General features: G+C 68.3%; 185 protein-coding genes, 4 tRNA genes and 2 pseudogenes. 121 read left to right on the forward strand and 70 right to left on the reverse strand.

What is annotated here, in order from left to right:
• Positions 1-144: 144 nt before the first annotated feature.
• The 8 genes from BMY35_RS11695 to BMY35_RS11730 all read right to left on the reverse strand — a co-directional run bounded on the left by BMY35_RS11695 (position 145) and on the right by BMY35_RS11730 (position 7,397).
• Positions 145-1,224 (reverse strand): purine-nucleoside phosphorylase, encoded by a 1,080-nt coding sequence (locus tag BMY35_RS11695; RefSeq protein WP_371287159.1) that lies wholly within the window; start codon positions 1,222-1,224, stop codon positions 145-147.
• Positions 1,225-1,329: 105 nt separating this feature from the next.
• The gene (gltA, locus tag BMY35_RS11700) at positions 1,330-2,640 is read right to left on the reverse strand and encodes a citrate synthase (protein ID WP_093198516.1); all 1,311 of its coding nucleotides are present in this window, start codon (positions 2,638-2,640) and stop codon (positions 1,330-1,332) included.
• 24 nt (positions 2,641-2,664) lie between these two features.
• On the reverse strand, positions 2,665-2,979 hold the full coding sequence (locus BMY35_RS11705; RefSeq protein WP_093198518.1) for an FAD assembly factor SdhE: 315 nt from the start codon (positions 2,977-2,979) through the stop codon (positions 2,665-2,667).
• Between the two features lie 33 nt (positions 2,980-3,012).
• Entirely contained in the window at positions 3,013-3,714 is a 702-nt protein-coding gene (locus BMY35_RS11710) for a succinate dehydrogenase iron-sulfur subunit (RefSeq protein ID WP_093049529.1), read from the reverse strand.
• Positions 3,715-3,762: 48 nt separating this feature from the next.
• Positions 3,763-5,571, reverse strand: coding sequence for a succinate dehydrogenase flavoprotein subunit (sdhA, locus tag BMY35_RS11715; protein ID WP_093198521.1), 1,809 nt, complete (start codon positions 5,569-5,571; stop codon positions 3,763-3,765).
• Between the two features lie 6 nt (positions 5,572-5,577).
• A complete protein-coding gene (sdhD, locus tag BMY35_RS11720; RefSeq protein ID WP_093198522.1) occupies positions 5,578-5,943 on the reverse strand; it encodes a succinate dehydrogenase, hydrophobic membrane anchor protein in 366 nt (121 codons plus the stop codon).
• 13 nt (positions 5,944-5,956) lie between these two features.
• On the reverse strand, positions 5,957-6,403 hold the full coding sequence (gene sdhC, locus BMY35_RS11725) for a succinate dehydrogenase, cytochrome b556 subunit (RefSeq protein ID WP_093198525.1): 447 nt from the start codon (positions 6,401-6,403) through the stop codon (positions 5,957-5,959).
• Between the two features lie 235 nt (positions 6,404-6,638).
• Positions 6,639-7,397, reverse strand: a complete 759-nt coding sequence (locus BMY35_RS11730; RefSeq protein WP_093198527.1) for a GntR family transcriptional regulator — start codon at positions 7,395-7,397, stop codon at positions 6,639-6,641.
• Positions 7,398-7,581: 184 nt separating this feature from the next.
• Here BMY35_RS11730 and BMY35_RS11735 point away from each other — a divergent pair, with 184 nt between their 5' ends.
• From BMY35_RS11735 to BMY35_RS11755, 5 genes are all read left to right on the forward strand, one after another.
• On the forward strand, positions 7,582-8,568 hold the full coding sequence (locus BMY35_RS11735) for a malate dehydrogenase (protein WP_093198530.1): 987 nt from the start codon (positions 7,582-7,584) through the stop codon (positions 8,566-8,568).
• Positions 8,569-8,586: 18 nt separating this feature from the next.
• Positions 8,587-9,372 (forward strand): trans-aconitate 2-methyltransferase, encoded by a 786-nt coding sequence (gene tam / locus BMY35_RS11740; RefSeq protein ID WP_093198532.1) that lies wholly within the window; start codon positions 8,587-8,589, stop codon positions 9,370-9,372.
• On the forward strand, positions 9,369-10,367 hold the full coding sequence (locus BMY35_RS11745) for an HpcH/HpaI aldolase/citrate lyase family protein (RefSeq protein ID WP_093198535.1): 999 nt from the start codon (positions 9,369-9,371) through the stop codon (positions 10,365-10,367). The genes tam and BMY35_RS11745 overlap by 4 nt, the downstream gene beginning before the upstream one ends.
• A gap of 38 nt (positions 10,368-10,405) precedes the next feature.
• Positions 10,406-10,966, forward strand: coding sequence for a hypothetical protein (locus BMY35_RS11750; protein WP_093198537.1), 561 nt, complete (start codon positions 10,406-10,408; stop codon positions 10,964-10,966).
• An 89-nt stretch (positions 10,967-11,055) separates the two neighbouring features.
• Positions 11,056-13,647 carry a bifunctional aconitate hydratase 2/2-methylisocitrate dehydratase gene (locus BMY35_RS11755; RefSeq protein WP_093198539.1) on the forward strand — a complete coding sequence of 864 codons (2,592 nt, stop codon included), beginning with the start codon at positions 11,056-11,058 and terminating at the stop codon, positions 13,645-13,647.
• 84 nt (positions 13,648-13,731) lie between these two features.
• On the opposite strand, the gene BMY35_RS11760 is transcribed toward BMY35_RS11755, so the two are convergent.
• The gene (locus tag BMY35_RS11760) at positions 13,732-14,592 is read right to left on the reverse strand and encodes a hypothetical protein (protein ID WP_093198541.1); all 861 of its coding nucleotides are present in this window, start codon (positions 14,590-14,592) and stop codon (positions 13,732-13,734) included.
• A gap of 16 nt (positions 14,593-14,608) precedes the next feature.
• Positions 14,609-15,745 carry a DUF2827 domain-containing protein gene (locus tag BMY35_RS11765; protein ID WP_093198543.1) on the reverse strand — a complete coding sequence of 379 codons (1,137 nt, stop codon included), beginning with the start codon at positions 15,743-15,745 and terminating at the stop codon, positions 14,609-14,611.
• A gap of 493 nt (positions 15,746-16,238) precedes the next feature.
• Here BMY35_RS11765 and BMY35_RS39095 point away from each other — a divergent pair.
• The 6 genes and pseudogenes from BMY35_RS39095 to BMY35_RS11790 all read left to right on the forward strand — a co-directional run.
• A pseudogene (locus tag BMY35_RS39095) lies at positions 16,239-16,322 on the forward strand (ESPR domain-containing protein); the annotation flags it as partial.
• 87 nt (positions 16,323-16,409) lie between these two features.
• Entirely contained in the window at positions 16,410-24,794 is an 8,385-nt protein-coding gene (locus BMY35_RS11770) for a hemagglutinin (RefSeq protein WP_177213622.1), read from the forward strand.
• Between the two features lie 90 nt (positions 24,795-24,884).
• The gene (locus BMY35_RS11775) at positions 24,885-26,036 is read left to right on the forward strand and encodes a DUF2827 family protein (protein WP_093198549.1); all 1,152 of its coding nucleotides are present in this window, start codon (positions 24,885-24,887) and stop codon (positions 26,034-26,036) included.
• Positions 26,033-27,157 (forward strand): DUF2827 domain-containing protein, encoded by a 1,125-nt coding sequence (locus tag BMY35_RS11780; RefSeq protein ID WP_093198552.1) that lies wholly within the window; start codon positions 26,033-26,035, stop codon positions 27,155-27,157. The genes BMY35_RS11775 and BMY35_RS11780 overlap by 4 nt, the downstream gene beginning before the upstream one ends.
• A gap of 8 nt (positions 27,158-27,165) precedes the next feature.
• A complete protein-coding gene (locus tag BMY35_RS11785; protein ID WP_093198555.1) occupies positions 27,166-27,780 on the forward strand; it encodes a hypothetical protein in 615 nt (204 codons plus the stop codon).
• A gap of 115 nt (positions 27,781-27,895) precedes the next feature.
• Entirely contained in the window at positions 27,896-30,169 is a 2,274-nt protein-coding gene (locus BMY35_RS11790) for an acyl-CoA dehydrogenase (RefSeq protein WP_093198558.1), read from the forward strand.
• Here the strand turns inward: BMY35_RS11790 and BMY35_RS11795 are convergent.
• Entirely contained in the window at positions 30,060-30,920 is an 861-nt protein-coding gene (locus tag BMY35_RS11795; RefSeq protein ID WP_093198564.1) for a helix-turn-helix domain-containing protein, read from the reverse strand. The genes BMY35_RS11790 and BMY35_RS11795 overlap by 110 nt on opposite strands.
• Before the next feature lie 134 nt (positions 30,921-31,054).
• Here BMY35_RS11795 and BMY35_RS11800 point away from each other — a divergent pair, with 134 nt between their 5' ends.
• Both BMY35_RS11800 and BMY35_RS11805 read left to right on the forward strand, forming a co-directional pair.
• Positions 31,055-31,468: a hypothetical protein gene (locus tag BMY35_RS11800; protein ID WP_093198567.1), complete on the forward strand. Its 414-nt coding sequence runs from the start codon at positions 31,055-31,057 to the stop codon at positions 31,466-31,468.
• Positions 31,469-31,626: 158 nt separating this feature from the next.
• Positions 31,627-34,491, forward strand: a complete 2,865-nt coding sequence (locus BMY35_RS11805; RefSeq protein WP_093198570.1) for an aconitate hydratase — start codon at positions 31,627-31,629, stop codon at positions 34,489-34,491.
• 59 nt (positions 34,492-34,550) lie between these two features.
• Here BMY35_RS11805 and BMY35_RS11810 read toward each other — a convergent pair whose 3' ends face one another.
• A complete protein-coding gene (locus BMY35_RS11810; protein ID WP_093199601.1) occupies positions 34,551-36,005 on the reverse strand; it encodes a C13 family peptidase in 1,455 nt (484 codons plus the stop codon).
• A 78-nt stretch (positions 36,006-36,083) separates the two neighbouring features.
• Here BMY35_RS11810 and BMY35_RS11815 point away from each other — a divergent pair, with 78 nt between their 5' ends.
• From BMY35_RS11815 to BMY35_RS11855, 9 genes are all read left to right on the forward strand, one after another.
• Positions 36,084-36,545, forward strand: coding sequence for a metallophosphoesterase family protein (locus BMY35_RS11815; RefSeq protein ID WP_093198572.1), 462 nt, complete (start codon positions 36,084-36,086; stop codon positions 36,543-36,545).
• 188 nt (positions 36,546-36,733) lie between these two features.
• Positions 36,734-37,570, forward strand: coding sequence for an iron uptake transporter permease EfeU (efeU, locus tag BMY35_RS11820; RefSeq protein ID WP_093198575.1), 837 nt, complete (start codon positions 36,734-36,736; stop codon positions 37,568-37,570).
• Between the two features lie 8 nt (positions 37,571-37,578).
• Positions 37,579-38,772, forward strand: coding sequence for an iron uptake system protein EfeO (efeO, locus tag BMY35_RS11825; protein WP_093198577.1), 1,194 nt, complete (start codon positions 37,579-37,581; stop codon positions 38,770-38,772).
• A 16-nt stretch (positions 38,773-38,788) separates the two neighbouring features.
• Positions 38,789-40,078 carry an iron uptake transporter deferrochelatase/peroxidase subunit gene (efeB, locus tag BMY35_RS11830; protein WP_093198580.1) on the forward strand — a complete coding sequence of 430 codons (1,290 nt, stop codon included), beginning with the start codon at positions 38,789-38,791 and terminating at the stop codon, positions 40,076-40,078.
• Positions 40,079-40,119: 41 nt separating this feature from the next.
• Positions 40,120-40,956, forward strand: coding sequence for an iron uptake system protein EfeO (gene efeO, locus BMY35_RS11835; RefSeq protein ID WP_093198583.1), 837 nt, complete (start codon positions 40,120-40,122; stop codon positions 40,954-40,956).
• Between the two features lie 128 nt (positions 40,957-41,084).
• Positions 41,085-41,390 (forward strand): FeoA family protein, encoded by a 306-nt coding sequence (locus BMY35_RS11840; RefSeq protein ID WP_093198586.1) that lies wholly within the window; start codon positions 41,085-41,087, stop codon positions 41,388-41,390.
• On the forward strand, positions 41,383-43,278 hold the full coding sequence (locus BMY35_RS11845; protein ID WP_093198588.1) for a ferrous iron transporter B: 1,896 nt from the start codon (positions 41,383-41,385) through the stop codon (positions 43,276-43,278). Before BMY35_RS11840 ends, BMY35_RS11845 begins: the two co-directional genes overlap by 8 nt.
• 46 nt (positions 43,279-43,324) lie before the next feature.
• On the forward strand, positions 43,325-43,615 hold the full coding sequence (locus tag BMY35_RS11850; protein ID WP_093198591.1) for a DUF6587 family protein: 291 nt from the start codon (positions 43,325-43,327) through the stop codon (positions 43,613-43,615).
• Between the two features lie 5 nt (positions 43,616-43,620).
• Entirely contained in the window at positions 43,621-44,805 is a 1,185-nt protein-coding gene (locus tag BMY35_RS11855; RefSeq protein ID WP_093198593.1) for an FAD-dependent monooxygenase, read from the forward strand.
• A gap of 21 nt (positions 44,806-44,826) precedes the next feature.
• On the opposite strand, the gene BMY35_RS11860 is transcribed toward BMY35_RS11855, so the two are convergent.
• The 9 genes from BMY35_RS11860 to BMY35_RS11900 form a co-directional block, all read right to left on the reverse strand.
• Complete coding sequence (locus BMY35_RS11860) at positions 44,827-46,077, reverse strand: SMI1/KNR4 family protein (RefSeq protein ID WP_093198596.1); 1,251 nt, start codon at positions 46,075-46,077, stop codon at positions 44,827-44,829.
• A 70-nt stretch (positions 46,078-46,147) separates the two neighbouring features.
• Positions 46,148-47,533, reverse strand: a complete 1,386-nt coding sequence (locus BMY35_RS11865) for a reverse transcriptase family protein (RefSeq protein ID WP_093198598.1) — start codon at positions 47,531-47,533, stop codon at positions 46,148-46,150.
• A 239-nt stretch (positions 47,534-47,772) separates the two neighbouring features.
• The gene (gene kynA, locus BMY35_RS11870; protein WP_093198601.1) at positions 47,773-48,621 is read right to left on the reverse strand and encodes a tryptophan 2,3-dioxygenase; all 849 of its coding nucleotides are present in this window, start codon (positions 48,619-48,621) and stop codon (positions 47,773-47,775) included.
• 16 nt (positions 48,622-48,637) lie between these two features.
• Entirely contained in the window at positions 48,638-49,126 is a 489-nt protein-coding gene (locus tag BMY35_RS11875; RefSeq protein ID WP_093198603.1) for a type 1 periplasmic-binding domain-containing protein, read from the reverse strand.
• Between the two features lie 13 nt (positions 49,127-49,139).
• Positions 49,140-50,426, reverse strand: coding sequence for a kynureninase (gene kynU / locus BMY35_RS11880; RefSeq protein WP_093198606.1), 1,287 nt, complete (start codon positions 50,424-50,426; stop codon positions 49,140-49,142).
• Between the two features lie 10 nt (positions 50,427-50,436).
• Positions 50,437-51,090 carry an arylformamidase gene (kynB, locus tag BMY35_RS11885; protein WP_093198608.1) on the reverse strand — a complete coding sequence of 218 codons (654 nt, stop codon included), beginning with the start codon at positions 51,088-51,090 and terminating at the stop codon, positions 50,437-50,439.
• A gap of 80 nt (positions 51,091-51,170) precedes the next feature.
• On the reverse strand, positions 51,171-51,485 hold the full coding sequence (locus BMY35_RS11890) for a YkgJ family cysteine cluster protein (RefSeq protein ID WP_093198611.1): 315 nt from the start codon (positions 51,483-51,485) through the stop codon (positions 51,171-51,173).
• A gap of 28 nt (positions 51,486-51,513) precedes the next feature.
• Complete coding sequence (gene argF / locus BMY35_RS11895) at positions 51,514-52,476, reverse strand: ornithine carbamoyltransferase (RefSeq protein ID WP_093198613.1); 963 nt, start codon at positions 52,474-52,476, stop codon at positions 51,514-51,516.
• Positions 52,473-53,681, reverse strand: a complete 1,209-nt coding sequence (locus tag BMY35_RS11900; protein WP_093198616.1) for an aspartate aminotransferase family protein — start codon at positions 53,679-53,681, stop codon at positions 52,473-52,475. The genes argF and BMY35_RS11900 overlap by 4 nt, the downstream gene beginning before the upstream one ends.
• A gap of 161 nt (positions 53,682-53,842) precedes the next feature.
• Between BMY35_RS11900 and BMY35_RS11905 the strand changes: the two genes are divergently transcribed.
• The gene (locus tag BMY35_RS11905) at positions 53,843-54,172 is read left to right on the forward strand and encodes a DUF3579 domain-containing protein (RefSeq protein WP_093124243.1); all 330 of its coding nucleotides are present in this window, start codon (positions 53,843-53,845) and stop codon (positions 54,170-54,172) included.
• A gap of 168 nt (positions 54,173-54,340) precedes the next feature.
• Here BMY35_RS11905 and rpsT read toward each other — a convergent pair whose 3' ends face one another.
• Complete coding sequence (gene rpsT / locus BMY35_RS11910) at positions 54,341-54,655, reverse strand: 30S ribosomal protein S20 (RefSeq protein WP_093198618.1); 315 nt, start codon at positions 54,653-54,655, stop codon at positions 54,341-54,343.
• 118 nt (positions 54,656-54,773) lie between these two features.
• Between rpsT and murJ the strand changes: the two genes are divergently transcribed.
• The 7 genes from murJ to BMY35_RS11945 all read left to right on the forward strand — a co-directional run bounded on the left by murJ (position 54,774) and on the right by BMY35_RS11945 (position 61,700).
• Positions 54,774-56,327: a murein biosynthesis integral membrane protein MurJ gene (gene murJ / locus BMY35_RS11915; RefSeq protein WP_093198621.1), complete on the forward strand. Its 1,554-nt coding sequence runs from the start codon at positions 54,774-54,776 to the stop codon at positions 56,325-56,327.
• An 86-nt stretch (positions 56,328-56,413) separates the two neighbouring features.
• The gene (locus BMY35_RS11920) at positions 56,414-57,265 is read left to right on the forward strand and encodes a SirB1 family protein (protein WP_093198623.1); all 852 of its coding nucleotides are present in this window, start codon (positions 56,414-56,416) and stop codon (positions 57,263-57,265) included.
• 5 nt (positions 57,266-57,270) lie between these two features.
• The gene (locus BMY35_RS11925) at positions 57,271-57,699 is read left to right on the forward strand and encodes a bleomycin resistance protein (RefSeq protein ID WP_093198626.1); all 429 of its coding nucleotides are present in this window, start codon (positions 57,271-57,273) and stop codon (positions 57,697-57,699) included.
• Positions 57,700-57,848: 149 nt separating this feature from the next.
• On the forward strand, positions 57,849-58,280 hold the full coding sequence (locus BMY35_RS11930; RefSeq protein WP_093198629.1) for a YciI family protein: 432 nt from the start codon (positions 57,849-57,851) through the stop codon (positions 58,278-58,280).
• 37 nt (positions 58,281-58,317) lie between these two features.
• Complete coding sequence (locus BMY35_RS11935) at positions 58,318-58,743, forward strand: YciI family protein (RefSeq protein ID WP_093198632.1); 426 nt, start codon at positions 58,318-58,320, stop codon at positions 58,741-58,743.
• A complete protein-coding gene (locus BMY35_RS11940) occupies positions 58,740-60,044 on the forward strand; it encodes an RNA polymerase sigma factor (RefSeq protein ID WP_093198636.1) in 1,305 nt (434 codons plus the stop codon). The genes BMY35_RS11935 and BMY35_RS11940 overlap by 4 nt, the downstream gene beginning before the upstream one ends.
• Before the next feature lie 48 nt (positions 60,045-60,092).
• The gene (locus tag BMY35_RS11945; protein WP_093198640.1) at positions 60,093-61,700 is read left to right on the forward strand and encodes a M14 family metallopeptidase; all 1,608 of its coding nucleotides are present in this window, start codon (positions 60,093-60,095) and stop codon (positions 61,698-61,700) included.
• 6 nt (positions 61,701-61,706) lie between these two features.
• Here BMY35_RS11945 and BMY35_RS11950 read toward each other — a convergent pair whose 3' ends face one another.
• From BMY35_RS11950 to purM, 5 genes are all read right to left on the reverse strand, one after another.
• Positions 61,707-62,708: a GlxA family transcriptional regulator gene (locus tag BMY35_RS11950; protein WP_093198644.1), complete on the reverse strand. Its 1,002-nt coding sequence runs from the start codon at positions 62,706-62,708 to the stop codon at positions 61,707-61,709.
• The gene (locus BMY35_RS11955) at positions 62,672-63,301 is read right to left on the reverse strand and encodes a DJ-1/PfpI family protein (RefSeq protein ID WP_093199605.1); all 630 of its coding nucleotides are present in this window, start codon (positions 63,299-63,301) and stop codon (positions 62,672-62,674) included. The genes BMY35_RS11950 and BMY35_RS11955 overlap by 37 nt, the downstream gene beginning before the upstream one ends.
• Positions 63,302-63,306: 5 nt before the next feature.
• Entirely contained in the window at positions 63,307-63,867 is a 561-nt protein-coding gene (locus tag BMY35_RS11960) for a cysteine hydrolase family protein (RefSeq protein ID WP_093198648.1), read from the reverse strand.
• 127 nt (positions 63,868-63,994) lie between these two features.
• Positions 63,995-65,086, reverse strand: coding sequence for an AI-2E family transporter (locus BMY35_RS11965; RefSeq protein WP_170217097.1), 1,092 nt, complete (start codon positions 65,084-65,086; stop codon positions 63,995-63,997).
• Positions 65,087-65,139: 53 nt separating this feature from the next.
• Positions 65,140-66,180, reverse strand: coding sequence for a phosphoribosylformylglycinamidine cyclo-ligase (gene purM, locus BMY35_RS11970; protein ID WP_093198652.1), 1,041 nt, complete (start codon positions 66,178-66,180; stop codon positions 65,140-65,142).
• A 129-nt stretch (positions 66,181-66,309) separates the two neighbouring features.
• Here purM and hda point away from each other — a divergent pair, with 129 nt between their 5' ends.
• The 5 genes from hda to BMY35_RS11995 all read left to right on the forward strand — a co-directional run bounded on the left by hda (position 66,310) and on the right by BMY35_RS11995 (position 71,046).
• Positions 66,310-66,996, forward strand: a complete 687-nt coding sequence (gene hda, locus BMY35_RS11975; RefSeq protein ID WP_240652132.1) for a DnaA regulatory inactivator Hda — start codon at positions 66,310-66,312, stop codon at positions 66,994-66,996.
• A 27-nt stretch (positions 66,997-67,023) separates the two neighbouring features.
• Positions 67,024-68,643: a polynucleotide adenylyltransferase PcnB gene (pcnB, locus tag BMY35_RS11980; protein ID WP_093198658.1), complete on the forward strand. Its 1,620-nt coding sequence runs from the start codon at positions 67,024-67,026 to the stop codon at positions 68,641-68,643.
• Complete coding sequence (gene folK, locus BMY35_RS11985; RefSeq protein WP_371287160.1) at positions 68,640-69,251, forward strand: 2-amino-4-hydroxy-6-hydroxymethyldihydropteridine diphosphokinase; 612 nt, start codon at positions 68,640-68,642, stop codon at positions 69,249-69,251. Before pcnB ends, folK begins: the two co-directional genes overlap by 4 nt.
• A 125-nt stretch (positions 69,252-69,376) precedes the next feature.
• A complete protein-coding gene (locus tag BMY35_RS11990; protein ID WP_093198661.1) occupies positions 69,377-70,021 on the forward strand; it encodes a DUF47 domain-containing protein in 645 nt (214 codons plus the stop codon).
• A 14-nt stretch (positions 70,022-70,035) separates the two neighbouring features.
• Positions 70,036-71,046 (forward strand): inorganic phosphate transporter, encoded by a 1,011-nt coding sequence (locus BMY35_RS11995; protein ID WP_093198664.1) that lies wholly within the window; start codon positions 70,036-70,038, stop codon positions 71,044-71,046.
• 113 nt (positions 71,047-71,159) lie between these two features.
• Here the strand turns inward: BMY35_RS11995 and BMY35_RS12000 are convergent, their stop codons facing one another.
• From BMY35_RS12000 to BMY35_RS12020, 5 genes are read right to left on the reverse strand one after another with little or no spacing between them, the layout of a single operon-like run.
• A complete protein-coding gene (locus BMY35_RS12000; RefSeq protein WP_093198667.1) occupies positions 71,160-72,500 on the reverse strand; it encodes a glycosyltransferase in 1,341 nt (446 codons plus the stop codon).
• Positions 72,501-73,427, reverse strand: coding sequence for a Gfo/Idh/MocA family protein (locus BMY35_RS12005; RefSeq protein ID WP_093198670.1), 927 nt, complete (start codon positions 73,425-73,427; stop codon positions 72,501-72,503).
• Positions 73,424-73,957 (reverse strand): dTDP-4-dehydrorhamnose 3,5-epimerase family protein, encoded by a 534-nt coding sequence (locus tag BMY35_RS12010; protein WP_093198672.1) that lies wholly within the window; start codon positions 73,955-73,957, stop codon positions 73,424-73,426. The genes BMY35_RS12005 and BMY35_RS12010 overlap by 4 nt, the downstream gene beginning before the upstream one ends.
• A gap of 57 nt (positions 73,958-74,014) precedes the next feature.
• A complete protein-coding gene (locus BMY35_RS12015; protein ID WP_093198675.1) occupies positions 74,015-74,461 on the reverse strand; it encodes a hypothetical protein in 447 nt (148 codons plus the stop codon).
• Complete coding sequence (locus BMY35_RS12020) at positions 74,458-74,982, reverse strand: GNAT family N-acetyltransferase (RefSeq protein ID WP_093198678.1); 525 nt, start codon at positions 74,980-74,982, stop codon at positions 74,458-74,460. Before BMY35_RS12020 ends, BMY35_RS12015 begins: the two co-directional genes overlap by 4 nt.
• Before the next feature lie 180 nt (positions 74,983-75,162).
• Here BMY35_RS12020 and rpsP point away from each other — a divergent pair, with 180 nt between their 5' ends.
• From rpsP to BMY35_RS12060, 8 genes are all read left to right on the forward strand, one after another.
• Positions 75,163-75,426, forward strand: coding sequence for a 30S ribosomal protein S16 (gene rpsP, locus BMY35_RS12025; RefSeq protein WP_093198680.1), 264 nt, complete (start codon positions 75,163-75,165; stop codon positions 75,424-75,426).
• Between the two features lie 15 nt (positions 75,427-75,441).
• Positions 75,442-75,996: a ribosome maturation factor RimM gene (rimM, locus tag BMY35_RS12030; protein ID WP_093198682.1), complete on the forward strand. Its 555-nt coding sequence runs from the start codon at positions 75,442-75,444 to the stop codon at positions 75,994-75,996.
• A 17-nt stretch (positions 75,997-76,013) separates the two neighbouring features.
• Positions 76,014-76,766, forward strand: coding sequence for a tRNA (guanosine(37)-N1)-methyltransferase TrmD (gene trmD, locus BMY35_RS12035; RefSeq protein WP_093198684.1), 753 nt, complete (start codon positions 76,014-76,016; stop codon positions 76,764-76,766).
• A 111-nt stretch (positions 76,767-76,877) separates the two neighbouring features.
• Positions 76,878-77,258, forward strand: coding sequence for a 50S ribosomal protein L19 (gene rplS / locus BMY35_RS12040; RefSeq protein WP_093198687.1), 381 nt, complete (start codon positions 76,878-76,880; stop codon positions 77,256-77,258).
• A 126-nt stretch (positions 77,259-77,384) separates the two neighbouring features.
• Positions 77,385-78,128, forward strand: coding sequence for a CoA pyrophosphatase (locus BMY35_RS12045; RefSeq protein ID WP_093198689.1), 744 nt, complete (start codon positions 77,385-77,387; stop codon positions 78,126-78,128).
• Between the two features lie 52 nt (positions 78,129-78,180).
• Complete coding sequence (locus BMY35_RS12050; protein WP_093198692.1) at positions 78,181-79,182, forward strand: CobD/CbiB family protein; 1,002 nt, start codon at positions 78,181-78,183, stop codon at positions 79,180-79,182.
• 23 nt (positions 79,183-79,205) lie between these two features.
• The gene (gene hisC / locus BMY35_RS12055; RefSeq protein WP_093198694.1) at positions 79,206-80,306 is read left to right on the forward strand and encodes a histidinol-phosphate transaminase; all 1,101 of its coding nucleotides are present in this window, start codon (positions 79,206-79,208) and stop codon (positions 80,304-80,306) included.
• Between the two features lie 13 nt (positions 80,307-80,319).
• A complete protein-coding gene (locus BMY35_RS12060; RefSeq protein WP_093198697.1) occupies positions 80,320-81,345 on the forward strand; it encodes a hypothetical protein in 1,026 nt (341 codons plus the stop codon).
• Between the two features lie 25 nt (positions 81,346-81,370).
• Here the strand turns inward: BMY35_RS12060 and rsgA are convergent, their stop codons facing one another.
• From rsgA to BMY35_RS12075, 3 genes are read right to left on the reverse strand one after another with little or no spacing between them, the layout of a single operon-like run.
• Positions 81,371-82,327 (reverse strand): ribosome small subunit-dependent GTPase A, encoded by a 957-nt coding sequence (gene rsgA / locus BMY35_RS12065; protein WP_093198699.1) that lies wholly within the window; start codon positions 82,325-82,327, stop codon positions 81,371-81,373.
• 15 nt (positions 82,328-82,342) lie between these two features.
• The gene (locus BMY35_RS12070; protein WP_093198703.1) at positions 82,343-82,696 is read right to left on the reverse strand and encodes a 4a-hydroxytetrahydrobiopterin dehydratase; all 354 of its coding nucleotides are present in this window, start codon (positions 82,694-82,696) and stop codon (positions 82,343-82,345) included.
• Positions 82,697-82,730: 34 nt separating this feature from the next.
• Positions 82,731-83,993, reverse strand: coding sequence for a M48 family metallopeptidase (locus BMY35_RS12075; protein WP_093198706.1), 1,263 nt, complete (start codon positions 83,991-83,993; stop codon positions 82,731-82,733).
• 59 nt (positions 83,994-84,052) lie between these two features.
• Here BMY35_RS12075 and orn point away from each other — a divergent pair, with 59 nt between their 5' ends.
• From orn to BMY35_RS12105, 6 genes are all read left to right on the forward strand, one after another.
• Entirely contained in the window at positions 84,053-84,649 is a 597-nt protein-coding gene (gene orn, locus BMY35_RS12080) for an oligoribonuclease (protein WP_093198709.1), read from the forward strand.
• Positions 84,650-84,904: 255 nt separating this feature from the next.
• The gene (locus BMY35_RS12085) at positions 84,905-86,761 is read left to right on the forward strand and encodes a DEAD/DEAH box helicase (RefSeq protein ID WP_093198711.1); all 1,857 of its coding nucleotides are present in this window, start codon (positions 84,905-84,907) and stop codon (positions 86,759-86,761) included.
• Between the two features lie 225 nt (positions 86,762-86,986).
• The gene (locus tag BMY35_RS12090; RefSeq protein WP_093198715.1) at positions 86,987-88,060 is read left to right on the forward strand and encodes an NAD/NADP-dependent octopine/nopaline dehydrogenase family protein; all 1,074 of its coding nucleotides are present in this window, start codon (positions 86,987-86,989) and stop codon (positions 88,058-88,060) included.
• Positions 88,050-89,057, forward strand: a complete 1,008-nt coding sequence (locus BMY35_RS12095; RefSeq protein WP_093198718.1) for a 3-hydroxybutyryl-CoA dehydrogenase — start codon at positions 88,050-88,052, stop codon at positions 89,055-89,057. Before BMY35_RS12090 ends, BMY35_RS12095 begins: the two co-directional genes overlap by 11 nt.
• The gene (locus BMY35_RS12100) at positions 89,054-89,851 is read left to right on the forward strand and encodes an alpha/beta fold hydrolase (protein ID WP_093198722.1); all 798 of its coding nucleotides are present in this window, start codon (positions 89,054-89,056) and stop codon (positions 89,849-89,851) included. Before BMY35_RS12095 ends, BMY35_RS12100 begins: the two co-directional genes overlap by 4 nt.
• A complete protein-coding gene (locus BMY35_RS12105) occupies positions 89,848-90,732 on the forward strand; it encodes a quinone oxidoreductase family protein (RefSeq protein WP_093198726.1) in 885 nt (294 codons plus the stop codon). Before BMY35_RS12100 ends, BMY35_RS12105 begins: the two co-directional genes overlap by 4 nt.
• Before the next feature lie 19 nt (positions 90,733-90,751).
• On the opposite strand, the gene BMY35_RS12110 is transcribed toward BMY35_RS12105, so the two are convergent.
• A complete protein-coding gene (locus BMY35_RS12110; RefSeq protein WP_093198729.1) occupies positions 90,752-91,228 on the reverse strand; it encodes a MarR family winged helix-turn-helix transcriptional regulator in 477 nt (158 codons plus the stop codon).
• Between the two features lie 144 nt (positions 91,229-91,372).
• Here BMY35_RS12110 and BMY35_RS12115 point away from each other — a divergent pair, with 144 nt between their 5' ends.
• The 23 genes from BMY35_RS12115 to BMY35_RS12225 are packed head-to-tail and all read left to right on the forward strand — an operon-like array spanning position 91,373 to position 116,670.
• Positions 91,373-93,541 (forward strand): thiamine pyrophosphate-dependent enzyme, encoded by a 2,169-nt coding sequence (locus BMY35_RS12115; protein WP_093198731.1) that lies wholly within the window; start codon positions 91,373-91,375, stop codon positions 93,539-93,541.
• A gap of 7 nt (positions 93,542-93,548) precedes the next feature.
• On the forward strand, positions 93,549-95,057 hold the full coding sequence (locus BMY35_RS12120; RefSeq protein WP_093199617.1) for an indolepyruvate oxidoreductase subunit beta family protein: 1,509 nt from the start codon (positions 93,549-93,551) through the stop codon (positions 95,055-95,057).
• A 15-nt stretch (positions 95,058-95,072) separates the two neighbouring features.
• A complete protein-coding gene (locus BMY35_RS12125) occupies positions 95,073-96,065 on the forward strand; it encodes a PDR/VanB family oxidoreductase (protein ID WP_093198733.1) in 993 nt (330 codons plus the stop codon).
• 31 nt (positions 96,066-96,096) lie between these two features.
• Complete coding sequence (locus BMY35_RS12130; RefSeq protein WP_093198736.1) at positions 96,097-97,410, forward strand: aromatic ring-hydroxylating dioxygenase subunit alpha; 1,314 nt, start codon at positions 96,097-96,099, stop codon at positions 97,408-97,410.
• Positions 97,410-97,904, forward strand: coding sequence for an aromatic-ring-hydroxylating dioxygenase subunit beta (locus tag BMY35_RS12135; protein WP_093198739.1), 495 nt, complete (start codon positions 97,410-97,412; stop codon positions 97,902-97,904). Before BMY35_RS12130 ends, BMY35_RS12135 begins: the two co-directional genes overlap by 1 nt.
• 10 nt (positions 97,905-97,914) lie before the next feature.
• Entirely contained in the window at positions 97,915-99,540 is a 1,626-nt protein-coding gene (locus tag BMY35_RS12140) for an AMP-binding protein (RefSeq protein WP_093198741.1), read from the forward strand.
• Positions 99,537-100,709 carry a thiolase family protein gene (locus tag BMY35_RS12145; RefSeq protein WP_093198744.1) on the forward strand — a complete coding sequence of 391 codons (1,173 nt, stop codon included), beginning with the start codon at positions 99,537-99,539 and terminating at the stop codon, positions 100,707-100,709. The genes BMY35_RS12140 and BMY35_RS12145 overlap by 4 nt, the downstream gene beginning before the upstream one ends.
• Complete coding sequence (locus tag BMY35_RS12150; RefSeq protein WP_093198746.1) at positions 100,706-101,959, forward strand: SDR family NAD(P)-dependent oxidoreductase; 1,254 nt, start codon at positions 100,706-100,708, stop codon at positions 101,957-101,959. The genes BMY35_RS12145 and BMY35_RS12150 overlap by 4 nt, the downstream gene beginning before the upstream one ends.
• Positions 101,960-101,975: 16 nt before the next feature.
• Positions 101,976-102,788: a cyclase family protein gene (locus BMY35_RS12155; protein ID WP_093198749.1), complete on the forward strand. Its 813-nt coding sequence runs from the start codon at positions 101,976-101,978 to the stop codon at positions 102,786-102,788.
• Positions 102,785-103,516: an SDR family oxidoreductase gene (locus BMY35_RS12160; RefSeq protein WP_093198751.1), complete on the forward strand. Its 732-nt coding sequence runs from the start codon at positions 102,785-102,787 to the stop codon at positions 103,514-103,516. The genes BMY35_RS12155 and BMY35_RS12160 overlap by 4 nt, the downstream gene beginning before the upstream one ends.
• Positions 103,517-103,565: 49 nt before the next feature.
• Positions 103,566-104,732 carry an ABC transporter substrate-binding protein gene (locus BMY35_RS12165; protein WP_093198754.1) on the forward strand — a complete coding sequence of 389 codons (1,167 nt, stop codon included), beginning with the start codon at positions 103,566-103,568 and terminating at the stop codon, positions 104,730-104,732.
• A 23-nt stretch (positions 104,733-104,755) separates the two neighbouring features.
• Positions 104,756-105,898: an ABC transporter substrate-binding protein gene (locus BMY35_RS12170; protein ID WP_093198757.1), complete on the forward strand. Its 1,143-nt coding sequence runs from the start codon at positions 104,756-104,758 to the stop codon at positions 105,896-105,898.
• Positions 105,899-105,926: 28 nt separating this feature from the next.
• Positions 105,927-107,252: an aromatic ring-hydroxylating dioxygenase subunit alpha gene (locus tag BMY35_RS12175; RefSeq protein ID WP_093198759.1), complete on the forward strand. Its 1,326-nt coding sequence runs from the start codon at positions 105,927-105,929 to the stop codon at positions 107,250-107,252.
• Entirely contained in the window at positions 107,249-107,713 is a 465-nt protein-coding gene (locus BMY35_RS12180) for an aromatic-ring-hydroxylating dioxygenase subunit beta (protein WP_093198761.1), read from the forward strand. Before BMY35_RS12175 ends, BMY35_RS12180 begins: the two co-directional genes overlap by 4 nt.
• Positions 107,714-107,763: 50 nt before the next feature.
• Positions 107,764-108,927 (forward strand): ABC transporter substrate-binding protein, encoded by a 1,164-nt coding sequence (locus BMY35_RS12185; RefSeq protein ID WP_093198763.1) that lies wholly within the window; start codon positions 107,764-107,766, stop codon positions 108,925-108,927.
• A 34-nt stretch (positions 108,928-108,961) separates the two neighbouring features.
• Positions 108,962-110,017, forward strand: coding sequence for a branched-chain amino acid ABC transporter permease (locus BMY35_RS12190; RefSeq protein WP_093198766.1), 1,056 nt, complete (start codon positions 108,962-108,964; stop codon positions 110,015-110,017).
• Positions 110,014-111,810, forward strand: a complete 1,797-nt coding sequence (locus tag BMY35_RS12195) for a branched-chain amino acid ABC transporter ATP-binding protein/permease (protein WP_093198769.1) — start codon at positions 110,014-110,016, stop codon at positions 111,808-111,810. The genes BMY35_RS12190 and BMY35_RS12195 overlap by 4 nt, the downstream gene beginning before the upstream one ends.
• Positions 111,807-112,538 carry an ABC transporter ATP-binding protein gene (locus tag BMY35_RS12200; RefSeq protein WP_093198771.1) on the forward strand — a complete coding sequence of 244 codons (732 nt, stop codon included), beginning with the start codon at positions 111,807-111,809 and terminating at the stop codon, positions 112,536-112,538. The genes BMY35_RS12195 and BMY35_RS12200 overlap by 4 nt, the downstream gene beginning before the upstream one ends.
• Positions 112,528-114,117 (forward strand): ATP-dependent acyl-CoA ligase, encoded by a 1,590-nt coding sequence (locus BMY35_RS12205; protein WP_093198774.1) that lies wholly within the window; start codon positions 112,528-112,530, stop codon positions 114,115-114,117. Before BMY35_RS12200 ends, BMY35_RS12205 begins: the two co-directional genes overlap by 11 nt.
• Positions 114,118-114,121: 4 nt before the next feature.
• On the forward strand, positions 114,122-114,871 hold the full coding sequence (locus BMY35_RS12210; protein WP_093198776.1) for an SDR family NAD(P)-dependent oxidoreductase: 750 nt from the start codon (positions 114,122-114,124) through the stop codon (positions 114,869-114,871).
• 52 nt (positions 114,872-114,923) lie between these two features.
• Positions 114,924-115,700 carry an SDR family NAD(P)-dependent oxidoreductase gene (locus BMY35_RS12215; RefSeq protein ID WP_093198779.1) on the forward strand — a complete coding sequence of 259 codons (777 nt, stop codon included), beginning with the start codon at positions 114,924-114,926 and terminating at the stop codon, positions 115,698-115,700.
• Positions 115,697-116,230, forward strand: a complete 534-nt coding sequence (locus tag BMY35_RS12220; RefSeq protein ID WP_093198782.1) for a MarR family winged helix-turn-helix transcriptional regulator — start codon at positions 115,697-115,699, stop codon at positions 116,228-116,230. Before BMY35_RS12215 ends, BMY35_RS12220 begins: the two co-directional genes overlap by 4 nt.
• Positions 116,231-116,232: 2 nt before the next feature.
• On the forward strand, positions 116,233-116,670 hold the full coding sequence (locus BMY35_RS12225; protein ID WP_093198784.1) for an acyl-CoA thioesterase: 438 nt from the start codon (positions 116,233-116,235) through the stop codon (positions 116,668-116,670).
• Positions 116,671-116,677: 7 nt separating this feature from the next.
• On the opposite strand, the gene BMY35_RS12230 is transcribed toward BMY35_RS12225, so the two are convergent.
• On the reverse strand, positions 116,678-117,073 hold the full coding sequence (locus BMY35_RS12230; protein ID WP_093198787.1) for a hypothetical protein: 396 nt from the start codon (positions 117,071-117,073) through the stop codon (positions 116,678-116,680).
• A 154-nt stretch (positions 117,074-117,227) separates the two neighbouring features.
• Between BMY35_RS12230 and BMY35_RS37655 the strand changes: the two genes are divergently transcribed.
• The 5 genes from BMY35_RS37655 to BMY35_RS12250 all read left to right on the forward strand — a co-directional run bounded on the left by BMY35_RS37655 (position 117,228) and on the right by BMY35_RS12250 (position 118,846).
• Positions 117,228-117,431, forward strand: a complete 204-nt coding sequence (locus BMY35_RS37655; RefSeq protein ID WP_126470589.1) for a hypothetical protein — start codon at positions 117,228-117,230, stop codon at positions 117,429-117,431.
• Positions 117,432-117,792: 361 nt separating this feature from the next.
• Positions 117,793-117,869: transfer RNA gene (locus BMY35_RS12235), tRNA-Arg, on the forward strand.
• 47 nt (positions 117,870-117,916) lie between these two features.
• On the forward strand, positions 117,917-118,123 hold the full coding sequence (locus BMY35_RS12240) for a short-chain dehydrogenase (protein ID WP_093198789.1): 207 nt from the start codon (positions 117,917-117,919) through the stop codon (positions 118,121-118,123).
• A gap of 31 nt (positions 118,124-118,154) precedes the next feature.
• Positions 118,155-118,228 (forward strand) — tRNA-His (locus tag BMY35_RS12245).
• A 54-nt stretch (positions 118,229-118,282) separates the two neighbouring features.
• On the forward strand, positions 118,283-118,846 hold the full coding sequence (locus tag BMY35_RS12250) for an HNH endonuclease (protein WP_093198792.1): 564 nt from the start codon (positions 118,283-118,285) through the stop codon (positions 118,844-118,846).
• Positions 118,847-118,937: 91 nt separating this feature from the next.
• On the opposite strand, the gene BMY35_RS38285 is transcribed toward BMY35_RS12250, so the two are convergent.
• Entirely contained in the window at positions 118,938-119,114 is a 177-nt protein-coding gene (locus BMY35_RS38285; RefSeq protein WP_170217099.1) for a hypothetical protein, read from the reverse strand.
• A gap of 272 nt (positions 119,115-119,386) precedes the next feature.
• Between BMY35_RS38285 and BMY35_RS12255 the strand changes: the two genes are divergently transcribed.
• Positions 119,387-119,809, forward strand: coding sequence for a hypothetical protein (locus BMY35_RS12255; protein WP_093198794.1), 423 nt, complete (start codon positions 119,387-119,389; stop codon positions 119,807-119,809).
• Positions 119,810-119,901: 92 nt separating this feature from the next.
• On the opposite strand, the gene BMY35_RS12260 is transcribed toward BMY35_RS12255, so the two are convergent.
• Positions 119,902-119,977: transfer RNA gene (locus BMY35_RS12260), tRNA-Lys, on the reverse strand.
• Between the two features lie 140 nt (positions 119,978-120,117).
• Here BMY35_RS12260 and BMY35_RS12265 point away from each other — a divergent pair.
• Complete coding sequence (locus BMY35_RS12265; protein WP_093198797.1) at positions 120,118-120,825, forward strand: SDR family NAD(P)-dependent oxidoreductase; 708 nt, start codon at positions 120,118-120,120, stop codon at positions 120,823-120,825.
• A 61-nt stretch (positions 120,826-120,886) separates the two neighbouring features.
• On the opposite strand, the gene BMY35_RS12270 is transcribed toward BMY35_RS12265, so the two are convergent.
• Positions 120,887-120,962 (reverse strand) — tRNA-Ala (locus tag BMY35_RS12270).
• An 89-nt stretch (positions 120,963-121,051) separates the two neighbouring features.
• Here BMY35_RS12270 and BMY35_RS12275 point away from each other — a divergent pair.
• On the forward strand, positions 121,052-121,918 hold the full coding sequence (locus tag BMY35_RS12275; protein ID WP_177213624.1) for an alpha/beta hydrolase: 867 nt from the start codon (positions 121,052-121,054) through the stop codon (positions 121,916-121,918).
• 6 nt (positions 121,919-121,924) lie between these two features.
• On the opposite strand, the gene BMY35_RS12280 is transcribed toward BMY35_RS12275, so the two are convergent.
• Positions 121,925-122,902 (reverse strand): GMP reductase, encoded by a 978-nt coding sequence (locus BMY35_RS12280; protein WP_093198801.1) that lies wholly within the window; start codon positions 122,900-122,902, stop codon positions 121,925-121,927.
• A gap of 207 nt (positions 122,903-123,109) precedes the next feature.
• Between BMY35_RS12280 and BMY35_RS12285 the strand changes: the two genes are divergently transcribed.
• Positions 123,110-125,533: a UvrD-helicase domain-containing protein gene (locus BMY35_RS12285; RefSeq protein WP_093198803.1), complete on the forward strand. Its 2,424-nt coding sequence runs from the start codon at positions 123,110-123,112 to the stop codon at positions 125,531-125,533.
• Between the two features lie 43 nt (positions 125,534-125,576).
• On the opposite strand, the gene BMY35_RS12290 is transcribed toward BMY35_RS12285, so the two are convergent.
• The 3 genes from BMY35_RS12290 to BMY35_RS12300 form a co-directional block, all read right to left on the reverse strand.
• A complete protein-coding gene (locus tag BMY35_RS12290) occupies positions 125,577-126,443 on the reverse strand; it encodes a BPSS1780 family membrane protein (protein WP_093198805.1) in 867 nt (288 codons plus the stop codon).
• 9 nt (positions 126,444-126,452) lie between these two features.
• Positions 126,453-127,514, reverse strand: coding sequence for a homoserine kinase (locus tag BMY35_RS12295; protein WP_093198808.1), 1,062 nt, complete (start codon positions 127,512-127,514; stop codon positions 126,453-126,455).
• Positions 127,515-127,575: 61 nt separating this feature from the next.
• On the reverse strand, positions 127,576-127,947 hold the full coding sequence (locus BMY35_RS12300; protein WP_093198812.1) for a hypothetical protein: 372 nt from the start codon (positions 127,945-127,947) through the stop codon (positions 127,576-127,578).
• Between the two features lie 97 nt (positions 127,948-128,044).
• Here BMY35_RS12300 and polA point away from each other — a divergent pair, with 97 nt between their 5' ends.
• The 6 genes from polA to BMY35_RS12330 all read left to right on the forward strand — a co-directional run bounded on the left by polA (position 128,045) and on the right by BMY35_RS12330 (position 137,490).
• Entirely contained in the window at positions 128,045-130,864 is a 2,820-nt protein-coding gene (gene polA, locus BMY35_RS12305; protein ID WP_093198815.1) for a DNA polymerase I, read from the forward strand.
• Positions 130,865-130,930: 66 nt separating this feature from the next.
• The gene (locus tag BMY35_RS12310; RefSeq protein WP_371287161.1) at positions 130,931-132,223 is read left to right on the forward strand and encodes a M20/M25/M40 family metallo-hydrolase; all 1,293 of its coding nucleotides are present in this window, start codon (positions 130,931-130,933) and stop codon (positions 132,221-132,223) included.
• A 20-nt stretch (positions 132,224-132,243) separates the two neighbouring features.
• Positions 132,244-133,146 carry a LysR family transcriptional regulator gene (locus BMY35_RS12315; RefSeq protein WP_093198818.1) on the forward strand — a complete coding sequence of 301 codons (903 nt, stop codon included), beginning with the start codon at positions 132,244-132,246 and terminating at the stop codon, positions 133,144-133,146.
• Positions 133,147-133,187: 41 nt separating this feature from the next.
• On the forward strand, positions 133,188-133,544 hold the full coding sequence (locus tag BMY35_RS12320) for a hypothetical protein (protein ID WP_093198822.1): 357 nt from the start codon (positions 133,188-133,190) through the stop codon (positions 133,542-133,544).
• Between the two features lie 117 nt (positions 133,545-133,661).
• Positions 133,662-135,899, forward strand: coding sequence for a TonB-dependent receptor (locus tag BMY35_RS12325; protein ID WP_093198827.1), 2,238 nt, complete (start codon positions 133,662-133,664; stop codon positions 135,897-135,899).
• A 16-nt stretch (positions 135,900-135,915) separates the two neighbouring features.
• Positions 135,916-137,490, forward strand: a complete 1,575-nt coding sequence (locus BMY35_RS12330) for a PepSY domain-containing protein (protein ID WP_093198830.1) — start codon at positions 135,916-135,918, stop codon at positions 137,488-137,490.
• On the opposite strand, the gene BMY35_RS12335 is transcribed toward BMY35_RS12330, so the two are convergent.
• Entirely contained in the window at positions 137,423-138,649 is a 1,227-nt protein-coding gene (locus tag BMY35_RS12335) for a D-amino acid dehydrogenase (RefSeq protein ID WP_093198833.1), read from the reverse strand. The two genes, BMY35_RS12330 and BMY35_RS12335, sit on opposite strands and share 68 nt — an antisense overlap.
• 199 nt (positions 138,650-138,848) lie before the next feature.
• Between BMY35_RS12335 and BMY35_RS12340 the strand changes: the two genes are divergently transcribed.
• From BMY35_RS12340 to BMY35_RS12360, 5 genes are all read left to right on the forward strand, one after another.
• Entirely contained in the window at positions 138,849-139,739 is an 891-nt protein-coding gene (locus BMY35_RS12340; protein WP_093198835.1) for a transporter substrate-binding domain-containing protein, read from the forward strand.
• Positions 139,740-139,776: 37 nt separating this feature from the next.
• Positions 139,777-140,520 carry an aspartate/glutamate racemase family protein gene (locus tag BMY35_RS12345; protein ID WP_256228307.1) on the forward strand — a complete coding sequence of 248 codons (744 nt, stop codon included), beginning with the start codon at positions 139,777-139,779 and terminating at the stop codon, positions 140,518-140,520.
• Positions 140,521-140,623: 103 nt separating this feature from the next.
• On the forward strand, positions 140,624-141,520 hold the full coding sequence (locus tag BMY35_RS12350) for a dienelactone hydrolase family protein (protein WP_093198838.1): 897 nt from the start codon (positions 140,624-140,626) through the stop codon (positions 141,518-141,520).
• A gap of 117 nt (positions 141,521-141,637) precedes the next feature.
• Positions 141,638-142,537, forward strand: a complete 900-nt coding sequence (locus BMY35_RS12355) for a ZIP family metal transporter (protein WP_093198841.1) — start codon at positions 141,638-141,640, stop codon at positions 142,535-142,537.
• A gap of 151 nt (positions 142,538-142,688) precedes the next feature.
• Positions 142,689-142,901 (forward strand): hypothetical protein, encoded by a 213-nt coding sequence (locus BMY35_RS12360; protein ID WP_093198843.1) that lies wholly within the window; start codon positions 142,689-142,691, stop codon positions 142,899-142,901.
• A 108-nt stretch (positions 142,902-143,009) separates the two neighbouring features.
• Here BMY35_RS12360 and BMY35_RS12365 read toward each other — a convergent pair whose 3' ends face one another.
• From BMY35_RS12365 to BMY35_RS12400, 8 genes are read right to left on the reverse strand one after another with little or no spacing between them, the layout of a single operon-like run.
• A complete protein-coding gene (locus tag BMY35_RS12365; RefSeq protein WP_093198846.1) occupies positions 143,010-144,473 on the reverse strand; it encodes an N-acyl-D-amino-acid deacylase family protein in 1,464 nt (487 codons plus the stop codon).
• A gap of 16 nt (positions 144,474-144,489) precedes the next feature.
• A complete protein-coding gene (locus BMY35_RS12370; protein ID WP_093198848.1) occupies positions 144,490-145,482 on the reverse strand; it encodes an ABC transporter ATP-binding protein in 993 nt (330 codons plus the stop codon).
• Positions 145,479-146,510 (reverse strand): ABC transporter ATP-binding protein, encoded by a 1,032-nt coding sequence (locus BMY35_RS12375; RefSeq protein WP_093198851.1) that lies wholly within the window; start codon positions 146,508-146,510, stop codon positions 145,479-145,481. Before BMY35_RS12375 ends, BMY35_RS12370 begins: the two co-directional genes overlap by 4 nt.
• 13 nt (positions 146,511-146,523) lie before the next feature.
• Positions 146,524-147,441 (reverse strand): ABC transporter permease, encoded by a 918-nt coding sequence (locus BMY35_RS12380; RefSeq protein ID WP_371287162.1) that lies wholly within the window; start codon positions 147,439-147,441, stop codon positions 146,524-146,526.
• Between the two features lie 15 nt (positions 147,442-147,456).
• The gene (locus BMY35_RS12385) at positions 147,457-148,392 is read right to left on the reverse strand and encodes an ABC transporter permease (RefSeq protein ID WP_093198855.1); all 936 of its coding nucleotides are present in this window, start codon (positions 148,390-148,392) and stop codon (positions 147,457-147,459) included.
• A gap of 60 nt (positions 148,393-148,452) precedes the next feature.
• The gene (locus BMY35_RS12390; RefSeq protein WP_093198857.1) at positions 148,453-150,042 is read right to left on the reverse strand and encodes an ABC transporter substrate-binding protein; all 1,590 of its coding nucleotides are present in this window, start codon (positions 150,040-150,042) and stop codon (positions 148,453-148,455) included.
• Positions 150,043-150,092: 50 nt separating this feature from the next.
• Complete coding sequence (locus BMY35_RS12395; RefSeq protein ID WP_093198860.1) at positions 150,093-151,544, reverse strand: M81 family metallopeptidase; 1,452 nt, start codon at positions 151,542-151,544, stop codon at positions 150,093-150,095.
• Positions 151,545-151,600: 56 nt separating this feature from the next.
• Positions 151,601-152,758, reverse strand: a complete 1,158-nt coding sequence (locus BMY35_RS12400) for an NAD(P)/FAD-dependent oxidoreductase (protein WP_093198862.1) — start codon at positions 152,756-152,758, stop codon at positions 151,601-151,603.
• 149 nt (positions 152,759-152,907) lie between these two features.
• On the opposite strand from BMY35_RS12400, the gene BMY35_RS12405 reads away from it, so the two are divergent.
• The 11 genes and pseudogenes from BMY35_RS12405 to BMY35_RS12450 all read left to right on the forward strand — a co-directional run bounded on the left by BMY35_RS12405 (position 152,908) and on the right by BMY35_RS12450 (position 189,560).
• Positions 152,908-153,711 carry a helix-turn-helix domain-containing protein gene (locus tag BMY35_RS12405; RefSeq protein ID WP_371287163.1) on the forward strand — a complete coding sequence of 268 codons (804 nt, stop codon included), beginning with the start codon at positions 152,908-152,910 and terminating at the stop codon, positions 153,709-153,711.
• Between the two features lie 749 nt (positions 153,712-154,460).
• Positions 154,461-155,771, forward strand: a complete 1,311-nt coding sequence (locus tag BMY35_RS12410; protein ID WP_177213625.1) for an MFS transporter — start codon at positions 154,461-154,463, stop codon at positions 155,769-155,771.
• A complete protein-coding gene (locus BMY35_RS12415) occupies positions 155,768-171,889 on the forward strand; it encodes a non-ribosomal peptide synthetase (protein WP_093198869.1) in 16,122 nt (5,373 codons plus the stop codon). Before BMY35_RS12410 ends, BMY35_RS12415 begins: the two co-directional genes overlap by 4 nt.
• The gene (locus BMY35_RS12420) at positions 171,886-175,437 is read left to right on the forward strand and encodes a non-ribosomal peptide synthetase (protein WP_093198872.1); all 3,552 of its coding nucleotides are present in this window, start codon (positions 171,886-171,888) and stop codon (positions 175,435-175,437) included. Before BMY35_RS12415 ends, BMY35_RS12420 begins: the two co-directional genes overlap by 4 nt.
• A gap of 236 nt (positions 175,438-175,673) precedes the next feature.
• Positions 175,674-177,065 (forward strand): annotated as a pseudogene (locus BMY35_RS39100) (condensation domain-containing protein); the annotation flags it as partial.
• A 72-nt stretch (positions 177,066-177,137) separates the two neighbouring features.
• The gene (locus tag BMY35_RS12425; RefSeq protein WP_371287166.1) at positions 177,138-183,770 is read left to right on the forward strand and encodes a non-ribosomal peptide synthetase; all 6,633 of its coding nucleotides are present in this window, start codon (positions 177,138-177,140) and stop codon (positions 183,768-183,770) included.
• Entirely contained in the window at positions 183,767-184,747 is a 981-nt protein-coding gene (locus BMY35_RS12430) for a TauD/TfdA family dioxygenase (protein WP_093198877.1), read from the forward strand. The genes BMY35_RS12425 and BMY35_RS12430 overlap by 4 nt, the downstream gene beginning before the upstream one ends.
• 33 nt (positions 184,748-184,780) lie before the next feature.
• On the forward strand, positions 184,781-185,695 hold the full coding sequence (locus tag BMY35_RS12435; protein WP_143080672.1) for a TauD/TfdA family dioxygenase: 915 nt from the start codon (positions 184,781-184,783) through the stop codon (positions 185,693-185,695).
• On the forward strand, positions 185,692-186,864 hold the full coding sequence (locus tag BMY35_RS12440) for a hypothetical protein (RefSeq protein ID WP_093198882.1): 1,173 nt from the start codon (positions 185,692-185,694) through the stop codon (positions 186,862-186,864). The genes BMY35_RS12435 and BMY35_RS12440 overlap by 4 nt, the downstream gene beginning before the upstream one ends.
• A gap of 22 nt (positions 186,865-186,886) precedes the next feature.
• A complete protein-coding gene (locus tag BMY35_RS12445) occupies positions 186,887-188,302 on the forward strand; it encodes an alpha/beta hydrolase family protein (RefSeq protein ID WP_093198883.1) in 1,416 nt (471 codons plus the stop codon).
• Positions 188,303-188,543: 241 nt separating this feature from the next.
• Positions 188,544-189,560 carry a patatin-like phospholipase family protein gene (locus tag BMY35_RS12450; RefSeq protein WP_093198886.1) on the forward strand — a complete coding sequence of 339 codons (1,017 nt, stop codon included), beginning with the start codon at positions 188,544-188,546 and terminating at the stop codon, positions 189,558-189,560.
• 32 nt (positions 189,561-189,592) lie between these two features.
• On the opposite strand, the gene BMY35_RS12455 is transcribed toward BMY35_RS12450, so the two are convergent.
• Positions 189,593-191,737, reverse strand: coding sequence for a glycoside hydrolase family 3 N-terminal domain-containing protein (locus BMY35_RS12455; RefSeq protein ID WP_093198889.1), 2,145 nt, complete (start codon positions 191,735-191,737; stop codon positions 189,593-189,595).
• Positions 191,738-191,867: 130 nt separating this feature from the next.
• Between BMY35_RS12455 and BMY35_RS12460 the strand changes: the two genes are divergently transcribed.
• The 4 genes from BMY35_RS12460 to BMY35_RS12475 are packed head-to-tail and all read left to right on the forward strand — an operon-like array spanning position 191,868 to position 198,617.
• Positions 191,868-193,160, forward strand: a complete 1,293-nt coding sequence (locus BMY35_RS12460; protein WP_256228309.1) for a glucoamylase family protein — start codon at positions 191,868-191,870, stop codon at positions 193,158-193,160.
• Positions 193,157-194,563 (forward strand): glycoside hydrolase family 15 protein, encoded by a 1,407-nt coding sequence (locus BMY35_RS12465; RefSeq protein ID WP_093198894.1) that lies wholly within the window; start codon positions 193,157-193,159, stop codon positions 194,561-194,563. The genes BMY35_RS12460 and BMY35_RS12465 overlap by 4 nt, the downstream gene beginning before the upstream one ends.
• Positions 194,560-196,323, forward strand: a complete 1,764-nt coding sequence (locus BMY35_RS12470; RefSeq protein WP_093199629.1) for an ABC transporter ATP-binding protein/permease — start codon at positions 194,560-194,562, stop codon at positions 196,321-196,323. Before BMY35_RS12465 ends, BMY35_RS12470 begins: the two co-directional genes overlap by 4 nt.
• Positions 196,320-198,617 (forward strand): CocE/NonD family hydrolase, encoded by a 2,298-nt coding sequence (locus BMY35_RS12475; protein WP_093198897.1) that lies wholly within the window; start codon positions 196,320-196,322, stop codon positions 198,615-198,617. Before BMY35_RS12470 ends, BMY35_RS12475 begins: the two co-directional genes overlap by 4 nt.
• Before the next feature lie 4 nt (positions 198,618-198,621).
• On the opposite strand, the gene BMY35_RS12480 is transcribed toward BMY35_RS12475, so the two are convergent.
• Positions 198,622-200,244 carry an alpha-amylase family glycosyl hydrolase gene (locus BMY35_RS12480; RefSeq protein ID WP_093198899.1) on the reverse strand — a complete coding sequence of 541 codons (1,623 nt, stop codon included), beginning with the start codon at positions 200,242-200,244 and terminating at the stop codon, positions 198,622-198,624.
• Between the two features lie 109 nt (positions 200,245-200,353).
• On the opposite strand from BMY35_RS12480, the gene BMY35_RS12485 reads away from it, so the two are divergent.
• The 7 genes from BMY35_RS12485 (at position 200,354) to BMY35_RS12515 (ending at position 208,191) form a co-directional block, all read left to right on the forward strand.
• Positions 200,354-201,280, forward strand: a complete 927-nt coding sequence (locus BMY35_RS12485) for a LysR family transcriptional regulator (RefSeq protein ID WP_093198903.1) — start codon at positions 200,354-200,356, stop codon at positions 201,278-201,280.
• Between the two features lie 170 nt (positions 201,281-201,450).
• Positions 201,451-202,401: an N-carbamoyl-D-amino-acid hydrolase gene (locus BMY35_RS12490; RefSeq protein WP_093198906.1), complete on the forward strand. Its 951-nt coding sequence runs from the start codon at positions 201,451-201,453 to the stop codon at positions 202,399-202,401.
• The gene (locus BMY35_RS12495; RefSeq protein ID WP_093198908.1) at positions 202,398-203,126 is read left to right on the forward strand and encodes a cysteate racemase; all 729 of its coding nucleotides are present in this window, start codon (positions 202,398-202,400) and stop codon (positions 203,124-203,126) included. Before BMY35_RS12490 ends, BMY35_RS12495 begins: the two co-directional genes overlap by 4 nt.
• Before the next feature lie 64 nt (positions 203,127-203,190).
• Positions 203,191-204,177, forward strand: a complete 987-nt coding sequence (locus tag BMY35_RS12500; RefSeq protein ID WP_093198914.1) for a Bug family tripartite tricarboxylate transporter substrate binding protein — start codon at positions 203,191-203,193, stop codon at positions 204,175-204,177.
• Positions 204,177-205,637 carry an N-acyl-D-amino-acid deacylase family protein gene (locus BMY35_RS12505; RefSeq protein ID WP_093198918.1) on the forward strand — a complete coding sequence of 487 codons (1,461 nt, stop codon included), beginning with the start codon at positions 204,177-204,179 and terminating at the stop codon, positions 205,635-205,637. The genes BMY35_RS12500 and BMY35_RS12505 overlap by 1 nt, the downstream gene beginning before the upstream one ends.
• A gap of 65 nt (positions 205,638-205,702) precedes the next feature.
• A complete protein-coding gene (locus BMY35_RS12510) occupies positions 205,703-206,779 on the forward strand; it encodes an asparaginase (protein ID WP_256228365.1) in 1,077 nt (358 codons plus the stop codon).
• 143 nt (positions 206,780-206,922) lie between these two features.
• Positions 206,923-208,191 (forward strand): glutamate carboxypeptidase, encoded by a 1,269-nt coding sequence (locus BMY35_RS12515; protein ID WP_093198925.1) that lies wholly within the window; start codon positions 206,923-206,925, stop codon positions 208,189-208,191.
• Between the two features lie 42 nt (positions 208,192-208,233).
• On the opposite strand, the gene BMY35_RS12520 is transcribed toward BMY35_RS12515, so the two are convergent.
• The 8 genes from BMY35_RS12520 to BMY35_RS12555 all read right to left on the reverse strand — a co-directional run bounded on the left by BMY35_RS12520 (position 208,234) and on the right by BMY35_RS12555 (position 216,741).
• The gene (locus BMY35_RS12520) at positions 208,234-210,228 is read right to left on the reverse strand and encodes a DUF3300 domain-containing protein (protein WP_256228310.1); all 1,995 of its coding nucleotides are present in this window, start codon (positions 210,226-210,228) and stop codon (positions 208,234-208,236) included.
• 169 nt (positions 210,229-210,397) lie between these two features.
• Positions 210,398-210,985, reverse strand: a complete 588-nt coding sequence (locus BMY35_RS12525; protein ID WP_371287164.1) for a DUF3299 domain-containing protein — start codon at positions 210,983-210,985, stop codon at positions 210,398-210,400.
• Between the two features lie 69 nt (positions 210,986-211,054).
• Positions 211,055-212,317, reverse strand: coding sequence for an ABC transporter permease (locus BMY35_RS12530; protein WP_093198930.1), 1,263 nt, complete (start codon positions 212,315-212,317; stop codon positions 211,055-211,057).
• On the reverse strand, positions 212,314-213,060 hold the full coding sequence (locus BMY35_RS12535) for an ABC transporter ATP-binding protein (RefSeq protein WP_093198933.1): 747 nt from the start codon (positions 213,058-213,060) through the stop codon (positions 212,314-212,316). The genes BMY35_RS12530 and BMY35_RS12535 overlap by 4 nt, the downstream gene beginning before the upstream one ends.
• A 4-nt stretch (positions 213,061-213,064) precedes the next feature.
• A complete protein-coding gene (locus tag BMY35_RS12540; RefSeq protein WP_093198935.1) occupies positions 213,065-213,646 on the reverse strand; it encodes a DUF2796 domain-containing protein in 582 nt (193 codons plus the stop codon).
• Positions 213,643-214,551, reverse strand: coding sequence for a sulfurtransferase (locus tag BMY35_RS12545; RefSeq protein ID WP_093198938.1), 909 nt, complete (start codon positions 214,549-214,551; stop codon positions 213,643-213,645). Before BMY35_RS12545 ends, BMY35_RS12540 begins: the two co-directional genes overlap by 4 nt.
• A 49-nt stretch (positions 214,552-214,600) precedes the next feature.
• Positions 214,601-215,533 carry a DMT family transporter gene (locus BMY35_RS12550; protein WP_240652138.1) on the reverse strand — a complete coding sequence of 311 codons (933 nt, stop codon included), beginning with the start codon at positions 215,531-215,533 and terminating at the stop codon, positions 214,601-214,603.
• 65 nt (positions 215,534-215,598) lie between these two features.
• A complete protein-coding gene (locus tag BMY35_RS12555) occupies positions 215,599-216,741 on the reverse strand; it encodes an aromatic ring-hydroxylating oxygenase subunit alpha (RefSeq protein WP_093198941.1) in 1,143 nt (380 codons plus the stop codon).
• Positions 216,742-217,006: 265 nt separating this feature from the next.
• On the opposite strand from BMY35_RS12555, the gene xseB reads away from it, so the two are divergent.
• From xseB to BMY35_RS12575, 4 genes are all read left to right on the forward strand, one after another.
• Positions 217,007-217,273: an exodeoxyribonuclease VII small subunit gene (gene xseB / locus BMY35_RS12560; RefSeq protein WP_007829283.1), complete on the forward strand. Its 267-nt coding sequence runs from the start codon at positions 217,007-217,009 to the stop codon at positions 217,271-217,273.
• A complete protein-coding gene (locus BMY35_RS12565) occupies positions 217,270-218,190 on the forward strand; it encodes a polyprenyl synthetase family protein (protein ID WP_093198944.1) in 921 nt (306 codons plus the stop codon). Before xseB ends, BMY35_RS12565 begins: the two co-directional genes overlap by 4 nt.
• 21 nt (positions 218,191-218,211) lie before the next feature.
• Positions 218,212-220,083 (forward strand): 1-deoxy-D-xylulose-5-phosphate synthase, encoded by a 1,872-nt coding sequence (gene dxs / locus BMY35_RS12570; protein WP_093198947.1) that lies wholly within the window; start codon positions 218,212-218,214, stop codon positions 220,081-220,083.
• Positions 220,084-220,196: 113 nt separating this feature from the next.
• Positions 220,197-221,276 carry a TRAP transporter substrate-binding protein gene (locus BMY35_RS12575; RefSeq protein WP_093198950.1) on the forward strand — a complete coding sequence of 360 codons (1,080 nt, stop codon included), beginning with the start codon at positions 220,197-220,199 and terminating at the stop codon, positions 221,274-221,276.
• Between the two features lie 15 nt (positions 221,277-221,291).
• Here the strand turns inward: BMY35_RS12575 and BMY35_RS38750 are convergent, their stop codons facing one another.
• Positions 221,292-221,426 (reverse strand): hypothetical protein, encoded by a 135-nt coding sequence (locus BMY35_RS38750; protein ID WP_256228311.1) that lies wholly within the window; start codon positions 221,424-221,426, stop codon positions 221,292-221,294.
• Between BMY35_RS38750 and BMY35_RS12580 the strand changes: the two genes are divergently transcribed.
• Positions 221,425-221,736: a hypothetical protein gene (locus tag BMY35_RS12580; RefSeq protein ID WP_256228312.1), complete on the forward strand. Its 312-nt coding sequence runs from the start codon at positions 221,425-221,427 to the stop codon at positions 221,734-221,736. The two genes, BMY35_RS38750 and BMY35_RS12580, sit on opposite strands and share 2 nt — an antisense overlap.
• Positions 221,737-221,746: 10 nt before the next feature.
• On the opposite strand, the gene BMY35_RS12585 is transcribed toward BMY35_RS12580, so the two are convergent.
• From BMY35_RS12585 to BMY35_RS12595, 3 genes are all read right to left on the reverse strand, one after another.
• Complete coding sequence (locus tag BMY35_RS12585; protein WP_093198957.1) at positions 221,747-222,268, reverse strand: hypothetical protein; 522 nt, start codon at positions 222,266-222,268, stop codon at positions 221,747-221,749.
• On the reverse strand, positions 222,265-223,815 hold the full coding sequence (locus tag BMY35_RS12590; protein ID WP_093198960.1) for a TRAP transporter large permease: 1,551 nt from the start codon (positions 223,813-223,815) through the stop codon (positions 222,265-222,267). Before BMY35_RS12590 ends, BMY35_RS12585 begins: the two co-directional genes overlap by 4 nt.
• A gap of 62 nt (positions 223,816-223,877) precedes the next feature.
• Positions 223,878-224,417, reverse strand: coding sequence for a TRAP transporter small permease subunit (locus BMY35_RS12595; RefSeq protein ID WP_093198965.1), 540 nt, complete (start codon positions 224,415-224,417; stop codon positions 223,878-223,880).
• A gap of 174 nt (positions 224,418-224,591) precedes the next feature.
• Between BMY35_RS12595 and BMY35_RS12600 the strand changes: the two genes are divergently transcribed.
• Positions 224,592-225,893, forward strand: a complete 1,302-nt coding sequence (locus BMY35_RS12600; protein ID WP_093198968.1) for an SUMF1/EgtB/PvdO family nonheme iron enzyme — start codon at positions 224,592-224,594, stop codon at positions 225,891-225,893.
• A 15-nt stretch (positions 225,894-225,908) separates the two neighbouring features.
• On the opposite strand, the gene BMY35_RS12605 is transcribed toward BMY35_RS12600, so the two are convergent.
• Complete coding sequence (locus BMY35_RS12605) at positions 225,909-227,351, reverse strand: MFS transporter (protein WP_093198970.1); 1,443 nt, start codon at positions 227,349-227,351, stop codon at positions 225,909-225,911.
• A 109-nt stretch (positions 227,352-227,460) separates the two neighbouring features.
• Positions 227,461-228,816: an omega-aminotransferase AptA gene (locus tag BMY35_RS12610; RefSeq protein WP_093198972.1), complete on the reverse strand. Its 1,356-nt coding sequence runs from the start codon at positions 228,814-228,816 to the stop codon at positions 227,461-227,463.
• 105 nt (positions 228,817-228,921) lie between these two features.
• Here BMY35_RS12610 and BMY35_RS12615 point away from each other — a divergent pair, with 105 nt between their 5' ends.
• The gene (locus BMY35_RS12615) at positions 228,922-229,896 is read left to right on the forward strand and encodes a LysR family transcriptional regulator (RefSeq protein WP_093198975.1); all 975 of its coding nucleotides are present in this window, start codon (positions 228,922-228,924) and stop codon (positions 229,894-229,896) included.
• 11 nt (positions 229,897-229,907) lie between these two features.
• On the opposite strand, the gene BMY35_RS12620 is transcribed toward BMY35_RS12615, so the two are convergent.
• Positions 229,908-230,672, reverse strand: a complete 765-nt coding sequence (locus BMY35_RS12620) for a FadR/GntR family transcriptional regulator (protein ID WP_093198978.1) — start codon at positions 230,670-230,672, stop codon at positions 229,908-229,910.
• Positions 230,673-230,686: the final 14 nt, after the last annotated feature.

Genomic DNA, 230,686 nt, shown 5'->3' on the forward strand with positions numbered 1-230,686 from the left:
CTCGCGCTGGGCCAGTCGACCAGCCTCTACGGCGAAGTCGGCAAGCTCTGGGCGAGCGGCGGCAACGCCAGGGTGAAGAGCTCGATCAACGGATCGGTCGGTGTGCGCGTGAAGTGGTGAAGGGCTGAGTCCGGAACGGACCGGTCAGTCCGCCGGCACTCCCGCGCTCCAGGCGGGCCAGTTGCCGACGATCGCATCCACCAGGGGCCGCCCCGCGATCAGGAGGTTGGCGGTGGAGATCGGGAACCCGCCTGACTCGGCCGAAAGCGAGGCGTAGGCGGTCTGCCCCGGATGGGGCCGGTCGAAGTTCGACGCGGTGCGCAGCACGGCCACGCGCCGCAGGTCGAGCAGCCCGGCGCTTGCGCCCCGCTTCAACGCCTCGTAGGTGGCGTTGTCCTCCTGCTGCGTGGTGCAGTACTTGCCCTGCCCGTCGGTCACGAGCGAAACCCAGCGTGTGGCCGTCTCGCCCAGGTATTTGCCGTGCCAGTAGGTGTCCCCGGCCGCGGTGTCGCATTGCAGGACGGAAGGGCGGGCCTTGGCCGTCGGCTGCGGATACCTTGCGCGATAGGCGCGCGCCTTGTCGTTGTCGGCCAGTGGCGCATTGGCCGACAGCTTCAGGGCCTTCTGCAGCAGCTTCTCGTCGAGGCGGAAGACCTCGGTGCGGTATTCGAACTTGGGCTTGGAGTCCGGATCCTTGGCGCCGATGCCGAAGTAGCCGGAGCGCCAGGTCGAAGGCATTTCGCGCGCGTCGATCTCGTGGGCGATGCCGAAGTCGACCAGGTACCGGGCCCAGGTGGCCGAGCCGATGGTCGAGACATTGGGGTCGACGCCCGCAATGCCGGCCACCAGGAAGTAGGTTTTCGAGAGATCGAACTTGCCGCTGAACACCAGCGCCGCGATGGATGCCGCCGCATTGGTGTGGCCCATGCCGGTGGTGACCTGGCACACCGAATCGGCATTGCACCGCACCGCCGGATCGTCGGCGGACAGGCCCGGCACCTTGATCTCCCGGTTCAGCTTCAGCGGCTCGAGCCACACCTGCGCCTCGGGCTTGAACATGCTGATGATGAGGACCTTCACGGCCACCTGCTGCTGGGCGCCTTGTGTCGCCGAAGGCGGCGCGGATCGGTTCGCATCGCTCGCGCAGCCGAACAGCGCTGATGCGGCGAGGGCAATGCATGCCGCCCTTGAAGACAAACTGATTACCGGGCTCGAAACTGCCATCTGCTTTCTCCTTTTCCGTCGAACAACAAGAAGGAACCGCAATTTACAGGCCAAAAAAAAGCTGCCCGAAGGCAGCTTCTTTCACGGCTGGGCCGCAGTCGCAGATCAGCGAGCCGAGATCGGCTTCACGTCGCGCTTCGGCGAGCCTTCGAACAGCTGGCGCGGGCGGCCGATCTTGTACTCGGGGTCGCCGATCATTTCGTTCAGCTGGGCGATCCAGCCGACCGTGCGGGCCAGCGCGAAGATCGCGGTGAACAGCGGCACCGGGATGCCGATGGCGCGCTGCACGATGCCTGAGTAGAAGTCGACGTTCGGGTAGAGCTTGCGCGACACGAAGTACTCGTCTTCCAGGGCGATCTTTTCCAGTTCCTTGGCCAGCTTGAACAGCGGGTCGTTTTCCAGGCCCAGCTCGGTCAGCACTTCGTTGCAGGTTTCCTGCATCAGCTTGGCGCGCGGGTCGTAGTTCTTGTACACGCGGTGGCCGAAGCCCATCAGCTTGACGTTCGAGTTCTTGTCCTTGACCTTCTTGATGAACTCGCCGATCTTCTCGACGCCGCCTTCCTTCTGGATGTCGTACAGCATGTTGAGTGCTGCTTCGTTGGCGCCGCCGTGGGCAGGGCCCCACAGGCAGGCAACGCCGGCCGCGATGGCCGCGAAGGGGTTCGTGCCCGACGAGCCGCACAGGCGCACCGTCGAGGTCGAGGCGTTCTGCTCGTGGTCTGCGTGCAGGATGAAGATGCGGTCGAGCGCGCGCTCGAGCACCGGGTTCACCTTGTACTCCTCGCACGGCGTGGCGAACATCATGTGCAGGAAGTTGCCGGCGTAGCTCAGGTCGTTCTTCGGGTACATGTACGGCTGGCCGATCGTGTACTTGTAGGCCATGGCCACGAGCGTGGGCATCTTCGCGATCAGGCGGATCGCGGCGATCTCGCGGTGCTCGGGATTGTTGATGTCCGTGCTGTCGTGATAGAAGGCCGACAGGGCGCCCACCAGGCCGGTCATGATGGCCATCGGGTGCGCGTCGCGGCGGAAGCCGCGCAGGAAGAACTGCATCTGCTCGTTCACCATCGTGTGGTTCGTCACGAGCTTGGTGAAGTTGGCCTTCTTGGCAGCGTCCGGCAGTTCACCGTACAGCAGCAGGTGGCAGGTCTCGAGGAAGTCGCAGTTGGTCGCGAGCTGCTCGATGGGGTAGCCGCGGTACAGCAGCTCGCCCTTGTCGCCATCGATGTACGTGATGGCCGACTGGCAGGCGGCGGTCGACATGAAGCCCGGGTCGTACGTGAACATGCCGGTCTGCGCATACAGCTTGCGGATATCGATCACGTCGGGGCCAACGGTGCCCTTGTAGATCGGCAGTTCGACGCTGTCGCCGCCGTTGCTGAACGACAGCGTGGCCTTGGTATCGGATGCTTTCATTTCGGTTTACTTTCAGAGGTGGATTCAGGACGAAGGAGAAATTGCAGGACGCTGCGCGCCGTCGGTGCGCATCAGCTGCAGCAATGCGACCACCTCGGCCCCGGCCCATTCGGGCTCGGGCTCCTTTCTGCGCAAAAGGAGGTCGAGGAGATCGTTGTCCGACAGGTCCATCAATGTCTCCATCGCTCCCGCCTGACCCACGGTCATGCGGGATTCGTGCCGCTCGAAGAAGCGGGCGATGAACAGGTCGTTCTCGAGCAGTCCGCGCCGGCAGCGCCATTTGAGCTTGCTCAGCGCACGTTCGCTGAGCAGCTCGGCGGAGTCGGTGGCGGGTTGCATGGTGGCGTCTCGGGAAGGCAGCTCAGGAATCTCTTAGATGGCGCGGCGCACCATCAATTCCTTGATCTTGCCGATGGCCTTGGTCGGGTTCAGGCTCTTGGGGCACACGTCCACGCAGTTCATGATCGTGTGGCAGCGGAAGAGGCGGTACGGGTCTTCCAGGTTGTCCAGGCGCTCGGCGGTGGCTTCGTCGCGGCTGTCGGCGATGAAGCGGTAGGCCTGCAGCAGGCCGGCGGGGCCCACGAACTTGTCGGGGTTCCACCAGAAGCTGGGGCAGCTCGTCGAGCAGCTCGCGCACAGGATGCACTCGTACAGGCCGTTGAGCTCTTCGCGCTCCTCGGGCGACTGCAGGCGTTCCTTCTCGGGCGGCACGGTGTCGTTCTGCAGGTAGGGCTTGATCGAGTTGTACTGCTTGAAGAACTGCGTCATGTCCACGATCAGGTCGCGGATGACGGGCAGGCCCGGCAGCGGCTTGAGCACCACGGTGCCCTTGAGCGTGTTCATGTTGGTCAGGCAGGCCAGACCGTTCTTGCCGTTGATGTTCATCGCGTCGGAGCCGCAGACGCCTTCGCGGCACGAGCGGCGGAACGACAGGGTCGGGTCTTGCGCCTTGAGCTTCATGAGGGCGTCGAGCAGCATGCGCTCGTGGCCGTCGAGTTCGATCTCGACCGTCTGCATGTAGGGCTTGGCGTCCTTGTCCGGGTCGTAGCGGTAAATCTGGAATGTGCGCTTCATCGTAGTGACCTTGTGAATGCTTTGTGTGAGCTGACTGTGAGCCGTTCTTTAGAACGTGCGGACCTTCGGCGGAACCGAGGCCACGGTGAGCGGCTGCAGCTTGACCGGCTTGTACGAGAGGCGGTTGTCGGCGCTGTACCAGAGCGTGTGCTTCATCCAGTTGGCGTCGTCGCGGCCGAGCGGGGCGACCGGGTCGTCCGCCGGACGCTCGTAGTCTTCCACCGTGTGGGCGCCGCGGCATTCCTTGCGGGCTGCGGCCGAAACCATGGTGGCCTGCGCCACTTCGATCAGGTTGTCGACTTCCAGCGCTTCGATGCGGGCGGTGTTGAACACCTTCGACTTGTCCTTCAGGCCGATGGCCTTGACGCGCTCGCGCACGGCGGCGATCTTGACCACGCCTTCGTCCATCGAGGCCTGCTTGCGGAACACGGCCGCATGCTGCTGCATGACGGCGCGGATCTCGCCGGCCACGTCCTGCGCGTACTCGCCGCCGGTGGTGGCTTCGAGACGGTTCAGGCGCTCCAGCGTGCGGTCGGCCGCATCGTTGGGCAGGGGCTTGTGTTCCTTGAGCTTGTCGTTGAACTCGACGATGTGGTTGCCGGCAGCGCGGCCGAACACCAGCAGGTCGAGCAGCGAGTTCGTGCCCAGGCGGTTGGCGCCGTGCACGCTCACGCAGGAGCATTCGCCCACCGCGTAGAGACCGTTCACGACGGCGCTGTTGTCTTCACCCTTCTGCACCACGACCTGGCCGTGGATGTTGGTGGGGATGCCGCCCATCTGGTAGTGGATGGTCGGCACGACGGGAATCGGTTCCTTCGTGATGTCGACGTTGGCGAAGTTGACGCCGATCTCGTACACCGATGGCAGGCGCTTGTGGATGGTGTCCGCGCCAAGGTGGTCGAGCTTGAGCAGCACGTAGTCCTTGTTGGGACCGCAGCCGCGGCCTTCCTTGATTTCCTGGTCCATCGAGCGCGAGACGAAGTCGCGCGGCGCCAGATCCTTCAGCGTGGGCGCATAGCGCTCCATGAAGCGTTCGCCGTTGCTGTTCAGCAGGATCGCGCCTTCGCCGCGGCAGCCTTCGGTCAGCAGCACGCCCGCGCCGGCCACGCCGGTCGGGTGGAACTGCCAGAACTCCATGTCCTGCAGCGGAATGCCCGAACGGGCGGCCATGCCGAGGCCGTCGCCGGTGTTGATGAAGGCGTTGGTCGAAGCCTGGAAGATGCGGCCCGCGCCGCCGGTGGCCAGCAGCACGGTCTTGGCCTGCAGGATGTGCAGGTCGCCGGTTTCCATTTCGAGGGCGGTCACGCCGACCACGTCGCCTTCTTCGTCACGGATGAGGTCGAGCGCCATCCATTCGACGAAGAACTGGGTGCGTGCCTCGACGTTCTTCTGGTAGAGCGTGTGCAGCATCGCGTGGCCGGTACGGTCGGCCGCGGCGCAGGCACGCTGCACGGGCTTCTCGCCGTAGTTGGCCGTGTGGCCGCCGAACGGACGCTGGTAGATCGTGCCGTCGGGGTTGCGGTCGAAGGGCATGCCGAAGTGCTCGAGCTCGTACACGACCTTCGGTGCTTCGCGGCACATGAACTCGATCGCGTCCTGGTCACCGAGCCAGTCGGAGCCCTTGATCGTGTCGTAGAAGTGGTAGTGCCAGTTGTCCTCGCTCATGTTGCCGAGCGAAGCGCCCACGCCGCCCTGTGCGGCGACGGTGTGCGAACGGGTCGGGAACACCTTGGAGAGCACGGCCACGTTGAGGCCGGCACGTGCGAGTTGCAGCGAGGCGCGCATGCCGGAGCCGCCGGCACCGACGATCACGACGTCGAACTTGCGCTTGGTGATTTTTTCTTTTGTGTAGGTCATGGTGGGTCAGATCTTCCAAAGCACTTGAATGGCCCAACCCGCACAACCGACAAGCCAGACGATGGTGAAAACTTGCAGCACGAGACGGATGGCGACGGGCTGGATGTAGTCCATCCAAACGTCGCGCATGCCGACCCACACGTGGTAGAGCAGGGAGACGATCACGGAGAAGGTCAGCACCTTCATCCACTGGGCGGCGAAGATGCCGGCCCAGAGGTCGTAGCCGATGGGGCCGCGGGTGAAGATCAGCTGCGCGAGCAGGATGATCGTGAAGAGCGCCATCAGGCAGCCGGTGATGCGCTGGCTGAGCCAGTCGCGCAGACCGTAGTGGGCGCCGACGACGACGCGCTTGGAGCCGTAATTCACAGACATGATTGGCTCCTTCTCAGTACAGGCCGAACAGCTTGGCGCCGAGCACCAGCGTGAGGATGATGCTCGCGCCCAGCGTGAAGATGGCCGAGGTGTTGCCGAACTCCTTGTTCACCGCGGAGTGGCTCACGTCCATCCAGAGGTGGCGCAGGCCGGCGATGAAGTGGTGCAGGTAGGCCCAGATGAGCGCGAGCGCGACGAGCTTGAAGAACCACCCCGGAACAAAGCCAAGGCCGCTGTTGAAGGCGGCCTTGAAGCGGGCGAACGAATAGTCGGAAGACAGCGAGGTGTCGAACATCCAGATGATGAACGGCAGCAGCAGGAACATCAGCACGCCGCTGACGCGGTGCAGGATCGACACGATGCCCGCCGGCGGCAGCCGGTAGGTCGTGAGATCGGTGAATGCATTGATGTTGCGGAATTCGCGACGCGGTGGCCGGGGGGGAGTTGCAAGCTCTGTCATTGGGGGATGGCTTTCGTGGCTTTGTGACTTGTTGGCTTGTTCTGAGAGCGAACGCTTTTGTTTCTTCTGCGGAAGTGCAAACAACGCAAAATTCTATTGCAATGCACCATCGCGCTGCGGACACGCACGAGTCAGCGCACCGTTGCAGTCGGATGCTATTGACTTCGTAGCGCAACGCGCACGCTGCATGCGAGTGCTGGAGCCGATGTGTTCTGCCTTCTTCGTGTGCATCGGGTCAGCCCAGCTGGTTCCTGTAGTGGTGCGTGTCGGTGCGATAGAGCCCGCGGCGCAGTTCCATCGGCGTGTCATGGTAGGTGTGCGCGACGCGTTCCACGCTCAGCAGGGGCATCTGCAGCGTCACGTCGAGCAGCGCTGCCTGTTCGGCATCGGGCAGCACGGCGCGGATCTTTTCCTCGGCGCGCACCATACGCACGCCGAACTCGGTTTCGAAGAGTGCGTACATCGGGCCGGGCCATGCGCGCAGCCGCTCGGCGGTGAGTCCCTTGAAGGGCGCGCCGGGAAGCCACAGGTCTTCGAGGATGGTGGGTACTCCGCCATAGGCGAGCACGCGGCGCACCTGCAGCACGGCGTCCGCGGTACGCAGGCCGAGCGCTCGAGCCACGTCGGCCGATGCGCGCAGGCGCTTGCAGTCGACGATGGTGCGCACGGCCGGGCCCTCGGTGCTCGGGTCGCCTTCGTCGGGCACGAGCTTGAGGAAGCGGTACTGCACATGCTGCTCGGCATGCGTGGCGACGAAGGTGCCCTTGCCCTGGCGGCGCACCACCAGGTTTTCGGCGGAGAGTTCGTCGATGGCCTTGCGCACCGTGCCCTGGCTCACGCGGTAGCGCACGGCCAGGTCCATCTCGCTCGGGATGGGCTCGCCCGGCTTCCACTCGCCCGCCTGCAGGCTCTGCAGGATCAGGGTCTTGATCTGCTGGTAGAGCGGACTGAAGGACGGCGTCGCGGGCTCGTCGAATGGGGTGGGCGTGTTCATGGCAGCGGTGGGGTGCGCCTTGGCGGACCCCGAGAGGATATCTTATATAAGACATAAGACGAGGCTCATTGAATCGGCTTAAAATGCTGCCGGTCTCGCGCTGCGGGAAGGTGTTTCATCCCGCAGAACCCCTGGCGCCCCACGAGAGCGCCGACACCGTTTCATTACCTTCTGGAGTCTTCCCATGAGCAAAAAGCCCGTCCGCGTTGCCGTCACCGGTGCCGCCGGTCAAATCGGTTACGCCCTGCTGTTCCGTATCGCCTCCGGTGAAATGCTCGGCAAAGACCAGCCGGTCATCCTGCAACTGCTCGAGATCCCCGACGAGAAGGCCCAGAAGGCGCTCAAGGGCGTGATCATGGAGCTCGAAGACTGCGCCTTCCCGCTGCTGGCCGGCGTGATCCCCACCGGCGACCCGCTGGTGGCCTTCAAGGATGCCGACTACGCCCTGCTGGTCGGTGCCCGTCCCCGCGGCCCCGGCATGGAGCGCGCCGACCTGCTGGCCGCCAACGCACAGATCTTCACGGCACAGGGCAAGGCGCTCGACCAGGTCGCCAGCCGCAACGTCAAGGTGCTCGTGGTCGGCAACCCCGCCAACACCAACGCCTACATCGCCATGAAGAGCGCGCCCAGCCTGCCGCGCGAGAACTTCACCGCCATGCTGCGCCTGGACCACAACCGCGCCGCCAGCCAGATCGCCGCCAAGACCGGCACGGCAGTGGGCGACATCGAGAAGCTCACCGTCTGGGGCAACCACTCGCCCACGATGTACGCCGACTACCGCTTCGCCACCGTCGGCGGCAAGAGCGTCAAGGACCTGATCAACGACCAGGTCTGGAACGCCGACACCTTCCTGCCCACCGTCGGCAAGCGCGGCGCGGCCATCATCGAGGCGCGCGGCCTGTCGTCGGCTGCCTCGGCCGCCAACGCCGCCATCGACCACATGCGCGACTGGGCCCTGGGCTCGAACGGCAAGTGGGTCACGATGGGCATCCCGTCGGACGGCCAGTACGGCATTCCGAAGGACGTGATCTTCGGCTTCCCGGTCGTCACCGAGAACGGCAAGTACAAGATCGTCGAAGGCCTCGAGATCGATGCATTCAGCCAGGAGCGCATCAACAAGACGCTGAAGGAGCTGCAGGACGAGCAGGCCGGCGTCGCCCACCTGCTGTAAGCCAGCCCACCGACCAGCATGCTCGACTGGAACCCCGCGCTCTACCGTCGCTACGAGGACGAGCGCACCCGTCCTGCGCAGGAACTCCTTGCGCGGGTGCCGCTGACCGAAGCGGCCCGCGTGGTCGACCTCGGGTGCGGCCCGGGCAACTCCACCGAGCTGCTGGTCAACCGGTTCCCGAAGGCGCAGGCCCTCGGGACCGACAACTCCGAAGCGATGCTGGTCAGCGCGCGCGAGCGCCTGCCGCAGGCACGCTTCGAGCTGAGCGACATCGCGACCTGGGCGCCGCAGTCCGCTGAAGAAGCGCCCGACCTCATTTATGCCAACGCGTCCCTGCAGTGGGTGCCCGATCACGAGAAGCTGATCCCGCGCCTGTTCGACGCGCTGGCGCCGGGTGGCGTGCTCGCCATCCAGATGCCCGACAACCGGCAGGAGCCCACGCACCGGCTGATGCGCGCTCTCGCCGCCGAAGCTCCCTGGGCGGAGCGCATCGGCGACGCGGACAAGCTGCGCACGCTGCTGCTCGACCTGCGCGGCTACTACGACCTGCTGGCGCCGCGCGCCGCGAACGTCGATGTCTGGCACACCATCTACCAGCACCGCATGGCCGATGCGGCCTCCATCGTCGAATGGGTGCGCGGCACCGGCCTGAAGCCCTTCGTCGATCGCCTGCCGCCCGACCTGCAGGCGAGCTACCTCGCCGAATACCAGCGCCGTGTGGACGAGGCCTATCCCGTGCGCACTGACGGCAAGCGGCTGCTGGCCTTCCCGCGCATGTTCATCGTCGCGCAGAAAAAAGCATGACGAACACGGCACACCCCGCTGAAGTGCTGCTCGGTGCACAGGCCGGCGCGGTGACGCTGCCCGTGTGCGACCACTACAGCGGCGTGGAAGCGCGCATGAAGAAGAGTCTCGCGCTCCAGGCCGAGATGGCCGAGGAGTTCGGCGCCTGCGTGTTCGACGTCACCCTCGACTGCGAGGACGGCGCCCCCGTGGGCGGCGAGGCCGAGCATGCCGCGCTCGTCTCCGAGCTCGCGCTGGCTGCGAAGCCCGGCATGCGCGTCGGCGTGCGGGTGCACCCGGTCGATCACCCGGCCTTTGCGGGCGACGTGGTCACCATTGCCGGCCGTGCCGGCTCGCGACTGAGCCACCTGATGGTGCCCAAGGTCGAATCGGTGGCCGATGTGTTGCAGGCTGTTGCCGCGCTCGACGCGGCCGATGCAGCCACGCTGCCACTGCACGTGCTGATCGAATCGCCTCTGGCGGTGCACAACGCCTTCGAGATTGCCGCCCATCCGCGCGTGCAGTCGCTGAGCTTCGGCCTCATGGATTTCGTTTCGGCGCATGCCGGCGCCATCCCGGCCGACGGTATGGGTGCCGCAGGGCAGTTCAGCCACCCGCTGGTGGTACGAGCCAAGCTGGCCATCGCGTCGGCCGCGCATGCCTACGGCAAGGTGCCGTCGCATTGCGTGGTCACCGAGTTCAACGATGCCGATGCGATGCGCACCGCGGCGCGCAAGGCGGCCGGCGAATTCGGCTACACGCGCATGTGGAGCATCCATCCGAACCAGATCCGGCCCATCCTCGAGGCCTTCGCGCCCGACGAGTCGCAGATTCAAATTGCCACAAAAATCCTTGTAAAGGCGGCAGCTGCGGATTGGGCTCCGACACAAATTGATGGCACATTGCACGACCGCGCGAGCTACCGCCATTTCTGGCAGGTTCTGACGCGTGCCCATGCAACAGGGCGCGCGTTGCCCTCCGAGGCGAAAGCCTGGTTTGCATTCGCGGCCTCCTGAAACGAAACCTTCGAACCCAGCCTCAAGGAAACCCACACATGAAGAAAATTGCCCTGATCGCCGCTGTGGCCCTGGCTCTGCCGCTCGGCGCCATGGCGCAGAACGCAGCGCCCGCCAAGCCGGCCGCTGCCAAGTCCACCGAAGCCAAGAAGGCTCCCCCGAAGCGCCAGGTCACCCGCAAGGCCGCCAAGGCCGTCGAGGAAGTCACGCCGATCAGCGACGACACCAACATCGTCCTCACCGATGCCGACCTCGAAGTCGCCAAGCGCGTGTCGGTCGGCAAGGCCCAGTGCGAACTCGGTGCCGACGTGACCGTCACACCCGACGAGAAGAAGCCCGGCTTCTTCACCGTGAGCACCAAGGGCCAGAAGTACCGCATGCACCCGGTCGAAAGCCGCACCGGCGCCATCCGCCTCGAAGACCCGCGCGCCGGCGCCATGTGGCTCCAGCTCGGCAACAAGTCGATGCTGATGAACCAGAAGGCCGGCCTGCGCATCGCCGACGAATGCCAGACCGACGCACAGATCGCCTTTGCCGCAGAAATGAAGAAGAACCCGCCCAAGGCTCTCTTCGACGGCGCCGACGGCGAGAAGAAGTAAGCGTACCCACCACGGGGTGCGGCGCGGCTCTTGCTTGACCGCCTGGGCCGCCTCGCACGCCCGCCAGATCAGTTTCCGGAGAAAAGAAGATGTTGCAAGCCTACGTTGACCATGTTGCCGAACGCGCCGCGCTCGGTATCCCGCCGCTGCCCCTGAGCGCGAAGCAGACCTCTGAAGCGATCGAGCTCCTCAAGAGCGCTACGCCCAAGGATGGCGCCTTCCTGCTGGACCTGCTCACCTACCGCGTGCCTGCCGGCGTCGACGACGCCGCCAAGGTCAAGGCGAGCTACCTCGCGGCCGTGGCCCACGGCACCGAGAAGAGCGAGTTCATTTCGCGCGCCCGCGCCACCGAACTGCTCGGCACCATGCTCGGCGGCTACAACATCAGCCCCCTGATCGACCTGCTCGACGACGCCGAAGTCGGTGCCGTCGCAGCCGAAGGCCTGAAGAAAACCCTGCTGATGTTCGACCAGTTCCACGACGTCAAGGAAAAGGCCGACAAGGGCAACGCCAACGCCAAGGGCGTGCTGCAGAGCTGGGCCGATGCCGAGTGGTTCACCAGCCGTCCCGAAGTGCCGCAGAGCCTGACCATCACGGTCTTCAAGGTTCCCGGCGAAACCAACACCGACGACCTCTCGCCCGCGCCCGACGCCACCACGCGTCCCGACATTCCGATGCACGCGCTGGCCATGCTCAAGAACAAGCGCGAAGGCACCGCGTTCCAGCCCGAGGAAGACGGCAAGCGCGGCCCGGTCAAGTTCATCGAGTCGCTGAAGGAGAAGGGCAACCAGGTCGCCTACGTGGGCGACGTGGTCGGCACGGGCTCCAGCCGCAAGTCGGCCACCAACTCGGTGCTGTGGTTCACCGGCGAAGACATTCCCTTCATCCCCAACAAGCGCTTCGGCGGCGTGTGCCTGGGCTCGAAGATCGCCCCGATCTTCTACAACACCATGGAAGACGCGGGCGCGCTGCCCATCGAGCTCGACGTGAGCCAGATGGATACCGGCGACGTCGTCGAGCTGCGCCCCTACGAAGGCAAGGCGCTGAAGGACGGCAAGGTCATCGCCGAGTTCAAGGTCAAGAGCGAAGTGCTGTTCGACGAAGTGCGCGCCGGCGGCCGCATTCCGCTGATCATCGGCCGCGGCCTGACGGCCAAGGCGCGCGAGGCGCTGGGCCTGCCGGCTTCGACGCTGTTCCGCCTGCCGCAAAGCCCTGTCGACACCAAGAAGGGCTTCTCGCTGGCGCAGAAGATGGTCGGCCGCGCCTGCGGCCTGCCCGAAGGCCAGGGCGTGCGCCCGGGCACGTACTGCGAACCCAAGATGACCTCGGTCGGCTCGCAGGACACCACCGGCCCGATGACGCGCGACGAGCTGAAGGACCTGGCCTGCCTGGGCTTCTCGGCCGACCTCGTGATGCAGTCGTTCTGCCACACCGCCGCCTATCCGAAGAAGGTGGACGTGAAGATGCACCACGAGCTGCCCGACTTCATCAGCACCCGCGGCGGCGTCTCGCTGCGCCCGGGCGACGGCGTGATCCACTCGTGGCTCAACCGCCTGCTGACGCCCGACACCGTGGGCACGGGCGGCGACAGCCACACCCGCTTCCCCATCGGCATCAGCTTCCCGGCCGGCTCGGGCCTCGTGGCCTTCGCCGCCGCCACCGGCGTGATGCCGCTGGACATGCCTGAATCGGTGCTCGTGCGCTTCAAGGGCAAGATGCAGCCCGGCGTGACGCTGCGCGATCTGGTCAATGCCATTCCGCTGTACGCCATCAAGTCCGGCCTGCTGACGGTCGAGAAGAAGGGCAAGAAGAACATCTTCTCCGGCCGCATCCTCGAGATCGAGGGCCTGCCCGACCTGAAGGTGGAACAGGCCTTCGAGCTGAGCGACGCCTCGGCCGAACGCTCGGCCGCCGGCTGCACGGTGCACCTGAACAAGGAACCGATCCAGGAGTACATCAACAGCAACATCACGCTGATGAAGTGGATGATTGCCGAAGGCTACGCCGACGCTCGCACGCTGCAGCGCCGCATCGCCGCGCAGGAAGCCTGGCTCAAGGACCCGCAGCTGCTCAAGGGCGACGACGACGCCGAATACGCTGCCGTCATCGAGATCGACCTGGCCGACATCCACGAGCCCATCGTGGCCTGCCCGAACGACCCCGACGACGTGAAGACGCTGTCGGACGTGGCCGGCGCCAAGATCGACGAAGTGTTCATCGGCTCGTGCATGACCAACATCGGCCACTTCCGCGCAGCGTCGAAGCTGCTCGAGGGCAAGCGCGACATCCCGGTCAAGCTGTGGATCGCGCCGCCGACCAAGATGGACGCGCAGCAGCTCACCGAGGAAGGCCACTACGGCGTGTTCGGCAATGCCGGTGCCCGCACCGAAATGCCGGGCTGCTCGCTGTGCATGGGCAACCAGGCACAGGTGCGCGAAGGTGCCACCGTCATGTCGACCAGCACCCGCAACTTCCCGAACCGCCTGGGCAAGAACACCAACGTGTACCTGGGCTCGGCGGAGCTGGCATCGATCTGCTCGAAGCTCGGCCGCATCCCGACGCGCGAGGAGTACATGGCCGACATCGGCGTGATCAACAGCAACGGCGACAAGATCTACCAGTACCTGAACTTCGACAAGATCGAGGACTACAAGGGCGTGGCGGATACGGTCGCGGCCTGATCTGGTCCTGCAGGCGATCCACCGGTCGCCTGAATGAAACAAGCCCCGCTTCGGCGGGGCTTTTTCTTTTTCTCTTTTCTGTTCTCAGATCGGCGGCTGGTTGGGCTGCAGGTGTTCCCGGCCCGCGAGCACCATCTCCGCGCCGGCCGGGCCGCCGACCGCATGCGGCAGCGCAGTCAGCAGCGAGTTCGCGAAGTCGCCACGGTAGAGCTTGGCGCCCTGGTGCGTCAGGTTGGAGTTGGCATCGATGTAGATCGACTCGCCCAGCCCCGTCCACAGGCGGCAGAAGCCGTAGTCTTCCGACAGGTAGCGGCGTGTCTGCGGATCGACCATGACGTCGAAGAAGCGGTAGTGCAGGCCGAGATCGGCCTCTCCGATGCTGTCGGGCACATAGTTGAGGTCGGGGTAGCTCGCCATGAGCCGCTCGAATACGGAGCGCTTGATCACCATGAAGCCGGTCGGCGCCTCGGTCATCTTCATGAAGCCGTCGGGCTGCACCTCGAGCTCGACCCGCGAGGTGGTCTCGGAAGCCTTGGCGTTGACCGTGTAGCGCGTGAAGGTGGACTCGAACTGCTGCTGCGTCGTGCCCTCGGCTACTCCGCCCTCGGGCCAGTTCTCCCGCTTCAGCGGATAGACGCCCGCCGCCACGTCGTAGCCCGACAGCAGCAGGCGGAAGGCCGCCTGTGCCGAGAAGCCGATGTCGGCGTCGATCCAGAACAGGTGCGTCCACTGCGGATTGCCGAGGAATTGGGCCACGCAGTTGTTCCGCGCGCGCGTCACCAGGCTCTCGCCCTGGTGCGTGAGCACCTGCAGCCGCATGCCGGCACGCTCGGCCTGGACTGTGAAGTTCAGCATCGAGGTGAGGTAGTTCAGGAAGACCTTGCCGTCGTGGCTCGGCGTGACGATCACGGGAAAGATCTGCCGGAGTTCGGATGGGTCGAGCATGTAGGGTTCCGTGGGCCTATCGGGCGGGGCGCTGCATCAGGCCGAGCAGCAGGTTGTCGTAGACCTCGGTGGCCGCGGCGTTGCCAGGGAGGTAGCGGTCGATCAGCGTGCGCTGGCGCGCGCGGTAGTTTGCCGCGTCGGCATCGTGCGTGTCGACGGCCTCGAGCACGCGGGCGCTGCCCGCGGCCACGTCGTTGCCCTGGTAGTAGTAGCCGAGGTCCGCGCACAGGTGCGCGTTGTGCACCAGCGGGTAGCCCTGCCAGCAGGTCTCCAGGTAGAAGTAGTTCAGCGGGTTCTCCCACTGGTGCGAGACCACGATGTCGGTGTTCTGCGCCAGGAACACGGGCGTTTCGTGCCGGCCCAGGAACACCGCCTTGTGCTCGCGGACCAGGTCGAGCTGGTTCATCAGCGTGATGAACTCCATGTTCTCCCTGGCCAGCCGCTCGGCATTGGTGACCTGCAGCAGCGCGATGGCCTCGGGTCGCGAGCGATACGCCAGCTCGGCGATCAGCACCGGGTAGAGGCAGAACTTCACCACGTTGATGTTCGGCTCCATCACGCTGAGCCGGCGTGCTCCGGCATGCGGCCGGTAGACGCCGCCGTCGGGCAGGTTGCGCGTGCGCTCGTCGAGGAACACCGGGCTCCACACGAAGGGTACGGCGCGAGCCTCGGCCCGACGCAGCACCTCGAAGTAGGGCTGGCTGATGTTGGCCACCTGCGGAACCATCCAGATGTCGTCGTAGCGCTGGTTCACGAACAGGTTCTGTCCCCACAGCGGCTTGCCGAACAGCATCGACTCCATGGCGTGCACGTATTCGAAACCGCAGCAGTACGACACCAGCCGCGCGCCGCGGCGCTTCAGGTAGTCGGTCTGCGCCGCGTCGATCTGGCCGCCGAGCTCGATCAGCACGTCCACGCTGTCCTTGGCCGCCTCGAAGGTCACCGTGGGCCAGCGCGCCTGGTCCCAGGGCAGGGCAGGGGTGATGGGGATGGCCGTCGTGTTAACGAGCACCACCGAAGCCACCGCCGGGCAGTGCTTCAGCGCTTCCGCCAGGAACACGGCGTTCTGCTTGATGCCGTTGTTCCAGAGCGTTTCGGCCTCGTGATGGAGGCCGATGGTGATTCCAATGCGAAGCCTGGATGCGTGGGGCATTGAATTGTTTCTTAAATGTTAATTAGGGCTGGTGGCTATTTTTACGTGAAAAAAATCACGGGATTTGATTTGTGGCGGCGTGATTAATTTCACGATTCTAAATAGCCCTGTGAACTTTTTGGCAAAAAACAAGCGCTGATATGACGCCAGGAAGAAGTCGGCCAGAAGGAGGCGAGATGGGTGAAGTTCGTCGCAGATGAGGTGGTTGAGTGGCCTGTTGGGTGTCAATTGGAACCTCGTTTCATGGTCTTCAGCTGATTTCAAGGTCCTCGATATCGGATGCTTTTTGAAATTTTTGTGAACTAAATCATCAGAGGTGATTTTGAAGATTGCTGCAGCGCACCTGAAATGTAAACAACTCCGTACATTCCAGCATTCCTGTAATTGAGTGCTGCCGAGACCGGCGCTCCAGCGATGGACCCTGACGTGGGACGCATCGCATTTCTTGTCGATACGAACCGAGTCCATCCAATCACCGCGAGCCGAATAGCAAATGAACAAGTCATACAGAAGCATCTGGAACGAATCCCTGGGAGCCTGGGTTGCAGCCTCGGAGATCACTTCTGCACGCGGCAAGCGAAGCGGTTCGAGCGTGACTGCGGTGGCGGCGGCGATCGGCCTGGTGATTGCTTCCTTCGGCTTCGCTCCGCAGGCGGGGGCCACAGTGATCGGGCCGACGACGGGGTGCACGACCGGTAGCGGCACCGGGCCCGACGGCACGACCAGCTATGGGGCGACCGCCAATCCCATCGACGGTTCGGGTGTCTGGTCGAACGTTGCCGGCTGTTCCGCGAACGGCGGCAATTTCCTGGGCGTGACGCTGTTCGGCTCCTTCACCACCGCCCAGGGCGTGGGCGCCACGGCGGTCGGCATGGGGTCGGTGGCCAACAAGCTGGCCACCGCGCTGGGCCATCAGGCACAGGCCACCGGCATCACGAGCGTGGCGGTCGGTTTCAATGCCCGTGGTGTCGGTGACAACAGCGTGGCCATGGGCAATGCGGCCAGCGCGCAGGGCGTCAACGGGATCGCCATCGGCCTGAACGCAAATGCCGCCAGCGTCGGTTCCAGCAACCTGGCGATCGGCTGGGGCGCCAACGCGAGCGGCACGGCCGCCGCCCTGGGTGACTCGACCGCGATCGGCACGAGCGCCAAGGCCACCGGCCAGGATTCGACCGCCGTCGGCGGCCAGACCACCGCCAGCGGCAAGAACACGCTGGCCATCGGCAACAACGGCACGGCGGCCACTGCGGATGGCGCGACGGCCTTCGGCGTGAGTGCGGCCGCGTCCGGCAAGAACTCCCTGGCGGCCGGTAACGGCACCGTGGCATCGAACACGGGCTCGATCGCCATCGGCAGCAATCTGAGCGGCGTCGCCAATTCGGCGGCCGTCGACGGCATCGCGATCGGCGGTCAGTCGTCGGTCGTGGCCGCCGCCACCTCGGGCATCGCCGTCGGGCGCGGCGCGGTGGTCAACGGCGCCTTCGGCATTGCCCAGGGCGATGGCGTGACCAGCGGCGCCACGGGCCAGAACGTGGCGATCGGCTCCGGCGGCACCACCGCGAACAGCAGCACCGCGGCCGGCGGTGCGGTGGCGATCGGCCGCGGCCAGAAGGCCACCGGCAACGGCGCAGTGGCCATCGGCGATCCGAACACCTCCACCGGCACCGGCGCGGTCACGGTGGGTGCCGACAACACGGCCAACGGCACCGGCGCCATCGCGCTCGGCAACCTCAACAACGCGACCGGCAATGCGGCCGTCGCGCTCGGCAACGCTTCCAATGCAACTGCCGGCGGCGCCGTGGCAATCGGCAGCGCGGCGAACGCCTACGCCTCCGACGCAGTCGCCATCGGCACGGGCGCGCGCGCCAACACCTTCGGCACCGCCGTCGGCATCAGCTCCAACGCCTACGGCCTCAGTTCCTCGGCCTATGGCCAGGCGGCGAGCGCGCAGGGCCTGAACTCGACCGCCGTGGGCTTCAAGAGCACGGCATCGGGTGCGTCGAGCACCTCGTTCGGCGAAAGCTCCAACGCATCGGGTGACTTCTCGCTGGCCATGGGCAACAGCGCGAACGCCATCGGCACGAACAGCGTCGCCGCCGGCGCGGCAGCGCAAGCCAACCAGAGCTCGGGCACCGCCGTGGGTACCTTCGCGCAGGCGACCGGCGCTTCGTCGACCGCCCTGGGCGCGGCCGCCAATGCGGTGGGCGACAGGAGCGTTGCGGTCGGCCGTTCCGCCGTGGCCAACAACACCGGCGGCGTCGCCGTCGGCAATCTCGCCAATGCCGTGGCCGCCAATGCCGTGGCCGTCGGCGTCACTTCCATCGCCACCGGTGCAGATTCGCTCGCGCTGGGCACCAACGCCCGCGCAGCGGCCGACGGCTCCATCGCCATCGGCAAGAACTCGGCGATCGGCTCCAGCACGGACGTCAACACGATCGCCATCGGCACGAACGCGAACAGCTGGGGCGGGAGCATTGCGCTGGGTACCGGCGCGTCGGCCGACCAGATCGGCGTCGCGGCCCAGAACGCCGGCATCGCCATCGGCGGCAACGCCACGACCGATGACCGGACGACCCGCAGCATCGCGATCGGCAATGGCGCGACGGTCAAGCCGCCAGGAGCGACGGTGGTCGATGCCGCGATCGCGCTGGGCGCCAATGCGACCGGCGCCGCGTCGAACACGGTGGCCATCGGTACGCTTGCGAACGCAACGTACGCCAACAGCGTCGCGATCGGCGCGGGCAGCGTGACCGGCGCGGCAGCGCCGACAGGCACGGGCTTCCTCACCGGCACCGCCGCGCCTGCGTCCGAAGTCTCGGTGGGCTCGTCTTCCGCCCTGCGGCGGATCACGAACGTGGCCGACGGCTCCGCCCTCCAGGACGCCGTGACCGTGGCTCAGCTGAGCACCGGCATGAGCACCACGGCCAGCAGCATCGGCAGCCTGTCGACCTCCACGTCGACCGGCCTGAGTACCGCCACCAGCCGCATCAACAGCCTCTCGACGGGCCTGAGCACCACGAACAGCAGCCTCGCGAGCCTGTCGACTTCCACGTCCACCGGCATCGGCAGCCTGTCGACGGGGCTGAGCACGACGAACAGCGCCGTCACCAGCCTCTCGACCTCCACCTCGACCGGCCTGAGCACGGCAACCAGCAGCATCGGCAGCCTGTCGACAGGCCTGAGCACGACCAACAGCAACGTCGCGAGCCTCTCGACCGGTCTCAGCACCTCGGCGAGCGGCATCGCCAGCCTGTCCTCGGGCCTGAGCACGACCAATAGCACCGTTGCGAGCCTGTCGACCTCCACCTCGACGGGCATCAACAGCCTGTCGACCGGCCTGAGCACGACCAACAGTGCCGTTGCCAGCCTGTCGTCTTCCACGTCGACCGGCATCACCAGCCTTTCCACTGGCCTGAGCACCGCGACGAGCAGCATCGGCAGCCTGTCCACCGGTCTAAGCACGACCAACAGCAGCGTCGCCAGCTTGTCGTCTTCCACGTCGACCGGCATCAGCAGCCTCTCGACCGGCCTGAGCACGACGAACAGTGCGGTCGCCAGCCTGTCGTCTTCCACGTCGACCGGCATCAGCAGCCTCTCGACCGGCCTGAGCACGACCAACAGCGCTGTCGCCAGCCTCTCGTCCTCCACGTCGACGGGCATCAGCAGCCTCTCGACCGGCCTGAGCACGACCAACAGTGCTGTCGCCAGCCTGTCGTCCTCCACGTCGACCAGCATCACCAGCCTCTCGACGGGGCTGAGCACCACCAATAGCGCGGTTACCAGCCTTTCGACGTCGACCTCCACGGGCCTGAGCACTGCGACTAGCAGCATCGGTAGCCTGTCTACCGGCTTGAGCACGACGAACAGCGCCGTGGCCAGCCTGTCGTCCTCCACGTCGACCGGCATCACCAGCCTGTCGACGGGCTTGAGCACCGCGACCAGCAGCATCGGTAGCCTGTCGACCGGTCTCAGCACGACGAACAGTGCCGTCGCCAGCTTGTCGTCCTCCACGTCGACCGGCATCACCAGCCTGTCGACGGGCCTGAGCACCGCGACGAGCAGCATCGGCAGCCTGTCCACCGGTCTGAGCACGACCAACAGCAGCGTCGCCAGCTTGTCGTCCTCCACGTCGACGGGCATCAGCAGCCTCTCGACCGGCCTGAGCACCACCAACAGCGCTGTCGCCAGCCTCTCATCCTCCACGTCGACGGGCATCAGCAGCCTCTCGACCGGCCTGAGCACCACCAACAGTGCTGTCGCCAGCCTGTCGTCCTCCACGTCGACCAGCATCACCAGCCTCTCGACGGGGCTGAGCACCACCAATAGCGCGGTTGCCAGCCTTTCGACGTCGACCTCCACGGGCCTGAGCACCGCGACTAGCAGCATCGGTAGCCTGTCTACCGGCTTGAGCACGACGAACAGCGCTGTGGCCAGCCTGTCGTCCTCCACATCGACCGGCATCACCAGCCTCTCGACCGGGTTGAGCACCACCAACAGCGCTGTCGCCAGCCTGTCGTCCTCCACGTCGACCGGCATCACCAGCCTGTCGACGGGCCTGAGCACTGCGACCAGCAGCATCGGTAGCCTGTCGACCGGTCTCAGCACGACGAACAGTGCGGTCGCCAGCTTGTCGTCCTCCACCTCGACCGGCATTACCAGCCTCTCGACCGGCCTGAGCACGACCAACAGCGCTGTCGCCAGCCTGTCGTCGTCCACCTCGACCGGCATCAGCAGTCTGTCGACAGGTCTTAGCACTGCGACGAGCAGCATCAGCAGCCTGTCCACCGGCCTCAGCACGACCAATAGCGCCGTGGCTAGCCTGTCGTCCTCCACCTCGACCGGCATCACCAGCCTCTCGACCGGCCTGAGCACCGCGACCAGCAGCATCGGCAGCTTGTCTACCGGCCTGAGCACGACCAACAGCGCTGTCGCCAGCCTGTCTAGCTCCACCTCGACCGGCATCAGCAGCTTGTCGACGGGCCTGAGCACCGCGACGAGCAGCATTGGCAGCCTGTCGACTGGCCTCAGCACGACGAATAGCGCCGTGGCTAGCCTGTCGTCTTCCACCTCGACGGGCATCAGCAGCCTGTCGACAGGTCTGAGCACGACCAACAGCGCTGTCGCCAGCCTGTCGTCTTCCACGTCGACCGGCATCACCAGCCTCTCGACGGGCCTGAGCACGACGAACAGCGCTGTCGCCAGCCTGTCGACCTCCACCTCGACCGGAATCAGCAGCCTGTCCACCGGCCTGAGCACCGCGACCAGTGGCATCGGCAGCCTGTCGACCGGCCTGAGCACGACCAACAGCAACCTGAGCACCCTGAGCTCGTCGGTCAGCTCGATCTACAACACCGGCACGAAGTACTTCCACGCCAACAGCACCGGCGCGGACAGCCAGGCCATCGGCGCCAACAGCGTGGCCATCGGCCAGAACGCGATCGCCACCGGCGACAACAGCGTGGCGCTCGGCGCGGACTCCGCGGCCAGCCGCACCGCGGCGGCGATGACGAACTACGACGCCTTCGGCCTGACGAGCAAGCAGAGCGCCGCCGGCGAGGTGAACGTGGGCAACCGCGTGATCACGGGCGTGGCGCCCGGCACCGCGGACCAGGACGCGGTCAACGTGCTGCAGGTGAAGACGGTCACCGCTTCGCTGTCCAGCGGCCTGAGCACGACCAACAGCAGCGTCGCCAGCCTGTCGACCTCCACGTCGACCGGCCTGAGCACTGCCACCAGCAGCATCGGCAGCCTGTCCACCGGCCTGAGCACCACCAACAGCACCGTCGCCAGCCTCTCGACGAACCTCAGCTCCTCGACCAGCGCCATCAACAGCCTGTCCACGGGCCTGAGCACTGCCACCAGCAGCATCGCCAGCCTGTCGACCTCGACCTCCACGGGCCTGAGCACGGCGACGAGCAGCATCGGCAGCCTCTCGACCGGCCTGAGCACGACGAACAGCAACGTCGCCAGCCTGTCGACCTCCACGTCGACCGGCCTGAGCACCGCGACGAGCAGCATCGACAGCCTGTCCACCGGCCTGAGCACGACCAACAGCAACGTCGCGAGCCTTTCGACTTCCACGTCGACCGGCATCGGCAGCCTGTCGACGGGCTTGAGCACGACGAACAGCAATGTCGCGAGCCTGTCGACCTCCACGTCGACCGGCCTGAGCACGGCAACGAGCAGCATCGACAGCCTCTCCACGTCGACTTCGACGGGCCTGAGCACCGCCACCAGCAGCATCAACAGCCTGTCGACCGGTCTCAGCACCACGAACAGCAACGTTGCGAGCCTCTCGAGCTCCACGTCGACCGGCATCAGCAGCCTGTCGACTGGCTTGAGCACGACGAACAGCAGCGTCGCGAGCCTGTCGACGTCGACGTCCACGGGTCTGAGCACGGCCACGAGCAGCATCGACAGCCTGTCCACGTCGACTTCGACGGGCCTGAGCACCGCGACCAGCAGCATCAACAGCCTGTCGACGGGTCTCAGCACCACGAACAGCAACGTCGCCAGCCTGTCGACCTCCACGTCGACCGGCATCAGCAGCCTGTCGACCGGCCTGAGCACGACGAACAGCAGCGTGGCGAGCCTGTCGACCTCGACCTCCACGGGCCTGAGCACGGCAACGAGCAGCATCGACAGTCTGTCCACGTCGACCTCGACGGGTCTGAGCACCGCGACCAGCAGCATCAGCAGCCTGTCGACCGGTCTCAGCACCACGAACAGCAACGTCGCCAGCCTGTCGACCTCCACGTCTACCGGCATCAGCAGCCTGTCGACTGGCCTGAGCACGACCAACAGCAACGTCGCGAGCCTGTCGACCGGCCTGAGCACGGCGACGAGCAGCATCGACAGCCTGTCCACGTCGACTTCGACGGGTCTGAGTACTGCCACCAGCAGCATCAACAGCCTGTCGACGGGTCTCAGCACCACGAACAGCAACGTCGCCAGCCTGTCGTCCTCCACCTCGACCGGCATCAGCAGCCTGTCGACGGGTCTCAGCACGACCAACAGCAGCGTGGCAAGCCTGTCGACTTCCACGTCGACCGGCATCAGCAGCCTGTCGACCGGCCTGAGCACGACGAACAGCAGCGTCGCCAGCCTGTCGACCTCGACGTCGACTGGCCTGAGCACGGCAACGAGCAGCATCGACAGCCTGTCCACGTCGACCTCGACGGGTCTGAGCACTGCCACCAGCAGCATCAACAGCCTGTCGACTTCCACGTCGACCGGCATCAGCAGCCTGTCGACCGGCCTGAGCACGACGAACAGCAGTGTCGCGAGCCTTTCGACGTCGACGTCCACGGGTCTGAGCACGGCCACGAGCAGCATCGACAGCCTCTCCACGTCGACTTCGACGGGCCTGAGCACGGCGACGAGCAGCATCAACAGCCTGTCGACCGGCCTCAGCACCACGAACAGCAACGTTGCCAGCCTGTCGACCTCCACCTCTACCAGCATCGGCAGCCTGTCGACGGGTCTCAGCACGGCCACGAGCAGCATCGAGAGCCTGTCGACATCGACCTCGACGGGCCTGAGCACCGCGACCAGCAGCATCGGCAGCCTGTCGACGGGCCTCAGCACGACGAACAGCAATGTCGCCAGCCTCTCCACCGGCCTGAGCACGGTGTCGAGCACGGTCGACAGCCTGTCCACCGGCCTGAGCACCACGACGAGCAACATCGGCAGCCTGTCGACGGGCTTGAGCACGACCAACAGCAGCCTGGCGAGCCTGTCGACCTCGACGTCGACCGGCCTGAGCACGGCCACGAGCAGCATCGACAGCCTGTCCACGTCGACCTCGTCGGGCCTGAGCACCGCGACCAGCGGCATCAACAGCCTGTCGACGAGCCTGAGCAGCACGAACAGCAACGTCGCGAGCCTGTCGACCTCCACGTCGAGCGGCCTGAGCACGGCGTTCAGCGGCATCGGCAGCCTCTCGACCGGCCTGAGCACGACCAACGTCAACCTCAACAGCCTGAGCACCTCGGTCAACAACATCTACAACACCGGCACGAAGTACTTCCACGCCAACTCGACGGCGGGCGACTCGGTGGCCAGCGGCCAGGAAGCCGTGGCGATCGGTCCGCAGTCGGTGGCCAGCGGCGCCAACTCCTTCGCCGCCGGCAACGGCGCGAAGGCGACTGCCGACGGCGCGGTGGCGGTGGGCTTCGGCGCGCAGGCGACGGGCACCAACGCGATCGCCATCGGCACCGGCGCACTGGCCACGGGCTCGCAGGCCATCGGCGCCAATGCACGTGCCGGCGGCGGCGGCGTGGCCCTGGGCGACAACGCGGATGCCGGCGGCACGCCGCTGAGCCAGGCGCAGAACGTCTCCAAGGGCACGGCCATCGGCTTCGGCGCGGTGGTGCAGCAAAGCGGCGGCGTGGCGCTGGGCTCGGGCTCGGTGGCTTCCACCGCGGCGGGCGTGGCCGGCTACGTGCCGGGCAGCGCGACGGCGCAGGACCAGGCGGCCATCAGGGCGACCACCAGCACCCAGGCAGCGGTGTCGGTGGGCGACGCGGCCAACGGCCAGTTCCGCCAGATCACCGGCGTGGCGGCGGGCACGGCCGACAGCGACGCGACCAACGTGGCGCAGCTCAAGGCCGCGTCCGCGGCGGCGAAGGCCAGCAGCGTGCAGTACGCGACCAACCCCGACGGGTCGGTCAACTACAACCAGATCACGCTGGGCAACGGCCAGGCCCCGGGCGGCACGCGCATCAGCAACGTGGCGGCGGGCATCCTGCCGGGCGACGCGGTCAACGTGCAGCAGCTCAACCAGGTGCAGGGCCAGGTCGGCGACGTGGCGCGCATCGCCTACTCGGGCACGGCCATGGCCTTCGCGATGTCGGGCACCTACCTGCCGACGCTGTACCCCGGCGAGAAGACCGTGGGCGTGGGCCTGGGCAGCTACAAGGGCTACAGCGCCGTGGCGCTGACCTTCAAGGCGCTGTCCGACGACGGCAAGATGTCCTGGGGCGCGGGCCTGACGACCACGGGCAAGGAATGGGGCATCAACGCCGGCATCGGCTGGAAGTGGAAATAAGCCACTGAAAGGCCAACGGCCAGCCCTCCAACGGGCGGCTCCCGCGCTTCACGGCGTGGGAGCCGTTCTTTTTGGTACACACTCCGCCTCATGCGCATCGGTATTTCAGTCCTTACCCATGCGGGGCAGAACATCTGGGAGAACGGAATGGGGCAGAACGTCCTGTTCCTGGCCCGGCTGCTGCAACGCATCGGCTTCGTCGAGTCCGTGACCCTCATCGACGCGGGCGACCAGCAGAACATGCCGCCCCAGGTCGACACGGCGGCCATGGGACTGGCCTTCGGACGCGCGCGCGAACTCACCGATTCGCTGGACGTGGTCATCGAGATGGCCGGCGCGCTCGACGTGCAGTGGCTCTCGTACTTCCGCGCATGCGGCGGCCGCGTGGCGTTCCATTGCGTGGGCCAGCCTTTCGCGGCGCTGGCCGAGCCGATCGTCTTCACCGACAAGGGCCACTTCAGCAGGCCCGACCGCTGCGACGAGGTGTGGCTGCTGCCGAAGGACGCGACCTTCGCGCCCATGATGCGCACCATGCACCGCTGCCCGGTGTTCGAGGTGCCTTACCTCTGGTCTGCGCAGTTCCTGGCCCAGCGCGTCGCCGAGGTCGAGGCCGCGGGCCACCGCTTCGGCTATGTGCCGCGCACCGCCGAACAGCCCGGCTTTCGCGTCGCGATCTTCGAGCCCAACATCTCGGTGGTGAAGTCCAGCAGCGTGCCCATGCTGATCTGCGACGGTGCCTATCGCGCAGACCCGTCGGCAGTGACCTCGATGCAGGTGCTCAACACGCTGCACCTGAAGGACCACCCGACCATGCTCTACCTGGCGAACTCGCTCGACATCGTGCGCCAGCACAAGGCGATCTTCCACGGCCGGCACGACTTCGCGGGCTTCATGGTGCAGTTCGCCGACGCCGTGGTCTCGCACCAGTGGCAGAACGACCAGAACTACAGCTACCTCGACGCGCTCTACGGCAACTACCCGCTGGTGCACAACTCGCCCTGGCTGCGAGACGCGGGCTACTACTACCCCGACTTCGACATCGCCGCCGGCGCGGCGCAACTGCTGCAGGCCGTGCGCGGCCACGACCGGCAGCTCGACGACTACCGCGCGCGCTCCATGCGCGTCTTCGAGTCGCTCGATCCGCTGCATTCGGCGAACGTCGAGGGCTACGCGCAGCGCCTGCTGCACCTGGTGGGCGGCGACCCCGCGTTCCGCGCCGATGCAGCGAGGGCCGCTGCATGATGCCGGCGAAGCTCAAGGTCGGCGTCTCCATCTTCATCCGCAAGAGCGAGCAGAGCCTGTGGGAGAACGGCGTCTACCAGAACTGCCTGTTCCTCGTGATGCTGCTGCTGCGCTCGCCGCGCGTGGAAAGCGCGGTGCTCGTGGCCGGCGGCGGCGACGGCGGCCCGGCGGACGCCACCAGCTTCCTCGCCGATTCACCGGTGCCCATCATCGACATGGCCACTGCCGGGCAGCAGCTCGACCTCATGATCGAGATGAGCGCCCAGCTCGCCATGCCGTGGTCGACGGCCTTCCGCGAGCGCGGCGGCAAGATCGTCTCGATGCGCGTGGGCAACGACTACGTGATCGACATCGAGCGCATGATCTTCGACAAGCCGCACGGCCTGCTGATCTCGGGCGCGCCCTACGACGAGGTGTGGACGATTCCCGAGTACGAGGTGTCGTGCAAGCCCTATTTCGAGAGCACCTTCCGCGCGCCCGTGCGGCTCATGCCGCACCTGTGGAGCCCGATGGTGCTGGAGCGCGCCATGGCCCGTGCGCCGCAGAGCCCGCCCTTCGCCTACGAGCCCGGCCGCAAGCAGTGGCGCGTGGCCATCTTCGAGCCCAACATCTGCATGGTGAAGACCAGCTTCATCCCCATGCTGGGCTGCGAGGCGGCGCACCGCGCGCAGCCGAGGCTCATCGAGAAGATGTGGGTCTTCAACAGCTTCCACCTGAAGGACAAGCCGTTGTTCGTCGGCTTCGCGCAGAGCCTGGACATCGTGCAGCATGGCCTGGCCACCTTCGAGGGGCGCTTTCCGGTCTACCAGGTGATGCCCGGCAAGATCGACGCCGTGTTCGCGCACCACTGGGAGAACGCGCAGAACTACGTCTACTACGAGGCGCTGTACGGCGGCTACCCGCTGATCCACAACTCGCACCTCATCGGCGACTGCGGCTATCGCTATCACGGCTTCGACTGCGAGGAGGGTGGCCTCGCGCTGCGGCGCGCCTTCGCCGAACACGACGCCGACCTGCCTGCCTACCGCGAGCGCGCGCGCCGTTTCATCGCCACGCTCGACCCCGAGGGCGAGGAGAACGTGCGCATCTACACCGCTGCCATCGAGAACCTTTACGCATGAGGACCGGTATGAAGCCGACTCCACGATTCCCCCGCCTGCTGCTCGCCATCCTGGCGTGGACTGCCGCCGGTGCCGCGTTCGCCCAGGGCGTGCTGGTGCCGCAGGCGCCGCCCGCGCAGCCGCAGGACACGCTCACGCGCGCCGCCGCCAGCGTGGGCGTCAAGCGCTGCCTGCCGGCGATCACGCGGCTTTCCACGCTCACCGTGCAGGGCAGCCGCAGCCACGACGTGCTGCTCGACTGGGACCGCAAGCGTCCCGACGGCGGGCCGATGTTCTCGCTGATCGGCATGGAGTTTCCGAACGCCGGCGTGGCCGCGTCGATCACCGCCGTTCCCGACGACAGCGGTGCCTGCACCGTGTCGGCCGAGCGCATCTCGGTCGCGCCCTTCACCTGCGCGAGCGTCGGCCAACAGGAACTCTCGACCTACAAGATGACCCGGCTGCTGCCCAACTACACGGTCTACACCGACGAGAAGGAGCCGACCTCGTCGGTCTCGCTCATCGATTCGCCGCCGGGCTGCCTCATCATCCGGCGCTATGTGGAGTACGGCTGGCGGGACCCCGCCGCAGCGGGGGCGTCGCCTGCCGGCGCAGCTGCTGCCCAGCCGCCGAAGAAGCGATAGGCGTCCGTCTCCGACAAGCGGGGAGGCCCTTGGCTGGCCCCTGGGGCCCGCCGTGGGCCTGAAGAATGGTCTCGATCCGCGCGAGTCCACCATTCGTCGCGGCAGGAGACGCACCATGCCTCTGGCTTCACTGATCGGCCGATGGGCCATGCGGCCCTTCTCGAAGGCGCTGCCGCCGCTGGGCGACACCGAGCGCGCGGCGCTGGAGGCCGGCACGGTCGGTTTCGAGGGGCGGCTCTTCGCGGGCCGTCCCGACTTCGATGTCCTGGCCGCCATGGGCCCGAACCGGCTCGACGAGCGCGAGCAGCGATTTCTCGACAACGAAGTGCGCGAGCTGTGCCGCATGCTCGACGACCATGCCATCGACGAGGCGCACGACCTGCCGCCCGAGGTGTGGCGCTACCTGCGCGAGAAACGCTTCTTCGGGATGATCATTCCCGAGGAGTTCGGCGGCCTCGGCTTCGGCCACCATGCGCACGCCACGGTGGTGGCGCGCATCGCGACAGTGAACGTGGCGACGGCCGTCACGGTCATGGTGCCCAATTCGCTCGGCCCGGCCGAACTGCTGCTGCGCTATGGCACCAACGTGCAGAAGGCCCACTACCTGCCGCGCCTCGCGGACGGCCGCGAGCTGCCGTGCTTCGGGCTGACCTCGCCCTATGCGGGCTCCGACGCGGCATCGATTCCCGACCGCGGCGTGCTGGTCGAGCGCGAGATCGGCGGGCGCACGAAGCGCGGCTTCCTCGTCGATTTCGACAAGCGCTACATCACGCTCGCGCCGGTCGCCACCGTGGTCGGGCTGGCCTTCCATGCCATCGACGAAAGCAGGCCGGAAGGCGAGCGCGAACTGGGCATTACCTGCGCGCTGATTCCCGTGCCGCAGGCGGGCATGGAGATCGGCCGTCGCCACCATCCGATGGACAGCGCCTTCATGAACGGCCCGATTCGCGGCCGCCAGGTGTTCGTGCCCATGGAGTGGATCATCGGCGGCGAGCCGCAGGTCGGCCAGGGCTGGCGCATGCTGATGGAGTGCCTGGCCGCGGGTCGCGCCATATCGTTGCCGGCGCTGGGCTCGGCGATGCAGCAGACCGCGCTGTACGTGGCCAACGGCTACGGCCGGATTCGCGAGCAGTTCGGCATGCCGGTGGGCAGGTTCCATGCGGTCGCGGGGCTGGTGGCACAGATGTCGGCCGAGCTCTATGCCTCCGATGCCGCTCGGCGCTTCACGGCGGCCGCACTCGACAAGGGCGAGCGGCCCAGCGTGGCCAGCGCCATCCTCAAGGTGCAGCTGACCGAGGCGGGGCGGCGCGCAGTGAACCGCGGCATGGACATCCTCGGCGGCAAGGGGATCATCTCGGGCCCGTCGAACCTGCTCGGCGTGGCCTATCGGCAGGCGCCGATCGCGATCACGGTGGAGGGCGCGAACATCCTCACGCGCGCGCTGATCGTGTTCGGGCAGGGCGCGGTGCGGTGCCATCCGCATGTGCTCGACGAAATGGCCGCCGTGCAGGCGGGGGACGAGAAGGCGCTCGGCAAGGCCTTGATGGCGCACGGCAGGCATGTGGCACTGAACCTGTGGCGCAGCCTTTTCGGAGCGCCGGTGCTCGGATCGCCGCCAGACGACCTGATGCACGAGGCGCGGCTCATCGCGCGCATGAGCGCCAAGTACGCGCTCACGGCCGACCTCGCGATGGGCCTGCTCGGCGGCAAGCTCAAGCGCATGGAACTGCTGTCGGCGCGGCTGGGCGACGTGCTCGCGCATCTCTACCTGGCCAGTGCGTGCGTGTGGCGCTACCGGGTCGAGGTGGCGCCCGAGATGCTGCCTTTCGCGCGGGCGGCGATCCGCTTGCAGATCGACGAGGCCGGAAGCATCCTGCGCGACCTCTACGCGAACCTGCCGACCGCCGGGCGGCGCGTGATCGGCGCGCTGGTGCTGCGCCGCACCGCGCACCTGGCGCCGCTGCGCGACGTGCAGCTGCTCGAGCTGGCGGAGCTGCTGCGCAAGGAGCCGCGCATCGTCGCGCGCCTGGCGCCGGACCTGAGCGAGCCCGCCGCGGGCGGCCTGCTCGACCTGATGCACGCGATGGAACTGGGCGCGAAGCTCGGCGAGGGCACGGCTGCGCTCAACAAGGTGCTGCGCCGCACGAATTCGCTCGAGGAGGCCGCCAGTTCGGCGCCCGACCCCGAGCTGGCGCTGGCCTACCTGAAGGCGGCGGACAAGGTCATCCAGGTCGACGACTTCGAGGGCCCGCCGCGCGATGCGCAGGGCAGGGCGGACCTCAGGCCGGCTGCTGCTGTTGCTGCTGCTGCGCCACCAGGGCAGCCAGCGCAGCCGCCGTCTGCTCGTCCGCCGGAAAGAACGATTCCACCGCGAGTTCCTGCAGCGTGACGTCCACCGGCGTGCCGAAGATCGTGGTGGTGCTGATGAAGCTCAGCATGCCGCTGGGCATGACCACCTGGAAAGGCACGGCGACCGCCGACAGCGCGGTGTCGATGACGGGCGCGTCGTGGCTCACGGCCGGCGGCGGATAGGCCTCCAGTTCGTCGTGCAGTGCCTGCAGCACCGCGTCGCCGGTGGCGGCGATCTGCTGCTGCAGCCTTTCGAGCAGGTGGACGCGCCACTGCGCGAGGTTGGCGATGCGCGGCGCCACGCCTTCCGGGTGCAGGCTCAGGCGCAGCACGTTGATCGGCGGCTTCAGCAGCTCGGGCGCGGCGCCCTCCATGAGCAGCGGCACCAGCGCGTTGTGCGCGACCAGGTTCCAGTGGCGGTCCACGGCCAGCGCCGGAAAGGGCTCGTGGCCTTTCAGCACCAGGTCGATGGCCCGGCGCGCGGAGGCCATGGCCGGATCGTCCAGCGAGCGCTGCCTGTACATCGGCGCGAAGCCGGCCGCCACCAGCAGAGCGTTGCGCTCGCGCAGCGGAACCTCGAGCCGCTCGGCCAGGCGCAGCACCATCTCGCGGCTGGGCGCGGCGCGGCCGGTCTCGACGTAGCTCAGGTGGCGGGTCGAGACCTCGGCCTCCTGCGCCAGGTCGAGCTGGCTCAGGCGGCGATGGGTGCGCCAGTGCCGCAGGTGGACGCCGAAGGGATCGCGCGCGCCGGGCTGGCCGGCCTTGGACGAGTGGGAGTGGGTTGTGCTCATGGGGCCGCATTCTGGCGCGGCTGCGGCGCGCCGCCATGACCTCCCAGGTCATCGACCCGATGCACGCCAGCCGGAATCATCGACCCCAACGCGGCAGGACCGGCTTGCAGCGTAACCACCCAAGGAGAGATTCCATGTCCGTCTTCGCATCCCCCCGCTTCCTGCCCAACGTGATGTGGGCCGACGCCGCCTCCTGCGCCGCGACCGGCGCGCTGCAGGTGGCTTTCACCGACGCGCTGGCTCGCCTGACCGGGCTGCCCGCGCCGCTGCTCATGGGCACCGGCGTGTTCCTGCTGGCCTACGCGGCCATGGCGGCCTTCATGGCCAGCCGCGCCACGCCGCCGCGCACGCTGATCGGCCTCGTCGTCGTCGGCAATTTCGGCTGGGCCGTGGCCTGCATCTCGCTGCTGGTGAGCGGCATCTTTCCGGTCACCGCCGTCGGCGTGGCCTGGGTGCTGGCGCAGGCCGTGTGCGTGATCGTGCTGGCCGAGCTGCAGTGGACCGGGCTGCGCCGCAGCCGCGGCGGCGCGACCATGGCCCTTGCCTGAAGGGTTTGCGAGGAATGCCGGCGACGCCTTTGTACCCGGCATTTTTCGCCATGAGGAACGCGGCGCGACAAGACGATGACAGGGAAGACCGACTAAGCCTGTTGACATTGATCCCCGCTATCCTTGAGAGGCTTCCACGAACAAACAGGAGTCTCTCTATGGCCAAAGCCCCGGCGCATGCCTTTGCGTCCACCCTCAAGACCTTCAAGACCCCGTCGGGCAAGTCCGGCAAGTACTGGTCGCTGAAGGAGCTGGCCAAGCAGTACCCCTCCATCGATCGCCTCCCCGTCTCCATCCGCATCGTCCTCGAATCGGTGCTGCGCAATTGCGACGGGCAGAAAGTCTCCGCCAAGCACGTCGAGGAGGTGGCCAACTGGGCGCCCAACGCCGAGCGCGTCGACGAGATTCCCTTCGTCGTCACTCGCGTCGTGCTGCAGGACTTCACCGGCGTGCCGCTGCTGGCCGACCTGGCCGCCATGCGCAGCGTGGCCGCCAAGCTGGGCAAGTCGCCCAAGACCATCGAGCCGCTGGTGCCCGTCGACCTGGTGGTCGACCACTCGGTGATGGTCGACTACTACGGTACGCCCAAGGCGCTCGACCTGAACATGAAGCTGGAATTCCAGCGCAACAACGAGCGCTACCAGTTCATGAAATGGGGCATGCAGGCCTTCGACACCTTCGGCGTGGTGCCGCCGGGCTTCGGCATCGTGCACCAGGTCAACCTCGAATACTTCGCGCGCGGCGTCTACAAGAGCCCGAACGACAAGGAAGACAAACCTACGTACTACCCCGACTCGCTGGTCGGCACCGACAGCCACACGACCATGATCAACGGTGTCGGCGTGGTCGGCTGGGGCGTGGGCGGCATCGAGGCCGAGGCGGCCATGCTGGGCCAGCCGGTCTACATGCTCACGCCCGACGTGGTGGGCTTCGAGCTCACCGGACAGCTGCGCGAAGGCGTCACCGCCACCGACCTGGTGCTGTACGTCACCTCCATCCTGCGCGCCGAGAAGGTGGTGGGCAAGTTCGTCGAGTTCTTCGGTCCCGGCGCCGCGTCCATCGCGGTGCCCGATCGCGCGACCATCGGCAACATGGCGCCCGAGTACGGCGCGACCATGGGCTTCTTCCCGGTCGACGAGATGACGGTGGCGTACTTCGAGGGCACGGGCCGCACCAAGGAAGAGGTCGAGCGCTTCGAGGCCTACTACAAGGCGCAGGGCCTGTTCGGCATGCCCAACCCCGGCGACATCGACTACACGAAGATCGTCAGGCTCGACCTCGGCACCGTGTCGCCCAGCCTGGCCGGCCCAAAGCGCCCGCAGGACCGCATCAACCTCGGCGATCTTTCCACCAAGTTCTCGGAGCTCTACAGCAAGCCGAACGACGCCAACGGTTTCAACCAGCCGGCGGACAAGCTCAAGCTGCGCTACCCGCTGATCGCGGCCGGCAAGACCGGCGACGAGGAAGCCGCGCCGCCGCCCGCCGGCGCACCGCTCGACGTGGTCGAGATGGTGGCCAACCGCTCGACCAAGGCCGCCGCGCACGTGAGCGCCACCGCGCCATCGGCGCCCAAGGGTGAAGTGACCATCGGCAACGGCGACGTGCTGATCGCGGCCATCACCTCGTGCACCAACACTTCGAACCCCAGCGTGATGCTGGCCGCCGGCCTGCTGGCCAAGAAGGCGGTGGAGGCCGGCCTCACGGTCAAGCCGCACGTGAAGACCTCGCTGGCCCCGGGCTCGCGCATCGTCACCGAATACCTCGAGAAGGCCGGCCTGCTGCCGTACCTCGAGAAGCTCGGCTTCTACCTCGCGGGCTACGGCTGCACCACCTGCATCGGCAATGCGGGCGACCTCACGCCGGAGATCAACGAAGCCATCACGAAGAACGACCTGATCGGCGCGGCCGTGCTCTCGGGCAACCGCAACTTCGAGGCGCGCATCCATCCGAACCTGAAGGCCAACTTCCTGGCCTCGCCGCCGCTGGTGGTGGCCTTCGCCATCGCCGGCAACGTGATGACCGACCTGATGACCCAGCCCGTGGGCAAGGGCAAGAAGGGCAAGGACGTCTACCTCGGCGACATCTGGCCGACCCCGAAGGAGATCGACCAGAACCTGCGCTACGCGATGAACGCCAAGTCGTTCCGCGCGAACTACGACAAGGTCAAGACCGATCCGGGCAAGTTCTGGAGCAGCATCAAGGGCACCAAGGGGCAGGTGTACGACTGGCCGAAGTCGACCTACATCGCCGAGCCGCCGTTCTTCGAGGGCTTCAAGATGAAGCCGCACGCGTCGGACGCGGGCATCAAGGGCGCGCGCATCATGGCGCTGTTCGGCGACTCGATCACCACCGACCACATCTCGCCGGCCGGCTCCATCAAGGAAAGCTCGCCCGCAGGCATCTGGCTCAAGGCGCACGGCGTGGCCAAGGCCGACTTCAACAGCTACGGCTCGCGCCGCGGCAACCACGACGTGATGGTGCGCGGCACCTTCGCCAACGTGCGCATCAAGAACCTGATGATCCCGCCGGACGCCAACGGCACGCAGGAAGAGGGCGGCGTCACGCTGTTCCAGCCGGGCAACCAGAAGATGTTCATCTACGACGCCGCGGTGAAGTACATGGAGCAGGGCGTGCCGACCGTGGTGTTCGGCGGCGAGGAATACGGCACCGGTTCCTCGCGCGACTGGGCCGCCAAGGGCACGCAGCTGCTGGGCATCAAGGCCGTGGTGGCGCGCAGCTTCGAGCGCATCCACCGCGCCAACCTGGTCGGCATGGGCGTGCTGCCACTGCAGTTCCGCGGCGCCGATTCATGGCAGACGCTGGGCCTCACGGGCGACGAGCAGATCGACGTGGTGATCGGCGGCGAGCTGAAGCCGCAGATGGACGTGAAGCTGGTGGTGCATCGCGCCGACGGCTCGCACCAGGAGGTGACGGTGCGCCTGCGCATCGACACGCCGATCGAGGTCGACTACTACAAGCACGGCGGCATCCTGCCGTTCGTGCTGCGGCAACTCCTGGAATAACCCCCGGGGCTTCGCGCACTTCGCGTCGCTTCTCCCTCCTCGCGAAGGGGGAGCCCGTCCTATTTCGGGATGCCGTCGAGGCGTTGCGCGAGGCGGTCGAGCACGGGACGGATCTTCTCGCCGACGCTGATCTGCGGGTTCGAGAAGCCGTCTTCCTTGCCGCCCTCGATCTCGCGCTGCTTGATCACCGGCACGGCCGCAGCGAAGGCGGCCTCGAAGGAGCGGGTCTTGCGCAGCTGCTCGTCGAACATCGCGCGGCCGAAGAAGGTCAGCTCGGACAGCCGGCCGCATCCGTACGAGGTGTGTGTGGCGTCGGCGGCGGTCATCACCAGCGTGTCCTCGCCGGCCAGCGGTTCGATCCATCCGCCCGAGTAGCAGGCCGAGACCGCCACCACCCGGTGGCGGATGCCGGCGCCGTCGAGTTCCTCGCGCAGTTCCTCCGGCGTGAGCCACGGCACCGTGAGCGGCCAGTGCGCCGCTGCCAGCCTGTGGTCGCGCGCACCGTGCGAGGTGAGGTAGATCACCAGCACGTCGTTCTCGCGGTCCATGCGCGCGGCCAGCGCGGCGATGGCGCGGCGCAGGTTGAGCGGCGTGGCCCACGGCAGCGTCTCGGCGGTGGTCGCGTGGTTCATGAGGTGGATCACGCGGCCCCTGGCGTCGAAGCGTTCCTCCAGCACCTGGGTGACCATGTTGCTCTCGCGCAGGAACACGTCTTCCGATGCATAGGGCGCGAACACCAGCCCGTAGACGTCGGCCTGTCCCGGCTTGCCTGCCGGAAGGGCCTCGACCGTGCGTTCCCACACGGCCTGCTGCTGCTCGAAGAGCTCCTGCGTCAGCTCCATGCGCGGACGCTCGGGCTCGGCCGACGCGCTGCCGTCGGGCAGCCACATGCGTTCCTGCGTGTAGAGCGATTGCAAGAAAGTCAGCGCCAGCAGCGCCATGAATGCGGGCGCGAAGAGCGCGAGCCGCCAGCGCGTGGCGGCATCGCGCGCGGTGAGGCGCACCAGCGCCACGATCAACCACGCGCACCCGAGGCCGAAGACGACCCAGTAGCCGCGCGAGTTCGCGAGCACCGAAGGCAGCCAGCCGCGCGCATAGCCGAGGGCCAGCAGGCAGAGTAGCAGGTTGGCCGGGAACATCGTCCAGGTGGCCAGCGCGAACCAGCGCGCCAGTCCGCCGCCGCGGGCCCCTCCGGACAGCGCGAACCAGCCCAGCCACGCGAGCACGGCCAGCACCCAGAGCGTGTTGAGGCCGACGCTTGCATGAAGGCTGGCGGGCCCGGCGATCTCGAGCCGTGCCAATCCGGTCCAGGCAAGCTCGGGCAGCAGTACGAGCAGCAGCAGTTGCCAGGGAGCGGGGCGGGCGTCGACGCGCGGATCCAGCAGGCATGCGGCGCGCAGGCCGCCGACGATCCAGCGCAGCAGGCCCGCGCACGGCGTGGCGGGCGGCGGAGGGGTTGCCTCCACGGCGTTTTCGGAAGAAGGCTGCTGCGGTGCGATGATGTCCTCGGGCATGGCGCCGATCATGCCCCTGCCGGGCGCGTTTTCCTCAACAACCTTCTTCCTCTTCCTCCTCTTCTTCCCGCTCCTCCCATGCTTCGCATCGGCCTGATCTCCGACACCCACGGACTGCTGCGCCCCGAGGCGCTCGCCTTCCTGAAGGGAAGCGACTTCATCGTCCATGGCGGCGACATCGGCAACGCGGAAATCCTCGAGACGCTCGCGGCCATCGCGCCGCTGACGGTCGTGCGCGGCAACAACGACCGCGAAGCCTGGGCCGATGGCATCGCGGAGACCGAGCTGGTGAAGTTCGGCGACGTGCGCCTCTACGCCATCCACGACCTTGCGCAAATCGACATCGATCCGCGCGCGGCCGGCGTGCGCGTCGTGGTCTCGGGCCATTCGCACAAGCCTAAGGTGGAGGAGCGCGACGGGGTGCTCTACGTCAATCCGGGCAGCGCGGGGCCGCGGCGGTTCCGGCTGCCGATCGCGGTGGCCGAGCTGCGGATCGACGGCGGCACCGTCGACGCGCGCATCGTCGAACTGCCGGCCTGAAACCCCCGCCTCCGGGAGGAGGCAATCATTACCATTCGGCAAGAAAAGCCCACAGATGAGAATGTTTCTTATTTGATGGGATATGCTCGTCCGCTCCTCCACGGAGCCAGGACCAAAGGCGAACGCAGATGCGAGCGCCGATCCATGCCGGCTCCGGAGGGCCTTGATTGCCTCCATTTCCGAAGCCGATGCTCATCCCCTTTCTCATCATGCTGCGCGAAGGCATCGAAGCCGCGCTGATCGTCGGCATCGTCGCCAGTTACCTCAAGCAGAGCGGACGCGGCGCGCTGATGCCCGCGGTGTGGGTCGGCGTGCTGCTGGCCACCGCGCTGTCGCTGTTCGCGGGCGCCGGCCTGCAGCTGCTGGCGGCCGAATTCCCGCAGAAGCAGCAGGAGCTGTTCGAGGGCGTGGTCGGGCTGATCGCGGTGGTCATGCTGACCTCGATGGTGTTCTGGATGCGCAAGGCCGCGCGCTCCATCAAGGGCGAGCTGCAGGCCTCCATCGACAAGGCGCTGAGCAAGGGCGCCGACGGCCAGGGCTGGGCGCTGATCGGCATGGTGTTCCTCGCCGTGGCGCGCGAAGGACTGGAGTCGGTGTTCTTCCTGCTGGCCGTGTTCCAGCAGAGCAGCGGCTGGGAGGCACCGGTGGGTGCGCTGGCCGGCATCGCCGTGTCGGTGGCGATCGGCTGGGGCCTCTATTCGGGCGGCGTGAGGCTCGACCTGCGGCGCTTCTTCCGCTTCACCGGCCTCTTCATCCTGCTGGTGGCCGCGGGCCTGCTGGCCGGCGTGCTGCGCAAGCTGCACGAAGGCGGCGTGTGGAACCACCTGCAGACGGTGGTGTTCGACATGAGCACCACGCTGCCGATGGACAGCCCCCTTGGCGCCGTGCTCTCGGGCCTGCTGGGCTACCAGGCCGCGCCCGTGGTGGGCGAGGTCGTCGTCTACCTGGCCTTCCTGGCCGTCTCCCTGTTCTTCTTCCTGCGTTCGGCCCCGGCGCCGGCGCCTCGCGCGGCTGTGGCCCGCTGAAACCCGCAATGTCTTCCTCTTCTTCCGACAACAACAAGCCTTCGTCCTCCAACCTGATGCGCGTGGCGGTGGCCGCGTCGGCCCTGCTGGTGGTCGCGGGCCTCGCGGCCTTCTGGTATGCCTCCAACGAAGCGAAGAAGGCGCCGGCCAAGGCGGCCGACAACGCCGTCACCGTCACGATCCAGGGCAACGCCTGCGAGCCCAACGAGATCACGGTGCCGGCCGGGCGCACCACCTTCACCATCGTCAACAAGTCGAACCGCGCGCTCGAGTGGGAAATTCTCGACGGCGTGATGGTGGTGGAGGAGCGCGAGAACATCGCGCCGGGCTTCTCGCAGACCATGACGGTCAAGCTGCAGCCGGGCGAGTTCGCCATCACCTGCGGGCTGCTGAGCAACCCGCGCGGCAAGTTGCGCGTGACGCCTTCGGCCGCGTCCGAGGCGGAGGCCGCGCGGCCCTCGCTGGTCAACTACGTGGGCGCGCTGGCCGAGTACCAGACCTTCCTGCGGCTCGAGGCCGGCTCGCTCGACGACGCGGCGCGCGCCCTGGCCGACGCCATCAAGGCCGGCGACCTGCAGCAGGCGAGGGCGCTCTACGTGCCGGCGCACCAGGCCTACAAGCGCATCGAGCCGATGGCGGAGCTCTTCGCCGACCTCGACACCCGCATCAACGCGCGCGCCGACTACTTCGAGAAGCGCGAGGCCGACCCGGGCTTCAGCGGCTTCCACCGCATCGAGTACGCGCTGTACGGCCAGAACGACCTGAAGAGCGTCGTGCCCGTGGCCGACAGGCTGATCGCCGACATCGGCGTGCTCAAGGAGCGACTGCGCGGCCTGAACGTGCCGCCCGAGCGGCTTGCGGGTTCGGCATCGAAGCTGCTGCGCCGCGTGGCCGACAACCTGCCGGCCGGCGGCGAGGACCACTACGGCCACGCCGAGGCGGCGAACCTGCAGGGCAGCTACGAAGGCACGAAGAAGATCGCCGACCTGCTGCAGCCGCTGCTCGTGAAGGCGGCGCCCGCGCTGCAGAAGAGCGTGGACGAGCGCTTCGCGGCCCTCGATATCGCGCTGGGCCCCTACCGCGAAGGCGACGGCTTCAAGCCCGCGCCGCTCGACGAGGCGCAGCGGAAGGCCTTGGCCGATACCGTGCGCGCGCTGGCCGAGGAGCTCGGCAAGGTGAATGCCGCGCTCGGCCTGGAATGAGTTGAGAGACAGCACCATGGACAAGTCGAACGAGCCCGTTTCCCCGCACCGCCGCCGCATGCTCGGCGCGGCAGGCGCAGCCTTCGCCGGCCTTGCCGCCACATCGGCCCACGCCGTCGCGGCGCCCGCTGCCGCGGACAGCGGCGCGCAGGTGACCGACGCGCCGCAGAGCACCCACACGCAGGACCGCGTGCCCTTCCTCGGCGGGCACCAGGCCGGCATCGTCACGCCGCGCCCGACGGCCGGGATGATCGCGTCGTTCTACGTGCTGGCCGAGAACCGCGCCGACCTGGAGCGGCTGTTCCGCACGCTCACCGAGCGCGTCGCCTTCCTCACGCAGGGCGGGCCGCAGGCAGACCCCGATCCCAAGCTGCCGCCGGCGGGCTCGGGCATCCTCGGGCCGGTGGTGCAGCCCGACGGGCTGACGGTGACGGTGTCGGTCGGCGCCTCGCTGTTCGACGAGCGCTTCGGCCTCGCGAAGAAGAAGCCGCTGCGGCTCAGCCAGATGCAGCGCCACCCGAACGACGCGCTCGATGCCGCGCTGTGCCACGGCGACCTGTCGATCCAGTTCTGCGCCAACACGCCCGACACCAACATTCACGCGCTGCGCGACATCATCAAGAACACGCCCGACCTGCTGGTGCTGCACTGGAAGCAGGAAGGCACGGTGCCGCCGATTCCGGCGGTGCCGGGCAAGCCGGCCGAGAGCGCACGCAACTTCCTCGGCTTCAGGGACGGCTCGGCCAACCCTGACTCGGCCGACGGCGGGCTCATGGACCGCATCGTCTGGGTGCAGCCCGGCGGCGACGAGCCGGCCTGGGCCGCGGGCGGCAGCTACCAGGCCGTGCGCATCATCCGCAACTTCGTCGAGCGCTGGGACCGCACGCCGCTGCAGGAGCAGGAGGCCATCATGGGCCGCCTGAAGCCCACCGGCGCGCCGATGGACGGCGGCAAGACCGAGCACGACGTGCCCGACTACGCGAAGGACCCCGAAGGCAAGGTCACGCCGATGGATGCGCACATCCGCCTGGCGAATCCGCGCACCAAGGCTTCGGACAAGAACCTGATGCTGCGCCGGCCCTTCAACTATTCGAACGGCGTCACCAAGTCGGGCCAGCTCGAGATGGGGCTGCTGTTCATCTGCTACCAGGCCGACCTCGAGAACGGCTTCATCGCCGTGCAGAAGCGCCTCGACGGCGAACCGCTCGAGGAATACATCAAGCCCATCGGCGGCGGCTTCTTCTTCACGCTGCCGGGCGTGCGGGACGAGCGCGACTGGCTGGGGCGCTCGCTGATGTCCGCCTGAAGTCCACAAGTTTTTTCACCAACCCAAGAACCAGGAGATCCATGACCGTGCAGTTCCGCCGCCACTTCCTCGCCACTCTCGTCGCAGGCTTCGCCGGGCTCCATGCCATCGGCGCGCAGGCCGCCGTGTCGCCGCTCGAGCTGGTCGGACCGATCTCCGACTACAAGATCTACGTCGCCGAGAACGTGCGCAAGCTGGCAGCGGACACGCGCGCCTTCACCGCCGCGGTGAAGGCCGGCGACATCGAGAAGGCGAAGAAGCTCTATGCGCCGACGCGCACGAGCTACGAGCGCATCGAGCCGGTGGCCGAACTCTTCAACGACCTCGACAAGGCCATCGACTCGCGCGCCGACGACCACGAGAAGGCCGAGAAGGACCCGGACTTCGGCGGCTTCCACCGAATCGAGTACGGCCTCTGGACGCAGAAGAGCACCAAGGAACTCGCCCCCGTGGCCGACAAGCTGCTGGCCAACGTGCTCGAGCTGCAGAAGCGCCTGTCCGCGCTGACCTTCCCGCCCGAGAAGGTGGTGGGCGGCGCCGCGGTGCTGATGGAGGAAGTGGCCGCCACCAAGATCTCGGGCGAGGAGAACCGCTACAGCCACACCGACCTGTGGGACTTCCAGTCGAACTTCGAGGGCGCCTACAAGATCGTCGAGCTGCTGCGCCCGCTGGTGGTGAAGGAGAACAAGGCCTTCTCGGACAAGGCCGAGGCCAATTTCAAGGTGGTTTTCGACACCCTGGCCAAGTACAGGACGGCCGACGGCGGCTTCGAGACCTATTCGAAGCTCAGCGAACGCGACCGCAAGCTGCTGGCCGGGCGGGTCAACACGCTGGCCGAAGACCTGTCGAAGCTGCGCGGCATGCTGGGGCTGAACTGATCGAAAACCCCCGGTTTGGCTGATCCCGAACGCTTTTGAAGGGGTTTGGTCAGGTTTTCGCGAGTGAGAATTGCTAGCATCTAGGTTTTGCTTACAGGTGCGCCCGGTATCCAGGGCGCCGCCCCACCGTGCGAACCAACGATTTCGGCACCGCGCCGGCCCCGACCGCCGTCGCCCTGCGCCTCGACCAGCTTCCCAGCAACCAATGGGCCACCGTGCTCGACGTGGCCCGTCCCGAGGGCGCGGACGACCGTGAACTCGTCCTGCGCCTGACCGAAATCGGCTTCGTGCCGGGCGAGGCGGTGCGAATCGTCGCCAGCGGCATTCCGGGCCGCGAACCGCTGGCGGTGCGCCTGGGGCACACCACCTTCGCGCTGCGCCGCCACGAGGCCGCGCTGATCCACGTCACGCCGGGAGCCGCGAACCATGGTTGAAGCCATCGTCCAGGGCCCGGGCCGCCTCGTGCCCACCGCGCAGCCGGGCCGCATCGCCCTGCTGGGCAATCCCAACTGCGGCAAGACCGCGCTGTTCAACCTGCTCACCGGCAGCCGCCAGAAGGTGGCCAACTACGCCGGCGTGACCGTCGAGCGCAAGGAAGGCTCGCTGCGCACGCCCTCGGGCCGCCGCGTCTTCGTGCTCGACCTGCCGGGCGCCTACAGCCTGAACGCCCTGAGCGCCGACGAGGCCGTCACGCGCGACATCGTCACCGGCCAGAGCAAGGAAGCCCTGCCCGACCTGCTGGTGTGCGTCACCGACGCCACCAACCTGCGGCTGAACCTGCGGCTCGTGCTCGAGGCCAGGCGCCTCGGCCTGCCGATGGTGGTGGCGCTCAACATGACCGACATGGCGAAGAAGCAGGGCATCGTGGTCGACACGACGGTGCTCGCGCGCGAGCTGGGCGTGCCGGTCATCGAGACCGTCGGCGTGCACACCGGCGGCGCGCAGGGCCTGCTCCAGGCGCTCGACACGCCCGTGGCCGCCGCCGCGCCGAAACCCTGGCAGGCGCCGGACCTCGACGACGTGCTGGCCACGCAGCGCGAGGTGCGGCGCATCCTCGGCCTCGCGGTGAAGGAACCGGTCGGCAGCCTCGCCACCAGCGACCGCATCGACCGCGTGGTGCTGCACCCCGTGTGGGGCATGCTGGTGCTGGCCGTCACCATGTTCCTGATGTTCCAGGCCGTGTTCAGCTGGGCCAACGTACCGATGGACGCCATCAAGGCCGGCACCGAGGGCCTGGGCAACCTGCTGAAGACCTACATGCCCGAGGGCATGCTGCAGAGCCTGCTGGTCGACGGCGTGATCGCCGGCGTGGGCGGCGTGATCGTCTTCCTGCCGCAGATCCTGATTCTTTTCCTCTTCATCCTCGCGCTGGAAGACTCGGGCTACCTGCCGCGCGCGGCCTTCCTGCTCGACCGGGTGATGGGCACGGTGGGGCTGTCGGGCCGCTCGTTCATTCCGCTGCTGTCGAGCTTCGCCTGCGCCATTCCGGGCGTGATGGCCACGCGCACCATCAGCAACTGGCGCGACCGCATCACGACCATCATGATCGCGCCGCTCATGACCTGCTCGGCACGGCTGCCGGTGTATGCGCTGCTCATCGCGGCCTTCATTCCGGCGCGCACCGTGGGCGGCGTCTTCAACCTGCAGGGCGTGGTGCTCTTCGGGCTCTACGTGTTCGGCATCGTCTCGGCCATGACCGTGGCCTGGGTCATGAAGCGCTTCCGCGACAACGCGCAGCACTCGCCGCTGCTGATGGAGCTGCCGGCCTACCGCTGGCCCAACCTGCGCAACCTGGCGCTGGGCCTGTACGAGCGCGCGTGGATCTTCATCCAGCGCGTGGGCACGATCATCCTCACGCTGACGATCCTGCTGTGGTTCCTGTCGACCTTCCCGTCGCCGCCCGAAGGCGCGACCGGCCCGGCCATCCAGTACAGCCTGGCCGGCATGATTGGCCGCGGCCTCGAGCACATCTTCGCGCCCATCGGCTTCAACTGGCAGATCTCGATCGCGCTGGTGCCGGGCATGGCTGCGCGCGAGGTGGCCGTGGGCGCGCTCGGCACGGTGTATGCGCTGTCGGCCACGGGCGACGACGTGGCCGGCGCGCTGGAGCCGCTCATCGCCGGCAGCTGGACGCTGGCCACCGCGCTGTCGCTGCTGGTCTGGTACGTGTTCGCGCCGCAGTGCATCTCGACGCTGGCGGCCGTGAAGCGCGAGACCGGCTCCTGGAAGTACGTCTGGATCATGGCGGGCTACCTCTTCGCGCTGGCCTATCTGGCCTGCTTCGTGACCTACCACGTTGCAGTGGCACTCGGAGCCGGTTAAAACCGCCGCTGACGCTGAAAGGTTTGAAGAAAAGGTCGAAGAAGAAATGGCACAGCAACTGATCGTCGGATTGATCGTCGCGGCCGCCGCGTTCTACGCGGTCTGGCGCTGGATGCCCGCGGGATGGCGCCGCGGCGCCGCGCAGAAGCTCGCGGCCGGCACGCAGCGCGCGGGCCTGATCGACGAGGAACGCGCGAAGGAACTCGCCACCTCGCTCGCCAAGACATCGGGCTGCGGCTCGTGCGACACCTGCGGGAGCTGCGCTCCCAAGACCCCCGTCAAACAATCGCAAGCCGACCAGGCCGTCAGCCCCAGCCCGTCCACGCACGGCCGCTGAGACCGATGCCCGCTCACATCCTCGTCGCCGGGGGCGGCATCGGGGGGCTGGCCACCGCGCTGGCGCTTTCCAGGAATCGTCACCGGGCCGACGTCTTCGAGCAGGCGGCGGTCTTCGGCGAGATCGGCGCCGGCGTGCAACTGGGCCCCAACGCCACGCGGCGTCTCGGGCAACTCGACCTGGGCACCGGGCTCGCGGCCATCGCGGCGCGGCCCGAGGCGCTGGTGGTGCACAGCGCCGAAAGCGGCTCCGAACTGGCCCGCATGCCGCTCGGCGACGCCATGCAGCGGCGCTACGGCTCTCCCTATTTCTGCGTGCATCGCGCCGACCTTCACGGCCTGCTGCTCGACGCCGTGCGCGCGCGCGGCAACGGCACGCTGGTGACCGGCGCCCAGATCAGGCAGGTGGAAACCAGCGACGACCTCGTCTGCCTGTCGAGCGCCGACGCGCGCGCCTGGGAGGGTGAAGCCATCGTCGGTGCCGACGGCCTCTGGAGCACGGTGCGGCGGCGGCTGGACAGCGAATCCGCCGCGCAGCCCCCGCGCGTCACGGGCCACACGGCCTGGCGCGCGTTGATCGAGCAATCGGCCCTGCCGGCCGCGCTGCGCCGCGGGCGGGTCGATGTCTGGCTCGGTCCGCGCTTGCATGCGGTGGCCTACCCGGTGCGTGGCGGCGACTGGCTCAACGTGGTCGTGATCGCCGAGTCCGCCCCCGCCGGCGACGCGCGCGACTGGGACCAGTCGACCAGCATCGCGGCCCTGAAGCAGGCCATGGGCCGAAGCTGCGCGAGCCTGCAATCGCTGCTCGACGCCATGCCCGCCTGGCGCGCATGGTCGCTGGGAGACCGCGCGCCGATGACCGGCCCGGCCGACATGGCGCACGAGCGCGTCGCGCTGGTGGGCGACGCGGCGCACCCGATGGTGCCGTACCTGGCGCAGGGCGCCGGCATGGCCATCGAGGATGCCGTGGCGCTGGCCGATGCGATGACCGATGCCGATGCGGCCGACGTGCCCGCCGCCTTCGCGCGCTATGCCGAGGCACGTTGGGCACGCAACGCCCAGGTGCAGGCGCGCGCGCGCCGCAACGGTGAGATCTTCCACGCCACGGGCGCGGTGAGGCTGGGCCGCGACATGGCGATGCGCCTGCTGGGCGCGAAGCTGCTCGACCAGCCCTGGCTGTACGGCGGCTGACGGCGCCGCGCGCCGGCGCGCTCAGAGTCGGAACGTCTGCAGGTGATCGATGCGTTCGGCCAGGCCTTCCTGTCCCAGGTAGTGGCCGTACTTGCCGCCCTGCATCTTTGCGAGCGAGCCTTCCAGGTCGAGCAGCATCGCGTCGCGCTCCGCCACGAACGCGGGCGCCACGTCGATGCCCGCCTTCGCGCAGGCGTCGGCGATCAGGTGTGCGCTCGCCGGCGCGCCGCAGGCCGCGCACTTGACGATCGCCGCCACGTTGGGCTCCGCGCCGTTGTCCAGCAGGGCGCTCGTGAGTTCGGGCGAGATCTGCCCGTCGATGTTGCGCAGCGCATCGGCCGCCACCGGCGCGCCAGCGCGCACCAGCGCAGCAGCCGCTGCGAAGGCCCCGTGGCTCACCGCGACATCGGTGGCCAGCGCGCTGCCTTGCTGCGGCCCGTCGAAATCCACGCCGGCGGCCGCGAGCTCGGCAACCAGCTTCGCGTCGTCGGTCGCGATCGCATGGCGCAGGGCCACGCGTGCGAGCTGCGGCTGGTGGCGCAGCGTGCCTTCGGCCAGCGGCGTGCGCCAGTCGACCACGGCACGGCAATAGAAGGTCACGACCTTGTCCATCAGGTCGAGGTCGAGCCCGTGGTCCTGGTGCCGGTCGTCGAGGTAGCCGAGCAGCGTCTGGCCCGAGAAGTAGTCGCCGGTGGGGGCCAGCGGGTCTTCGTCGAGGCGCAGCGCCGCGAACGCGCCGCGCAGGTCGGGTGCGACGGTGTTCACGCTGTCTTCGTGCAGCGCGTGCGTCCAGGCCGGCGGCAGGCCCTTCTTCCAGGCGACGATCTGACCGTGCCCCGCGCCGGGCTCGACCACCGCGTAGATGCGGTCGGTGTACTCGAAGCCGCCGAAGGGCAGGTGCGTGAGCTTGCCGGTCCAGGGCGTGCCGTTTTCCTCGGCGGCCTCCTGGGCCAGTTCCTGCTCGTGCTCGATCCAGCCCTGCAGGTCGTGGTAGCCGTCGCTGCCGTCCCAGAAGAGTTCGTTCCAGCTGATGCCCTCGAGGTTGCCGTTCATCTCGAGCGACAGGTCGTAGTCGAGGCGCCCGCCGGCGGTTTCCTGCCACAGCGCGACCAGCGCTTCGGGAAGTGGGCCCGAGCACAGGGCCTGCACGGCTTCGATCTGCTGGCTGGGCATCGGCGGTTGCGCGTCGAAGATCACGCGCTCGGCGAACAGCACGATGCCGTGTTCGCGCAGGGTGGAGAGCTCGTCGGTTGTGAACCGGATGTCGTTCATGGCTGGGCCTCCGTTGTTTTCCAAAAATGTAGCGCTTTGCGCTCGCAGGGCAATCCGGGCCACCCCAGCTTCATGAGGGCGTTTGCGCGGCACTCGTCCAGTCGATGCGTTCGAAGAGCCGCATCAGCCGGGCCTTGCGCGCCCCGTTGAACTGGCCGATCCATGCGATGCGGCCCAGCAGGTGGCCGCGGAAGTCGTCCAACTTCGTCCGGTTCTGCGCGGCGGGGCCTTGCGTTGCGCAGCGATGCAGCACGGCCCGGAGCCTGTCGAAGTCCTCGCGCGGCGCGTTGGCCTTGTCGTTGACGACCACGCCGGTCACGCGCTGCTGGCGGTGCCGGGGCATGCAGCGCAGCTTGCGCGGGTGCAGCTCGAAGCCCTCGTCGGCCGCGATGCCGTCGACCCAGGCGCGCAGGGCGCCGAACTGCGCGCGCAGCGAGGCCGGCCCGGAGAACACGAGGTCGTCGGCATAGCGCGTGTAGGTGGCGCCGAAGACCCAGGCCAGGCCCTCGAGCCGCAGGTCGAGCCTGAAGGCGCAGAGATTCGCCAGCGCGGGAGAGCAGGGCGAGCCCTGGGGCAGATGCGGCGCGGCGAGACGCTTGGCGCCCATCCAGTCGAGCCCGCCGTCGTCGCGCAGGCGCTCGATGATGGCGGCGTCGGTGCGGTGCGTGCAAAGGGCGGTGAGGGCGCGCGCCACGCCCTCGGGATAGCCCAGCGTGCGCCACGTGGCATGCACGCGCGAGGCGCGGATGGCGGGGAAGAAGTCGCGCAGGTCGAAGCCGATCACCACTTCCTTGCCGGCATGCGCGGCCGCATGGCTCGCGACCGAACGACCGGGCACGAAGCCATGCGCCGCCTCGTGCACCGGCACGTGCCGCAGCAGCTCGTCGAGGATGCGGCGCTGCGCGCGCTTCAGGTCGGCCTTCGGGATCTCGAGCAGCCGCAGGCCGCCGAGGCGCTTGGGCTGGAGCTGGTAGCGGTAGTGCGATGCGGGCTGGGCACCTGGAGCGGCGGATGCGCGAAAGGCCTGTGCCGGCGATGCGAGCCAGGCCAGCCGGTCCGCGTCGAGTTCGAGCCATTGCGCGAGGTCGGCGAGCGTGGGGATGTCGGGCAGCGCGAAATGGTCCAGCCCCATCGGGCGCGGCAGCATCTGCGCGGGCCGCAGGATGATGCGCCGCACGCGCGGCCGTTCGTTCTGCTCGAAGGCCGCGTCCAGTTCGGGCATGTCGTGGATCGCCTTCGCCAGAGCGGGCAGGTCGGTGCGCTGCCAGGTGGCCTGCGAGCGGTTGCCGAGCGCTTCGGCCAGCGGCTTCAGCCAGGGCGAATCGGCACCCAGCGTGGCCGCGGCCCGTGCACGCAAGGCGCCCGGCGCGGTGCCGCCGGGCTGCCTCGCATCGGCGAGCAGGGCCCGCGCGAGGCTGCGTGCGATCCACTCCCTGTAGCTCAGTTCACGCGTCATGGATGAATGCGGGCCGTGAAGCCGGTGAGGACGGGTGGCAACCGGCCCTTCAACCAGCCGGTGATGCGCTAGCCGGGCTGCGCGGTAGCGCAGTTCCGCTCACGCGCCGGAATATCTAGCCATCCATCCACCACGGGGTTACCCCGCAGCACAAGACCAGGCGACGAATCGCGAAGCCTTGTCGAGTCTTGAAGAGCCGGTGCCGGGCGGATTGTAGGAGCCGGCTTCGGGCAGCGGGCCTACAGGTCTGTGCGCAGCTTCCAGATCTCGGGGAACAGCACCACGTCCAGCATCTTGCGCAGGTAGCTCACGCCGCCGGTGCCGCCGGTGCCGCGCTTGAAGCCGATCACGCGCTCGACCGTCGTCACGTGGCGGAAGCGCCAGAGGCGGAAGGCGTCTTCCAGGTCGGTGAGCTTCTCGCCGAGCTGATAAAGGTCCCAGTGGTCGTGCGGGTTGCGATAGACCGTGAGCCAGGCCGCCTCGACGCCGTCGGAGGGTTCGTAGGGCTGCGTCCAGTCGCGCTCCAGCCGGTCGGCGGGCACGGGCAGGCCGTGGCGCGCCAGCAGGCGCAGCGACTCGTCGTAGAGCGACGGCGCGCGGTAGGCGGCATCCACCTGCGCCAGCAGGTCGGCGCGGTGCGCGTGCGGCTTGAGCATGGCGGCGTTCTTGTTGCCGAGCGCGAATTCGATGCAGCGGTACTGCGCGCTCTGGAAGCCGCTGGAGTTCGCGAGGTAGGGGCGCATCGCCGTGTATTCGGGCGGCGTCATGGTCGAGAGCACGGTCCATGCGTTGACCAGCTGCTCCATGATGCGGCTCACGCGCGCGAGCATCTTGAAGGCGTCGGGCAGCTTCTCCTGCGCGATGCAGGCGATGGCGGCGTGCAGCTCGTGCAGCATCAGCTTCATCCAGAGCTCGCTGGTCTGGTGCTGCACGATGAAGAGCAGCTCGTCGTGCGCGGGCGAAAGCGGATGCTGGGCGCTGAGGATCTCGTCGAGGTGCAGGTAGTCGCCGTAGCTCATGGACTTGCTGAAGTCCAGCTGGGCCTTTTCTTCGTGGACGATGTTCTCGGTTGTCTTTTCGGTGCTCATGATGTTTGCCGGCAGGTCATCGCCAGACAACGGCGGTATAGGAGGGCAGGCCCGCGCCGGACTCTTTCCTCGGGTAGACGAATCGCACGACCTCGTTTCCGCGCTTGAATTCCTGGTAGGTCTCGCCGCCTGGAATGCGGCCCTTCTCGCCCGGCCTGTAGCCGGTATCGCGCGCTTCCTTCACGAGGCGCTCGAAGGCGGCCTTGTCGGTGAGGGTGAGCTGAATGCCGTCCTCGCCGCTGCGGCTGGCCACGTAGGTGGACTTCATCAGGCGCGTGGTCTGGCCATCGACGAACTTCTCGTACTCGATCATGCTGACCTGGTCGGTCACGGTCTTGTCGGCATACGAGAAGCCCTGGCTCTTGATCTGCGTGCGGAAGGCGTCGGGCGCCACCTCGGCGAAGGCCTTGAGCTGCGGCAGCGTGAAGGCCGGTTGCTGCGCCATGGCAGGCGTCGCCAGCATCAGCAGCAGCGCGGCGGAAAAAGCGGACAGTCGGTGTTTCATTGCCATGCGCCGCTCAGGTCACCGCGTTCTTGCGGTTGAACTCCTCGCGCTTCCACTCCGCGGTCTCGAGCACCTGCACGAGGTGCTCGACCGAGTTCCACACGTCCTCGAAGCCGATGTACAGCGGCGTGAAGCCGAAGCGCAGGATGTCGGGCATCTGCGAATCGCCGGCGCGGTAGTCGCCGATCACGCCGCGTGCGATCAGCGCCTGCACGATGGCGTAGGCGCCTTCCTCGCGACTGAGGCACACCTGCGAGCCGCGCTGCGCGTGATCGCGCGGCGTGACCAGCGAGAGACCGTGGCCGGCGCAGCGCTCCTCGACCAGCCTGATGAACATGTCGGTGAGCGCGAGCGACTTGGCGCGCAGCGCGGACATCGCGCCATGGTCGCCGTTGAAGGACTCGGCCGCGAGCACGGTTTCGAGCCCGCATTCGAGCCCGGCCAGCGCGATGATCGGCTGCGTGCCGCAGAGGTAGCGGCCCACGCCCGGAGCGGGGCGGTAGTGCGGCGTGAACTCGAAGGGCGCCGCGTGGCCCCACCAGCCGGACAGCGGCTGCTCGAACTCGCCCGCGTGCTTCGTGTGCACCCACGCGAAGGCAGGCGCGCCGGGTCCACCGTTGAGGTACTTGTAGCCGCAGCCGATGGCGTAGTCGGCGTTGGCGTCGTTCAGTGCCACGGGCACGGCACCCGCGCTGTGCGCGAGGTCCCACACCGTGAGCGCGCCCACGGCGTGCGCGGCGGCGGTGACGGCCTTCATGTCGTGCATGGCGCCGGTGCGGTAGTTGACGTGCGTGAGCATCAGCACGGCCACTTTTTCGGTCAGTACCGAATCCGGGCCTTGCAACTCGCTCGCGTCGATCAGCTTGAGCGTGAAGCCGCGTTCGCGGCACAGCGATTCGGCGATGTAGAGGTCGGTGGGGAAGTTGCTGCGCTCGCTGATCACCAGCTTGCGGCCGCTGTCCTTCTGCTGGGACAAGGCGGCGAACAGCACCTTGTAGAGGTTCACCGAGGTGCTGTCGGTGCACACCACCTCGCCGGGTGCGGCGCCGATCAGGCGGGCCACCTTGTCGCCCAGGCGCTGCGGCAGGTCGAACCAGCTGGCGGTGTTCCACGAGCGGATGAGGCCTTCGCCCCATTCCTTGGTCACCACTTCGGCGATGCGCGCCGGCGCGGCCTTCGGCATCACGCCGAGCGAGTTGCCGTCGAGGTACAGCACGCCTTCGGGAATGGTGAATTGGTCGCGCAGGGCGCGCAGCGGGTCTTGCGCGTCGAGCGCGCGGCAGTCTGCAAGAGTCGTCATGTCGGAGGTTTCAGCGAGGGAGTTCGCGCAGCACGGCGCGAACGGGGGATGCATCGGCGCTGACCAGCTTGAGCGGCAGCGCGATGAGTTCGTAGTCGCCCTCGGGCACGTCGTCGAGCACGAGGTTCTCGAGCACGCGAAGGTCGAGGCGGCGGATGCGTTGGTGGCTTTCCAGCGTCTTGCTGTCGGCCGGGTCGATGCTGGCGGTGTCGATGCCGATGAGCTTCACACCCATGGCCGCGAGGCGCTCGACGGTCGCGGGCGCGTAGGCGGCGAGTTCCGGGTCCCAGCGGCCGACCGGCATGGTTGTGTAGGTGCGGACCAGCACGCGCGGGGGCAGGGTGCTGTCGACGGCGTGGGCGATGTGCTCCCACTCGATCAGCGCGCCCTTGTCGATCGCGTGGATCACGCGGCAGGGGCCGAGGAAGGGCGTGAGGTCGACGTCGCCGATGGTCTGGCCCTCGGGGTCGTAGTGCAGTGGAGCGTCGGCATGCGCGCCGACGTGGGGCGAGAGCTTGATCTCGCTGACGTTGACCGGACAGCCCGGCGAAATGGTCGCGGCCCAGCGCTGCTGGTAGGGCGTGTCGCCGGGAAAGACCGGCGCGCCTTCATGCACGGGCGGCGAGATGTCCCAGATCCGGGGGCGGGGTTGCTGTGAACGCATGGCGCGAAGTTAGCGCCGGGCGAGAGGTCGTGGTGTCGGTTATTTCCAACACCAGGCGTGACAAGTTGAAGCGCGATCGTTCAGTGCAGCGAAGACAGCGCGGGCAGGCCGTGGCGGGCCCGTGCGCGTTCGCAGGCATCGCTGCCGGCCTGCAGTTCGTGGCACGGGTTGGGGCGCCATTCGTAGATGCCGCAGCCCACGGACTGGCCGACCTTGCCGGTGAGCGCGGCGCAGCGCGGGGATGCGTGGTCGGTGCCGCGCATGCGGCAGATGGCGTCGTTCACCTCGACGGCGAGGCCCGAGGGCACTTTGCCGCCGTTGTCGTCGAGCTCATGCACGCTGAAGTCGACGCGATAGCTGGCGCAGCAGGCGCCGCATTGCTGGCAATCGGACATGCTGCGGCGCCTTTGCCTGGTTTGGCTATCAGAGCCTGCCGAGGAGCAGGAACTCCATGAGCGCCTTCTGCGCGTGCAGGCGGTTCTCTGCCTCGTCCCACACCACCGACTGCGGGCCGTCGATGACCTCGGCCTGCACTTCCTCGCCGCGGTGGGCGGGCAGGCAGTGCATGAAGAGGGCGTCGGGCTGGGCCGCGCGCATCATTTCCTCGTCGACGCACCAGTCGGCAAAGGCCTTGCGGCGCGCCTCGTTCTCGGCCTCGTAGCCCATGCTGGTCCAGACGTCGGTGGTGACGAGGTCGGCGCCGCGGCAGGCTTCCATCGGGTCCTTGAAGACCTTGTAGCTGTCGCCCGAGCGGATGCCGGCGATCGACTGGTCCACCTCGTAGCCGCTGGGCGTGCTCACGTGCACCGTGAAGCCCAGGATCTCGGCCGCCTGCAGCCAGGTGTTGGCCATGTTGTTGCCGTCGCCGACCCAGGCGACCGTCTTCCCCTTCAGGCAGGAAAGCACGTCGCCTCCGGCGCCGTGGGAACCGCGGTGCTCGATGTAGGTGAAGATGTCCGCCAGGATCTGGCAGGGGTGGAACTCGTTGGTCAGGCCGTTGATGACGGGCACGCGCGAATGCGCGGCGAAGGCGTCGATCTTGGTCTGCTCGTAGGTGCGGATCATCACCAGGTCGACCATGCGGCTGATGACCTTGGCGCTGTCCTCGATGGGCTCGGCGCGGCCGAGCTGGCTGTCGCCGGTGGTCAGGTGCACCACGCTGCCGCCGAGCTGGTACATGCCGGCCTCGAAGCTCACGCGGGTGCGCGTGCTGGCCTTCTCGAAGATCATGGCCAGCGTGCGGTCGACCAGCGGCTGGTGCTTTTCGTAGGTCTTGAACTTCTTCTTGATGATCGCCATGCGATCGAAGAGGTAGGCGTACTCGTCGGCGGTGAAGTCGGCGAACTGCAGGTAGTGCCGGATGGGGTTCGCGGTGGCGGTCGTCATTGGGGTGCGGGCTCCGACAGGAAGGCTTTGACGATGGGCGCGAGGATGGCGACGATCTCGTCGGCCTCGGCAATGCTCAGGATGAGCGGCGGCACGAGGCGGATCACCTTGTCGGCCGTCACGCTCAGCAGCAGGCCGGCGTCGCAGGCGCGGTTGAGGATCACGCCGCAGGGACGGTCGAGCTCGATGCCGATCATCAGGCCCTGGCCGCGGATTTCCTTCACGCCGGGCAGGCCGCCGAGTTCGCGCTCCAGCGCGGCCTTCAGGTGGGCGCCCACTGTGGCGGCGTTTTCGAGCAGCTTGTGCTCTTCCATGATGCGGATGGTTTCGACGCCGGCGCGCATGGCGAGCGGGTTGCCGCCGAAGGTGGTGCCGTGGTTGCCCGGGCCGAAGATGTTGGCGGCCTTGGGGCCGGCCACGACGGCGCCGATCGGCACGCCCGAGCCCAGGCCCTTGGCCAGCGGCATCACGTCGGGCTTGATGCCCGCCCACTGGTGGGCGAACCACTTGCCGGTGCGGCCCATGCCGCACTGCACCTCGTCGATCATCATGAGCCAGTCGCGCTCATCGCACAGCTGGCGCACCTGCTTGAGGTATTCCCAGCGCATCGGGTTGATGCCGCCTTCGCCCTGGATGGTTTCGAAGAACACGGCGACCACGTTCGGGTTGCCTTCGGTGGCCTTCTTCAGCGCCTCGATGTCGTTCAGCGGCACGCGGATGAAGCCCTCGACCAGCGGGCCGAAGCCGGCCTGCACCTTGGGATTGCCGGTGGCCGAGAGGGTGGCGATGCTGCGGCCGTGGAAGGCGGCTTCGTACACCACGATTTCGGGGCGCTCGATGCCCTTGTCGTGGCCGTACTTGCGGGCCAGCTTCAGGGCGGCTTCGTTGGCCTCGAGGCCGGTACAGCAGAAGAAGGCGTTGGTGAGGCCCGAAATTTCGGTCAGCTTGGTGGCGAGCTGTTCCTGGCCGGTCACGTGGTAGTAGTTGGAGCTGTGGATCAGCTTGGTCAGCTGGTCCTGCAGGGCGGGCACCAGCTCGGGATGGTTGTGGCCCAGCGTGTTCACCGCGATGCCGCCGAGGCCGTCGAGGTAGGCCTTGCCCGCGGTGTCCCAGACTCGGCAACCCTGACCGTGCGACAGTGCGATCGGCAGGCGACCGTAGGTGTTCATGACGTGGGGCGAGGTGGGCTGGGCGGTAGCGCTCATTCGGGTTCTCCAGATAGGGAAGGCGGATTCTAGGCGCGCGGTTTGACGGCTTCGTTGAGGATTCCGCATTACAGCAATGCCCCATGTTCAGGATGCAAAAAGGGGCGCGGATAGAATCGCTTGCTGCACCGCAGCACCTGCTCCGGTCGCCTCATTCAACGATGATTTCCCCCACAGCCAAAGAAATCTTCATCCAGGGCATCACCAAGGATGGACGGACCTTTCGCCCCAGCGATTGGGCCGAGCGTCTGGCCGGCGTGATGTGCTCCTTCCGCCCGGGCGGCGCCTATCCGGGCAGTCACCTGAGCTATTCGCCCTGGTGCATCCCGACGACCATCAACGGCGTGAAGTGCGTGGTCGTGAACCGCGCCCTGCGCGACGCCGAACCGATGGCCTGGGACTTCTGCGTGAACTTCGCCAGGGACAACGACCTGCAGGTAGCCGAAGCCTGTCTCGTGCCCGACGCACCCATCCCCCCGAAAAAGGCCTGACAGGCCTTTTTCTTTGCCTGTCTGCCTGCTTTTTGGCCCGGCGCCCGGGTTCTTCACGAAACGAACGGGCATGAAAAAACCGCCCGAAGGCGGTTTTTCACTTTGCTGCAGCGCACCCCGATCAAACGGCGGACCGGAGGATTCCGGTCCGGGCTTGCCTGACAGGTGTCAGGCGGCGGCCTTTGCAGGCGCGAGGGCGAGGGCCTTGACCTTGGCCGACAGGCGGCTCTTGTCGCGGGCGGCCTTGTTCTTGTGGAAGATGCCCTTGTCGGCGATCGCGTCGACGATGCTCTGGGCCTTCGCGAACAGTTCGCTTGCCTTGGTCTTGTCGCCGGACAGAACAGCCTTTTCGACGTTCTTGACAGCGGTACGGTACTTGGAGCGCAGCGAGGTGTTCGCAGCGTTCAGCTTGGTGTCCTGGCGGACGCGCTTACGGCCGGAGGCGAGGCGCGGGTTCTTTTTCTTGGGCTTGGCGGATGCCATGATTTATGTCCTTAGGTGTCTGAGGATGATGCAGCAAAGCCCTCCATTATAGGCCGGGTCGGCTTTTCCGGCGAATCCGGCCGTTTCGGGCCTCCGGCGGGGCCTAAACTCGGCCCCCGTGTCCCTGCTCAAATCCGCCTCCACCGTCTCCCTGCTGACCCTCGCCTCGCGGATCACGGGCCTCGTTCGCGACGTGCTTTTCGCCTCGGTTTTCGGTGTCAGCGCGCTCACCGACGCCTTCAACGTCGCATTTCGCATCCCGAACCTGTTCCGGCGGGTCTTCGGCGAAGGGGCCTTCAGCCAGGCCTTCGTGCCGGTGCTGGCCGCGCGCAAGACCGAAGCGGGGGACGAGGGCGCCCGGCAGCTCATCGACCACGTCGCCACGCTGCTGACCTGGACGCTGGTGATCGTCTGCGTGGCCGGCGTGGCCGGCGCGCCGCTGCTGGTCTGGGCCATGGCCAGCGGGCTGCCCGGCTTCGACGCGGCGGTGGTCATGACGCGCTGGATGTTCCCGTACATCGGCTTCATGTCGCTGGTGGCGCTGGCGGGCGGCATCCTCAACACCTGGCGCAAGTTCGCGGTGCCGGCGGCGTCGCCGGTGCTGCTCAACGTGGCGCTGATCCTGTCGATCCTGGTCGGGGCGCCGCTTTTCCGGCACTGGGGCATCGAACCGATCTACGCGCAGTGCGTGGGCGTCATGGCCGGCGGCGTGCTGCAGCTGGCCCTGCAGTTTCCCGCCCTGCGCAAGCTGGGGCTGCTGCCGCGCCTGGGCCTGAGCCTGCGGGCGCTGCGCACCGCCTGGACCGACCCGAACACGCGCAAGGTGCTCAAGCTGATGCTGCCGGCGCTGCTGGGCGTGAGCGTGGCGCAGATCTCGCTGCTCATCAACACGCAGATCGCCTCGCATCTCGCGGTGGGCAGCGTGACCTGGATCACCAATGCCGACCGGCTGATGGAGTTCCCGACCGCCATGCTCGGCGTGGCGCTGGGCGTGGTGCTGATGCCGCAACTGGCCGGCGCCCGCGCCGCCAAGGACGACGCGCGCTATTCCTCGCTGCTCGACTGGGGCCTGCGCCTCGTGGTGCTGCTGTCGGCACCCTGCGCCATCGCCTTGCTGCTGTTCGCGAAGCCGCTGGTGGCGGTGCTCTTCCACAACGGCGCCTACAGCGGCGAGGACGTGGGCCGGACCACCGTGGCGCTGATGGGCTACGGCGTCGGCCTCGTCGGCATCGTGGCCGTGAAGGTGCTCGCGCCGGGCTACTACGCCAAGCACGACACCCGCACGCCGATGCTGATCGCCGTGGGCGTGCTGGTGCTGACGCAGATCCTCAACGTGTTCCTGGTGCCGGTGCTGCAGCACGCGGCGCTCACGCTGACCATCGCCATCGGCGCGCTGGTCAACGCGGCGTGGCTGCTGGTCGGGCTGATCCGACGCGGCAGCTACAAGCCCGAGCCGGGGTGGGGCAGGTTCGCTCTGCAGGTGATCGCCGGCACGGCGGTGCTCGCGGGCCTGCTGGTGTGGGGCTCGGCGCATTTCGACTGGGTCGCCCTGCGCGAGCAGCGCCTGCTGCGCATCGGCCTGCTGGCCGCGCTGGTCGCCGGCTCGGCGCTGCTCTACTTCGGCGTACTGGCGGCGGTCGGCGTTCGGCTGCGCAGCTTCGTCCGCCGCTGAAAGCTCGCGCCGGGGCGGTGGCGGCGCTCGCGCAATACGCGTGTGCCCTGCCTTGACGCTCCCTGAATGCTCCTCTACAAAGCCACATGACGTTCAGCTTTCAGGTTCCAACCGCCCTGGAGTATTTCGAATCGCTGGTCCGCAGCGACGACCAGTTTCCGCTGCTCGAGGCCGCCGCCAGCCTGGCCCAGGACGAATACCCCGACCTCGACGTGCAGCAGGTGCTGGGTGACGTCGACCAGCTCCTGGCCCGCCTCAAGCGCCGCCTGCCCGCCGACGCGGCGCCCCTGGCCCGGCTGCGCGCCCTGAACCAGTTCTTCTTCAACGACCTGAACTTCGGCGGCAACGTCAACGACTACTACGACCCCGACAACAGCTACCTGAACGCCGTGCTGCGCACCCGCCGCGGCATTCCGATCTCGCTGGCCGTGCTGTGGATGGAGCTGGCGCAGGGCCTGGGCCTGCAGGCGCGCGGCATCGGGTTTCCGGGGCACTTCATGCTCAAGGTGACGCTGCCCAAGGGGCAGGTGGTGATCGACCCGTTCACCGGCAAGTCGCTGTCGCGCGAGGAACTGAGCGAGCGGCTCGAGCCCTACAAGCGCGGCAACGGGCTGGTGGGCGACTTCGACGTGCCGCTGGGCCTGTACCTGCAGCCCGCCAGTTCGCGCGAGATCATCGCCCGCATGCTGCGCAACCTGAAGGAGGTGCATCACGCGCAGGAAGACTGGCAGCGCGTCATCGCCGTGCAGGACCGCCTGATTGCCCTGCTGCCCAGCGCCTGGGGCGAGTACCGCGACCGCGGCGTCGCGCATGCGGAGCAGGGCAACACGGCCCAGGCGGTGCGCGATCTCGAAACCTACCTCGCGAAGGCCGAGGACGCGCTCGACCTCGACGCGATCGCCGAGCGCGTCGCCACGCTGCGCCGCATGGCCAGCTGAATGAAATGAACACCCGGGCCGGCGTGAGCCCGGCGCCCGACCTGGGCACCCTGCATGAATTCCACGGCGTGCAGCCGGTGCTGCCGGTGTCGGACGTCACGCGCGCCGCGCGGTGGTTTCGCGACGTGCTGGGCTTCGAGCTCGACTTCATCGCCGGCGAGCCGCCCAGCTATGCCCGGGTGAAGAAGGGCGACCGCAGCTACGGCGACCCGGTCTACCTGCGGTTGTGGCAGTGCAACGCGCGCGAGGCCAAGCCCTGGCGCGGCGAGATCGTGATCCACGTGGGCAAGGACATCGACGGCCTGCACGCCGCCTACGTGAAGCGCGGCGTGACGATCATCGAGCCGCCCATTTCCCAGCCCTGGGGGCTGCGCGAATTCGCGATCCGCGAACCCGACGGCCATGTGCTGCGCTTCTGCGGCTACCTGCCGTGAATGCCGTGGCCGGGTCGAATTTCTGAAACACAAAATTACAAATAGATCGACGCAGCCGTGTCGATCCGGCTTGCGCTCGTCCGACGTGTGAACAGGAGCAGGCAGATTCCGAAGCCGCTTCACCACCATCAACCTTCAGGAGAAACGACATGCGATTCATGATTCTGGTCAAGGCCAACGCCGATTCCGAAGCCGGCGTGATGCCCAACACCGAAATCCTCACCGCCATGGGCAAGTTCAACGAGGAACTGGTCAAGGCCGGCGTGCTGCTGGCGGGCGAGGGCCTGCACCCCAGCTCGAAGGGGGTGCGCGTGCGCTGCGAGGGCCCCACCAGGCGCACCGTCATCGACGGCCCCTTCTCCGAGACCAAGGAACTGCTGGCCGGCTTCTGGCTGTTCCAGTGCAAGTCGAAGGAGGAGGCCATCGAGTGGATCAAGCGCAGCCCTTTCCAGGAAGGCGAGATCGAGATCCGCCAGGTGTTCGAGGCTGCCGACTTCGGCGACTCCATGACCCCCGAGCTGCTCGCCCAGGAAGACCGCCTGCGCGCCGAGACCGAGGCCCGCACCAAGGCCGCCGGCTGAGCCGCGGCCAGCACAACCGAACCCAAGGAGAACTGCCATGCGATTCATGCTGCTGATGATTCCCCACGGCTACGAAACAGCCGCGCCCGGCACCATCCCCGACGACGTCGAGGCGGTGTCGGCCATGATGGCCTACAACGAGTCGCTGCAGAAAGCCGGCGTGCTGATCAGCTGCGACGGCCTGCACCCGCCCTCCATGGGGGCGCGCGTGAGCTTCAAGGGCCGCAAGCCCAAGGTCGTCGACGGCCCCTTCGCCGAGGCCAAGGAGGTGCTGGGCGGCTTCTGGATCATCGACGTGCCCTCGCGCGCCGCCGCCATCGAATGGGCCAGCCGCTGCCCCGGCGGCGACAACGAGGTCATCGAGGTGCGCCAGATCCAGGAGATGGACGACTTCCCGGCCGACGTGCAGGCGGTGGCCGGCGAATTCACCTCGATGCAGACGGTGAAGAAGACGGACGCATGAGCCACGGCGAGGGCCGCGCGGACACCGCCGCCATCCACCGCACCATCGAGGCGGTGTGGCGCATCGAGTCCGCGAAGATCATCGCCACCGTCGCGCGCATGGTGCGCGACGTGGGCCTGGCCGAGGAGCTGGCCCAGGACGCGCTGGTCTCGGCCCTCGAGCAATGGAGCGATTCCGGCGTGCCCGACAACCCCGCCGCCTGGCTCACGGCCGTGGCCAAGCGCCGCGCGCTCGACCGCCTGCGCCACCTGCAACTGGCCGAGCACAAGGCCGGCGAGATCGGCCGCGAAATCGACGCGCAGCACGAGATGGCGCAGGACGATTTCGCCGAGGCGGTCGATGCCGCGCTCGACGACGACATCGGCGACGACCTGCTGCGCCTGGTGTTCACCGCCTGCCATCCCGTGCTGTCGACCGAGGCCCGCGTGGCGCTCACGCTGCGGGTGATGGGCGGCCTGACCACAGACGAGATCGCGCGCGCCTTCCTCGTGCCCGAGGCCACGGTGGCGCAGCGCATCGTGCGCGCCAAGCGCACCCTGGCCGAGGCGCGCGTGCCCTTCGAGGTGCCGCGCCGGCACGAGCTCGAAGCGCGGCTCGCCTCGGTGCTGGAGGTGATCTACCTGGTCTTCAACGAAGGCTACTCGGCCACCGCCGGCGACGACTGGATGCGTCCCACGCTCTGCGAGGAGGCGCTGCGCCTGGGCCGCATCGTGGCCGAGCTGGTGCCGAAGGAATCGGAAGTGCACGGGCTGGTGGCGCTGATGGAAATCCAGGCCTCGCGCACGGCCGCCCGCATGGGGCCCTCGGGCGAGCCGGTGCTGCTGCTGGAGCAGAACCGCGCGCGCTGGGACCAGATGCTCATCCGCCGCGGCCTCGCCGCGCTCGCGCGTGCCGAGTCGCTGGGCGGCGCGCTCGGCCCCTACGCGCTGCAGGCCGCCATTGCCGCCTGCCACGGCCGGGCACGCACCGCCGACGAAACCGACTGGGGCCGCATCGCCGCGCTGTACGACGCGCTGGCCGAGCTCACGCCGTCGCCCATCGTCGAGCTCAACCGCGCGGTGGCGCTGTCGATGGCCTTCGGTCCGGCGGCCGGGCTGGAGGTGGTCGATGCACTGCTGGACGAGCCCTCGCTCAAGAGCTATCACCTGCTGCCGACCGTGCGCGGCGACCTGCTCTTCAAGCTGGGCCGGCGCGACGAGGCGCGCAGGGAGTTCGACCGCGCCGCGACGCTCACGCGCAACACCCGCGAGCGCGCGCTGCTGCTTGCGCGCGCCAGGGCCTGTACCCAGCCGGCGAGCTGAACGGCATCTGAAGCATCCGAGGGCCGCGCGGGAGCAGAATGCGCAGCCATGCTGCGTTCCCCCTCCCTCCAGCGCCTGTGCGCCTCCGGCCTCGTCCTGCTGTCGGCCGTTCCGGCGCAGGCGCAATTCGATCCCTCCAAGGCATGGGTCGAACCGCCCGTTATTGCTGCACGCTTTCCCGATCCGCCGGTGAGCTACGCCACGCCGGGCTTTCGCGCCGGGCGCACCGACTTTCCCTCGCATGCCGAAGTGCTCGCCTTCCTGGACGAGTTGGCGCGCCAGTCGCCGAACGTGCGCATCGAGCGCCTGGGCCAGTCGCAGCAGGGGCGCGAGATGCCGCTGGTGGTGCTGGCGGAGCAGGGGCGCATCGATCCGGCCCGGCCGACCGTGATGGTGATCGGCCAGCAGCACGGCAACGAACCGGCGGGCGGTGAGGCGGTGCTGGCGCTCGCGCAGCAGTTCGCGACCGAACCGGGCTCGGCGCTGCTGAAGAAGGTCAACCTCGTGCTGGTGCCGCGCGGCAACCCCGACGGCGCCGAGCGCTTCACCCGCGTCACCGCCAACGGCATCGACGTCAATCGCGACCACCTGCTGCTGCGCACGCCCGAGGCGCGCGTGATCGCGGCGGCCACCCTGCGCTACGCGCCGCAGGTGGTGCTCGACCTGCACGAGTTCACCGTCGGCGGCCGCTGGATCGACAAGTTCGGCGCCGTCATGAAGTACGACGGCCTGCTGCAGCCCGCCACCGTGGGCAATCTCGACGCCGCCATCGCCACCAGCGCGCAGCGCGACTACGTCGATGCCATCCAGGCCGCCTTCGCGCAGGCCGGATTGCAGGGCTTCAAGTACCACACCACCTCCGGCGGCAAGGCGGACGACCGCACCGTGTCGATGGGCGGCGTGCAGCCCGACACCGGCCGCAACGTGAGCGCGCTGCACCAGGCCGTGAGCCTGCTGCTCGAGGTGCGCGGCGTGGGGCTCGGGCGCGCGCACTTCGCGCGTCGCGTGCACACGCAGGTGCTGGCGGCCACCACGGTCATCGAGACGGCGGCGAAGCAGGGCCCGGCGCTGATGCAGCTCACCGCGCAGGCCGGCCAGCGCGCCAAGGCCGATGCCTGCCGTGGCGAGCTGGTGGTCGAGGCCTGGCAGACGCCGACGCGGCAGCGGCTCGATTTCCTCGATGCGAAGACCGGCGAGGACAAGGCGGTCGACGTCGACTGGCGCGCCGCCGAGCCGCTGAAGATCGTCAATGCGCGGCCGCGCCCCTGCGGCTATCTGCTCGCGGCCAGCGAGACCGTGGCCGTGCAGCGGCTGCAGATGCTGGGCGTGCGCGTGGAGCGCATCGACAGCGCGGCGCCGTGGTCGGTGGAGCGCTACGAAATCCTCTCGCAGACCGATGGCCAGCGGCAGGATGCGCGCGGCGCCATCGAGGACGGCGAGGCCATCCGCAGCTTCCGGGTGCGGCTGCGCCATGGCCGCGCGGTGGTGCAGCCGGGCAGCTTCTACGTGTCGCTGGCGCAGCCGCTGTCGCCGCTGGTCAGCGCGGCGCTCGAGCCCGATTCGCAGAATAGCTATGCGGCCAACCGGCTGCTGGAGGTCGGCGACGACAGGCTGCTGCGCGTGCCGGGGCCAACGCCCACGGGCGTCTGGCACTGAGCGGCGTCAGGCGCGGGAAGACGATCCCGCTTCCGAAGGCGATCCCGGCAGCCCGAATTGGTGCCATGCGCGGCGCAGCTGCGTGTCGGAGCCGAAGCCCGATTGCTCCGCCGCCCGCGTGACGCTCGCGCCCGAGGCCAGCGCCAGTTGCGCCGTCGCGAGCCGCAGCCGCCTCAGGTAGGCCAGCGGCGCCACGCCCGCGTGCTCGACGAAGAGCCGCGTCAGATGTCGCGCCGAGGTGTGCGCCACCTCGGCCATGCGCGGTACGCTCCAGTCGGCCTGCGGCTGCTCGCTGACGGCGTCCTGCACGCGATGCAGCGCGGCATGCAGATGGTTGCGGTAGGCGAGGAAGGGCGACAGCTCCGGGTCGTGCGGGCCGCGGCGGAGCGCCACCACCATGGTCTGCGCGACCTGCGCCGCGAGCGCTTCGCCGCACAGCCCGGCGATGCGGTGAAGGATCAGGTCCACGCCGGTGGTCACGCCCGCGCTGCTGTAGAGCGGCGGATCGATCACGAACACGCGGTTGCTCACCACGTCGCAGCGCGGCTCCACCTCGCGCAGTTCGCCCAGGTGATGGTGATGCGTGGTGGCGCGCCGTCCCGCCAGCGCCCCGGCGTGCGCGGCCAGCACGGCGCCGGCGCAGACCGTCACCAGCTCCAGCCGGTCGCGCTCGAAGCGCAGGCCGCGCAGCCAGTGCAGCAGGTCCTGCGTCTCGGTGTTGTCGATGGCGATGGCGTCGCCGGGCAGGCCGACCAGCACGACCCAGCCGGGACCGTCCCATGTGGTCGGCAGCGGCGAGAGCCCGGCCAGCGCCACGCCCACCGAGCCCAAGGCCGTCGGCCGGGGGCTGGCGAACTCGATGGCGAAGCGCTCGGGCTGGCCCATGGCGCGCAGCCGCTGGTTGGCGATGCGCAACGCCTCGGCCGGGCCGGCCCAGTCGAGCACGAGGCTGCCGGGCAGAAGGACGAAGACTACGCGGATGAGGGCTGGCTGGGGTTGCGGTTCCATTCGTAGTCCATCTGGCGCGCGGTGCGCTCGGCCAGCTCGCGCCCGGCCAGCCGCTCGACGAGGTGCAGGCTCATGTCGATGCCGGCGCTGATGCCCGCGGAGCTGACGATGCGGCCGTTGTCCACCCAGCGCACGCCCTCGCGCACGTCGAGCGAGGGGAAGCGTTCGCGCAGCTCGGCGATGTCTTCCCAGTGGGTGGTGACAGAGTCGTTCGACACCACGCCGCTTTCGGCAAGCAGGAAGGCGCCGGTGCAGACCGAGGCGACGATCTTCGCGCGGGCAGCCTGATCGGCCATCCAGCGCAGCGTGTCGGGGCTGGCCATCGGCGCGTCGACCACGCCGCCGGGGACGATCAGCACGTCGGCCGCCGGGCTGTCGGCCAGCGTGTGGTTGGCCAGCAACTGCAGGCCGGCGCGCGCCTGCACGGGCTGGCCGCGCTGCGCATGGGCCACCGAGGCGACATCGAACGGCGCCGCCGTGCCCGGCCGCATCCGCTGGCTGACCCGGCTCGCGGTGGTGAACACCTCGAAGGGGCCTGCGAAATCCAGTGCCTCGACACCGTCGAAGGCGAGGATGAGTACGCGCAGGGGCATGTCGTTCACGCCACGGCCCGTTCGAGCGCCTGCGCCACGGTGCAGACGGTGGCGAAGCGGCCATGCAGCACGGCGGCGGTGCGCGCCTTGATGTCGGCGGCCGCGAGCGGGCTGCCGTCGGGGTGCTTCATGTCGAAGGTGAGGGTGGCGTCGGTGACGTAGTCGACCTCCCAGCCCAGGTCGGAGGCATGGCGGGTGGTGGTCTCGCAGCACTGCTCGGTGCGGATGCCGCTCACGATCAGCCGGCCGATGCCGTTCTGCGTGAGCCACACGTCCAGCCCGCTGTTGACCAGCGCGCTGTGGCGGTGCTTGGTGAAGGTGGCGGCCGCGTCGAAGGCGGCAATGCCGCCGATGGGGCGCACATGGCCCGATTCGACCGCGAAGGGGTTGCTGGCGTCGGAGGGCTCGTCGGTGTGGAAGACCCGCACGATCGGCAGGCCGGCGGCGGCGCAGCCTTCGATCAGCGCGTTCTGCGCGGCGAAGTACGGGGCCGCCTGGCTTTCGTTCCAGTAGGCGCGCTGGCGGAACGACTCCTGGGCGTCGATCACAATCAGACAGGTTTTCATGGCGGGGCTCGCGGGCGAGGGCGGAGTGGATGATGCCGCCTATTCTTCTGGCCTGCCAGCCGTCGGTCCGCTCACGGCCGGACCGGAATCGATCAGATTCGGACCTCGAGGGGCGGCAAAGGCCCCGTCAGACCAGCCGAGCCGCCTGCAGCTCTTTCTTCAGGTACGCGTAGTACAGCGGCGCCGCCACCAGCCCGGCCGGCCCGAACACCGCCTCGGCCACGAACATCACGGCAAGCAGCTCCCACACGCTCATCTGCGTGCGCGCGCCCACCACCTTGGCGTTGATGACGTACTCGGCCTTGTGGATCACGATCAGGAAGATCAGGCAGGCGGCAGCCGTGACCGGCGATACCGACAGCCCCACCAGCGTGATCACCGAGTTGCAGACCAGGTTGCCCACGATGGGCACCAGCCCCGCGAGGAAGGTGAGGGTGATGAGCGCCGGCGTGTAGGGCAGGTGCGCGTCCCACAGCGGCATGACGAAGAGCAGGAAGATGGCCGTCAGCAGCGTGTTGAAGGCCGCGATCCAGAACTGGGCCGCGACGATCTGGCCGAAGGCCTCGCCGAAGGTCTGCACGCGCTGGTGCAGCTGTTCGGCCAGCGGCAGGCGCCGCACCGGCGCATGCGCCACGGCGGCCAGGCCGCCGACGATCAGGCCCACGTACGAAAAGAGGATGCCGTGCAGCCAGGCGCGTCCGGCCACGGCCAGCGAGCCGGCCTGCGCGCGCAGGTAGTTGGCGATCACGCGCTGCACCTCGGCCGCGCCCTCGGGCAGGTAGACAGCGATCTCGACCGGCAGCTTGGAGCGCAGCTCCAGCACGGTGCGCGCCGTGTAGTCGAGCAGTTCGCGGTACTGGTCGGGCGCGTCGACGATGTATTCGCGGGCCTGCGACAGCCCCAGCGTGACCAGGGCGATGGGGGCCAGCAGCACCAGGGTGACGGCCAGCACGCCGGCCCAGCCGTCGGCGCTTCCGGGCCGTTTGGCCAGTGCAGGAATGCGCTGGAACCCTGAAGCCAGCAGGCGCGAGAACCAGCGCGTGACGAGGAAGCCGATGCACACGCACAGCAGGCCCGGCAGCAGGTGCTCCCACATCACCAGCAGCAGGGTTGCCAGCATCAGCAGATAGCTGGCGATGGTCACGCCGCGCGAGGCCGCGGGGCGGATGGCAGGGGCCGTCGAAGCGGCTGTGGTGGCGGGCTGCGGCTTGTTGGCCATCCGGTGCGTCGCGTGCTCGGTTCGTCGGTGCTTGTGGACGGAGCCGCCGGCGTTCAGCCGACGACCACGGCCGCGCCTTCGCCGCGCTCGGCGATCACGCCGATCTCGTGCACCGTTTCACCGGCGGCACGCAGCGTGGCGGCGCAGGCCGTGGCTTCGGCGGCGTCGATGACGACCACCATGCCGATGCCGTTGTTGAAGGTGCGGTTCATCTCGATGTCGTCGATGCCGGCCACCTTCTGCAGCCAGGCGAACAGCTCGGTCTGCGGCCAGCTGCCCTTCTTGAGGTGGGCGGCGGTGCCTTCGGGCAGCACGCGCGGGATGTTTTCCAGCAGGCCACCGCCGGTGATGTGGGCCAGCGCCTTGATCGGGTGCTTGCCCAGCGCCTCGAGCACCGGCTTCACATAGAGGTGGGTGGGCTCCATCACGGCTTCGCGGAAGGGCTTGCCGTCGAGGGTGGCGGGCAGGCCGGAGCCTGCGCGCTCGATCACCTTGCGCACCAGGCTGAAGCCGTTGGAATGCACGCCGGCCGAGGCCAGGCCCAGCACCACGTCGCCGGGCTTGACGTTCTGGCCCGTGAGGATCTTCGATTTCTCGACCGCGCCGACCGCGAAGCCCGCCAGGTCGTATTCGCCGGCCGGGTACATGCCGGGCATTTCGGCGGTTTCGCCGCCGATCAGCGCGCAGCCCGAGAGCTCGCAGCCGCGGGCGATGCCGCCGACGACCGCCGCGGCGGTGTCCACGTCGAGCTTGCCGCAGGCGAAGTAGTCGAGGAAGAAGAGGGGCTCGGCGCCCTGCACCAGCACGTCGTTGACGCTCATGGCCACCAGGTCGATGCCGACCGTGTCGTGCATGTTCCATTCGAAGGCCAGCTTGAGCTTGGTGCCCACGCCGTCGGTGCCGCTGACCAGCACAGGTTCCTTGTAGCGCTTTGGCACCTCGAACAGCGCGCCGAAGCCGCCGATGCCGGCCAGCACGCCTTCGCGCAGGGTCTTCTTGGCCAGCGGCTTGATGCGGTCGACCAGGGCGTCGCCTGCATCGATGTCGACACCGGCGTCCTTGTAGCTGAGCGGGGTGGGCGTGGAGGAAGTCATGGGTGGTCGAGGTCGGGAGGGACGCAAAGAGTGGGGGCGGAAGGGGCGCCGGTAACCATGGTGGCCGGGCCGATAGAATTCCTGATGATTTTAAGGGCCCTCGCGGCCCCCTCCATGAACCTTCCCGGGATGAAACAGCTCGCGCTCGATATCGGCATTGCGACGGGCCCCAGCTTCGACGCCTTTTTTGCCGGCCCCAACGAGGCGGCGCTGCGCCACCTGCAAGTGTGGGTGGGCAGTGCCGGCAGCCCCGCGCTGCACTCGCCGGTGCCCACCTACCTGTGGGGCGACGGCGGCAGCGGCAAGACCCATCTGCTCGAATCGGTGCGCGTCGCACTGGGCGAGCAGGGCGCCAGCGTGGGCTGGCTGCACGCCGGCCTGCTGGAGCCCCCCGAGTTCGACGAGCGCTGGGGCGCCGTCCTGCTCGACGACGTGCACCTCTACACCGCCGTGCAGCAGCACGCGGCCTTCAACTGGTTCGTCAACGCCCAGACGCTGCAGCGCGGCGTGGTCGCCGCCGGCGCATTGCCGCCGGCCGACCTGCCGCTGCGCGAGGACCTGCGCACCCGCCTCGGCTGGGGCCACGTGTTCCACATGCAGGTGCTCAGCGAAAGCGAACGCCGCGCGGTGCTGCGCCAGGCGGCCGACGCGCGCGGCGTGATGCTGTCGGACGACGTGCTCGACTACATGCTGCACCGCTTCAGCCGCGACCTCGGCAGCCTGATGGAGCTGCTCACGCAGCTCGACGGCTACGCCCTGCAGACGCAACGCGCGATCACCATTCCGCTGATCCGCTCCATGCTCGAGAACGAATAAAAGAGCGAACAAGGCTTCCAACCAACAATGATCAAGAAATTCATCGACAAGCTGCTCGGCAAGGGTGCCGGCGGCACGCAGGGCAAGAGCCGCTTCGGCAAGCGCCAGGAGGTGCCGGCCGAAGTCCACGGGATCGATCCGGCCCTGGTCGACGAACGTGCGAAGAACGTGGTCACCACGCTGCAGCAGGCCGGCTACGAGGCCTACGTGGTGGGCGGCGCGGTGCGCGACCTGTTGCTGGGCCTGCGCCCCAAGGACTTCGACGTGGCCACCAACGCCACGCCGGAGCAGGTGAAGTCGCTGTTCCGCCGCGCCTTCATCATCGGGCGGCGCTTCCGCATCGTGCACGTGGTGTACGGCCGCGGGCGCGAGCACGAGGTGATCGAGGTCTCGACCTTCCGCGCCTACATGGACAACGCCGCGGCTGAGCAGGTGGCGGGCAACGAGCGCACCAGCAAGGGCGAACTCGCGAGCATGAAGCACGCGGTGGACGCCAGCGGCCGCGTGCTGCGCGACAACGTCTGGGGCCCGCAGGAGGAAGACGCCGCCCGTCGCGACTTCACCGTGAACGCCATGTACTACGACCCGGCCAACCAGGTCGTCGTGGACTATCACAACGGCATCAAGGACGCCCAGAAGCTCACGCTGCGCATGATCGGCGACCCGGCCACGCGCTACCGCGAAGACCCGGTGCGCATCATCCGGGCCATCCGCTTCTCGGCCAAGCTCGCTGCGCTGGGCTTCAAGCTCGAGGCAAAGACGGCCGCTCCGCTGGTCGAGTCGACCAAGCTGCTGGCCGACGTGCCGCAGAGCCGCCTGTTCGACGAGATGCTCAAGCTGCTGCAGACCGGCCACGCCATCGCGACGGTCGAGCAGCTGAAGAAGCTCGGCCTCGCCCGCGGCATCTATCCGCTGCTCGACGTGGTGGTGGAGCGCGCCGACCAGCCTTTCGTGAAGGCCGCCCTGCAGGACACCGACCGCCGCGTGAGCGAGGGCAAGCCCGTGGCGCCCAGCTTCCTGCTGGCCTGCGTGCTGTGGGCCGACGTGCGCGACGGCTGGGCCCAGCGCCAGGAAGGCCGCAACGGCCAGCGCCCGCAGCCGCCGTTCCCGGCGCTGCAGGATGCCATCGACGACGTGTTCAACGCCCGCATCGGCGACGTGTCGGGCCGCGGCAAGCTGGCCGCCGACATGCGCGAGATCTGGATGATGCAGCCGCGCTTCGACAAGCGCACCGGCTCCACGCCCTACAGCCTGGTCGAGCAGGCGCGTTTCCGCGCGGCCTTCGACTTCATGCGCCTGCGCGCCGACGTGGGCGAGGTGGGCGAGGCCATCGCCGAGTGGTGGCAGGAGTTCAGCACCTCCGACGACGCCCGCCGTACCGACCTGCTGGAGCAGGTGCGCGAGGAGCAGAAGGTGCGCCAGCGCGTGCGGGTGCGCGAGACGCCCCAGTCGCCGAAGCAGCCGAAGCCCCATGGGGAGCCGGCAGGGCGCCGCGCCGCGGATCCGGGCCGGAACGACGATGTCGAGGTCGAGACCCTGGCCGTGCCGCCAGACGGCGAAGCCATGGCGCCGCGCAAGCGCCGGCGCCGCCGCAAGCCGCGTCCAGGAGGCGGTGGTGAGGGCGGCGGGAGCGCCGCAGACGCATGAACAAGCCTGATCGGCCCAAGGGCGACGGCAGGAAGAGCGGCCCGCGGCCCGCTCCGACAGGCAAGCGCGCGGCACCCGCGAAGCGGGCCCAGGCCCGGCCTTCCGGAGGCGGCCAGGCCATGCGCCGTTCGAAGGAGGACTACCCGACCGTGCAGGCCTTCGTCGCCATCGGCGCCAACCTGGGCGACGCCCAGGCGGCGGTGAAGGCGGCCATGGACGCCATCGACACCATCGAGCGAACCGTAGTCACCGCGCGTTCGTCGCTCTACCGCAGCGCGCCCGTCGAATCTTCGGGGCCCGACTACATCAATGCCGTCGTGGCGGTGCGGACCGGCCTGACTGCGGAGGCTTTTCTTTCCGAGCTGCAGCTGCTCGAGGACCAGGCCGGGCGCGAGCGGCCTTTTCCCAATGCACCGCGCACGCTCGACCTCGACCTGCTGATGCACGGCAATACGGTCAAGGACACGCCCAAGCTGAGCCTGCCGCACCCTCGCATGCGGGAGCGGGCCTTCGTGCTCAAGCCGCTGGCCGAGATCGCTCCCGACAAGGTGCCGCGCGCGGCGCTGGCGCGGGTTTCAGGCCAGGTCATCGAACGCATCCGCGGCTGACCGGCGGCGGGGCGGGAGCCCGGCCCGCCGGCCCGGCTTCGCCCTCCCATTACACTTGCACGGTTTTTCATCACCCTGTCACGCGGATGTGGCAGGCAAGTTCCGAGATCCCAGGAGAGCGCCACATGTTCGGCAAGCTGCTGCCCCGCGAGGGGAATTTTTTTGAGATGTTCAACCAGCACGCCGAGCGCATCGTCGAGGCGGCGCGGGCGTTCGAGCAACTGGTGACCAATTACAGCGACGTGCACCTGCGCGAGCAGTACAACCGCGACGTCGACAACGCCGAGCGCGCTGCCGACCGCGTGACGCACGACGTCAACCGGCTGATCCACAAGACCTTCATCACCCCCATCGACCGCGAGCAGATCCACAAGCTCATCAACACGATGGATGACGTGGCCGACCTGATCCAGGACTCGGCCGAGACCATGGCGCTGTACGACGTGCGCCACATGACCGACGAGATCGTGCGCCTCACCTCGCTGAGCGTGAAGTGCTGCGACCGCCTGAAGGACGCCGTCAAGTTCCTGGGCCGCATCGCCGACCCGGCCGTGGCCGAGGCCACGCTGAAGACCTGCGAGGAAATCGACCGCCTCGAGTCCGACGCCGACCGCGTGATGCGCAGCGCCATGAGCAAGCTGTTCCGCGAGGAGCCCGATGTGCGCGAGGTGATCAAGCTCAAGGCGATCTACGAGCTGCTCGAGACGATCACCGACAAGTGCGAGGACGTGGCCAACGTGATCGAGGGCATCGTCCTCGAGAATTCGTAAGCGGGCAGCGACCGATGGCAACGGTTCAGGTCGCCCTCTGGGTGGTTGTGGTGCTGGTCGCTCTGGCGATCCTGTTCGACTTCATGAACGGATTCCACGACGCCGCCAATTCGATCGCGACGGTGGTGTCCACCGGGGTTCTCAGGCCGGGGCAGGCCGTGGTCTTCGCGGCCTTCTTCAACCTGATCGCGATCTTCATCTTTCATCTGAGCGTGGCCGCCACGGTGGGCAAGGGCATCGCCCAGCCCGGGGTGGTCGACGTGCACGTGGTGTTCGGCGCTCTCGTGGGCGCCATCAGCTGGAACCTCGTGACCTGGTACTACGGCATCCCGAGCAGTTCGTCGCACGCGCTGATCGGCGGCATCGTGGGCGCAGTGATCGCCAAGACCGGCACCAGCGGGCTCGTGGCCTCGGGCATCTGGAAGACGGTGGCCTTCATCTTCGTCTCGCCGGTGCTGGGCTTCCTGCTCGGATCGCTGATGATGGTCCTGGTGGCCTGGGGCTTCCGCCGCGCCACGCCCTCGCGCGTGGACCGCTGGTTCCGCCGGCTGCAGCTGGTCTCGGCGGGCGCCTACAGCCTGGGCCACGGCGGCAACGACGCGCAGAAGACCATCGGCATCATCTGGATGCTGCTGATCGCGACGGGGTACGCCTCCTCCAGCGACGCGACGCCCCCGAACTGGGTCATCGTGAGCTGCTACGCCGCGATCGCGCTGGGCACCATGTTCGGCGGCTGGCGCATCGTGAAGACGATGGGCCAGAAGATCACCAAGCTCAAGCCCGTGGGCGGCTTCTGCGCCGAGACGGGCGGCGCGCTGACGCTGTTCCTGGCCACCGCGCTGGGCATTCCGGTGTCGACCACGCACACCATCACCGGCGCCATCGTCGGCGTCGGCTCCGCGCAGCGCGCGAGCGCGGTGCGCTGGGGCGTGGCGGGGAACATCGTCTGGGCCTGGATCTTCACGATTCCGGCTTCGGCGTTCGTGGCGGCGATTGCTTATTGGGTTAGCTGGCAGATCTTCTGACGGCTTTTCTCCCATGAGGAGCGATCGGGGAAGGATGCGCGATCGTCAGCAGGAAGACCGGCACACGCGAAGCGTGTCGTGGCAGACGGCGTCGATTCAGGTCGTCGTGCCCGTCAGCCCCGGCCCCAGCGCCGCGGTTGCGCTGGCTGCTCCTCGTCGATCGAAAGACTGCGCAAGCCGACGCCCAGAGTTCGGGCGTCGCTGCTGAGACCCAGTTCCTTCGGGCTTGCGGGCATCAGCGGGATGAACTCGATCACCATGACCTGGAGCCCGGTACACAAGGTAGCGGGAATCCGGGTGCTGTATTCCGCGCGTCCCCGGCTGTCATGGATCTGGAGTACGGCCTGTCCGTTGACCCTGATCTCGAAGGCGCCCAGCGGCTTGGTGGCTGGATCAACCAGGAGGTTCGCGTCCACGCGGAGCACCAGGTCCCGCTTTACGGGGGCGGCCAGCGGCAGCACCAGCTGAATCGGCCCAGGGCCGCTCCAGCAGCCCCAGGGCTCGGGAGCGAGGAGGCCGGAGTGGGCATACCGGAGCGTCGGCGCTTCGGTGCCGAATCGGATCGCCTCGCCCATGGCGTATGCGTGCAGCGTGGTCGACGTGTCGCCATTCCTGCGTGGTCGGCTCACTTCGCGCTTCAACCCATCGATTGCAGAGGCGAGTGCTGCTGCGCTTGCGGGGCGCGCGCCAGCCAGCCGGTCCAGGACGGGCTGCAGGCATTGCCGGACAACCGCCGCTCTCCGCTCGGGAGCTTGCAGTTCATGCCACCAGCGTGCGAGTTCATCGACCCGCTGGGTCACGGCCAGGCCGCGACGGCTTTCGGACGACAGGTGCAGGACTTCGGGCCACTTGAGGGAAACATATCTGCACCAGGGCTGGCGCAGAAACTGGAGCCAGAAATGCAAGTCGCTCGCCACGTGTGGCGGCGCGGGCATCCAGCCGTCGGGGAGCCTGTGATAGGCGTCCAGCCTGTGGCCGCCGGTGCAGAGCCCGAAGCCGGCTTCCCTTTGCTCCATTTTCCGGATGGCCTGGGGGTCGACGGCGGCATCGAAGATCGACGAGTGGATCGAGCCGTCGGGCGACACCTCGATCTGCATGGTGTGGGCGAGGTCGTGCTTCTCGAGCAGCCCGGCCATTGTCTCCAGGTGCTCGGGCATCCACAGGTCGTCGTCGCTCTGGTAGCACACGAAGCGTCCGCTCGCATGTTGCAGCGCCTCGTGGCGCGAGCGTTCTCCATTGCGCTGGCCCTTGGGACGATCGAAGAAGCGGATGCGCTCGTCGGCGGTCATCAGTTCAGCCACTACTTCGCGAGTGCGGTCGCCTACACCGTCTCCGACGATGAAAAGCTCGAAGTCCTGTCGCGTTTGCCATTGGACGCTCGCCACCGAATAGCGCAGCGTGTCTTCGTGGGCGTGGGTCGGTATCAGGACGGTGAAGTCGGGCGAGGCGGGCATTCAGCGGTCTTCCTCGAGCCCGGCCAACGCGCGAATTTGCGCAACGGCTTCCACGATGCGCAAGCCCTCCTGGGCACTGCTTTTCGGAGCCGGACCCGTACCCGCGACCCACGCGACAAAGCAGGCCAGCTCATCCAGCAGGGGCATGCTTGCCGCGAAAGGCCGTCGCTCCCATTCGGGTGCTGGCCGGGAGGTCGATCGTCCGCGCGTACGCAGTACAGCCACGTGTTCGTCGTAGGCATCGCCCAGCACGGCCACGCCGTCGCGGCAGCGCAGTTCGATCACACGACGGTGTTGCGGAGAACGTACCCCGACTTCGCAATGCATCCACACCGGACCGTCGAGCCAGGCCTTGAGCGTGGTGAGGCCCTGATCATCGGACTCGGCGTGCGCGAGCTTCGGCGTGGGCAGGTCTCCGAGGATCTCGAGCGCGATGCTCAGATCGTGTGGCATCAGGATCCAGGCAGGGTCCACGTCGGTGTGCGGGCATCCCCATTGCACCCGCGTGGCGTGGATGCCCTGCACGGGGCCCAGTTCCTGGCTGCGGGCAATGTCGCGCAGCAGGTGTACGCCAGGGTGGTAGCGCCACTTGTCCATCACGAACACCCGCTCGCCGGCGGCCTCCACGATGCGCCGAGCACTGTCGACATTTGCCGTCAGGGGTTTTTCGCAGAAAAGAGGCCGGCCACGCGCGGCCAGTTCGAGCACAACCTCGCCGTGGGACACCGTTGGCACCGCGACCACGTAGGCGTCGCACTCGGGCAGTTCGCCGACGGTGCCCACTGCATGCGTCGCCCCCGCGGCGAGCGCGGCGCGGCGCCCCTCGTTGCTTGGCACGGCGACCACTACCTCGCAGCCGAGCGCCTGCAGGTCGCGCAGGATCAGCCGGCCCCAGCGGCCGCAGCCTGCGAGTCCGATGCGGATCATGATGTGGCCTCGGCGGCAGCCATCTTCTGCAGCAGCGCATCGAGGCTGTCTGCGTTCCGGTCGCGCGCGGACAGCTCGGGCGAAACGCAGCTTGCCGGCCAGGGGATGTTTAGCCGAGGGTCGTCCCAGCGGCAGCCCAGTTCGTCGGATACCGGGTCCCAGTAGTGGGACATCCCGTAGATTGCGAGGCAGGGGGCGTCGAAGTAGAAGCCGTGTGCCACGCCGGGTGGAATCACCACCATCTTGGGTTCCTTGCCGTCCAGTTCGACCAGCGAGCCGCGTCCGAAGGAGGGTGAATCCGCTCGCAGGTCGCACAGGCCCAGATGCATGGTGCCCTCCAGCACGACCAAGTTGTCGAAATGGGTCAGGTGCACATGCACGCCGCGTAGCACATTGCCGGCCGAACGCAGCAGGTTCCATTGAACTGGAGAGGGTTCGTCCCCCGAACTCCAGCATTCGCGAAACAACTCCGTGACGGAGCCTCGGGCGTCCTCATGGGGGCGCAAGGTGATCTGATGTGTATGTATCATTGCGTAACTCTTTCTTATTCTAAGAGTTGCGCAATGCGTTGCGGCCGGCGTAGGAAGTTACTGGGAGATCTTCCGCCCCTCTTCGATCTGGTGCTCGAAGTACCGCTGGAAGCTGAACACGATGCTGGCCATCAGGATCGTGCTGCCGAAGAAGAGGGCCAGCACTACGGCGCCGATGGTGAACCAGTTGGTGCGGCCGGGTTCGGCGTCGGCCGGTGCGCTGGCGTTGAAGCGGGCGTTCCACTTCTCGGGCGTCATGAGGCCGTAGACGATGGCCATCAGCGCGCAGCCTGCGATGGTGAAGCCCAGCAGGGGAATCAGCGCCCAACTCAGGCCGTCGTCCACGCCGTACATGCGCACGCGCTCGATGCCGTAGACGCCCAGTGCCGTGGGAATGGGCAGCAGCCAACCGAGCCAGTCGCCCATGCCGCGCAGATAGAAGCGATGCAGCCCGAGCGGGCCTCCGAGGAGGGAGAGCCAGGCGGCGAAGGTCTTGTTTTTCATTCGGGTCTGGTGGTGCTGCCTTCGCCGAGCACCTTTTCCATCAATACGACGTCACGCCATTCGCCGAACTTCCAGCCGCAGTCCTTCAGCACGCCGACGTGCGTGAAGCCCTGGCTGCGATGCACGCCGATGGAGCCTGCGTTGGCCGAGTCGCCGATCACCGCGATCAGCTTGCGCACGCCTGCCGCCTCGGCTGCCTGCGACAGCGCTGCCAGCAGCTTGGTGCCGAGACCCTTGCCGCGTGCTGACTCCGACACGTAGATCGAGTCTTCGGCCGAGAAACGGTAGGCTGGGCGCGGCTTGAACCAGTTGCAGTAGGCAAAACCCAACACTTTTCCGTCTTCCTCTGCGACCACGTACGGCAGGTTTTTAGCCAGCACGTCGGCGCGGCGCGATGTCATGTCGGCAGGGGAAGGAGGCTCCGTCTCGAAGGTGCCCGTGCCGTGCAGCACGTGGTGGGCATAGATGGCGGTGATGGCTGCGATGTCTTCTTCGCGGCTGGGGCGGATGGCAAGGGGCATGCGGATGGAAACGGCTGGCGCAGGGCCGGAATTGGGGGAAAACGCTTGTCGGGCTATAATCGCGGGCTTTTCAGCGTGTCGCTGGCCGGGTGGCCATGTCGCGTGTCTCGACGCTGGAAGAACATTGTGAGCAGGCCTTCTTTTCATCCACTAGGCTTGCTGACCACCCAAGGATAAATCATGGTCGTCATTCGACTCTCCCGCGGCGGCTCCAAAGGCCGTCCGTTCTTCAACATCGTCGTGTCGGACAAGCGCGTTCGCCGCGATGGCCGTTTCATCGAGCGCCTGGGCTTCTACAACCCGACCGCCAAGGAAAACGAAGAAAGCATCCGTATCGCCCAGGACCGTCTGGCGTACTGGAAGAGCGTCGGCGCACAAGCTTCGCCCACCGTTCTGCGCCTGATCAAGCAAGCTGCCTCGGCAGCTCCCAAGGCGGCAGCCTAAGCCGCCCGCACGGCGATGTTGCCTGCACTCGAAGCCGCCGAATTGCCGGCGGATGCGATCGAAGTGGGGCGCATCGCCGATGCCTGGGGCATCAAGGGCTGGTTCAAGGTCCTGCCCCACAGCGCCCAACCCGAGGCGCTTTTTTCTTCCAAGCGCTGGTTCCTGCAGGCTCCCGGAGCCTCGGCGAGCACAGCCTTCCGGCTCGCGATCCGCGAAGCCAAGGAACATTCCGATTGCATCGTCGCCACGTCCGCGGACGTGCCTGACCGCAACGCCGCCGAGGCGCTGCGCGGGGCGCGCGTGTTCGTGCCGCGATCGAGCTTTCCTACCGCTGGCGACGATGAGTACTACTGGGTCGACCTGATCGGCCTGTCGGTGGTCAACCGCGAAGGCGTGGTGCTCGGCACGGTGCGCGAGCTGCTCGCAACCGGCCCGCAGACCACGCTGGTGCTGGCCGCCGAGGAAGAGGGCAAGGCCATCGAGCGCATGGTGCCCTTCGTCTCCGCCTTCGTCGACAAGGTCGACCTGCCCGGGCGGCTCATCACGGTCGATTGGCAGCCGGACTACTGACCGGCGCCCCGCGCGACATGCGCTTCGACGTTCTCACGCTCTTTCCCGAGATGTTCGCGCCCTTCGTGGCCAGCGGCGTGACGCGTCGCGCCTACGAATCGGGACAGGTCGAGGTCGTGCTGTGGAATCCGCGCGATTTCGCGCAGGGCAACTACAAGCGCGTGGACGACCGCCCCTTCGGAGGCGGCCCCGGCATGGTGATGATGGCGGAGCCGCTGGCGGCCTGTCTCGATGCGGCGCTCGCGGCGCGTGGTGCCGGCGGCGAAGTGCCGGTCGTGCTGTTTTCCCCTATCGGCGAGGCGCTGCGGCACGAATCGGTCGAGCGCTGGTCGGCCAGCGAAGGGGCTGTGCTGATCTGCGGGCGCTACGAGGGCATCGACCAGCGCTTCATCGACTCGCGCATTACCCACCAGATCAGCCTCGGCGATTTCGTGCTTTCAGGCGGCGAGATCGCGGCGATGGCCCTGCTGGACGCCGTGGCCAGGCTGCAGCCCGGCGTGCTGGGCGACGAGGCCAGCCATGTCCAGGACAGCTTCAATCCTGCGCTCGACGGCCTGCTCGATTGCCCGCACTACACGAGGCCCGAGCAGTGGAACGGGCAGGGCGTGCCGGCGCCGCTGCTCTCGGGCCATCACGCCCAGATCGAGCGCTGGCGCCGCGATCAGCGACTTACGATCACGGCTGCTCGGCGGCCGGAGCTGATCGAGGCGGCCCGCGCTGCCGGGCGTCTTGGCAAGGCCGATGAGGCCGTGCTGAAAAAAAAGCTATAATTCCCGGTTCCCCGATCCTCTGTCCGGCCGCGTCCGGTCTTCTTGCGGTTCTTTCCGCGAAAGCCAAAGGCGCCTTTTGTGTAGCCCGGCACGATCGAATATCAGGAAATCATGAACCTCATCCAGACCCTCGAGCAGGAAGAAATCGCCCGTCTCGGCAAGACCATCCCCGAATTCATGCCCGGTGACACGGTCATCGTCAGCGTGAACGTCGTCGAAGGCACCCGCAAGCGCGTGCAGGCCTACGAAGGCGTCGTGATCGCCAAGCGCAATCGCGGCCTGAACAGCGGCTTCACCGTGCGCAAGATCTCCAGCGGCGAAGGCGTGGAACGTACCTTCCAGACCTACAGCCCGCTGATCGCCGGCATCGAAGTCAAGCGTCGTGGCGATGTGCGCCGCGCCAAGCTGTACTACCTGCGCGACCGCAGCGGCCGTTCGGCACGTATCAAGGAAAAGCTGCCGAGCAAGTCGACGGCTGCATCGGCCGCGTAATAGCTGCCTTCCTGTCGTGCAAAAAGCCGCCGCTCTGGCGGCTTTTTGCATTGTTGCCCCCGCTCAGCGACAACTTTCCCTTTTTCCGCTCTACTTCGTCCACCCGACTCCGGTACCTTTCATCTCTTGACCAACTCGTCCACTTCCCCGCAGGCCGCCTCCGCCGAAATCGTCAACGCCGTGGCGCCGCCCACGCTGCTGCAGTTCGACCCGCGCAAGGTGCCTTTCGTGGCTGGGGAAGTCCAGGGGTTGCCGGCTGTGGCGGCCTCGCAGCTGACGGCACAGGCGCTGCGGTCGCGCTTCGCCACCCCGCCTGCCTGGACGCCCGAGCTGCGCCGTGAGCCGAAGATGACTGACCGCGTTCCCGCGCAGGCCGCTGTGCTGGTGCCCATCGTGCAGCGCCCGCAAGGCGCGACGGTGCTGCTGACCGAGCGCACCTCGAACCTGTCGACTCATTCGGGGCAGGTCGCCTTCCCCGGCGGCCGCGTCGACTCGGAGGACGCCAACATCGCAGCCGCCGCGCTGCGCGAGGCCTGGGAAGAAGTCGGCCTCTCCGCGCAGTACATCGAGGTGCTCGGCAGCCTGCCGACCTATACGACGGTGACTTCGTTCATCGTGACGCCGGTGGTCTCGCTGGTTCAGCCCGACTTCGAACTCACCATCAATCCTTATGAGGTAGCAGAGGCCTTCGAGGTGCCGCTCGCGTGGCTGATGGATCCGGCCAATCATCGCCACCACACCGTGCCCGCACCCGACGGCACGCGGCGCCAGTGGTACTCGATGCCCTATCAGGACGGTGCCGATGAGCGTTTCGTGTGGGGCGCGACCGCCGGCATGCTGCGCAATCTCTACCATTTCCTCGCTGCCTGAGACGAGTCTGAATACGGCCTGAACCTTCGGGCGCTCTCGCTATCATCGAAGGATGAGCTTTTTTGCCATCCTGTGCGCTCTGTTGATCGAGCAGGTGCGGCCCCTGGGCCCGCACAACCCCGTGTACGGCGCGGTGCTGGCGTGGACACGCTGGACCAGCCGCAACTTCGACGCGGGCAAGCCGCATCACGGATGGATCGCCTGGGGGCTCGCGGTCTTCGTGCCGACGATCGGCGCACTTGGCATTCACTGGCTTCTGGTGCTCACGCTGGGCCTGCCGTTCGCGGTGCTCTGGAGCATTGCCGTGCTCTACGTCACGCTGGGCTTCCGGCAGTTCAGCCACCACTTCACCGACATCCGAGATGCGCTCGACGAGGGCGATGAGCCGCTGGCGCGCTCGCTGCTCGCGCACTGGCAGGGCGTCGACGCGGCCGATCTCCCGCGCAGCGAGATCGTGCGCCACGTCATCGAGCACTCGGTGATCGCCGCGCACCGCCATGTGTTCGGCGTGCTCGCATGGTTCTCGATCATCGCGGCCATCGGACTCGGCCCGGCGGGTGCCGTGTTCTACCGCATGAGTGAGTTCGTCTCCCGCTACTGGGCGCACAAGAACGGCGCCGCGATCCAGCCTTCGAGCATTGCCGTTCAGGAGGCCGCCGATCGCGCATGGCACGCCATCGACTGGCTGCCCGCGCGCATCACCGCGCTGGGCTTCGCGGTGGTCGGCAGCTTCGAGGAAGCGATCGACTGCTGGCGCAACGACGCACAGCGCTTTCCCAACGAGAACGACGGCGTGATCCTTGCGGCCACCTCGGGCGCCGTGAATGTGCGCCTGGGCGGCGGCTCGCTGCGTCCGATCCCGGTTGCCGATCCGCTTCCGCGCGCCCAGGCCGGCGAATCGCTGGCCGACGGCCGCCGCACCGACAGCGGCAGCACGCCGGGGCGTGAACCCGAGCCCGGCCACCTGCGCAGCGTGGTGGGGCTGGTCTGGCGCTCGGTCGTGATGTGGATGGTGCTGCTGGCCTTGCTGACCCTGGCTCGCCTGCTCGGCTGAGCGGCAAAGGAACGCACAAGCCCATGACGCAAGAAGGACAACCGGCGCCTGTCTTCTGGAGCCCGCGCATCGCCGCGCTCGAGCCCTACGTGCCCGGCGAACAGCCGCGCATCGAGAACCTCGTCAAGCTCAACACCAACGAGAACCCGTACCCGCCGTCTCCGGTGGCCATCGAGGCCATCCGGCGCGCGGCAGAGAACGGCCTGCAGCTCTATCCCGATCCCACCTCGCTCGCATTGCGCGAGGCCGTGGCGCGGCGGCACGATCTGAAGGCTGAGCAAGTGTTCGCAGGCAACGGCTCCGACGAAGTGCTGGCGCACGCCTTCTTCGCGTTCTTCCAGCAGGCCGAGCCGCTGCTGATGCCCGACGTGAGCTACAGCTTCTACAAGGTCTATGCGCAGCTCTACGGCATTGCCTGCGAGCAGCAGCCCGTGGACGAGGGATTGCGCATCGACGTCGATGCCCTCGCGGCGCGTGCGCGCCAAGGCTGTGCGGGCATCGTCATCGCGAACCCGAATGCGCCGACGGGCATCGGCCTGCCGTTGTCGCGCATCGAGCAATTGCTCGAAGCCTGCACCGATCGCGTGGTGCTGGTCGACGAGGCCTATGTCGATTTCGGCGGCGAGAGCGCGTTGCCGCTGATCGACAGGTATCCGAACCTGCTGGTGGTGCAGACCCTCTCCAAGTCGCGCTCGCTGGCCGGCCTGCGCGTCGGCTTTGCCTGCGGTCAGGCGCACCTGGTCGATGCGCTGGTGCGCGTGAAGGACAGCTTCAACTCTTACCCGCTCGACAGGCTGGCATCCGCGGGCTCGGTCGCCGCGCTCGAAGACGAAGACTGGTTTCGCAGCACCCGGAATAAGATCGTCGACACCCGCGAGGGACTATGCCTCCAGCTCGAGGACCTGGGCTTCGAGGTGCTGCCGTCGCAGGCCAATTTCGTCTTCGTACGCCATCCGCAACGCGACGCTGCGGAACTGGCTTCGCTGCTGCGCCGGCGCGCGGTGCTGGTGCGGCATTTCAGGCAGCCGCGCATCGCGCAGTACCTGCGCATCAGCATCGGCACGCGGGAGCAGTGCAGCACGCTGGTCCGGCATCTGCAGGACATTCTCAATCCATCCCCCTGAAGGACTCTCTGGCATGTCGACATACGACACCGATCCACGCGCCGAGGCCTGCGCAAGCTTCTGGCAGGCCGTGAGCACCCGGCTCGAGAGCCTTCGCGCCTTGCCTGCCCGCGAACTGATGGAGGGGCTCAACGCACTGCTGGAGCCTCACTTTCCGCGACTGGCCGCCGAGGTGGCAGGCGACCCGCCCGTGTTCAAGCTGGTGCTGACGGCGCACGGATCGGTGGACGACTTCGAAGACCTGATGATGCTCGTGCAGAACAGCCCGAAGCTGCCGAAGGTCGAGGTGGAGGCGTTCCGCCAGCGTTCGCGCGATGGCTTCGGCATGCGCATGAACAACTTCGAACTGGCGAGCTCCGAAGTCCTGGTGAAGCACGAAAGCTACCGGGGACGGGTGGCGCTGGAGATCGGCTTCGCCAAGCCGATCCCGATGGACATGCAGGACCATGCTCGCCACATGAGCCTCATCATGCTCGACCACATCCTGGGCGAGTACGACTTCGCGGTGAAGGTCGGCGCCGTCGACTATTGCGATGCCGATGCGCAGGCCGGTTTCGAAGGCGTGCCGCTCGACGATTTCGTGCCCCTGTTCGACGCCTGCTGGCGAGACGAACTCGGCCACACCGGCGTGTTTCCGCCGGGCGAGCATGCGTGGTCCGGCTTGAGCGCGACGCGCACCGCCGAGGACGGCCGCGAGATCGAGATGATCGTCATGCGCAACGACGTGGCGACCGCGCTGGTGGGGCGGGCCGACCTGTGCCATCGCCTGTCGGTGGCGGTGCCGGTCGAATCGGGCGAGGAACTGGAAGAGGCTCGCGCCTATGAAGACCGGTTGACGGCGCGGCTGCAGGTGCATGAGGCCGGCTGCTGCACGCACGTGGTGCTGGAGGAGGGCGTGCGCACCATTCACTTCCAGGTGGCCGATCCCGATGGCGCGATCTCGCAGGCGCAATCGCTGCAGGAAGACATGGATCTGGCGGTGGAGATGGAACTCGTCTTCGATCCCACCTGGCAGTCCTACCGGGTCTGGCTCGGCTGACGGACGAGACGAAGCTGCGCTTCGGTCAGTAGCGCTTCTGGCTCAGCTCGGCGAAGAGCTCGCCATAAATTCTGTAGCGGCTCGCGCTGATTGCGCCCGGCGCCTCGGCCGTCTCCACGTTCGCGATCACGCCGCAGCCCGGCTCGTGCAGGTGGGTGCAGTTGTAGAACTTGCAGTCGCCGGCATGCTCGGCGATGTCGGGCATGAGCCCGGCGAGCTGCATCGGCGCGATGTGGTTCAGGCCGAATTCCTGGAAACCCGGCGAGTCGATCAGGCCGGTGCTGCGGGCTTCGTCGATCCAGTACCAGGTGGTGCTCGTGGTCGTGTGCTTGCCCGAGTTCAGCGCCTGCGAAATCTCCTGCGTCAGCACGTCCGCGCCGGGCACAAGCAGGTTGGTGAGCGTGCTCTTGCCCGACCCGGACGGGCCCAGGACCAGTGTGCACTTGCCGGCGAGCAGCTTCATCAGGGAAGCGTGGTCTGCCTCCGCCGATGCCTTCAGCGAAAGCGGCAGCACGCCGTGGTGCATGCGGCGGTAGGGAGCGAGCCTGGCCCATGCGCGCTCGAAGGGCTCGATCAGGTCGCTCTTGTTGAGCGCGATGATCGGCGCGATGCGCTCGGCCTCCGCGGCGATCAGCGCGCGGGCCAGCTGGTGTTCGGAGAACTCCGGCTCGGCCGCGATCAGGATCAGCACGTGGTCGAGGTTGGCCGCGAACGACTTGGTGCGGATCTCGTCCTGCCGATAGAAGAGGTTGCGGCGCGGCAGCACCTGCTCGATGGTGCCTTCGTCTTCACTGGGCTGCCAGCGCACCCTGTCGCCGACCACCGCCTGGCTCTTCTTGCCGCGCGGATGGCAGATCAGCCGCTCGCCCGAGGGCGTTTCGACGATGCAGTGTCGCCCGTGGCTGGCAACGACGAGACCGTCCTGGAGTGCCTTCGCGGCTGTCGTGGCAGCCGAGGGTGCGGCGCGGCCGGATTTAGCCAAGGGCTCGATCCGTCATCAGGCGGCGGGAGCGGCACCGACCAGCGCGTCGGCCTGGCGGGCGCAGTCGAAATCGGTGACCGACAGGCCGCCCACGTCGTGCGTGTTGAAGCGCACCACGCAGCGGTTGTAGTGCACCGAAAGGTCGGGGTGATGGTCTTGCGTGTGCGCCACGAAGGCCAGCGCGTTCACGAACGCGATCGTCTCGAAGTAGTTGGCGAAGCCGAAGGTCTTTTCGATGGCGACATTGGCGCCGTCGCCGGTGAGCTTCCAGCCGTCGAGGCGCGCCAGGGCGGACACGATCTCGGTGGCGCTCAGCGCCTTGCGGGGAGGGAGGTTCTTCCAGTCCTTGGGCTTGAACATGCTGCTCATGATGGGCTTCTCCGGAATGTGGGGTTGGATCGGATCAGGCCGCCGTCACCATGCGGGCGAGGCGCTCGGAAGCCGGAGGATGCGAGTAGTAGAACTTGACGAACACCGGGTCGGGTGTGAGCGTCGAGGCGTTGTCCTGGTAGAGCTTGAGCAGGGCGGCCGACAGGTCGGCACCGCTGGTCTGCGCCACTGCATAGGCGTCGGCCTCGAACTCGTGCTTGCGCGACAGCCGCGCGGGCAGCGGAGCGACGAAGAAGCCGAACACCGGCACCGCGAGCATGAAAAGCAGCAGTGCCAGTGCGCTGTTGGGCGCCGCCATATTGGGCTGCACGCCCAGGCCCGTGTAGAACCAGACCTGCGTCGACACCCAGCCCAGCAGCGCGAAGCCGGCCAGGCTCAGGGCGAACATCGCGATCAGCCGCTTCACGATGTGGCGGTGCTTGAAGTGACCCAGCTCGTGCGCGAGCACGGCTTCCACTTCGCCGGCATTGAGCTGGCGCAGCAGCGTGTCGTAGAACACCACGCGCTTGCTGGCGCCGAAGCCGGTGAAGTAGGCGTTGGCGTGGGCACTGCGCGTGCTGCCGTCCATCACGAACAGGCCCTTGGCGGCGAAGCCGCAGCGCTTCATGAGCGCCGTCACGCGTTCCTTGAGCTTGGGGTCGTCCAGCGGCTGGAACTTGTTGAACAGCGGGGCGATGAAGGTCGGGTAGATCAGCATCAGCAGCAGGTTGAAGCCCATCCACGCGCCCCAGGCCCACAGCCACCACAGCTGGCCCGCCGCGCCCATGAGCCAGAGGATCAGGGCGGCGATGGGCAGGCCGATCACCGCGCCCAGCAGCGTCGACTTGAGTGCGTCGGCCAGCCAGAGCTTCCAGGTCATCTTGTTGAAGCCGAAGCGCTCCTCGAGCCTGAAGGTCTGCCAGAGCGTGAAGGGCAGCTCCAGCAGGCCGCCGATGGCGGCGAAGAGCGCCAGCAGCACCAGTTGCTGCGCCATGCCGCCGCCGATCCAGTCCAGCAGGAGCTTGTTGAGCACATCGAGGCCGCCGAGCAGGGTCCAGCCGAGCAGCAGCGCGGCGCTCCACGCCATCTCGATCAGGCCGAAGCGTGCCTTGGCGATGGTGTAGTCGGCCGCCTTCTGGTGAGCGGCGAGGGTGATGGTCTGCGCGAAAGCGGCTGGCACGGCGCCGCGATGCTGTGCCACGTGGCGCACCTGCCGCGTGGCCAGCCAGAACTTCACGAGCAGGCCCGCGACGATCGCTGCCGCGAAGGCGATGGTGAAGATGAGCGAATAGGACATGGATCGGCGAGTTTAGCCCTCGCTATCCGGGGCCGCAGCCCTTCGACGACAATCCTGCGATGCCCGAATCCCTTGACCCGACGCCCCTCGCAGCCCCGCCGACACTGAAGAAAAGCGACCAGAACCTGGTCTGGCTGGACTGCGAAATGAGCGGCCTCGACCCCGAGAAAGAGCGCCTGCTCGAAATCGCCGTGGTCGTCACCGGCCCCGACCTCACGCCCCGCATCGACGGCCCCGTGCTCGTCATCCACCAGAGCGACGCCGTGCTCGACGGCATGGATGCCTGGAACAAGGGCACCCATGGCCGCAGCGGCCTGATCGACAAGGTCAAGGCCTCCACCCTCGACGAGGCCGCCGCCGAGCAGCAACTGCTGGAATTCATCGCCAAGTACATCCCGCGCAGCGGTTCGCCCATGTGCGGCAACACCATCGGGCAGGACCGGCGATTCCTCGTCAAGTACATGCCCAAGCTGGAGGCCTATTTCCACTATCGGAACCTCGACGTGAGCACGCTGAAGGAACTGGCCAAGCGCTGGAAACCCGCGGCGTACAACAGCTTCAAGAAGCAGCAGGCGCATACGGCGCTGGCGGACGTTCGCGAGTCCATCGAGGAGCTTGCCCACTACCGCGAGACCTTTTTGCGCCTCGCGGACTGAGTCAAGGTCACGGATTAGGTAAAAACCCGAATCCGTGCCATAATCGCAGGCTTCGCTGACAGGGCAGGTATTTTTGGCCCGGCCAGCGTTTCTTGCATCTCCCTATCTTGCACACCGCGCCCGATCGCATTCGCTGATCGAAAAGGGCCGCAGCCTCGGGCAATCGCCCGGAGTTGAATGTCGTTGGATGGTTGATGTTTTTAACCACCAACGGGGCGCCGCCTACGGCAGCGCTCGCGTTTGAGATTGACATTCATGACCGACGCTTTTGAAGCGCAGGGCGAGTTCGCGCCTGTGCAATCCGCTACCCACAACGAATTCACCGCCGCCACGGACACCGTGTCCGAGGCTCCCATCCTCGAAGCGCTGGACGGCACCGCTCCCGAAGCGGCTGCAGCCGAAGAGCCCGCCGCTCCCAACGGCTTCATCAAGCTGGGCCTCGCGCCCGAACTGATCGCCGCCGTCGCGGACATGGGTTTCACCCAGCCCACCGCCGTGCAGGATAAGGTCGTTCCCATCGCCATGGGCGACCAGGACGGCGCGGCCAAGTCGGCGCGCTTCGTCGACCTGATGGTTTCCAGCCAGACCGGCTCGGGCAAGACCGCCGCCTTCCTGCTGCCCGTGCTGCACACGCTGATCAAGCGTCAGGCCGAAGCCGAAGCCGAAGCCCGGGCCGAGTTCCAGCGCCTGGTTGCCGAAGCCGCTGCCCGCGGCGAAGCCCCGCCCAAGAAGCCGAAGCGCAAGGACCCGACCAACGCCCGCCATTTCAAGGCCGCCACCCCCGGCGCCCTGGTGCTGTGCCCGACGCGCGAACTCGCGCAGCAGGTCGCGCACGACGCCATCGAACTGGTTCGCCATTGCCGCGGCCTGCGCATCGCCAACGTGGTGGGCGGCATGCCCTACCAGCTCCAGATCGCCCGCCTGCAGAACGCAGACCTCGTGGTCGCCACGCCGGGCCGCCTGCTCGACCTGCAGCGCTCGATGCAGATCAAGCTCGACCAGGTCAAGTTCCTGGTGGTCGACGAAGCCGACCGTATGCTCGACCTGGGCTTTGCCGACGACCTGGCCGAGATCAACCAGCTCACCATCGAGCGCCAGCAGACCATGATGTTCAGCGCCACCTTCGCGCCGCGCATCCAGCAACTGGCCGCCCGCGTGATGCGCGAGCCGCAGCGCGTGACCATCGACAGCCCGCAGGAAAAGCACGCCAACATCAAGCAGGTGCTGTTCTGGGCCGACAACGCCCAGCACAAGCGCAAGCTGCTCGACCACTGGCTGCGCGACACCAGCATCAACCAGGCCATCGTGTTCGCGAGCACGCAGGTCGAGTGCGACGGCCTCGCCAACGACCTGCAGCAGGACGGCTTCAGCGCCGTCGCGCTGCACGGCGCGCTGAGCCAGGGCCTGCGCAACCGCCGCCTGATGGCGCTGCGCAACGGCCAGGTGCAGATCCTGGTGGCCACCGACGTGGCTGCGCGTGGCATCGACGTGCCGACCATCACCCACGTCTTCAACTTCGGCCTGCCGATGAAGGCGGAGGACTACACCCACCGCATCGGCCGCACCGGCCGTGCGGGCCGCGACGGCATCGCCGTCACCTTCGCCGAGTTCCGCGATCGCCGCCGGATCATGGACATCGAGCACTACAGCCGCCAGCAGTTCAAGGCCGAGGTGATTCCGGGCATGGAGCCGCAGCAGCGCATGCCGCAATCGCGCCCCGACTTCGGCGGCCGCGGCCGTGAAGGCCACTCGCGCGACCGCAAGTTCGGCGGTGGCGGTGGTGGCTACCGTGGCGGCAATGGCGGCGGCTACGCCGGCGCCAGCGGCTTCAACGACCGCAACTCGCGTGGCCCGGGTGCACCGGGCCCGCGCGGCGGCTATCAGGGCCAGAACGCCGGCTTCGGCGGCGGCCGTGACGAAGGTGGCAACGGCGGCGGCTATGGCCGCAAGCCGGGCTGGGGCGACAGCGCTCCGCGCGGTGGCCATGGTCACGGCGGCGGTCGTGGCGACGGTGGCTTCGCGCCCCGTGGCAATGGCGCCGGCCATGGTGGTCCGGGCAAGGTTTTCGTGCCCCGCGATGCGCAGAAGCGCGCCTTCAAGCCCGGCCGCTGATCCATTCAGGAGCGCAGCCTGACAGCTGCGCCATCCTTGCGAAAGCCCGCGTTCTCACGAGCGCGGGCTTTTTTCATTTCGGTCCGATTGCGGGTTTGCGAGCACGCAGATGTCCTTGGGTTTGATTGACATCTGAATCGATGAAAAGTAATGTAATGGCGCATTGCTTCCCCGGAGTCGCCCCGCGGCCGCCGGTTCATCGACACCTGCTTTTCGACTTTCGACATGAAAATTGCGATTCTTGGGGGTGGTCATGGCGCCTATGCGGCCGCCGCGGACCTGTCTGAAACTGGCCACGAGGTGCGCCTGTGGCGCCGCGACGCCAAGGCGCTCGAGCCGCTGCTGCGCGCCGGCGCCATCACGCTGAAGGACGCAGCATGCGCGCGCGAGGTGCCCATTGCGCTGGCCACTGCCCACATCGGCGCCGCCATGCGCGGCGCCGAGCTGATCGTCATCCCCACCCCCGCCATCGCCCAGCACGACATCGCTCTCGCGATGGCGCCGCACCTGGCCGACGGGCAGGTGGTGTTCCTGCCGCCGGGCACCTTCGGCAGCTACGTGATGGCGAAGACGGTGAAAGAGGCGGGCAGTCGCGCCGATGTCGCCTGGGCGGAGACCGGCACCTTGCCCTACCTGGCGCGCAAGCACGGCGAGCGCGAGGTCAACGTCACCATCCGCGCCATCCGCCTGCCGACCGGTGTCTATCCGGCCCGCAAGGAGGCACAGGCCATCGAAGTGATCCGCAGGGCCTACCCAGCCGTGCATGGTTGCGGCGACGCACTCTCTGGCGCGCTGATGAACGCGGGCCCCGTCATCCACCCGCCGCTGATGGTGATGAACGCAGCGCCGCTGCAGCACTTCGAGCGCTGGGACATCCACAACGAAGGCACGCAGCGCGCCGTGCGCGACGTGACCGACCGGCTCGACCAGGAGCGCGTCGCGGTGCGCGAGGCCTTCGGGCAGGGTGCGCCGCACTATCCGCTGGCCGACCACTACAACAACGACCAGTGGATGTACGGCGATGCCCACAAGCAACTCGTCAAGTCGGGCGACTGGCGGGAGAACATCGACCTGCACTCGCACCGCTATATCACCGAGGACACCGAGCTCGGCCTCGCTTTTCTGGCCTCGGCCGCGCGCCATGCGGGCGTGGATGCACCCATCGCGCATGGTCTGCTGGCCATCGTCGGCGGCTTCCTCGGGCGCGATCTGCGGCGCGGCCCTCGCACCTTCGAGAGCCTGGGCTTCGCCGGCCTGAGCACGGCGCAGCTCAAGCAGAGGCTTCACGATGGCGAATGAAGCGGCCTCTCTGCCACGCTTTGCCGCCGTGGGCGCTGGCCGCATGGGGCGCGGCATTGCCATCGCGTTCGCCTATGCCGGCCATCGCATCTCGCTGATCGACCTGCGCCCGCGCGGCGACGAAGCATGGCAGCGCCTGCGCGACGAAGCGAAGGCGGAGATCGAGGCCAGCCTCTCGGGTCTCGCGCAACTGGGCGTGATCGATGCATCGCAGGTCGGGCCCATCGCAGCGCGCGTGGAGCTCGTCGACGCAGCGGCCGCGCCGCGAGCGCTGGCCGCCGCCGAACTCGTGTTCGAAGGCGTGCCAGAAACCATGGAAGCCAAGCGCGAAGCCTTCGAGCACATCAACCGCCACTGCCGCGACGACGCGATCCTGACCTCGACCACCAGCAGCATCCTCGTGACGCAACTCGCGTCGCTCGTGCGGCTGCCGGAGCGCTTCCTCAACATGCACTGGCTCAACCCGGCCTATGTGATTCCGGTGGTCGAGCTGAGCTGCCACCCAGGTACCGATGCAGCCGTGCTCGCGCGCACCAAGGCGCTGATGGAAGAGATCGGCAAGCTGCCCGTGGTCTGCGGCGCCTCGCCGGGCTACATCGTGCCGCGGCTGCAGGCGCTGGTGATGAACGAGGCTGCGCGAATGATCGAGGAGGGCGCGGCCACCGCCGAGGAAATCGACAAGGCCACGCGCTACGGCCTGGGCCTGCGCTTCGCCGCGCTGGGCGTGGTCGAGTTCATCGATTTCGGCGGCTGCGACATCCTGCATCACGCGAGCCGCGAGATGTCGGCCTCGCTCGACGCCGGCCGATATACCGCGCCGGCCATCGTCGGGAAGATGGTCGAGCAGGGGCGGCTCGGACTCAAGAGCGGCAGCGGCTTCTACGACTACGAAGGCCGCGACGTTTCAGCCTATCGGCGCGACGTGCTCTCGCGCACGCTCGGCGAACTGCGGCACGCCGGCCTGTGGCGCGCGCCTGCCGACCGGACCCTGCCATGAGCATCCGCCGTGCCTTCGCCGACCTGTCGGTGGGGCAGGTGCACTACGCGACCTGCGGCGATCCTGCTTCGCCAGCGGTGTTGCTGCTGCACCAGTCGCCGCGCAGCTGGACCGAATATCGCGCGGTGCTTCCGCTGATCGGCGCGCATCGCCGGGCCATCGCGATGGACACGGCGGGCTTCGGCGACTCGGCCGATGGCGGCGTGCCGGCGAGCATCGAGCAGTGGGCGCGCGTGGCCCGCGAGCTGCTCGAGGCGCTGAACATCACGCAGGTCGACGTGGTCGGGCATCACACGGGCGGCGTCGTCGCGGTCGAACTCGCGGCTGTGTTACCGGAGCGCGTTCGCAGCCTGGTGCTGTCGTCCACGCCGTACACGGACGAGCCCTTCCGCAAAGCACGGGCTCAGCGTCCGCCGATCGACGAGGTCGCACCGAGCGAAGACGGCTCTCACCTCGCTGCGCTGTGGCAGAAGCGCCAAGGCTTCTATCCACCAGGACGCCCCGATCTGCTCGAAGCCTTCGTGCGCGATGCATTGAAGGTCGAGCGCGTGGAGGAGGGGCACCGCGCCGTGGCGTCGTACCGCATGGAAGAGCGTATCGGCCGCATCGTCCAGCCTGTGCTGATCGTGCGCGCTACCGAAGACCCATTCGCGGCACCGCATGCGGCGGAGCTGCAGCATCACCTGCCGCAGGCGCGCATCGTCGACATCGAGGGCGGCATGGTTCCGCTGCCCGACCAGATGCCCGAGGCCTTTGCACGCGTGGTGCTCGACTTTCTGGAGGCGCTGCCTTGAAGGCCGTACGCATTCATGACTTCGATGCGACGCCCGTGCTGGAGGAGGTTGTCGATCCGACGCCTCGCCCTGGCCGCACCATCGTGCGCATGGAGGCCGCGACGGTCGGCCACATCGATCGCACCGTGTGGCGCGGGAACTTCCTGCGCCACCCGCCGCTGCCCTATACGCCGGGCGTGGAGGCTGCGGGTGTCGTCATCGAAAGCGGCCGCTACGAGGCCGGACAGCGCGTGTGGCTGCGCGGCAGCGGCCTCGGCACGCTCTTCGACGGCACCTGGTGCGAATTGATCGACGCCCCCGACGAAGCGCTGGGCCTGCTCCCGGATGCGGTGCCGATGACGCTCGGCGCTGCGTTCTTCTCGCCCACGACCTCCGCATGGGTGGCGTTGCACGAAGTCGCGAAGCTGCGGGCCGGCGAGCAGGTTCTTGTGACGGGTGCGAGCGGCGCTGTCGGCTCGCTCGTGATGCAGCTTGCACGCGATGCCGGTTGCGTGGCGACGGCTGTGGCGCCGGGCGAACCTTCTCCTGCGGTCGCCAGTGCCGACCTGTTGATCGACACGGTCGGCGCAGAGGTGCTTGCCGGAACGCTGCCTTCGGTGCGACCCGGCGGCCGCGCGGTGCTGATCGGCTACACCGCCGGCCCCACGCTCTCGCTCGACATCGCACACTTTCTTCAGCGCGACGTGGCGTTGCTGCCTCTGAACATGTTCCGGCGGGAAGCAGAGGGCCGTGCCGCGGCACCCGAGTTGCTGGCGAGGCTGGCCGACGGCCGCCTGCATCTGGATGTGCGTCCGTTCGCGCTCGCGGATGCCGCTGCCGCGCTCGACTGGATCGCGCAGCGCGGCCATCGCGGCCGCGCCGTTCTCGTGCCCCGCCTCTGAGCGACGGAGCCGGAGAGGCTCACTCTTCTTCCGGTTCGTCGCCCGGCACGCGCACGTGCTGGTCGATCATCTGCCGCAGCGTCTGCTTGAGCTCTTCGGCGCGCCGCAGCCCGAAGGGTTCGAGCACACGACGCTCGTGCTCGCGCGCCAGTTCCATCAGGTGCTCGACTGCCTTCAAGCCCTTGCGCGTGATGCGCACCAGCGTGATGCGGCGATCACTCTCGTGGGGCAGGCGCTCGACCTGTCCTCGTGCTTCCATGCGATCCAGCAGCCGCGTCACCGTGGGCTGCTTGGTCACGGTCACCTGCGCGAGCTGGCCGATGCTGATCGGCTCGCTGCCGGCGAGCGATGCCATCACGCGCCACTCCGACACGGAGAAGCCCTGCTGGCGCGCCACTTCGTGGAACTCCGAGGAGATCAGCTGGCTGGCCTGCGCCAGCAGTGCGGGCAGGTAGTCATCGACGAAGCGATGCGATTCGACGGGTTGATCAGCCATGAAGGCACCTCACAGTCGCCACGGGCACGCTGCTTGCATGTCTAGGGTAATTCATGATTGTGGATACATTCATTTGTCAACATTATAGAAAGCACGATGCAACTCCCAAGTCGCATCGTCCCACGACAGACAACAAGGACCCAGATGGCAGAGCGTTCATTCGTTGAAGAAGTCAAGAAACTGCGGCTTTCTGGTGGGGAAGTCTTCCGCGGCGAGGGCATTCTGGCGGTCACCAAGGCCCTTCTGGAGTCGGGAGTTTCCTACGTGGCGGGCTACCAGGGCGCGCCCATCTCGCACCTGATGGACGTGCTGGCCGATGCGCAGGACATCCTCTCCGAACAGGGCATCCGATTCGAGAACAGCGCGAGCGAAGCCACCGCGGCCGCCACACTCGCAGCCTCCGTCAACTACCCGCTGCGCGGCGCCGTCACCTTCAAGGCCACCGTGGGCACCAACGTGGCTTCCGACGCACTGGCCAACCTGGCGTCGGGCGGCGTGACCGGCGGCGCTCTCATCATCGTGGGCGAGGACTACGGCGAAGGCTCCTCGATCATGCAGGAGCGCAGCCACGCCTTCGCGATGAAGTCGCAGATCTGGCTGCTCGATCCGCGCCCCAACCTGCCGAGCATCGTCGATGCGGTGAAGCAGGGCTTCGATCTCTCCGAAGCCAGCAACACGCCGGTGATGCTGCAGCTGCGCATCCGCGCCTGCCATGTGCACGGCCACTTCGTCGCGGGCGACAACAAGCGCGCGAAGTTCACGCTGAAAGATGCGCTCGAGAACCCGCAACGCGACGTAGGCCGCATCGTGCTGCCGCCCGCGAGCTTCGTGCACGAGCAGGAGAAGGTGAAGGACCGCTGGCCCGCCGCGGTGCGCTTCATCGAGGAGCGCAAGCTCAACGAGTTCTTCTCTGAAGACGCCGACGACATCGGCATCATCGTGCAGGGAGGCAGCTACAACACCCTGATGCGCGCGCTGGAGCGCCTCGAGCTGGCCGACGTCTACGGCAACACCAAGGTGCCGCTGTACGTGATGAACGTGGCCTACCCCGTCATCGAGAGCGAGGTGATCCGCTTCTGCGAAGGCAAGCGCGCCGTGCTGGTGGTGGAAGAGGGGCAGCCCAATTTCGTCGAGCAGAACCTCGCGACCATCCTGCGCCAGGCTGGCTCCGCAACCGTGCTGCATGGCAAGGACATGCTGCCGGTGGCCGGCGAGTACACGGCAGCCGAACTGCTAAAGGGCGCACGCAGCTTCTGCGAGCGCTATGAACGCATAGCACCCTTGCCGGTGCCCGCGCCCGTGCGCAAGGTGATTCCGCTGATCGAGGTCGCCGAACCCGCAGTGCCTTCCACGTCATTGGGCGAAGTCGTTCACGCACGCCCGCCGGGCTTCTGCACCGGCTGCCCCGAGCGTCCCATCTTCAGCGCGATGAAGCTGGTCGAGCGCGAACTCGGCCCGCACCACGTGAGCGCCGACATCGGCTGCCACCTGTTCTCCATCCTGCCGCCTTTCAACATCGGCAACACCACCATGGGCTACGGCCTGGGTGGCGCGGGTGCCGCGGCGCTCAACGCGCCTGCAGGCAAGCGCGCGATCTCGATGATGGGCGACGGAGGCTTCTGGCACAACGGCCTGACCAGCGGCGTTGCCAACGCGGTCTTCAACAAGAGCGACAACCTCACCATCGTCGTCGACAACAACTACACCTCGGCCACCGGCGGGCAGGACATCCTCTCGTCGAATGCCGTCAACAAGACGCGCAGCACCGGCCACGAGATCGAGAGCGCGGTGCGCGGCGTGGGCGTCAAGTGGGTGAAGACGCTGCGCCGCACCTACGACATCGCCGGCATGCGCGATGCACTGAAGGAAGCGCTGACCACCAGGGAGAAGGGCCCGAAGGTCCTGATCGCTCAGTCGGAGTGCATGCTCAACAAGCAGCGCCGCGAGAAGCCGCTGGTGCGCAAGGCGATTGCCGACGGCAAGCGCATGGTGCGCGAGAAGTTCGGTGTCGACTCGGACACCTGTACCGGCGACCACTCCTGCATCCGCCTTTCGGGCTGCCCTTCGCTGTCGATCAAGCCCAACCCCGATCCGCTGCGCACCGACCCCGTCGCGACCGTGCTCGATAGCTGCGTGGGCTGCGGCGTGTGCGGCGAGGTCTCGCACGCGGCGGTGCTGTGCCCTTCGTTCTACAAGGCGCAGATCGTGAGCAACCCCAGCCGCTGGGACCAGCTGCGCGATCGCGTACGCGCGGCCGTCATCGGCTGGCTGCAGCGCGGCGAGGCGCGCCGCCGTGAAGCCTATGCCTTCTGAAGCGATGATGAACACCAAGGCCCAGCCGATCAAGATCGCGATCCTCGCCATGGGCGGGGAGGGCGGTGGCGTGCTCGCCGACTGGATCGTCGACATGGGCGAGGCCAACGGCTACGTCGCCCAGACCACTTCCGTGCCGGGCGTGGCCCAGCGCACCGGCGCGACCATCTACTACGTCGAGCTGTATCCCGTGGCGCAGGCCGACGCCGATGGCGGCACGCCGGTGCTGGCGCTGATGCCGCTGCCGGGCGATGTCGACGTGGTGCTCGCATCGGAACTGATGGAAGCCGGCCGTGCCGTGCAGCGCGGCCTCGTCACGCGCGAGCGCACTACGCTGATCGCCTCCACGCACCGCGTGTTCTCCATCGCGGAAAAAAGCGCGATGGGCGACGGTCGCGTCGACAGCGACCAGCTTCTTGCGCACACCGCCAATGCCGCGAAGCGATTCATCCGCTTCGACATGGCGCAGGCCGCCGAGGCATCGGGCAGCGTGATCAGCGCCGTGCTCTTCGGCGCCCTGGCCGGCTCGGGCGTGCTGCCGTTCAGCCGCACACAGTTCGAGGCGACCATCGAGCGCGGCGGCGTGGGCGTGAAGCCCAGTCTCAAGGCCTTCGGAGCCGCTTTCACCCGCGCACAGGATGCCGGCGGCGATGAGCCCGCGAAAGAAGCGCCGGCCGCCGTCCAGGCCCTGCAGCCGCGCCACCCGGCCGTGCGCGCACTGGTGGAACGCGTGCAGCGCGACTTTCCTTTGCCCGCACAAGACCTGCTGTTCGAGGGCGTGCGCCGCCTTATCGACTACCAGGACCCGGCCTACGCCGGCCTCTACCTCGATCGCATGGCTGCGGTCGCAGCGCTGTCGGGCAGCGACGACCATCGCCTGCTTCGCGAGACCGCACGCCATCTCGCGCTCTGGATGTCCTACGAAGACACTGCCCGCGTCGCGGCCCTGAAGACCCGCGCCACCCGATTCGAGCGCGTGCGCGGCGAGGCCCGCGTGCAGCCGGGCCAGGTGCTCGCCATCAACGAGTACATGCACCCGCGCCTACAGGAAATCTGCGAGACCCTGCCCGGCGGCATCGGCCGCTGGCTGATGAACTCGACGCTGCCGAAGAAGATCGTCGAGCGCTTCACGCAGCACGGCCGCGTGATCCAGACCAGCTCTCTGCGCGGCTATCTCATGCTGCGCGCCGTGGCGGCATGCAGGCGCTGGCGCCTGTCGACCATGCGCTATGCCGAGGAGAACCGCCGCATCGAGGAATGGCTGCAACGCATCGCCGCCACCGCGCAGCGCAATCCCGAGCTCGCCGTTGAGCTGGCCCAGTGCCAGCGCCTCGTCAAGGGCTACAGCGACACGCACGAGCGCGGCATCCGCAACTACGACACCGTGATGCGTGCCTTCGAGCGCGCGGGCGAAAGGCTCGCACCGGCCACGCTGCGCGAGCTGCGCGATGCAGCGCTTGCCGACGAGCACGGCCACAAGCTGCAGGCCGCGCTGGCGCAGCATGCACTGGCCTGAAGAGACGAGACGAAGATGACCGCTCCCACCGCCACCCTCTCGCTGTGCGTCGCCGAGACGCAGACCTTGAACCCGTTGATCCGCATGCTTCGCCTGCGCGCCGAGGACGGCCGCGCGCTGCCCGGCTTCGCTGCGGGCGCACACATCCGCGTGCAGGTATCGCTCGCCGATGGCAAGACCGAATGGCGCCACTACTCGCTCATCAACTTCGACACCGCGCGCAACGCAACCAACGCACCGACCGAATACGTGATCGCGGTGCGCAAGGAGGCTGAAGGCCGTGGCGGCTCGCGCTTCATGCACGAAGGGCTGAAAGAGGGCGACACCATCGCCATCGAGCCGCCGAAGAACGACTTTCCGCTGCACACCGGCCCGGGCGGCACGGTGCTCGTGGCGGGCGGCATCGGAGTGACGCCGCTGGCCACCATGGCCGCGCGCCGCCGTGCCGAGGGCGCGGCCGTGCGCATGCACTACGCCGGCCGCAGCCGCGAGCTGATGGCCCTCCTGCCCGAGCTGCAGGCGCTGCTGGGCGACGACCTGCACGTGCATGCCGACGCCGAGGCCGGCGCGCCGCTGAACATCGACGCGCTGCTCGACAGCGTTCCCGCCGGCGACCGCCTGTATGTCTGCGGCCCCAAGGTCATGCTCGACGCGGTGCTCGAGCGCACGCAGGCGCGCGGCTGGGAACACGACCGCGTGCACTTCGAGCTCTTCACCGAGCCTGTCGCGGAAGAGGGCGACCAGCCCTTCGAGGTCGAGCTTGCCCAGTCGGGCCAGCGCTTCACCGTGCCGGCGGACCAGAGCATCCTCGACTGCCTCATCGAGCACGGCTGCGACCCGATGTTCGACTGCAAGCGCGGCGAATGCGGCGTGTGCGCCGTGCCCGTGCTCGAAGGCGAGATCGACCACCGCGACTACGTGCTCACAGCCCGCGAGAAGGCGCAAGGCAACGTCATGCAGATCTGCATCTCGCGCGCCAAGGGTGCGCGCCTGGTGCTGGACATCTGAAGCAAGGATGAAGCAAGGAGCCACGAGAACCATGACCTCCTACAGAGATAACCCCGAAGCCATCCGCGCACTGGTGCAGAACGACCGCGTGCACCGCGACCTCTACACCAGCCAGGAGCTCTTCGAGCTGGAGCAGCAACACTTCTTTGCCAACACCTGGAACTACGTCGGCCACGAGAGCCAGCTGCCCAAGCCGGGCGACTGGATCAGCAACGAGATCGCCGGTCGCCCGCTGATCGTCGTGCGCCACTCCGACGGCAGCGTGCGCGCGATGATGAACCGCTGCGCCCACAAGGGCTCGCGCCTCGTCAACGGGCCCTGCGGCAACACCGGCAAGTTCTTTCGCTGCCCGTACCACGCCTGGACCTTCAAGACCGACGGCGCGCCGCTGGCGATTCCGCTGAAGACCGGCTACGAGAACACCCAGCTGCACGAATGCGAGTCGGGCAAGGGCCTGACCACCGTGAAGCACGTGCGCAGCCACCGCGGCTTCATCTTCGTGAAGATCAACGACGCCGGGCCGGACTTCGAGGAGTACTTCGGCGACTCGCTGAGCTCCATCGACAACATGGCTGACCGCTCGCCCGAAGGCGAACTCGAAATCGCCGGCGGCTGCCTGCGCTTCATGCACCAGTGCAACTGGAAGATGTTCGTCGAGAACCTCAACGACACCATGCACCCGATGGTGGCGCACGAGTCCTCGGCCGGCACCGCCAAGCGCATGTGGGCCGATAAACCCGAGAGCGAGCCCAAGCCCATGGCCGTGGAGCAGTTCGTGCCCTTCATGTCCGACTACAAGTTCTTCGAGGACATGGGCATCCGCACCTACGACAACGGCCACAGCTTCACGGGCGTGCACTTCAGCATCCACAGCAAGTACAAGGCGATCCCCGAGTACGACAACGCCATGAAGGCGCGCTACGGCGAGGAAAAAACCGCGCAGATCCTCGGCATGGCACGGCACAACACCGTGTACTACCCGAACCTAACGATCAAGGGCGCGATCCAGGCGATCCGCGTGGTCAAGCCGATCTCGGCCGACAGGACGCTGATCGAGAGCTGGACCTTCCGCCTGAAGGGTGCACCGCCCGCGCTGCTGCAGCGCACCGCCATGTACAACCGCCTCATCAACTCGCCGTTCTCGGTGGTGGGCCACGATGATCTGCAGGCTTATCGCGGCATGCAGGCCGGCCTGCATGCCAGCGGCAACGAATGGGTGAGCCTGCACCGCGACTACGAACCGGCCGAACTCAAGGGCGGCGAGATCACCACCGGCGGCACCAACGAGCTGCCGATGCGCAACCAGTACCGCAGCTGGGTCCAGCGCATGACGGAGACGATGTAATGGCCGGCACCGCACCAGAAGTCACGCGCCAGGACCTGATCGACTTTGTCGTGAACGAGGCGCACCTGCTCGACACGCGCCGCTACGAGGAGTGGAATGCGCTCTTCACCGACGACGCCTTCTACTGGGTGCCGCTGATCCCCGACCAGGAAGACGGCCTCAACCACACCTCGCACCTCTACGAGGACAAGCTGCTGCGCGACCTGCGCATCGAGCGCCTGAAGAGTCCGCGTGCCTTCTCGCAGCAGCCGCCGAGCCGCTGCCACCACCTGCTGCAGGTGCCGGTGGTCGAGGAGTTCGACCCGGAAGCCAACCGCTACGTGATGCGTACCTCGTTCCACTACACGGAGTCGCAGGGTGACGAGCTGCAGTTCTATGTCGGCACCTTCTTCCATCACCTCACGGTGCAGGACGGCGCGCTGCGCATGACGCTCAAGCGCGTCAACCTGCTCAACTGCGACGCGGCCCTGCCGGCCGTGCAGCTCTTCATCTGACGGGGACGCGATGTCACGAGCCACCGTCCATCAAGTCTTCGCGGCCACGGCTGCGCGTACGCCGCAGGCCGAGTTCCTGCTCACCGAATCGGTGACCGCTGCCGCCTATGGCATCGAGGCGGGCGCCATTCGCTGGGGCGAGGCCGCGACGCAGATCGAAAGCCTGCGCACGGCCTACGCCCGGGCGGGCTACGGCCATGGCCACCGCGTCGGGCTGCTGCTGGAGAACCGGCCCGCCTTCATCTTCCACTGGCTTGCGCTGAACGCATTGGGCGTGAGCGTGGTGCCGATCAATGCCGAGATGCGCTCGGCCGAGCTGGTCTACCTGATCGGCCACAGCGAAATCGGCCTGGCCGTGACGCTGCCGGAGCGCGCGGCCGACCTGCGCGCCGCGGCGGCACAGGCCGGCATCGCCTTCGAGACGATGGGCCCCAAGGACGCCGTGCCGCCTGCGAAGACCGCGGCGCCGCGTGCTCACGAGCCCGTCGGTGTCGACACCGAATGCGGCCTGCTCTACACCTCCGGCACCACGGGGCGCCCCAAGGGCTGCATCCTGAGCAATGCCTACTTCCTGCGCGCGGGCGAGTGGTATGCGGCGCTCGACGGCGTGTGCAGCATCCGGCCCGACAAGGAGCGCGTCATCACGCCGCTGCCGCTCAACCACATGAACGCGATGGCCTTCTCCACCATGGTGGTGCTGGTCGCGGGCGGCTGCCTGGTGCAGCTCGATCGCTTCCATCCGAAGACCTGGCTGGCGAGCGCGAAGGAGAGCGGCGCGACCATCGTCCACTACCTCGGCGTGATGCCGGCCATGCTGCTGTCTGCGCCTGCATCGGCGGCCGACCGCGACCACGCCATCCGCTGGGGCTTCGGCGCCGGTGTGGACCGAAAGAACCACGCGCCCTTCGAGGAGCGCTTCGGCTTCCCGCTGGTCGAGGCCTGGGCGATGACAGAGACCGGCGCGGCCGCCTGCATCATGGCCAATCGCGAGCCCCGTCTGGTGGGCACCAGCTGCTTCGGCCGCCAGGAAGACTTCGTCGAGATCCGCCTCGCGGGCGAAGACGGCAGCGATGTCGGTGTCGACGCTCCGGGCGAACTGTTGGTGCGCTCGGCAGGCCCTGACCCGAGGCGCTATTTCTTCTCCGGCTATTTGAAAGACGAGGAAGCCACGCACGAAGCCTGGGCCGACGGCTGGTTCCATACCGGCGACCTGGTGCGCCGCGATGCCGAGGGCAACTTCTTTTTCGTCGACCGCAAGAAGAACGTGATCCGCCGCAGCGGCGAGAACATCTCCGCCGTCGAGGTCGAGAGCGTGCTCAACCAGCATCCGGCCGTGAAGACTTCGGCCGTGGCCGCCACGCCCGACGAGGTGCGCGGCGACGAGGTGCTGGCCTGCATCGTGATGCGCGAAGGCGTCGATGCCTCGAAGCCGGAGCAGACGGCGGCCAGCATCGTCGAGCACGCGCTGGCCCAGCTCGCCTACTACAAGGCGCCCGGCTACGTGGCCTTCGTCGATGCGCTGCCGCTCACGCCCTCGCAGAAGATCCAGCGCGGGCAACTGCGCGAGATGGCGCAATCGCTGCCCGGTCAGGCCCGTTGCATCGACACCCGCTCGATGAAGAAGAGGCAGGCATGACGGCGAAGCGGCTTTCCTATGAAGGCGTCGCGGTCGCGGTGCCCGTGACCGTGCCCTATGTGCGCTACTCCACGCGCACCGCGCACTGGTTCATCGGCCAGGCCATCGAGGCGCTGGTGAAAGCCAGCGGCGTGGCCAAGGAAGAGATCGACGGTCTTTGCCTCAGCAGCTTCTCGCTCGCGCCCGATACGGCCGTGGGCGTCACGCAGCACCTGGGCCTGTCGCCGCGCTGGCTCGACCACGTGCCCACCGGCGGTGCCTCGGGCGTGATGTGCCTGCGCCGCGCCGCGCGGGCAGTGCAGGCGGGCGACGCGGACATCGTCGCTTGCGTGGGCGCCGACACCAACCACGTCGACTCCTTCCGCCAGACCCTGGGCAGCTTCAGCAACTTCGCTCGCGACGCGAGCTACCCGTACGGCTCGGGCGGCCCGAACTCGATCTTCGCGTTCATCACCGCCAACTACATGCGCACCTACGGCGCGAAGCGCGAGGACTTTGGCCGCATCTGCGTGGACCAGCGCACCAACGCGCTGGGCAACCCCAATGCGATGTTCAAGAAGGCGCTGACCCTCGACGAGTACATGGCCGCACGACCCATCTCCGATCCGATTCATCTCTTCGATTGCGTGATGCCCTGCGCCGGCGCCGACGCCTTCCTCGTGATGAGCGAGGAGCGCGCGCGCGACCTGGGCCTTGCGCACGTCGTGATTCGCGGCGCCATCGAGCGTCACAACGCCTATGCCGAAGACCCGGTGATGGTGCAGGGCGGCTGGCGCAAGGACCGCGACGACCTCTACGCACAGGCCGGCATCCAGCCCGCGGAGCTCGACTTCGTGCAGACCTATGACGATTACCCCGTCATCGTGATGATGCAGTTCGAGGACCTGGGCTTCTGCGAGAAAGGCGAAGGCCCGGCCTTCGTGCAGGCCAACACCATGACCTTCGACGGCAGCTTTCCGAACAACACCAGCGGCGGCCAGCTTTCGGCCGGGCAGGCGGGTGCGGCGGGCGGCTTCCTCGGCATGGTCGAGGCGATCCGTCAGCTGACCGATCAGGCCGGCCCGCGCACCGTTCCTGATGCCAAGGTCGGCCTCGTCGCCGGCTTCGGCATGGTGACCTACGACCGCTGCCTGTGCACAGGCGCCGTCATCCTCGGGAGACCCGCATGACGATGCCCCTGATGCGCCCCCCGCGCAAGAACCCGGTGCTGCGCACCCGGCAGATGAACCTGCCGCCCGGCGCGCGCGGCCGCGTGGCGCTCGGTCTCACTGCTGCCGCAGCCGAAGGCCGCTTCGAACTCCAGACCTGCGACGACTGCGGCACGGTGCAGTACCCGCCGCGAGAGGTCTGCCACAAGTGCCTCTCGGCCGCGCTGCGCTGGCGCGAACAGAGCGGCGAGGGCGAGCTGCTCGGCAGCACCACGCTGCATCACAGCAACGACCTGTTCTTCCGCGAGCGGCTGCCCTGGCGGCTGGGCCTGGTGCACCTGGATGCCGGCCCCACGCTCATGGTCCACCTGCACGGCGAGGTCGGTGACGCGCCGCAGAGAGTGCGCGTGGGCGCACGGCTCGACCGCGCAGGGCAGGCCGTTCTCATTGGTTTTCCGAACGAAGGGAGTCCCCACATGGCCGACGACAAGATGCTGCGCGAGATGACCAGCGACCCCAAGTTCCGCAAGGTGCTGGTGACCGACGGCAAGACCGAGACCGGACAGGCCATCGTGCGTGCGCTGGTGAAGGCCGGTGCCGACATCGTCTGGGTCGGCCACGCCGAGCCCTGGAAGAAGATGGGCGACGGGCTCGACGACATCTCGGCGCTGCCGCAGGTCACGCTGGTGCCGCTGGACCTGACCAACGGCCGCCAGGTGACGGAGCTTGCCGGCTCCATCGGCGGCAAGGTCGACATCGTCATCAACAACGCGGAGGTGCACCGCACCTTCGGCATCGGTGCACGGCGCGGCACGGACGTGGCCAAGGCCGAGATGGACATCAACTACTTCGGGCTGCTGCGCCTCGCGCAGGAGTTCGGGCCTGCGCTGAAAGGCCGCTCGGCCGATGGCGCGACGGGCGCGACCGCATGGGTCAACCTGCTGTCGATCTACGCGCTGAGCAACTTTCCGCCGCATGGCACCTTCAGCGCATCGAAGGCGGCGGCGCATTCGCTCGCGCAATGCCTGCGCGCCGAGATGCGGCCGGCCGGCATCCGCGTGATCAACGTGTTCCCGGGGCCCATCGACGACGAATGGAACCAGCACACGCCGCCGCCCAAGCTCGCCCCCACCGCGCTGGCCAACGCCATCGTGAAGGCGCTGCGCGACGGCGTGGAGGACGTGTACCCGGGCGACGTGGCGCAGGAGTGGCTGGAGCGCTGGCGCGGCAACCCCAAGGTGCTCGAGCGCGAGCTGGCTGCAGGCGGCTGAGACAGGAGCCACAAGAATGACCACCACGACCGAACTGATGTCCACCGCCGAGATCCTCGGTGGCCTGGTGACTGCCATGGCCAGCGGCCGCATCCGCGTGATCGACCTCACGCAGACGCTGACACCCGAGTTCCCGCAGATCGCGCTGCCGCCCGAGATGGGCCAGTGCTGGCCCTTCCGCATCGAGGAAGTGTCGAAGTACGACGAGCGCGGGCCCGGCTGGTACTGGAACAACTTTTCCTGCGGCGAACACACCGGCACGCATTTCGACGCGCCGATCCACTGGATCTCGGGCCGCGACCTGCCGAACAACTCGGTCGACACCATTCCCGTGCAGCACTTCGTGGCGCCGGCCTGCGTGATCGACTGCTCGCCGCAGGTGAAGGACGACCCCGACTATCTGCTGACCCTCGAGGACATCGAGGCCTACGAGGCTGCGCATGGCCGCATCCCGAAGGGCGCATGGGTGCTGATGCGCACCGACTGGTCGAAACGCACCGACCCCGAGGCCTACCAGAACTTCGACGAGACGGGCCAGCACACGCCGGGCCCAAGCACCGCGGCCGTGCGCTTCCTGGTAGAGCAGCGCGACGTGCTGGGCTTCGGCTCGGAGGCCATCGGCACCGATGCCGGACAGGGCTATCACCTGCGCCCGCCGTACCCCTGCCACTACTACATGCACGGCGCGGGCCGCTACGGGCTGCAGTGCTTGAGCAACCTCGACCTGCTGCCGCCTTCGGGCGCGGTGCTGATCTGCCCGCCGCTGAAGATCGAGAAGGGCAGCGGCAGTCCTCTGCGCGTGCTCGCGCTGGTAGGAGCGCAAGCATGAGCGCAGCCCCCAAGGTCGCAGCCGTCACCGGCGGCAGCGCCGGCATCGGCAAGGCCATCTGCGAAGACCTGCTCGCGCAGGGTTACGAGGTGGTGTCGCTCGCGCGCCGCAAGGCGGAGATCGACCACCCGAAGCTGCACAGCATCGAGGTCGACCTGAGCGACCGCGCCGCCACGGGCGAGGCGGTGCGCGAGCTGGTCGAGCGCTTCTCGCCCACCACCATCGTCCACAACGCCGGCGTGATCCGCGCCGCGCTGCTGCCCGATGTGAAGCTCGACGATCTCGACGCGCTGGTCGACCTGCACCTGGGCTGTGCGATCCAGCTCGTGCAAGGTGCATTGCCCGCGATGCGTGCGCAGCGCTTCGGCCGCGTGGTGCTGCTGTCGTCGCGCGCCGCGCTGGGCCTGGCCACGCGCACCAGCTATTCGGCCACCAAGGCCGGCATGCTGGGCATGGCGCGCACCTGGGCGCTGGAGCTCGCGGCCGAGGGCATCACGGTGAACGTGGTGGCACCGGGGCCCATCCGCACCGACATGTTCTACGACGTGGTCGAGGCCGGCAGCGAGAAGGAACGCGCGCTCGCCGCCTCGGTGCCCGTCAAGCGCCTGGGCGAATCGGCCGACGTGGCACGCGCCGTGCGTTTCTTCGCCGATGCCGACAACAGCTTCGTCACCGGCCAGGTGCTGTATGTGTGCGGCGGCACCAGCGTCGGAAGCCTCGCCCTCTGAGTTCGCAGTTTTTCTCACGTCCAACCAAAACCACCTCTGGAGCATCGCCATGAAAGTCATGAACCGAATTCGCACACTCGCGGCCGTGGCCGTGGGCCTCGGCGCGCTGAGCGCCGCGGGCGCGTGGGCCGCCGATCTCAAGGTCGGCTTCATCACTTCGATGTCGGGGCCGGTGTCGTCGCTCGGCATTCCCTACGACAAGGGCATGAAGGCGGCCGTGGCCTACAAGTCGGAGGTCGGTGGCCGCAAGGTGCAGGTGATCCAGCTCGACGATGCGTCCGATCCGTCCACCGCCGCGCGCAACGCGCGCAAGCTGATCGAGGAAGACAAGGTCGACGTCATCATCGGCACGGCCGGCGCGCCGGGTTCGCTGGCCATCGCCGGCGTGGCGCGCGAGACGAAGACACCGCTGATCTCCATCGCCAACGCCGACCTGCCCGGCGAGGACGGCGCATGGATGGTGACGCTGCCGCAGCCCGCGCCGCTGATGATGGGCGCGATGGTCGAGAAGATGAAGCAGTCGGGCGTGAAGACGGTGGCCTATATCGGCTACTCCGATGCCTGGGGCGACCTGGTGTACGACGCGCTGATGAAGTCGGCGCCCGCTGCCGGCATCAAGGTGGTGTCGAACGAGCGCTATGCGCGCGCCGATTCGTCGGTGGCCGGCCAGGTGCTGAAGATCGTGGCGCTGCGCCCCGACGCGGTGATCACCGGAGCCTCGGGCACGCCGGGCGCGCTGCCGTACCTCGCGCTCACCGAGCGCGGCTACAAGGGAAAGATCTACGGCATGCACTCGCTGATCAACCCCGACTTCATCCGCGTCGGCGGTCCCTCGGTCGAAGGCCTGCTGGCGCCCACGGGCCCCGTGGTGGTGGCCGAGCAGCTGCCCGACAACAACCCGATGAAGAAGATCGCGATGGACTTCCGCGCCGCCTTCCAGAAGGCCAACGGCGCACCGCCCACCGACACCTTCTCGGCCTACAGCTTCGACGCCTGGCTGATCTACCTCGACGCCGCGCAGCGCGCGCTCGCCGGCAAGGCCGAGCCCGGCACGCCGCAGTTCCGCCTGGCGCTGCGCGATGCCATCGTCAGCACCAAGGAGCTGGTGGGCACGCACAGCGTCTACAACTTCAAGCCGACCGACCGCTATGGCTCGGACGACCGCTCGCGTGTCGTCGTGAGGCTCGACAAGGGCCAATGGAAGCTGGTTCCCTGAGACGCCCCGACGTGAAAGCCCCAATGAAAAAGATCACCCGCATCCTCGCCGCCACTGCCGTCGCACTGGCCGCGGCGCAGGCCATGGCCGCCGACCTGAAGATCGGCTTCATCAGCTCGCTCTCGGGGCCGGTGGCCGCGCTGGGCGTGCCGTACGAGAAGGGCATCCGCGCCGCCATCGCGGAGCGTCCGGAGATCGCCGGGCGCAAGGTGCAGCTCATCGTGCTCGACGACGCATCCGATCCCACCACCGCCGGCCGCAACGCGCGCAAGCTGGTGACCGAGGACAAGGTCGACGTGCTCATCGGCACCTCGGGCGTGCCGGGCGCGATGGCCATCGCCTCGGTGGCGCGCGAGCTCAACACGCCGCTGATCTCGCCCACGCCGGTGACCATTCCCGGCCCCGAGGGCGCGTGGACGGTGACGGTGTCGCAGCCCTTCCAGCTCATGGTGGCGGGCGTGGTCGATCGCATGAAGAAGTCGGGCGTGAAGACGGTGGCCTTCATCGGCTTCTCCGACGCGCTGGGCGACCTGGCCTACGACTCGCTGGTCAAGAGCGCCGACGCCGCCGGCATCAAGGTGGTGGCGAACGAGCGCTACGCGCGCAGCGATTCGTCGGTGGCCGGACAGGTGCTGAAGATCGTCGCAGCGCGGCCCGACGCGGTGTTCGCCGGCAACTCCGGCACGCCGGGCGCGCTGCCGTACATCGCGCTGGCCGACCGTGGCTACAAGGGAAAGATCTACGGCACGCACGGCCTCATCAACGCCGACTTCGTGCGCGTGGGCGGTGCTTCCATCGAGGGCCTGCAGGTGCCCAGCGGCCCGGTGCTGGTGGCCGACCAGCTGCCCGACACCAACCCGATCAAGAAGGTGTCGATGGGCTTTCGCAACGCCTACCAGAAGCTCAACGGCGCGGTGCCGACAGATGCCTTCTCGTCGTACACCTACGACGCCTACCTGCTGCTGGCCGACGCGGCCTCGCGCGCCAAGGGCGAGCCGGGCACGCCGGCCTACCGCACGGCGCTGCGCGACGCGATCGTGAGCACGAAGGAGTTGGTGGGCACGCACGGCGTCTACACCTTCAAGCCCGACGACCGCTACGGTTCCGACCAGCGCGGCGTGGTCATCGTGCAGATGGCCAAAGGCCAGTGGAAGCTGGTGCCGTAGCGCCCGTCCAGCCACAGAGCTCACCACCATGACCACCTACCGCAACCGCCCCGATCTCGTCGCGGCGCTGGTGCAGGACGACCGGGTGCACCGCGACCTGTACCTCAGCGAGGAGCTCTTCGCGCTGGAGCAGGAGCACCTGTTCGCCGGCACCTGGGTCTTCCTGGGCCATGCGAGCCAGGTGCCGCAGGCCGGCGACTTCGTCACGCAGGAGATCGCGGGGCGGCCGCTGATCATGGTGCGCCAGCCCGACGGCGATGTGCACGTGCTCTACAACCGCTGCGCCCACAAGGGCACGCAGCTGGTGACGGACGAGTGCGGCAACACCGGCCGCTTCTTCCGCTGCCCGTATCACGCATGGACCTACAAGCTCGACGGCGCGCCGCTCGGTCTGCCACTGAAGAACGGCTACGAGGGCACGCAGCTCAAGGCCTGCGAGTCGGGGCAGGGGCTGTCGGTGGTCAGGAACGTGAAGGTGTACCGTGACTTCGTCTTCGTGCGGCTGTCGGACACCGGCCCCTCGTTCGAGGACTACTTCGGCGAGGTGCTGGGCGCGCTCGACAACATGGTCGACCGCTCGCCCGAAGGCCGGCTCACGGTGGGCGGCGGTGTGTTGCGCAACATCGTCCACTGCAACTGGAAGATGTACCTCGAGAACATCAACGACACGGTGCATCCGATGTCCACGCACGAGTCGGCCACCAAGGCGGCCGAGGCGCTGTGGGAAGGCCATTCGCCTTCCGACCCGAAGCCGATGGCGATGGAGCAGATCCTGCCCTTCGGCTCGGGCTACGAATTCTTCGACAGGATGGGCGGGCGCGTGTTCGCCAACGGCCACAGCGTGCTGGGAGTGAACTTCAGCATCCACTCCAACTACGCGCAGCTGCCCGAGTACGAGGCCGCGATGCGCGCCGCGCACGGCGAGGAGCGCGCTGCGGAGATCCTGCAGCGCTCGCCGCAGAACTCCGTCTTCTTCCCGAGCCTGTCGATCAAGGGTTCGCCGCAGGCCATTCGCGTGATCCGTCCGCTGGCGGCCGACCGCACGCTGATCGAGGCCTGGAGCTTCCGCGCGGCCGGCGCGCCCGCGTTGCTCTTCGAGCGGGCCATGAGCTACAACCGGCTCGTGTTCTCGCCGATGTCGGTGGTCGCGCACGACGACGTGCACCTGTTCGAGAGCATCCAGCAGGGCCTGCGCGCCGGCGGCAACGAATGGGTGAGTCTGCATCGCAACTTCGATCCGGCCGAGAAGCAGCAGTCCACGATCACCACCAACGGCACCAACGAGTTGCTGATGCGCAACCAGTTCCGCGCCTGGGCCAAGGCCATGGCGGCAGGCATGGAGGCCGCGGCATGACGGACCCGCGTGATTTCGTCGCCCACGAGGCGGCGCTGCTCGACGAGCGCCGCTTCGACGACTGGCTGGCCCTGTTCGCGGAAGACGGCCACTACTGGGTGCCGCTGCTCGGCGCGGCGCAGGCCGATCCGTTCTCGCACAACTCGCTGGCCTATGAAGATCGGCTGCTGCTGCAGCTGCGGGTGGATCGACTGAAGAACCCGCGCGCGCATTCGCAACACCCCGCGAGCCACAGCCAGCACGTGCTGCAGCCCTCGCGCGTGGAGCGCGAGGAGGGCGACGAGGCGTGGCTGCGCACGCCGTTCCTCTACGTCGAGGCGCGCGGCGAAGGCCAGATCCTGCTGAGCGGCACGGCACGCCATCACCTCGTTCGCACATCCACCGGCTGGCTGATCCGCGAGAAGCGCGTCGACCTGCTCAACGCGGGGCGTGCCCTGCCGGCCATCCAGTTGTTCATCTGAGTTACCCACCCACCTCTGTCCATTCCAACAATCCTCACCGGAGCTACGACATGAAGAGCCTGATGCAGACCTTGACGCGCGGCACCCTTGCCGCCGCGCTGACCGCCTGTGGCATTGCCAGCGCCATCGCCGCCGACCTGAAGGTCGGCCTGAGCGTGTCGCTGTCGGGGCCGAACTCCTCGCTGGGCGTGCCCTACGCCAAGGGCATGCAGGCCGCGCTGGCCTACAAGCCCGAAGTGAACGGCCGCAAGATCCAGCTGGTAGTGCTCGACGACGGCTCCGACCCCACCACGGCCGGGCGCAACGCGCGCAAGCTGATCGAGGAAGAGAAGGTGGACGTGCTCATGGGCACTTCGGGCGTGCCCGCCGCCATCGCGATGGCGCAGGTCGGCAAGGAGGCGAAGACGCCGATGATCGGCCTCACGCCCATCCTGCTCGACCCCAACGAGAACCCGTGGGTGATGACGGTGGCGCAGCCCACGCAGCTCATGATCGACGCGGTGGTCGAGCGCATGAAGCGCAACAACGTGAAGACGGTGGGCTACATCGGCTTCTCCGACGCCTGGGGCGACCTGGTGTACGAGGCGCTGACGAAGGCTGCGCCCGGCGCCGGCATCAAGGTGGTGAGCAACGAGCGCTACGCGCGTTCCGACGCGTCGGTGACGGGACAGGTGCTGAAGATCGTGGCGCTGCGCCCCGATGCGGTGATGACAGGCGGCGCCGGCACGCCGGGCGCGCTGCCGTTCCTGGCACTGCAGGAGCGCGGCTTCAAGGGCGGCGTGTACGGCCAGCACGGTCTCATCAACCCCGACTTCGTGCGCGTGGTCGGCGCGGCCGGCCAGAACGCGCTGATGCCCACCGGCCCGGTGATCGTGGCCGAGCAGCTGCCGGACGAGTACCCGACCAAGAAGATCGCGACCGATTTCCGCGCCGTGTTCCAGAAGGTCAACAACGCGCCGACCAGCGATGCCTTCTCGGCCTATTCCTTCGACGGCTGGCTTGTGTTCGCCGATGCCGCCTCGCGCGCGATGAAGAAGGCCGAGCCGGGCACGCCCGAGTTCCGCGTGGCGCTGCGCGACGCCATCTTCAGCACGAAGGAAGTGGTGGGCACGCACGGCGTCTACACCTTCAAGCCCGGCAGCCTCTACGGCGTGGACGAACGCGCCCGGGTGATCGTCAAGCTCGACAACGGCCAATGGAAGCTCGCACCTTGAACCTCATGCAATCGACTTTCCGGAGGGCCGCGCGATGACGTGGGACGTAGCCCTGATCCTGATCACCGACGGCCTGGCCAACGGTGCGATCTACCTGCTGGCCGGGCTCGGGCTGGTGCTGATCTTCTCCGTCACGCGGGTGGTGTTCGTGCCCTTCGGCGACATCGCGGCCTTCGCGGCGCTGTCGCTCGCGGCCTTCGAGACCGGCCGCGTCCCGCCGACCATCGGCATGGTCGCCACGCTGGCGGCCCTGGCGCTGGTCACCGAGATCGGCAGCCTGCTGCGGCGCGGCGAGGCCGCGCGCATTCCGAAGGCGGTGCTGACCTGGGGCGTGCTGCCCGCCATCCCGTGCGTGCTGGCATGGCTGGCGGCGCGGCCCGGCGTGCCCGTGGCGGTGCACATCGCGGTGGCGGTGCTGCTGGTGGTGCCCATCGCACCGCTGCTCGCGCGGGTGGTGTTCCAGCCGATCGCGGATGCCTCGGTGCTGGTGCTGCTGATCGTGTCGCTGGCGCTGCACTTCCTGCTGTCGGGCCTGGGCCTGCTGTTCTTCGGGCCCGAGGGCTCGCGTACGACGCCGCTGACCAGCGCCGTCTTCACGCTGGGCGAAGGCTTCACCGTCAGCGGGCAGGTGGTGCTGATGGTGGGAGCGGCCATCGTGCTGAGCGGCCTGTTCTTCCTGGTGTTCGAGCGCACGGTGGCCGGCAAGGCGCTGCGCGCCACGGCGGTGAACCGGGTGGGCGCGCGGCTGGTCGGCATCCGGCCGGTGCGTACCGCGCTGCTGGCGTATGGCTGCGCCTCGCTGCTGGCGGGGCTGATCGGCGTGCTGATCGCACCGGTGACGACGATGTACTACGACTCGGGCTTCATCATCGGCCTGAAGGCCTTCGTGGCCGCAATCATCGGCGGCCTCGTGAGCTACCCGATGACGGCACTGGGCGCGCTCGCGGTCGGCGTGGTGGAAAGCTTCGCCTCGTTCTGGAGCGGCGCGCTGAAGGACGTGATCGTGTTCAGCCTGCTGATACCGGTGCTGATGCTGCGCTCCTTCATGGCCGCGCATGCCGAAGAGGAAGAAGAGGAGGTGGACCAATGAGCGCCGGCAACAGCAACAACAAACGCAAGGTACTGGTCGCCGGGCTCGTCGTCGTGCTGGCGCTGGTGCCGGTGTTCGCGGGCAGCTTCACCGTCTCGCTGCTCAACGACATCGGAATCGGCGCGCTCGTGGCGTTGGGCCTCGTGCTGCTGACCGGCGTGGGCGGCGCGACATCCTTCGGGCAGGCGGCCTTCGTGGGCATCGCGGCCTACGCGACCGCGTGGCTCACGACCACGCAGGGCATGTCTCCCTGGGTGGGGCTGCTGTTCGCGCTGCTGCTCACGGGGCTGTCGGCGCTGGCCATCGGCATGCTCACGCTGCGACTGGGTGGGCACTTCCTGCCGCTGAGCACCATCGCCTGGGGGCTGTCGATCGCGATGCTGTTCGGCAACGTCGACGCACTGGGCCGGCACACGGGCCTGTCGAACATTCCGCCGTTGCAGATCGCGGGCTGGTCGCTGGCCGATCCGCGCGCGATGTACTGCCTGATCTGGGTGGTGGTGGGGTTGGCCTGCCTGTTCAGCCACAACCTGCTGCAGTCGCGGCCGGGGCGCGCCATTCGCGGTCTGCGCGGCGGCGCGACGCTGCTGGCGAGCGTGGGGGCGGATGCGTATCGCGTGCGGCTCTCGCTGTTCGTCACGGCGGCCCTGCTCGCGGGGCTGGCTGGCTGGCTCTATGCGCACATGAACCGCTTCGTGAGCCCGTCGCCGTTCGACGTGCGCGCCAGCATCGAGTACCTGCTGATGGCCGTGGCCGGCGGGCTCGGCCAGCTGGCGGGCGCGCTGGTGGGCGCCGCGCTGGTGCTGGTGCTGAAGAACAGCCTGCAGGACGTGCTGCCCATGCTGACCCAACGCGCGGGCCAGCTGGAGGCGGTGGCCTTCGCGGCGCTCTTCATCCTGCTGCTGCACTTCGCTCGCGGCGGGGTGATGGGGCTGCTGCGCCGCTGGACGAACCGCCGCGGCGGCACGCGCGGGCCTTCGCGCCACGAGGGCCCGGCGGTCGAGCCGCTGCTGCACCGCACGCTGCCCGCTCGCGGCTCGCCGGTGCTGTCGGTGAACGGCGCGGTCAAGCGCTTCGGCGGGCTGGTGGCGGTGAACGACGTGAGCTTCGACGTGAAGGCCGGCGAGATCGTCGGCCTGATCGGGCCCAACGGCGCGGGCAAGTCGACCATGTTCAATCTGCTGACCTGCACGCTGTCGATGAGCGCGGGCAAGGTGCGCTTCCTCGACCACGACATCGCCGGCATGCCGCAGCGCGAGGTGGCGCGGCTGGGGCTGGCGCGCACCTTCCAGCACGTGAAGCTGCGGCCGCACATGAGCCTGCTCGACAACGTGGCGCTGGGCGCGCATTCGCGCACGCGCTCGGGCATCCTGAAGGCGGGGCTGCGGCTCGACCGCACGGAGGAGCAGCAGATCCTGCAGGAGGCGCAGCGCCAGCTCGACCGCATCGGCCTGGGCGACCGGGCGCACGAGCAGGCGGGCAGCCTGCCGCTGGGCACGCAGCGCATCCTCGAGATTGCGCGCGCGCTGGCCGCCGACCCGGTGCTGCTGGTGCTCGACGAGCCCGCCGCCGGCCTGCGGCGCAAGGAAAAGATGGCGCTCGGCGACCTGCTGCGCAAGCTGCGCGAGGAGGGCGTGACCATCCTCATCGTCGAGCACGACATGGACTTCGTGATGAAACTGGTGGACAGGCTGGTGGTGATGAACTTCGGCTCCAAGCTCGTGGAGGGCGTGCCCTCGGCGGTGCGCGCGGACGAGCGCGTGCAGGCTGCCTACCTGGGGAGCGTCGTATGACCGCGATGCTGGAGATTGGGGACCTGCACGTGTCCTACGGGCAGGTCGAGGCAGTGCGGGGCGTGTCGCTCGACCTGCAGCCGGGGCAGATCATCTCGGTGATCGGCCCGAACGGCGCGGGCAAGACCACGCTGCTGGCCGCCGCCATGGGCCTGCTGCCTTGCAAGGGCACGCTGCGCTTCGAGGGCGAGGACCTGCAGGGGCTCGACGTGGAGGCGCGCGTGGAGCGCGGCCTGTGCCTCGTGCCCGAGAAGCGCGAGCTGTTCGGCGAGCTCACCGTGCTCGACAACCTGCAGCTCGGCGCGTATGCCAAGCGGCTGCGCGGCGACGCGATGAAGAAGCGGCTGCAGTCGGTGTACGACCGCTTTCCGCGGCTGGCCGAGCGCCGCGCCCAGCGCGCCGACACGCTATCGGGCGGCGAGCGGCAGATGCTGGCGGTGGGGCGGGCGCTGATGTCGGCTCCGCGCCTGCTGATGCTCGACGAGCCCAGCCTGGGTCTTGCGCCGCTGATCGTGCGCGACATTCTTGCCATCGTGCGCAAGCTGCGGGAGGACGGCGTCTCGATCCTGCTGGTGGAGCAGAACGCGCGCGCGGCGCTCGAGAGTTCGGACGAAGGCTACGTGCTGGAGACGGGCGAGATCGCGCTGTCGGGGGCCTCGGCCGAACTGGCGAGCGACCCCCGGGTGCAGGCCACCTACCTCGGCGGAGGCACGCACGATGACGAATGACCCGCGCGCCGTGCCGCCCGCGCAGCGCACGCTGCCGGCGATGCTGCAGCGGCAGGCCGGGTTGTTCGGCTCGCGCGCGCTGCTGCGCATTGCGGGCGGAGAGTGGACGCATCGCGATGCGGCGCAAGTCGCGGCCGTGCGTGCGGGGGCACTGGCTGCCGCCGGCGTGGCACGCGGCGACCGCATCGCGGTGATGTGCGGCAATCGCGTCGAGTTTCTCGAGAGCTTTCTCGGGGCTGGCTGGCTGGGTGCATCGACGGTGCCGGTCAACACGGCGTCAATGGGGCCGCAGATCGAATACTTTCTTGCCAATAGCCAGGCGAAGCTGCTGGTGATCGAGGCTGGTTTTCTGGAGCGGCTCGCGACGGCGGACCTGGCGCGCACCGGACTGAGAGAGATCTGGGTCGTCGGCGAAGCGGCTGCCGGTGCATGGCAGGCACCGGCCGGCGTGGGCGTGGCGGCCTACCCGAAGGGCGGCGAGCCAGTCGCCCCCGCGGCGGTGCAACCCGGCGACCCGCTCGCGATCCTCTACACCTCGGGCACGACGGGGCCCGCCAAGGGCGTGGTCTGCCCGCACGCGCAGTATTTCTGGTGGGGCGTGAACAGCGCGGAAGTGCTTGGAGTCGGCGCCGACGACGTGCTGTGCACCACGCTGCCGCTGTTCCACATCAACGCACTCAACACATTCGCGCAGGCCTCGCTGACGGGGGCCAAGGTGGTGTTCGAGCCGCGCTTTTCGGCCTCGGGCTTCTGGCCGACGATGCGCGCGAGCGGGGCGACCGTGGTCTATCTGCTGGGCGCGATGGTGCCGATTTTGCTGGCGCAGCCCGAGGGCGAAGGGGAGCGCGACCATCGCGTGCGCACCGGCCTCGGGCCCGGCGTGCCATCGGCCGCAGGTGCCGCGTTCAAGGCGCGCACGGGCGTTTCGCTGCTCGAGGGCTATGGCTCGACCGAGACCAACTTCGCCATCGCCACCGCGCCCGATTCGCCGCGCGGCGGCGTGATGGGCTGGCTGCGCCCGGGCTTCCAGGCGCGCGTGGCCGATGAGGACGACGTGGAGCTACCGGCCGGCGAGGCGGGCGAGTTGCTGTTGCGTGCGGACGAGCCCCATGCCTTCGCGAGCGGCTACTTCAACATGCCAGAGAAGACCGTCGAGGCCTGGCGCAATCTCTGGTTCCACACAGGCGACCGCGTGGTGCGCGATGCGGACGGGGCCTTCCGTTTCGTCGACCGCATCAAGGACGCGATCCGCCGGCGAGGGGAGAACATCTCGTCCTTCGAGGTCGAGCAGGTGCTGCTTAGCCATCCGGGCGTGGCTTCGTGCGCCGTGTATCCGGTGCGCTCGGAGCTCGCCGAAGACGAGGTGATGGCCGCGCTCGTGGCTCTTGAGGGCGCGGCGATCGACCCTGCCGAGCTCGCGCGCTTCTGCGAAGGCCGGCTGCCGTACTTCGCCGTACCGCGTTACATCGACGTGCTGGCCGACCTGCCGCGCACCGAGAACGGCAAGGTGCAGAAGTTCAAGCTGCGCGAACGCGGCGTGGGGCCGCAGACCTGGGACGGACGGCCCGCGAGGGCCTGAGACGATGGCGAGGCCGGCGCTGCTCCCTCTCTCCGGACGCGTGGCGTTCGTGACCGGTGCGGGGCAGGGCCTGGGGGCCGCCATCGCGCGGGGATTGAGCGAGGCCGGGGCGCGCGTGGCCCTGGCCGACATCGAACTCGCGAATGCTGAAGCCGTTGCGGCGGAGATCGGCGGGCTCGCATTGCAGCTCGACGTGCGTGACGAGGCGGCGTTTTCCGGCTGCTTCGACAGGGCCGTCGCGCATTTCGGTGCCGTCGACATCATGGTCAACAACGCGGCGCGCACGCCGACGACCTCGCTCTGGGACATCACGCCCGGGGAGTGGGACGACGTGCTGGCCATCAACCTGCGAGGCAGCTTCTTCGGCTGCCGCATCGCCGGGCGCCACATGCACGAGCGCGGCGGGGGCCGCATCGTCAACCTGAGCTCGATGGCCGGGCAGCAGGCCAGCAGCGCGACGGGCGTGCACTACGCGGCGAGCAAGGCGGGTCTGCTGGCGCTGACGCGTTCCTTCGCGCAGGAACTGGCGCCGCACGGCGTGACGGTGAATGCGCTGGCGCCGGCGGCAATCGGAAGCCCTGCGCTCGACGCCATGGAGTCCGCGCGGCGGCAGACGCTGCAGGCCGGCATTCCGCTCGGCCGCTTCGGGCTGGCCGAGGAGGTGGCTGCGGCTGTCGTCTACCTTGCCTCTCCGGCGGCCGCCTTCATCACCGGGGCGACCCTGGACCTCAATGGCGGCCGTTTCATGCGCTGACAACCTGCCCGGCGCAGGTCGCTAAAATGATTCATAACTAAATCATTCAGGTATGCAATCAAATTCACTCACTGGCCGTCATGCGCTCGTTACCGGCGCGGCGCGCGGCATCGGGGCGGAGATCGCCCGCACATTGGCTGCTGAAGGCGCTGTCCTGACATTGCTCGGGCGCGATCGCGAGGCGCTGCAGCGCGTGGCCGATTCGCTCGCAGGGAGCGGGCACGGAGTGGCCGCCGCCGACGTGGCGAACCCCGAGGCGGTGCAGGCGGCGTTCGCCGAGGCCCGGGCGGCGCGCGGGCCTGTCGCGGTGCTCGTCAACAACGCGGGCGCGGCCGAGAGCGCGCCTTTCCTCAAGACCTCGTTCGAGCTGTGGCAGCGGATGCTGTCGGTCAACCTCACCGGCAGCTTCCTGTGCGCGCAGGCGGCGCTGCCGGACATGCTCGATGCAGGCTGGGGCCGCATCGTCAACATCGCCAGCACGGCGGGGCAGAAGGGCTACGCCTACGTGGCGGCCTACACCGCGGCCAAGCATGGCGTGATCGGGCTCACGCGCTCGCTGGCGCTCGAGGTGGCGCGAAAGGGCATCACGGTGAATGCCGTGTGCCCGGGCTATACCGACACCGACATCCTGCGCAACAGCGTCGCCAACGTGGTCGGCAAGACCGGGCGCAGCGAGGCCGACGCGCTGGCGGAGTTCTCCAGCGTCAATCCGCAGAAGCGCATCGTGCAGCCGGCCGAAGTGGCCGATGCCGTGCGCTGGCTGTGCGGCGCGGGCGCCGCATCGGTCACCGGGCAGTCGATTTCGGTTTCAGGGGGAGAAGTGACATGACGACACGCAACGACGCTTCGCATGCCGTGCTGAGCGATGCGGAAGAGCTGGGCCACGAGGCCCGCGCGGGCCACGACGACCACGCGGTGCTCAAGCTGTGGCTGCGCATGCTGGCCAGCACCACGCAGATCGAGTCCGAGATCCGCCGTCGGCTGCGCGAGCGATTCGGCATTTCGCTGGCGCGCTTCGACTACATGGCGCAGCTCTACCGCTACAAGGACGGCCTGAAGATGCGCGTGCTGTCGCGCTACCTGATGGTGACCGGCGGCAACGTCACCGGCCTGACGGACGAGCTCGAGCGCGAAGGCATGGTGGCACGCTCGCCCAGTCCCGACGACCGCCGTGCGTGGATCGTGAGCCTCACGCCCACGGGCCGCCGCACCTTCGAGACCATGGCGAGCGAGCACGAGCAGTGGATTCTCGAGATGTTCTCGGGGCTCGACATGAAGACGGTCAAGCAACTGCACACGCAGCTCGGCCTGCTGCGCGTGCACGTGATGCGCGGCGAGCCGGCGGGCGAGGAGGGCTGAGCGTGGCCGACGGCAACAACGAGTTCCGCAGGCCGCGGCTGATCCGCTTCTCGGACTGCGATCCGGCGGGCATCGTCTTCTATCCACAGTACTTCGTGATGCTCAACGGCCTGGTCGAGGACTGGGTGAACGAAGGCCTGGGGCTCAGCTATCACGGGCTGGTGGCGCAGCGGCGCATCGGCCTGCCCACCGTGAAACTCGAAGCAGATTTCCGCGCGGTGAGCCGCATGGGCGACCAGGTGACCTTGGGGCTGACCGTGGAGCGCCTGGGTTCGCGCTCGATGACCTTGCGGGTGCGCTGCTTCGAACCGGTGAGCGGCGAAGTCCGCATGCAGATGCAGCAGGTGCTGGTGACCACGTCGCTCGAAACCCATCGCGCCGTTGCCATTCCGGACGACATGCGCGCGGCCATCGTGCGCAACGCGCCCGAGCTGGGCTGAGCCTTCTTCAGGACGCGGGATCGCCGCCGGCAGCGGCGTCCTGCGCCCGTTTCTTCAGCCAGCCGGCGAGCTCCTTCTTTCCCTTGGCGTTGGCGCCGCGCCATGCTTCGCGGGCGGCGGCGATGAAGCGTTCTTCGGCTGCATCGGGCACTTCGCTGGGGCGATCTTCCTTGTCGAGCCAGCCGGACTCGACGCCGCAGTGCCTTTCGATCTGCCTCGCCAGGTTGTCGCCGATGGGGCGGGAGCTCTTGATCTGGCTCCACATGCTGGGGGAGATTTCGATCTTCTTCGCGAACGCCTGGTCCAGCCCCTTGGCTGGCAAACCTGCGGCAACGGCCTCTTCGAGAAAGCGGCGGTGCAGCGCAAGCGCATTGCGGCGGCGCGCGACGGTGGTATTGGGCACTGTTCAAAAACAACAACAAGACAAAAAAAGATTGTCCCGGTTGTTGACGCAGTCGTAAACACTCTTTACAGTTGCCCTCAATCGCGGCCCCAAGCCGTACCTTTTTTCCAACCCCTAACGGCCGACAGCGGCAATTTTTGACTCAGGACCCATCGTGAACACCGCACTGAACCTCACCAGCATTCGACCCGCCTCGGGTCGCTCGCTCGTGCGCGTCTGGGCGTGCGGTGGTTTCGGCGGCATGCCGTCGGTCCGATCGAACCAGCACCAGAACCACGCGTATTCCACGAAAGCCGCAGCCAGCCTGCGTTTCGGAAAAGTCGAGGATCAGGTGCTGCCGGGTGGAGGTTGCGCATAGGCGCACACCTTCCAAGCTCTCTCATGTGGAGGCCCGGACACCGCAAGGTTCCGGGCCTTTTGTTTTGGCTTTTTATTTCGGGTGTGCCTTCACCACACCGCCAGAACCCACCGCGTAGACGGTCTGGCGGGATGTGCAGGAATTGATCACTCCTGTGCGGCGACGTCGTACGGGACAGCGCCCAGCGTGCTGTCCGTCGCGTGAGGACACAACCGAAATGGAAAGCGGGGCACCGTTTTTCGAACAAGACAACAGAACAGAACCCGAGCGGGACAGGGCCATGCAGATGGTCCTCCCGCGGAAACCGGCCGCAAAGATTGGGCGGCGCCGGAACTCGTAACCGGATACTTTTTGTTTACGACCCGCGTTAGCTCAATGGATCAGAGCACTTGCCTACGAAGCAAGGGGTTGCACGTTCGAGTCGTGCACGTGGGGCCATTTCTTCGCCATTTTTCGTTTAGCTGTCACACCACCGAGGAGCCGCCATGCGCAAGCGCAATACCCCGATCCGGATGATCGCCGTCCGCCCGGCACAGCCGCGCGAGCGCGGCACGGTGCTGGGCCTGGCCCTGGCCCGGCGCTTCGGCCTCATGGCCGGTACGCGCTCCTCGAGCTCGTGCGAGCAGAGTCGCGAGTCGCCGCTCGAAGCACTCGATCTCGACCAGCGCGTTCGCGCGGTCGGCGAGTGGTGAGCTGGTCACCCGCCTGTTCTTCATCTTCATGGTGCGCGTAGCTCAATGGCAGAGCCGCGGGTTGTGGTCCCGCTGACGACGGTTCGATTCCGTTCGTGCACCCCATGACTGCGTTTCGCTCGTCAACCTCGCACCCATCGCCGCGAAAGGAGGCGATTCATGCACCCTCACGTCCTGCAACTCGATATTCAGGGCACGCCGCAAGCCTGGATCTCGCTGGAGCAGGCGGTGTTGCACTACGCGACCGGCTCGGTCGCCTGGGAAGACGGCGACCTGCCGCTGGCCACGCTGCGCGGCGGCTTCAATGTGGCGCGCGGTGTGCAGTCGCGCATCGAAGTGGCTCCGATCATCGCGCTGCGCGGTGCGTCGAAGATCAATCTCTTCGACGTGATCCCGAGCGTCACCAAGAGCAAGCTGCTGCGCCGCGATCGCTACACCTGCGCCTACTGCGCGGGCGTCTTCCACGAACGCGAGCTGCAATGCGAGCACGTGCTGCCCGAGTCGCGCGGAGGTCCGTGGACCTGGACCAATCTCGTGAGCGCATGCGCGGTCTGCAACAACCGCAAGGCCGCGCGCACGCCGGAGGAGGCAGGGATGCCTCTGGTCTACCTGCCTTACGTGCCGAGCCGCTACGAGAACTTCCTGCTCGAAGGTCGCAACATCCGCGCGGACGTGCACGAATGGCTGGCGAAGCGGCTGCCCAAGGGCTCGCGGCTTCAGTAGGGGCGGGATCGTGATCCGGTCCTTCGCCCATGAAAAAAGCCCGCTGTCCTCAAGACAGCGGGCTTTTGCTCGTGCGGGAGGGCCCAGGCGGTCAGCGCCCGATGCCGAAGAAGCGATAGGCGATCACGCCAGCTGCTGCCAGGCCGCCCACGATGGCCAGGATCACCTTGGTTGCACGGCCCGAGCCGCGCTTCGAGCGTGGCCAGTGGTCCGGCCCGATCAGGTCGATGGGGACGGTGGGTTTGCCTATGTCGGACGCCTTTTCCATGGGAGGAAATATAGCTCACGCCCGAAAGCGCGGTCCGGGGCCGGACGCATTCCGTGGCCTCGGTGCATTGGCTTCGAATCCGGCTGCGGCCAGGCAAAAAAATACCCGCATGAGCGGGCCGAACGAGCCTTCTGGCTTCGAGTGGGTGTCCCTGTGTCTTTCTTGTTGCGCTGCGTGACAGCGCGTACAAGATGCCATGCCGGACCGGTGTCGTTTGCAACTTGGGTGCAAGATGACTTGCATGTGATGAACAAAACCGTGAAATATTTCCTATGAACAGAAAGATCATCCTCGAAAGCTTGATGCGCGCATTGGATAGCTGGGTTCGCAACGCTTCTGCGGCGCAACTCTGGCAGGTGCACAAGACAGGCGGCCTCGGAGCATTGATCGATGCCGACGAGGAGGTGGTGCAGGTGCGCATCGTCCTCGGCGGCTCGCGCGATGCGTTGTCGAACATCGGCAAGACCGATGGACGGTTGCCCGTCACCGAGGCCTTTCTCGGCAGCGCGGCCTGGGGAGCGCCGCCGGCGCAAGGAAGCCCGGAGCGTGAGCAGTGGTTCCTGTCGAGCGAACTTGCGCAGACGCATGCGCGCCAGTACCTGGTGGCCGAGGTGGGCGAGCGGCGCGACCTGCTCGAGCGCTGCGTCGACGAGTGGATCGCGCAACGGGGAGCCGGGCCCGAAGCGATCCAGTGATCGGAGCAGCCAAAGAAAAAGCCTCCTCAGGAAGACCATGAGGAGGCTTTGACGAAAAAATAGCGCGGAGACCGCGCTATTTTTGGTGTTGGTGGTGGGCCCTGAGTGACTCGAACACTCGACCTACGGATTAAGAGTCCGCTGCTCTACCAACTGAGCTAAGAGCCCTTGCTTTGAAAGCGTTTAGTGTTTTCTGGCAAGACCACGAGTATATCCCAGAATTTCTGACTTTCCAAAAAATTTGTGAGTCGCGGCGTTAGGATTCATCATCACCGACGGGGCAGGGCCCCTCAATCAGGAGAACTTCGATGAGCGACGCACAGACCACCCCCCATGTCCTGATCACCGGCGCCGCAGGCGCACTGGGCCGCGCGGTCGCGCAGCATTTCATCGATCAGGGCGCGCGCCTCGCGTTGGTAGATCACCATGCAGGTCGCCTGGCCGAGGTGTTCCCGGGTCTCGACAACTCCCACCACCTCCTGCTCGCGGGAGACGTGACTTCCACTTCCGAGATGGCGGCTCTCGCGGAGCAGGCACTCAAGTCCTTCGGCCGCATCGACACGCTGGTGCACATCGCGGGTGGTTTCGAGATGGGCGAGGCCACGCATGCACTCACGCGCGCGAGCTGGGACCGGATGATGAACCTCAATGCCTGGTCGTTCGTCGCAGTGACGCAGGCCGTGCTGCCCTCGATGATCGAGCGGCGCGCGGGCAGCGTCATCGCCGTCACAGCCAAGGTCGCTGCGCGCGGCGTGCCGGCCATGGCCGCGTATATCGCGTCGAAGAGTGCGCTGCAGCGGCTGGTGGAAGCCATGGCGGCGGAAGCGGCGCCGCATGGCGTCAACGTCAACAGCGTCGCGCCGAGCGTGCTCGATACACCCGCCAACCGGCAGGCGATGCCGGATGCGAATCCGGCCGACTGGGTGTCGACTTCGGTCGCTGCCCAGACCATCGGTTTTCTCGCATCGCCTGCGGCCGCGGCGCTGCACGGCCAGCATCTGACGCTCGACACCTGAGCCGATCGCGAGAGAAAAAGAAAAAGGCCTTGGCGGATGCCAAGGCCTTTTTCGTATCGGTTGGTGGAGAGGAGGAGGATCGAACTCCCGACCTCCGCATTGCGAACGCGGCGCTCTCCCAGCTGAGCTACCCCCCCAACGCAAGGCGAATTTTAACCGGAACTCCCGTTTTGGCGCATGCCGCCGTGCCAAGATGCGCCCCTCGCGAAACACGGAGCAAGAGCGCATGACCTCGTTCGATCCTGCCTGGCTGGAAGGCATGTACAACAACCTTGCGAGGGTCAAGGATCACCCCGCATATTTCGAGCGCTGGGCGCGTGAATCCGCTGCGGCGCGGGAGGCCCTGCCGGCCCGCATCGACCTGCCGTACGGCCAGGGCGCGAACGAAACTCTCGATATCTTTCCTGCGCCGGTGCCCGATGCCCCGGTGATGGTCTTCATCCATGGCGGCTACTGGCGCGCGATGGACAAGAAGGACCATTCCTTCATCGCTCCAGCCTTCAGCGACCGCGGTATCTGCGTGGTCCAGCCCAACTACGCGCTTTGTCCCGGTACGCCGGAGCAGCCCGTCACGGTGCCCGGAATCATGCTGCAGATGGTGCGTGCACTCGAGTGGACATGGCGCCACATCGCCGCCCACGGCGGCGATCCGACACGGATCACCGTCGTGGGCCACTCGGCCGGCGGACACATGGCAGCGGCGCTGCTGGCCTGCGACTGGAAGGCAGTTGCGCCCGACCTGCCTGCGCACCTGGTGCGCAACGCGCTGTCGATCTCTGGCCTCTACGATCTGCGCCCGCTGCAGCGCACGCCGTTCCTCGAGAACACGCTGAAGCTGACCGATGCCGACGTCCTGCGCGCAAGCCCCGCCTCGTGGCCCGCGCCGAAGCGCGGCCAGCTGTACACGGTGGCCGGCGGCAGCGAAAGCGGGGAGTTCATCCGCCACAACGCGATGATCCGCGACGCGTGGGGCCGCAACACCGTGCCGGTGTGCGAGGTGCTCCCAGGGCTCAACCACTTCGACGTGGTCGATGCGCTCGCCGATCCGGCGCACACGCTGCACCGGCACGCGGTGCAGCTCCTGGAAGCCTGAAGGTCGTTACATCAGCAGGTGTTCGCCTGCGTTGTCGCCGCCCAGCGTGACGTAGTTGACCTTGCGGATGTCCATCAGCGTGCGGCCGCCCGCGTAGCTGATGGAGCTCTGCACGTCCTGCTCCATTTCGACCAGCGTGTCGGCCAGCTTGCCCTTGATGGGCTCGAGGATGCGCTTGCCCTCGACGTGCTTGTATTCGCCCTTGTTGAAGTCGCTGGCGGAGCCGTAGTACTCCTTGAAGAGCACGCCGTCGACCTCGACGGTCTTGCCCGGCGACTCCTCGTGGCCCGCGAACAGCGAGCCGATCATGACCATCGAGGCGCCGAAGCGCACGCTCTTGGCGATGTCGCCGTGGTCGCGGATGCCGCCGTCGGCAATGATCGGCTTGGTCGCCACGCGGGCGCACCACTTCAGCGCCGACAGCTGCCAGCCGCCCGTGCCGAAGCCGGTCTTGAGCTTGGTGATGCAGACCTTGCCCGGGCCGATGCCGACCTTGGTCGCGTCCGCGCCCCAGTTCTCGAGGTCGATCACCGCTTCGGGCGTACCCACGTTGCCGGCGATCACGAAGGTCTTCGGCAGCTTCTGCTTGAGGTAGCCGATCATGTTCTTCACGCTGTCGGCGTGGCCGTGCGCGATGTCGATCGTGACGTACTCGGGCACGAGGCCCTGGGCCACCAGCTGGTCGACAGTGTCGTAGTCGGCCTTCTTCACGCCGAGCGAGATGGAAGCGAACACGCCCTTGCCCTGCATGTCCTTGACGAACTTGACGTTGTCGAGGTCGAAGCGGTGCATCACGTAGAAGTAGCCGTTCTGCGCCAGCCACAGGCAGATCGACTCGTCGACCACCGTCTTCATGTTGGCGGGCACCACCGGCAGGCGGAAGCTGCGTTCGCCCAGCACCACGCTGGTGTCGCACTCCGAGCGGCTCTCCACGCGGCACTTGCGCGGGAGAAGAAGGATGTTGTCGTAATCGAAAATCTGCATGACCAGGCTCCTAGGAAGGAATCGTTGAAGGAAACGAATGAGCGCTTGGTCCGGCCGGCTTCTGCGGTGCGTTTTGCATATGAAACGCCCACAAAAAACCGGGCGCAAGAAACTTGGGCCCGGTGATTGATTTTACGCGGACTCGCGAACGCAGGTCTTCTGCTTCTTCATATAACCCGCATACGCCGTGGTTTCTACAATTGGAGGATGTTGTTTAACGATCCTGCGGCTGACGATGCCCACTCCCCAGCGCTGCCGCTGCTCCAGAACCTGAACGCGGAGCAACTCGCCGCGGTCACGTTGCCCGAAGGCAACGCTCTCATCCTGGCAGGTGCCGGCTCCGGCAAGACGCGCGTGCTCACCACCCGCATCGCCTGGCTGCTGCAGACGGGCCAGGTTTCCGCAGGTGGCATCCTGGCCGTGACCTTCACAAACAAGGCCGCCAAGGAAATGATGACGCGGCTGACGGCGATGCTGCCCGTCAACGTGCGCGGCATGTGGATCGGCACCTTCCACGGTCTGTGCAACCGCCTGCTGCGCGCGCACTGGAAGCTCGCCAACCTGCCTTCCACCTTCCAGATCCTCGACACGCAGGACCAGCTTTCAGCCATCAAGCGCCTGATGAAGCAGTTCAACGTCGACGACGAGCGCTTTCCGGCCAAGCAGACCCAGTGGTTCATCGCCGGCGCCAAGGAAGACGGCCTGCGCCCCGACGCCATCGAGGTGCGCAGCGACGACGACCGCAAGAAGGTCGAGCTCTATCGCCTGTACGAAGAGCAATGCCAGCGCGAAGGCGTGGTCGATTTCGGCGAGCTCATGTTGCGCAGCTACGAGCTGCTGCGCGACAACGAGCCGGTGCGCGAGCACTACCAGCGGCGCTTCCGCCACATCCTGATCGACGAGTTCCAGGACACCAACCGCCTGCAGTACGCGTGGATCAAGATGCTCGCGGGCAATACCGTCGAAGGCCGCTTCGTGCCCGGCCAGCACAACAGCGTGATCGCCGTGGGCGACGACGACCAGAGCATCTATGCCTTCCGCGGTGCGCGCGTGGGCAACATGACCGACTTCGTGCGCGAGTTCGACGTGCGCCACCAGATCAAGCTGGAGCAGAACTACCGCAGCTACAGCAACATCCTCGACTCCGCCAACGAGCTCATCGGCCACAACAAGAAGCGCCTGGGCAAGAACCTGCGCACCGACCAGGGGCCGGGCGAGCCCGTGCGCGTGTACGAGTCGCCCACCGACCTGGCCGAGGCGCAGTGGATGGTCGAGGAAATGCGCCAGCTGGTGCGCGACGGCTACGAGCGCAAGGAAATGGCCGTGCTCTACCGCAGCAATGCGCAGAGCCGGGTGATCGAAACCGCGCTCTTCAATGCCTCCGTGCCGTACCGCGTGTACGGCGGATTGCGCTTCTTCGAGCGCGCTGAAATCAAGCACGCGCTGGCCTACCTGCGCCTGCTCGAGAACAAGGACGACGACACCAGCTTCCTGCGCGTCGTCAACTTTCCGCCGCGCGGCATCGGCGCACGCACGCTCGAAACCCTGCAGGACGCCGCGCGCGCGGCCAACCGTTCGCTGCACGACGCGGTGAGCGTGGTCGGCGGCAAGGCCGGCGCCAACCTCACGGGCTTCGTCGCCAAGATCGACGTGCTGCGCGAGCAGACGCAGGGCGTGAGCCTGCGGGAGATCATCGAACTGGTGCTCGACCACAGCGGCCTCGTCGAGCACTACAAGGCCGACCGCGAAGGCGCCGACCGCATCGAGAACCTGGACGAACTGGTGAACGCGGCCGAGAGCTTCGTCACGCAGGAAGGCTTCGGCCGCGACGCCGTGGCGCTGCCCGTCGACGAGCTGCGGCAGTCACCCGCGAGCCAGGGTATCGACCCGAGCCGCCCGGTGCTCGACGAGCCGCTCGCACCCGATGCCGAGACCGGCGAAACGCTGAGCCCGCTGGCCGCCTTCCTCACGCACGCCGCGCTCGAATCGGGCGACAACCAGGCGCAGGCGGGGCAGGACGCCGTGCAGCTCATGACGGTGCACGCCGCCAAGGGCCTGGAGTTCGACTGCGTGTTCATCACCGGCATGGAGGAGGGCCTGTTCCCGCACGAGAACTCGATGAGCGATTTCGAGAGCCTCGAGGAAGAGCGCCGTCTGATGTACGTGGCGATCACGCGCGCCCGCAAGCGCCTGTACCTGAGTCACTCGCAGACCCGCATGTTGCACGGCCAGACCCGCTACAACGTCAAGAGCCGTTTCTTCGACGAGCTGCCCGAGAGCGCCCTCAAGTGGCTCACGCCCAGGAACCAGGGCTTCGCGCCCTCGGCCTTCGGCTACGGCGGCGGCTATGGCAGCACGCGTGGTGGCTCCGGTGGATACGGCGGCGGCTACGGCGGCAGTTCGGGCGGAAGCCGCGACAAGGACACCTTCGCCAGCCCGCCCGTGCCGCCGCAGAAGACTGCGCCCTCGCACGGCCTGCGCTCGGGCATGCAGGTGTTCCACAACAAGTTCGGAGAAGGTACGGTGACCGCGCTGGAAGGTAGCGGCGACGACGCGCGTGCGCAGGTCAAGTTCGCGCGCCACGGCGTGAAGTGGCTGGCGCTGTCGGTGGCGAAGCTCACGCCGATCTGACGCTGCCGGAAGGGCTGGGGAGCGTCGCCGGCCGCGGCGGCGTTCAGTCCGGATTGAAGGTGTCGCGGAAGGTGAACCAGTTCGACGCCTGCGCCATCGCGGCGAGCGTCATCACCGTGCCGAGCATCAGGATGTTGCCGGCGGTCATCGCGCCGGTGCCCGAGCCCAGCGAGCCCACGCCGATCACGATGGTGCCGACCAGCGCCGCTGCCAGCAGGCCGAGCAGCAGCACGCCGCACCATGCGAGCCAGTACAGCGCGTAGGCGCCGAAATTCCGGAACATCGCGACCAGGCTGAAGAAGATGCTCTTCACCGGCTCCACGCGGTGCCAGTGGACCAGCGCGGGTGCGTGCCACATCGCCGCGACCAGCGGCAGCGCGAGGCACATCTGGAGCAGGTTCGCCATCTGGAAGCGGCTGCTTTCGAGTACTTCCTTCGCCGGAGCTTCGCCGAGGAAATAGCTGCGCATGAACTGGCCGCCGTCGACCAGCGCCGTCAGGAACACCGTCAGGAAGCAGTACACGGCCGAGATCACGCCGAGCACGGCCAGCGAGCGCCATTCCGTGCGCATGGCGCGAGCCACCGACAGGAACATGATCGCGCCCGTCGGCCGCTTCAGGCCGCCCGTGGTGTCCGCAGGGAAGTCGGTGCCGGTGGAGGTGCCGTTGTTGTTGCCGTTGCCTCCCGAGGCGTCGGCCACCGACGCTGCGGCCATGAAGCCCAGCGTGGAGAAGGGCAGCAGCACGAACGGCAGGAACTTGCCGATCAGCGGAAGCTGGGAGATGGTCGAGATCAGCGCCATGAACATCAGGAACAGCGACACGAAGGCCAGCGGCTGTCGCCAGAAGTTCTTGAGCCCGAGGCGGACCCATTCGACGCCGGTTCGCGCCGGCACGAGGTTGAGTTTCATGTGTGAAGGTCAGGCAGCCAGCAGCGGCTCGAGGGCCTGCGCCATGGCATGCGGATGGGTGGCGCGGTCGCGCAGCACGCGCTCGAAGTGCGTGGGGTCATGGGGCTTGAGCATGCTCGCCTCGCGCGGCAGGTGGAAGTCCCAGAGACGGGAGATCCAGAAGCGCAGCGCCGCGGCGCGCAGCATCGCGGGCAGCAGGGCGCGCTCGGCCGCGTTCAGCGTGCGCACGCTCTCGTAGGCCGACAGCAGCGCGTCGGCGCGCTCGGGGTCGTGCCGGCCGGTCGGCAGGTCGATGGCCCAGTCGTTCAGGCACACGGCCAGGTCGAACAGCCAGGTGTCGGTGCCGGCGAAGTAGAAGTCGAACACGCCGGTCAGCCGCGGGGCGTCGCCTGCGTCGCCATCGGTTGCGAACATCACGTTGTCGCGGAACATGTCTGCATGCACCGGCCCGCGCGGCAGGGCAGCGTAGGCTGACGACTCGGCAACGTGGTTCTGGTAGGCCAGCTCGGCGCGCAGCAGGTTCGCCTGCGATTCCTCGATGTACGGCAGCACCACGGGCACCGTCTCGTTCCACCAGGGCAGGCCGCGCAGGTTCGGCTGGATGCGGGGGTAGTCGCGCCCCGCGAGATGCATGCGCGCCAGCATCGCGCCCAGTTCGGCGCAATGCGCAGCGCCGGGGGCCAGCTCGCTGCGGCCCGAGAGCTTCTGCACCACCGCCGCGGGCTTGCCGGCCACGACGTGCAGCAGGTCGCACGCGGCTTCGGCGGGTACCGGGGGCTGCTGGCCCTTGCGGGGCTTCTCGGGAGCATCGGGCGTGGGCATCGCCACGGGCGCAGGCACCGGCAGGCCTGCGCCGGCCAGGTGCTTCATCAGACAAAGGTAGTACGGGAGCTGCTCTGCGCTCAGGCGCTCGAACAGCGTCAGCACGAACTCGCCGGACTCGGTGGTCGCGAAGTAGTTGGTGTTCTCGATGCCGCCCTCGATGCCGCGCAACTCGCGCAGCGGGCCCAGGCCCAGGCTCTGGACGAGCGCGTCTGCCTCGCCGAAGCCGACTTCGGTAAAAACTGCCATGGAGGTACTCAGCGCCGCATTGCTGTCGCGAAAACCGGAAAGGAGACTGCCTCCGTCACGGTCAGAACTTCATCACGTTCCAGACGCGGGGGCCGTTGGCGCCCGTTTCGCTCGAACCCTGGCGGCCCGTGGCGGCGTCGGCCGGCAGCACTTCGTAGCCCGGCATGTTCGACTTGGGCTTGACGTTGATGCTCTGCGTGCGGCCGCCATAGCGGACTTCGTCGACAGAGGCGCCGCTGTCCTCGGTGTGGATGTGCTCGACCTTCTGGTTGCGTCGGCCTTCGGCCTTGGCCTGCTCCTGATTTGGTAGCGCTTCGGCCGGAGCCGCCGCCGGGGCGGGCGCTGCCTGTTGCGCCTGCACGGCGGCAAAGGGGGTTGCGAAGGCCAGCGCCAGCAGGATGCGGCGGGCGACCAGGAGTGTGGAGCTAGGCATGCATGCATTGTAGGCGCGCGCCCGGTTCAGGGGCGTCGGTTGGCACCTCGTGGCGACGTGGTTCCGGGGGCCGTCGCGGGCACGGCAAAATGCCCCGATGACCGACAAGAAAACGCTGCTGCTCGTCGATGGCTCGAGCTACCTCTACCGCGCCTTCCACGCCATGCCCGACCTGCGGGCCGTGCCCGGCGATCCGAAGAGCCCGGCGACCGGCGCCATCCGCGGAATGATCAACATGATGACCGCGCTGCGCCGCGAGGTGCGCGCGGACTACGCAGCCTGCATCTTCGACGCGCCCGGCAAGACCTTCCGCGACGACTGGTACCCCGAGTACAAGGCCAATCGCTCGCCCATGCCCGACGACCTGCGCAGCCAGATCGACCCCATCCACGAAGTGGTGAAGCTGCTCGGCTGGCCCGTGCTCAGCGTGCCCGATGTGGAGGCCGACGACGTCATCGGCACGCTCGCCAGGGTCGCCTCCGCCCAGGGCGTCGAAGTCATCGTCTCCAGCGGCGACAAGGACCTGAGCCAGCTGGTCGACGAGCACATCACCATCATCGACACGATGAACGGCAAGAAGCGCGACGTGGCCGGCGTCACGGCCGAGTTCGGCGTGCCGCCCAACCTGATGATCGACTACCAGACGCTGGTGGGCGACTCGGTCGACAACGTGCCCGGCGTGCCGAAGGTCGGCCCCAAGACGGCGGCCAAGTGGCTGCTCGAATACGGCTCGCTCGACGCCTTGATCGAGCGCGCCGCCGAAGTGAAGGGCGCCGCCGGCGAGAACCTGCGCCAGGCCCTCGGCCAGCTGCCGCTGAGCAGGCGCCTCGTCACCATCCGCACCGACTGTGACCTCGACGGCCACGTCACGGGCCTGCCGTCGCTCGACGGCCTGCCGGTGGGCGCGCCGCAGACGGCCGAGCTGAAGCCGTTCTACGAGAAGTTCGGTTTCAAGAGCCTGGTCAAGGCGCTGGAGGCGCAGGCCGTGCCGCCCGAGCTGATCGAGGAAAGCCTGAAGAAGAAGCCGGGCTCCGCTGCCGCCGGCACCGACCAGGGCGGCCTGTTCGACGAGCCCTCCGACATGCAGGCGCTCGAGGCCGCTTCCCCCGCGAGCAACCTGAAGTACGACACCATCACGACCTGGGAGCAGCTCGACGGCTGGCTCGCGAAGCTCGAGGCGGCCGAGCTCGCCGCCATCGACACCGAGACCACCTCGCTCGACGAGATGGTCGCGCAGATCGTGGGCATCAGCTTCAGCGTCACGCCCGGCGAGGCCGCCTACATTCCGCTCACGCACAACTACCCCGATGCGCCCCAGCAGTTGCCCATCGACGAAGTGCTGGCGAAGCTCAAGCCCTGGCTCGAGAACGGCGCGAAGAAGAAGCTCGGCCAGCACATCAAGTACGACCGCCACGTGTTCGCCAACCATGGCATCGAGGTGCAGGGCTACGCGCACGACACCATGCTGCAGAGCTACGTGCTCGAGGTGCACAAGCCGCACGGCCTCTCGAGCCTGGCCGAGCGCCACCTGGGTCGCAGCGGCATCTCGTACGAAGACCTGTGCGGCAAGGGTGCGCACCAGATCCCGTTCAGCCAGGTCGACATCGCGAAGGCCGCCGAGTATTCGTGCGAGGACAGCGACCAGACCCTCGACGTGCACAACACCCTGTGGCCGCGCCTGCAGGCCGACGAGAAGCTGAGCTTCATCTACCAGCTCGAGATGGATTCGAGCGAGGCGCTCTACCGCGTCGAGCGCAACGGCGTGATGATCGACAGCCCCACGCTGGCCGCGCAGAGCCACGAGCTCGGCAAGCGCATCATGGAGCTGGAGCAGGAGGCCTACGAAATCGCCGGCCAGCCCTTCAACCTCGGCTCGCCCAAGCAGATCGGCGAGATCTTCTTCACCAAGCTGGGCCTGCCCGTGGTCAAGAAGACGCCCAGCGGCGCGCCCAGCACCGACGAAGAGGTGCTCGAGAAGCTGGCGGAAGACTATCCGCTGCCGGCCAAGATCCTCGAGCACCGCAGCCTGTCGAAGCTCAAGGGCACCTACACCGACAAGCTCGGCCAGCTCGCCAACCCGCGCACCGGACGCGTGCACACGCACTATGCGCAGGCGGTGGCCGTCACGGGCCGACTGAGCAGCAACGACCCGAACCTGCAGAACATCCCGATCCGCACGCCCGAAGGCCGCCGCGTGCGCGAGGCCTTCGTGGCGCCTGCGGGCAGCGTGATCGCCAGCGCCGACTACTCGCAGATCGAGCTGCGAATCATGGCCCACATCAGCGGCGACGAGTCGCTGCTGCGCGCCTTCACCGAGGGCATCGACGTGCACCGCGCCACGGCCGCAGAGGTGTTCGGCTCCACGCCCGACCAGGTGTCGAGCGAGCAGCGCCGCTACGCCAAGGTCATCAACTTCGGCCTGATCTACGGCATGAGCAGCTTCGGCCTGGCGAAGAACCTGGGCATCGAGAACAAGGCCGCGGCCTCGTACATCGAGCGCTACTTCGCGCGCTACCCGGGCGTGAAGGCCTACATGGACGAGACGAAGGCGCTCGCCAAGGAGCAGGGCTACGTCGAGACCGTGTTCGGCCGGCGCCTCTACCTGCCCGAGATCAATTCGCCCAACGGCCCGCGCCGCGGCGGCGCCGAGCGCGCGGCCATCAACGCGCCGATGCAGGGCACCGCAGCCGACCTGATCAAGCTCAGCATGGTCAAGGTACAGAACGTGCTTGACGAGGAGAAGCGAGGCACCCGGATGATCATGCAGGTGCACGACGAACTGGTGTTCGAAGTGCCCGAGGCCGAGGTCGAATGGGTGCGCACCGAAATCCCTCGTCTCATGGCCGGCGTCGCCTCGCTGAAGGTACCGCTGCTGGCCGAGATCGGCGTCGGGCCCAACTGGGACAAGGCGCACTGACGGCTTCACTTCATTGAAAAAGCAGAGAACGAGACGAGACAACCAACCGAGAAGAAGCAAGCAGAAATGATCCAATTCCCGCACCGCAAACTCCTGATCGCCGCCGCCTGCGCGGCCTTCCTGGGCACCGCCTTCGCGGCGCCCGACGCCAGCATCGCCGCGCTCGCCGCCAAGGAAAAGCCCGCGCTGCTCGAGACGCTGAAGGAGCTGGTCTCCATCGAGTCCGGCAGCCGCGACCTCGACGGCCTCGAGAAGATCTCCGACCTGATCGCCGCCAGGTTCAAGGCGCTGGGCGGCGAGGTCGAGCTGATCGACCCGAGCGCGGAGGCCTACCGCATGGAAGACACGCCCGAGAAGATCGGCCGCGTGGTGCGCGCCACCTTCAAGGGCACGGGCAAGAAGAAGATCCTGCTGATCGCGCACATGGACACGGTCTACACCGTGGGCATGCTCAACAAGCAGCCCTTCCGCATCGACGGCGACAAGGCCTACGGCCTGGGCATCGCCGACGACAAGCAGGGCGTGGCCGTCATCACGCACATCGTGTCGATGCTGCAGGCGATGAAGTTCAAGGAGTACGGCACGCTCACCGTGCTCATCAACGGCGACGAGGAAATCAGCTCGCCCGGCGCGCGCTCTCTCATCACGCGCATGGGCAGCGAGCACGATGCGGTGCTGTCCTTCGAAGGCGCCTCGGTGAAGGACGACAAGCTCTCGCTCGCCACCGCGGGCATCGCCTCGGTCACGCTGAACGTCACGGGCAAGGCCTCGCACGCGGGCTCGGCGCCCGAGTTGGGCGTGAACGCGCTGTACGAGCTGTCGCACCAGGTCCTGCAGATGCGCGACCTGTCCGACCCGGCCACGGGCCTGAAGATGAACTGGACCATCTCGAAGTCGGGCACCAACCGCAACGTGATCCCGGCCAGCGCCACCGCGGCGGCCGACGTGCGCGTGCTGAAGGTCAGCGACTACGACCGCATCGAGCAGCAGGTGAACGAGCGCGTGAAGAAGCAGCTCATTCCCGAGGCCAAGGTCGAGCTGAAGTTCGAGCGTCGCCGTCCGCCGCTGGAGTCTTCCGAGGCCTCGATCGCCATGGCCCGCCATGCGCAGCGGATCTACAAGGACGAGCTCGGCCTGCCGCTGGGCGCCGACGACAAGGCGGCCGGCGGCGGCACCGACGCGGCCTTCGCCGCGCTCAAGACCAAGGCGCCGGTCGTCGAGCGCTTCGGCCTGCAGGGCTTCGGCGCGCACTCGGCCGATGCCGAATACGTGCTGGTCAACTCGATCGAGCCGCGCCTGTACCTCGGCACGCGCATGGTCATGGACCTGGCTCGCGGCAAGGCTTCCTCCGGCAACTGACACACCAGCCGCCGCTCGCGATGCGCCTGCGCCACATCGAGGTCTTCAACGCGATCATGCTCACGGGCAGCGTGAGCGCGGCGGCGCGGCTCATCAACATCACGCAGCCGGCGGTCAGCCGCACGCTGCAGCATGCCGAGCTGCAGCTGGGCTTTCCGCTGTTCCAGCGCGCCAAGGGCCGGCTCACGCCGACCACCGAGGCGCTCACGCTGTATCCGCACATCGAGCGGCTCTTTGCGCAGCTCGACGAGGTGCAGCGGCTCGCCGCCAACCTGCGCACCGCGGGCGATACGGGCGAGCTGCGCATCCTCAGCGTGCTGGCGCTGAGCTACGACATCCTGCCGCGCGCGCTCAAGGCTTTTCGCGAAAGGCATCCGGGCTACGCGATCACCGTGGAGTCGCTGCATTCGCCGCAGATCATGTCGGCGCTGCTGCTGCAGGAGGCCGACGTGGGCTTCGCCTTCAGCCCCGCGGTGCATCCCTCGCTCACGCAGGAGACGCTGGCCGACAGCCGCATGGTGTGCATCGCGCCCAAGGGCATGCTGCCGCGCGCGCTGGTGCGCAACGGTTCGGCTGCGCTGCACGACCTCGTCGACCGGCCGGTGATCGGCCTGGACAGCCGCGACCCCGTGGGCACCAGCCTGAGCCAGGCCTGCCGGCAGGCGGGCGTGGGCTTCCAGCAGGCGGTGGTCACGGTGCAGACCTACCACGCGGCACTGGCCATGGCGCACCACGGCATCGGCGTGGCGCTGGTCGACGGCTGCACGGCGCGCTCGGCCGACCGCGAGAAGGTCGACGTGCTGATGCTGGAGCCGCAGATCCCGGTGCCGATCCGCGCGCTGCGTTTCGCCGCACGGCCCGACTCGGTGGCGGTGCGCGGCATCACGCGCTGCATGCGCGAGGCGATCGAGCAGACCGTCTAGGAACCGTGGGGCGAAAGCGTGCCGGGCCATAATCCGGCGCCATGCACGCCCTTCGACGCTCCCACTCGCTGTACCGCCTGGTGCTCGCGTGGTTCATGGCGTCGCTGCTGATCGCGACTGCTTCGCCGATCGTGCATCCGCAGGCCATCGAGCTGGTGTGCTCCAGCGCCGGCGCCGTCAAGGCCATCGTCCAGGGCGAGGATGGTCCGGTCGAACTGGGCGCCACCGCCATGGACTGCCCGCTGTGCCTGATTTCCGTGCCGCTTCCCGTAACGGCGCAAATCGCGCTGCCGACGCCGCAGCCGCTGGGGCGCGCGCTGCAGTCCATTCCGGCCGCCCGCATCGCGGCGGCCACGGCTTCGCCGCTTCCTGCGCGCGGGCCTCCGACGCTCTCCTGACACCGTAGCTTCTTCCTTCACCCGCCGCCGTCCGGCCAGGACCCGCGGCGCGGTGAGCTTCCGGTCGTTGCGCGGCCGGCGTCGCCGTCCGGGCGCGCCGCCGCAAAGAGAGATTCCATGTCACGTCGTTCCCTGCTCAGGGGCGGCGCCGTCTTGCGCGGTGCCTTGCCCGTTCTTGTTCCATCCACTTCCACGCTCGGGCTGCTGGCCCTGTTCGGCACGGCCGGCGCGTCGGCCTGGGCCCAGCAATCCGCCACGCCGGTCGCGCCCGCCGTCCATTCCCTGCCGCAGGTCGAGGTCGCCGAGGACGCCATCGCGCCCAACGGCAGGCTCGACCTCGACACGCCTTCGGACACAGCGAGCCGGCTCGGCCTCACGCCGCGCGAGACGCCCGCCTCGGTGACGGTGGTGAACCGCGCCGTCATCGATGCGCGCGGCGCGCAGAACACGCAGGAAATCCTGCGCGCGATTCCGGGCGTGACCGCGCACGACGCGCCGGGCAACCTCGGCGTGAGCTACCGCGGCTTCGGCAGCAACTCCATTGCCCAGCTGTTCAACGGCATCAACGTGCAGTACTCGATCGCGGCCCGTCCGGTGGACAGCTGGATCTACGACCGCGTCGAGGCCATCGGCGGCCCGTCGAGCTTTCTCTTCGGTTCTGGCGCGCTGGGCGGCTCGATCAACTACATCACCAGGATCGCCGAGCGCGGCGACTTCACCGAGGCGCAGCTGCGGCTGGGCACGCAGAACCTCAGGGAGGCCTCGTTCGGGCTCAACCGGCGCATTGCCGGAGACGGCGGCGCCGGCAGCCACTACGCGCGCATCGACGTGAACCGGCGCGAGGCCGACGGCTGGACCGACGGCACGCACGGCAAGGCCACGCAGATGGCGGCCTCGCTGGTGTCCGACTTCGGCGGCGGCCTGAAGCACACGCTGGCCTACGAGTACCAGGACGAGCACGTCGACCGGCCCTACTGGGGAACGCCGGTCCTCAACCCCGTGACCGGCACGATGCGCATCGACCGTGGCATCCGCTTCAAGAACTACAACAGCGCCGACGGCATCTACGCCCAGCGCGTGCAGTGGCTGCGCTCGGTGACCGAGTGGCAGGCCAGCGACGCGCTGCAGTTCAGGAACACCTTCTATGCCTACGACGCGCTGCGCGACTACCGCAACGTCGAGAGCTATCGCTACAACACGGCCAACACGGCGGTGATCCGCTCCGGCGCGCTGCTGCAGCGGCACGACCAGGACCTGGTCGGCAACCGCGTCGAGGGCGTCTACAAGGGGCAGCTCGGCGGCCTGCGCAGCGACTGGGCCTTCGGGCTGGACTTCAGCGTGAACCGGCAGACGCGCTTTCCCAACAGCCTGCCGGCGGTGGTGAGCACGGTGAACCCGTACGTCTTCGCCACCGAGCGCTTCTTCGAGGTGCCTGGCATGGTTCCGGGCTTTCGCCCCGACCGCAGCAACAAGGTCACCACGACGGCGCTCTACCTCGAGAACCGCACCGCGCTGCAGCCCTCGCTGCACCTGGTGACGGCACTGCGCCACGAGCGCATCGACCTCGACCTGGTCAACCGGCGTGCGGTGGATGCCGCGAATCCGGCGACCTTCCATCGCGGCTACAAGCCGACCACCGGGCGCATCGGCCTCGTGTGGGGCGTCGCCCCCGGCGCCAGCCTCTATGCGCAATACGCCACCGCGGCCGATCCGCCCTCGGGCGTGCTTTCCACGGCCTCCTTCGCCGACGTGCGCAACAACAGCGAGCTCACCACGGGCCGGCAGGTGGAGGTCGGCGGCAAGCTCGATTTCTGGCAGGGCAAGGGCACGGCCACGCTCGCGGCCTACAGCATCCGCCGCAGCAACATCGCGTCGCAGGACCCGAACAACAGCGCGCTCACGGTGCTCGTCGGCGAGCAGTCGTCCAAGGGCGTGGAGCTGGCGCTGGGGCTGCAGCCCGCGCCGCAGTGGTCGCTGCAGGGCAACGTCACCTACGTCGACGCACGCTACGAGCGCTTCACGCAGGGCGGCGTTTCGCTCGCGGGCCGCACGCCGACCAACACGCCGGCCGTGGTGGCCAACCTCTGGGCGTCGTATGCCATCACGCCGCAGCTGCAGGCCAGCGCGGGGCTGCGTCATGTCGGAAAGGTCTATGCAGATGCGGCCAACACGACGAGCTGGCCCGCCTACACGTTGCTCGACCTGGGGCTGAGCTGGAAGCTGAGCCGCTCCGTCACCGTGGTGGGCCGCATCCGCAACGTGACGAACAAGGTCTACGCGGCCAACGTGGGCACCACCTTCGCCTACCTCGGCGCGCCGCGCACGGCGGATGTCGCGCTGCGCGTGAGCTTCTAGCGGAAGGGGAGGCGTCATGCATCTCAAGCGCTGGTTGTTTCTTGTCCATCGCTGGCTGGGCGTTGTCGCCTGCGCCTTCTTCGCGATGTGGTTCGTCTCGGGCGTCGTGATGATGTACGTGGGCTATCCCAAGCTCACGGAAGCCGAGCGGCTGCAGCACCTGCCGCCGCTCGACGCGTCGCAGCCGTTCCTGAGTCCCGCTCAGGCGCTTCAGGCGGCGGGCATCCCGGGGCCGCAGCAGTCGCTGCGGCTGGCGGCGGCGAGTGGCGGGCAGGCGGTGTATCTCGCGGTGCCGGCACGGGAGGCCGCAGCCGGCGGGCGCAGGCTCCCACCGGGCAGCGGCACAGTCGTGATCGATGCGCGGACGGGCAGCGTGCTGCGCGAGGTCGATCGCCAGCGGGCGATTGCGAGCGCGCTGGCCTATGCGGGTGCCGGCGTGGCAGCGGACTATCGCGGCACCGTCGACGAAGACGCCTTCACGCATTCGCGCGGGCTCGATGCTCATCGCCCGCTGCATGTGGTCGAGCTCGGCGACGCGCAGGCCACGCGGCTGTACGTGTCGGGAAAAACCGGCGAGGTGGTGCGTGACGCGCCGCGAACAGAGCGCCTCTGGAACTACGCGGGGGCATGGATCCACTGGCTGTACCCCTTGCGCGGTACCGCGCTGGACCCGTACTGGGCCGACATCGTCAACTGGCTCTCCATCGTCGGCATCGCCGTTGCGCTGACGGGAACGGTCGTGGGCGTGATGCGCTGGCGCTTCAGGCGCGTCTACCGCAGCGGCTCGCACTCGCCGTACCAGGGCTTCATGATGCGCTGGCATCACGTCAGCGGATTGCTGTTCGCGATCGTCACGCTGACATGGATCTTCAGCGGGCTTATGTCGATGAACCCCTGGCGCGTGTTCGACGGCAAGGCAGCCGCGCTGCGCATCGATGCGATGAACGGCGGCGCGCTGACGGTGAGCGGGGAGGACGCTCCGCCATCTGCCTTGCTGGCCTCGACGGGCGGCGGCGTGCGCGAGCTGAGCTGGGTGCGGCGCGCCGGGCAGACGTTGGTGCTGGCCAGCACAGCCACGGGCCGGCCCGCGGTGCGCGATGCGCTCACCGCGCAGCCGTACGCGCTCGACGCCGAGGCACTGAAGGGCGCGGTCGCACGCCTGTTGCCAGATGCCGTCGCGCGCATCGACGTGCTGCACGCCTACGACATTCACTACTACGCGCGCGAGGCGCACACCATGACCGGCGGCACCGACAAGCCGCTGCCCGTCTGGCGCGTCGTGTTCACCGATGCGCCCGCGAGCTGGGTGCACGTCGATCCGCTGACGGGCACCGTGCTGGGCCGCATCGACAGCCATCGCCGCGCGAGCCGCTGGCTGTTCGCCATGCTCCACAGCTGGGACTGGCTGCCGCTGCTGGAGCGCCGCCCCCTGTGGGACGTGCTGCTGGTCGCATTGAGCCTGGGCGGCGCGGTGCTGAGCCTGACCGGCGTGGTGATCGGCTGGCGGCGCCTCGGCCGCAAGCTCAGGCTGCCGAAGCCGAAAGGTCCAGAGCCTGCGCGACCCGCAGCGCCGAGCCGAAGGCCAGCGTGAAGCCCAGAGCGCCGTGGCCGGTGTTGAACAGCATGTTCAGTGGGGCGCTGCCGAGCCGTCCGATGATCGGCAGCCCCTTGGGCGTGGCAGGGCGCATGCCGGTCCAGGGATGCAGTTCCTCTAGCCGGCTCGCATGCGGGAAGAGGGCGCGCGTGGCGGCCGCCAGCGTCTCGATGCGGGTGGCCGGAATGCTCGCGTCGTGGCCCACCAGCTCGGCCATGCCCGCCACGCGCAGACGCGAACCGATGCGTGCGAACACCACCTTGCGCGCGCTGTCCGTCACGTTCACGCGCGGCGCGGCGCCGGGCGCGGGATCGACTTCAACCGTGATGCTGTAGCCCTTGAGCGGATACACCGGCAGGTAGGCCCCGAGCGCGCGGCCCAGCTTGTGCGACGCGGAGCCCAGCGCCATCACGAAGGCGTCGGCCTCCACGTCGCCTTCGCCGGTGCGTGCCGCGGCGACGCGGTTTCCGTTGCGCACGAAGCCGTGCACGTCGATGCCCGACATGAAGCGCACGCCGCGCGCGCTCAATGCCTTCGTCAGCTCGATGCACACCTTGAGGCAGTCGGCCGCGCATTCGCTGGGCGTATGAACGGCGCCGGCCATATGGCTGCGGTAGCCGGTGAGCGCGGGTTCGATGGCGACGCATTCCTCGGGCGTCACCAGCCGCTGTTCGCTGCCCATGGTGCGCTGCAGTTCGAGCTGCGCGCGTGCGCCTTCGAGCGATGCCTGGCTGGCGTACAGCACCAACTTGCCGGTGGCCGAGAAATCGCAGTCAGGAGAGAGCTCCGCGCGCATCGCCTCGAATTCGATGCGGCTCGAAGCGGCCAGCTCCAGCAGCTTTGCCGTGGTGTCGCGCGATGTCTGCGCGTTGCAGGCCGCGAGGAATTCCATGCCCCAGCGCCATTGCAGCGGATCGAGCTGCGGCCGCAGCTTGAGCGGCGAGGCGGGCGACAGCAGCAGCTTGGGCAACTGCTTCCAGATCGACGGATCGGCCAGCGGCTGAACGTACGAATAGCTGAGCTGCGCGCCGTTGCCGCCGCTCGCGCCCGAGCCGGGCGCGGCGCGGTCGATCACGGTGACCTGATGACCCCGGCGTTCGAGCTGCCAGGCGGTCGCCAGGCCCACGATGCCGGCGCCGAGCACACACACATGCATGGGGGCGACTTTCCGCAAGGAGATTGATTGAGTGAGAACCGAGGTTTCGACTGTAGGTGCGCGCGGCTCGGGGCGGAAATGCCAAAAGAACCCCCGCCCATAACCTTTGGGCATGGGCCAGGTTTCAATTGGAATTGTCGTTTTGCTTCGCTACTTCCTAAACTGGCCGCCTGTTCAGTTCAACCGAATGAAGGCTCGAATGAAACTCTCCGTCCTGATGTCTTCCCTGGCCGCCACGGTGCTCTTCACCGCCACGGGCGCGCAGGCCGCCGACACGCTGGCCAAGATCGCCGAGTCCGGCAAGATCACGCTCTCCTATCGCGAGTCGTCGGTGCCCTTCAGCTACCTCGACGGCCCCAACAAGCCGATCGGGATGGCGGTCGATCTTTCCAACGCCGTGGTCGAGGCGGTGAAGAAGAAGCTGAACAAGCCCAACCTGCAGGTGGCGCTCATGCCCGTGACCTCGCAGAACCGCATTCCGCTCATCACCAACGGCACCGTCGACCTGGAGTGCGGCTCCACCACCAACAACACCGCGCGCGGCAAGGACGTGGCCTTCGCCATCAACCACTTCTACACGGGCACGCGCCTGCTGGTGAAGAAGTCTTCCAAGATCAAGAACTACGCCGACCTCGCGAAGAAGACCGTGGCCAGCACCACCGGCACGACCAACGCGCTGGTCATGCGAAAGTACAACACCGAGAAGAGCCTCGGCATGGACATCGTGCTCGGCAAGGACCACGCCGACTCCTTCCTGCTGGTCGAGAGCGACCGCGCCGCGGCCTTCGCCATGGACGACATCCTGCTGTACGGCCTGATCGCCAATGCCAAGACACCGGGCGACTTCGAGGTGGTGGGCGATTCGCTGCAGGTCGAGCCCTACGCCTGCATGCTGCCCAAGGACGACCCGGCCTTCAAGAAGCTGGTGGACGACACCTTCGCCGGCATGATGAAGAGCGGCGAGTTCGAGAAGCTCTACAACAAGTGGTTCATGCAGCCGATTCCTCCGAAGAACGTGCCGCTGAACCTGCCGATGAGCCCGCAGCTGAAAGAGAACCTCAAGGCTCTCAGCGACAAACCTGCGACCTGACAACGGCGCGGCGAGAGAGAAAGAAAAGGAAGTTGCAGTGACGCAGGTTGTCGGCATTCTTGGAGGCATGGGCCCCGCGGCGGGCGCCGACTTCGTGCGGCTCTTCGTGCAGGCCTGCACGCAGCAGATGCGTGCGCGGGGCGAGCCGGTGCGCGACCAGTCCTTTCCCGAGCACTGGCTCGCGCAGGTGCCGGTGCCCGACCGCACCGAGGCACTGGCTTCGGCCGGGCAGGGCGCGCACCAGCCGCTGGAGCCGATGCTGCAGGCGCTGGGCCGGCTGGCCGCCCTCGGCAGCCGCACGGTGGCCATCGCCTGCAACACTGCGCACGCATGGCACGCCAACCTGCAGGAGCGCTTTCCCCAGGTCGAGCTGCTGCACATGGCGCGCGAGACGGCACGCCACCTCGCCGCCCAGGGCGCGACGGGCGTGGCGCTGATGGCCACCGAAGGCACCTACCGCATCCGCCTCTACGAGCAGGCGCTGGCCGATGAGGGCCTGGAATGCCACGTGCCGCTGCCCGAGGAGCGCCAGATCATCACGCGCGGCATCTTCGAGGGCGTGAAGGCCGGCAACATGCAGCTCGCCGAGCAATGCTTCTCCGACGTGGCGCTGCGGCTGGCCGGGCGCCACGGCCCGGTCTCCATCGTCATGGGCTGCACCGAGGTGCCCCTGGGCCTGCAGGGCTCGGCCGCGGTGGCGGGGCTCGATCTGGTCGATCCCGCGCAGGTGCTGGCCGCGGCGCTGGCCCGGCGCGCCTACGGGGTGCCGCAACCCCACTGAGACCAGGGGGCATGGAGGCCCCGACCGATTTCGCCTACATTGCGGCGTGCGTTTTTTCATGGCGCAACGTCCCTTGTCCGACGATCCAACCGGAGCCCATTCCATGCCTCTCGACGACAGCCGTTCCGACTTCGACTCGCTTCGCCCCGGCGAAAGCACAGAGCAGGGCGCCACGCGCCGCACCGCCCTCAAGGCCGCGATCGGCGTGGGCTACGCGGCCGCCGTCATGCCGGTAATGGCGCAGACCGCCGTCAGCACCCCGGCCGACGGCCTGAAGGCCGGCCCGGTCAAGTACACCGTCAACGGCTTCGATGTGCCCGCCTACGCCGCAGCGCCCGAGGGCAAGACCGGCCTGCCGGTGATCCTGGTGATCCAGGAGATCTTCGGCGTGCACGAATACATCGCCGACACCTGCCGCCGCTTCGCCAAGCTCGGCTACCTGGCCATCGCGCCCGAGCTCTACGCCCGCCAGGGCGATCCGCGCGGCTACACCGACATCCCGAAGCTGCAGGCCGACATCGTCACCAAGGTGCCCGACGCTCAGGTCCTGGCCGACCTTGACGGCGCGCTGGCCTATGCCAAGGCCAACGGCGGCGACACCAGCAAGGCCGGCATCACCGGCTTCTGCTGGGGCGGGCGCATCGTCTGGCTCTATGCCGCCACCGGCAAGGTCAAGGCGGGCGTGGCGTGGTACGGCCGGCTGGTCGGCCAGGCCAGCGAACTCCAGCCGAAGCACCCCGTCGACATCGCTGCCAGCCTGCAGGCGCCGGTGCTCGGTCTCTACGGCGGAAAAGACCAGGGCATCCCCCTTGACACGGTTGATAAGATGAAAGCAGCTCTGGCAACCGGAACCCCGGCGGCCAAGGCGTCGAGCTTCGTCGTGTATCCCGAAGCGGGCCACGCGTTCCATGCCGACTACCGCCCCAGCTACGTCAAGAGCGCGGCGGAAGACGGCTGGCAACGCGCCACGGCCTGGTTCAAAGCCAACGGCGTCGCCTGAACGGCGCCCGTCAGCCAATCCCCGCCGAAGGCCGTCCACGTGACGGCCTTTCTCTTTTTATGAACGGTATGCGGCCCTGAAATAGTCTCGGGGGCCGTCTTTCTTGCGCAAGCAGCTATGAATTTGATAGTCATCATCGTGGCGACCCTGGTTGCCGGTATCGGGAGCGTCTGGCTCGCGGCCCTCTTGCTGAAGGTGGGCGTGCGAAGCGGCTCCGGCGGCGTGAACCCGCAGCACCTGCTGAGCCTGGCGGCTGGCGCGCTGCTCGCCACGGCCTTCATGCACCTGCTGCCCGAGGCCTTCGAAAGCCGCATCGAGCCCGCGCTGCTCTTCGGCGTGCTGCTGTTCGGGCTGGTGTTCTTCTTCCTGCTCGACAAGGCCGAGCTGTGGCACCACGGGCATGAGCATCACCATGGCGACGGGAAGGACGGGCACGAGGGCCACGACCACCACGGACACGAACACGGTCACGATCACCCCCATTCGCACGACCACGGCCCCCGCACCGGCGGCTGGGCCGTGCTCACCGGCGACAGCGTGCACTGCTTCGGCGACGGCATCCTGATCGCCTCGGCCTTCACCGCCGACTTGCGCCTGGGCCTGGTGGCCGCCCTCGCGGTGCTGGCGCACGAGATCCCGCACCACATCGGCGACCTGGTCGTGCTGCGCCAGAGCTCGGCCAACCAGCGCGCCGCGCTGGTGAAGGTGTCGCTCGCCGGCACCATGACCGCGTTGGGCGGCATCGCGGGCTGGTGGCTGGTCGACCAGCTGCACGGCCTGCTGCCGTACTTCCTGGTGCTGGCCGGCAGCAGCTTCGTCTACGTGGCGCTGGCCGACCTGATTCCGCAGCTGCAGAAGCGCCTGCCCGCGCGCCAGACGGCCGCGCAGATCCTCTGGCTGGCCGCGGGCATCGTGCTGGTTACGCTGGTGAGCCGCCTCGCGCACGGCGAGCACGGGCACGACCACGGCCACGACGACCCGGGCCATGGGGAACACGGCCACGTGCACAAGGATTGAGGGCGGGCCGGGAGGGCTGAAGGGGATCGAAGGCCGGTCGGCGGCCTTCGCCGGAAACGTTCCGACACCGACGCCGCGCGCCGGATGACCCGCAACGCCCGAAACAGGCGCACCATAGGGGACCTGTCAGAAACAAGCTGAGGAGCTGATCATGAGCACCGTCGACGCCACTGCGCGTTCCGCCTCTTCCGCCGACGAAGACGAGGACAACCTGCCCGCCGATGACTTCGAAGAGCCCGATGACGAGATCTCCGACGACCTGTCCGAGGAAACGGGCATCGACCTCACCGACGCGAGCGAGCTCGACGCCGACAACGTGCCGGCCGACGAGGAGTTCGACCGCGTGATGAACGCCCCGGATTGACAGGCTGACCCCCAGGCTCCGCGCACTTCGTGTCGCTTTGCCAACCCCCTTGCAGGGGGCGATACCAGCGGCCCGGCAAAGCCGGTTCCGCGGTATCCCTGGAAGGGATCAGTTCACTCGCGCTTCGCGCCGCGTGATCACCTGCCCGTTGCGCGCTCCGCAGTGCGCTCCGTTGCGCCAGGTCAGGGCGCCATTCACTATCACCGCATCGATGCCCTCGGCCGGCTGCATCGGCGATTCGTAGTTGGCCGTGTCGCGCACCGTCGCGGCATCGAAGATCACCACGTCGGCGTGGTGGCCCGGCTTCAGCGTGCCGCGCTCGTGCAGGCCGAAGTTGCGCGCGGTGAGCCCCGTCATCTTCCATACCGCCGTTTCCAGCGGGAACAGGCCGATGTCGCGGCTGTAGTGCCCCAGCACGCGCGGGAAGGTGCCCCACAGGCGCGGATGCGGCTTGTCGCCCAGCGGGATGCCGTCGGAGCCGATCATGGTTTCGTCGAAGGCGAGGATGCGCTGCACGTCGTCCTCGTCCATCATGAAGTAGATCGCGCTGCCGGGCTGCAGCCGTTTCGCGGCCTCTTCACCCGACACGCCCCATTCGGCGGCGATGTCCTTCAGGTCGCGGCCCGCGCATTCGGGGTGCGGCACGCTCGAGGCGATGAGCACGCGGCCTTCCATCATCCCGCGGTCGGTGCGGATCATGGTGGAGCCGGCCGTGTAGGGATAGCAGTCGAGGCCGATGCACTGGTGCTTCATCGCCTCCTGGATGAAGGGCAGCGTGACCTTCGTCTTGCCAAAGTTGCGCGTGTTCTGCACCTTGTGGTGCGACACCACCACCGGAATGCCGAGCGCGCGGCCGATGTGGAAGGTTTCCTCCAGCGACTCCATCACACGGTCGCTCTCGTCGCGCATGTGCGTCACGTACAGCGCCTTGCGCGAAGTGAGCGGGCGCCCGACCTCGATGATCTCCTCGGTCGTCGCCTTCACTGCCGGCGGGTAGAAGGTGCCGGTCGACAGGCCGATGGCGCCGGCCTGCATCGCCTCTTCGACCATCGCTTGCATGGCCTTGATCTCGGCTTCGCTCGCCGGGCGGTCGAGGTCGCCCATCGCCACGGCGCGCAGGGTCGAATGCCCGACCATCGCCGCCACGTTCACCGACGATGGCGTGGCGCGCAATGCATCGAGGTACGCGGCGAAGCTGGTGAAGCGGCCCTCTGCGGGCGAATCGAGCAGGCTCAGCGGCATGGGCAGGTCCATGTCGGCGCGCAGCGGAGCGGCGCTGATGCCGCAGTTGCCCGCCACCACCGTGGTCACGCCCTGCGACACCTTGAACGGCATCTGTGCCTGCGACAGCACGGCCTGGTCGTCGTGCGTGTGCGAGTCGATGAAGCCGGGCGCGACGATGCGGCCGGTGGCGTCGATCGTCTGCTCGGCCGTATGGTCCGCGAGCTTGCCGATGGCGACGATGCGGTCGCCCACGATGCCGATGTCGGCATCGAAGCGCGGCGCCTTGGTGCCGTCGATCACGGTGCCGCCGCGGATCAGCAGTTCGTAATGGGGGAGCTTTTCGGACACGGGATGAATCCTTTCTTCAGCGGAAATGGCAGGCGACCAGATGGCTTCCGTTCGCGGACGACGACGGCCGCTCGCCCAGCTTCGGCGCCTTCTCCTTGCACACGGCCTGCGCCATCGGGCAGCGGGTGTGAAAGCGGCAGCCCGAAGGCGGATTGGCCGGGCTCGGCGGATCGCCCTGCAGCAGCATGCGCCGCGCGGGCGTGCGCGGATTGGGCACCGGCACCGCCGACAGAAGAATCTCGGTGTACGGATGCAGCGGCGCGGAGAACAGCGTGTCGCGGTCGGCGATCTCCACGATGTGGCCGAGGTACATCACCGCCACGCGATGGCTGATGTGGCGCACCACCGCGAGGTCGTGCGCGACGAAGAGGTACGCGATGCCGAACTCGGCCTGCAGGTCCATCAGCAGGTTGACCACCTGCGCCTGCACCGACACGTCGAGAGCGGACACCGGCTCGTCGCACACGATCAGCTTCGGGTTCAGCGCCAGCGCCCGCGCGATGCCCAGCCGTTGCCGCTGGCCGCCCGAGAACTCGTGCGGAAACTTCTTCACCGCCTCGGGCCGCAGCCCCACGCGCGAGAACAGCCACTGCACGCGCTCGCGCCGCTCGGCCGATGCGCCCATGCCGAAGTTGCGCAGCGGTTCGGCCACGATGTCGCCGGCCGTCAGCCGCGGGTTCAGCGAGGCATACGGGTCCTGAAAAATGATCTGCAGGTCGCGCCGGCGCATGCGCATGTCTTCGGCGGAAAGCGACAGCAGCTCCTGGCCTTCGAGTTCCACCGAGCCCGAGGTCGGCTCCACCAGCCGCATCACCGACTTGGCCGTGGTCGTCTTGCCGCAGCCTGACTCACCGACCAGCGACAGCGTCTCTCCGCGCGCGACATTGAACGAAACGCCGTCCACCGCCTGGATCGATGGCTTGGCCGGCCGCAGCCAGCGCTTGGGTGACGTGTAGTGCTTGCGCAGGTTGCGCACCTGCAGCAATGGCGTTGCAGCGGTTGTCGTCATGCGGCGATCTCCTCGGCACCCGCCCAGTTTTCTTCGACTGCGAAGCAGGCCACCACATGGTCGCCGCCTTGCTGCGCCAGCTTCGGTGTCTCGGCACGGCAGCGTTCGCGTGCCTGGCTGCAGCGAGCCGCGAAGGCGCAGCCGCGTCCCAGTTCGTGCGCGGCGGGCACCAGCCCCGGAATCTCGGTGAGCCGCGTGCTCGCGGTGTTCATCGCGGGCATCGAGGCCATCAGCGCGCGCGTGTAGGGGTGCAGCGGTCGGTCGAACAGGTCGACCACGTCGGCTTCTTCCACCTTCTTGCCGGCGTACATGACCACGACGCGGTCGCAGCTCTCGGCCACCACGCCGAGGTCGTGCGTGATCATCACCACGCCCATGCCCAGCTCTTTCTGCAGCCGCTTGATGAGGTCGAGGATCTGCGCCTGGATCGTCACGTCCAGGGCAGTCGTCGGCTCGTCGGCGATCAGCACCTCGGGGTTGCAGGCCAGGGCCAGGGCGATCATCACGCGCTGGCGCATGCCGCCCGAGAGCTGGTGCGGGTACTCGTTCACGCGGCGCTCGGGCTCGGGGATCTGCACCACGCGCAGCATCTCCACCGCGCGCTTCATCGCGTCGGCGCGGCTGGCCTTCTGGTGCAGCTGCACCGTCTCGGCGATCTGCCGGCCCACGGTGAGCACCGGGTTCAGCGACGTCATCGGCTCCTGGAAGATCATCGAGATGCGGTTGCCGCGAATCTGCCGCATCTCGCGCTCGCTCAGTTGCATCAGGTCGGTGCCGCGCAGCCGCACCGCGCCCATGTGGCGTCCGGGCGGCGTGGGCACCAGCCGCAGGATCGACAGGGCGGTCACGCTCTTGCCGCAGCCCGACTCGCCGACCACGCCGAGCGTTCGGCCCGCGCGCACCGTGTAGGAAACCCCGTCGACCGAGCGCACCACGCCAGCCAGCGTGTGGAAGTGCGTGCGCAGGTTGTCGACCTCGAGCAGCGGCTCGCCGGGTGCGAGCGCGGTGTGGGACATGGTGATCGTCATGGCATGCCCTCCTTCACAGTTGCCGCGCCAGGCGCGGGTCGAGCGCGTCGCGCAGGCCGTCGCCCAGCAGGTTGATGGCCAGCACCGTCGCCGCGAGCAGCAGACCGGGGTACAGGATGATGTGGAAGGCCACGGCCACGAAGTTGCGGCCCTCGGCCATCATGTTGCCCCAGCTCGGCGTCTGCGAAGGCACGCCCACGCCGAGGAAGGAGAGTGCCGCTTCCGTCAGCACGGCGGCGGCCGCGACGAAGGTGGCCTGCACGATCAGCGGCGCCACGGTGTTCGGCAGCACGTGGCGCACGAGGATCACCGGAAGGCGCGTGCCCACCGCATGCGCGGCCTCCACGAAGAGCTGCTCGCGCAGCGTGAGCGCCAGCGAGCGCACCAGCCGCACCACGCGCGGTATCTCGGGCACCGTGATGGCGACGATCACCGTCGTCAGGCTGGCGCGGGTCACGGCCATGAGCGCGATGGCAAGCAGGATGCCGGGGATGGCCATGAGACCGTCCATCACCCGCATGATCGGTCCGTCCGCCCAGCGCACGAAGCCGGCCACCAGCCCGAGCGCGACGCCGAAGAAGGTGGCCAGCACAGCGACCGAGGCTCCGACGATCATCGACACCCGCCCGCCCCACACCGCGCGGCTGAACACGTCGCGGCCCAGCGCGTCGGTGCCGAACCAGTGCTCGGACGAGGGCAGCTGCATGCGCGCGAGCGGATCGATGTCCTGCGGGTCGTGCGTGGCGATCCACGGCGCGGCGATGGAAAGCGCCGCCACCGCGATCAGCAGCAGCGCGCCGACGATCAGCGTCGGGTGCTTGCGCAGCCAGCGCAAGCGCGGAGGAACGAAAGGGGCCTCGACCGGCTGCGCGACTTCGGCTGCAGGCGTCGCGGGCATGTCGATGTCGCTCATGGGAAGTACGGTGGACATGGAGCGGTTCAAGCTTCAATACTGGATGCGCGGATCGAACAGGCGGTAGCTCAGGTCGATCAGCAGGTTGATCAGCACGTACACGCCCGCCGACAGCAGCAGCACGCTCTGGATCACGGGGTAGTCGTGCCGCTGCACCGAATCGATCACCAGCCGGCCCACGCCCGGAATGGCGAACACCGTCTCGGTGACCACCACGCCGCCGATCAGCAGCGCGATGCCAGCGCCCACGGTGGTGGCGATGGGAATGGCCGCGTTGCGCAGCGCATGCCCCAGAACGGGCAGCACGCCGAGGCCCTTGGCGCGCGCGGTGCGGATGTAGTCCTCGTGCAGCACTTCGAGCACCGTGGCGCGCGTCATGCGCGTCACCAGCGCGATGTAGACCAGCGCGAGGTTCACGCAGGGCAGCACCAGCGAGCGCAACCATTCGCCCGCGCCCTCGGCGAAGCGCACGTAGCCCTGCACCGGGAACCACGGCAGCTGGATCGCGAAGCTGTAGACCAGCAGGTAGCCCACCAGGAACACCGGCACCGAGAAGGCCAGAACGGCGAAGAGCATCACCAGCCGGTCGATCCAGCTGCCCGCGCGGTACGCCGCGAGCGTGCCCAGCGGCACCGACACCACCAGCGTGATGAGCATGGTCAGCGCGGCGATCGACACCGTGGGCTCCAGCCGCTGCCCCAGCAGCTGCGTCACCGGCATCTGGGTGAAGATCGACGTGCCGAGGTCGCCGGTGAAGAGCTTGCCGATCCACAGCCCGAACTGCTGCCACAGCGGCAGGTTCAGGCCGAGCGCGGCGCGCAGCTTCTCGATGTCCTCGGTGGTGGCGAGGTCGCCCGCGATGAGCGCCGCAGGGTCGCCCGGCGAGAGGTGGATCAGCAGGAACACCACCACGGCCACCACCGCCATGACCGGAAGCGTCGAGAGAAAGCGTCGAACGATGTAGCCCATGGCGATGCCCTTGAACTGTTGGCTGGCTTGCTGGCGGAATGCTGGCTGGCGGGCTGGCCCTTACCTGTCGAGCGCCCAGACCGTCGGCATGCCGGACCAGAGCTTGTCCAGCCCCTTCAGGTTGGCGCGCGCGGCGAAGGCGGCCGAGTACTGGCCGGCGTTGATGTACGGCACGGCCTCGTAGGCGCGGGCCTGGAAGGCGTCGAGCAACTCCTTGCGCTTGGCCGGCACGGTTTCCTTCAGCCATGAAGTGCGCAGGTCGTCCAGCGGCTTGTCGCAGGGCCAGCCGGGCAGGGTGTTGCCGCAGGCCGCGCTCAGGTAGGCGTTGCTGACGGGCGAGTTGGCATCGAACTCGCCGGCCACGGTGACGTACATGTTCCAGCCGCCGGCGTCGGGCGCATCGCGCTTGGCGCGGCGCGCGCCGATGGATGCCCAGTCCATGGTCTGGGCATCGACGTTCAGGCCGATGCTCTTCATGGTCTGCGCGGCCATCAGCGCCTCGGCGTTCAGGTAGGGCACGTCGCTGGGCACCAGCAGCACCACCTTCTCGCCCTTGTAGCCGGCGTCGGCGAGCATCTTCTTCGCCTTGGCGAGGTCGGCCTTGCGGTAGGACTCGGCGCCGGCGGCCGTGTCGTTGGGGCTGCCGCAGATGAAGTAGGTGGCGCAGTAGGCCATGCGCATGTCGAGCGGGAAGCCCATCGCCGCCATGAAGCGCTCCTGGCTCACGGCCTGCAGCAGCGCCTGGCGCACCTTCGGGTTGTTGAAGGGCGCATGCAGCTGGTTCATCACCAGGAAGCCCTGGTAGGCGCCGCCCGAGCCGATCTTCACGCCCGTGTCGGTGCGCAGCGGCGCGATGTAGTCGGGCGGCAGCTGCTCGATGATGTCGACTTCGCCGCGCTTCAGCGCAGCCACCGCGCTGTTGGCGTCGGGCAGGTAGAGCCACTCGACGCGATCGAAGCTGCTCTTCTTGCTGCCGGCCAGGCCGCTAGGCGGCTCGCTGCGCGCCACGTAGTTCGGGTTGCGCACGAACACGGCCTTGTTGCCCGGCACCCACTCGTCGCGCTTGAAGATGAAGGGGCCCGAGCCGAGCACTTCCGTCAGCGGCGCGGTGGCCGGCATCTTCGCCACGCGTTCGGGCAGGATCACCGGCGGAAAGCCCGAGGGCTTGGCCAGCGCGTCGAGCACCATGCCGAAGGGCTCGGAGAGCGTGAGCGTGAAGTTGCGCGCGTCGGTGGCCTTCCACTCGGCGCCGGCGGCCGTCATCGCGCGGCCCAGGCTGTCGCGCGCTGCCCAGCGCTGCAGCGATGCAACGGCGTCGGCCGAGGTGACGGCGCTGCCGTCGGAGAACTTGAGGCCCGGGCGCAGCGTGAAGCTCCACTGCTTGCCGTCCTTCGAAGTGGTGTACTTCTCGACCATCTGCGGCTGGGGCTTGCCGTTCGCATCCTGCGCGAACAGCGTGTCGTAGACCATGTAGCCGAAGTTGCGCGAGATGTAGGCGGTGGTGAAGGTCGGGTCGAGGATCTTCAGGTCGGCGTGCGCCACCACCTTCAGCGTCTTGGCCTGGGGCGTCTGGGCATGCGCGGGAAGGCTCGCCGCGAAGGCGGTGGAAATGGCCAGGGCGGCGAGAGCGCCAAGCGTCCGTCGTTTCATCGTCGGTTCTCCGGTGAGGGAAGGCAGCAGGAAAAAGAAAGAGGAGAGGCTCAGGCCGCGACGCCGATCGGCCACTTTGGGAGGCGGGCCTTGCGATAGGGCAGCGTGTTCAGGTCGAGCGTGACCGCACCCGGCGCGCCCGCGTAGATGACGTGCTTCGCCACCTTGGAGTACGACGCGTAGAAATGCTGCGACGACTTCACGACGATGATCTTCTTCGCGGCGAGGTCGCAGCCCAGCTGCGTGAAGAGGTCGGTGCCCATCGCCTGGTTGCGCAGAGTGATCAGCACGACTTCGATGCCGTTGGCCTCGACCAGCGCGCAGTCGCCCATCAGCGTGGGCGTGCCGGCAAGGCCGGTCATCACCAGGTCGTGCTTCAGCGCCTTCACGGTGCATTCGAGATCCAGCGGGTCGCCCGACAGCGGGCTGATCTTTCCGCCGATGCGCATCTGCAGCCTGGCGCCCACGCCCGCATCGAAGGCGATGCGCACCGCGATCGGGTCCCACAGCGGGCCCAGCGCCGCATTGGTGATGCCGCGCTCGACCATGCGGCGCAGGATGAAGGTGGAGTCGCTGGCTGCGCCTCCGCCGGGATTGTCGGCGCCGTCGGAGATCACCACGGGGCCGCCGTCGAAGGCCAGGGCCTCGTCGAGCGAGGCGTCGATGCCGGGGTAGTTCACGGTGAGACCGTCGCGCATGGCGATGACCTCGTCGGCGAGCTGGCGTGCCAGCAGGTCGGCCTGTGCCTTGTCGCCGTCGGTGTAGACCAGCACCTTGGTACCCATCTCGGGCACGTCGCCCCACGAGAAGCCGTGCGTGAGCGAGATCGAGAGCACCCCGTTCTTCCCCTCGAGCGACTGCATGCGCTCGACGAAGCCGCGCGCCGGCTCGCGCGAGGTATGGACGGTGACGATCATGTCGCAGTCGACCACCGCGGGCACCGGCCGCACCTTGCCTTCGACCGTCGCCGTGCAGATGTCGACCAGCTCCAGCCCGCGTTCGAGCACGTCGGTGTGCGGGTACTCCTTGAAGGAGATCATCACGTCGGCGTTGGAGATCATCTCCGGCGTGAGGTGGTTGTGCGGATCGAGCTCCGCGCCGATCACCACGTCGGGCCCGACGATCTGCCGCACGCGCGCCAGCAGGTCGCCTTCGCAGTCGTCGTAGCCGTCGGCCACCATCGCGCCGTGCAGGCCGAGCAGCACCATGTCGACCGGCAGCACCGCGCGCAGGTCGTTCAGCAGTTCGTCGCGCAGCGTCTCGTAGGCGTGGCGCGTGGTGGTGCCGCTGGGCTGCGCGCCGGCCACCATGCCTTCGAACAGCGTCCAGCCCTTGTCGGCGCCGCGCATGCGTGCGGCCCACAGCGGGCCCGAGAACAGCGTCATCGCGTCGGGGTGCTTGCCCGCGGGGAAGTAGCCGCGGTCCTTGAAGGAAGCCAGGCCGGTCGGCATCGGACCGAAGGTGTTGGTTTCGGTGGCAAGGGAAGCACTGAAGACGCGCATGGTCGAACCTCGTGGGGTGGGTGTGTCGTTTCTTGTGGTCGCGTGCGTGGCCGGGCTCAGCCCGCGGCCGTGCGCAGCCGCTGCGGGCCCAGCATTTCCGCCGTGAGCCCGAAGGAGGCGATGCGTTCGGGCAGCGGCAGTCCGCGCGCCAGCGCGGCGCAGGCCTCGCCCATGGCGGCCGAGGTCTGGATGCCGTAGCCGCCTTGCGCCGCCACCCAGAAGAAGCCGGGCACGCCGGGCTCGAAGCCGCCGACCAGGTCGCCGTCGGCCACGAAGGAGCGCAGGCCGGCCCAGGTGCGCGTCGGGCGGCGGATGGCGAGCGTGGTCGCCTCCTCGATGCGATGCATGGCGATGGCGATGTCCATCTCCTCGGGCTGGATGTCCTGCGGCTCGACCGGATCGGCGTTGGCCGGCGAGCCGAGCAGCATGCCGGCGTCGGGCTTGATGTACCAGCCCTCGTCGGCGCCGAACACCATCGGCCAGTGCGCGACGCTCTGGCCTTCGGGCGGCGCGAAGATGAATGCGGAGCGCCGGCGCGGCTCGATGCCCAGCGGTGGCACGCCGGCCATGCGCGCGATGGTGTCGACCCATGCGCCCGCAGCGTTGAGCACCACGGGCGCCTCGTACACGGCGCCGCCGGCCTCGACGCGCCAGCGTTCGCCGACGCGCTCGATGGCCGTCACGCCTGCATCGCACACCAGCTTGCCGCCCGCGCGCCGCATGCCGCGCAGGTAGCCCTGGTGGATGGCGTGCACGTCCATGTCGGCTGCGTCGGGTTCGTACACCGCGCCCTGCACCTGCTCGGGGCGCAGCGCCGGCACCATCTCGCGCGCCTGCTCGCCGCTCAGGCGAGAGGCGCCGGTGTCCATGGCGCGAAGCACTTCCCAGTGGGCTTCGAGCTCGGCCATGTGCTCGGCGCCCGCGACCATCATCGCGCCGCGCGGCGTGAGCAGCGGGTGTTCGGAGAAGCCCTCGGGCGGGTGCTCGAGGAAGGCGCGGCTCGCCATGGTGAGGGCGCGCACCTGCGCGGTGCCGTAGCTTTCCATGAAGAGCGCGGCGGAGCGACCGGTGGAGTGGTAGCCCGGTTGCGATTCGCGTTCGAGAAGGATCACGCGTGCGTGCGGCGCGAGCCAGTGGGCCACCGAGGCCCCGGCGATGCCGCCGCCGATCACGAGGAAGTCAGCCACGATGGGCTCTGCAGTGCTGGAAGTCATCGCCGAAAAGTGTAGGAAGAAATTTGCGGATACGCAAATTGATTCGAGGGTACCAAGGGGAAACCATGGTGCACCGCATCGGTGAATTTTGCGTCAACGCAATTTGCGTATACGCAACTTCCGGGCCCGCGTCATGCGGGTTGGCATGGATGGCGCACGCGCCGGCTGGCAGAATCCACCGGCATCACAAGAGAAAGCCAAGCGTGAATCCACACACAGGGACCAAGACGGGGATGAAGCCCAGGGACGAGCCGCCCACGCTGGACCGCGTCACCTTCGGCAACCGCCTGCGCACAGCGCGCAAGCGCTTCGGCTGGACGCTGGCGCAACTGGCCGAGCGCTCGGGCGTGTCGATCACCACCATCTCGCGCGCCGAGCGCGGCCAGCTCGCGCTGGGCTACGAGAACTTCACCGCGCTGGGTCGCGCGCTGGAGATGGACATGAACGCCATGTTCGCGGGCGCCGGCGTCAAGCCCGCGCAGCTCGACGGCCCGGTGGTCACGCGCTCGGGCAAGGGCGTGGTCTACAAGGGGCTTTCCATCGCCTATGAGTTCCTCGGCACCACGGCGGCGGGCAAGCAGATGAGCCCCATCGTCGGCACGGTGCACGCGCGGCAGATCCACGGGCCGGAAGACTTCGTGCGGCACGGGGGCGAGGAGTTCGCCTATGTGCTCTCGGGCGAGATCGAGGTGCACTTCGAGAACGGCGAGGTGGTGCACATGGCGCGCGGCGACTCGCTGTATTTCGACAGCCGCCTGGGGCACGCATACATCAGCGTGAGCCGGCAGCTCGCGCGCATCGTCGGCATGACCATTGGCGAGAGCGGGCACATGAAGTCGGCGCGCGAGGGCGAGGCGCGCAGCCTGCCGGTGCCGGCCGCGAGCAAGCCTGCGAAGGCCCCGAAGCATTCGGTCAAGGCTTCCAGGAAGCCGGGGAAGGCGAAGGGCGGCTAGGCCCGATCGGGTGGCAATCGGGCTTCGTTCGCACAGCCGAAGCCAGGCGCGCAAGCCTCCTCGCAGGGAGGCCATATCGACCCATTCATCCGGCTCCACGCTGCGGTGGTTCGACGTAAAACCTTAGTCCGCGAACTTCCAAAAAAGAGGCGCTGAAAAAGCCTCATTAGATTCTTTCGAATTGAGATCGGAGGCGAGTTGGTCGCGCCCCGGATTTGCCTCTTTCCACCGGAAATAAGCTATTAGTTATATCCGGCTCGGCCCGAATATGAATACCTTGCGGCGACCTGAACACCGCAGCAATGACATGGTGTTTCATTTTCGATTTGACTCGGTTGCCGTCTTCGGTTTGCTCCTCGTGAATCGAGAGGTGTTGCAGCGCCGATCGCGTCGACGCAATGCGCTGAAGTAGAACGGATTTTCGTAATTCGGCGGATCTGCCAATTCCGAAGTTCTAGTCCCCCGGCGTCAGGAAATTTAAATGATGCGTCATTTGTGCAGCCTGCCAATTACTGTGCTGCAGCGCGGAATAATCGTGTATCGCCTCGCGGCTATGCCGCGAAAAAAATCCATCCCGCCACCCGCAGCGCTCGCGCTTTTTTCTACTTTCATCAGTTGACAGCGTGGGCTCCCGGGGAGCGCCCGTTATGCAGGAAGTGACCGTGGAAGCCGCTGCGCCCCCGACCCGTGACGACCCGGCCAGACTGCCGCCGCTGCCATTCCGCCGGCAAGGCGCCCGATCGACGTTCGTGCTCCTTTGGCTGAGCGAAACCGCCTTCGATCTGGGCACCACGCTGGTCAGCTTCGCCGTGGGGGTCTGGATCTTCTCGCGCACCGGCTCGGCGCAGGACTACTCGTTCTCGGTGCTGGCCGCCGCGCTGGCGGCGATGCTGGTCACGCCTTTCGCCGGCGTGCTTGCCGACCGCCACGACCGGCGCTGGGTGGTGCTGTCGTGCGACATCGCCGCCATCGCCTGCACCTTCGCGATCGTGATGGCGCTGCTGTCCGGCCGGCTCGGTGTCGGCGCGCTGTATGCCTACGCCGCGGTCGCGGCGGCGGTGGGGGCGCTTCGGCGTCCGTCGATCCGGGTGGCGGTCAGCCTCTTCGTGCCGAAGGACCGCTTCGCCCAGGTAGGCGGGCTGACCGGCATCTCGCGTGCGCTGGTGCAGGTCGGCGCGCCCGCCGCGGCCGGCTTCCTGATGTCGCTAACGGGCGGCCTGCAGGGCGTGATGGCGACGCAGCTGTGCCTGCTGCTGGCCGCGGCCGCGCTGGTGTTCGCGGCACTGACCCGCGCCGGGGCGGAGGTGCGCGGCGGACAGGGCAACGTCGGCGTCGCCAGGCGCGATGCGTCGCTGTGGCGCGGCGCGGGCGCCAGCTTTTCCGGCGCGCTCGCATACCTGCGCGAGCAGCCGCTGATGCGCGCTCTGCTCGGCTACGGCGCGCTGGTGCAGTGCCTGATGGTGCTGGCCACGGCCATGGTGACGCCGCTGGTGCTGTCCACGCACTCCAGCGGCGTGCTGGGCCTGGTGATGTCCGTGGGCATCGTCGGCGGCCTGCTCGGCTCGATCCTGGTCGCCACCGCGCGGCTTCGGCAAGGGCTGATGCAATGGGTCCTGGCCTGCGACGCGCTGCAATGCGCCGCCGTGCTCGTGGCGGGCTGCGTGACCACGCCGGCCCTGTGGTGCGCAGCGGCATTCGTCTGCCTGTTCTGCGGCAGCACCTCGGTCGCGTGTTCGCACGCACTGTGGATGCGCAAGGCACCGGCGGGCCGGCAGGGCAGCGTGTTCGCCCTGATCGCCGCATCCAACATGCTGGTGATGTGCGCGGTGCTGCTGGCCGGCGGCTGGCTCGCCGACGCGGTGCTGGAGCCGGCGATGCGCCCGGGCGGCGCGCTCGGCGACACCGTGGTGGGTGCCTGGTTCGGCACCGGGCCCGGCCGGGGCATCGGCTTGCTGTTCTTCGCGACCGGCGCGGCCGGCCTCGTGCTGACAGTCTTCGCGCTATTCCATCGGCGCCTGCGCCGGCTGGAAACGCTGGTGCCGGATGGCGGTGAAGCATGAGCGGCCAGATCCTGCACTCCCTGAGCTCGCCCCAGCAGGCTGTCTGGCTCGACCAGTCGCTGGCGCCCGACCTGCCTTGCCACAACATCGGCGTTGCGGCCAGCCTCGACGGGCCGACCGACCTCGACCGGCTCGAAGCGGCGATCCGCGCCGTCGTCGCGCGCCACCAGGCGCTGCGCATCGTGCTCGAGCGCGGGAACGACGGCGAGGCCATGCAGCGCTTCGCCGCGCCCGATGACGACGCCGCCACCGGCACGGTATTGCAGCGCTTTGATTTCAGCGGCGAGGTCGATCCCGGAGCGAGCGCCTGGGCACATCTGCGCGCCGCCTTCCTGGGCCCCTTCGATCTCTATGGCGGGCGGCTGTGGCGCATGCAATGGCTGCAGGTCGCGCCTGAACGCGGCTACTGGCTGGCGTGCTTCCATCACCTGGTTGCCGATGGCTGGTCGGTCTCGCTGACCGGCAACGCCATCGCCGAGGCCTACAACCGTCTCGGGCGCGGCGAGACTGCGGTCGAAGAGGAGGGGGACGGCGACGGTGAGGGCGGTGACTATGCCGGCTTCATCCGCCTGGACGCCGAATACCAGGCCTCGCCGCGCTATGCGAGAGACCGCGCCTTCTGGCTGCAACGCCATGCACGCCTTGCCGCGCCACTGTTCGAGGAAGGGCCCGCCCGGCGCGCCCATGCGGGCCGAAGCAAGGTCGAGCAGGCCGTCTGGCAGCTGGAACGCAAGGACCACGACCGCCTGAGCGAGGTGGCCGGGGCGCAGGGCGCATCGAGCACGCATTTCCTGGCTGCGCTGCTGGCCGTGTACTTCGCACGACTGCACGGGCGCGAAGAAGGCCGCGAAGGTGAAGTCGTGATCGGCATGCCGGTGCACAACCGCACCACCGCGGCGCAAAGGCGCATGCCCGGCATGTTCTCCGGCGCGATTCCCGTCGGCATCGCGGTCGATCCGCGCGAGACCTTCGCGCAGACGCTGCGCCGCGTCGCGGCCGAGCTGAAGCAGTGCTACCGCCACCAGCGCTATCCGCTGGCCGACCTGCACCGCGAGCTGCTGGCCGGCACGGGCGAGCGCCGGGGCCTGTTCGACATGTCACTGTCGATCGAGAGCTTCCAGGGGGACATCCGGCTCGAAGGCATCCGCAGCGCGGTGTTCCCGTTGCACAACGGCTACGAGCGCCAGCCGCTCGCGGTCTATGTGCGCGACTACGAGCAGGGGCGACCGGTGCACATCGAGTTCAACCACGACCCGGCGCTGCTCTCCGCACAGGAGATGGCCGCGCACCTGCGGCGGCTGCAGGTGCTGGCGCGCGCGGCGACCGATGCTCCGGACACGCCCGTGGGCGAGCTGCCGCTGATGGACGAAGCCGAGCGCGAACTGGTGGTGCATGGCTTCAACCGGCCGGTGCTCGATACGGGCGCGCCTTCATTGATCCATGCGCTGTTCGAGCTCCAGGCGCAGCGAGACCCCGATGCCATCGCGGTGCAGTTCGAAGACGAGCGGCTGAGCTACGGCGAGCTCGACCGGCGTGCCAACCAGCTGGCTTATCATCTGCGCGAGCTGGGCGTTGGCCCGGATGCGCTCGTCGCGATCTGCATGGAGCGCGGGCCCGGGATCGTCGTGGCGATCCTGGCCACGCTCAAGGCCGGCGGCGCCTATGTGCCGCTGGATCCGGCGCATCCGGACGAACGTCTCGCCCACGTGCTGCGCGACAGCGCGCCGGTGGCGCTGATCGGTGATGGCGCCTCGCTCGACCATCTGACGGTGTCGGCTTCGTGCCGGCAGGTGCGTCTGGACCTGCCATGGGAAGAGACGCCGTGGGCCAACGCTCCCACCGGCAATCCACGGGTCGAAGGCCTCGCTCCATCGCACCTGGCCTACGTGATCTACACCTCCGGCTCCACAGGGCTGCCCAAGGGCGTGATGGTCGAGCACGCGCAGGTCGGCCGCCTCTTCGCCGCGACGCGCGGCTGGTTCGACTTCGGCCGCGACGACGTATGGACCCTGTTCCATTCCTTCGCCTTCGACTTCTCGGTGTGGGAGCTGTGGGGCGCGCTGCTCCACGGCGGCCGGCTGGTCATCGTGCCGCATGCGGTGAGCCGCGCGCCGAAGGAATTCCATCGCCTGGTGTGCGAGCAGGGCGTGACCGTGCTCAACCAGACGCCCAGCGCGTTCCGCCAGTTCGCTGCCGCATGCCAGTCCGCGGCGAAGGAACCGCCGGCGCATGCGCTGCGCCATGTGATCCTCGGCGGCGAGGCGCTGGAGACGGCCACGCTGGAGCCCTGGTATGCGCAGCAGAGCAACCTGGGCACGCGCCTGGTCAACATGTACGGCATCACCGAGACGACAGTGCACGTCACCTGCCGCGTGCTCGGCCCGGACGATGCGGTGCGCGCCGGCTCGAGCCCGATCGGCAAGCGCATTCCCGACCTCAGCCTCTATGTGCTCGATCCACGCGGCCAGCCGCTGCCTGTGGGCTGCGCAGGCGAGATCCATGTCGGCGGCGCGGGTGTGGCGCGCGGCTACCTGCGACGGCCCGAACTCGATGCGCAACGCTTCGTGCCCGATCCGTTCTGCGGCGTGCCGGGCGCGCGCATGTACCGCAGCGGCGACATGGGCCGCCTGCTCGCCGACGGCAGCCTGGAGTACCTCGGACGAAACGACCAGCAGGTCAAGATCCGCGGCTTCCGCATCGAGCCGGGCGAAGTCGAGGCACGGCTGATGCGGCTCGACGGCGTGGCCGATGCGGCGGTAGTCGTGCGCGAGGACCAGCCGGGCGATCCGCGCCTGGTCGCGTACCTCGTGTTCGCCGATGCCGGTGCCGCCTTCGACTCTTCCGCAGCGCGCACGGCACTTGGCAGAAGCCTGCCCGACTACATGATCCCCGCGGCGTTTGTGCCGCTGGACGCACTGCCGCTGACGCCCAACGGCAAACTCGATCGCAAGGCACTGCCCGTGCCCGAGCTTCACGCCTGGCGCCGGCAACGCGACCATGAGCCGCCGCAGGGCGCGGTCGAACAGGCGCTTGCAAGGCTGTGGGCGGAAGTGCTCGGCATCGAGCAGGTCGGACGCGGCGACAACTTCTTCGAACTCGGCGGGCATTCCATCCTCGCGGTGCGGCTGGTCGAGCGCATGCAGCGCGAAGGGCTGGAGGTCGACATCCGTCAGCTCTTCACCGAACCGACGCTGGGTTCGCTCGCGGCCCGCGTGGCGGGGGAGCGGCAAGCTGTCGCGCCGACGCCCGTTCCGGCCAATGCGATATCCGGGCAATGCGAGCGCATCACGCCGCAGATGCTCCCGCTCGCGAGCCTGACGCAGGCGCAGATCGACCTGATCGCCGCCGGCGTTCCGGGCGGCATGCGCAACATCCAGGACATCTATCCGCTCGCGCCGCTGCAGGAAGGCATCCTGTTCCACCACCTGCTGCAAGGCGAGGGCGAGGGCGAGGGCGAAGGCGATGCCTATGTGCTGCCGGCGCTGCTGCGTTTCGACGATCGTGCGCGGCTCGACCGGTTCGTGGCTGCGCTGCAGCAGGTGATCGCGCGCCACGACATCCTGCGCACCGCCGTGCAGTGGGAAGGGATGGACACGCCCGTACAGGTGGTCTGGCGTAGCGCCTCGCTGATGCTGCAGGAGCAGCATTTCGACCCGGCCGATGGCGATGTGCAGGCGCAACTGCAGGCCCACGCGAACGCGCGGACCGTGCGCCTCGACCTGCGCCGTGCGCCGATGCTGCAGGCCCATGCGGCCTTCGACCCGGCGTCGAGGTGCTGGCTGCTGCAACTCCTGCATCACCACCTGACGCTGGACCACACCACCACCGAGCTGATCCTGCACGAGGTGGTGGCGCTGCTGCAGGGGCGCGGCGAGAGCCTTGCCGCGCCGGTGCCGTTCCGCGACTTCGTGGCGCGCTCGCGCCAGGGCGTGAGCAAGGCCGGGCACGAAGCGTTCTTCGGCGCGATGCTTGGCGATGTGGGCGAGCCCACGGCGCCATTCGGCCTGCTCGATGTGCAGGGCGATGGCTCGCAGGTCGAGCAGGCGAAGTCGATGTTGCCGTCGGGCCTGTCGACACAGCTGCGTGCGCTCGCCATGCGTCACGGCGTGAGCACGGCCAGCCTGTTCCATCTGGCCTGGGCACGTGTGCTGGCCGCTTGCAGCGGTCGCGACGACGTCGTGTTCGGCACGGTGCTGTTCGGACGCATGCAGGGGGGAGCGGGCATCGACCGCGCGATGGGCATGTTCATCAACACGCTGCCTGTGCGCATTGCATTGGGCGGGCGTGGAGCGGTGCAAGGCCTGCGCGAGACGCACGCAGCATTGAGCGAGCTGCTTCGCCACGAGCATGCATCGCTCACGTTGGCGCAACGCTGCAGCGGCCTGGCGCCGAACACGCCGGTCTTCTCCGCGCTGCTCAACTACAGGCACAGCCGCGGCGAGAGCTTTTCCGGCGAAGGCGAAATCGAGATCGTCGAAGGCATCCACTACATCGGCGGCCGCGATCTCACCAACTATCCGTTCAGTCTGTACGTCGATGACCTGGGTGAGGATTTCGTGCTTACTGCCGAGATTCATGTCTCGGTGTCCGCGCAACGCGTATGCGGGTTCGTCGAGCAGGCACTGCGGGCGCTTGCGGCAGCCCTGGAAGAAGAGCCGGGCAGGGCATTGCTGGCGCTCGAAGTCTTGCCGGCTGCTGAGCATCGGCGCGTGGTCCATGGCTTCAATGAAACGCATCGTGCATACGACGCGGCTGCCCTGGTGCACGAGGCATTCGAACGGCGAGCGGTGGCTCATCCCGAGCGCATCGCCTTGGAAATCGATGGCGCGCAGCTGAGCTACCGAGCGCTCAACGAACAGGCCAACCGGCTCGCGCGGCATCTGCGCGAGCTCGGCGTCGGCCCGGATGCCCGCGTGGCGATCTGTGCCGGGCGCAGTTTCGAGATGGTGGTTGCGATCCTCGCCACGCTCAAGGCCGGTGGCGCCTGCGTGCCGCTGGACCCCGCATATCCGCAGGAGCGGCTGACTCACATGCTGCGCGACAGTGGCGCGAGGGTCGTGCTGAGCCAGCGTGGATTGATCGAGCGCCTGATGCCGCTCGACGCGGCCGTGATATTGCTCGACGAGAACGTGCCAGCGTGGGCCGAAGCTTGCTCGGACAACCTGCGTGTCGAAGGTCTCTCATCGTCGCACCTGGCCTATGTGATCTACACCTCCGGCTCCACGGGCGAGCCCAAGGGTGTGGCGATGCCGCATCGCGGGCTGGCCAACCTGCTGGAGTGGCAGCGAGAGCAACTGCCTGAACCAGCGCGCACGCTGCAGTTCGCGGCGCTGGGCTTCGACGTTGCCTTCCAGGAGATCTTCTCGACGCTGGCCGGCGGCGGCACGCTGGTGCTGCTGCGCGAAGAACTGCGCCAGGACCTTCCGGCGTTGGCCGAATGGCTCGCGGAGGAGTCGATGGAACGCCTGTTCCTGCCCTACATCGCGCTGCAGAACCTCTGCGAGCTGTGGTCGCAGCGCGATGCGCCGCTGCCGATGCTGAGGGACGTGATCACTGCGGGCGAGCAACTGCGCATCACGCCGGCAATCCGGCTCATGTTCGTCAAGCACCCGCAGGCACGTCTGCACAACCACTATGGGCCGACTGAGACGCATGTGGTCAGCACGCACACGCTGAGCGGCGCACCCGGGCAATGGGAAGACCTGCCGCCGATCGGCCAACCAGTCGACAACAGCCGCATCTACGTGCTCGACGCGCAGCGCAATCCGGTACCGGTGGGAGTTGCAGGGGAGCTCTATCTGGGCGGCATGCAGGTCGCTCGGGGCTACCTGTCGCTGCCCGGCCTCACCGAAGCACGCTTCCTTCCCGATCCGTTCGACAGCAAGGAAGGTTCCCGCATGTACCGAAGCGGCGACCTCGGCCGCTGGCGTGCCGACGGCAGCATCGAGTACCTGGGGCGCAACGACCATCAGGTGAAGCTGCGCGGCTATCGCGTGGAGCTCGGAGAAATCGAGGCGCAGCTGGCGAAGCTCGACGGAATCCGCGAAGCAGCGGTGGTCGCGCGCGAAGACCAGCCGGGCGACAAACGACTGGTGGCCTATGTCGTCTTCGCCGGTGCCTTGGACGCGTCCTCGTTGCGTACCTCCTTGCGCGAGCGCCTGCCGGAGTACATGGTTCCCTCGGCCTACGTCTCGCTCGACGCACTGCCGCTGACCCCCAACGGCAAGCTCGACCGCAAGGCATTGCCTGCACCTGAGACTCACAGCCAGCGCACTTACGAAGCGCCACAGGGCGAACTCGAACAAGCCCTCGCCGACATCTGGTCCGATCTGCTCGACATCCCGCAGATCGGCCGCGACGACGACTTCTTCGAACTGGGCGGCCACTCCCTGCTGGCCATCCGGCTGCTCGAACAACTGCGTCGGTGCGGCTGGTCCACCGACATCCGCTCGCTCTTCACGCACCCGAAGCTGCGCGCCTTCGCCTCGACGATCCGGCGCGGCGAGGACGCGGCAGCGGTGCCGCCCAACCTGATTCCACCGGGCTGCGAAGCCATCGAGCCCGCGATGCTGACGCTGGTCCGGCTCGACCCGACCGCCATCGCGCGGATCGTGAAAGCCACCCCGGGCGGCGCGGCCAACATCCAGGACATCTATCCGCTCGCACCGCTGCAGCAGGGCCTGCTGTTCCATCACCTGCTGGAGCGCGACACCGATACCTACGTGCTGCCGACGCTGCTCGAGTTCGACAGCAGGCCGCGCATGGACAGCTTCATCGCAGCGCTGTCGCGGGTGATCGAGCGCCACGACATCCTGCGCACCGCGGTCCACTGGGAAGGCCTCGCCGAGCCCGTGCAGGTAGTGTGGCGGCGCATCGAATTCGCGCCCGAGACATTGACGCTGGCGGCAGGCACGCTGCCAGCGCAGCAGCGCCTGCAGGAGCATCCGCGGGTGCGCGGCCTGCGCATCGACGTGCGCCGCGCGCCCATGCTGCATGGTTTCGCCGCACATGACGAAGCCAGCAGGCACTGGCTGCTGCAGCTGTCCTACCACCACCTCGTGATGGACCACACCGCGCTGGAGTTGCTGGTGGAGGAAGTCGCGGCGGTCGAGCGCGGAGATGTTGCCGGGCTGCCCGCGCCGGTGCCGTTCCGAGACTTCGTCGCACGCTCGCGCCAGGGCGTGAGCGAAGCCGAGCACGAAGCGTTCTTCGGCGCGATGCTCGGCGATGTGGACGAGCCCACGGCACCGTTCGGACTGCTCGACGTGCAGGGCGACGGGTCGCAAGCGGAGCAGGCGCGGCTGATGTTGCCGTCCGCCTTGTCGTCGCAACTGCGCGTACTGGCCATGCGCCACGGAGTGAGCACGGCCAGCCTGTTCCATCTGGCCTGGGCACGTGTGCTGGCGGCTTGCAGTGGTCGCGACGACGTCGTGTTCGGCACGGTGCTTTTCGGGCGCATGCAGGGCGGTGCAGGCATCGACCGCGCGATGGGCATGTTCATCAACACGCTGCCGGTGCGCGTCGCGCTGGGTGGGCGCGGAGCGGTGCATGGACTGCACGAAACCCACGCCGCGCTGAGCGCGCTGCTTCGCCACGAGCACGCATCGCTGGTGCTGGCCCAGCGATGCAGTGCGATGCCTGCGCAGGTGCCTCTGTTCTCGGCCCTTCTCAACTACAGACACGGCCGGCTTGCGCGCACCGAGGTGCTTGACGGCGTGCGCCTGCTCGACGTGCGTGATCGCACCAACTATCCGTTCGGCCTGCATGTGGATGACGACGGCAGCGGCTTCGGGTTGACGGTGCAGGTCGATGCTTCGCTGTCGGCCCAGCGCATTGCGGAGTTCATGCAACGGTCTTTGCAATCGCTTTCGCGGGCTTTGGAAGAGGAGCCGCACAGGTCGCTGATGACGCTCGATGTGCTGCCCGCCGGGGAACACCGGCGCGTGGTCCACGGCTTCAACGAAACGCATCGCGCATGCGACGCGGCTGCCCTGGTGCACGAGGCCTTCGAGCGGCAGGCGGTGGCACATCCCGAGCGCATTGCCTTGGAGCTCGATGGCGCGCAGCTGAGCTATCGCGTACTCAACGAGCGGGCCAACCGGCTTGCACGGCATCTGCGCGGGCTCGGCGTCGGACCTGATGTCCGTGTCGCCATCTGCGCCGAGCGGAGCTTCGCGATGGTGGTCGCGACCCTGGCCACGCTCAAGGCCGGCGGTGCCTGCGTGCCGCTGGACCCGGCGTATCCGCAGGAGCGATTGATCCACGTGCTGCGCGACAGCGCAGCTGCGGTCGTGCTGGGCCAGCAAGCTTCGATCGAACGGCTCGCGCCGGACGTCGCTGCGGTACCGCTCGATGAAACCGACGGAGCCTGGGCCGAAGTCTCCGCCGACAACCTGCAGGTCGAAGGACTAGTTGCATCGCATCTGGCCTACGTGATCTATACCTCCGGCTCCACGGGCGAGCCCAAGGGCGTGGCGATGCCGCATCGCGGGCTGGCCAACCTGCTGGAGTGGCAACGAGAGCAACTACCAGAGCCTGCGCGCACTTTGCAGTTCGCGGCGCTGGGCTTCGATGTCGCCTTCCAGGAGATCTTCTCGACGCTGGCCAGCGGCGGCACGCTGGTGCTGCTGCGCGAAGAACTGCGCCAGGACCTTCCGGCGTTGGCCGAATGGCTCGCGGAGGAGTCGATGGAACGCCTGTTCCTGCCCTACATCGCGCTGCAGAACCTCTGCGAGCTGTGGTCGCAGCGCGGTGCGCCGCTGCCGATGCTGAGGGACGTGATCACTGCGGGCGAGCAATTGCGCATCACGCCAGCGATCCGCCGGATGTTCTCCCGGCATCCGCAGGCAAGGCTGCACAACCACTACGGACCGACCGAGACGCACGTGGTCAGCACGCACACGCTGAGCGGCCTTCCCGAAAAATGGAAAGACCTGCCGCCGATCGGAAAGCCCGTCGGCAACAGCCGCATCCATGTGCTCGATGCGCAGCGCAATCCGGTGCCGGTGGGTGTCGTCGGTGAGCTGTACCTGGCCGGAGCCCAGGTGGCTCGCGGCTATCTGTCGCGGCCCGAACTGAGCGCCGAGCGGTTCATGCCCGATCCGTTCAACCACGAAGGCACGCTCATGTACCGAAGCGGCGACCTTGGCCGCTGGCGTGCCGACGGCAGCATCGAGTACCTGGGGCGCAACGACCATCAGGTGAAGCTGCGCGGCTATCGCGTGGAGCTTGGAGAAATCGAGGCGCAGCTGGCGAAGCTCGACGGAGTACGCGAAGCAGCGGTGATTGCCCGCGAAGACCAGCTGGGCGACAAACGACTGGTGGCCTATGTCGTCCTCGTCGACGCCTTGGACGCGTCCTTGCTGCGTACTGCCTTGCGCGAGCGCCTGCCGGAGTACATGGTTCCCTCGGCCTACGTCGCACTCGATGCGCTGCCGCTGACCCCCAACGGCAAGCTCGACCGCAGGGCCCTGCCTGCGCCTGAGGCTCACAGCCAACGCACTTACGAGGCTCCCCAGGGCGAACTCGAACAAGCCCTCGCCGACATCTGGTCCGATCTGCTCGACATCCCGCAGATCGGCCGCGACGACGACTTCTTCGAACTCGGCGGTCACTCCCTGCTCGCCATCCGGCTCATCTCCCAGATCCGTGAACGCCTCGACGCCGAGCTCCCGCTCGCTACGCTGTTCGCCCGGCCGCGCCTTGCCGCGCTGGCCGGTGCCGTGGCCGAGTCGAGCCCCGGCGCGCTGGGCGTGATCGTGCCTGCCGACCGCAGCTGCCCGCAGCCCCTGTCCCCGGCGCAGCAGCGGCTGTGGTTCATCTCCGGTGTCGATGCGCAAGCCAGCGTTGCGTACCACATCGCCGGTGCATTGCGGCTGCATGGCGAACTCGACAGCGCGGCCCTTCGCTCAGCACTGGATCATGTAGTGGCCCGGCACGAGGCGCTGCGCACGCGCTTCGTCGAGTCGGACGGACAGCCTCGGCAGCACATCGACCCGCCGCGCGGTTTCGAATTGCGCGGGCAAGACATCGAGGCCACAGGACCGGCACGCATCGAAGCGCTGTGCCGCGAAGCCGCTTCCGAGCCCTTCGATCTCGCAGCAGGCCCGCCTATCCGTGGCCGCCTGCTGCGCGTCGCCGCCAACGACCATGTGCTCGTGGTCTCGATGCACCACGTCGTCTCCGACGGCTGGTCGCTGGGCGTGCTGATGCGCGAGTTCGCAGCCGCCTACAGCGCGCTGCGCGACGGGCAGCAGCCGCGCCTGCCGGCGCTGGCCATCCAGTACGCCGACTACACCGCCTGGCTGCATGGCCACCTGCAGGGCGCGGCGGCCCAGGCCCAGCTTCGCGATTGGGCCGATCAGTTGCAAGGTGCGCCGGCGCTGGTCGAGCTGCCACACGACCGCCCTCGGCCCGCATTGCAGGACTATCGCGGCGCGAGCATCGAGGTCGGCATCGACGCAGACACCACGCGTGCCCTGCGCGCGCTCGGACCGCGCCACAGCGCGACCCTGTACATGGTCGTGCTGGCAGCCTGGGCCGCGGTGGTGGCGCGCTACGGCGGCCAGCGGCAGGTGGTGATCGGGAGTTCTCACGCCGGCCGCGGCCGCGTGGAAGTCGAGCCGCTGATCGGCTGCTTCATCAACACGCAGGCGATGAAGATCGCGCTGGACGGCGCCCCGAGCGTGGCCGACTTGCTGGCGCAGGTGCGCGAAATCGCGCTGCAGGCGCAGGCACGCCAGGACGTGCCTTTCGAGCGCCTCGTCGAGCTGCTGAATCCGCCGCGCTCGATGGCCCATCACCCGGTGTTCCAGCTGATGCTGGCCTGGCACAACACGCCGCCGATCGCTCTGGAACTCGCGGGCCTCGAGGTCGAGCGGGTCGAGAGCCTGCCGGGCGGTGCGCAGTTCGACCTGGCGATGGATCTGCAGGAAGAGGGTGATCGCATCGTCGGCAAGCTCAACTACGCCACGTCGTTGTTCGACGAAGCCACGGTGCGCCGCCACTGGCAGTCGCTCGTGGCGATGCTGCGCGGCATGGCCGAGGGCGACGGAAGCGGGCCAGTCGAGCGCATCGCGCTGCTCGACGATGCGGAGCGCGACCGCCTGCTGCACGCCTTCACTCAAAGCGCACCCGCATTGCCTGCACATGCGTTCGCCCATGCTGCCTTCGAGAAGCAGGCCGCGCTACGGCCGCAGGCCATCGCGCTGGAACACGATGGCGAACGACTGAGCTATGCCGAGCTCGACCAGCGCGCCAACCAGCTCGCGCACCACCTGCGCGGCTTGGGCGTCGGCGCGGAGGATCGAGTCGCGCTGTGCCTGCCTCGCGGGTTCGACCTGATCGTCGCGGTACTGGGCACGCTCAAGGCCGGGGCCGCGTATGTGCCGCTCGACGCCGCCTACCCCGACCAGCGGCTGGCCTGGCAACTCGAAGACTGCGCGCCGGCGGTGCTGCTGACCCATTCGACCTTGCGCCCGCGCCTGCGTCCGCCGCCGCGCTGCACGACGATCGCGCTCGACGGGTACGAGCCGCTGGCGAACGATCCCGTGCACCCGCCCGAAGCAAGGGATCTGCCCGAAGACGGCTCGCACCTCGCGTACGCGATCTACACCTCCGGCTCCACCGGCACGCCCAAGGGCGTGATGGTCGAGCACCGGCAGCTCTCTCACCAGATCGCGGCACTGCAGGCGCTGTACGGCTTCGGTGCGGAGGACAGGGTGCTCCAGTTCTCCAGCCTGAGCTTCGACGTCGCGGGCGAGGAGATCTTCGGCGCGCTCAGCCATGGCGCGACGCTGGTGCTGCGCACTGACGAATGGCTCGCCGAGCCCGCGCGCTGGTGCGAGCTGTGCAGCGAGAACGGGCTCAGCGTGGCCAATCTGCCGACGCTGTTCTGGCAGCGGCTGGCGCTGTCGTCCGAAGCGATTTTTCCGCCGTCGCTGCGCCAGATCGTGATCGGCGGCGATGCGGTCGGAGCGGCCGCGCTCGATGCATGGTGGCGGCGCGAGGGACATCGCCCCGCGCTGGCCAATGCCTACGGGCCGACGGAAACCACGATCAACGCCACCGTCGCGCGCTGCCGCGCCGGGGATTCGCCGCTCGATATCGGCCGCCCGGTCGCCAACGCACGCGTCTATCTGCTCGATGCGCACGGCGAGCCGGTGCCGCTCGGCGCGGTCGGCGAAATCTGGATCGGCGGAGCCGGCGTGGCGCGTGGCTACCTGAATCGCCCTGAGCTGACCGCGCAGCGCTTCGCAAACGACCCGTTCGTGGTCGCTCCTGCGGGCACATCGCCGCGCATGTATCGCAGCGGCGACCTCGGCCGCTGGCGCGCCGATGGCTCCATCGAGTTCCTCGGCCGCGGCGACCGGCAGCTGAAGATCCGAGGCTTCCGAATCGAGCCGGGTGAGATCGAGGCCGAGTTGATGCGCATCGACGGCATCCGCGAAGCCGCGGTGATCGCCACGCCGGAGCGCGATGAGGAACGGCACCTGCTGGCCTATGTGGTCGTCGACCCGCTCGGCCTGCCGAACGACCCGGCGCAGCTGCGCGCGCGCCTGGCCGAGCGCCTGCCCGACTACATGCTGCCGGCCGCCTTCGTGCCGCTCGACGCGCTGCCGCTGAACGCCAACGGCAAGCTCGACCGCGCCGCGCTGCCCGCACCCGACGACGAAGCCCATGCACGGCGCGGCTACCGCGCACCCGAGGGCGAGCATGAGCAGGCGCTGGCGCTGATATGGGAGTCGCTGCTCGGCGTGGCCCGCATCGGCCGCGACGACGGCTTCTTCGACCTCGGCGGCCATTCGCTGCTGGCGGTGCGCATGATCTCGCAGCTGCGCCAGCGCTTCGGCATCGAGCTGGCGCTCACGACGGTGTTCGCGCGGCCACGGCTCGCGGAGCTTGCCGCGGAGGTGATGCGCGCAGTGCCCGAGGCGGCCGACCCGATCGTCGCCGCGGAGCGCGGCGTGCTGCTGCCGCTCTCGCATTCGCAGCAGCGCCTGTGGTACGTGACGCGCATCGACGCGCAGGCCGGCGCGGCCTATCACCTGCCTGCGGCGCTGCGATTGCGCGGTGCGCTGGACCGCATCGCGCTGCAGCGCGCATTGGACAGGATCGTCGCGCGGCACGAGTCGCTGCGCGCGCGCTTCGTAGTGGTCGACGGCCAGCCGCGCCAGCGCATCGAAGAGGCGCAGAGCATGGCGGTGAGCCTTCATGAGATCGACGGTCTCGACGAACTCGGCAACAGCACCCTGCGTGCGCTGTGCCAGGCCGAGGCCGCCGCGCCGTTCGACCTGGAGCGCGAGCCGCCGTTGCGTGTGCGTCTGCTGCGACTGGCCGCGGATGAGCATGTGCTGCTGCTCACGATGCATCACATCGTCTGCGACGGCTGGTCGCTGGCTGTACTGGCGCACGAGTTCTCTGCGCTGTACGGCGCGTTCAGCCGTGGCGAACCCGATCCGCTGCCGGCGCTGCCGATCCGGTACGGCGACTACGTTGCATGGCAGCGGCGGCGCCTGCAGGGCGAAGCCGCGCAGGCGCAGCTGCGCTACTGGGTGGATCGCCTGCGCGACGCTCCGCCGCTGATCGGCCTGGCCACCGACAGGCCACGCCCGCCGCAGCAGGACTATCGCGGCGCCAGCATCGAGGTCGGCATCGACGAGGCGCTGACCCGCGAACTGGGCGTCCTGGCGCAGCTCCACGGAGTCACCGTCTACATGGTGGTGCTGGCGGCATGGGCGGCGGTGCTCGCGCGCCTGGGCGGCCAGCCGCGCGTGGTGCTCGGCAGCGCCGTCGCGGGGCGCGACCGCGCCGAGCTCGAGCCGCTGATCGGCTTCTTCGTCAACGCACAGGCCCTGCGCTTCGACATCGACGAGGGCCTCGACGTGGGCGGCCTGCTGCTGCAGGCGCGGCAGGTCGCGCTGGAGGCCCAGCAGCACCGCGACGTGCCCTTCGAGCAGGTGGTGGAAGCGCTGAACCCGCAGCGCTCCAGCGCCTTCAACCCGGTCTACCAGGTCCGGCTGGCATGGCAGAACACCCCGCGCCCACGGCTGGCGCTCGAAGGGCTGGAGTTCGACAACCTCGCCAGCCATGCGGGCAGCGCGCAGTTCGATCTCTCGCTCGACCTGGAGCCCGAGGGCGATCGCATCGCCGGCCAGTTCAACTACGCCACCGCGCTGTACGACGAGGCCACGGTGCGGCGCCACTGGCATGCACTGGTGGCGATGCTGCGCGGCATGGCGGCCGATGCCTCCGTGCCGGTGGAGCGCATCGGCCTGATGGCGCCACGGGAGCGCGAGCAGGTGCTGCACGGCTTCAATGCCGCAGCCGGTGAAAGCGGCGAAGGTGAACTTCTGCACCGCCTCTTCGAAGCGCAGGCCGCGAGCCAGCCGCGAACGCTGGCGCTTGCTTGCGAAGACGAAGCGCTGGACTACGCCACGCTCAACGCCCGCGCCAATCGCATCGCCCACCACCTGCGCGGCCTGGGTCTGCGTCCCGACGACCGCGTCGCGCTGTGCCTGGAGCGCAGCGTGGACATGGGCGTGGCGCTGATGGCCACGCTCAAGGCCGGCGGCGCCTGCGTGCCGCTGGACCCGGTGCATCCCGACGACCGACTCGCCCACATGCTGCGCGACAGCGTGCCGGTGGCGGTGCTGACCCAGACCCGCCTGCTGGGGCGCCTGGCGGTGCCCGAAGGATGCGCGGTGCTGGTGCTCGATGGCGCCACGTCTCCATGGACGGATGAGCCAGGGCACGACCCCGATCCCGGTGCTGTGGGGCTGACCCCGGCGCACTTGGCCTACGTGATCTACACCTCGGGTTCGACCGGCGAGCCCAAGGGCGTGATGGTCGAGCACCGCAATGTGCTGAACTTCCTGCGCGGGATGGAGCAGCGCATTCACAGGCCCGCGCCTGACTGCAGGCGCGTGGCGTGGAACTCCTCCTTCGGCTTCGACATGGCCGTGAAGGCCTGGGGCCAGCTGGCCTTCGGCCGCAGCGTGTTCCTGCTGCCCGAGCGCACCCGTCTCGATGCGCAGGCGCTGCTCGATTTTCTGGAGCGCCACGCTATCGAGGCGATGGAGTGCACGCCCTCGCACCTGCGCATGCTGCGCTCGGCCGGCTTTCCGCAGCGGCGCGCCACCTCGCTGCGCAAGCTGCTGCTGGGCGGCGAGGCGCTCGACGCCGATACCTGGCAAGCCCTTGCCGAGACCGACTCGGTGCAGTTCCACAACATGTACGGCCCCACCGAGTGCAGCGTGGATGCCACCTGTGGCCCGGTCGCGGGCGCGGTGCCGCACATCGGCCGGCCGATGCCGGGCGCGCGCGTCTATCTGCTCGATGCGCATGGCGAGCTGGTACCCATCGGCGTCGCGGGCGAGATCCACATCGGCGGCGCCGGGGTCGCGCGGGGCTACCTTGGGCGACCAGAGCTCACGGCGGAGCGCTTCCTGCCCGATCCCTTCGATGCCGGCGGCGGCACTCGCATGTACAGGACCGGCGACCTGGGCCGCTGGCGTGCCGACGGCAGCATCGAGTACCTGGGCCGCAACGACCACCAGGTGAAGATCCGCGGCTACCGCATCGAGCCCGGCGAGATCGAGGCAAGGCTCGCGCGGCTGGACGGCGTGCGCGAGGCCGTGGTGATGGCAGACGCGAGCCAGCCCGGCGAGCCCCGCCTGATCGCCTACTTGCTGGCAGAGCAGGGCATGACACCGGAGCCTTCCGAGCTGCGCGCGCAGCTCGGTGCGCAGCTGCCCGACTACATGCTGCCCGCCGCCTACGTGGTGCTCGCGGCCTGGCCACTGAACGCCAACGGCAAGCTCGACCGCAAGGCACTGCCGCTACCCGACGACAGCGGCCTTGCGCGGCGGATCTACGCCGCGCCGCAGACCGAAATCGAGGTCCGGCTGGCGGCGCTGTGGGGCGAGCTGCTCGGGGTGGCGCAGGTCGGCCGCCACGACAATTTCTTCGAGCTCGGCGGGCATTCGGCGCTCGCGATACAGCTGATCCACGCCATGGGCGAGCAGCAACTGCAGGTCGACGTGCAGATGGTGTTCAACGCGGCAACGCTGGCCGAGCTTGCCGCGGCCACCGTGCAGATCGAGGAGATCGTCCTGTGAGCCATCAGAACGTGACATCGTCGGAGCTGCTCGAAGCGCTGGCTTCGCGCGGCCTCACGCTGCGCCTCGACGGCGAGAAGCTCGCGCTGCAGGGCGACGCGCGGCTGCTCGCCGACACGACACTGGTGCAGGCGCTGCGCGAGCGCAAGGCCGAGCTGATCGCGCTGCTGCGCGAGGGCCGGGGTGTCGATCGGCTCGACTACCGCATCGACGAGTCGGCAGAGGCGATCACGCCGGCGATGCTGCCGCTGCTCGCGCTGGGGCAGGACGAGATCGACCGCCTCGTGGCGAAGGTGCCCGGCGGCGTGCGCAACGTGCAGGACATCTATCCGCTCGCGCCGCTGCAGGAGGGCATCCTGTTCCATCACCGTCTTCACCGCGAGAGCGAGGACGGAGGCGATGCCTACGTCATGCCGACCCTGCTGCGTTTCGACAGCCGCCAGCGGCTCGAGCGATTCGTTGAGGCACTGCGCGAAGTGATCGCGCGCCACGACATCCTGCGCACCAGCGTGCATTGGGAAGAGCTGCAGCAACCCGTGCAGCTGGTGCAGCGCGAGGCGAATCTGGAGATCGCGATGCTGGCCTCGGCGCCCGCCGAAGTGGCGCGGGAACGCCTGCGCACGCTGGCCGATCCACACAGCTATCGCCTCGACGTGCGGCGCGCCCCCATGCTGCGCGGCCACGCCATCGAGGAAGAGGGTAGCGGTCGCTGGCTGCTGCAGCTGCTGCACCACCACCTGATCCTCGACCACACGGCTTCCCAGCTGCTGGTGCGCGAGGTCATGCTGATCCTGCAGGGGCATCGCAACGAATTGCCCGTGCCGGTGCCCTTCAGGCGCTTCGTCGCGCAGGCAAGGCAGGAGGGGGCGGAGGCCGTGCATGAAGCCTATTTCCGTCGCGTGCTGGGCGATGTGGAGGCAACCACCGCGCCCTTCGGGCTGGACGAGGTACGCGGCGACGGCAGCGGCGTGCTGCAGTCGCGCGCCGAGCTGGAACCCGGGCTCGCGCGGCGCCTGCGCGAACAGGCGCGTCTGCGCGGCGTGGGCGCGGCCAGCGTGTTCCACCTGGCCTGGGCGCTGGTGCTGGCGCGTTGCAGCGCCCGGGACGACGTGGTGTTCGGGACGGTGCTGTTCGGCCGCGTGCAGGCTGGCGCCGAGGCGACGCGGGCGATGGGCATGTTCCTCAACACGCTGCCGCTGCGCGTGCGCATCGACGACGACACCGAGATCGCGCTTCGCCGCGTGCACGCCGACCTGGCCGAGCTGCTGCACCACGAACATGCCTCGCTGAGCCTCGCGCGGCGCTGCAGCGGGCTGCCGGCCGATGCACCGCTCTTCACCAGCCTGCTCAACTACCGCTACAGCGAGCGCCAGGGCGAAGACGGTGCCACGGGCGTGCCGGGCATCGAATCGCTCGGCGGCCACGACCGCACCAACTATCCCTTCGTGCTGCACGTGGACGACCACCGCGACGGCTTCGGCATCACCGCCGAGATCGACCGCAGCGTCGATGCGCGGCGAATCCGTGGCTTCGTCGAGCAGGCGCTGCGGTCGCTGGTCGATGCGCTCGAGGCAGAGCCCCGGCGGCCGCTGCGGCGCATCGACGTGCTGCCGGAAGACGAGCGCCGGCAGGTGACTGGCGATTTCAACGCGACTGCTGCTGACTACCCGCACGGCCTGCTGCACCAGCTGTTCGAGCGCCAGGCCGCAAGGAGTCCCGACGCAACCGCCGTGGTGTTCGAAGGCCGCAGCCTCAGCTACACCGAGCTCGATGCACGCGCCGACCGGCTGGCGCGGCAACTGCGCGCATTGGGCGTGGTGCCCGACGCGCGCGTGGGCATCTTCATGCAGCGCAGCGAGATGCTGGTCGTGGCGCTGCTGGCAGTGCTGAAGGCAGGCGGCGCATACCTGCCGCTCGATCCCTCGCACCCTCCGCAACGGTCGCTGCAGATGATTGAAGAAGCCGGCCCGGTGGTGGTGCTGGCCGACGCCGAAATTGCATCTGCCTTGCCGGCGATGGTGCGCACGCTGTCGGTGGATCGCGACGATCCCATGGAGGCATTCGCCGGCACCGGCGCCGAAGCCGATGTACCCGACACAGGTCTTCATGAGCGCCATCTCGCCTACGTGATCTACACCTCCGGCTCCACAGGTCGGCCCAAGGGCGTGATGAACGAGCACCGGGGCATCGTCAACCGCCTGCACTGGATGCAGCAAGCCTACGCATTGACGCCGGACGACGTGGTGCTGCAGAAGACGCCGCTGGGCTTCGACGTGTCGGTGTGGGAGTTCTTCTGGCCTCTGATGGCGGGCGCGCGGCTGGTGCTGGCGAGGCCCGACGGACACAAGGACCCTGCCTACCTCTGCGAGCTGATCCGCGCGAGTGGCGTGACGACGCTGCACTTCGTGCCCTCGATGCTGCAGCTCTTTCTTGCCCGGCTCGATGAGGCCGGCAATGTGGCCGCCTGCGCCAGCCTGCGGCGCGTGGTCTGCAGCGGCGAGGCGCTTTCCGCCGGGCTCGCGCGCCGGTGCCGCGAGAGCCTGCAGCACGTGCAGCTCCACAACCTCTACGGCCCGACCGAAGCGGCGGTGGACGTGAGCGCCTGGACCTGCGGGAGCGACGACGGCGACTCGGTGCCGATCGGCAAACCGATCGCCAACACCCGCCTGTACCTGCTCGACGATGCGCTGCGCCCGGTGCCGATCGGCGTTGCCGGCGAGCTCTACATCGGCGGCGTACAGGTGGCGCGCGGCTACCTGAACCAGCCGGAGCTGACGGCGCAGCGCTTCATCGTCGACCCTTTCGGTGGGAGCGGCCGGCTCTACCGCAGCGGCGATCTCGGCCGCTGGCGCGTCGACGGCGCGATCGAATACCTGGGCCGCGCCGATTCCCAGATCAAGCTGCGCGGGCAGCGCATCGAGCCGGGCGAGATCGAAGCGCGGCTGCGCGCGATCGACGGCATCGCCGACGCCGCGGTGCTGGCGCGCGAGGACCGGTCCGGCACGCCGTCGCTGGTCGCGTACGTGGTGCCGGCCCCATCCGGTGAAGCGCCGGAGCCCGCGCGGCTGCGCAGCCTGCTCGGCGAGCACCTGCCTGAACACATGCTGCCCGCCGCCTATGTGCGCCTCGCCGCGCTGCCGCTGAGCGCCAACGGAAAGCTCGACCGCAAGGCGCTGCCCGCGCCGGGAGACGAAGCCTTCGACCGCCGCGCCTTCGTGCCGCCGCAGGGCGAAGTGGAGCAGGCCCTGGCCGCGATCTGGTCGCGGCTGCTGGGCGTGGAGCGCATCGGCCGCCATGACAGCTTCTTCGCGCTCGGCGGGCATTCGCTGCTTGCGGTGCAGATGCTGGAGCAGCTGCGCAGGCGCGGCTGGGCCATCGACGTGCGCGCGGTCTTCGCCCGGCCGGCGCTGGCAGCGATGGCTGCCGCCGTTCGCACCGCACCGGACGTGGCCGAGGTCCACGTACCGCACAACGCCATCCCGGCCCACTTTGCCCAGCAGGAAGCCGGATGGGACACCGAATCGGAAACTGAGGAGTTCAGACTGTGAATCTGGAAGTCGCGAGCACGCAATCACTGGACGCGCCGGCCCTTATCGGCCTGCTCGAAGAGCGCAGGGTCCTGGCGCGGATCGAGCAGGGCGAGCTGGTTCTGAAGGCGCCGCGCGGCGTGCTGACCCCCGGCGTGATGGCATCGCTGAAGCTGCACAAGCAGGCGCTGATGAGCTGGGTCGCCGCCAACGACGATCGCGTCGCTGCAGCAACACGGCAGCAGGAGCAGCAACCGCGCATCACCCCGCGCATGTTGCCGCTGGTGAGGCTGGAGCAGGCGCAGATCGACCGCATCGTCGCCGCCACGCCGGGTGGTGCGGGCAATGTGCAGGACATCTATCCGCTCGCGCCGCTGCAGGAGGGCATCCTGTTCCACCACCTGTTGCAGCAGCAGGGCGACGCCTACCTGACCCGGCTGCTCATGGCCTTCGACAGCCGTGAGCTGCTGGACCGCTTCGTCGCCGCGATGAACGAAGCCATCGCGCGCCACGACGTGTTGCGCACCGCCGTGCAGTGGGACGGACTGCCCGAGCCGGTTCAGGTGGTGTGGCGCCGGGCGCGGCTGGAAGTCGAGACGCTGGAGTTCGACGGCGGCGATGTGCAGGCGCGGCTGCAGGACCACGCCGACCCGGCCCGCTATCGCCTCGACGTGCGCCGCGCGCCGATGATGCGCGGCTTCGCGGCATTCGATGAGGCAGGTGGACGCTGGCTGCTGCAGATGCTCTATCACCACCTGGCGATGGACCACGTCACGCTGGAGCTGCTGGCCCACGAAGTCGGCCTGGTGATGCAGGGCCGGCGTGCCGAACTGCCGCAGCCCGTGCCCTTCCGCAACTTCGTCGCGCAGGCTCGGCTGGGCGCGCGCGAAGCCGAGCATGAGCAGTTCTTCCGCGCGATGCTGGGCGACGTCGTGCAGCCGACCGCGCCCTTCGATCTGCTCGACGTGCAGGGCAACGGCAGCGGCGCGGTGCAGGCGAAGCTGCGGCTCGAACCGGCGCTGTGCGCAGACCTGCGGCGCGTGGCGCGCGGGCGCGGTGTAAGCGCCGCGTGCGTATTCCACCTGGCCTGGGCGCAGGTGCTGGCGCGCTGCAGCGGCAACGGCGGTGGCGACGTGGTGTTCGGCACCGTGCTGCTCGGCCGCCTGCAGGGCGGCGAAGGCGCCGACCGCGCGATGGGCATGTTCATCAACACCCTGCCGCTGCGGGTGCGGCTGGAGGGGCTCAGCGCGGGGGCGGCGCTCGGCGAGACGGCCGGCGCGCTCGCGGAACTGCTGCGCCACGAGCACGCGTCGCTGACGCTGGCGCAGCGCTGCAGCGGCCTGCCCGCGAACACGCCGCTGTTCTCGGCGCTGCTGAACTACCGCCACAGCCGCGAGCCGGCGGCACAGGGCGAGGAAGGCATCGCCGGCATCCGTCATCTGGAGAGCCGCGACCGCACCAACTACCCCTTCGTGCTGCATGTGGACGACCACGGCCAGGGCTTCTCCATTACCGCCGAGATCGTGAAGCTGGTGGACGCCGCGCGCATCGCCGGCTGGATGCGCGAAACCCTCGAACACCTCGTGCGCGCGCTCGACCAGGCGCCCGACACGCCGATGCGTGACATCGAGACGCTGCCGGCGGCCGAGCGCGAGCAGGTGCTGCACGGCTTCAATGCTACCCGCCGTGACCATGGCGATATCGGCAGTGGTGGCGAACTGGTGCATGCGCTGTTCGAGCGACGGGCCGACAGCGACCCGCACGCGGTCGCGCTGGAATCCGCCACCGAACGGCTGGGCTATGGCGAGCTGGAAGCCCGATCGAACCAGCTGGCCCGTCATCTGCGCACGCTGGGCGTGGTTCCCGACCAGCGCGTGGCGATCTGCCTGGAGGGCGGGGCCGCGGCGGTGATCGCGATCGTGGCTACGCTCAAGGCTGGCGGGGCCTATGTGCCGCTGGATCCGGCGCTGCCCGACGAACGCCTGATGCACATGCTCGCCGACAGCGCGCCGCGCGTGCTGCTGACGCAGGAGCGGCTGGCGCAACGCCTCGCCGTGCCACCGACCTGCGAGCGCGTGCTGCTCGACGACATCGCCGCCGCGCCATGGACACAAGTTGCCACGCCACGGCCCGATCCGCAGGCGCTGGGCCTGCGCGGCGAGCACCTGGCCTATGTGATCTACACCTCCGGCTCCACCGGCATGCCCAAGGGCGTTGCGATGCCGCACGGTGCGCTGGTCAACCTGCTGGCCTGGCAGCGCGAGCGGTTGCCCGACGCGGCGCGCACCCTGCAGTTCGCGGCGCCGGGCTTCGACGTCGCGTTCCAGGAAATCTTCTCCACGCTGGCCACGGGCGGCACGCTGGTGCCGGTGCCCGAGGAGTTGCGACGCGACCTGCCCGCGCTGGCCGACTGGCTCGGCGAGCAGGGTGTCGAGCGGCTCTTCCTGCCCTTCATTGCGCTCAACGCCTTGAGCGAGCTGTGGTCGCAGCACGGGGCAGCGCTGCCGCCGACGTTGCGCGATCTGATCGTCGCGGGCGAGCAGTTGCGCATCACGCCGGCGATACGGCGGTTGTTCGAAGGCAACGGCAAGGCGCGCCTGCACAACCACTACGGTCCGACCGAGAGCCACGTGGTCACGACGTACACGCTCCCAGGCCCCGCTGAGGAGTGGAGCGACCTGCCGCCCATCGGCACGCCAGTCGACAACTGCCGGCTGTACCTGCTCGACGCACAGGGCCGGCCCGTGCCGCGCGGCGTGGCAGGCGAGATCCACATCGCCGGCGCGCAGGTGGCGCGGGGCTACCTGAACCAGCCCGCGCTGAGCGCCGAACGCTTCCTGCGAGATCCGTTCGCGGACGACGAAGTCGCGCGCATGTACCGTAGCGGCGACCTCGGCCGCTGGCGCGACGACGGCACGATCGAATACCTCGGGCGCAACGACTTCCAGCTCAAGATCCGCGGCCACCGCGTCGAACCCGGCGAGATCGAGGCTCGCCTCGACGAGCTGCCCGGCATACGCGAGGCGGCGGTGGTCGCGCGCGAGGACGTGCCCGGCGAGAAGCGCCTTGTCGCCTACATCGTCGCGGACGGCGCGCACGACGCCATCGACCCGGCCGGGCTGCGCCAGCAACTGTCCGCGCGCCTGCCCGAGCACATGCTGCCGGGCGCCTTCGTGTCGCTCGCGGCCCTGCCGCTGACGCCGAACGGCAAGCTCGACCGCAAGGCGCTGCCGGCGCCCGAGGGTCTCGCCTTCGCCCATCGCAGCTACGAGGCGACGATCGGCGAGATCGAGGACACGCTCGCGCAGATCTGGTGCGAGCTGCTCGGCATGGAGCGCGTCGGGCGCAACGACAATTTCTTCGAGCTGGGCGGTCACTCGCTGCTCGCGGTGCGACTGGTCTCTCAGCTGCGCGAGCGGCTCGGCGTGGAGCTGCCGCTGCCTGTGCTGTTCACCCATCCGCAGCTTGCCGACCTGGCGCGCGACGTGGCCGAGGCGAGCCAGAACACGCTGGGTGCGATCACGCGCGCCGACCGCTCGGCGCCGCTGCCGATGTCGTTCGCGCAGCAGCGGCTGTGGTTCATCGCGCGGGTCGATCCCGAGGCGAGCAAGGCCTATCACGTGCCCGACGCGGTGCGGCTGCGCGGCCCGCTGGACGTTGCGGCGCTGCAGGCCGCCTTCGACCGCATCGTCGAACGCCACGAGGTGCTGCGCACCCGCTTCGTCGGCATCGGGGGCGAGGCGCGGCAGGTCATCGACGCGCCGCGCGGCTTCGCGCTGCTGCACGAAGACCGGCGCGGCATCACCAACGAGGCGCTGGAGCGCATCGTGCGCGAGGAGGCGCTGCGCCCGTTCGATCTCGCGCTGGGGCCGCTGATCCGGGGCCGACTGCTCGTGCTGGGGCCCGACGACCACGTGCTGCTGGTGACCATGCACCACATCGTGTCCGACGGCTGGTCGGGCGGAGTGCTGGCGAAGGAGTTCTCTGCGCTGTACGGCGCTTTTCGCGAAGGCCGCTCCGACCCGCTGCCGCCGCTGGCCATCCAGTACGCCGACTTCGGCATGTGGCAGCGCCAATGGCTGCAGGGGCCGCTGCTGCAGCAGCAGTTGGAGCAATGGGTGCGGCAGCTGCGCGGCGCGCCGGCCTTGCTCGACCTGCCGACCGACCGGCCGCGCCCGCCGGTGCAAGACTATCGTGGCGCCAACATCGCGGTCGAACTCGACGCCGAGTTGGGCCAGGGCCTGCGCGCGCTGGGCCAGCGCCATGGCACAACGCTGTACATGACGCTGCTCGCGGCATGGGCGGTGGTGCTGGGCCGCCTGAGCGGGCAGGAGCAGGTGGTGATCGGCAGCTCGCACGCCGGCCGCAACCGCGTGGAGGTCGAGCCGCTGATCGGCTTCTTCGTCAACACGCAGGCGCTGAAGATCGACCTCTCGGACAGCCCGGGCGTGGGCGCGCTGCTGGCACAGGCGCGGCAGACCGCGGTGCAGGCCCAAAGCCTGCAGGACGTGCCCTTCGAGCGGCTGGTCGAGGCGCTCAACCCGCCGCGTTCGCTGGCCCACCATCCGGTGTTCCAGGTGATGCTGTCGTGGCACAACACGCCCGAGGCCGGGCTCGACCTGCCCGGCCTGCAGGCGCAGAGCCTGGGCGGCGGCGCGGACAGTGCGCAGTTCGAGCTCTCGCTGGAGCTGCGCGAGAACGGGGAGGGCATCGCCGGCCAGCTCAACTACGCCAGCGCCCTGTTCGACGAGGCCACGGTGCGCCGCCAATGGCGTTGCCTGGAAGCGGTGCTGCGCGCCATGGTCGCCGACGACAGCCAGCCGGTGGACCGCATCGACCTGCTCGACGCCGACGAGCGCGCGGCGATCGTGGAAGGCTTCAACGAAAGCCATGCCGTCACAGCCCAGCCGGTGCTGGTGCATGCACTCATCGAGGAACAGGCGGCGCGCCAGCCCGATGCGCAGGCGATCGAATACGCGGGCCAGAGCCTGGGCTACGGCGAGTTCAATGCGCGCTCCAACCGGCTCGCCCATCACCTGCGCGCGCTCGGCGTGAAGCCCGACGACCGCGTGGCGATCTGCGCCGAGCGCAGCCTCGAGATGGTCGTGGCGATGCTGGCCACGCTCAAGGCCGGCGGCGCGTACGTGCCGCTCGATCCGGTTCATCCGGACGAGCGCCTGGCGCAGATGCTGGAAGACAGCGGTGCGGTCGTGCTGCTGACCCAGCAGCGCCTCGACGCACGGCTGCAGGTGCCGCAACGATGCGCTCGCGTGCTGCTCGACGCCGAACAGCCGGACTGGGCCACGGCGCCGTCCACCAACCCGGACCCGGCCGCCGTCGGCCTCACGCCCTCGCACCTGGCCTACGTGATCTACACCTCCGGATCGACCGGCGAGCCCAAGGGCGTGATGGTCGAGCACCGCAACGCGGCCTTCTTCCTGCGCGCGATGGAGGCCTGCGTGCACGGCACGGCGCCCGATTGCCGGCGCGTGGCGTGGAACTCCTCCTTCGGCTTCGACATGGCCGTGAAGGCCTGGGGGCAACTCGCCTTCGGCCGCAGCGTGTTCCTGCTGCCCGAGGCGGATCGACTCGGCGCGCAGGAACTGCTCGGTTTTCTGGAAACCCATCGCATCGAGGCGATGGAGTGCACGCCTTCGCACCTGCGGCTGATGCAGGGCGCGGGCCTCCTGCAAGGCCGCGCACCGAGTCTGCGCAAGCTGCTGCTCGGTGGCGAGCCGATCGACGCGGCCACCTGGGGCGCGCTGGCGGCCGTCGAAGGGCGGCTCGTCTTCAACATGTACGGGCCGACCGAATGCAGCGTGGACGCGAGCTGCGGCGTGATCGACGGACGCCGTCCGCACATCGGGCAGGTGATGCCGGGCGCGCGGATCTACCTGCTCGACGCGGCGGGGCAGCCGGTGCCGGTCGGCGTGGCGGGCGAGATCCACATCGGCGGTGCCGGCGTCGCGCGCGGCTATCTCGGCCGGCCCGAACTCACTGCAGAGCGCTTCCCGCGCGATCCGTTCGTGGACGACGCACAGGCGCGCATGTACCGCACCGGCGACCTCGGCCGCTGGCGCGAGGACGGCACTCTCGAATACCTCGGCCGCAACGACCAGCAGATCAAGCTGCGCGGCTTTCGCATCGAGCCCGGCGAGATCGAGGCGCGCCTCGCGCGGCTGCCGGGGGTGCGCGAGGCGGCGGTGGTCGCGCGCGAGGACATCCCCGGCGACAGGCGCCTGGTCGCGTACGTGGTGGCCGGCACGGAGACGCCCGATCCGGTGCAGCTGCGCGCTGGCCTGGCCGCGCACCTGCCCGAATACATGCTGCCTTCGGCCTTCGTGACGCTAGCTGCGCTGCCGCTCACGCCCAACGGCAAGCTCGACCGCAAGGCGCTGCCGGCGCCCGACGCTCAAGGCCTGGCGCTCGGCCGCTACGAGGCGCCGCGGGGCGAGGCGGAATGCATCATCGCCGCGCTGTGGTCGCAGCTGCTGGGCGTCGAGCGCATCGGCCGACACGACAACTTCTTCGACCTGGGCGGCTACTCGCTGATGGTGTTCCAGGTCATCGAGGGGCTGAAGCAGAAGGGCTACGAGGTCGCGCTGCAGGACGTGCTGCTGGCGCAACAGCTCAGCGCGCTGGCCGAGCTGATCGGCAAGCCGCGCGAAGACATCGCGGACCTCGGTCCGAACGCACAGTGGGTGACCATCCGCAAGGGTGGCGCCACGCGGCGCGCGCTGGTGTTCATCCACGAACCCAGCGGCGAGGTGCTGTCGTACGAGCGGCTGGCGCGGCACATCGATCCGGAAATCGGCCTCTACGGCATCCGCGCCGACCGCGACGCGGTGCAGGCCGGAAGCCGCTACGAGGACCTGGCCGCCGGGTATGTGCGCCTGATCCGCGAGGCGCTGCCGCAGGGGCCGTACCGGCTCGCGGGCTGGTCGGCCGGCGGCGTGCTGGCCTTCGAGGTCGCGCGGCAGTTGCTCTCGGCGGGCGAGCAGGTCGAGTTCCTCGGGCTGATCGACAGCTGGCACCGCAGCGAGGGCGAGCGCGGCATTTCCGAACTGGGCGAGCAGGACCGCAAGCTGCTGCTGGTGGCCTTCGCCGAGTACTACGGGCGCAAGCTGGAGGCGGGCGAGATCGAGCGGCTTCTAGCCGCCGACGGGCTGCCCGCCGCGATCGCGCTGGCTCGCGCCGAAGGATGGCTGAAGAAGGACATGAGCCCGGCGGAGTTCGACGCGCGCGCGGGGCTCTGGTTCGAGCTGCGCGCGGCGGCGCATCGCTATCACGCGCGGCCGCTGGAGATCGATGCGCATCTGTTCTCGGCGCTACCGGCAGGCGATGCGGGCGATCCGGCCAACGGCTGGAGTGCCGTGTTCCGCAACCGGCTGCAGGTGCATCCGGTAGGCGGCGACCACTGGAGCATCATGATGGACGGCCGACACGCAGCGCGTGTCGGTGGGGCGATCGACTCGATCCTCGAGCGGCTCGATGGCACGCAAGCGCAGCCGGCCATGGCCAACCGCCCGCCAGCGCCAGGTGCCGTGGTGACCATCAGAAGCAGCGGCAGCAGCTCACAGGCACGCAAGGTGTTCTGCCTGCCGGGTGCGGGCGCCAACGCAACGTCGTTCCTCGACTTCGCTTCGCGCAGCCCCGGCGACGCCAGCTTCATCGGCCTGGAGGCGCCCGCGCTGCTGGGCCGCGATGGCGAGCCGCCGACGCTGCAGGAGGCGGCGCGGCGGCATGTGGATGCGATACGCGCGCTGCAACCGCGGGGGCCCTATCACCTGATCGGCCATTCCTTCGGCGGCTGGGTCGCGCTGGAAACGGCACGGCAGCTGGCCGAGGCCGGTGCCACGGTCGCACCGGTGGTGCTCGTCGACACCGATGCGCCGCGCGCCGAAGGCTTCGGCGACCGCGCCCACGCGTTGCGCGAGTACCTGGCGCTGATCCGGCTGCAGGGCGGAAAGGAGCACGGGCTCGACGCCGGCACGCTGGCCGCGCTGCCTGCCGGCGAGCAGACGGCATCGGTCTTCGAGGCCATGCGGCGCGCCCGCCTCCTGCCGCCCAGCGCGCGGCGCGCGGACTTCGCGCCGGTGCTTGAGATGTTCTGCCGCCAGTGCGCGATCGGCTATCGCCCCGAGGGCGAGTTCACCGGCCTCGCGTTGCTGCTGCGGGCGGTTTCCGATGATGGAGACGAAGCCGTGAGCCTCGACGCCTGGCGCACGCACGAGCCCCGGCTGCGCAGCTTCGACGTGCCGGGCAGCGATCACCTGTCGATCCTCAGGCAGCCGCACGTCGATCGGGTGATCGAGATCGTCGGGCGGCACTGGTACCTGGGGCAGCGCGCATGAGCGGGGCGGCAGCAACCGTCGCGGACCTGCGCGAGGCCGAGGACTTCGACGACGACTTTCCGCATCTCATCCACGCCGATGCCGAGCTGGCCGGCGGCAGCGCGGCCGATGCCGAAGGCTGGTTCGGTGAAGCGATGCCGCGGCTGGAACCCATGCTGCTGCGTGCCGGTGCGCTGCTGTTTCGCGGCTTTCCGTTGCACGAGGCCGAGGACTTCCGGCGCGCGGTCGCGGCGATGGCGTCGCAGCAGCTGCGCGATTACGCGGGCGGCACCTCGCCGCGCAGCAAGGTGGCCGACGGCGTCTACACCTCGACCGAGTACCCGAGGCAGCTGGAGATCCCGCTGCACAACGAGATGTCGTACAGCCTGCGCTGGCCGCAACGCCTCTACTTCTTCTGCGCGACCGTGCCGCAGACGGGCGGCGAGACGCCGCTGGCCGACTCGCGGCGCGTGCTGCAGGCAATGCCGGCCTCCATCGTCGAGGAGTTCGAGCGCCGCGAGCTGATGTACGTGCGCAACCTCGCGCCGGCGCACGCGCCCTACAACGCCTGGAGCAAGGCCTTCGAGACCGCCGACCGCGAGCAGGTCGAGGCGCATTGCCGCGAGCTGGACATCGGCTGCGAGTGGCAGCCCAGCGGCGGCCTGCGCATCCACGAGCGGCGGCCGGCCACGCGCGTGCATCCGCTGAGCGGCGAGCGCGTCTGGTTCAACCAGGTGCACCTGTTCCATGCCTCCAACACGCCGATGGGCGCCAAGGTCGATGCGCGCATCGAGGCCGGGCTGCCGATGGCGGCGTACTACGGCGACGGCGGCCGCATCGACAGCGCAACGCTCGCCGACGTGCGCGAGGTGCTGCGCGCGCAGCGGCGCACTTTCGCGTGGCGCCAGGGCGACCTGCTGGTGGTGGACAACCTCCTCGCGGCGCACGGGCGGCTGCCATTCGACGGGTCGCGCCGCATCCTGGTGGCCATGTCCTGAAGAGATCAACGAACCGAAGGTGTGAACGAATCCATGCAAATCACTTCAGCTTCCCGCGAGCCGCTCGCGCCCTGGATACGGCAGAACCGCGATCGCATCGACGAGGCGCTGTGGAGGGACGGTCACGTGCTGTTCCGCGGCTTCGAGGTCGGCGGCCTGCCCGGCTTCGAGGACTGCGCGGGCTCGGCCTGCGACGCTCTCTACAGGCACTACGGCGACCTGCCGCTGGCCAGCGCGAGCGACAACGTCTACTTTTCCACGCCGTACCCCAGGCACCTGGAGATCCGCTTCCACAACGAGGCCTCGCATACGCAGAGCTGGCCTTCGCGCCAGCTGTTCTTCTGCCTGGAGCCGGCCACCGAAGGCGGCGAGTGGACCCTGTCGGACGGACGCCAGGTGATCGAGCGGCTGCCCGCGCAGATGCTAGAGCGCTTCCGCGAGCTGGGGCTTGTCTACCGGCGGCGCTTCATCCGCGGGCTGGACACCTCGTGGCAGCAGTTCTTCAAGGTCGAGACACTGCAGGAGCTGCGCATGAAGATCGAGGGCAGCGGGCACGAGATCGACGCGATCTCCGAGAACGATCTCACCGTGTCGTACCGCACCCATGCCGTGCTGCGCATTCCCGAGCGCGGCACCGAGGCCTGGTTCAACCAGATCCTGCTGCACCACCCCGACGCACTGCCGGCCGAGGTCGATGCGATGCTGGGCAAGCACTTCCGCCGCGACCAGTTTCCGCGCACGGTGTTCTTCGGCGACGGCAGCCCGATTCCGACCGAATGGGTGCGCACCATCGACCGGGTGCTGATGGAGTGCTCGGTCCGCATTCCCACCGAGGCCCACGACGTGCTGCTGGTCAACAACCTGCTGATGGCCCACGGGCGCCTGCCGTACAGCGGCAACCGCCAGGTGCGCGTGGCGCTCGGCGACATGCGCGAGGTGGCCGCGTGATCCGGCGCCAGCACATCGCCGCCGACTTCTTTCCGGAGGCCGAGGCCATGCGCGCGGCCTACGAGGAGAAGGTCGGCAACGCCTACCGGCAGTCGGTCCAGTGGCAGTACTTCTGCGATCCGCGCATGTACACCTACCTGCGCACGACGCCGCAGCAGGTGTTTCCGCTGCCGCTGTGGCGGCGCTTCGACCGGCACCTGAGGCAGTGGTGCATGGAACACACCGGGCTGGTGCCGACCGGCGAGCCCAACCTGCACCTGATGGTCAACGGCTGCACGCTGGGCCTGCACAGCGACTTCCAGAACGGCACGCTGGGCTTCGTCTACTCGCTCACGCGCTGGCAGTCGCGCAAGTTCGCCGGCGGCGAAACGCTGCTGATGCGCGACGGCGTGCCCAGCTACAAGAAGCACCACGTGCACGGCGAGGCGCTTTACGAGCTGGTGCCGGCGCAGTTCAACCAGCTGCTGCTGTTCGACGACCGCATCGTCCACGGCACGCCCACCATCCAGGGCAGCATGGACCCGCTGGAGGCGCGCATCGCGCTGGTCGGGCATCTGCGCGCCGCTTCGCCCGTGGTGACGGGGCCGCTGGACGAAGCAGCCGCGCGGGAAGTGGTCACCGGATTCCATCGCGCGCTCGCAGAGCCGCTGAAGCCCTTCAGGGACGTGCAGGGCGTGATGAGCTTCCGCCTCGCGGTGGCGGCCGGCGGCGGCGTGGAGTCGGTCGAGGTGCTGACCGACAACTTCGTCACCGCGCAAAGCGGCTACGAGGCCGACGACGAGGTCGCGGCGGCGCGCGCGCTGGTGCTCGATGCGGCGGCGAAGCTGCGCTTTCCGGCTGCAGGCGGGCCGTCGAAGCTCATCGCCCCGGTGCTGCTGCCGTTGCCGGAACTGCGGACGATCGAGATCGCCGTTGCTCATGCCGGACGCCCGGCCGTGCTGCGCGAGGCACTCAAGGCACAGCTGAAGGAAGTAGAGACGCTGGGCTTCAGGATCGAGCCGCAGGGCGACGACTTCGCGGTGCGCGAGCCGCTGGCGGGCACGATCCGGATCGAGAGCCATCGCATCGTCGCCTCCTTCGACGCGCCGATGTGGGTGCCCTCGCAGCGCGAGCATTTCCAGGCCGCGCTGAACGAGAAGCTGGGCATGCTGGCCAGGTACGCCGGCTGACGGACGACAACGGAGCCGGGCGATGTCGATGCTCGATGGCGCGATCGTCCTGGTCGCGGTCGGCCTTGCGCTGATCGCGGCGGCGACGAGGCGGGTGAATGGGCGCATGGTTCTCGCCGTGTCGGCTGCGTTGCTGGTGGCTTGCGTCTTCCAGCTCTGGCGCGAGGGCCTCTATTGGCAATACCTGCCCGTCCACGCGCTGCTTGCGGCACTGCTGGTGCTGGGCTGGAGGCGAAGCCGGTCGTCGCCGCGACGCGCGCTGGCATGGCTGGGTCGTGGCGGCGTGGTGGGGCTGGCCATGGTCACGCTGCTTGCGTGGAGCTTCGTGCCGGTGCCGGAGCTGCCTGCGCCGCGCGGGCCTTATGCGGTCGGCACCCAGGTGTTCCGATGGGTGGACGGCGAGCGGGCGGAAGATGCAACCGCCGATCCGGATGACCGGCGCAACGTCGTGGTCCAGGCCTGGTATCCGGCGGCGTCAGGGCAGGGCGTGGCGCCGCGCTACATCGACGGCCTCGGCAGGCTGCCGTCCTTCGTGTCGCTGATACCCGGACTCGTGATGCAGCGCTACGACCGCATCGACACGCATGCACGCGTCGACGCGCCGGTGGCCACGCAACGGACGCGCTGGCCGGTGGTGCTGTTCTCGCCGGGGTATGGCGCGTCGCGCGCGTTCTATTCCGGGCTTCTTGCCGATCTGGCGAGCCGCGGCTTCGTGGTGCTCGCGCTGGACCATGCGTACGAAGCGCCGGTGGTCGAACTGGCCGATGGCCGGCTCGCGACGCCGGTCGAGCGCTTCCTGCCCGACGATCCGGATCGCCTGCGCTACATGAGCGAGCGGCAGTCGGTGCGGGCGGCCGACCTGCGCTTCGTCGCCGGACAGATCGGCCGGCCTGGCGCCTTCGGCCCGCTGCTGTCGGAGCGGCTCGATCCGCAGCGCATCGCCGCGATCGGCCATTCCTTCGGCGGCGCGAGCGCGGTCGAGGCGGCCATGGGCGATGCGCGCATTCGCGCTGTCGCGAACATCGACGGCACTCTGTACGGCCGCGCTGCCATCGACCCGATGCCGGTGCCGTTTCTTCTGCTGGAAAGCGATCATCGCGAGACGCGGCATTCGCGGCACTACCTGCAAGGCAATCTCTCGCTCGTGCAGCATGCGCGCGCGGGCGGGTATCGCTACCAGATCGCCGAGGCGAATCACTATGGCTTCACGGACGTGCCGCTGTACCTGTCGGCGCCGGCGCGCTTCGCCGCCGTGGTGCTGATCGGCGGGTCGCGCGGCCCCGCGCTGACGCAGGCGGCCGGCAACGACCTGCTGGCTGCGTTCCTCGCGGGGCCGTTGCCGGATGCGCCGGCCGATGTCGCTGCTGCGGCGGCGCGGCATTCCGGGCTGAGCGGCGCAGCACTATCGCCGAGGTCGGGCGAAGGGACTCGACCGTAGTCGAACTGATGCCTTTTCATTGGGCTCCGGCAGCCTCGGGAGTCCTTAGGTTCTCATTCCCGTTCGATGCGATCCGAGCCTGCGAATCTGTAATGGGACGAAATGGATCGACGCATGAAGAGGGGCCACAGTGCCCTGGCCTTCGATTTCCGTCAGGGCGTGAAGGCAGGTGAGTAGTGGGGGAGAAGGAGAGGAGGAGAAGGCGCGCTGACATCCATTCACCCGAGCAAGGAGCACAGCCATGTCTTTCAAGATTCTCTGCTGCGACGGCGGCGGCATTCGCGGTGTCATCACGGCACTGATGATCCAGGACCTGGACAAGAGTTTCGGCATCGTCGCCAACGCGAACGGTTTCGCCGGCACTTCCACCGGCGGCCTGATCTCGCTGGGCCTCGTGAACGACGTTGGCATCGATGCCATCGTCGATCTCTACGAGACCAAGGGTTCCACCATCTTCAAGCCCAACGGCTGGCTGCTGGACGCACAGGCCAAGCAGCAGGACAAGGCACCGGCGCAATCACCCGAGGAACTGCTGGGCAGCGGCCCGGGCATCTTCAAGTGCCAGTACGTCAACACCGGCCTGCAGTCGGTCGCCGAGACGCTGGTGGGCAACGGCGCGCTGTCCTCGGCGAGCCGCTTCGTGGCGGTCAACTCCGCGCGGCTGTGGGACGCGAGCCAGAACAGCTGGGAGCCGTGCACCATCTCCAACGGCCCGAGCAATGCCTATCGCGGCATCAGCATGGTGGAGGCCGCGCTGGCCACCTCGGCCGCGCCGACCTACTTCCCGCCGTACCAGGTGGGCGACTTCGGCTACTTCGCCGACGGCGGCACCTTCGCCAACAACCCTTCGATGACGGCGATCGTGGAAGCCATTTACCAGGGCTACGCCAGCGCCACGTCGGACATCGTGATGTTGTCGCTGGGCACAGGCGCCAACCCGGTGGGCGTGCCGACCAGCGCCGTGCCGAATCCGCTCGACTGGGGCGTCACGCATTGGCTCTGGCCGTTCAGCAATGGCGTGGTCCCGGCCACGGCGCTGCTCAATCTCACGATGGATGCCACCGCGGAACTGGCGGCGACCCAGGCCGGCCAGCTGCTCGGCGGCAACTACATGCGCGCCAACCTGCCGCTCGCCCAGCCGTTCGGCCTGGACGACTACAAGAACGTGGGCGAGCTGGTGAGCGCGACGCTGAACTACATCGAGACTTCGACGCAGTGGGCGCAGGTGCGCAGCTGGGTGCAGGAGAACTGGACCTGACCCGGCCGTTGCCTGCCGCCCGGGCCGGGGCTTCAACGCAGCTCGACGGTCTGGCGCAGCAAGCCTGATTGTTCGGCGCTCGGCCCGACGAGGATCTCGACCTCGCCCGCCTCGAACAGGGGCTGCAGGTCCGGCCCGAGATAGCGCAGCTCGGACGCCGGCAGCTCCAGGCTCACCGAGCCGGCTTCGCCGGGCTTCAGGCGCAGCTTCGCGTAGCCCTTGAGTTCCAGCAGAGGCCGGGTGACACGGCCGAGCTTGCCGCGAGCGAACAGGAAGACAGTCTCCTCGGCCTCGCGCGCGCCGACGTTGCGCAGCCTCACGCCGATCTTCAGCGTGTCCTGCTCGCTCACGTTCCGCGGCTCGACAAGAAGCTCGTCGTAGACGAACCGGCCGTAGGTCAGGCCATGGCCGAAGGCATACAGCGGCGAGTTCTCGACGTCCTGGTACCTGCTCGTGAAGTAGTCGGCAGGGTTCATCGGCCGGCCTGTGGGACGCTGGCCGAAGAAGATCGGCACCTGCCCCACGGCGCGCGGCCAGCTCATCGGCGTGCGACCACTGGGCGACACCTGGCCGGTGACAACGTCGGCGACCGCATGGCCGGCTTCGACGCCGAGGAACCACGCTGCCAGCAGCGCATCGGCGTTTTGGGAGAGCCAGGGAACGACGAGCGGGCGGCCCGAAAACAGGATCGCGACGACGGGGATGCCGAGCGCGTGCGCGCGTGCCGTCACAGCTTCGGCCAAGGCCTGTTGCCGGCCCGGAAGCGCCGGCGTGGCTCGGCTCGCCGCCTCGCCGCTCATCGTTGCACGCTCGCCCAGGCACAGCACGACGGCCTCGGCGCCGTCGCACAGCGCGACGGCGGCTTCGATGCCGCTGTCGTCGTCGCTCTCGATGGCGACGCCCGGCGCGTGGCGTATGTCGGCCTGCGGCAGCGCGGCGCGCAGGCCGGCCAGCACGGTGACGGCTGGCTCGTGCTCGCCGGCACCCCACCATGGGCCTTTCATCTCGGTGACTGCATCGGCCAGCGGGCCGATGACGCACAGCGTCTTTGCCGTCGCAGGCAAGGGCAGGGTGTCGCCCTCGTTCTTCAGCATGACGATGGCCTTGCGCGCGGCGTCGCGCGCCACCGCGTGCCGCTTCACGACGACCTCGGCTGGTTCGGGCGTCGCGCCGCGGCGGTAGGGGTCGTCGAACAGGCCAAGCTGCTCCTTGAGCCGCAGCACGCGGCGCACGCTCGCGTCGATCTCCTCTATGGTCACCCGTCCCTGCTCGATCGCGACCGGCAGGCCCTTGCGGTATGCGTCGGCCATCATGTCGATGTCGACGCCGGCCTTCAGCGCCAGCACCGCGGCATCGACGAGATCGGCTGCCACGCCGTGCCTGATCAGTTCCGCGATCGCGTTGTAGTCGCTGACGATGACGCCGTCGAAGCCCATCTCGCCGCGCAGCCAGTCGCGCAGCAAGGGAATGTGTGCCGTCATCGGCACGCCGTTGAGATCGGTGAAGGCCGGCATCAGCGTCGCCACGCCTGCGCGCACGGCTGCCGCGAAGCCCGGCAGATGCACCTCGCGCAGGGTGCGCTCGGAGATGTCGACCGACGCATACTCGCGCCCCGCATTGACCCCGCCATATGCGACGAAATGCTTCGCGCAGGCGGCCAGCGATTCGGCCGACGACAGGTCGGCACCCTGGAAGCCGCGCACCTTGGCCTGCGCGATGCGCGCGTTGAGCCAGGGGTCTTCGCCGGGCCCTTCCGCGGTGCGGCCCCAGCGGGGATCGCGCGATACGTCGAGCATCGGCGCGAAGGTCATCGCCAGGCCGTCGGCGGTGCCTTCGCGCGCGGCCTCGCGTGCCGTGCGCTCCCAGAGCTCTTCGTCGAAGGCGCCGGCCTCCGCGAGCGGGATGGGGAAGAGCGTGCGATGGCCGTGGATGATGTCCAGGCCGATCAGCAGCGGAATGCCCAGCCTCGACTTCTCGACGGCCAGTCGCTGCATCTCGTGCGTGGGCCCGGCGCCCACCATGTTCAGCAGGTTGCCGACGGTGCCGTCGATGATCGACTGCGTGGAGTCTCCCGCGAGCACCGGTCCGGTGACCGTGTAGCTGGAGGCAGTCATCGTCAGTTGGCCCAGCTTTTCGGCAAGCGTCATCCGGGCCATGAGGGTATCGATGCGACTCATCAGGGATTTCGAATAGAACCCAGGGGACCTAATGATGGCATGCTGCGGGTGAGGACCATCGGCCGTGTGGCGTCGATGCCTCGATGAAACCGGAAGTGACATGCCGGTACAACCGCGAAAGGAAGCGTTCGTGCTGAAGGATGACAAGAGCCCCGGGGCACTGGCTGCCCTGCCCGACGAAGCCTTGATCGACGCCGTGCAGCGCCGTACCTTCCGCTATTTCTGGGAGGGCGCGGATGCCGCCAGCGGCCTGGCGCTCGACCGCCGCACGCTGGTTCGCGCCACGGGCGAAGACCTGGCCGACGAAAGGGTCGCGATCGGCGGCACGGGCTTCGGCATCATGGCCCTGATCGTCGCGGTGGAGCGGGGCTGGGTCTCGCGGGACGCGGCGCTGGAGCGCCTCGGGCGCATGCGCGACGCCCTCTTTCGCGCCAGGCGCTACCACGGCACCTTCCCGCACTTCATGGACGGGGCGAGCGGCGAGACGATCCCGATGAGCCCCAAGGACGACGCGGGCGACCTGGTCGAGACATCGTTCCTCTGCATGGGCCTGCTCTGCGCGCGCCAGTATTTCAACGAGGACACGGCCATGGTGCGACGGCTGCGCGCCGACTTCGACACGCTGTGGCACGAGGTCGATTGGAACTGGTTCACCCAGGGCGGGCGCGACGTGCTGTACTGGCACTGGAGCCCGAACCACGGCTGGGCGATGAACCACGAGGTGCACGGCTGGAACGAGTGCCTCATCACCTACTTCCTGGCGGCTGCCGCGCCGCGCCATGCGATCGACCCCCGGGTCTACCACCGCGGCTTCGCCTCGGGCCCCGACTTCCTCAACGGCCGCTCGTACCACGGCATCGAGCTGCCGCTGGGCCCGCCGAACGGCGGTCCTCTGTTCTTCGCGCACTACTCGTTCTGCGGCCTCGATCCGCGCGGCCTGAAGGATCGCTACGCGGACTACTGGGAGCTCAACAGCCGGCACGTGCAGGTCAACCGCGCGCACTGCATCGCCAATCCCCGGGGCTTCGCGGGCTACGGCGAATCGTGCTGGGGGCTGACCGCGAGCGACGACCCCGACGGCTACCTCGCGCACGATCCGAACAACGACAACGGCACCATCTCGCCGACGGCCGCGCTGGCCAGCCTGCCGTACGCGCCCGCCGAGGTGATGAAGGCGCTGCGGCATTTCCTCACCGCGCATGGCGAGCGCGTGTGGAGGGACTATGGCTTCGTCGACGCGTTCTGCGAGTCGCGCGGCTGGTTCGCGGACACCTACCTTGCCATCGACCAGGGCCCGATCGTCGTGATGATGGAGAACCATCGCACGGGCCTTCTGTGGAAACTGTTCATGAGCGTGCCCGAAGTGCAGGCCGGGCTGCGCCGGCTGGACTTCAGCAGCCCGCACCTGGAGTCGCCTGAGTGAGCTTCGGCGCGGCGAACCGGCAAGACCCGGCCTTCGAGGCCTGGATCGAGCGGCAGCTCTCGCATTCGGCGAGCGCGATGCTGTCGAGCATCTCGCCGGTGTCGATCGTCAAGCACCGCGAAGGTTTCGGCCAGACCGTGCGGCCGGTCGCCGGTGCCATCGTCGCCTCGCCCGTCCTCGGCAACTACGACCCGGACCCGGACTACTTCTTTCACTGGTTCCGAGACTCCGCCGTCGTCATCGATGCGCTGCGCCTGCTCCATGCCGACCGGCGCATCGGCGACGAAGCCTTGCGGCACCTGCGCGATTTCATCCGCTTCAGCCTGGCCCTGAACGGACTCGACGGCCGCACGGTGACCGCGGTGCAGAACCGCAGGGCGCGCGTGGCGCCCGAACTCTTGCAGTACCTGCGCGAGGACGATGAACTCGCAGGCGTCCGCGGCGACGCGGTCGTCGCCGAGACGCGCGTGAACCCCGACGGCACGCTAGACATCCTCCGCTGGGCGCGCCCCCAGCACGACGGACCGCCGCTGCGTGCGCTGGCGCTGCTGCGCTGGACGGCCGGCGGGCATCTCGATGCGGCACTGCTGGCCGAGGTCGCGCCGCTGATCCGCTTCGACCTCGACTTCACGCTGCGCCGCTGGCGCGAGCCGTCGTTCGACATCTGGGAAGAGGAAAGCGGCCATCACTACTACACACTGCGCGTCTCGGCCGCGGCGCTGGCCGAGGGCGCAGCATGGCTGGAGGCGCAGGGCGAGACGGCGCAGGCGCAGCGATGCCGTGAAGAGTCGCAGGCCGTGTTGCGAGTGCTGGACGGGTACTGGGTGGATGAACGAGATGACGACGATCGCGCCCTGGCGCACGGCTACTACCGATCACGTGTTCTCGCGGACGGACAGCCCAGCCCGAAGGCGCTGGACATCGCCGTGATCCTGTCAGCGATCCACAGCCTCGGCGGCGAGTTCGCGCATGGCCCCTCCGATGCGCGCATGCAGGCCACGCTGGAGCGGCTCGACGCGCTGTTCGATGCGGCCTATGCAATCAACCACGGCCGTGCCGCAGGTTGCGGCACGGCGATGGGGCGGTACGCCGGCGACGTGTACTGCTCAGGCGGCGCGTACTACTTCTCGACGCTCGGCGCCGCCGAGTTCTGTTTCCGCGCCGCGGCGGCGGAGGGCGACGACGCAGGCCGCTGGAACCAGTGGATGGCGCGCGGCGACGCCTACCTCGCCACCGTGCGCGCATACACGCCGGACAGCGGCGATCTGTCGGAGCAGTTCGACCAGCACAGCGGCGCGCAGACCTCGGCGAAGCAGCTCGCCTGGAGTCACGCCGCCTTCATTTCGTGCGTCTCGGCGCGCCGCATCGCGGCCGCCGCCTCCAGGGCAACGCGGGGGCGATGAGCGCGAGTCCGGAAAACCATGTCGAGCCGGTCGCGAAGGCCGGCGTCTTCCGTCAGGTCGGCGAATTGCTGGGTGCCTTGCGGGTGTCCCCGGTCGCGAAGAAGCTTGTCGTGCTGATGAGTGCGATCGTCGTGGTGGTCGGGCTCACGGCGTACGGGCAGATCGAGCTCAACAGCTGGAACAAGCCTTTCTACGACGCGATCTCGAGGCGCGACCTGAGCGAATTCATCGTGCAGGTCGGCGTCTTCGCGGTTATCGCGGGCGCGCTGCTGGTGTTGAACGTCGCGCAGAGGTGGCTGGGCGAGACCCTGCAGCTGAGGCTGCGCGAGGCCGTGGTCAACGACCTCGTGGGGCTTTGGCTGCAACCGCGCCGGGCGTTCTGGTTGCAGGCCAGCGGCCCGATGGGTGCCCATCCCGACCAGCGCATGCACGAGGACACGCTGAAGCTGTGCGACCTGTCGGTCAACCTCGGCGTGGGCCTGTTGCAGTCGGCGATGCTGTTCGGCAGCTTCGCGAGCGTGCTGTGGGTTCTCTCCAAGGACTTCAGCATCTTCTTCAATGGCCAGGACCATGTGCTGCCGGGCTTCATGCTGTGGGCGGCGATCGCCTATGCGGTCGCCGGCTCGCTGGTCACCTACTGGGTCGGCAACGGCCTGATCTCGCGCAACGCCGAGCGCTACGCCCGCGAGGGCGAGCTGCGCTTTTCGCTGACGCGCATCAACGAGCACCTCGACGGCATCTCCCTGGCCGGCGGCGAAACCGACGAGAAGCGTCGCGTCGCCGTGCATTTCGGCGACGTGCTGCGCGCCACGTCGCGGGTGGTGCTGGGGCTGACCAACCTGACCTGGGCCACCGCGGGCTTCGGCTGGGTCACCGTCATCGCGCCGACGCTGGTGGCCGCGCCGCTGTATTTTTCGGGCAAGGTTTCGTTCGGCGGCCTGATGATGGCCGCCGCGGCCTTCACGCAGGCGCAGTCGTCGCTGCGCTGGTTCGTCGACAACTTCAGCATCATTGCCGACTGGCGCGCCACGCTGCTGCGCGTGACCGACCTGCGCCGGATGCTGGCGTCCGACGACCTGGAGGCGCAGGCGGGCGGCAGCCGCGTCGCCTACGAGGAGGGCGAAGCCGGGACGCTCGCGATGAAAGCGCTCGAGGTCCGTTCCTGGAGCGGCCACGACCGGCTGGACGTTCCGGCGCTCGTCGTGCAGCGCGGCCAGTGCGCCCTGATCCTGGGCACGCCGGGCACCGAGAAGACCCTGCTGTTCCGGGCGATCGCGGGCCTGTGGCCCTGGGGCTCGGGCGCGGTGCGCCGGCCCGACGGCGAGACGATCCACTACATGCCGCGCGGCACGCCCTACATTCCGCGCGGCACGCTGGCCGAAGTGCTGTCGTATGCGATGGAGCCGACGACCTACCCGAGAGAAGCGATGGTGGCCGCCCTGGAGAGCGTGGGCCTGCAGCGCCTGGAACCGCTGCTGGACAGGACGGCCCGCTGGGAAAGCGAGCTCAGCATGGACGAGCAGCTGCGGCTGGGCTTCGCCCGCGTGGTGCTGCAGGCACCGCCCTGGCTGGTGATGGACGAAGCCTTTGGCGCGTTCGACGACGACACGCTCGAACTCATCGTCAGCGCACTTGGCAAGCTCACGCGCACGGGCATCATTCACATCGGCTCGGCCGGCGGGGCGCACGACCGGCTGTTCACGCAGGTGGTTCATCTGGTCAAGGCGCCGCACGCAGTTCCCGAGGAGCAGCGACCATGAGACGCCCCGTGTCGACCGTCAGCCGCGCGCGCCGCGCCCTCATGCGGGTGGTTCTCGCGCTGCCCGCCTGGCCCACCTGGTCCAGGGCGGCGGACTTCGGCTTCCGGCCGCCGCGCGACCCGGACGATGCCGCCGCCGAGGGCCTGATGCGGGACCTGGCCGAGCGCATCCTGCCGGTGTACCAGGACGCGGACAAGGATGCCTTCCTGGCCAACGTGACGGCCCTGCAGATCGTCAGCGGTGCCTACCGTGCGGCGCAGGACAGCAGTCGCTCCCTTCGCGAGCGCCGCAAGGGCAAGCCCTTCGACGGCCTGGTCGAGCGGGCGATCCTCGACGGCATCTATTCGAACGCGCGCATGCTCGAGGCGGAGGGGCGCGTCGGTTTCGCCGAGGCCTACGCGCGCTCGTTCCGTGAGCTGGTGTCGCCGCTGGACAACGCGCAGGCCCAGGCCATCATGACCCGGCTCGAAACCCCGCTGGCGACCTACAGGGAGCAGCTGCGCCGGGCCTTCGACCTCTGGCGCGCGAAGGGCAGCCTTCCGGAGGCCGACGCCCTGGCGCTCGTGCGGACCTGGCTTTCCTACGATTCGCGCCGCAGCTTCAGTGCGCTGCTGCCCGAACTGTTCGCGGCGGAAAACCGCGGCCGCTACGTGGCGGAGGCCGACCTCAGGATTCCGGTGCGCGGCGGCGTCATCCATGCCAGCCTGGTTCGGCCCGGCCGCGCGGACACGGCCCTGCCGGCGCTGCTGCGCTTCACGCTCGACCCTGCCGAGGACGACGCGCGCCTGAGCGCCGCCAAGGGCTATGTCGGCATCACGGCGTACGTGCGCGGGCGCACGCCCGACGGCAAGGGCGCCGCGTGGCCGTTCGTTCGCGACGGCGAGGACGCCGCCGCCGTCATCGAGTGGATCGCCCGGCAGGAGTGGAGCGACGGCCGCGTCGCCATGGTCGGCGACGGCTACTCCGGCTACGCCGCCTGGGCCGCCGCGCGCAGGAGACCGGCGGCGCTCAAGGCCATTGCCACCATCGCGCCGATGGCGCCGGGCATCGACTTCCCGATGGCGGGGCAGATCTTCCGCAACGCGATGGTCCGCTGGGCGCAGGAGCACGCAGCTGCCGAACCCCTGCCGGCCGCTGCCGGCGCCGACGCCGATGCGGGCCCCGATGCGATCTGGCAGGCCCTCGACGCGCGCTGGCACCGCGGCAATCGCCCCTACTGGGACATAGACCGCGTCCTGCTGGGCAAGCGCAGCAGGCTCGTCCGGACCTGGCTGACGCACCCGAGCCACGACCGCTACTGGCAGAAGTTCCTGCCGTCGGCGGAGCAGTTCGCGCGCATCGACATCCCGGTGCTGAGCTTTGCCGGCTACTTCGGCGCCGACGCCGGCGCGCTCTACTTCCACAACGAGCATCGCCGCAACCGGCCGCAGGCCGACACCACGCTGCTGCTCGGCCCCTACGACGCGATCTCGATCCGGCGCGGCACGGCACCGGCGCTGCGCGGCTACACGCTGGACCCGGTCGCGCGCGTCGACCTGCCCGAGCTGCGCTACCAGTGGCTCGACCACGTCCTGAAGGGCGCGGACAAGCCCTCGCTGCTGCTGGACCGCGTCAACTACCAGGTGATGGGCGCGGACCGGTGGCGCCATGCGCCGGTGCTGGAGGCGCCGGAGCGCACCCGGCTGCGTCTCTATCTCGACACCCGAGGGCGAGACGAGCCGCACGGCCTGCTGCCGTCGCCGTCCGAGGGCGGCGGCAACGCGCGGCTCTCGGTCGACCTGGCCGATCGACGCGACGCGCGCATCCCGTGGCCGGACGCGCTGCGCGCGAGCCAGCTGCCGGCGCGCAACAGCATCAGCTTCGTCAGCGATCCGCTGCCGGAAGACACCGAGATCGCCGGCAGCCTGCGCGGCGTGTTCGACATCACACCCTCGCGGCAGGACATGGACTTCAACGTCTCGCTGTACGAGCAGACGGCGAGCGGCGAATACCAGCTGCTGTTCGACCCCTACGACTTCCGCGCCAGCTACGCCGGCCATCGCGTGCGCCGGCGGCTCCTTCGGGCCGGCGAGCGTCAGCTGCTTGCGTTCACCACCGAGCGCGTGACGGCTTCCAGGCTTGCGGCGGGCAGCCGCATCGTGCTGCTGGTCAGCCTCAACAGGCGCCCCGACCGGCAGGTCAACTACGGCAGCGGCAAGGACGTGAACTCCGAAACCATCGCCGACGCGAAGTGGCCCGTGCGCGTGCGCTGGCATGCGCGCAGCTACGTCGAGATCCAGACCGCCAAGTCCTGATTCCTCAGCGCGTCGCCGGACCCTTGCCGATCACGATGCCTTCGCCGGGTGCCAGCACGAGGGGGCCTTCGATCGATTCGGCGCGTTCGGGGTCGGTCGATGCCAGCACGACCGGCTGGCGCGGCATGTGCGGCATCAGCTCCGGCGGCATCGGCGCCGGGGTGGTGCCGAAGTTCAGTATCACCACCAGCCGCTGTCCTTCGCAGTCGCGCGCATAGGCGAGCAGCTCGTCTCCGGCCTCGAGCGCTTCATAGGTGCCCCGGTGCAGCGCGGGCTGCGCGCGGCGCAACGCGATGAGGCGCCTGTAGAACGTCAGCATGGAGCGCGGGTCATGCGACTGCGCTTCGACGTTGTGCGTGGGCCAGTCGGCCGCCAGGCGCAGCCACGGCGTACCGGTCGTGAAGCCCGCATGTTCCGCGGCGCTCCACTGCATGGGCGTTCTCACCGGGTCGCGTCCGAGGCCCATGCCCGGCTTGTTCTTCTCGAACGGGTCCTGGACTTCGTCGGCGGGGATGGGGACGTCCGTCATGCCGATCTCGTCGCCGTAGTAGAGCGTCGGCGTGCCGCGCAGCGTGAGCAGCAGCATGGCCGCGAGCCGGGCCAGCCGTGGTCCGGCGCGGCTCGCGATGCGGGACTTGTCGTGGTTGCCCAGCACCCAGTTCGGCTGGGCGCCGGGGGGCAGGGCGGCTTCGTAGTCGCGCACGAAGCGGCCGATGTGCGCCGCCTGCCACTCGGTCGAGATCAGCTGGAAGTTGAAGGGCAGCTGCAAACCTTCCGCATCGAGGCCGTAGTAGGCGACCAGCCGGTCGAGCGGCAGATAGAGCTCGCCGATCAGCACGCGCGACGAGCGGGCGTCGCTGAACTCGTCGACCACGCGGCGCATCTCCGCCACGATCGGTTGCACCTCCGGCAGGTCGGTGTTGTAGAGCATCGTCAGGCGCAGAAACGGGTCCTGGCCCTCGACGAAGTCCGGGTTCGGCGGGTTGTCGCGGAACTGCGCGTCCTTGACGATCTGCGAGAGCACGTCGACGCGGAACCCGTCGACGCCGCGCCGGAGCCAGAAGCGCAGCACCTCGTACATCGCGGCACGCACCTCGGGGTTGCGCCAGTTGAGGTCGGGCTGTTCCTTCAGGAACGAATGGGCGTAGTACTGGCCGGTGGCCGCATCGAAGGTCCAGGCCGGGCCGCCGAAGTTGCCGAGCCAGTTGTTGGGCGGGCCGCCGCCCGGCGCCGGGTCGCGCCAGATGTACCAGTCGCGCCGCGGATCGCCGCGCGAGCTGCGACTCTGCACGAACCACGAATGGCGGTCCGACGTGTGGTTGGGTACGAAGTCCAGGATGAGCCTGAGCCCCCTCGCGTGGGCCTCCCGCACCAGCGCATCGAAGCTCTCGAGCGTGCCGAAGCGCGGATCGATGTCGCAATAGTCGGAGATGTCGTAGCCGAAGTCGGCCATCGGCGACGGGTAGATCGGAGAGATCCAGACGGCATCGACGCCGAGCGAGACAAGATGATCCAGCCGCTCGCGGATGCCGTCGAGGTCGCCGATGCCGTCGCCGTCGCTGTCCTGGAACGAGCGCGGGTAGACCTGATAGACGATTCCATGCTTCCACCAGTCGTCGGCTGACATCGCGATCCCCTCATGCCCGGTTTGCATCGGTCCATTGTCTCCAGAAAGCGGGCAGGACATCAGCGGGGGCCCGCTGGCCCCCCGGCGGGCCGATATCGGAAAATCAGGCATGAACCTGCGACAGATCGAGGTATTCCGTGCGGTGATGATCACCGGCTCCGTCAGCGGTGCCGCACGGCTGCTCCACGTTTCCATTCCTGCCGTCAGCCGGCTGCTCTCTCATACCGAGACCCGGCTGGGCTTCCTGCTGTTCGAACGGGTGAAGGGACGCCTGCATGCGACTGCAGAGGCGCGGCGCCTGTACCTGGAAGTCGAGCAGGTCTACGGGGGCGTGCAGCGCATCGGCAGCCTTTCGCACGAGCTCGCGCTGCGGCGGCGCAGCCTGCTGAGCATTCTCTCGAGCCCCAGCATCGGGCAGACGCTGGTGCCGCTGGCCATCGCGCAGCTGCGCAACGCGATGCCCGACGTGCAGGTTCATTTCCACTGCCTCACGCACGAGGCCTTGAAGGAACGCATCCTTCAGCAGCGGGCCGACCTGGGCATTTCCACCTTTCCGGTCGACCATCCGAACCTCGCCACCAAGCCGCTGGCGAGCAGCCGCCTGATGTGCATCTGCCCGCGCAGCCACCCGCTGGCCGGATACGAGGAAGTCGGCCTGGACGAACTGCTGCCCCACGAGTTCATCGGCTATCCGCACGGCTCGCCGCTGGGCCTGCGCATCGACCAGATGTTCGCGACCCGCGATGCCGCGCCGCGCATCAGCGTGGAAGTCACCTCGCCCCAGTACGCCTGTTCGCTGGTGCATGCCGGCGCGGGCATCGCGCTGGTGGACGAGTATTCCCTGCAGGGCTGGCTCGGGTCGCATTTCATGGCGATACCGGTGCGCGACGCGCTTCCGATCGTGGCCGACCTGGTGTACCTGCAGACCGAGCCGCTGTCGACCGCGGCCCAGGCGCTGCTGCGCGCGCTGCACAGCGTCCTGCTGCAGCGCGGGCTGGCCTTGCCGCTCGCGGACGACGACGAGATCCTGCGCTGAACCGCGGCTTTCCGTGCCCTGCGCCGGTGCAGGCCCGCGCGTGCGCACCATCGCAAGGCAGGCCTTTAGCACGCTGTTAAACCCAAGCGACAAATCGGCATTCGACGTCGCGCGAACCGCTTCGAATAATCGATTGCACCGGCAACACGGTAGCAACGAAGAAGGTTCAAATGACATCGCGCCCAGGCTCTCCCCCTCGTTTTCTCGGCCTCGCCGTCGCCCAGATGGGCCCGGTCCACCTGTCCGACAGCCGGCAGTCCGTGGTGGCCCGCCTGGTGGACATGCTGCGCCAGGCCCACAGCCGCGGCGCGGAGTTCGTGACCTTCCCCGAGCTCGCGCTCACCACCTTCTTCCCGCGCTACTGGATGACCGAGGAAGACGCCCACGAGCGCTTCTTCGAGCGCAGCATGCCGGGCCCGGTGACGCAGCCGCTGTTCGACGAGGCCCGCAGGCTCGGCGTGGGCTTCTATCTCGGCTACGCGGAGCTCACCGAGGACGGGCGCGGCTTCAATTCGGCGGTGATCGTGGGGCGCGACGGCAACATCGCTGGCCGCTACCGCAAGATCCACCTGCCGGGCCATTCGGAGCACAAGCCCGAGGCACCCTTCCAGCATCTTGAAAAGAAGTTCTTCGAGGTCGGCGACCTGGGCTTCCGCGCCTTCGACACCGACGGCGTGCGGATGGGCATGTGCCTGTGCAACGACCGCCGCTGGCCCGAGACCTACCGCGTGATGGCGCTGCAGGGCGCCGAGGTCGTGGTGCTCGGCTACAACACGCCCTCGCTCAACATCCACTGGAACGAACCGACGCACCTGCGCACCACCACCCACCTGATATCGCTTCAGGCCAATGCCTATCAGAACGGCATCTGGGTGGCCGCGGCCGCCAAGTGCGGCTCGGAGGACGGGCACCACATGATCGGAAGCTCCGTGATCGTGGCGCCGACCGGCGAGATCGTCGCGCGGACGGTGAGCGAGGAGGACGAGGTGATCTGCGTGCGCGCCGACCTGGCATTGGGCGCGCACTTCCGCGAGCACGTCTTCAACTTCGCCAAGCACCGCCGCCCCGAGCACTACCGCCTGATCGTCGAGCGCACCGGCGCCGGAGATCCGCTGCCATGAGCGGGCTGCCCGCATCCGCGCCGAGGGCGCTGGGCATCCTGGGCGGCATGGGCCCGCTGGCCGGCGCGACCTTCGCGCTGCGGATGGTGCAGCTGACCGAAGCGGCGGTCGACCAGGACCACATTCCCACGATCCTGTGCAACGACCCGCGCATTCCCGATCGCTCGAGCGCCATGCTGCAAGGCGGCGAGAGCCCGCTGCCGGCCATGCAGCGCGGCATCCGCCTGCTGGAGGCGGCCGGCGCCGGCTGCATCGCCGTGCCCTGCAACACCGCGCACCTCTGGTTCGACGACCTGAAGGAAACGACCCGGCTGCCGGTGCTGAACATCGCCGAGGCGGTGGTGCAGAACCTGCGGCGCCACGGAATCCTGCGGGGCACGGTGGGCGTTCTCGGCACGCCGGCCACGCTGGCGCTCGGGCTCTACCAGCGGACGCTGCAGCAGGCGGGGTACGAGGCGATCGTTCCCGAACCCGACGAAGTGCGGCGCCACTGCGTGGCGTCCATCGCCGCGGTGAAGGCCGGTCGCCTCGATGCCGCTTGGGAACCGGCCGCCAGCGGCATCCGCGCATTGGTGGCGCGTGGTGCGAAGGCCGTGGTGCTCGGCTGCACCGAGCTGCCGCTGGCGGTTCCGCACGACAGGCGCGGCGAGTTCGATTGCGTGCTCACGGACTCCATCGATGCCCTGGCGCTCGCGGCGATCGCGCACTGCCGCCAGAAGAACTGAAGCCGCCGCAGCCGGGATCCGCGCCCGCGCATTTCCATCCACTTCCAAGAAAGAACTCCTTCCGATGACTCTTTGCAAGTTCTCCCGCCCGATGGCCGCGCTGGCCGCCGCCTTCGGCCTGCTGGCAACTTCGGCCCCTACGTGGGCCGCATGGCCCGACCGGCCCATCACCTTCGTCGTGCCGTCGGCGGCCGGCGGCTCGCCCGACGTGCTCTCGCGGCTGGTGACCAACGAGGTCTCGAAATCGCTCGGCGTGCCGGTCGTCATCGAGAACCGTCCCGGCGCGGCGGGCAACATCGGCATCATGCAGATCAAGAGCAAGCCGGCCGACGGATACACGATCGGCTACGGCAACGTCAACACGCTGGCGGTCAACCGGACGCTCTTCAGGAAACTGCCCTACGACGTGGAGCGCGACCTGGTTCCGGTGGCCCAGGCGTTCGACCTCTACAACGTGCTGATCGTGCCCAAGGACTCGCCCATCCAGGACGTGTCCGGGCTGGTGGCCGCGGCGCGCAAGCAACCGGGCAAGTTGTCCTTCGGCGCACCCGGGATCGGGACCACCGGCCACATGGGCGGCGAGCTGTTCCGCAGCATGGCCGGCATCGACGTGCTCTTCGTGCCGTACAACGGCGGCCCGGCTGCGCTGCAGGACCTGATGGGCGGGCGCATCGACTATCTGTTCGCCAACTCCTCCGAGGTCGGCCCGCTGGTCGCATCCGGCAAGGTGCGCGCGCTCGCGGTGAGCAGCGCCAGGCGGATCTCCCTGCTGCCGAGCGTGCCCACGCTGGACGAAGCGGGCATCAAGGGCTACGAGACCGTGGCATGGGGCGGCGTGGTCGCGCCGCGCGGCACGCCGCGCGAGGTGATCGAGAAGCTCAATGCCGCGATCAACGCGGCGCTGGCCACCCCCAGCGTGCGCGAGGGCCTCGCCAAGCTGGGCGCCGTGCCGGCCGGCGGCACGCCCGCCGATTTCCAGCGCACCATCGACCGCGAGACCAGGCGTTGGGGCGAGCTGATCGAGCGCAACCGCATCGAGAAGCTCGACTGATGGCGGGCCTCTCGACCCCATCGCGGCCGTTGCTGCTGCTGCGTGGCGGCACGGTGATCGACGGCAGCGGCGCACCGCCGCGCCGTGCGAACGTGCTGCTCGAGGGCGACACCATCGCGGACATCCTGGCACCGGATGCCGAAGTCGCCGGCGCCGAGAGCATCGAGCTCGACGGGCTGGCCGTGGCGCCCGGCTTCATCGACTCGCACACGCACGACGACGGCTACCTGCTGGCCCACCCGGACATGGTGCCCAAGGTCTCCCAGGGCGTGACCACCGTGGTGACCGGCAACTGCGGCGTGAGCCTGGCGCCCGTGCCGCCGGGCTGCCCGCTGCCGCAGCCGCTGGACCTGCTCGGGCCGCCCGAGCTGTTCCGCTACCCGACCTTCTCCGCCTGGATGGACGCCCTGCGGGAAGCTCCCGCGGCGGTCAACGTGATTCCTCTCGTGGGGCACGCCAGCCTGCGCGTGAGCACGATGAACGACCTGCAGCGGCCCGCGACCCCGGAAGAATGCGCCGGCATGCGCCGGCTGCTGGCCGAAGCCTTGGACGCGGGTGCGTTCGGAATGTCCACCGGCACTTTCTATCCGCCCGCGCAGCACGCCACCACCCAGGAAATCATCGACATCGGCGAGACGATGCGAGGCCGGGGAGGGATGATCTATGCGGTTCATCTGCGCGACGAATCCGACCGGATCGACGAAGCGATCGAGGAGGCCCTGGAGATCGGGCGCTCGCTCGCGGCACGCGTCGTGTTCTCGCACCACAAGCTGGCCGGCGAGCGCAACCACGGCCGGTCGGTGCAGACCCTTGCGCGGATCGAGGAGGCCGGTGCGATGCAGCCGGTCTGCCTCGATTGCCATCCCTATCCGGCCACCTCGACCATGCTGCGGCTCGACCGCGTACGGCTGGCGCGCCGCACGCTCATCGCCTGGTCCAAGGGCGATCCCTCGGCCCAGGGCCGCGATTTCGCGGAGCTCCAGCGCGAATGGGGCCTGGACGACGACGCCATGCTGCAGCGGCTCGCCCCCGCTGGCGCCATCTACTTCCTGATGGACGAGCGCGACGTCGAGCGCATCCTGGCGCACCCGCGCACCATGATCGGCTCCGACGGGCTGCCCTTCGACCCGCATCCGCATCCTCGCCAGTGGGGCACCTTCACGCGGGTGCTGTCGCGGCTGGTTCGCGACAAGGGCCTGCTGACGCTGGAAGCAGCCGTCCACAAGATGACCGGCCTGGCCGCGGCCAACTACGGCTTGCGCGACAGGGGCCTGCTGCAACCCGGCTTGCGGGCCGACCTGGTGGTCTTCGATCCGCAGCGCGTGACGGACCTCGCGACCTTCGACAACCCCGTCCAGGCCAGCCGCGGCATCGAGGGCGTCTGGGTCAACGGGCAACGGGTCTGGGACGGACAGCGCGCCACCGGCCTGCGGCCGGGCAGGGTGCTCGAACGGCACTGATCCGGGCTTTCTCTTTCTCCTTCCTTCAAAACCGTCGAATCATGAACCCCAAGAAAATCGCCTTGATGTTTCTGGCAGCCATCGGCCTCCTCGGAGGCGCCGAGCAAGCCACCGCGCAAACGCAGACGCAGACGCAGACACCGGCCAAGCCCAACGTGGTGATCCTGGCCACGGGCGGCACCATCGCCAGCCGGGGCGCGGACAGCCTGGCGCTCACGGACTACGGGCTGAGCAAGGGGCTCAAGCCCGTGGGCATCGAGGCACTGGTGGCCGCCGTGCCCGAGATCGAGAAGTTCGCCAACATCACGGGCGAGCAGATCTTCAATGTCGGCAGCTCCAAGCTGGGCATCGACAACTGGCTCACGCTGGCAAAGCGCACCAACGAAATACTCGCGTCGAAGAACGTGGACGGCGTCGTGATCACCCACGGCACCGACACGCTCGAGGAAACCGCCTACTTCCTCAACCTGGTGGTCAAGAGCGCGAAGCCCGTCGTGCTGGTGGGCTCCATGCGTCCGAGCACGGGCATGAGCGCGGACGGCCCGCTGAACCTGGTCAACGCGGTGGTGCTGGCCGCGAGCCCCGCGGCCAGGGACAAGGGCGTGATGGTGAGCATGAACGAGGTGATCAGCAGCGCGTTCAGCGTCACCAAGACCAACACGACCAACGTCGCCACCTTCAAGAGCCTGGACGGCGGGGACCTGGGGTACATGCAGAACTCCACGCCGTTCTTCGTCGCGCAGCCCCTGAAGCGGCACACGGTGCACAGCGAGTTCGACGTGTCCGGCCTGCAGAAGCTGCCGCGCGTGGACATCAACTACACGACGCTGGGTTCCGACGGCGTGCTCATCGACGCGGCCGTGGCCGCCGGCGCCAAGGGCATCGTCAACGCGGGCGTGGGCCATGCGAACATGCCCGACGTCACGATGCAGAGCCTGAAGGCCGCGCAGCAGAAAGGCGTGGCCATCGTCGTCGGTTCCCGCGCCATGAGCGGCATCGTGACGCCGACCGGGCAGTTCGCCGAAGCCGGCTTCGTGACCTCGATGATGCACACGACGCAGAAGGCGCGGATCCTCCTGATGCTGGGGCTGACCAGGACCAACGACCCCAAGGAACTCCAGCGCATCTTCGAACAGTACTGAGTACCGGGGCGGGACTGAATCCCGGCACCTGACAGTCTCACAGCCTCGCAGCCAGCCGCGGTCGCGGCGTGTCTCCGATTTGCTCGTCATGCGGGGGCTCTTGGCTATGCTGTGCGCCGTCATCCACTCCCGAGAAAAACACCATGACCTTGCGTTTGCCCTCCTTTCCGCTTCGTTCCATGGCCCTGGCCTGCGGCCTCGCGCTCGGCGCCGCCGCCGGTGCGCACGCCGCGCCCGATGCGAAGCTGCTCGCCGCCGCCGAGAAGGCGCAGCCGGCGGTGATCGACAACCTCAAGGAAATGGTGCTGATCGAATCGGGCAGCCTCAACGTCGACGGCCTGCTCAAGATGGCCGACGTGGTGGAAGGCCGGCTGAAGGCCGCCGGCTTCAAGACCGAGCGCCGCAAGGCCACGGCCGGCGCGGGCGCCGACATCGTGATCGGCACCCTCAAGGGCACGGGCAAGCGAAAGATCATGCTGCAGGGCCACATGGACACCGTGTACGCGGCGGGCATCCTGGGCAGCCAGCCGTACAAGGTCGACGGCAACCGCATCTACGGCCCCGGCATCGCCGACGACAAGGGCGGCCTGGCGGTCATGCTGGCCTCGGTGAAGATCCTGGCCGACGCCGGCTGGCGCGACTACGACACGCTCACCGTGCTGATGAACCCCGACGAGGAAGTGGGCTCGGTCGGCTCGGGCGAGCTGATCGCGACCACGGCCGACCAGCACGACACGGTGCTTTCGTTCGAGCCGACGGCCGCGAAGTCGGTGGTCAAGGGCGAGTCGCTGCTGCTAGGCGCGGCCGGCATCGCCACCGCCACGCTCGAGGTGAAGGGCCGCGCATCGCATGCCGGCGCCGCGCCCGAACTGGGCCGCAACGCACTGTACGAGCTGTCGTACCAGATGCTGCAGACCAAGGACCTCGCCAAGGACATCCCCGGCGCCACGCTCAACTGGACCGTGGCGCGCGCCACCGGCCCGCTCAACCAGATCACCGAGAAGGCGCAGGCGCAGGGCGACATCCGCATCACGCAGCCCGGCGCCGAGAAGAAGCTCGCCGAGGCGCTGCAGGCGAAGATCGCCTCGGGCAAGCTGATTCCCGACACCGAGACCACGGTGAAGGTCGAGGTGGGCCGCCCGGCCTTCATCGCGGGCGACAAGGGCCGGGCTCTCGCCGAGAAGGCGCAGGCCATCTACAAGGAAATCGACCGCGACCTCGCGCTGGCGCCGATGACCGGCGGCGGCACCGACGCGGGCTACGCGGGTCGTTCGGGCAAGGCCACGGTGGTCGAGAGCTTCGGCCTCGCGGGCTTCGGCTACCACGCGCGCGACGAGTACATCGAGGTCGACTCGATCGTGCCGCGCATCTATCTCGTCACGCGCCTGCTGACCGAGATCGGCAAGAACTGAGGCTGAGGGTGCGCGCCGCCGCCGGGCGGTAGCGCGGGCGCGCTATTGCTGCTGCTGCCTGGGGTCGCCGGGCCGGCGCTGCTGGTGCTGTTGTTGCTGCTGCTGCCGTGCGGCGGCCGCGGCAGCCATGCGTTGCTGCTGTTGCTCGGCCTGCTGCTGCTGGTGTTGAGCCTGTTGTTGCGCCTGCTGCTGTGCGCGGGCCTGTTGCTGCTGCATCTGCTGCTGGCGCTGTTGCTGCATGGCCTGCATCTGCTGTTGTTGCTGCGCGCGCGCGGCCTGCTGCTGGGCCTGTTGCTGCGCCTGCTGCTGACGGCGCATCTGCTCCTGCTGGGCCATCTGCTGTTGCTGCTGGCGGGCCTGGTTCTGCGCCTGTTGTTGCTGCATGGCCTGCTGGCGCTGGATCTGTTCCTGTTGCCGCTGGGCTTGCTGTTGCGCGCGCGCTTGCTGATCCGCCTGCTGTTGGCGACGCATCTGGTCCTGCTGCGACTGCTGTCGGCGTGATTGTTCGAGCTGGGCCTGCTGCTGGCGTTGTTGCTCCTGCGCGGCCTGTTGTTGCTGGCGCTGCTGTGCGAGCTGTGCCTGCTGGCCTGGCTGCTGCTGCTGCTGCTGCTGCTGCTGCTGGGGCTGCATCAGGCCACGCGCCTGCCGTGCCTGCTGATCGCGCGCCTGTTGCTGTGCTTGCTGCTGGGTCTGTTGCTGGCGGCGCACCTGCTCCTGTTGGGCTGCCTGCTGTTGTTGCTGGCGGGACTGGTCCTGCGCCTGGCGTTGCTGCATTGCCTGCTGGCGCTGGACCTGTTCCTGTTGCCGCTGCTGGGCTTGCTGCTGCGAACGCGCCTGTTGTTGTTGCTGCTGCTGGGCGAAGAGAGCCCGCTGTTGTTGCTGTTGTTGCTGCTGCAACTGTTGCGCGGCGCCCGGGCCCGCGGCGAAATTGGGCGGCGCTCCCGGCGGCAACACGCCGCGCGGTCCGGCATTGTTGTTGTAGACATTGACGTTGCGCACGTTGTTGACCACGGTGGTCGAGCGCGAGACGTAGGTGCTGTTGTTGTAGACCACCGCGGGCCGCGCGAAGGCCGGCGCCACCGGCGCGGGGCCGCGGTCGCGGTCACGCCAGCGCGGCGCACCCCAGTTCATGTTCCACGAATGCCAGCCCCAGTCGTGGCGCTCGAGCGCGGCGCCCACGATCACGCCCGCGCCGAACGCGAGCGCGCCGGCGGCAAGCACCTGGCCGCCGCTGTAGCCCGGCGACACCACCTGGACAGGCGGCGCGTAGGCATAGCCCGGATACACCGGCTGCGGCGCGCCGTAGATCACCTGCGGGTCGTAGGCAGGCACGTACACCAGGTCGGGCTGCACCGGCTCGATGGTGATGAACTCCTGCGGCGGCTCGATCACCGCCGGGCCCGCGTACACGGGCTGCAGGTCGGGGGCGGGCGCGTAGTTCGGAGGCGGCGCGTCGGTGACCACGCGCATCTTGTCGTTGTTCTTGAGCCGGCCCGCCTTCGCGGCGCGCTGGCGCATGACCTGGATCGCGTTCATCACGTCGGCCGGGTCGTTGTAGTAGGCCTGCCCGAGTGCCTGGGTCCACGGAATGTTGCCGGCCATCTGGTCGATGACGGGGCGGAACGCGGTGAGCGACTTCACGCTCGGGTCCCAGGGCTGCTGGTTGGCCGCGTCGGCCAGCGGGCCGGCCTTGAGGTTGCGGTTCTGCGCGAGCCATTCGTGCGCCGCGGTGATCTGGTCGGGATAGGTGGCGCCGGCCAGGATCTGCGCCACCAGCTTGTCGGGATAGAGCGCGATGGGCGCGACCATCTCGTAGAGCTTGTCGGCGCTGGGCGGCGTGTAGGCGGCCGGTACGGGTGCGGCGGCAGGCGGCTGCGTCTGCGGCACGGAGGGCGCGGGGATGGTGGTCGCCGGATCCTGCGCCGAAGCAACGGCCGCGGGGGTGTTCGAGGGGGACTTGTCGCAGCCTGCGAGGACGAGGGCGCCGATGCACAGCGAGATCGTCAACAGCCGCGGGGCGGTGGGGAGATTTGTCATCTGGATTTCCATGAAGACGCCGGCATCGTGCCCGGACTTCTTCAACGGAGCGCGGCGGCAGGCGATGACAGAGCCTGCGCCGCGGATGCAACGGTCTGTGTCGGTTCCGTGCCGTCAAGCCTGTCGGCGCAGAACCACACGGCCCGGAGGCCGCGACCTTCCAGGTCTTCTACTTCGAGCCGCCGGTGTACTTGGTGACGGTGGCGGCGCTCACGTGGTAGCCGCTCACGCCCATCATCGAATCGTTGCGCAGGGTCTGCAGCTTGCCGGTGACCCACACGGTGTCCATGGCGCGGAACTTGGCTCCCTTCTGCGGCACCACGTGCAGGATCTGGTTGGCCGGCGGCGGCGGCGTGTGGATGCATGCGCCGAAGTAGGGCACCAGCAGGAACTCGGTGACCTCGCCCTTGGCTTCTTCCAGCGGCACGATGAAGCCGGGGATCTTGATCTCGGTGCCGTTCATCGCCGGATTGGTCGGCGCGTTGTTCGACACCTCCTGCATCTTCATGAGCAGCTCGTTGGCGCGCGGGTCGCCGTCGTCGAGCGCGCTCAGGTCCATGCCCTTGAACTCCTTGGCCGGGTCCCAGTCCTTGGGCACCAGCTCTTCCCAGGTGATCTGGCGCGGCTGGCCTGGCGTGGCCTTGGCCGCGGCAGCAGGTGCGGCCTTGCCGCCCAGCGGGTTGGCGGCGGTGGTGTCCTTGGGCGCGGGCTCGGCGGCCCAGGCGGCAGCGGCGAGGCCGGCGCCTGCGAGCAGCATTGAAAGCCGCGTGAAAGCTTTGCTCGTGGACAACGTCGACAACGTCTTTTCTTGTGCGAAGGGCATGGTTCAAATCCTCGGCGAGAGGCCGTCTGCAAGGGAGAGGCGATAGGCGCGGATGCCGGGCAAGAGGCTCGCCAGCCATCCGGCGACCAGCAGGCTTGCCATCAGCAGCCATTCGTTCAGTGTAGGTTCTGAGAGGCTCAGTGTCAGCCCGAACTGCGACTGCAGCCATGGCGAGAGCAGGGCGATGCCGAGCACCGCCATCACCAGGCCCAGCGCGACACCAAGCACTGTGACCAGCGCGCCTTCGAGCGCGAGCAATGCCAGCACATGGCGCAGGCCCGCACCCACGGCGCGCAGCACCGCGAGTTCGCGGCGGCGTTCGTTGAGTCCGGCCATCACCACCGACACGAGCCCTGCGAGGCTCACCAGCGCGACCAGTGCCGACATCAGCAGCAGCGCGTTCTCGCCGATGCCGATCACGCTCCACAGTTCGTCGAGCGCCACGCCGGGCAGGATGGCCATCAGCGGCTCGCCGGTGTAGGTCGAGATCCAGCGCTGCACGCCGAACACGGCGGCGCGGTTCTTCAGGCCCACCAGCACGGCCGTCACGTTCTTGGGCGTGAGGTCGAACTTGCGCACCTGCTCGGCCGGGATGTGCACGCCCGGCATCGGCGCGCCGCCCACCCATTCGAGATGGATGGCTTCCATCGCCGCGAGGCCGATGTGCACCGTGCGGTCGACCGGCGTGCCGGTGCGCGCGAGCACGCCGACCACGGTGAAGGGCTTGTCCGCGTGCTCGGCCACGTTGAGCTCGCCGCTGCCGTGCGCGAGCGTGATCTTCTGGCCCACGTGATAGCCGAGCTTGTCGGCCACCTCGGCGCCGACCACCGCGTCGAACAGCTCGCTGAAGGGCTTGCCCTCGCGCAGCTTCAGCGTCTGCCTGTCGCCGTAGCGGAAGTGCGTGAAGTAGTCGGTGGAGGTGGCGAGCACAGCGAAGCCGCGATGCGAATCGCCCAGCGACAGCGGAACGACCCAGTCGACGCCCGGATGCGCGGACAGCGCCTGCACGCTCTTCCACGAGATGTTGTTGGTGGCCGCGCCGATGCGGAACACCGAGTACAGCAGCAGCTGCGTGGAGCCTGTGCGCGCGCCGACGATCAGGTCGGTGCCCGAGACGGACGACGCGAAGTTCTCGCGCAGCTCGGTGCGGATGCGCTCGACGCCGAGCAGCAGGAATGTAGAGAGCGCGATCGAGAACACCGTCAGCGCGAGCGTGAAGCGCCGGTTCCAGGCGCTGCGCCATGCAATGGAAAAGAGTGCTTTCATGCGTCCACCGCCATGGCGCTGGTGGCCGCGCGGTTGATTTCGGGAAGCAGCACGTGCCGCGCGAAGCGCTGCGCGATGCGCTGGTCGTGGCTCACGAACACGAGCGCGCTGTGGTGCTCGGCGCAGGCCGTGAGCAGCACGTCGAGGAAGGCTTCGCGCCGGTCCTCGTCGAGCGCGGAGGTGGGCTCGTCGGCGATCACCACCTCGGGCTGGCCGATGAGCGCGCGCGCCGCGGCCACGCGCTGCTGCTGGCCGACCGAGAGCTGCAGCGCCTGGCGCTTCCACAGGTTGCGGTCCAGGCCCATCTGGTCGAGCAGGTGTTCGGCCTCGCCGCGCGAGCTGCCGCTGCGCGATGCGTTGGCCTCGCGCCGCTGCGAGAAGCGGCAGGGCAGAAGCACGTTGTCGATCACGCTCAGGTAAGGCAGAAGATTGAACTGCTGGAAGATGTAGCCCACGTGCGCCACGCGGCTGCGGTCGCGCTGGGTGTCCGAGAGCTTCGACCAGTCGTGGCCCAGCAGCGTGACGCGGCCTTCGTCGGCCACCAGCACGCCGGCCAGCAGCGATAGCAGCGTGCTCTTGCCGCAGCCGCTCGGGCCGTGCAGGAACACCGATTCGCCGGCTGTGATGCGAAAGGCCTCTATGTCGATGCATGGCGCCTTGGCGCCGGGCCAGCTGAAGCGCAGAGCCTCGGCGGCGAGCACGACGCGCAAGGCCGAGGTTCCGGCCTGTGGAAGGTCGCTCACGGTGTCACTTGCCCCAGCTCAGGCGTGCGGGCTGGGCCGCCTGCGCACCGGCGGGGCGCTTCAGCTGGCGCTTGAACTGGCCCTGCGCGGTGGCGATCTGCGAGTCGATCTGGCGCAGGCCCTTGAATGCACCGAACAGGTTCAGGTCGATGAACTTCGCGGCGGCCGCGTTGGTGCAGTTGAAGGAGAAGGTGGCGTCGAGGTCGGCATGGCCGACGGGCTCGCTGGGATCGGGGTTGCCCAGGCCCAGCGCGCCGGAGCGCAGGTCGACCGGGCCCAGCTTGCAGTTGGCGGCCGGGTCGACGATGAAGAGCTTGTCGGCCGCGCGCAGCTGGGCGACGGCGTCTTCCACGATCTTCTTCTCGGCGTCGGTCTTGGGGGCGCGCTCGAAGCCGACGATGTTGTCGAGCGGGGATTCCATGTCGATCACCACCGTGGGGCCGTCGACGGCCACGTCGAGCTTGAGCTGGCCGTGCACGTGTGCGTGCTGCTGCTGGGCCTGTGCGGTGAGGAACGGGGCGGCCGCGAACATCGCGGCGGCTGCGATTGCGAGACCGGTGGTACGTCGGAGTCGGATGTGCTTCATGGTTCAGCGCCTTGCCGGGTCGGCAGCCCCGGCGTATTGCTCCATTCGCTCCAGCTGCCGGCATAGAGCGCGGTCGTCCCGAATCCCGCGATCTGCATGGCAAGCAGATTCGGCACGGCGCTCACGCCGCTGCCGCACTGGTGGACGACGGTCGCCGCGTCGCGTCCCGCGAGCAGCGCTTCGAACTCGGCACGCAATTGCGATGCCGGCTTGAACTTGCCGTCGGGGCCGAGGTTCTCGGCGAAAGGCCGGTTCAGGGCCCCGGGGATGTGACCGGCGATCGGGTCCAGAGGTTCCACCTCGCCGCGGTAACGTGCACCGGCGCGTGCGTCGATCAGGTTCTGGTCAGGCTGGCCCAGCCGGCGCACCACCGTGTCGGTGGTGACGAGCCTTGCGATCGGCTCGCCCGCGACGAAGTTCGACTGGAAGCGCGCGGGCTCCTCGCGGCTCGTGACTTCGCCGCCCGCGGCCTGCCAGGCCTGCAGTCCGCCGTCGAGCACGGCCACGGCGTCGTGGCCCATCCACTTGAGCATCCACCACAGGCGGCCGCAGTAGTTGGCGCCGTTGCGGTCGTAGACCACGGCCTGCATCTCGTTGGCGAAGCCGACGCTGGAGAGCCACGCCGCGAACTTCTCGCGGCTGGGCAGCGGGTGGCGCCCGCCCGAGGCGGGAGGACCTTCCTCGGTTGCCACGACCACTTCGCCGTGGGCTCCGGGAGCGCCGTGCTTCGCGCTGAGGTCGGTGTCGAGGTTGGCGTAGAGCGCGCCCGGAATGTGCGCGGCCTCGTACTGCTGCGCACCGGCTTCGGGCTTCATGAGGTCGAAGCTGCAGTCGAACACCATGAAGGGCTTGCCGCCGGCCTGCAGCTGCCGGAGTTGTTCGACGGAGATGAGGGTGGTGTACATGGCGCTTGCTCCTTCGAAGTCTCGAGATCTGGAAATGCAGTTGCGTGCTTCAGTGTTCCTCGGCCGGCGCCTTGGGCACCGCCCGCTGTCGCAACACGGTTGCAGCAATGCCGCTGGCGATGATAAGGGCCATGCCGGCCCAGCCGGCGGAGTCGATGCGGTCGTCGAACAGCACCACGCCGTAGAACGCCGCGAACACGATGCCCGAATACTGCAGGTTGGCGACCACCAGCGTGCCGGCCTGCGTCTTGGCGGTGGCGTAGGCGCGGGTCATGCAGAGCTGTCCGAGCGCCGCGAGCAGGCCGATGGGCAGCAGCCACAGCGCATGCTGCCACGTCCAGGAACCTCCGCCCGAAAACCCGGTGAATGCCGTGGCGATGCCGCCGGCCACGGCAGAGCCGACCGCGAAGTAGAAGACCGTGCGCAGCTCGGGCTCGCCGATGCGCGACAGCGCCACCACCTGCATGTAGGCGAAGGCGGCCGTCAGGCCCGACAGCAGGCCCAGCAGCCCCGCGAAGCCTTCGTTGCCGTTGACGGTGGGCTTGAGCATGAGCACCACGCCCACGAAGCCCGCGAGCACCGTCATCGCCAGCGTGCCCTGCAGCGGCGGGCGCTCCACGCGGCCGTCACGCCCGGGCACCGGCACCCAGGCCAGCAGCGCGCCGCCGACCAGGAAGGCCGCGACCCACACGCTGCTCATGTAGTTGAGCGTGACGGCCGTGGCCAGCGGCATGTGGGCGATGGCATAGAACCACGCGCCGAGCGACACCACGCCGATGGTGCTGCGCCAGGCGTGCATGCCCGGGTACTTCGTGGCCAGCGGCACGCCGCGGTTGCGCGCCAGCAGCCAGAGGAAGACGATGCCGATCAGACCGCGCCCGAGCACCATCTCGCCGCTGTTGAACCACGCCGAGGCGACTTTCACGACCACGCTCATCGTGGCGAACAGGAAGGCCCCCAGCACCATCCACAGCGCTTGCATCGTTTCGAATCCGGATCAAGAAAAAAGAAAGCCCCGGCAAATGCGGGGCGGAAAGGGGCTCGGGTTCAGGCCGGTTGCTGCATGGCAGCTCTGTACCACTCGTGGAACTGCTGCATGCCGTCTTCCATCGGGCTCTGGTAGGGGCCGGTCTCGTTGTCGCCGCGCAGCATCAGCGCGCGGCGGCCGGCGTCCATGCGCTCGGCGATCTCGTCGTCTTCCACGCAGGTTTCCATGTAGGCGGCCTGCTGGGCCTCGACGAACTCGCGCTCGAAGGCGACGATTTCCTCGGGGTAGAAGAACTCGACCATGTTGAGCGTCTTCGTCGGGCTCACGGGGTGCAGGGTCGACACCGTGAGCACGTGCGGATACCACTCGACCATCACGTGCGGGTAGTAGGTCAGCCAGATGGCGCCGTACTTCGGCGGCTTGCCCTCGCGGTACTTGAGCAGCTGCTCCTGCCACTTCTGGTAGACCGGGCTGCCCGCGCGGCCCAGGCGGTTGGCCACGCCCACCGTCTGCACCGAATAGCGGGGCTTGAACTCCCAGCGCAGGTCGTCGCAGGTGACGAAGCTGCCCAGGCCCGGGTGGAACGGGCCGACGTGGTAGTCCTCGAGGTAGACCTCGATGAAGGTCTTCCAGTTGTAGTTGCACTCGTGCAGCTCGACGCGGTCGAGCGCGTAGCCGCTGAAATCCAGGTCGGCCTGCGGGCCGAGGCCCGCCATGTCGGCCGCCACGTCGGGGCCGGAGCCGTCGACGTTCTTCTCGAACAGAAGGCCGTTCCATTCGGTCAGCGGATAGTTGTGCAGGTTCAGGCAGGGGTCCTGCTCGAAGTGGGGGGCGCCGATCAGGGTGCCGGTGGTGCGCGGGTCGCTCGCGGCGTAGGTCCAGCGGTGCAGCGGGCAGACGATGTTGCCGCCCGACTGGCTTTCGAGCTGGCCGCGGCCCTGCAGGATGAGGGCCTGGCGGTGGCGGCAGACGTTGGAGATCAGCTCCACGCCCTTGGGCGTGTGGACGAGCGCACGGCCCTGGTGCTCCTGGGGCAGGGTGTGGAAGTCGCCCATTTCGGGCACGGCCAGGCGATGGCCGACATAGCGGGGCCCTCGCGAGAAAAGGTTCTGCATTTCGCGGGCATAGAGCGCCTCGTCGAAATACGCGGAAACTGGAAGTTGGCTCGCGGCCTGCTGCAGTTGAAGACTTAAATCAGACATGGAGGACCTGACCAAGCTCCCCACAGGGAGAAAAGGAAGAAAAGAACGGAAGGCGCCGCCATGAGGATTCGGCGGCCCGGAGCAGTGTTGAACGTCGTCAACGAGAGAAGTTCGCATTGTACCCGGGGCCATTTTTTCGGCCCCCGGGGCTTCCCGCGCCGTTTCGCAATGTGCGATCAGCCTCCGCGAGGGCAGGGGGCGGCCCGCCCGCCATTTGTTCCGGTCCCGGTCCTAAAATGCCCCGTTTCACCCACGTTTCGCTTGCATGCCCAAGGTGCCCCCTCCTTCCTCGTCCAGCCCGGCGGCAACGCCCGACACGGGTCCGCTGCCTGCCAGTTACGAAGCCGGGCTTCAGGAACTGGAGCAATTGGTTGCGGAACTCGAATCGGGCCAGTTGCCCCTGGACCAGTTGCTCGTGAGCTACCAGCGCGGCGCGGCGCTGCTCGCCTTCTGCCGCGACAAGCTGCAGGCGGTCGAAGACCAGATCAAGGTGCTCGATTCGGGCAGCCTCAAGGTCTGGACGCCTGAATGAGCGCCGCCACGCTGAATTCCGGCCACTGGGACGCCCGCACGCTCGCCGGCTGGAGCGAGCCCCACCTGGCGAACGTCGAATCGGCGCTGTCGCGCTGGGTCGGCGTCGATGCCCCGGTGCTCCTGGGCGACGCCATGCGCTATGCCGTGCTCGACGGCGGCAAGCGGTTGCGGCCCCTGCTGGTGCTGGCCGCCAGCGAGGCCGTCGGCGGCAACAAGGCCGCAGCCCTGCGCGCGGCCTGCGCCACCGAGCTGATCCACGCCTATTCGCTGGTGCACGACGACCTGCCGTGCATGGACAACGACGTGCTGCGCCGCGGCAAGCCCACGGTGCACGTGAAGTTCGGCGAGGCCGACGCCCTGCTGGCCGGCGACGCGCTGCAGGCCCTGGCCTTCGAGCTGCTGACACCCGAGGGCGACGAGATTCCCGCCGCCACCCAGGCCCAGCTGTGCCGTCTGCTCGCGCGCGCCGCCGGCAGCCAGGGCATGGCCGGCGGCCAGGCCATCGACCTGGCCAGCGTCGGCGTCGCGTTGAACGAAGCTCAACTGCGCGAAATGCACCGCCTGAAGACCGGCGCGCTGCTGCAGGGCAGCGTCGAGATGGGCGCCGCCTGCGGCACGGTGAGTGCTACGGCGCTGGCCGCGCTGCGCGACTACGGCGCGGCCATCGGCCTCGCGTTCCAGGTGGTCGACGACATCCTCGACGTCACGGCCGATTCGCAGACCCTGGGCAAGACCGCCGGCAAGGACGCCGCGGCCGACAAGCCCACCTACGTGTCGCTGCTCGGCCTCGACGGCGCCCGCGCCCAGGCCCGCCAGTTGCTGGCCGACGCGCTCGCCGCGCTCGAACGTAGCGGCCTGGCTGACACCGCCGCGTTGCGCGCGTTGGCCCACATGGTGGTCGACCGCGACCGCTGAGCAAAGAACAAACCTTCCCCCATGGCTGCACCGCTGCTTCCCACACTCCACGACCCTTCGCCCATCCGCAAATACGACCGGGCCCAGCTGCGCCAGCTGTCCGACGAGGTGCGCGCCTGCGTGCTCGACAACGTCTCCCGCACCGGCGGCCACCTGAGTTCCAACCTGGGCACCGTCGAGCTGACGGTCGCGCTGCACCACGTCTTCAACACGCCGCACGACCGGCTGGTGTGGGACGTGGGCCACCAGACCTATCCGCACAAGATCCTCACGGGCCGGCGCGAGCGCATGCCCACGCTGCGCCAGATCGGCGGCATCTCGGGCTTTCCGCAGCGCACCGAGAGCGAGTACGACACCTTCGGCACCGCCCACTCGTCTACCAGCATCTCGGCGGCGCTGGGCATGGCCATGGCCGCCAAGCAGAAGGGCGAGGACCGCTACACCGTGGCCATCATCGGCGACGGCGCGCTCACGGCCGGCATGGCCTTCGAGGCGCTGAACAACGCGGGCGTGTGCGACTGCAAGCTGCTCGTGATCCTGAACGACAACGACATGTCGATCAGCCCGCCGGTGGGCGCGCTCAACCGCTATCTCGCGCAGCTGATGAGCGGCAACTTCTACGCCGCCGCCAAGAACGTCGGCAAGAGCGTGCTGCGCAACGCGCCGCCGCTGTTCGAGCTGGCCAAGCGGCTGGAGCAGCATGCCAAGGGCATGGTCGTGCCGGCCACGCTGTTCGAGCAGTTCGGCTTCAACTACGTCGGCCCGATCGACGGCCACGACCTCGACTCGCTGGTGCCCACGCTCGAGAACCTCAAGCACCTCGACGGCCCGCAGTTCCTGCACGTGGTCACGAAGAAGGGACAGGGCTACAAGCTGGCAGAGGCCGATCCGGTGGCCTACCACGGCCCGGGCAAGTTCGATCCGCAGGTGGGGCTGGTCAAGCCGGCCTCGGCGCCCAAGCAGACCTTCACGCAGGTGTTCGGCCAATGGCTGTGCGACACCGCCGCCGCAGACGGCCGTCTCGTCGGCATCACGCCCGCGATGCGCGAGGGCTCGGGCCTCGTCGAGTTCGAGAAGCGCTTTCCCGATCGCTACTACGACGTCGGCATCGCCGAGCAGCACGCCGTGACCTTCGCTGCCGGCCTGGCCTGCGAGGGGCTGAAGCCGGTGGTCGCGATCTATTCGACCTTCCTGCAGCGCGCCTACGACCAGCTGATCCACGACGTCGCCATCCAGAACCTGCCGGTGGTGTTCGCGCTCGATCGCGCGGGCCTGGTGGGCGCCGACGGTGCGACGCATGCGGGCGCTTACGACATCCCGTTCCTGCGCTGCATCCCGAACATGAGCATCGCGTGCCCCGCCGACGAGCGCGAAACCCGCCAGCTGCTGACCAGTGCCTACGAGCAGAACCATCCCGTGGCCGTGCGCTATCCGCGCGGCTCGGGCGCCGGCGTCGCGCCGCATCTCACGCTCGACGCGCTGCCCTTCGGCAAGGGCGAGATCCGCCGCGAGGGCCAGCGCATTGCCATCCTTGCCTTCGGCACGCTGCTGTATCCGGCTCTCACGGCAGCGGAGTCGCTCGACGCCACGGTGGTGAACATGCGCTGGGCCAAGCCGCTCGACGTCGAGCTGCTGCTGAAGGTGGCGGGCACGCACGATGCCATCGTCACGCTGGAAGAGGGCGCGCTCATGGGCGGCGCGGGCAGCGCGGTGCTCGAGGCGCTGCAGGCGGCCGGCGTGCAGAAGCCGGTGCTGCAGCTGGGCCTGCCCGACCGCTTCATCGAGCATGGCGATCCGGCGAAGCTGCTCGCATCGATCGGGCTGGACGCGATCGGCATCGAGGCGTCGATCCGCGAGCGCTTCGTTCGCGGCAGCAGCAACAGCGCAGGGTAAACCCGCCCCGGGGCGTGTAAGCGCGTTTTTACAATCCCCGGGACTTACACAAAAGTCCCCAACGCGGTCACAAGCCGCGTTTCGTTTTTTCAAAGAACTCGGAGAGCTATCTAATGGATCGTCGTTCCCTCATCAAAAACGCCGGCATCGCGGGCGTTCTGGCTGCCGGCATCGCCCCCGCGGTTCACGCGCAAGCCACCGTTCGCTGGCGCCTGGCGTCGAGTTTTCCCAAGTCGCTGGACACCATCTTCGGCACCGCGGAGGTGTTCTCGAAGAGCGTCAGCGACATGACGGGCGGCAAGTTCCAGATTTCCGTGCATGCCGGTGGCGAGCTGATGCCCGCGTTCGGCGTGGTCGACGGCGTGCAGAACGCCTCGGTCGAAATGGCCCACACGGCTCCGTACTACTTCTACGGCAAGGACCCGACCTTCTGCCTGGGCTGCGCGGTGCCCTTCGGCATGAACACCCGCCAGCAGAACGCCTGGATGTACGAAGGCAACGGCCTGAAGCTGATGCGCGCCTTCTACGCCAAGTACAACATCATCAACCTGCCCGGCGGCAACACCGGCGCCCAGATGGGCGGCTGGTTCCGCAAGGAAATCAAGTCGGTCGCCGACCTGAAGGGCCTGAAGTTCCGCACCAACCCGTTCGCCGGCAAGGTGCTCGAGCCCTTCGGCGTGATCCCGCAATCCATTCCCGGCGCCGACCTGTACCCCGCGCTCGAGAAGGGCACGCTGGACGGCCTGGAGTGGGTCGGCCCGTACGACGACCAGAAGCTGGGCTTCAACAAGATCGCCCCGTTCTACTACTACCCCGGCTGGTGGGAAGGCGGCCCCGAGCTGGACTTCTACATCAACACCAAGGCATGGGAAGGCCTGTCGGCCGAGTACAAGGCCATCGTCGAGGCGGCTGCCTCGCACGCCAACATCACGATGACGGCCAAGTACGACTCCAAGAACCCGATCGCGCTGAAGCAGCTCGTCGGCTCGGGCACCAAGCTGCGCCCGTTCTCGCAGGACGTGATGAACGCCGCCTTCAAGTCGGCCCAGCAGATCTACTCGGACCTGAACAACACCAACCCCGAGTGGAAGAAGATCTACGGCGACTGGTCGAAATTCCTGGCCGATCAGAACGCCTGGTTCCGCTACACCGAAGGCACCTTCGACCGCTTCATGCAGCAGCAGAAGCTGTAAGAGGCAACGGCGCCTTCACGGCGCCTCGTCTTGAACAGGATGGAAGCCCTGCCGGTATCGGCGGGGCTTTTTTTCGTCGATGCTCCGCTCTCCAATCTCCGGAACACGCCCGATGCCCCGAATGCCGTCTTTCGCCGCGATGCTGTTCATGGCCATGTTCGCTTCGGGCGCCCAGGCCGCCGGCGGCACGGGCGGCTACACGCTGCCGTGGAGCACGCCGGGCGAGGTGCTCGAATACCGCTCGTGCGGCTGCGGCGATTCGTGCTGGGTGGCCGAGCTGCGCAATGCGCGCACCAAGGCTTTGAAGGGGCGGCTGCGCTGCGACTGCGAGCGGCTCCACGCCACGGTGGGGCCGAAGGGCAAGGAGAGGGCGCAGGCGGCCAGTTGCCCGGCTGGCGGCGACGGTGTCGAAAAGCCGCGGGCCATCCGCGAAGCGATGGAGCGGCTGCTCCACCGATAAGGCCCTGCTGCTACGTCTGCGGCGGCGATGGCGGTATCGAGCGCTTCGCCACCTGCTCGCCGAAGGCGACGAGCACGCTTGCGTCGGCCGAGTGGAACCACGTCATGCCGCCGAAGCGCCGGCGCACCAGCAGGCGCGGCGCGATCACGCGCTCCAGCATTCGGATGTGCACCAGCTTGAGCTGCGCCACTTCCTGCGCGCTCACGCGCTTGTCCCAGAGCCAGGTCTGCACCAGCACGTCGCCTTCGAGCCGGGTGCGGCTGTAGACGATCCAGTAGCCGACCCACACCACGCACAGCGCCGCGATGCCCATCACCACCAGCGCACTGGCTGACCAGTCGGCCGTGCGCAGCGAGGGCAGGCTCCAGGCGGCGAAGACGAAGAGATCGATCACCAGCACCACCGCCAGCGTGCGCAGCAGCGGCGGGAAGGCGGGGCTTTCGATGATGGCCCCGGCTGCTTCGTCGCCGGAGCTGTTGTCGTTGTCTTGTTGTTTTGGTTCTTCAGCGGGGCCGCGGGCTTGGTCGCTCACGGCTTGGTGGCTTCACCGGAAGCCGGCGGCGCATCGGTGGACGGCGGCGGCGTGGAGGACTCGTCCTTCTTCTCGTTGCCGAACGGGTCTTCCATGTTCACGCCGTTGTTGTCGGGCGAGCTGGGCTGCTCTTCCACCGGCATGTCGAGGTTGACCTTGTCGATGTCGACGACCTTTTCCTTCTCGAGGAACACGGTGACCGTCTGCGGGAAGAAGATCACGATGGCCACCAGCAGCAGCTGCATCGCCACCCACGGCACGGCGCCCAGGTAGATGTCGCGCGACTCCACCTTCTTGGGTAGCGCCCCGTTCTTGAATAGCGTGTCCGCTATGCCCCGCAGATAGAACAGCGCGAAGCCGAAGGGCGGGTGCATGAACGAGGTCTGCATGTTCACGCACAGCAGCACGCCGAACCACACCATGTCGATGCCCAGCTTGTGGGCCACCGGGCCCAGCAGCGGCAGGATGATGAAGGCGATCTCGAAGAAGTCGAGGAAGAACGCGAGGAAGAACACGAAGATGTTCACCGCGATCAGGAAGCCGACCTGGCCGCCGGGCAGGCCCGACAGCATGTGCTCGATCCACTTGGCGCCGTCCACGCCCTGGAACACCAGCGAGAACACGCGCGAGCCGATCAGGATGAACACCACCATGGCCGTCAGGCGCATGGTGCCTTCCATGGCGTCCTTCAGCAGCTGCCAGTTCAGGCGGCGGTGGATCAGCGCGAGGACCAGCGAGCCCACAGCGCCCATGGCGCCGGCTTCGGTCGGGGTGGCGATGGCCTTGTCCATGAAGGGCAGACCGCCCATGGAGCCGAGCACCGCGAAGATCAGGATGGCCGAGGGAATGATGCCGCGCAGGCACTTGCCCCACAGCGCCCAGCCGTTGAGCGTGCGCGCGCTGGCCGGCAGGCCCGGCACGAAGTGCGGGCGGATGCGCCCGACCATGAAGGTGTAGATCGCGAAGATCAGCACCTGCAGGATCGACGGACCCCAGGCGCCCTTGTACATCTGGCCGACGTCGGTGCCGAGCTGGTCGGCCATGACGATCAGCACCAGCGAGGGCGGCACCAGCTGCGTGATGGTGCCCGACGCGGCGAGCACGCCGGTCGAGTAGCGCATGTCGTAGCCGTAGCGCATCATGATCGGCAGCGAGATCATCGCCATCGCGATCACCTGGCCGGCCACCGTGCCGGTGATGGCGCCGAGGATGAAGCCCACGATGATCACCGAGTAGCCGAGGCCGCCGCGCACCGGGCCGAAGAGCTGGCCCATGGAGTCGAGCATGTCCTCGGCCAGCCCGCATTTCTCCAGTACGGCTCCCATCAATGTGAAGAACGGAATCGCGAGCAGCGTCTCGTTCGACAGGATGCCGAACACGTTCAGCGGCAGGTTGGCCATGAAGCCGGCCGGGAACCAGCCCATCTCGATGGCGAAGAAACCGCAGATCAGGCCGAGGGCCGAGAGCGAAAACGCGACCGGGAAGCCGATCAGCATGATCACCACGAGCCCCGCGAACATGATCGGGGCGAAATTTTCCATGTGCATTTCTACTTATCCTGCGGTGCGGGAGAGGGCGATGGCGGAAGGCGCGCGAAGAACTGCGCCCGTCACTGCACCGGCTTCTCGTAGTGCGTGTCCATCTCGATCAGGCCGCGCAGGTAGGCGATGCGCTTGATGATTTCCGAGACGCCCTGCAGGAACATCGCCGCGAAGCCCACGGGCATCAGCAGCGCGGCGGGCCAGCGGATGAGGCCGCCGATGTTGCCCGACATCTCGCCCGTGACCCACATGTTCCAGAAGAAGGGCCAGGTGAGGTAGGTGAAGAGGCCCATCACCGGCAGCAGGAAGAAGATGAGGCCGAAGAGGTCGACGTAGACCGGCCCGTAGCCCTTGAGCTTGCCGTAGATGATGTCCACGCGCACGTGCTCGTTGAAGCGCAGCACCACGGGGGCGCCCAGCATCACGGTGGCGGCGAACAGGTACCACTGGATCTCCAGCCAGGAGTTGCTGCTGAAGTCGAGCCCGTAGCGGATGAGTGCGTTGCCGGCCGAGATGAGCGATGCCGCGAGGACGGCGTAGCCGGCGATCTTGCCGAGTTTTTCGCTGATCCAGTCCATGCCGGTCGCGAACTTGAGGAATGCAGACAAGGGGGTGTCTCCCACGAATCCCGATGATGGAGCGCCGGCCCCTGGTGGGGGCTGCGCAAAGCCCGCGATGTTACCCCGGTGAACCTTTGTATTGCCTTGCAACCTGGGGAGGGGTTTACCCGGAATGCGGGCCGGGCGGCCGGCGGGGCGGGTGGCCGGTCGCCATAATCTTCCATGTCTTCGCGTCTTCCGCCTTCCACGCCTTCGGGCGCAGCTGGCCAGCCCCATTCGATCGATTCGCCCGACATGTGCCGGGCCGGCAAGGAGCTGCTGTCGCTGGCGCTGATCGACGCGCGCAACCATACGCTGCACCTGCTGTCGCTCTACGAACAGGCGCTGGGCTCCGAGGCGCTCTCCCGGCCGCCGGAGCCCGAGGAAGACGGCGTGGTGCCCGCGGCCTGGCTGGCCGGCCACATCGGCTGGTTCGCCGAATGGTGGATCGGGCGCAACACCCAGCGGGCGTTCGGCGCCGACTGCCCGATGCGGCCCACGCGGCTGGCCGCCATCGACCCGGGGGCCGACGACTGGTGGAATCCGGCCCACTCAGGCCCGGGGCGCCGCTGGCCGCCCGACCTGCCGGACCTCTCGCAGACCAAGGCCTACCTGCTCGAAACCCTGGAGAGCACGCTCGAGCTGCTCGACAACGCCGCAGAAACCGACGCCGGCCTGTATTTCTACCGCCTCGCCCTGTTCCACGAGGACATGCGCGGCGAGCAGTTCGTGGTGATGGCGCAGACCATGGGGCTGCCGCTGGGCGTCGAGCAGGCGCCCATCGCCGTCACGCGCGAGCCGCTGCTGCTGCCGGCCACGCGCTGGGAGCTGGGCATGCCCGAAAGCGGCTTCGCCTTCGCGCAGGAACGCGCGGCGCACCGGGTGGACGTGCCCGAGTTCGAGATCGACGCCCAGCCCGTCACCTGGAACCAGTACATCGAGTTCGTCGAGGACGGCGGCTACGACCGCGAGGAACTCTGGCACGGCGAAGGCTGGCGCTGGCTCTCGGCGCAGATCGAGGGGCGGCGCGGGCCGCGCCATGTCGAGCAGATCGGCGCAGCGCGCAACGGCACCGGCGGCTCGGTGCTGCAGCAGCGCTTCGGCGCAACCGTGCGCGCGGCCGGCCATCACAGCGCGGTGCACCTGAGCTGGTGGGAGGCCGACGCCTGGGCGCGCTGGGCCGGGCGGCGCGTGGCGACCGAGGTCGAATGGGAGATCGCCGCGCACACGGCGGCGCGCCGCGGCTTCCGCTGGGCCGACGTGCACGAGTGGACCGCGGGCACCCTGCAGCCCTGGCCCGGCTACCGGGCCGATCCGTGGAGCGCCGGCACCGAGTTCGATCCGGCCGCCGCCTTCGGACGGGCGCGCGTGCTGCGCGGGGCTTCGTTCGCGACGCGTGCGCGCCTGCGGTCGCCGCGCCGCCGCGACTTCGCCTTGCCCGGGCGCGACGACGGCTTCATCGGCTTCAGGACCTGCGCGCTCTAGCCGCAGCGGAGCAGCTCAGCGCTCGCCGCCGGCCTCCGAGGACAGCGGCGGCGCCACTTCCTCCAGCGGCTTGCGTTCCGCGTCCGCCGCATGGCGCAGCGCCAGCAGTCCCGCCACGATGACCAGCCCGGCGCCGATGCAGTAGCCCACCATCACCGCGCCGCGGCTGCCTGTCTCTATCAGCAGGCCGAACAGCAGCGGCGCCGCGAAGCCGCCCGCGCCCATGCCCACCGCGTAGAAGATCGCGATGGCGATCGCCCGCATCTCCAGCGGAAACACCTCGCTCACCGTGAGATAGGCCGAGCTCGCCGCGGCCGATGCCAGGAAGAACACCGCCGACCAGCACAGCGCCTGCCCGCGCGCATCGAGCCAGCCCTGCATGAAGGCCCAGCCCGTGAGCGCGAGGCCGACGCCCGCGAGCACATAGGTCAGCGCGATCATCCGGCGCCGGCCCACGCTGTCGAACAGCGGGCCCAGCAGCAGCGGCCCCAGCACGTTGCCCAGCGCGAAGGGAAAGATGTAGAGCGCCACGCTGCCTTCGGGCACGCCGTAGAAGCGCGTGAGCACCAGCGCGTAGGTGAAGAAGATCGCGTTGTAGAAGAAGGCCTGCGAAATCATCAGCGCCAGCGCGACCACGCTGCGCTGCGGGTAACGCTTGAACAGCACACGCGCCACCTGGCGCATCGGCGGGCTGTCGGGGCGCGCGGCCGTGTAGTTCACGACGAAGCCCTGCGGCGCCGGCAGCGGCCCGTGCTGCGCCTCGACCTCCGCCTCGATGCGCTCGACGATGCGCTTCGCCTCCTCGGCCCGCCCATGCGCGACGAGCCATCGCGGGCTCTCGGGCACGTGGCGCCGCACCAGCAGGATGGCCACCGCCAGCACCGCGCCCAGCGCGAAGCCGGCGCGCCAGCCCCACACGGGCCCGATCACCCGCGTGTCGAGCAGCACGAGGCTGAGCGCCGCGCCCAGCGCCGCGCCGATCCAGAAGCTGCCGTTGATCGCGAGGTTGACGCGCCCGCGCACGCGCGCCGGAATCAGCTCGTCGATGGCCGAGTTGATGGCCGCGTACTCGCCGCCGATGCCAAGCCCGGTGACGAAGCGGCACAGCGCGAAGAAGGCGAAGTCGGGAGAAAAGGCCGTGGCCAGCGTGCCGACGGTGTAGACCGCCAGCGTGATCAGGAAGAGCTTCTTGCGGCCGAGCCGGTCGGTCATCCGGCCGAAGAGCAGGGCGCCGAGCACCGCACCCGCGACGTACACCGAGCCCGACAGTCCGATCTCGCCGGCCGTGAGCCCCAGCGTGTCGGGCCGCTCCAGCACCGCGCCGATGGAGCCCACCAACGTGACCTCGAGCCCGTCGAGCACCCAGGCCACGCCCAGCGCGATCACCACGCGCCAGTGCCAGCGCGACCAGGGCAGGCGGTCGAGGCGGGCGGGGATGTCTGTTTGCAGCGTTGTCATCGGCAGCCCGGCAGATTCTGGGAACCTGCGGGCCGCGGGGGTGTAGGACCGCGCCGCTCACGGGCCGTCGCCTGGTCGGCGGTGCGGCGGCCCCTGTAGCGCTAAAGGATCAGGCCGTTTCGGCCAGCGCGTCGCCCAGTGCGTTCACCAGGCGGTCGATCTCGGCCTTCTCGGCGATGAAGGGCGGGGCGAGCTGGATGGTGTCGCCGCCGTAGCGCACGTAGAAGCCCTTCTTCCAGCAGTTCATCGCGATCTCGTAGGGGCGGCGCGCGGGCTCGCCCGGCAGTGCTGCGATCGTGAGGCCGGCGGCGAGGCCGTAGTTGCGGATGTCGGTCACGTGCTTGCTGCCCTTGAGGCTGTGCACCGCGTTCTCGAAGTGCGGTGCCAGTGCCTGCACGCGGCCGATCATGTCTTCCTTCTGCAGCACGTCGAGCGCCGCGATGCCGGCGGCGCAGGCCACCGGATGCGCGCTGTAGGTGTAGCCGTGCGGGAACTCGAGCATGTAGTCGGGGCCGCCCGCCGCCATGAAGGTGTCGTAGATGTCCTTGCTCGCGACCACGGCGCCCATGGGCTGCGCGCCGTTGGTGATCTGCTTGGCGATGTTCATGATGTCGGGCGTCACGCCGAAGGCCTCGGCGCCGGTGAGCGCGCCGCAGCGGCCGAAGCCGGTGATGACCTCGTCGAAGATCAGCAGGATGTTGTTGGCGGTGCAGATGTCGCGCAGGCGTTTCAGGTAGCCCTTGGGCGGGATCACCACGCCGGCCGAGCCCGCGAAGGGCTCGACGATCACGGCAGCGATGTTCGATGCGTCGTGCAGCGCGATGATGTCGAGCAGGCGGTCGGCCAGCTCGGCGCCGTTGTCGGCCATGCCGCGCGTGAAGGCATTCGAGGCGAGCTGCGTGTGCGGCAGGTGGTCGGCCTCCACGCCCTGGCCGAAGAGCTTGCGGTTGGCCGCGATGCCGCCGACCGAGATGCCGCCGTAGTTGACGCCGTGGTAGCCCTTCTCGCGGCCGATCAGGCGGGTCTTGCTCGCCTGGCCCTTGGTGCGCCAGTAGGCGCGCGCCAGCTTCAGTGAGGTGTCGGCGGCTTCCGAACCCGAGCCGGTGAAGAACACGTAATCGAGGCCGGCGGGCGTCATGTCCTTGATCCTGTTGGCCAGCTCGAAGGAGAGCGGGTGGCCGAACTGGAAGGCGGGCGAGTAGTCGAGCTTGGCGATCTGGCGGCTCACCGCCTCGGTGATCTCGGGGCGGCCATGACCGAGGCCCGAGCACCACAGGCCCGAGAGGCCGTCGAAGATCTTGCGGCCGTCGGAGTCGGTGAAGTAGGCGCCCTTGGCCTCCACGACGATCCGCGGATCGGCCTTGAAGTTGCGGTTGCCGGTGTAGGGCATCCAGTGCGCGTCGAGCCAGGCGGCGTCGGTGCGCACGGCGGGCGTCGATTCGGTGACGGGCGTTGCGATGGTCATGGCGTTTTCCGCGCTGGCGGGCTCCGGGGGTGATGGGATGCGCCGATTGTTCGCAGAGCCTTCAGTGTGGAGAATGGCGCAATATCAATGTTCACTTGACGTTTCATGCAAGTAAAGGCCAAAGCCCGAACCGGTACTGAAGCCGGTACCCAAAGCGGTGCCCGCAACCGCGCCGTCCTGGGGCAGCTCAGCGACATGGACCTGCGCCTGCTCAAGGTGTTCAAGAGCGTGGTCGACTGCGGCGGCATGGCTGCCGCCGAGTTGGAGCTGAACATCGGCACCTCCACCGTGAGCCGCCACGTGAAGGACCTGGAAACGCGCCTCGGACTGGTGCTGTGCCGCCGGGGCAGGGCGGGTTTCGCGCTCACGGCCGAGGGGCAGCGCGTGTACGACGAGACGCTGCGCCTGCTGGCCTCGGTCGACGCCTTCCGCGGCAGCATCGACGACATCCACAACCGCATGGGCGGGCAGCTCGACGTGGCGCTGTTCGACAAGACCGCGACCAATCCGCAGGCCCGCATCGGCGAGGCGATCGCGCGTTTCACCGAGATCGCGCCCGAGGTGCGGCTTGCCGTGCACGTGGGCTCGATCAACGCCATCGAGCAGGGGGTGCTGGAGGGCAATTTCCAGATCGGCATCATTCCGGCGCACCGCGCCTCCAAGAGCCTCGTCTACGCCGACCTGTTCGACGAGACCATGCTGCTGTACTGCGGCGCGGGGCATCCGCTCTTCGGCGTGAGCCACGACAAGCTCACCTGGGCCCGGCTGCGCGAACATCATTTCGCGGGGCTGGGCTACCACTCGCCCAACATGGAGCTGAGCCACCGCGCGAAGCTGTCGCGCATGGCCACGGGTTTCGACCAGGAGGCGATCGCGACGCTGATTCTCTCGGGGCGCTTCCTGGGCTTCCTGCCCGACCACTACGCGCAGGTGTTCGAAGAGCGCGGGCTCATGAAGGCGGTGCTGCCGGCGCGCTTCAACTACGCGTGCCGCTTCGTCAGCCTGCTGCGGCGCTCGCCGAAGCCGTCGCGGGCGGTGCTGGCGTTCCAGGCGTGCCTGGAGCAGGCGCACCGGAAGTAGCGGTCAGCGGGTCAGCGCTGCCCGCTCGGCAGCAGCAGGTGCTTGGCGCCGATGTGCGCCTCCATCTCGTGCATGTGCTGCTCGGCGTCGACCATGTGCTCGGTCATCAGCCGGCGCACCTCGTCGGCGTCTTCCCTGCGGTAGGCGGCCAGCAGCTGCGTGTGGTAGTCGACGTTCGCTTCGCCGAAGTGATGGTGGTCGAGCGCCTTCTTGTAGACGACGAGGTCGCGCAGCAGGTCGTTGAGAAAGCGGCACATGAATGAGAGCACCGGATTGGGGCAGCTCTCCGCCAGCATGGTGTGGAAGGCCAGCTCGGCTTCGCGCTGGGCGCGCAGTTCGTCCTCGCCGGTCGGCTCGACCGTGCACAGCCGCACGTTCTCTTCCAGCTTCTCGAACTGCTCCGGCGTGAGCTTGCCCACCACGCTCACGGCGAGCTCGGGCTCCAGCGCCTTGCGCAGCTGGTAGATGTGATGGCCGTCGAGATGGTGGAAGTGCAGGAAGTTGCGCAGCGGCTCCGAGGCGTGCTCGACCGACACCTGCTGCAGGTAGGCCCCGCCGCCGGGGCCGGTGCGGATGGAGATCAGGCCGCGCACCTCCAGCGCCTTCAGCGCCTCGCGCACGGTGCTCTTCGAATAGCCGAAGAGCTCGATCAGTTCCTTCTCGTTCGGTAGCCGGTCGCCGGGCTGCTTGCGCTCCGCCACGATCCAGCGCTTGACGTCTTCGACGATGACGTCCGAGAGCTTTTGCCGCTTGGGACGGTTCTGCCCCACTTTCATTTGCTCACCCCCAG

This window comes from Variovorax sp. YR750, from assembly GCF_900109805.1.
Taxonomy (GTDB): domain Bacteria; phylum Pseudomonadota; class Gammaproteobacteria; order Burkholderiales; family Burkholderiaceae_C; genus Variovorax; species Variovorax gossypii.

Bases quoted from the DNA above. Each gene is read 5' to 3' on its own strand.
- pcnB (WP_093198658.1), top strand. From the start codon at position 67,024: ATGATCAAGAAATTCATCGACAAGCTGCTCGGCAAGGGTGCCGGCGGC.
- BMY35_RS12115 (WP_093198731.1), top strand. From the start codon at position 91,373: ATGGCAGAGCGTTCATTCGTTGAAGAAGTCAAGAAACTGCGGCTTTCT.
- BMY35_RS12455 (WP_093198889.1), bottom strand. From the start codon at position 191,737: ATGAGTCGCATCGATACCCTCATGGCCCGGATGACGCTTGCCGAAAAG.
- BMY35_RS12525 (WP_371287164.1), bottom strand. From the start codon at position 210,985: ATGCTGCTCGCAGGCGCCGGCCTCGCCGCTGCCGCCTGGGCCGCCGAG.
- BMY35_RS12005 (WP_093198670.1), bottom strand. From the start codon at position 73,427: ATGATCCGCATCGGACTCGCAGGCTGCGGCCGCTGGGGCCGGCTGATC.
- BMY35_RS11710 (WP_093049529.1), bottom strand. From the start codon at position 3,714: ATGAAGCGCACATTCCAGATTTACCGCTACGACCCGGACAAGGACGCC.
- BMY35_RS11815 (WP_093198572.1), top strand. From the start codon at position 36,084: ATGCTTCGCATCGGCCTGATCTCCGACACCCACGGACTGCTGCGCCCC.
- BMY35_RS12090 (WP_093198715.1), top strand. From the start codon at position 86,987: ATGAAAATTGCGATTCTTGGGGGTGGTCATGGCGCCTATGCGGCCGCC.
- BMY35_RS12540 (WP_093198935.1), bottom strand. From the start codon at position 213,646: ATGAAGCACATCCGACTCCGACGTACCACCGGTCTCGCAATCGCAGCC.
- BMY35_RS12375 (WP_093198851.1), bottom strand. From the start codon at position 146,510: ATGACGATCACCATGTCCCACACCGCGCTCGCACCCGGCGAGCCGCTG.
- tam (WP_093198532.1), top strand. From the start codon at position 8,587: ATGCTCGACTGGAACCCCGCGCTCTACCGTCGCTACGAGGACGAGCGC.
- BMY35_RS12165 (WP_093198754.1), top strand. From the start codon at position 103,566: ATGAAAGTCATGAACCGAATTCGCACACTCGCGGCCGTGGCCGTGGGC.
- BMY35_RS11850 (WP_093198591.1), top strand. From the start codon at position 43,325: ATGGCACAGCAACTGATCGTCGGATTGATCGTCGCGGCCGCCGCGTTC.
- BMY35_RS12610 (WP_093198972.1), bottom strand. From the start codon at position 228,816: ATGACCATCGCAACGCCCGTCACCGAATCGACGCCCGCCGTGCGCACC.
- BMY35_RS12620 (WP_093198978.1), bottom strand. From the start codon at position 230,672: ATGAAAGTGGGGCAGAACCGTCCCAAGCGGCAAAAGCTCTCGGACGTC.
- trmD (WP_093198684.1), top strand. From the start codon at position 76,014: ATGCGCTTCGACGTTCTCACGCTCTTTCCCGAGATGTTCGCGCCCTTC.
- BMY35_RS12310 (WP_371287161.1), top strand. From the start codon at position 130,931: ATGATCCAATTCCCGCACCGCAAACTCCTGATCGCCGCCGCCTGCGCG.
- BMY35_RS12215 (WP_093198779.1), top strand. From the start codon at position 114,924: ATGCAATCAAATTCACTCACTGGCCGTCATGCGCTCGTTACCGGCGCG.
- BMY35_RS11925 (WP_093198626.1), top strand. From the start codon at position 57,271: ATGAACACCCGGGCCGGCGTGAGCCCGGCGCCCGACCTGGGCACCCTG.
- BMY35_RS12060 (WP_093198697.1), top strand. From the start codon at position 80,320: ATGTCGACATACGACACCGATCCACGCGCCGAGGCCTGCGCAAGCTTC.
- BMY35_RS12290 (WP_093198805.1), bottom strand. From the start codon at position 126,443: ATGAAACTCAACCTCGTGCCGGCGCGAACCGGCGTCGAATGGGTCCGC.
- BMY35_RS11965 (WP_170217097.1), bottom strand. From the start codon at position 65,086: ATGGCCAACAAGCCGCAGCCCGCCACCACAGCCGCTTCGACGGCCCCT.
- BMY35_RS11845 (WP_093198588.1), top strand. From the start codon at position 41,383: ATGGTTGAAGCCATCGTCCAGGGCCCGGGCCGCCTCGTGCCCACCGCG.
- BMY35_RS11995 (WP_093198664.1), top strand. From the start codon at position 70,036: ATGGCAACGGTTCAGGTCGCCCTCTGGGTGGTTGTGGTGCTGGTCGCT.
- BMY35_RS12435 (WP_143080672.1), top strand. From the start codon at position 184,781: ATGCAAATCACTTCAGCTTCCCGCGAGCCGCTCGCGCCCTGGATACGG.
- BMY35_RS12155 (WP_093198749.1), top strand. From the start codon at position 101,976: ATGACCACCACGACCGAACTGATGTCCACCGCCGAGATCCTCGGTGGC.
- rpsT (WP_093198618.1), bottom strand. From the start codon at position 54,655: ATGGCATCCGCCAAGCCCAAGAAAAAGAACCCGCGCCTCGCCTCCGGC.
- BMY35_RS12340 (WP_093198835.1), top strand. From the start codon at position 138,849: ATGAAACTCTCCGTCCTGATGTCTTCCCTGGCCGCCACGGTGCTCTTC.
- BMY35_RS11800 (WP_093198567.1), top strand. From the start codon at position 31,055: ATGTCCGTCTTCGCATCCCCCCGCTTCCTGCCCAACGTGATGTGGGCC.
- BMY35_RS12145 (WP_093198744.1), top strand. From the start codon at position 99,537: ATGACGGCGAAGCGGCTTTCCTATGAAGGCGTCGCGGTCGCGGTGCCC.
- BMY35_RS12085 (WP_093198711.1), top strand. From the start codon at position 84,905: ATGACCGACGCTTTTGAAGCGCAGGGCGAGTTCGCGCCTGTGCAATCC.
- BMY35_RS11905 (WP_093124243.1), top strand. From the start codon at position 53,843: ATGATTTCCCCCACAGCCAAAGAAATCTTCATCCAGGGCATCACCAAG.
- BMY35_RS12500 (WP_093198914.1), top strand. From the start codon at position 203,191: ATGACTCTTTGCAAGTTCTCCCGCCCGATGGCCGCGCTGGCCGCCGCC.
- BMY35_RS11875 (WP_093198603.1), bottom strand. From the start codon at position 49,126: ATGAAACACCGACTGTCCGCTTTTTCCGCCGCGCTGCTGCTGATGCTG.
- BMY35_RS11790 (WP_093198558.1), top strand. From the start codon at position 27,896: ATGCCTCTGGCTTCACTGATCGGCCGATGGGCCATGCGGCCCTTCTCG.
- dxs (WP_093198947.1), top strand. From the start codon at position 218,212: ATGGCTGCACCGCTGCTTCCCACACTCCACGACCCTTCGCCCATCCGC.
- BMY35_RS12385 (WP_093198855.1), bottom strand. From the start codon at position 148,392: ATGGGCTACATCGTTCGACGCTTTCTCTCGACGCTTCCGGTCATGGCG.
- BMY35_RS12285 (WP_093198803.1), top strand. From the start codon at position 123,110: ATGTTGTTTAACGATCCTGCGGCTGACGATGCCCACTCCCCAGCGCTG.
- BMY35_RS12120 (WP_093199617.1), top strand. From the start codon at position 93,549: ATGAACACCAAGGCCCAGCCGATCAAGATCGCGATCCTCGCCATGGGC.
- BMY35_RS12320 (WP_093198822.1), top strand. From the start codon at position 133,188: ATGCACGCCCTTCGACGCTCCCACTCGCTGTACCGCCTGGTGCTCGCG.
- BMY35_RS12475 (WP_093198897.1), top strand. From the start codon at position 196,320: ATGAGACGCCCCGTGTCGACCGTCAGCCGCGCGCGCCGCGCCCTCATG.
- rpsP (WP_093198680.1), top strand. From the start codon at position 75,163: ATGGTCGTCATTCGACTCTCCCGCGGCGGCTCCAAAGGCCGTCCGTTC.
- BMY35_RS12510 (WP_256228365.1), top strand. From the start codon at position 205,703: ATGTTTCTGGCAGCCATCGGCCTCCTCGGAGGCGCCGAGCAAGCCACC.
- BMY35_RS12590 (WP_093198960.1), bottom strand. From the start codon at position 223,815: ATGCACATGGAAAATTTCGCCCCGATCATGTTCGCGGGGCTCGTGGTG.
- efeO (WP_093198583.1), top strand. From the start codon at position 40,120: ATGACCGTGCAGTTCCGCCGCCACTTCCTCGCCACTCTCGTCGCAGGC.
- BMY35_RS12210 (WP_093198776.1), top strand. From the start codon at position 114,122: ATGGCGAGGCCGGCGCTGCTCCCTCTCTCCGGACGCGTGGCGTTCGTG.
- BMY35_RS12000 (WP_093198667.1), bottom strand. From the start codon at position 72,500: ATGCCCGCCTCGCCCGACTTCACCGTCCTGATACCGACCCACGCCCAC.
- kynU (WP_093198606.1), bottom strand. From the start codon at position 50,426: ATGACGACTCTTGCAGACTGCCGCGCGCTCGACGCGCAAGACCCGCTG.
- BMY35_RS12175 (WP_093198759.1), top strand. From the start codon at position 105,927: ATGACCACCTACCGCAACCGCCCCGATCTCGTCGCGGCGCTGGTGCAG.
- rimM (WP_093198682.1), top strand. From the start codon at position 75,442: ATGTTGCCTGCACTCGAAGCCGCCGAATTGCCGGCGGATGCGATCGAA.
- BMY35_RS12450 (WP_093198886.1), top strand. From the start codon at position 188,544: ATGTCTTTCAAGATTCTCTGCTGCGACGGCGGCGGCATTCGCGGTGTC.
- BMY35_RS12095 (WP_093198718.1), top strand. From the start codon at position 88,050: ATGGCGAATGAAGCGGCCTCTCTGCCACGCTTTGCCGCCGTGGGCGCT.
- BMY35_RS11775 (WP_093198549.1), top strand. From the start codon at position 24,885: ATGCGCATCGGTATTTCAGTCCTTACCCATGCGGGGCAGAACATCTGG.
- BMY35_RS12020 (WP_093198678.1), bottom strand. From the start codon at position 74,982: ATGCCCCTTGCCATCCGCCCCAGCCGCGAAGAAGACATCGCAGCCATC.
- BMY35_RS12325 (WP_093198827.1), top strand. From the start codon at position 133,662: ATGTCACGTCGTTCCCTGCTCAGGGGCGGCGCCGTCTTGCGCGGTGCC.
- BMY35_RS12180 (WP_093198761.1), top strand. From the start codon at position 107,249: ATGACGGACCCGCGTGATTTCGTCGCCCACGAGGCGGCGCTGCTCGAC.
- BMY35_RS38285 (WP_170217099.1), bottom strand. From the start codon at position 119,114: ATGGAAAAGGCGTCCGACATAGGCAAACCCACCGTCCCCATCGACCTG.
- BMY35_RS12140 (WP_093198741.1), top strand. From the start codon at position 97,915: ATGTCACGAGCCACCGTCCATCAAGTCTTCGCGGCCACGGCTGCGCGT.
- BMY35_RS12430 (WP_093198877.1), top strand. From the start codon at position 183,767: ATGAGCGGGGCGGCAGCAACCGTCGCGGACCTGCGCGAGGCCGAGGAC.
- BMY35_RS12405 (WP_371287163.1), top strand. From the start codon at position 152,908: ATGGCGCACGCGCCGGCTGGCAGAATCCACCGGCATCACAAGAGAAAG.
- BMY35_RS12605 (WP_093198970.1), bottom strand. From the start codon at position 227,351: ATGACAACGCTGCAAACAGACATCCCCGCCCGCCTCGACCGCCTGCCC.
- BMY35_RS12240 (WP_093198789.1), top strand. From the start codon at position 117,917: ATGCGCAAGCGCAATACCCCGATCCGGATGATCGCCGTCCGCCCGGCA.
- BMY35_RS11935 (WP_093198632.1), top strand. From the start codon at position 58,318: ATGCGATTCATGCTGCTGATGATTCCCCACGGCTACGAAACAGCCGCG.
- BMY35_RS12195 (WP_093198769.1), top strand. From the start codon at position 110,014: ATGAGCGCCGGCAACAGCAACAACAAACGCAAGGTACTGGTCGCCGGG.
- BMY35_RS11900 (WP_093198616.1), bottom strand. From the start codon at position 53,681: ATGAGCGCTACCGCCCAGCCCACCTCGCCCCACGTCATGAACACCTAC.
- sdhA (WP_093198521.1), bottom strand. From the start codon at position 5,571: ATGACCTACACAAAAGAAAAAATCACCAAGCGCAAGTTCGACGTCGTG.
- efeO (WP_093198577.1), top strand. From the start codon at position 37,579: ATGTCTTCCTCTTCTTCCGACAACAACAAGCCTTCGTCCTCCAACCTG.
- polA (WP_093198815.1), top strand. From the start codon at position 128,045: ATGACCGACAAGAAAACGCTGCTGCTCGTCGATGGCTCGAGCTACCTC.
- BMY35_RS12380 (WP_371287162.1), bottom strand. From the start codon at position 147,441: ATGTCCACCGTACTTCCCATGAGCGACATCGACATGCCCGCGACGCCT.
- gltA (WP_093198516.1), bottom strand. From the start codon at position 2,640: ATGAAAGCATCCGATACCAAGGCCACGCTGTCGTTCAGCAACGGCGGC.
- rplS (WP_093198687.1), top strand. From the start codon at position 76,878: ATGAACCTCATCCAGACCCTCGAGCAGGAAGAAATCGCCCGTCTCGGC.
- kynB (WP_093198608.1), bottom strand. From the start codon at position 51,090: ATGCGTTCACAGCAACCCCGCCCCCGGATCTGGGACATCTCGCCGCCC.
- orn (WP_093198709.1), top strand. From the start codon at position 84,053: ATGCCCGAATCCCTTGACCCGACGCCCCTCGCAGCCCCGCCGACACTG.
- BMY35_RS12280 (WP_093198801.1), bottom strand. From the start codon at position 122,902: ATGCAGATTTTCGATTACGACAACATCCTTCTTCTCCCGCGCAAGTGC.
- BMY35_RS11855 (WP_093198593.1), top strand. From the start codon at position 43,621: ATGCCCGCTCACATCCTCGTCGCCGGGGGCGGCATCGGGGGGCTGGCC.
- BMY35_RS11695 (WP_371287159.1), bottom strand. From the start codon at position 1,224: ATGGCAGTTTCGAGCCCGGTAATCAGTTTGTCTTCAAGGGCGGCATGC.
- kynA (WP_093198601.1), bottom strand. From the start codon at position 48,621: ATGAGCACCGAAAAGACAACCGAGAACATCGTCCACGAAGAAAAGGCC.
- BMY35_RS12600 (WP_093198968.1), top strand. From the start codon at position 224,592: ATGTCTTCGCGTCTTCCGCCTTCCACGCCTTCGGGCGCAGCTGGCCAG.
- efeB (WP_093198580.1), top strand. From the start codon at position 38,789: ATGGACAAGTCGAACGAGCCCGTTTCCCCGCACCGCCGCCGCATGCTC.
- BMY35_RS11750 (WP_093198537.1), top strand. From the start codon at position 10,406: ATGAAGAAAATTGCCCTGATCGCCGCTGTGGCCCTGGCTCTGCCGCTC.
- BMY35_RS12370 (WP_093198848.1), bottom strand. From the start codon at position 145,482: ATGACGACAACCGCTGCAACGCCATTGCTGCAGGTGCGCAACCTGCGC.
- BMY35_RS11955 (WP_093199605.1), bottom strand. From the start codon at position 63,301: ATGCCCCTGCGCGTACTCATCCTCGCCTTCGACGGTGTCGAGGCACTG.
- BMY35_RS12550 (WP_240652138.1), bottom strand. From the start codon at position 215,533: ATGCAAGCGCTGTGGATGGTGCTGGGGGCCTTCCTGTTCGCCACGATG.
- BMY35_RS12250 (WP_093198792.1), top strand. From the start codon at position 118,283: ATGCACCCTCACGTCCTGCAACTCGATATTCAGGGCACGCCGCAAGCC.
- BMY35_RS11940 (WP_093198636.1), top strand. From the start codon at position 58,740: ATGAGCCACGGCGAGGGCCGCGCGGACACCGCCGCCATCCACCGCACC.
- BMY35_RS12125 (WP_093198733.1), top strand. From the start codon at position 95,073: ATGACCGCTCCCACCGCCACCCTCTCGCTGTGCGTCGCCGAGACGCAG.
- BMY35_RS12255 (WP_093198794.1), top strand. From the start codon at position 119,387: ATGAACAGAAAGATCATCCTCGAAAGCTTGATGCGCGCATTGGATAGC.
- BMY35_RS11950 (WP_093198644.1), bottom strand. From the start codon at position 62,708: ATGGAACCGCAACCCCAGCCAGCCCTCATCCGCGTAGTCTTCGTCCTT.
- BMY35_RS11785 (WP_093198555.1), top strand. From the start codon at position 27,166: ATGAAGCCGACTCCACGATTCCCCCGCCTGCTGCTCGCCATCCTGGCG.
- BMY35_RS12390 (WP_093198857.1), bottom strand. From the start codon at position 150,042: ATGAAACGACGGACGCTTGGCGCTCTCGCCGCCCTGGCCATTTCCACC.
- BMY35_RS12315 (WP_093198818.1), top strand. From the start codon at position 132,244: ATGCGCCTGCGCCACATCGAGGTCTTCAACGCGATCATGCTCACGGGC.
- sdhD (WP_093198522.1), bottom strand. From the start codon at position 5,943: ATGTCTGTGAATTACGGCTCCAAGCGCGTCGTCGTCGGCGCCCACTAC.
- BMY35_RS11755 (WP_093198539.1), top strand. From the start codon at position 11,056: ATGTTGCAAGCCTACGTTGACCATGTTGCCGAACGCGCCGCGCTCGGT.
- argF (WP_093198613.1), bottom strand. From the start codon at position 52,476: ATGACGACCGCCACCGCGAACCCCATCCGGCACTACCTGCAGTTCGCC.
- BMY35_RS12300 (WP_093198812.1), bottom strand. From the start codon at position 127,947: ATGCCTAGCTCCACACTCCTGGTCGCCCGCCGCATCCTGCTGGCGCTG.
- BMY35_RS11930 (WP_093198629.1), top strand. From the start codon at position 57,849: ATGCGATTCATGATTCTGGTCAAGGCCAACGCCGATTCCGAAGCCGGC.
- BMY35_RS12110 (WP_093198729.1), bottom strand. From the start codon at position 91,228: ATGGCTGATCAACCCGTCGAATCGCATCGCTTCGTCGATGACTACCTG.
- BMY35_RS11810 (WP_093199601.1), bottom strand. From the start codon at position 36,005: ATGCCCGAGGACATCATCGCACCGCAGCAGCCTTCTTCCGAAAACGCC.
- BMY35_RS11890 (WP_093198611.1), bottom strand. From the start codon at position 51,485: ATGTCCGATTGCCAGCAATGCGGCGCCTGCTGCGCCAGCTATCGCGTC.
- BMY35_RS12015 (WP_093198675.1), bottom strand. From the start codon at position 74,461: ATGAAAAACAAGACCTTCGCCGCCTGGCTCTCCCTCCTCGGAGGCCCG.
- purM (WP_093198652.1), bottom strand. From the start codon at position 66,180: ATGACTTCCTCCACGCCCACCCCGCTCAGCTACAAGGACGCCGGTGTC.
- BMY35_RS12545 (WP_093198938.1), bottom strand. From the start codon at position 214,551: ATGTACACCACCCTCATCTCCGTCGAACAACTCCGGCAGCTGCAGGCC.
- BMY35_RS12200 (WP_093198771.1), top strand. From the start codon at position 111,807: ATGACCGCGATGCTGGAGATTGGGGACCTGCACGTGTCCTACGGGCAG.
- BMY35_RS12135 (WP_093198739.1), top strand. From the start codon at position 97,410: ATGGCCGGCACCGCACCAGAAGTCACGCGCCAGGACCTGATCGACTTT.
- BMY35_RS12070 (WP_093198703.1), bottom strand. From the start codon at position 82,696: ATGAGCAGCATGTTCAAGCCCAAGGACTGGAAGAACCTCCCTCCCCGC.
- BMY35_RS12100 (WP_093198722.1), top strand. From the start codon at position 89,054: ATGAGCATCCGCCGTGCCTTCGCCGACCTGTCGGTGGGGCAGGTGCAC.
- BMY35_RS12205 (WP_093198774.1), top strand. From the start codon at position 112,528: ATGACGAATGACCCGCGCGCCGTGCCGCCCGCGCAGCGCACGCTGCCG.
- BMY35_RS12265 (WP_093198797.1), top strand. From the start codon at position 120,118: ATGAGCGACGCACAGACCACCCCCCATGTCCTGATCACCGGCGCCGCA.
- BMY35_RS12415 (WP_093198869.1), top strand. From the start codon at position 155,768: ATGAGCGGCCAGATCCTGCACTCCCTGAGCTCGCCCCAGCAGGCTGTC.
- BMY35_RS12495 (WP_093198908.1), top strand. From the start codon at position 202,398: ATGAGCGGGCTGCCCGCATCCGCGCCGAGGGCGCTGGGCATCCTGGGC.
- sdhC (WP_093198525.1), bottom strand. From the start codon at position 6,403: ATGACAGAGCTTGCAACTCCCCCCCGGCCACCGCGTCGCGAATTCCGC.
- BMY35_RS12275 (WP_177213624.1), top strand. From the start codon at position 121,052: ATGACCTCGTTCGATCCTGCCTGGCTGGAAGGCATGTACAACAACCTT.
- BMY35_RS12185 (WP_093198763.1), top strand. From the start codon at position 107,764: ATGAAGAGCCTGATGCAGACCTTGACGCGCGGCACCCTTGCCGCCGCG.
- BMY35_RS12470 (WP_093199629.1), top strand. From the start codon at position 194,560: ATGAGCGCGAGTCCGGAAAACCATGTCGAGCCGGTCGCGAAGGCCGGC.
- BMY35_RS12010 (WP_093198672.1), bottom strand. From the start codon at position 73,957: ATGATACATACACATCAGATCACCTTGCGCCCCCATGAGGACGCCCGA.
- BMY35_RS12520 (WP_256228310.1), bottom strand. From the start codon at position 210,228: ATGACAAATCTCCCCACCGCCCCGCGGCTGTTGACGATCTCGCTGTGC.
- BMY35_RS11760 (WP_093198541.1), bottom strand. From the start codon at position 14,592: ATGCTCGACCCATCCGAACTCCGGCAGATCTTTCCCGTGATCGTCACG.
- BMY35_RS11745 (WP_093198535.1), top strand. From the start codon at position 9,369: ATGACGAACACGGCACACCCCGCTGAAGTGCTGCTCGGTGCACAGGCC.
- BMY35_RS12335 (WP_093198833.1), bottom strand. From the start codon at position 138,649: ATGCATGTGTGTGTGCTCGGCGCCGGCATCGTGGGCCTGGCGACCGCC.
- BMY35_RS12515 (WP_093198925.1), top strand. From the start codon at position 206,923: ATGACCTTGCGTTTGCCCTCCTTTCCGCTTCGTTCCATGGCCCTGGCC.
- BMY35_RS12615 (WP_093198975.1), top strand. From the start codon at position 228,922: ATGCAAGTAAAGGCCAAAGCCCGAACCGGTACTGAAGCCGGTACCCAA.
- BMY35_RS12130 (WP_093198736.1), top strand. From the start codon at position 96,097: ATGACCTCCTACAGAGATAACCCCGAAGCCATCCGCGCACTGGTGCAG.
- BMY35_RS12505 (WP_093198918.1), top strand. From the start codon at position 204,177: ATGGCGGGCCTCTCGACCCCATCGCGGCCGTTGCTGCTGCTGCGTGGC.
- BMY35_RS12360 (WP_093198843.1), top strand. From the start codon at position 142,689: ATGAGCACCGTCGACGCCACTGCGCGTTCCGCCTCTTCCGCCGACGAA.
- BMY35_RS11860 (WP_093198596.1), bottom strand. From the start codon at position 46,077: ATGAACGACATCCGGTTCACAACCGACGAGCTCTCCACCCTGCGCGAA.
- BMY35_RS12530 (WP_093198930.1), bottom strand. From the start codon at position 212,317: ATGAAAGCACTCTTTTCCATTGCATGGCGCAGCGCCTGGAACCGGCGC.
- BMY35_RS12575 (WP_093198950.1), top strand. From the start codon at position 220,197: ATGGATCGTCGTTCCCTCATCAAAAACGCCGGCATCGCGGGCGTTCTG.
- BMY35_RS12075 (WP_093198706.1), bottom strand. From the start codon at position 83,993: ATGTCCTATTCGCTCATCTTCACCATCGCCTTCGCGGCAGCGATCGTC.
- BMY35_RS11730 (WP_093198527.1), bottom strand. From the start codon at position 7,397: ATGAACACGCCCACCCCATTCGACGAGCCCGCGACGCCGTCCTTCAGT.
- BMY35_RS11705 (WP_093198518.1), bottom strand. From the start codon at position 2,979: ATGCAACCCGCCACCGACTCCGCCGAGCTGCTCAGCGAACGTGCGCTG.
- BMY35_RS12485 (WP_093198903.1), top strand. From the start codon at position 200,354: ATGAACCTGCGACAGATCGAGGTATTCCGTGCGGTGATGATCACCGGC.
- BMY35_RS11920 (WP_093198623.1), top strand. From the start codon at position 56,414: ATGACGTTCAGCTTTCAGGTTCCAACCGCCCTGGAGTATTTCGAATCG.
- BMY35_RS12190 (WP_093198766.1), top strand. From the start codon at position 108,962: ATGACGTGGGACGTAGCCCTGATCCTGATCACCGACGGCCTGGCCAAC.
- BMY35_RS11865 (WP_093198598.1), bottom strand. From the start codon at position 47,533: ATGACGCGTGAACTGAGCTACAGGGAGTGGATCGCACGCAGCCTCGCG.
- BMY35_RS11960 (WP_093198648.1), bottom strand. From the start codon at position 63,867: ATGAAAACCTGTCTGATTGTGATCGACGCCCAGGAGTCGTTCCGCCAG.
- BMY35_RS12330 (WP_093198830.1), top strand. From the start codon at position 135,916: ATGCATCTCAAGCGCTGGTTGTTTCTTGTCCATCGCTGGCTGGGCGTT.
- BMY35_RS12400 (WP_093198862.1), bottom strand. From the start codon at position 152,758: ATGACTTCCAGCACTGCAGAGCCCATCGTGGCTGACTTCCTCGTGATC.
- BMY35_RS12170 (WP_093198757.1), top strand. From the start codon at position 104,756: ATGAAAAAGATCACCCGCATCCTCGCCGCCACTGCCGTCGCACTGGCC.
- BMY35_RS11795 (WP_093198564.1), bottom strand. From the start codon at position 30,920: ATGAGCACAACCCACTCCCACTCGTCCAAGGCCGGCCAGCCCGGCGCG.
- BMY35_RS12445 (WP_093198883.1), top strand. From the start codon at position 186,887: ATGTCGATGCTCGATGGCGCGATCGTCCTGGTCGCGGTCGGCCTTGCG.
- BMY35_RS11945 (WP_093198640.1), top strand. From the start codon at position 60,093: ATGCTGCGTTCCCCCTCCCTCCAGCGCCTGTGCGCCTCCGGCCTCGTC.
- BMY35_RS12150 (WP_093198746.1), top strand. From the start codon at position 100,706: ATGACGATGCCCCTGATGCGCCCCCCGCGCAAGAACCCGGTGCTGCGC.
- BMY35_RS11765 (WP_093198543.1), bottom strand. From the start codon at position 15,745: ATGCCCCACGCATCCAGGCTTCGCATTGGAATCACCATCGGCCTCCAT.
- BMY35_RS12565 (WP_093198944.1), top strand. From the start codon at position 217,270: ATGAGCGCCGCCACGCTGAATTCCGGCCACTGGGACGCCCGCACGCTC.
- BMY35_RS12295 (WP_093198808.1), bottom strand. From the start codon at position 127,514: ATGGCAGTTTTTACCGAAGTCGGCTTCGGCGAGGCAGACGCGCTCGTC.
- BMY35_RS12160 (WP_093198751.1), top strand. From the start codon at position 102,785: ATGAGCGCAGCCCCCAAGGTCGCAGCCGTCACCGGCGGCAGCGCCGGC.
- folK (WP_371287160.1), top strand. From the start codon at position 68,640: ATGAACAAGCCTGATCGGCCCAAGGGCGACGGCAGGAAGAGCGGCCCG.
- BMY35_RS11735 (WP_093198530.1), top strand. From the start codon at position 7,582: ATGAGCAAAAAGCCCGTCCGCGTTGCCGTCACCGGTGCCGCCGGTCAA.
- efeU (WP_093198575.1), top strand. From the start codon at position 36,734: ATGCTCATCCCCTTTCTCATCATGCTGCGCGAAGGCATCGAAGCCGCG.
- BMY35_RS38750 (WP_256228311.1), bottom strand. From the start codon at position 221,426: ATGAACAGCATCGCGGCGAAAGACGGCATTCGGGGCATCGGGCGTGTT.
- hisC (WP_093198694.1), top strand. From the start codon at position 79,206: ATGACGCAAGAAGGACAACCGGCGCCTGTCTTCTGGAGCCCGCGCATC.
- BMY35_RS12050 (WP_093198692.1), top strand. From the start codon at position 78,181: ATGAGCTTTTTTGCCATCCTGTGCGCTCTGTTGATCGAGCAGGTGCGG.
- BMY35_RS11990 (WP_093198661.1), top strand. From the start codon at position 69,377: ATGTTCGGCAAGCTGCTGCCCCGCGAGGGGAATTTTTTTGAGATGTTC.
- hda (WP_240652132.1), top strand. From the start codon at position 66,310: ATGAAACAGCTCGCGCTCGATATCGGCATTGCGACGGGCCCCAGCTTC.
- BMY35_RS12580 (WP_256228312.1), top strand. From the start codon at position 221,425: ATGGCCATGTTCGCTTCGGGCGCCCAGGCCGCCGGCGGCACGGGCGGC.
- BMY35_RS12395 (WP_093198860.1), bottom strand. From the start codon at position 151,544: ATGCGCGTCTTCAGTGCTTCCCTTGCCACCGAAACCAACACCTTCGGT.
- BMY35_RS12555 (WP_093198941.1), bottom strand. From the start codon at position 216,741: ATGTCTGATTTAAGTCTTCAACTGCAGCAGGCCGCGAGCCAACTTCCA.
- BMY35_RS12490 (WP_093198906.1), top strand. From the start codon at position 201,451: ATGACATCGCGCCCAGGCTCTCCCCCTCGTTTTCTCGGCCTCGCCGTC.
- BMY35_RS12350 (WP_093198838.1), top strand. From the start codon at position 140,624: ATGCCTCTCGACGACAGCCGTTCCGACTTCGACTCGCTTCGCCCCGGC.
- BMY35_RS12355 (WP_093198841.1), top strand. From the start codon at position 141,638: ATGAATTTGATAGTCATCATCGTGGCGACCCTGGTTGCCGGTATCGGG.
- BMY35_RS12480 (WP_093198899.1), bottom strand. From the start codon at position 200,244: ATGTCAGCCGACGACTGGTGGAAGCATGGAATCGTCTATCAGGTCTAC.
- BMY35_RS12220 (WP_093198782.1), top strand. From the start codon at position 115,697: ATGACGACACGCAACGACGCTTCGCATGCCGTGCTGAGCGATGCGGAA.
- xseB (WP_007829283.1), top strand. From the start codon at position 217,007: ATGCCCAAGGTGCCCCCTCCTTCCTCGTCCAGCCCGGCGGCAACGCCC.
- BMY35_RS11805 (WP_093198570.1), top strand. From the start codon at position 31,627: ATGGCCAAAGCCCCGGCGCATGCCTTTGCGTCCACCCTCAAGACCTTC.
- BMY35_RS11780 (WP_093198552.1), top strand. From the start codon at position 26,033: ATGATGCCGGCGAAGCTCAAGGTCGGCGTCTCCATCTTCATCCGCAAG.